Source organism: Reichenbachiella sp. 5M10 (assembly GCF_002742335.1).
Taxonomy (GTDB): Bacteria; Bacteroidota; Bacteroidia; order Cytophagales; family Cyclobacteriaceae; genus Reichenbachiella.
This window is the reverse complement of record NZ_MDGR01000007.1, coordinates 2,523,329-2,754,014: the sequence shown is the minus strand read 5'-3', so window position 1 is coordinate 2,754,014 and position 230,686 is coordinate 2,523,329. Positions and strand designations below refer to the sequence as shown.

The following is a 230,686-nucleotide window of genomic DNA, read 5'->3' as shown; positions in this document are numbered from 1 at the left end:
GCTTTCTCGATGAACTACGGTTTAGGATACGACTAATAACCATTTCTTAACAACAATTTTTGCATGGATGTTTTCTAAAGCGAGGGATTAAAAGGAACTTTGGGTATGACTACCACCGAAGAATCCTCACACTACGACAATCTGCATGAGATGAGCGTAGAAGCTCTCCTCACTTCCATGAACAAAGAAGATCAGTCCGTGCCGCAAGCTGTGGCACAGGCCATCCCTGCCATGACACCTTTGGTCGATGAGATCGTTCAAAAGATGGATGCGGGTGGACGTTTATTCTACATCGGTGCAGGGACGAGTGGGCGATTGGGTGTAGTGGATGCCTCTGAGATACCACCGACCTATGGTTTGCCACATGATCGTGTGATTGGTATCATCGCGGGTGGTGACGGGGCGATTCGCAAGTCCGTCGAAAATGCCGAAGACGACAAGTATCAAGCATGGAAAGACCTGGAGGCTTATGATGCGAATGCAGGCGATGTATTGATAGGGATTGCTGCTTCAGGCAGGACACCCTATGTGCTTGGAGGGCTAGAAGATGCCATGAACAAGGGACTCACGACTGGCTGTATCGTGTGTAACCAAGCGTCACCTATCGCTCATGCAGTCAAGTACCCCGTGGAAGTAGTCGTAGGACCAGAATTTGTGACAGGGAGTACGCGTATGAAAGCAGGTACTGCCAGCAAACTCGTCCTCAATATGCTTTCGACTGCTGTGATGATCAAACTCGGTCATGTCCAAGGCAATAAAATGGTGGACATGCAACTCAGCAATGCCAAACTTGTCGAGCGGGCCATTCATATGCTGATGGATGAAATAGAAATAGATCGTAAAATAGCCGAACGCCTGATCAGTGATCATGGGTCTGTGCGCCGTGCGATTGATCATTACAAGGGATAGCTTATGCATGTGATTGAGCCTTTTTATGGCTGGTTGAAATATTATGATTCGAGTCAAGACGAGTACTCACCGTTTCATGGCAAAGAATACAATTACGACCTCTACTCCGATACGATCTATGGATATTATATCGACCCGGGATGGGATTTCATTGGATCAGAGACTCTTTACCTCAAAATCCTATATCTCGATTACGATTCGGGCTATGCAGTGATCGAGTTCATGGGCGAATGGAATGACGCCATTCACAACGATATCATGCACCTCAAGCGCAACATCATCGATGAATTGTTGGCTGCTGAGATCTCAAAATTTGTATTGATCGGTGAAAATATTCTCAATTTTCACGGCTCAGATGATAGCTACTACGAAGAGTGGTTTGAGGACGTAGAGGAAGGGTGGGTGACCGCTATTGGTTTTCGGGATTTTGTACTCGACGAGATGAAACAGTTTCATATCGATCACTATGTCAATTGGGGAGGAAACCTGGATGTCATCAACTGGCGGACGATGAAACCTCAGATGCTATGCCAGCTCATCGACGGCTTGATTCAGAAACGCCTCGGTATGTGACTCTTTGTTGGATGTGAGCTTTCCAGTACGGCATGTTGGGTTTGTAGGCGGCTCTCTTGACGTGCTTTTCGGAAGATACATTTTGGACAAAGGCTAAAACAAATCAGTGGGTCTGTGAGGAAATCGGAACGGTCATTTTGTAGGAGAACCCAAGCGGTTACTTTTGCAGGATGAAAGAGACGCATACGGTTGAGAAAAAGGATTCAGGAGTATTTCTAAACGTGTTGGCTCCTAGGGTTTTTCGGTGGGTAGCTTCCAAAGCCAAAGCGCGCAAAGCCATGTCGGCAGGCGAACTTCTTGTCAATGGGCAGCAGGTGCCAGCAGATGTGCGTGTGTCGGTAGGCGATGTGATCTCATATACTACACGCAAGGGAGGAGCAGTCAAAAGTGCTCACCGTAAAGTTTTCAAACAAGAAATTCCAGTGGTCTATGAAGATGAGTATCTCGCTGTGCTCAACAAACCTGGTGGTCTTCCCGTCAACGGCAACCATTTCAAGACTTTGGAAAATACCCTGCCTTTCAACCTGAAGCCCTCAGCACAGCCGGATGCTTTGGGTGTCATGCGTCCGTTGCATCGACTCGATGGGCCGACTTGTGGATTAGTCATGGTCGCCAAGACCGAGCGTACCCAAGTCGAGATGGGGCTGCAGTTTGAGAATAAAAAGATCCGTAAGCGTTACCAAGCTGTAGTCATCGGGGCAGTAGCCGATTCGAAGGGGACGATTAGAGATGTCGTGGATGACAAGCCCAGTCAGAGTGATTATGAAGTAGTGTATGTCAAAAAATCTGTAAAGTATGGTCAATTGAGTCTGGTGAAGCTCTACCCTGTGACAGGCCGTACTCATCAGCTAAGAATCCATATGTCCAATTTGGGTCATCCGATTGTAGGGGATAAGTTCTATTCGGGAGAGGTGGAGGTTTTGCAAGGCAAGGGACTCATGCTGTGCTCGGATCGCTTGGAGTTTGATCACCCGATTACTGGGGAGCATCTTGAGTTGGAGATCAATCTGCCCAACAAGTTTACCAGCTATATGGATCGAGAAGCGAGAAGAAACTAGAGGTTAATCCTCATCGAGGATATGCTTGACACGTCCGACCTGTCCGTCTTCTAGCATGACCTTGATGCCGTGGGGGTGATTGGGTGATTTGGTGAGGAGTTTGCCTACTACTCCACGAGTCAGTGCACCACTGCGTTGGTCTTTTTTGAGGACTATGTCTACTTCGAGTCCTACTTGTACGTCTTTTCTGTTTCTACCGTCAGGCATGTCGATGTGCTTTTTAATGGATACGCGAAAATACTCTTGAATTTTCAACTCGCGACCGAATTGGGTTCGTTTCGTGAATTAATGTTTTCCAAAAGGGTTTTTGACAATGAGGTCTAAGGCCAAGTAGTGCGCGTTGGTGAAGACTTTTTTGCCAATAAAGTCGTTCATGTACCCAATATGGACTGTGACGGGTGTTCTCTGTGGACTGTATGCGTAGTAGAAGCAAAACCGACTCTCTTTGTAGTCGAATGTGTCCCATTCTTCTTGGTTGGTTTGAGAATGACTCATGGATAGTAGCATTTCAAGGCTAGAGAGTACTTGATGTGTCTTGTGTTGGTCCAGATTGACCGTCAGTTTGGCTTTGAGTCGGGTGCGAAACTGCAAGTTGGATTCCCAGGCATGGAATTCGGGAGTGTAAAATAAGCGTAGCTCTTGCCTGAGTGTGGAGGCAAATTTGAGTCGAGTGTTTTCCAAAATGTATGAGTAGCGACCGTAGAACCTTAGTTCCTGTTTGAAGTCAGGTGTTTCGCTTTCGAAGGGAGGAAGTAGCGCGTAGCGATGTTGTCTTCGGTAGCTGAGTGCTAGCGAATACTGCCAATGCTTGCTGTATCGATGCGAGACTTCTTGGTTGAGTACCCAGATGGATGGGCGCTGACTGGGATTGTAGTTGTCAGGGTTGCTGGTACGACCCATACCTAGATAGGTCATGGATTTGATGCGCCCAGCAGCATCCAGTTTTTGCTGGAGGCCCAGAGCAAACCACTCAGCGGTGTGCACAACCCCCATGCCTGGGGGGCTGAGCTGACCGTAACTGTGATTGCATAGAGAGAGAGACAAGAGGAGGAGGAGTACATTGAGTCTGTTCTTCATGATGGATTAGTCTGCAATTTGTGTGGAGATTTCTCCATTTTTGTCGAAGATGATTTTCCATTCTTGGGTAAACGAATTTAGTTCTACACTGTAATCTACAGTGGAAGAAGTAGTGATGCGTTTGGCGTCATCGATTCGAAATCCATTGAAGTCACGATCCAACTTGGCAGTCACTGGACTAGGGAGTTCGTTGTGCGAAATTTCTTCTTCGTGACGGATGATCTCTCCTGTGGTATCGTACCAGATCTCATGGTCGGTAAATATGCCTGTCTCAAACTCTACATTGTACTGGTTGTTCTTGACTTTCCATTCGATATCGTACGCTTTGGGAAAGTCTTGTTTGAATCGGTTGACAATCACAGAGGGGACGCGATTTTGAGGGATGTCTTGTGCTAGCGTAGGACTCCATGCGACCAATAGGCCAATGATAAGTAATGCAAGATGCTTGTTCATGTGCTTGTTGTTTTAGTTTCTCCCTCAAATAAAGGAGGTGAATCTGGAATCAATTGGGAATCGGAGGGAGCAGCTGTTTTTTTATGGGGCGTATGAGCTGCAGTAGGGGTAAGTGTCTGTTGGGGGTTATTTCTGGAACTGAACCTCAAAGTGATGCAGGCCATCGTAGTGGTAGCGTATCGAAAACTGGTAGAGTGTACAGATAGCTTGTACGACGGCTAGCCCTAGCCCTGTGTTGCTGTGTTTTTCCGACTCTTTGTGAAAGCGGGTGAAGATTTTGTCACTCGGAAGCGGCTGTGCTTTGCCAGTGTTGGAGACTGAGAGTTGCGTTTCTGTGAGGTGGATGGTTACTTCTCCGTTTTGATGGTTATGAAACAGGGCATTTTTGACGAGGTTGTTGAGTAGTATGCTGGCTAGTGTAGGGTCCATCTCTACGATTAGCGTGTTTGTTTCGTGGTAGTGCAGGTGTATTTGCTTGTGTGCTGCAAAATCCTCTAGGTCTTCACCGCATTGACGCGCGATATGGTTGAGGTTGACGGTTTGGTTGTCAAAGTATTGCTTGTTTTCAATTTTAGCGAGTAGAAGTAGTGATTTATTGAGGCGTGTGAGTCGCTCGACGATTTGTAGGACTTGAGCGATTTGTTCGGCACCTGTACCGGAGAGATCGTTTCGTTCCAGCATGAGTTCCAGTTTGGTTGTTGCGATGGCGAGTGGAGTCTGGAGTTCGTGCGAAGCATTTTCGGTAAACTGCTTTTGATGCTCATAGGTTTCTACCGTGTGTTGGATGAGTGCGTTGGCAGTTGCTTTGAGTTCGTTGAATTCCGTGGTTTGCGTTTCTACAGGAGGGAGTTTTTGATGACTGTCTAGGCGGAAAGTTTTGAGCTGATGGAGGATTTGGTAAAACGGTTCCCAGAGTTTGCGTAGTACGATGTTGTTGATCCAGATGATACTGATGACGAGTACGAGGTAGAGTAGTACGATGGACCAAAAGAGGTCTGCGATTAGATCGTCTTCTTCTACCATAGAGGAGATGACTTGGAGTCGATAGTATCTCTGATTCAGCTCAAATGCCGTGGTGAGTAAGCGGACGGGTTCGAGATCGTTCTCAAACTGCATGTAGAGGAGGGTGTCCTTGTGCACGTCGTGGATCTGTAGGGCGTACTGTCTGTTGATTTCTTGGATGGCATAGTTGCTCTCGTCAAAGTCATTTTTGTGGAGGACACTGCTGTCTATAGCGGCTTTTTGGAGGATGAGTAGCTTGTAGTTGTCTAGTCCATCATCGATGCTGTCGTAGATCTCATCTAGCATACTGAAATAGAAAATGACCGACCACACACTTACGATCAGCAAGATGGACGCTGAGAGATATCGGTTGGATTGGTGGAGGAGCTTTCTTTCTTTGCTAGCCATGGAATTAGGGTTGGATCAGCTTGTATCCCACGCCATATACTGATTCGATTTCGATTTTGGCTTCAGCTTTTTGTAGTTTTTTACGCAGGTTCTTGATTTGATAATATACGAAATCAAAACTATCTGTTTGGTCGATATGGTCTCCCCATACGTGTTCGGCGAGTGCTGTTTTGGTGACCAGACGGTTTTGGTTGAGGAGGAAGTAGTTGAGTATATCAAACTCCTTTCGGTTGAGCGGGGTGTTTTGCCCTTCTACCGTGAAGGCTCGTTCGCTGAGGTTTAGGCATATGTTGGCTATTTCGATGAGGTCTTTGCCGTCGAGTTTTTTGCGACGCAGGACTGCTTTGATACGTGCATTGAGTTCGGCGATGTGAAATGGCTTGGTCAGGTAATCGTCTGCGCCGAGATTTAGTCCATCTAGCTTGTCATCCAGAGAGTCTTTGGCAGAAATGATGATGACGTTTTGTGGCTTGTTCCCGTCACGGATTTGCTGGAGGATGTCCAATCCACTACCTCCTGGTAGCATGATGTCGAGTAGGATACAATCGTATTCATAGTTCCAGATTTTGCTCAGAGCTTCTTGGTAGGTACTTGCTTGTGCTACGGTATATTGCTCCTTGGAGAGTGAAGAAGCGATGGTGTCGGATAGGTCAGGTTCGTCTTCTATGATCAAAATCTTCATGAGTACAAAAATAGGTGTCAATTCTGGAAAGATGTGGGAATGATACCAGACTCAATTTAAGAAATAGTTGCGATCATGTCTTGAGTATTTTGTCAAAACAGAGGCTGTTGTCTACGCCAGCATATTGTCCGTAGTTGGAGATGAGGGCATACCCGCACTTTTTGTAGAGAGAGATAGCTTCGGGTTGTCTCTTGCCAGTTTCTAAGATGCAGCGTGTGTAGCCCAGTTCGCTTGCCCATTTCTCAAGTTCGGATAGGAGGTGGGAGGCTATGCCTTTGCCCCAGCATTCGGGTGCTGTATACATGCGTTTGACTTCTACAGTTTGTGCGTCGTAGGGTTTGATGGCTCCACAGCCTATGACTTTTCCTGCTTCATACCATAGTACTGCCTCTTTGATTTCGTCGAGTTGGTTGTATTGGCTGTAAAACGAGTGCTCCGAACCGTCTGTTGTCGCTAGGTACTGGTCGAGCTCGGTGACCAAGGCGATAAAGTCTAAGTTTTGAGAATTTGTGCGTAGGATTCCGTTCATGGGACAGTACGTATTGATGTCGAAAAAAGTACGGCTCTAGGTCTCGTTTTTGAACTGCTGCACAGGGGCTGTCCCTGAGATGAGGTACTGCTTGCCCGTATGACACGCTTCGCAAAGTACACGGGTACGTTTTTGCTGGATTTTTCGGTAGACCGTTTTTTTGAAGAGGAATTTTTGTCCTAAGTCTATGTCGCTGAGGAATACACCACTTGTTTTTGTATCATGGTGCCTGAGTGCTTTGAAGAGCACGGGGTCTGAGACACTCGTTGCTTTGGGATTCTTCATGTGAAGGGCAAGCGGCCCTAGGATACTCATGGGGAAGATGTCCTCGCGTAGCATAGGGATCATCAGTTTTTTGAATTGATGCTTCCATTCCTTTCCATGAGGGTCGACACGGTTTTGATGCAGGTCGAAGTTGACTTTGTGAGCCACTTCATGGATGTAAGTGACCAGAAAAGCATAGGGGTTTAAACTCCCATTGATTGAAATGCGATGTTTGCCTGTATTGGGATCGTATCTGTAGTCACCCAACTTGGAGGTACGGTCTGGGGTGATTTTGAGCTGGAATCCCTGTTCTAGCCATAGTCCCAAACAATAGTCAACAGCACCTACTGGTAGATGTCTTTCAAAAGCCAATCGGTGCTTGCTGTGATCCAATTATTTTTGACGGAAGTAAATCTTGACAGGCACACCTTTGAAGTTGAAGTACCCTCTCAATTTGTTGAGTAAGAAACGTTCGTAGGGTTCTTTGATGTACTGTGGTAGGTTACAAAAGAACGCAAACGAAGGTGTACGTGTAGGCAATTGTGTGATGTACTTGATTTTGATGTATTTTCCTTTGAGTGCTGGAGGTGGGTTGCGCTCGATTTCGGGTAGCATTGCCTCGTTGATTTCGGAGGTGGGTACTCGCCTTGTACGGTTTTCGTTGACTTCTATGGCCAACTCTATCGCTTGGAAGATGCGCTGTTTGGTCAGTACAGAGGTGAAAATGATCGGTATATAGGATAGGGGGCCACCGAGTTTTTCAAGGATTTCTTTTTTGAAATTCTCTGCGGTATTGCTTTCCTTGTTTTCGATCAGGTCCCACTTATTGACCATGATCATGATGCCTTTTTTGTATTTGTCCGCTAGAGCTATGATACTCATGTCTTGGGCCTCAAATCCTCTCGTAGCATCGATCATCACCATACAGACATCACTGTCTTGGAGGGATTGGATAGCACGGAGTACAGAGTAAAACTCTATGTCTTCTTTGACCTTGCTTTTTTTTCGGATCCCAGCCGTATCGGTGAGTATGAAGTCCTTTCCGTACAGTTTGTATCGTGTATTGATGGCATCTCGTGTCGTGCCAGCGATATCTGTGACAATGGACCGGTCTTTGCCGAGGAGGGCATTGAGAAAAGATGATTTTCCCGCATTGGGACGACCCAAAATAGAGATTCTCGGTATACCCTCTTCTGGGTTTTCGATATCATCATCTTGGAAGTGAGTGACTACTTGGTCCAACAAGTCCCCTGTACCTGCCCCACTTGCCGAAGAAATTGGAAATACTTCGCTTTCCAATCCTAGTCCATAGAATTCAGCAGATTGTAAATCTAAAGTGGGGTTGTCTGCTTTGTTGGCAACTATGTATACAGGCTTTTGGAGTTCGCGGAGGATATTTGCAAAATCCTTGTCCATGTCTGTGAGCCCGTCTTTGCAGTCGACCATAAACAGGATGACGCTGGCTTCATCAAGAGCTAATTTGACTTGGTCACGAATTTGCTCTTCGAAAATGTCGTCTGAGCCCATGACATATCCTCCCGTATCGATGACGGTGAAGTATTTGCCAATCCACTGTCCAAAGCCATAGTGTCGATCACGAGTCACCCCGCTTTCATCATCCATGATGGCCTTTTTTTGTTCTACCAGTCGGTTAAAAAGAGTGGACTTGCCGACGTTCGGACGTCCTGTAATGGCTAAAATATTAGACAACTTCGTACTGTTTTAATGCAGAGGCAAATTTAGAGAATCGAAAAGCATTAATTAACAGATTCTATTGAATAAGTTAAAATATTAAAATTGCTTCCCAATATTGAACAGATCGACACCCGAACTAGGAAACTATTTTTAAATTTGTCTTTGCCTATTTGGCTAGAATCCCAATGACACACGACGCAGCACATACAGAGATTGAGCAACTCAGTCAGCAGATCAATCACTACAATCATCAGTATTATCAGGAAAGTAAGTCTGAGGTGTCTGATTATGAATTTGATCAGTTGTTGAAACGGCTCATTGAGTTAGAAGACCAGTTCCCAGATTTGAAGAAGGCGGATTCTCCGTCTCAGCGTGTAGGAGGAACGATCACCAAGTCTTTTGAGACGGTGATACACAAGCATCGCATGCTGTCACTTGCCAATACTTACAGTGCCGAGGAGTTGCGCGAGTTTGATGCTCGTGTAGAAAAAGGGCTTGGAGGGCAGCCCTATGAGTATTTTTGTGAGCTCAAGTTTGACGGGGTAGCCATTAGTTTGACCTATCGTGATGGGATGCTCGTCCAAGCGGCTACTCGTGGAGACGGTACGCGAGGTGACAATATCACGGCGAATGCCAAGACCATCCGATCCATCCCCTTGAAGATACGTGGGACAGGGTATCCAGAGGAGTTTGAAGTGCGTGGAGAGGTGTTTATGCCGAGTACGGCATTTGCTCAGCTCAATGAACAAAAAGAAGCTGCGGGAGAAGAGCGGTTGGCTAACCCAAGAAATACTGCGTCGGGAACCTTGAAAATGCAAGATTCGTCCATTGTGGCAGCTCGCAAACTGGACTGCTATCTGTATAGTCTGCTAGGAGTAGAGGGACAAGTGGATTCGCATGCCTCGGCCATACAAAAAATCGAAGAGTGGGGCTTTCATGTCTCACCGACATATCAAAAATGTGCGACAATCGAGGAGGTCATTGCCTATGTCGCCCAATGGGAAACGAAACGCCATGAACTGGATGTTGAAACAGACGGTATTGTGATTAAGGTCAATGATCTTGACCAACAAAATGAACTGGGATTTACAGCTAAAAACCCGAGGTGGGCTATCTCCTACAAGTACAAAGCAGAGAATGCATTGACTAGGCTCAACGACGTGGTGTACCAGGTAGGGCGTACCGGTTCAATCACTCCAGTAGCTGAATTGGAGCCAGTCCTCTTGGCAGGGACGACCGTCAAGCGTGCATCGTTGCACAATGCCAATGAAATCGAAAGGCAAGATCTGCGCATTGGTGACTATGTCTATGTAGAGAAAGGGGGAGAGATCATTCCGAAAGTGACTGGCGTAGATTTGACACAGAGAGCAAGTGATCTGGAGCCTTTCGTGTATGTGACGCACTGCCCAGCATGCCAGACCGAACTCGTGCGCTACGAAGGAGAAGCGAACCACTACTGTCCCAATATTGAAGCATGTCCTCCACAAATTAAAGGGATGATCGAGCATTTTATCCATCGCAAAGCAATGGATATTGATTCGCTTGGGGAGCAGACTATCAAACTGCTATATGACAAAGGTTACCTACACAATGTAGCTGATCTCTATGATTTGACACATGATCAAATCATAGAGTTGGAAGGCTTCAAAGAACTGAGTGTGCAGAACCTACTGAAAGGAATCGAAGCATCTAAGCAAGCTCCCTTCGAGTTGTTGTTGTTTGGTTTAGGGATCCGGTTTGTTGGCAAGACGGTGGCTGAGAAACTTGCTGTACATTTTAAGTCAATGGAGCAGCTCATGCAGGCGGATTTTGATTCATTGGTAGCAGTACCGGAGATTGGAGACCGTATCGCGCAGAGTTTGTTGGATTATTTTTCCAAGGAGGAAAATCAAGTATTGATTTCTCGACTCAAAGATGCAGGTTTGCAGATGCAAGTGGACGAGTCACAGTTTGAGACCAGTAGCGATGTGCTAGGAGGGAAAGGATTTGTGATTTCAGGGGTGTTTGAGAAGCATAGTAGAGACGAACTCAAGGCCATGATCAAAGACCATGGAGGCAAAGTAGTATCTTCTATCTCTGCCAAACTAGACTACTTGCTCGCAGGAGATAAAATGGGACCTGCAAAATTGGAGAAGGCGAATAAATTAGGAATTACCATCATATCCGAAATGGATTTTGAGGAGATGTTGACCAAGGGAAAATGATAGGGAAGTATTTAGTGAACTGGAAGACGAAGTTCGCATTGAAGAAACATAAGGAGGGTCGAGGTTCTGGAGGATATGCAGAAGCCAAGAGTGTTGGCATACTATATAGCTATTCTACCGAGGGGAACCATAATTCTACCAATGAACTGATCAAGAGAATTGAGAATGAGGGCAAGACAGTGAAAGTCATGACCTTCATCTCTGGAGCAAAGAAAACCGATACCTATGCCTTTCCTTACTTCAGTGAAAAGGACCTAAGTACAAGTGGAAAATGGACCAAGCGCGAAGTAGAGGACTTTAAGAACGAGCCATTTGATTATTTGCTTAGTCTCGACAAGGGGATTGATAAATATTCGAAAAATATATTGGCTAGCTCACCAGCCAAATGCCGTGTAGGTCGATTTGCAGAAGGGGTGAGTGAGTATTTTGAAATGATGATTAATCATGATGATGATGGTTTTGCGTCTTTATTGAACCAAATGCATCATTACATAAAAAAAGTTAGAAATGAATAACAAGTTTAAAGGAACGGGTGTTGCTTTGGTGACACCATTCAACGAGGATTTGAGTGTGGATTATGATGCGTTGGCTACCTTGGTGAAGCACGTTTCTGATGGAGGAGTAGACTATCTTGTAGTGATGGGAACTACTGCTGAATCTCCGACATTGACTGGGACTGAGAAACTGGATGTGCTCCGTTTTGTCAAATCTCAGAATAGCAAGAATTTGCCAGTGGTTTATGGGCTGGGTGGCAATGATACGATGGCTATGGTCAAGAAATTCAAAAATTTTGAGATCGAGGTTGATGCTTTTTTGGTGGTATGTCCGTACTATAACAAACCAAATCAAGTAGGACTCAAGGCGCATTATGAAGCAGTGGCTGATGCGGCAAAGAAGCCAATCATACTCTACAATGTACCGAAACGTACCGGAGTGAATCTGGATGTGTCGACCATACTGGATTTGGCACAGCACCCCAATATCATAGGGGTCAAAGAGGCATCTGGTAATCACGTGGCACAGTGTATCGAGATCGCTCCTGGTATGCCGGAGGGGTTTTTGTTGACGTCTGGAGACGATGATTTGATTATCCCCTTCATGGAAGCTGGAGGGCATGGGGTCATCTCAGTGATTGCCAATGCTCTGCCCAAAGAAACTACTGCTGTAGTCAATGCGGCCTTGGAAGGGGATATGGATCGGTCCAAAGCACTGAATAGTAAGTTGGTTGATCTTCTCAACCTGATTTTTGTAGAAGGGAATCCCACAGGGGTCAAGGCATTGTTGGCCTGTATAGGTGTGTGCAAGAACGTTCTTAGATTGCCACTGGTGGCTTCTTCAAAGGAGCTGTATGCGCAGATAGAGGCTGCTTACAAAAAGCTCTAAGCTTTTTAGAGAGTAAAAGACATAAAAAAAGGAGTGATGCAAATCACTCCTTTTTTTATGTCTTGAGATCAATTAACCTTGGTTCTTGATATCCTGAACTTCTACTCTGATTTCTTGAGCAAGGTTCTTAAGCTCTTGCATTCCTTTTCTTACTCTAGTACCAGCAGCTTGATTCTTTTTGTCATAGAATTTATCGAAATCACCTTCCAACTCTAAGATCAAGTCTTTTACTTCATTAAATCTGTTCATATTGTTTTATAATTTAAGGTTATTGAATATTAAACAAGTGGAGCAATTTATATCAAAAAACGTTAACCACACATCGTATGACGTGTTTTTTGAAAAAAAATCACTACGCCAATTGACCAACTTCTTCGGTCTGATATACTCCTTTGTCGAGTTTCTTTTTGATTTCTTCGAATACCCGAATGGTTTCGTTGACATCCTCCATGCTATGTGCCGCTGTTGGGATAATTCTCAACATAATGACCCCTTTAGGGACTACTGGGTATACAATCATGGAGCAGAAGATGTTGTAGTTGTTTCTCAAGTCCATGATCATGTTGGCAGCTTCTTGCCACACACCATTGAGGAAGACCGGAGTGACAGGAGATTGGGTTTTTCCGATATTGAACCCTTTCTCCTTTAGACCGCTTTGCATCGCATTGACAATAGTCCAAAGCTTGTCTTTCAACTCTGGTTTAGATTTGAGTAAATCCAATCTCTTTTGGTTGCCAATAACCAAAGGCATTGGGAGAGACTTGGCAAAAATCTGAGATCTAACGTTATACTTCAAGAACTCAATGACTTGCTTGTTTCCTGCTACGAAACCTCCGATACTAGCCATGGATTTGGCAAAAGTTGAGAAGTAGAGATCCACACCTTCTTGAACGCCCTGCTCTTCGTCAGTACCAGCACCTGTTGGTCCCATCGTACCGAACCCGTGCGCATCGTCGATCAATAGTCTGAACTGGAACTTTTCTTTGAGTTCAACTACTCCTTTGATATTACCCATGCTGCCAGACATACCGAATACTCCTTCGGTGATGACCAATACTCCACCACCGTTTTCGTTGGCGAGTTTTTCAGCTCTAGCGAGTTGTTTTTCGAGGCTTTCCATGTCATTGTGCAGGTACACAAATCGCTTGCCTACGTGCAACCTCAATCCATCGATGATCGATGCATGACATTCTGCATCGTATACCACGACATCCTTGCGACCAACCAAAGCATCGATCAGGGACATGATCCCTTGATACCCATAGTTGAGTAGCATACAAGATTCTTTGTTTACAAACGCTGCGAGATCATTTTCGAACTTTTCGTGATGCTCAGTGTTTCCCGTCATCATTCTAGCTCCCATTGGGTATGCGAGTCCCCAATCCTCCGTTGCTTTTGTGTCAGCTTCTCTTACTTCCGGGTGGTTAGCTAGGCCTAGGTAGTTGTTCAAACTCCAGGTCAATACTTCCTTTCCTCTGAATTGCATGCGAGGAGCGATGGGGCCTTCCAGCTTCGGAAACATGTAATAGTTGGTGTGATCCATGTCTGAATGCTGCCCTAATGGGCCCATGTCCTTCGAAAATTTTTCAAATAAATCCATTAATTGTCTATTCTTTATTGATCTTGGTCAATTGTAAAATGACTGCAAATTTAACATATTAAGGTACTTAGGCAATAGCCGCCTGTCAAATTGTACCTATATACAGTCATGCAATATACTGTTTAAGCGCTGTTTGAACAGTAGAAATCGTATCAAAAAGATGCAGAGTACTAAAAATATCACTGTCTGTATGATGTGTTGAGCTTGTTTTGCAGTACTTTATGCAAATGCAGCGGTGGGCTTGGCAGATGCCAAAGGCTTTTCTAATTTTAGCATATGGATAAGAAATTGATATTGGGATCTAATTCTCCACGTAGGCAACAGCTCATGAGTGAGGCAGGTTTCTCGTTTGAGGTCATGGGATTGGATGTCGACGAGCAGTATGGTGAGATGCCCTCTTTGGAGGTGGCTGAGTATTTGGCAAAGAAGAAAAATGTAGCCTACCGAGAGGTTCTCACAGATGAAATCGTAGTGACCGCAGATACTGTGGTGATCCATGAGGACAAGGTTTTGGGTAAACCCCAATCAGAAGCAGAGGCTGTTGAAATGATCCAATCCATGTCGGGGCAGGTGCACGAGGTAGTTTCGGCCGTTTGTATCTCGAGTCCAGAGACTGAAGTGAGTTTTAGTGACCGTGTGCGTGTGCAGATGCTCCCATTGACTCCTGAAGAAATCCAACACTATGTGTCCGTCTACAAACCCATGGACAAAGCAGGAGCCTATGGGATCCAAGAGTGGATAGGACTGATAGGAGTGGGGAGTATTTCTGGGTCATTTTACTCGGTGGTAGGACTGCCTATCCATCGAGTGTATCACTGTCTCAAAACGGAGTTTGCCCTTAGTCCGTCGTTTTGATTTTGGACGTTCCAAAACGGTAGCCGATGTTAAACCCAATACGGAAGTCCCAGTATTTGCTGTCTATTGTATTGTCGTCTGTGTAGACTTCATAGGTGATTGGATCTACTAGGTTTTCGATACTGGATTGGAAGGTAGGTGTATGATAGTCGTAGTAGGCGATGCGGCCCAGTCCTGTATTGAAACTTAAAATTACATTGGATCGGGTGACCCATTTCATGCCTAGATTGAACCCAAATGCAAGTTTTTCATAGTCTACCTTTAGCTCTGTATTTTCATTCAATCTATCGCCACCTGAGGTATACCCTGACTCAGTGATTGTTTGGGTTTTGTATCCGTTTTTGTAGCGGCTGTAGAGCCCTAGGAAAAATCCATCAGCTCCTCGGTTAGGGAAGGGGTAAAAGCGGAGCTCGGGCCCTACATAGTAGTATTGTTGGTCTTCATTATTTCCTGGAAACCCATATACATAACCTCCAAATGCCCCCAAAGTCGCATTGCCGTCAAAGGACAGGAATTCATAGTTCATGTTGGCCTCATAGAATATGAGGTTGCTCAGGTTGATTTGAAAGTCTTGCTGTGCGCTCGCTTGTGGTCTGGAGGCCAAGAAGAGTAGGATTGAGACACCTAGGTATTTGAGGGATGAATTGTTCATGTGTTTTACGTATTGTTAGTCGAAACGGTACCCTATACTCAGGCCAAGTCGGAACCCGAAATTTTCATCATCCGAACCACCAGGAGTGTGGTCTAGATATTCTTCGTCTGCATAGATGGCGAGAAGGTTTCGATCGATACCTCCTGATACTCCGAATACAATGTTGTTGCGGGTGACCCATTTGGATCCTAGGCTGATTCCAAATGCTACTTTGTTGTACGTAGAAGAGTAAGTCCTAGAAATCCAGTTGCCATTGATGTCGTAGGTTCCATCGTCAGCGGAGGTTGCTTTGCCTACACTGTATCGGGCATATACTCCTAGATAGAATCGGTCGATTTTGTCTTTCGGGTATACATAGTATTTCAATTCGGGACCGATGTAGAAGAATTCGTTCTCTCCCCCTTGATTGTCAATGCCTGGGTGGATTTCATCTATTCCATTGGGGAGACCGTAATGGTACCCTGTAAATCCTCCGAAACTGACATTGTCATTGAGAGCAGCTTCGACTGAGCCGGATGCTTCGAATAGCATCAGGTTGACAAAGTTGAACTGTGCGTCTACTTGTGCGCGAGTGCCGAGGGCACAGAGACTGAGTAGTAGGACAAGGAGTGATTTTTTCATGCTTTAGTCTTTACTATTTGCTTGCAGCGTCAAAGCGATACCCGATATGAACACCTATCCTGAAGCCGAAATTTTCATGGTCAGAAGATCCAGTGTCATAGTTTAAGTAGTCTTTGTTCTCATAGTTGGAGACAAGATTTCTGTCCAAACCACCAAAGAATCCGAAGATAATATTGTTTTTTGTCACCCATTTGGATCCCATACTGATGCCAAACGCGAATTTGTTGTAGTGTGATACCGGTTGTTCGGCGGGGGTATTGCTGTAGTAGTCCCAGTTGGATGCTTTGGCTTCTCCATTGCTGTATTTGGCGTAAAGTCCAACGAAAAAACGATCCAATTTCCCTTTGGGGTAAACATAGTATTTGAGCTCTGGCCCGATGTAGAAGTATTTGTTGTATCCGTCTTCGTCGGCCAGGTCAGGCATCCCGTAGAAATAACCCGTGAAACCTCCGAAACTGATGTTGTCATTGATCCCCTTTTCGATAGAGCCTGAAGCATCAAACAGTAGTATGTTGACCACATTGAGATTTACGTCGGTCTGCGCTTGACCGACATAGCACCCGAGGCACAGGATGAGTAAGAGTAGGTTGGATTTCATACGTTTAAGTTTTGTTGGGAGAAAGTCAAAAACGGAACAATCGAGCTGTTTCTCCCCAAGGGATTCTGCTGAGTATTAGTATTAGCCCGATACTAAAAAATATCAATTGCTTTTTGAATTTTTCTTTATCCGTTGAGGCTCTTTTTGCTTTGGCTTTCCCGATGGTGATCACTGCGATGGCTGCTATCATGATTGTCACATGCTCAACAGCCCAGTATCTCAAGGTTGCGTTTTTCATGACTGATTCACTCCCGCCAAATGCGTTGAAAGCATATGGGCTAGTGAAATACAAGCCCAGTCCTAGCAAGAACATCAAATGTATACATCCTACAAATGCAGAGGCGATTGCATTGTCTGCTTTGGAGTAAGGGATGCTACCCTTGCTGCCCATGAATGACTTGAAGATAGTAAGGACTGCAAGAATCAAGATGATCCATCTGAGCCAAGAGTGTGCGTATAATAAGATGCTGTACATGTCTGCAATGTGTTTGTGAATGAGTAGCTAAATTAAGCCCGAAGTTTTAATAGAGAAGTAAAAAACTGTAAAAATTGAACTCAGCGTATACGATAGCGAGGAGAAGGCATAAAAAAACCCTGACGGTGATCGACAGGGTTTTTAGATGTTGTTGTCAACTATCGTTTGTTGATGTCGACATAAGCTCTATCTGTTTCTCCGACATATACTTGTCTTGGTCTACCGATAGGCTCGTTGTTTTCTCTCATTTCTTTCCATTGAGCGATCCAGCCTGGGAGTCTACCTAGGGCGAACATCACGGTAAACATTTCGGTAGGGATACCGAGTGCTCTATAGATGATGCCACTGTAGAAGTCCACGTTCGGGTAGAGTGATCTTTTGACGAAGTATTCGTCTTCCAATGCTTTCTCCTCTAGCTTTCTAGCGATATCCAATACTGGATCGTTGACGCCCAACTTGTCCAAAACGTCGTTGGCCGCTTTCTTGATGATTCTTGCTCTTGGATCGAAGTTTTTGTACACTCTGTGTCCAAATCCCATCAAACGGAACGGATCGTTTTTGTCTTTGGCTTTGGCCAAATACTTGTCGGCATCTCCACCGTCAGCTTTGATAGCTTCGAGCATTTCGATTACGGCTTGGTTTGCACCGCCATGGAGTGGTCCCCATAGTGCGTTGATCCCTGCCGAAAGAGACGCATACAAGCTCGCTTGCGACGAACCTACGATACGTACGGTTGAAGTAGAACAGTTTTGCTCGTGATCTGCGTGCAAAATCAAAAGCGTATCCAATGCTTTGGCTACAACTGGGTCTACTTTGTAGTCTTCGGTCGGTAGAGCAAACATCATCTTGAGGAAGTTGCCACAGTAGTCCAGTTTGTTGTCTGGGTATTCTACAGGGTGTCCCATTTGATTTTTGTAAGCCCAAGCTGCGAAAGTAGGCATCTTAGCAATGATGCGAATGATGCTTAAGTTCACCTCTTCGACGGATCTGTTTGGATCCAAAGACTCTGGGTAAAACGCCGTCTGCGAAGTGACCAAAGAAGATAACACGCCCATAGGGTGTGCTGTAGAAGGGAATCCTTCCAAGATCTTTTTGATGTCCTCGTGTACAAGCGTGTGCGTAGTGATATCACTTTTGAACTTGTCCAGCTCAGCTTGAGTGGGCAACTCTCCGTAGATCAAAAGGAACGCTACCTCGATGAAACTTGACTTGTCAGCCAACTCCTCGATAGAGTACCCTCTGTGTTTCAAAATACCTTTTTCTCCGTCGAGAAAAGTGATTGCACTTTTGGTTGCTCCGGTGTTTTTGTACCCCGGATCTAATGTTGTCAGTCCAGATTGTGCACGTAAGGTACCGATGTTGATTGCTTTTTCGTTTTCGGTTCCTACTTCGACTGGCAGTTCTATTGTTTTATCTCCTACCTTGATTTCTGCTATTTCTGACATTGTCTACTGAATATGTTTACGACTAAAATTTATCGCGAATCTAAGGATAAATTGACGGAAAAAGAAGCTTAGTTATTACCTAATATGAGAGGTAGTCCATCTTTTCCACTCCCAATCACTACGACCTTGGCATTGGGTGAGTTGGCGAGCTCTTGTGTAGCCTCGATCCCTCTCATTTTGAGTAGCTCTGGTGTCAAACTGGAGTTGATGATTTTGTTGGCCTTGGCTTCTCCTTCTGCTGCGATACGCTTTCTTTCGGCTTCACTTTTTTCTTTGTCCAGTCTAAACTGATACGCGAGTGCTTCTTGCTCTTGCTGGAGTTTGTTTTCGATGGCTTGTTTGATCTGAGCAGGGAGGTTGATTGATCGGATCAGCAGCGCTTTCATGATGACGTTGTTTTGAGGACTGGCGAGGGTCGACTCTGTCTCCGCTTTGATGGAAGTTTCTACTTCTGATCTTTTGGTGGAGTAGATTTCTTCTGCAGTGTAGCGCCCCATGACTTGTCTCACAGACGAGCGTACTTCTGGAATCACCAATACACTGATGTATTCTCCTTTGAAGTTTTCTTGGATTTCGCCGATTTTGTCTTTCATCGGAGTGAAACGTATCGACATGTCTACATTGATAGAGAGCCCGTTTTTGTCGAGTACGTCCATGCTTTCTTCTACCTTGCTTTCGGATACATCATAGGTGTATATGGTGGTCCAGGGTGCTTTGACGTGCCATCCGGGAGTGATGATGTTGTTTTTGTCAAGTTTACCCGAGAGGGTGTAAAAGGCCAGTGCTCGCTCCGCGGGCTCTACCTTGAAAAACAAACTAGAAGATAGGCTGATGAGGATGAATACCGCGACAGCTCCCACGAGCAGGAGGGGTAGTAATTTTCTATTGTCCATGTGTATTTGGTTTTGGGGATAAAATATGAGTGGTCGAAGTTACGAGATAGCGCGAGATATGTAGAACTATTCGTACTTCATTCCTGATTAAGTTTTTTGTTTCTTCTTTTTAGCCGCTGGAAACAGGATGTTGTTCAGAATCAATCGATAGCCGGGTGAATTGGGGTGTAGGTTGAGGTCGGTAGGCTCTTCACTGACCATGTGTTGGTAGTCTTCTGGGTCATGCCCTCCATAGAAGGTCCAGAAGCCCTTGCCAAAGACACCATGGATGTATTTGGCTTCTTTGATCGATTGGGTCTCTCCGAGTATGACGACTTCTGATTTGACGAGTTTTTGTTTGAATGCCGTCGTTTGCCCCATGAATCCTTTGAGGATGTGTTGGTGGTTTTGGGTGAGCATGGTTGGTACCGGGTCCCATTTGGCCGAAAACTCAAAGAGGGTGAAGTAATCTTCGTCTTCTTTGAGCCCTCGTTGAGCAGGAGAAGTGTCAATGCTTGAAAACTCGTAGACGTAGGGGTTGCGTTCGAGGATGAAATTTTCGAAGGCAAAGGTCTTGGAGAAATCTAGTTTGGATTGGGCTTGTGGATCCATAGGGTCTCCATCAAACATGGATTCGCAGATGTCAACCCCCTCGGCAGACAAGGCTATATCGTAGGTGTCAGTGGCAGAGCACATGGCAAAGAGAAAGCCGCCGCTCGCGACATAGGCTTGTATTTTTTTGACGATAGCTAGTTTGAGGTGGGAGACTTTGCTGAAGCCGTGTTTGCGAGCGGATTCTTCGTATTCGCGCTGTTGCTCTTGGTACCAAGGGAAATGTTGGTAAGCCCGGTAAAATCTTCCATATTGTCCGGTGAAGTCCTCGTGGTGCAGGTGTAACCAGTCGTACTTGGGTAGCTCGTCATACATGAGTTCGTCATCGAATACCACGTCGTAGGGGATTTCGGCGTAGGTCAATACGAGCGTCACAGCATCGTCCCACGGCTGTTTGCTCTTTGGAGAGTAGACGGCTATCTTGGGGACTTTGTCGAGTCGCATGGCGTCCATGTTGGAGGCGGGGCTTGCGATCTCTGTGAGGATGGAGTTGGCTTGAGCGTCCGAGATGACCTGATAGCTAACCCCCCGAATGATGAGTTCGTTTTCGAAGGCTTGATAATACGGGAACAGGAAGGCACCTCCTTGGTAATTGAGTAGCCAATCGACTTTGACGTCATTTTCTAGTACCCAAAATGAAATACCATAGGCCTTGAGGTGGTTGGACTGTGATTCGTCCATTGGCAAAAACAAATAGGATGCTTTGGCCTGTACGGTGATCAAGAGGAAAAAGAGTAGTGCGATGCGCTTCATGCAATCCGTGAATGATTTAAGGTCAAATTTATCAAGACCTTGGAAAGTTAACCGAAATATGCGCATTAATGTTTCGGCAGAAGTGTCCAATGGTGTTTTTCCCTTACCTTATCGGGGATTAAATGTAGAGAATAGCCCATGAATTCTGATTAAGTATATAATTTTAAAGCTAGAAGTGAAGGATTCAATCAAGGATCAGCCAGTTGTTTGATTGCTTTTTTTGATCAGTACAAATCGAAATATAGTTGATGAGATACCTGTATGTAGTATGGATGTTGGTTTTGGTGCATGTCGCTTTGGGGCAAGATGTGCATTTGACAGGAGTCAACAAGGGCGAAAGTCTCTACATCAAGAACCCATATCTGGTAGATAGAGAGTCCTTCTGTATCCAATCGATAGAGGTCAATGGCAAGGTGACGCAAACCAACCTGCGCTTGACTGCCATCCGTCTTGGTTTTAGCGATGTGGAACTTTATTCTCCTGTCAGCATCAAGATCAGTCATGCGGATAGTTGTCAACCGAAGATAATCAACCCTGAGGCTATTCTTTATTATTCTTCATTCAAGTTTGACAGCCTTGTTCTCAACGATTCCATACTTCACTGGTACACCAAAGGAGATCGTACAGAAGGGCGATTTGTCGTAGAGCAGCTCTCCGTGGATCATTGGGAAGAGGTGATGACGATCCGTGCCAAAGGTCGATTTGACGGGGCACAGTACGCTTATTTCCCAGAGCAGAAAGATGGTGGCAACAAATACCGGATACGCTACGAACTCCCCAATGGACGATACCTGTATTCGGATGAAATCGAGTATTACCATTATCCAGATGGGGTGACGTTTTCTCCCAAGGTCGTCACTGACTTTATGTACCTCTCTCGAGAGGCTCGATTTGAGATACTCAACAGTCAAGGAGAGATCATCCTCCAGGGGACAGCCAAAAAGATCCCACTCAGGCGGCTTCAGCCTGGGGACTATTCCATTGTGTTGGAAGGTGACCTGGACACTTTCGTGAAAAAGTAATCCATGAGCTCCATGGGTCTGAAGGAGTGAAATAAGTACCCCCAAAGATGTTAAGGGTTGATCCCCATCGTAGCTGATAGCCACTGGCCCCATAGTCATAGAAAAAGGACGTGGGAGAAGTCAAGGGGATATCCTATCTCCCTTTGAGATCTGCCATCGAATCGATCGTCGCTTGGTTTATTTGATGATGTCTATACCGAAAAAGTTGCTGAGTACTACAAGAATGAAGAGGATACCAAGTAGTAGCGGGCATACATAACTCACAGCTATGTCGATGAATTTTTTGACAATCGAACCGTGGTAGCCCTCATAGCCTTGTGCGAGTTCTTCGTGTAGATTGGCTTTTTTCCAGACATAAGCAGCAAAGGTGACAATCAGGCATCCACCAAAGAGGAGGAATATATCGGCCAATTGTCCCAAGAAAGTCATGAAGTCGGTCGGAGTATCTGCACCGACATAGGTGATGAAATTGGTGAATAGTTCGCTGTATCCATTGCCGATCAGCGAAGGTATACCTGCAGTGAAAATGATACCTGCCATGATGATGACAGCTGTGTTTCTTTTGGCTTTGTACTCGTCCACGATGTAGGCTACAGGTACTTCGAGCAGGGAGACTGTAGAAGTCAGCGCTGCGAAGGATAGCAACAAGAAGAACAATGCGCCGATGACAATGCCCAATACGGGTCCTAGAGATTGAAAGACTCCAGGGAGGGTCACAAAGATCAACCCTGCGCCACCTTGGATGTTGCTCATGTCACCTCCTGTACTGTATGATACGAGTGGAAAAAGCATGAGACCCGCAAAGAAGGCAATCCCCACATCAAACAAGGTGATAGAAGCGGCCGAACTGATGATGTTTTCTTTTTTGGAAAGATAGCTTCCATAGGTAATCAAGGCTCCCATGCCTAGTGAGAGAGAGAAGAAGGCTTGTCGGAGGGCTCCACCGATGGTTTTGAGGTTGAGTTCAGAAAACTCAGGAACCAAATAGTACTTGATACCTGTCATGGCATTGGGTAGGGTAAACGAGTAGGCCAAGATGCCTAAGATCATGATGATCAAGGTGGGCATGAGTATCTTGGCTGCTTTTTCAATCCCGCCAGCGACTCCTTTGGAAACAATCAGAGCTGTGGCTCCCATAAAGAATACCGCATATATTGCGATTTTCCAGATGTCAGTGATGTATTCGCCAAACTGCTTGCCAATGTCAAAGTTGCCCTTGGCCATTTCGATGAAGTACCCGAAAGCCCATCCTGCTACGACGTTGTAAAACGAGAGAATGATGATGCCACTGACTATCCCTAAGATACCGAGGTATTTCCATTTGGGGAAACCCAATGCTACGAAAGCACCCGCGGGGTTCTTTTCGGTTTTTCGACCAATAGCAATCTCTGTCACCAAGACGGGGAAGCAAAGTACAAAACAAAAAACCAAGTAAAGCACGACAAATGCGGCTCCACCACCAGCTTCTACTTCAAAAGGAAATTTCCAAATGTTGCCTAGACCTACTGCCGATCCTGCAGCAGCTAATATAAAACCCAATCGATTACTGAAATTTCCTCTTGCGGCCATTCTGTTGTTTTATGTGAATCACGAAGATATGTGAAAATGTACGATCTATAAAATCTTAGTAGTGTACTTCGTTGTTTTGGTTAGGATTTATCAAGGCTTGTAGCAAAACATCTTGTTTTCTTTGATCATTTGGGCGATCATCGGCGGGACGAATTCCTCCCAGTTGGGTTGGCCTGACTTGATCATTTGGAGGACTTCTGCGGACTGAATGTGCTGAATGTCACGTTTGGCAGAGTCGATGTCTTCGATGTAGTTGTTCTCTTTGAGGTAGAGATAGAGGTGCTCCATGTGTTTGGGAGGGGAGAAGTTGATGGAGGTCTCTATCTTGCCTTGGTAGAGTGTGGGGTAGACGAGTAGCTTGACATTGGAGCCAAACAGCCTGCTGAAGGACTCGAGCATGCCGCCCTTGAGGTTGTGGTAGTAGTTTTCATCAAAGAGCTTGCGGAGGTTGTCTGTGCCTACGACAAAGGCCATGCGCTTGCCTTTGGTGAATTGACTCAAGTATGCGGAGAGCTTGTAGTGTTCGGTGTAGTTGGAAATGAGGACGTTGTGGTCGAGGGAGTTGAGGAGCTCCACCCGATCTAGGAAGTCCGTCTCGTCGATCTTGCCTTCGGTCGTCAGGTCGTTGAGGGTCAGTTCGGTGGTGATGAGGGTGCGCTCAGGGTCCACTAGCGGGTCTTTTCTAAACTCCGTGATGGCAGAATCGATCATGTCCTCACTCACGATGGTGACCGGTCTGAAATAGCCTCTCAATACACAAATGTTCTTTTTGTACAGGAAGGTTGAAGGTTGCTGGTTGTTGCCTGCTTTGTCAAACATGGCCGCATGCGTCAGGCCATACTTGACAAGCTTGAGACTCATGAGTCGGTTGTCTACGTGTTTGAAACCAGGGCCTGTCAACTTGAAATAATCAATCTCAACGCGTCCTTCGCTGATGTTGTCTACGATGGAGACCATCATGCGGTCTGGATTGCTGTGGTGGTTGTAGCAAGCATAGATGAGGTTGACACCTATCTTGCCTAGTACCTCCTGTTGCCAAATTGTCTCTGGGTCCTTGAGTACCACGTGGATGATGAGGTCGTTGTATTCGCCGTGAGGCTCTAATTGAAAACGACAGCCGATCCACCCATGCCCTTGGTTGGTTTTTTTGAAGTTGATCGTCTCGATGGTGTTGGCGAAAGCAAAGAACTTGCTCGTGTCTGCTCTCTTGGTCAGACGCACGGAGAGGAGTCCGTACTCCTTGTTGAGCATTTTGAGGAGTTTTTCTTCGCACACATAGCGCTCAGTAGCCCCATAGATTGCATCCGAAAAATCCATGTCGTACGCCGACATGGTCTTGGCTATGGTGCCTGAGGCTCCTCCCGCTTTGAAGAAGTTGGAAGCAACTTCTTGGCCTGCGCCGATTTCGGCTAGTGATCCATAGATTGATTCGTTGAGGTTGAGTGTTAGGGCTTTTTCTTTCGTCGTGTGTACGCCTGATTCCATAGTATTTTGGAGTTTGGGCAAAAGTATGGACTTGTCTAACTTTATTGAAAACCTTATGGTTTATTTTTGATAAAAATGAACTTATTTGAACACCTTCTAAATCAAACATGTTCTTTTACAGCAATCGATATGGCTTTGACTTGTTTTTGAATTTCACATAGAGAAAAATGATACTTGTAGATTTGGTGTTGAATGATGGAAATGAAGCCTTTTTTGTGGCGGGTGCTGTTTTTTCTGCGTTGTTTCTTCTGGCCATTGTTGCTTACTATATCGATTCACTCAATTTGTTTTATTACCGCAAGGTCAATTTTCGTTTTGAGGATATCGAAGTGACGTACTTCTACAAGTGGAAGCTCTTGACGAGCAAAGGGAATCCGTATTTCATCTGGCGAAAAATTCGTTTTCAAAACCATAGCACAGGGATGGGAGCAGAGTATGTGATGGATCCCGTGTGCGAAAAGGGCCATATAGTCTATATCTACCTAGATCAAAACTACCGGACACACACAGGGATGCTTTTTGATGTGATTGCGGTACGGGATTCGGATGTATCGATGGGGTTTGACTTGTATTCGTTGGATGAGTTGGGCAAGCACTATGTCTATGCGCGTCGGGACGGAGAGACGGAGTACATTGGGATGATCGAGCGGGGCAAATTTTATGAATCGGAGGGGATGTTTAGGAATGTAGAAAGCAAGGAACTCAATTATTAGAGCGGGTTTCGTCATTGTTGAGTTCCTTGCTTCGGTCTAGGGTCTTAGTACTCTATTGGTTCGGGAGCCTCGGCTATGCCATAGGCTACTACGCGGTTGTCGAAAAAAGTAGGAACGAATATGAGCCCTTGAGAAAGCAATGGGTAGATGTCTGCGGCGTTGATTTTTTCTTCACGGGTATCGATCAATAGTGTTTTCGAGCCTCCCGATGAGACGAGGTAGATTTGACCTGGCCAGGTAGACACGATGAAATAGTCAGAGAGCGCAATCACCCCATCACCTCCCATGATAGAGTCTGTAATGATCTTGGTTTCTTTGGTCTCCATGTTCATTTCGATGAATTTGCCATGAGGGCCGTAGGATGCGATGAACAGCTTGCCGTCGGCGATATCTAGGCCATTGGGGTTTTCGAGGGCGGGGTCTGAGACGAATGTACTCAGCTGCTGGTCTTTGATCATGCTGATGATGTTGGTCCCGGTATCCGAGATCAAGACAGTGCCATCGTCGGTAGTCGTGATGTCATTGAGAAATGCAGCCCCTTCGATGGGGTATGTTGCGATGATTTCGGCCTTATCGATATCGATTTCTACGACTTGATTGATGTCTGTGACGAATAGGCTGTTGCCGACGATACCCATACCTTTGGGGGCAGAGAGGCCTTCGATCCATTTGAGGTTGAGGATTTCTCCATCTGTAGGAGAGACTTGTGCGATGAACCCATCTTGGTCTGCCTTGTCAGGCGGGGTGCCGTTGATACAGGAGACGAAGAGTACATCGAGTGTAGGGTGGTAGATCACTGCCTCGCTGGTCGTGAGTAGGCTGTCCGTTTCCCACATTTTTTGAAGAGAGATGTTGAGGGAGCTTTCTTCGTCGGTATTTGTTTCGTTCTCAACTTGTGCTTGTGGCTTTTGCTGGCAGGCAAATCCAACCAGCAAAAGCATCAGTAGTGTTGTGTTTTTCATGGTTTAGTTTTGATGTGATAGGACTAAGTTAGTGTATCAATCAAAACATCAAAAACAATCCAGACCAAGATCTGTACTCCATGAAAAGCGACGAAGAAATTAGTCTTCGGTCACGACTACTTTGTCCATCACGTCGCCTTGACGAATTGCGTCGATCACTTCGAGTCCATCTACTACTTTGCCAAATGCAGTATGGTGTCTATCCAGACCAGAAGTTTGGTCTCTACTGTGGCAGATAAAAAATTGAGATCCACCTGTATTTCTCCCTCTATGTGCCATCGATATTACTCCTCTGTCATGGTATTGATTGTCGCCATCTAGTTCACAGTCGATTTCATACCCAGGCCCACCTGCACCGGTACCGTCAGGACATCCTCCTTGGATTACGAAATTTGGGATCACACGGTGAAAGGTCAACCCGTCGTAGTAGCCTTTTTTGGCTAGATCGGTGAAATTTTTGACGGTATTGGGAGCGTCCTTCTCAAAGAACTCTAGTTTCATGACTCCTTTTGATGTATGTATTTCTGCTTTCATGTTATTTGAATTGAAAAATGAAGGGCAAATCTAAGGAATCATGTGCTAAAAAAGTGTGAGGGATCTAGGATTCGTCTAGGATGCTCTTCTATCGTCCGTTGACGAGGTTGAAGGTGTGTGCTGCGATGATGCCTGCTGTCTCGGTGCGCAGGATACTGCTCCCGAGATTGACCGCTGTGGCTCCATGTTGTACGGCAGTCTGGACTTCCTCCGGGGTAAAATCCCCTTCGGGTCCTATCAGGATCAAGGTGTTTTTTTGGGGTTGAATCAGTGTTTGGAGTGCTTCTTCTTGCCCTGTCTCGACATAGGCTATGAAGGATTGTGTGGCCAGTGACTCGAGCTGGGTGACGAAGGACTCGTAGGGGGTGAGCTCATCAATTTGGCATTTCCAAAAGTTCTTGGATTGCTTCATCGCACTGATGGCTTTTTTTTCGAGACGCTCGAGGTTGACTTTTTTGCGCTCGGTGCGTTGGGTGAGGAGGATGGTGATTTGTGCGGTGCCCAGCTCGCAGGCCTTCTCGACAAACCACTCCAGCCTATCGATGTTTTTGGTTGGAGCGATGGCCATGTGTACTTGGGCGTGTGTATGCATCAGCTGTTCATGGTTTGTGATGCGAAAGGCACATTTGCGGAAGTTGGCATCCGTGATTTCTGCTTCGTACTTTCCTCCCTTGCCATCCATGAGATGGATGGTGTCACCGACTTTCTTTCTCAGCACCTTCACAGCATGGGAGGATTCTTCGGTGCTCAGGACTGGATTGGTCGTGGGATTGGGGTGGTAGTAGTAGTTCATACAAGAATATTTTGGCTAAAATATCAAATTAGAAGATATAGATGGATTTTGGTTGGGATCATTTTGTCTCGTTTGAGATTGCTGCAGCTATCAAAATGTGTGGGCGATTTTGACATTTGATACGAACGTTTTCTGTGCCCTGGCCCTTTTGGAGATGTCGATGAGGGAGTGATTTCACTACTGGAGTAAGCCAACCGTACAGTGTCTCACCTTCATGGCTTGTGTATGCTCCATTGAGGGATAGTCGCCGATGTCTCTGGTCTCTGTGCACCGATTGGGGTATCTGGCATATGAACTTGAAACCTTTGGAAGCAGTGACTAGTCACTTGACTACTTAGAAATGAGTGTTCGCTTAGGGGGCGGTTTCTAAGTAATTGGGGAGAAGGTACGGTTGGACCGTGGAGCACAGACCGTTGGAGGAAGGGTGGGACTTTCGTAGCGATAGGAGTATTGGTAAAATACCCTCCTAGGAAGCTCCTAAGGCCGATTTTGGGAGGGTGTTCCGAACACGTGTGTTTGCGTCGACAAACACACGTGTTTGGGAGGTCAATCACGTGTGTTCGGAGCGTCAAACACACGTGATTGAAACCGCAAGCACAGGTGCTTGGTTTGAGGGGCTCCTTACGGGGCTGAATTTTGCCCATGTGACTCAAGTTTTCGACGGTATTTGATCGCGTTTCGATGACCTCAAGTCCATGGACTACTTAGTTTTGGAGATGGGTAGCAGAGCAGGTTTCTGTCGTGACTTGCATCAAGTGAGAACGACATTGAAACTCTTGAGGGCTGTGTTTTCGAATGCGGCTGAATCTTTCCGACGGTGTCAGGCGCAAATTCAGTAAATAGCTGGCAGGAGATAGAAGGAGGATTATGATAGGGATATTTGTATCTCTAGTTTTGGTAGGGGGTAGGTTGTCACACCTACTCGTCTGCCATTCATGGTACAAGCATTGGGCATAAGTTCAATTTTCTCTTTTGATTATGCTTTGCTCTGATGAGCTTTGCGTCATGCAAAAATCATGGACGTTATTTCTTTTAGTACTGGCTGTCGTAGCAGCTTGCAGCCCTGCTAACCGCAAAAATCGCATCAAATACACTTTTGAAACGGCCAATAAGAAGCTTAATGAGGGCTACTACGAGGAAGCCGTCGTGCTCTATACGCAGGTGCTGGACAAAGACCCGGAGATCACAGATGCCTATCTCAATCGTGGAGTGGCTTACTACGAAATGGGCAAGTATGTCCTTGCGCTGGCGGATTACAATGAGGTCTATCGCCAACGCCCAGCATACCACGAGGTGCTCTTCAATCGGGCGTATGCTTACATGGAGTTGGAGCGCGTCCAGAATGCCCTAGAGGACTTGGAGTTTTTGGGGCAGATCTATCCAGACACGGCCTTGCTCGCAGTAGTGGAGGGGCTAGTGTACGAGAAGCAGTCGGATTATCCCAAAGCGATTGAGTGCTTCACGGTAGCCATTGGACGGGACGCAAACAATTTTGACGCCTATTCCAACCGTGCGGTCATGCAGTACAACCTTGAGGATTATCCTGCTGCCAAGGTAGATATTCTGGAGGCTCTGACGATTCATCAAAACGAACCCTACGCACTCAATACACTGGCACTCATCGATGCAGAGATGGGGGAGCTGGCAGAGGCGGATTCTGTGATCCAACTGGCCATGAGTATGGTTGGGGGACAAGCTTATTTCATCAACAATGCGGGATACATTCAGCTCAAACAAGGGGACATACAAGCTGCTGATTCGTTGATTCGCTTGAGTTTGAAATATGACGATAAGAATCCCTTTGCGTACAAAAATCTTGGCGAACTCTACTTGGAGAAGAAGCAAGTGAATGAGGCGGTTTCGGTTTTGCAGCAATCCATCGCACTGGATTCGGGACTGATAGGGAGCTACGAGCTGCTGGTGGATGCATACCTGTCGATCAATGATCACGTCTCGGCATGTGCGGTATATGAGTTCCGTGCAGATCAGCTTGAGCGCAACCCCTGTGAGTAGGAGCTGTCGTCGCTACCAAACAAAAGCCCCAAGAAGAGATACTTCTTGGGGCTTTTGTTTTTTGATGGGACTGAGGTCTTTACATCAGTTTTTTGGTGCCTTTTTCTACATTGTGCCCATCCAGATGGACGATGTAGCGCTGGATCGCCATGTTGTTGGGGTAGTAGATGTGATCTCCCTCCGCAATGAGGATTTTGATCGAAAAGAGCGAAAGATTGAGCACTTCCCCCTCGACCGAATTGGCCCCATCTACGATTTTGATTTTTGACCCGATTTTGATCGGAAAAAAGAAAAATAGAATCACTGAAGCGGTGATGTTGCTGACCATGGACCAGTTGGCAAAAAGCCCCACACCTACGACGGTCAGTATCGAAGCGATGTAGATCGAGAGCCCTTTGAGAGAGACCTCCCATACGATGCCTGCGAGGACGAAGCAAAGCAATAGGACAAGGAAACCGACGAGTTTTTTGACGTAGACAGACCGGGCGGGATCAAAATTTTGTTGAATGGCCCGATCGAGAATAGTTTTTTGTAGGAATTTTTTCAAAATGAAATATATCCCAACAATGATGACCGTACCTCCTAGTTGAATGATGGGGTATGCGCTTTCTGTTTCTCCAAACCAATTTGAAAACATATAGTTGCTGTGTTATATCTGTAAAACTTTGCGTCAATGTTAAGAAGAAATTGGGAGCTTTTGAAAAGCAAGGGTAGGAAATCAACTCAACCCATAGTCCCTCAATAATTCGATGCGCTGTGCTTCTTTTTTCTTGCCATCAAATACCGTGGCAGGAGCGACTCTTTTGTTGCAGTTGGCGGCAGGGCATCGTTCGCAGGTGTCGTGTACGAGTTTGGTTTTGATCGAGCTGTCTTGTAAAAAACGGATGGTGTCTCGTGCCTTGTCGTTGAGGCGGATACCAAGTGAGAGGCTATTGTTGATGCCCAGAGTAGGACTAAAAGGCTTGGCCAATGAGAGCAGTAGAAACTCTTCCTTGGTGTCGAGGTATTGGGCAATGTGCGCACCGCCGATGATTTCGTCTGGTTTTTGGGAGAGTTCGTTGAGCATTTGGATAAACTCCCATCGCCTGCAAAAGTGCTCTTGCAAGACGGTACCTCGTGGCTGATGTTGCCGCGACAAGTGTAGTTCCTTGCTGAGGGAGTAGTAGTTGGTACCGGGCTTGTGGTTAAACTTGAAAAAGAACAGCTCTTTGAGTCCAAAGGAAGCTGGGAGCAAGTTGGTCATTCGCTGTAGTACCATCTCAGGTGTGGCATTGTACTCGCGCATGGTGTCGATGAGGATGTTTTGGTTCCACTCATCGTTTTGAAAAAAGGCCTTGAGGTCTTTGGTGAAGTCGGGCTTGTTGATGAGAACCGCCGAGGCGAAATAAGAGGCCAAGAAGTCGTTGAGTACTTGGTCGAAGCTGTCGATTTTGACCCAGGGCATGGTGTAGTTGCGTTCTTTGAAAGCGAGGTAGTTGTACCCGACCTCTTTGGCGAGATAGAAGGCCCGCTGTCTTGAACTTAGCTTTCGGTTGAGAATGAGGTGTTTGCGTCGACGCTTGATGACCGTGAGGGTACGCATGTCGTTGAGGGCTTCATGTCCATCAAAGTCATCCCATACGATTTCGTAGTTGTACTGGTCGACGAGGTAGTCTTCAAAATGATGTGCTGACAAGTGTTTTTGCCGAATGGCACAGGTCGATTGGATGAATTCTTCTGCTTTCTTTTCGATCTCATCGAAGTAGTTTTCATGGATCTCTTGATAGGAGCGCAGTACGGAGAAATAAAAGGTCTCCACCCGTACGTCGTAGTTGCGACTGACTTCCAGCAGGGTGCCAATGAAGGCGTTGAGCTTGGAAGGGGCATTGGAGAGAAGGTCAAGCAATCGTGAGGCCTCTAGACCGAAGAGGTCGAGAGGGAGCTCGGAGAGGATGCCAGAGTGCATCAACTGGGTGATGGGGGCGAGGGTCTTGTCTAGCATCTCCGATTTGAGATCCATAGGGTGCACTTTGAGCGCTTGTGCCAGCGAGATGATTTTGTCTGTTTTTGGGTATTTCTTTCCTTTCTCGATCTCGTTGAGATAGGAGACGGAGACTCCACAGGCATCGGACAATTGCTGTAGCGACAGGTTGAGCCGTTGCCTATATTGTTTGAGTTTTATTCCGAAAATTAACTTGATGTATTGTTTTTCTAGCGGCATACAAGGAGGGTTCGATTAGATGCTTTCCTCATTCTTGACGAAAAGTTGAAGCAAAGATGTGAGGTGTGCAAATAAAACCGCAGGTACTATGAAGGATGGGAGCCAAATGAACGGAAAATAAAAAACTGCGACATTGGGAGTCTCGAACGCAAAGCGCTGAAAGGAGTAGGGGGTGGACAAGATCGCATGCGTCACGATGTTGACGAGCATGCCTAGCGCGATGAGGTTCCAAAGGATGGCACCATACTTGACTTTGCTGCGCAGACCGACCATGAATATCGCTACGAAGGGTGCGGAGATGCCAGATAAGATGTCGTAGTTGATGCCTTCGAAAGTCAGCAGCTCGGGCACCCAATGAGCAAGAAATAGCCACCACAATCCGATTTCTATTGGGATTCGGATGATGTGAAGGTAGGTCAGTGTCGTGATGGGGATGCGCAAGATGAACGCTCTGCTCTTGGCGACAAACAATGACCCAATCACCACGAGGCATGGTGGGAGTACGGCAAACATTAGCTTGGGAGGGATCGTGTCAAAATCTACAAAAAAATCATAGAGTGCCAAGGTGCCGATGAGGAAGAGCCACGCGCCAATACAGACGGAGAGGATGAGTGCGGAGTTGGAGTGTTTGCATTCGGCTTTTTTGAAGCCAAAGTGTAAGAAAAGTAAGGTGGTCAATGTGGTCAGCAAGAAGACGACATAAACATAATAAGGCAGTTGAGCGGTCATGCTTTTGATGCTAGTTCATCCCAATTTATTGATTTATATTGATATGTTTGTTCTTGATGCTAGGAAAATGAATTGGAGTCTTTCAAATAAAATAGGTTGATCAAAACATTCGTCTCGGAATTGGAAAAGGCCCTGTCGCATGGCTTGCCAGGGGCATCCGCTCAGCGTCTGATGGCCCCTCTGCGCATGGGAGAGATGCGTCGTAGCTATCGCCATTCGGAACCTCCCAGAGAGAGTGCTGTATTGATTTTGTTTTATACAGACGAGGAGCGAGTCAAGTTTCCTTTGATCGTGAGACCGACTTATCCAGGGGTACATAGTGGTCAAGTGTCGTTTCCAGGTGGGAAGTACGAGGCAGAAGACGCGGACCTGTCTGTCACCGCTTTGCGCGAAACGGAAGAAGAAATCGGAGTGCCGAGAGAGGATATACAGATCGTGGGTGCGCTCAGTGAGCATTATATCCCGCCGAGCAATTTCAATATCCAACCCTACATCGGGTGGGTGTCTCAAAAGCCCGCTTTCGTCTTGGAAGAACAGGAGGTGGATCATCTCGTAGAAGCTGATTTGGATGACTTGCTCGATAGCCAGTTGCGCAAGATGAAGTGGATAGAGCCCTATGATGGAGTCAAGATCGAGGCACCGTATTTTGATATCCAAAAGCAAGTGGTGTGGGGAGCCACAGCGATGATCCTCAGTGAATTGTCAGAGATAATAAAACGTATACCGAATGGAAGTGAATGAACCAGAAGTTATGATTACCAATGATGCGGTCGTGTTTGGCCTACTCATGATTTTATTAGGGTTTGTGTTTGTGACGAGTTCGTCTAAGAATGCCTTTTGGCAGAAGTTCTATACCTATTTTCCCTCCGTTTTGGTATGTTATTTTTTGCCTTCGGTGTTCAATTCTTTGGGGATTGTATCTGGTGAAGACTCTCAGTTGTACTTTGTTGCCTCTCGCTACTTGCTGCCAGCCAGTTTGGTGTTGTTGACACTGAGTACAGATTTCAAAGAAATCAAAAAGCTGGGGAGTAAAGCCATCATCATGTTTTTGACAGGGACGGTGGGGATCATCATTGGAGGGCCTCTGTCCATCTTGTTTTTCTCGTGGGTAGCACCGGATGTAGTCGGGGGAGATCTCAGTGTCGTTTGGCATGGTATGACTGCCATTGCAGGGAGTTGGATTGGCGGGAGTGCCAATCAAGCTGCGATGAAGGAGGTGTTTGATATTGATAAAGAGTTGTTTTCTCAAATGGTGACCGTAGATGTAATTGTAGCCAACATATGGTTGGCATTTTTACTTATTGGAGCAGGCAAGTCCAAACGCATTGACGCCATGTTCAATGCAGATGCTTCGGCGATCGAAGAAATGAAAAATAAGATCGAACAATACCAAGCCAGTATAGCTAAAATCCCGACTGTGAGGGATGTGATGTTGGTTTTGGCTGTAGGGTTTGGTGTGACAGGTATCGCTCATTTCCTTGCGGATTGGATTGCCCCTTTCATTGGGAGTCATTTTCCCGCTTTGGAGAAATATAGTTTGACGAAGAGCTTCTTTTGGTTGGTGGTGATCGCTACGACCGCTGGCTTGGGATTGTCGTTTACCAAGCTACGGCAGTTGGAAGGGGTTGGTGCCTCCAAGATCGGGAGTGTATTTATCTACATCCTCGTCGCGACCATCGGGATGCAAATGAATGTGCTGGCGATAGTCGAGTCACCGGGCTTGTTTCTGGTCGGGATCGTGTGGATGATGGTACACATCGGTCTACTGCTCGGAGTGGCTAAGCTCATCAAGGCGCCGTTCTTTTTTGTGGCAGTAGGGAGTCAGGCCAATGTCGGAGGAGCCGCCTCTGCTCCTGTGGTAGCCTCAGCGTTTCACCCGTCTCTGGCACCGGTAGGGGTGTTGCTGGCTGTGTTGGGCTATGCTTTGGGGACATATGGAGCGTATCTTTGTGGGATTTTGATGGAACTAGCTGCAGGAGGATGAACAAAGCAATGAAAAAATATTGGACAATGGCCTTAATGGTTGGTGTTCTCCTGTCGTGTGGCGAAGAGGACAAGCCCGTGGATTGTGCTCTGTCGGACTTGTCAGTGTCGGTACTCGCTCAGACTTCCGAAAACTGTAGTGAAGCAGGGTCTATAGAATTGCAAGGGGTAGGGGGAGAGGCACCCTATGCATACAGCGTCAACGGTATTTCTTTTCAGGATGAGTCGCTGTTTGAGGGGCTGTCTGCGGGAGAGTATAGTGTACTGGTGCGTGATGCCAACCACTGCATGAAGAGCCTGGGCGTAGAGATCGGTTCGGATATACCGGACTTGTCAGTAGAGGTGATCATTGATCAAGCCGCAGGATGTGGAGGGACGGTTGGGCAGCTGACCTTGGTGCCAGAGGCGCCGGATGCGGTGTACAGTTACAGTCTCGATGGAGGGGCTTTTGCGACAGAAGAAGTTTATACTGACTTGAGTCAAGGGATGCATGATTTGGTGGTGCAGGATGCGGCGGGTTGCCAAGATGAAACAACCGTATATGTACCCTCTGGAATTAGTTATAGTATGGAGGTAGCAGAGATCATCTCGACCAATTGTACCTTGGCCAAATGTCATGTCGCAGGCAACGGGATTCCTGATTTTTCAGAGTTTTCGGTCATTCAGCAGCAAGCTGAATCCATCAAAAAGAATACGCAAAACAAGACCATGCCCAAAGAGGGTGTGCTTACCGACGAAGAAATCGCTAAGATAGCCTGCTGGGTAGAAGATGGGGCCTTGGATAATTGATAGAACATACATGTCGTACTTGGAAAACTGTACTGCAAACCCCGAAAAGTAAGACGCTTTTCCTCATCTTTGCACCAAGATAAAATACATTTCAGATGCAAAGACAAGCGTACCGAATCAACAAAGTAGGAGCTACCTCTAACCTCAAGCTGGTAGAAGAAGAACTCGAAGCACCAGCAGCGAATGAAGTGCAGGTCGCTGTACGTACGATTGGGCTCAATTTTGCAGATGTGTTTGCCATTCATGGCTTATATAGTGCCACTCCCAAGGGGAGTTTTGTGCCTGGGTTGGAGTTTTGTGGCGTGATCGAATCGATCGGTGCGGAGGTCAAAGACTACAAGGTGGGAGATCGTGTGATGGGCGTGACACGCTTCGGTGGCTATGCTACACGGTTGAATATCGATGATCGTCACATTGTGCCACTGCCTGAGGGATGGACGGACGAAGAAGGCGCTGCGTTTTTGGTACAGGGACTGACCGCTTACTACGCGTTGGTATACTTGGGCGGGCTGAAAAAGGGGCAGAACGTTCTCATCCATAGTGGGGCAGGTGGAGTAGGGATACTGGCCAACCGCATCGCAAAAAATTATGGTGCATTCACCGTGGGGACCATTGGTAGTGATCGGAAAATGGACGTGCTCAAGCGAGAAGGATTTGATGCACAGATCGTTCGTAGCAAGAATTTCGAAGCGGATTTGGTGCAAGCCCTCGATGGGCGGGAGTTGAACCTCGTCATCGAGACGATAGGCGGAGCGGTATTCAAAGCAGGCTACAAGACCATGGCACCACAAGGTCGAATGGTGGTGGTAGGAGCTTCGCAATTTGCCTCACCAGGGTCTAAGCCCAATTACCTGAAGCTTTTGTGGAAGTTTATCACCCGGCCCAAACTGGATCCCCAAGAGATGATTCAGGACAATAAATCTGTGATGGGGTTCAATTTGATATGGCTCTATGAGAAAGTCGAAATCATGGATGAGTTGCTCTTAGAAATGAGTAAGTTGGATTTGGGCAAGCCTTTCGTCGGTCAAGTGTTTGCTTTCAATGAATTGCATGAGGCGATCAAGCTATTCCAGAGTGGACAATCCACGGGCAAGGTCGTGGTACGGGTCTAAGCGATTTCTTGTACGATTTCTTTTCTTTTTACCTTTCCACTGTCTGTTTTGACAAAGGGACCAGAGACTTTCACTTCTTTGGGTACGTGATGCTTGCTATATATCCGAGTGATTTGATTTTGTATCTGTACAAAGGTATCTGTGCTGATGGGGGATTCGGTGACCAATATACACCTCTCGTTGAGTACTGGGTCTTCGACCCCTGCGATGAAGAATGCGGTGTCTCCTAGCCATGGAGCGATGGTTTTCTCGAGTTGCTCGGGATGGATTTTGATGCCTCCAGAGTTGATGACATGATCTGCTCTACCCAACCATTCGAAGCTCCTGTCTGAGTGTAGTTTTACAACATCTGTTGTTTGGATACGGGTATCGTTGGTGACGACCCCTTGGATGTGAAGGCAGTGCTGAGCATTGGTTCCGATGGTGATGGATTCGAGTACATGATACAGCGCCTCTTCGTAGTGACCGTGGATCGGCATGAGGGCGATATGACTGACGGTTTCGGTCATGCCATAGGTGAGGTATAGACGGTTGGGCAATGAAGCGAGTTGTTCGAAGGCTGCTCTGCTCAGAGGAGCACCGCCAATCAATACGGTGCGAATCTTGCTGAGCTGCACCAAGCTGTCGTCAGCGATCATTTGGTAGATTTGATAGGGTACAAAGGATGCAAAATCAACAGAGGAGTCCAGTTGCAAAAGCGGATTGGAACTGGGACGGGTGAGAAGCAGGTCTAAATCCAAGATAAGTGCACGTGCGACCATCATTAGTGAGGCGATATACTGCGGGTTGAGGCAGAGAAGTACTCGGTCTTGAGGTTGCAACTGCAGGTGTCGTGCAGTGGCTTGGACACTTGCCTCGATTTGTCTGCGATTTACGATGATCGGTTTGGGGACGCCTGTGGAGCCCGAACTGTGAAAAGTGAACTCACTTTGCTTGGACAACCAACCTTTGACGAACTGAGTCAGAACCTCAAATTCGGGGTGTTTTTCACTTAGAGAATGGATTTGTTCTGGGGCGTATTTCCCTTCTTCGAACTGAATTTTCATAGGGCATGTGGTGACGAAAAGCCAAAGATACGTCACAAGCCATCGACAGCAAAGTGTGCTTTTTCTCATAAAAAGAAAAGTATTCGGCCAAAGCCTTTGTCCTGTGCGCTATGAGCCTTTATTTTAAGCTTTTGATACATTCAACACAACGTCCATTTGATGATTTTTAGACGCGTATTTCTCCTCCTGTTTGTGGTCTTGATGTGCTCGATAGACACTGTACAAGCCCAGGACTCTCTCAGCTACGAAGTAGTTGTCGATACCTTGCTCCACATGGATGAGCCTCTTCCTGATGTCACCGTTTCGCACGAAGCAGTTGTCGTAGATGAAGTGGCAGAGGGAGGGTCGTTTGTTTCGGTACTTCGTGGTGTCTTGGGGATGCTGGTGATTATCGTGATTGCCTGGCTTTTCAGTAGCAATCGCAAGGCGATATCGTGGAAGATAGTGGGGATAGGGCTTGTGATTCAAGTGCTTCTTGCTATGAGTATATTGTACCTTTCTGTGGTACGTTTGATCTTTGATTACGTAGGTCGTGGGTTTACCCAAATACTTGAGTTTACCAAGGTAGGGAGTGAGTTCTTGTTTGGAAACATGATGGATGCAGAGTCCTTTGGGTATGTGTTTGCTTTGCAAATACTGCCTACAATCATATTTTTCTCGGCGATTACAAGTGTGCTTTTTTACTTGGGGGTTATCCAAAAGGTCGTATATGTCTTGGCGTGGCTACTCAGCAAAGCTCTCAAACTGAGTGGTGCAGAGAGCTTGAGTGTTGCGGGTAATATCTTTTTGGGTCAAACCGAAGCACCGTTATTGATCAAAGGCTATCTCCAGAATATGAACCGTTCTGAAATCCTGCTCGTGATGACAGGAGGGATGGCTACTGTGGCAGGAGGTGTATTAGCAGCCTATATAGGTTTTCTAGGAGGGGGTGATCCTGTACAACGTTTGATATTTGCCAAACACCTCTTGGCAGCCTCCGTGATGGCTGCACCAGGAGCAGTGATCATTTCCAAAATCATATATCCGCAGACCGACCCCATCAATACCGAGGTGAAAGTCAGTCGTATGAATGTCGGCTCCAATTTTTTGGATGCGATGGCAAATGGGACGACCGAAGGATTGAAATTGGCGCTCAATGTTGGTGCGATGTTGCTCGTGTTTTTTGCCTTTCTTGCGATGTTCAATTTTGTCTTGTTTGAACTTGGCGCATGGACGGGGTGGAATGCTTCGATTGCATCTTTTTCGAACGGCAACTATTCTGCGCTGAGTTTAGAGTTTTTGTTGGGCTACTTGTTTGCGCCACTTATGTGGCTCATAGGTATAGCGAGTGAGGACATTACATTGGTGGGAAGACTGCTGGGTGAGAAACTCATCGCCAGTGAGTTTGTCGGGTACGAGAGTTTGGCTAGACTCAAAGGCGAAGGAGCGTTTACCGATCAGAAATCCATCATCATGGCAACTTATATGCTGTGTGGTTTTGCCAATTTTGCTTCTGTTGGAATCCAAATAGGAGGCATTGGGGGATTGGCACCTGACAAAAAGGTCATGCTCTCCGAGCTTGGAATGAAGGCACTTGTGGCGGGGACACTTGCCTCTCTGCTGTCTGCTACCATCGTAGGGATGATCATGTAGGTAAAGGAAAGGCGGCCATATGACCGCCTTATTCAGGACTTATTGATGAGTCAAGTTGGGGGTAGGTTGCCCAGACATGATTTCATCGTTGGCATACTCTTCAAACTTCTTGAAGTTTTCAATGAATTTGTACGCGAGATCGTTGGCTTTGGCATAGTAGCCTTTGTCGTCTTTCCACGTTTCACGCGGACTCAAGAGTTCTGAGGGGACCTCTGGGCACGTCATCGGGATCTCTACACCATAGATAGAATGTGTCCGATAGCCTACATTGTCTAGTGTACCGTTGAGTGCAGCGGAGATCATGGCTCGGGTGTATTTGAGTTTCATACGAGATCCTATACCGTATGGGCCTCCTGTCCACCCTGTATTGATGAGCCATACATTTACCTCATTTTCTTCCATTTTTTTACCGAGCATTTCAGCGTACTTGGTCGGGTGCAGTGGCAAAAATGGTGCGCCAAAGCATGCACTAAATACGGTCTGGGGTTCGGTCACCCCCGCTTCTGTACCGGCGACTTTTGCGGTATAGCCTGAGATGAAGTGGTACATCGCTTGACCTTTGCTCATTTTGGATATGGGAGGGATCACCCCGAAAGCATCACAAGTCAAAAAGAAGATGTTGCGAGGGATGCCGCCAATGGATGGGGTGGCCGCATTGTGGATGTGATGGATCGGGTAAGCTGCTCGTGTATTTTCGGTCACCGACACATTTTCATAGTCTACTTCCCGCGTATGGTCAAAATAGCGTGTGTTTTCGACAATCGAGCCAAATTTGATGGCGCGAAAGATGTCCGGCTCATTCTTCTCTTTGAGATCAATGACTTTGGCATAGCAGCCTCCTTCAAAATTGAATACGTTGGATGCAGTCCAGCCGTGCTCGTCGTCCCCGATGAGGTCGCGATTGGGGTCTGCCGAGAGGGTTGTTTTTCCCGTGCCGGATAGTCCAAAGAAGATCGCAGTATCCTTCTTTTGCAAGCCCATATTGGCAGAGCAGTGCATAGACAGTACATTCTCTTGCACAGGGAGTAGGTAGTTGAGTACCGAGAAGATTCCTTTCTTCATTTCTCCAGCGTAGGCTGTGCCACCTATCAGAATGGTTCTTTTCTTGAGGTTGATGATTGCAAAATTTTTGCTTCGCGTCCCGTCAGTCTTTGGGTCAGCTTCGAATTCTGGGACACACAAGATGGTGAAGTTGGGCTTGAAATCTTTGAGCTTGTAGCTTTCCGGTCGCAAGAACATGTTGTAACAAAACAGGTTGTGCCAAGCTTGGGTGTTGATGACTCGTAGATTGAGACGATAGGTTTTGTCAGCACCTGCATAAGCATCTCTGGCGTAGATCTTTTTCCCAGCCAGGTGGTCGATCATTTTTTGATGAAGGCGATCAAATTGCTCCTCTTCGAAGGGGAGATTGATGTCGTTCCACCAGATATGTGGGCTAGATACTTCGTCTTGGACGATGAAGCGATCCTTGGGGGAGCGACCGGTGAATTTGCCTGTGTCGCACATGAGCGCTCCGGTGTCAGTCAGGGTTCCTTCTTGGTTGATGATGGCTTCTTCGATGAGTGCTGCCGGCGCTAGGTTCCATTTGACGGTCGCCGCATTTTGGATTCCAGAGAACTCGATTCCGTGAGCTTCTGGGATGATTCCGAACTGTTGCATTTGATTCAATTTTTGGTTTAATGTTGAACCAAAGTTAAGGGCTTTAAACCATTGATTTACTGTGTAATGGTCAAAATCCTACATCTTGTTAAAATGCAAATAGTAGGATTATTGCAGGTATGAATTGCATCATTTTCAGAAGTATCTACATATGTGCTTATTGGTGCTCGAGATGGACGGGTTATGTTATACTAATGTTACATGAATAGCGTTTTTTTTCTTAAGTTTGAATGTTAGAGATGTCAGCTATGGACGAATGTAAGTTATAACAGTTCTTGGACTCAAGATAGACAGGATGTGACAGGAGGAAAATGAGCAATGTAATCTTGGAAAAGTATAATTTCATTTTGAAGTAGTCAATTCTTTATTCAATAAAGAGAAGAATACTAACTTAACGCTAAACTGTGCTTCAATCTTTTTTAGCCTTTCTTGGGGGGAAACCCGGTGAAGAGAAAACCATGCTTTTACTTTTGGGTAAGGGTTTCTTTATGGGAGTGTTTTTGGCCACTTACCTTGTAGGGGCAGAGACACTATTCATCAGTACTGTGGGCAAGGCTTACCTTGACGATGCCTTTTTTGTGACAGGAGTGCTTGGGGTATTTACCACTGCATTATATGTTTACATTCAGAAGCGTTCCAATTTTTCGACACTCGTCGTCTCCAATGTATTCCTTACATTTTTGTTTATATCGCTACTTAGGCTGGCTTTTTGGTACTTTGACTACAGTCAGACGGATAAAGGCTTTCACATTCTCCCTTTTATATTGTTTGTGATGAACGGGCCTATTTCAGCCGTGACACTGCTGGGCTTCTGGGGTATCTTCGGTAGGATTTTTGACCTCAAACAAGCGAAGAGGACCATTGGAGGGATTGATACAGGGCAGTTGACAGCTACGATGATCGCTTTCTTTTCGATCCCGTTGTTGACGAGGTTATCCATCATAGATGAAACCTACGATCTACTGCTTATCTCAGCCGTCTCGGCTTTTGGGGTTTTGGTCATCACGATTTGGATTGTCAAAGACTACAACCTTGACATAGCTACCAAGATTAGAAAAGATCAAAACATCAATGTCAAAAAGATCTCTTACATGGATCTCTTCAAGGACAAGTACATGCGCATGCTGTGTTTGTTTATGGTGTTTTCGATGGGATCGGCTGTGTTTGCCAATTACGTTTATATTTCTGCGACAGAGATATTTTATCCAGTCAACAAAGAAACGGGTGATGATTCAGAATTGAGGGATTTCTTGTCGTTTGCCAATGCGGCTGTTATGCTTTTGAGTTTTACGATTCAGAGTTTTATCAACGATATCATTATTGGTCGATTTGGATTAAGAGTGTCGCTGATGGTGATGCCTCTGGTGCTCGGACTCTTTACGATGGGAGCGATTTTTTCGGGCCACATGTTTGGGTACGAAGAGAAAACGGATGAGTTTTTGTATTTCTTTATCTTTCTAGTGGTAGGAAAAGTATTTACCTCATCTCTGAAAGATGCCCTCGAAAGCCCTGCTTTCAAGCTGTTCTTTCTTCCTTTTGATATTAAAATTCGATTTGACATTCAGTCTCGAATCGAAGGGGTGGTCAATCAAGTTGCAATTCTTGTGGCAGGCGGGATGCAGATTGCGATGGGGTTGTTGGCCTTTTTTAAGTTGATTCACTACGCATATTTTATCCTCGTGTTGGCGGTGTTTATCATTTACTATGCGGGCAAACTGTATACAGAATACAAGTCTCAGTTGCTGTTGACTCTCGAAGAACAAAAAGCACGGCTCAAGGGTGCAGGAACCAAAAATGAATACAATACCATCAACATCATCAAGCGTGAACTGAGACGTAGAGACCCTGTTCGGGTGATGAATGCGCTCAAACTGATGGAGAAAATGGAGCCAATCATTTTGGATTTCTCCTTGCTGGATTTTATCCGTTCGGAGCATCGGGAACTTCGAGAGTACGCCTATTATAGATTGGGGTTTTTGAAAAGCTATAGTACACTGGAGATTCTCGAAAGAGAGATCAAGAAAGAAGAAGATGCAGAGGTCAGAAGGACAGCAGCGGATACGCTCGAGGTATTGCATGAGCTCGAAGATTATCAGCTCAATGAAGGACATATCAAGAAACTGGTACGTTCTACGGAGATCGAAGATCGAATATATGCCGCTCGTGCTTTGGCAAAACTGGAAGAGGATAAGTTCGTGCCGTTCTTGACAGAGCTGCTGAGAGATATCAATCCAGCGGTGCGTAGAGCAGCGATCACCACCGCGGGAAAACTGCGGAGACCAGAATTTTGGAATGTACTCATCGAAAACCTCCACATTCCCGCATATAGCAATTATGCGGATTCAGCATTGATTGCCTCTGGAGAAACGGTCTTTTATGCGATTGACTCTGCGTTTTACAAGACGGCACAGCATCGAGACACGATGGTACGTATAGTGCAGATCATGGGTAAGATAGGCGGCAAAACGGCTACCGAGATGTTGTGGAAGAAAATTGATTTTCCTGACAAGGTCATTGTTTCCGAACTATTGTTGTCGCTTAGTTTTATAGGTTTTGAAGCCAAGGATTTTCATGCGGCACGTATCAAGATTGCCATCGAAAGTACGATCAGCGACTTGGCTTGGAATGTCAAGGCAGTACAAGATATCCCCAGGGACGACTTTTATGACAAGATGATCCATACGGCCTTCGAAGAAGAGAATAAGAAGAATTTTGACTTGATATTTATGCTGCTGTCAATGATCTATGATGCACAGAGTATCAAACTAGTCCGAGACAACATCGACCTGGGTACGACGGATAGTGTGTCCTTTGGGATAGAAATGCTCGACATATTTGTGGATGAGATTCTGAAACCAAAGTTGTCGGCGGTGTTGGATGACATCCCGATAGATGAAAAGTTGAAAAAGCTCAACAACTATTTCCCTCCAGAAAATTTTACAGATTATTCGGATTTGCTTCTGCAGATCGTCAATCGAGATTACAACAACATCAATAAATACACCAAATGCTTGGCGATGTATAAGCTGGCTCAGGTACGAGGGCAGAAAGTGACCGATGACATGATTGCTAATTTGTTTAATCCAGATTATGTAATGGTGCAGACAGCAGCTGCGACGATGTATAAATTGGACAAGGATGCCTACCAGTATCACACCAAGCGTTTGAAAACATCGCTAAAGAAGGCATTGGACAAGGATATTGTTCCTCCAGTATTTAAGGCAAAGGAAGAAGGGTTTCATCAAAAACTACTGGTGATCGAGCGTGCGATTATGCTCAAGCAGATCGAGGTGTTTGAACAGATTCCGGGCGTAATATTACTGGATTTGGCCAATCGATTTGAGGAAATCAAAGTGTCCGAAAATACAACCATAAGCGAGATCGGAGACTCGGGAGGGACACCAGTATATGTAGTGCTTGCGGGCAAACTCCGGGTGGAATACGAGGACGGAAGTTCACGGATTCTGGAAGAGCGCGGAATCATTGGGCACAAGCTTATATTGACTTCTGACAAATGCCCTTATAACCTAGCCAGTGAAGAAGAAAGCCTCTTGTTGGCAATAGGGAAAGATGACCTGTATGATGCTGTCTCGCGAAACGTCGAGATGGTAGATGGTATATTGACTGTGGTCAATGAAAGTGAAATAGAAGAAGAAGAGGAATCTATATTTATTGGATAAACGCACCTGTAAAGTATCAGTGAATGGAATTTGAATACGATATATTACTTGCCTATCATACCCTAGATGATCAACCTATTGGCGGAGGAGAGAAAGGGTGGGTTACCAACTTTTATCGTTTTTTGTCTACGCTAGTTGAGCAAGTTTCTGGCCGACCGTCCAAAATCAAGTTGGTCAATGAAAATGATAGTCATGTCGATTTGTACAACTCGAGTGCGACTTTGGTGGCGATATTTTCCAAGGACTTTTTGAATAACCCAACACTGATCAATGGTGTCAACCTCTTTGCTAGCTCTGCCAAAGAAAATGGCAGTCTCCAATTGGGTGGGATATCTAGGTTGTACAAGGTGATCAAATTCCCCATAGATGTGGATGAATATTTGCCGGATTATTCGGATATCCTGTCGTATGATTTTTATCAAATAGACTCGTTGACAGGGGAACCTCAGGAATTCCGAAGGTTTTTTGGGAATGAGGCTGAACGTAGTTACTGGATGAAAATGGTCGATATGGCCTATGATATTCACCAGGTACAGCAGAAATTGGCAGAGTTGTCGACGGAGCAAAGTTCCGTAGCGGAAATAGAGAAGGACAAAACGATTTATTTGGCGAATTCGGGGGTGGATATGATCATCCAACGAGATATTGTCAAGCGAGAGTTGATACGTCATGGATACCGGGTACTGCCTGATCAGTCCTTGCCCAAGGAGGTGCATTCTCTTGAGGTAGCTGTCAAGCGTGACTTAGAATCTTGTTGCTTGTCCATACACTTGATCGGTGAGGATTATGGCTATACGCCACGTGGATCGGAGCTTTCTGTTGTAGATATTCAGAACAAAATCGCCTCACAGTACACCTATGAAGTACATGAAAAAAACAAGAAAAAGCGAGGGGGAGACAAGTTCAGTCGATTGATTTGGTTGTCGCCTGATTTGAAAAATGTCACCGAGAGACAGAAGATATTCATTGAAGACCTAAAGAGTGATGCTGCAGCTCTTGATGAAGCGGAGGTATTGCAGATCCCTTTGCAAGAATTGAAATCCATCATTCGTGAAGAGCTGGTGACGGGAGGAAGGTTCAAAGCCAAAGAGATACACGAAGACCGGTCTTTGCCTGATGAGGGCAATATCATCTACCTGATTTGTGATCAGCTTGATGTAGAATCTTCCCAGCCTATTGCGGGGTATTTGAAAGAAAAAGGGTACAACGTCGTTACTACTTTGTTTGAAGGGAAGTTGATGGATTTGAGGTATTTGCATCAAGAAAACTTGAGGCGCTGTGATGCTTCTTTGATCTATTTTGGCAAGTCTTCTGAGGATTGGATGAAAACCAAGCTTCAGGATTTGCTCAAAGCACCTGGTTTTGGTCGAACCAAACCGATGAAGGTTACAGCGATTTTTGCAGAGGATATGGACAAGGTAGAGCAGCAAAATGTGCAATTGACACGAACAATGATATTGGGAGGCAGTGGGTTTACTCCTGGTGCACTTGATCCATTCTTGGCTAAACTGGAAAACTAACATGAGCGAAAAAGAATTACTTACTAAAGAGCAGGAGCAAGAATTTGCTCAATTCGTTGATCCGTTCCCAGGGTTGAGACCATTTGGAGTGGAAGAAAGCCATTTGTTTTTCGGAAGAGAAGGACAAAGCGACGAAGTATTGATGAAGTTGTCCGAAAACAAGTTCGTTGGTATCCTTGGGGCTTCGGGTAGTGGTAAATCTTCGTTGATGTACTGTGGGCTCATCCCGACGCTGCATGGAGGATTTATGACGCAGGCCGGTTCCAACTGGCGGATTGTCGTGACACGCCCAGGTGGAGGCCCTATAGATAATTTGGCAGAGTCTCTGCTGATGAAGGACGAGCAGTACAACAGCATAGACGAAGAGGATCAGCTGATTCGCAAGACGATTACCTCGACTGTGTTGAGGAGTAGTTCGCTAGGACTGATCGAAGTAGTCAAGCAACTCAAGGCTTCCGAACATGAGAACGTATTGATTTTGGTGGATCAGTTTGAGGAGCTTTTTAGATACAAGAAATTGGAGACACTGTCTTCGGATTTGGATGAGTCCTCGGCGTTTGTCAACTTGTTGCTTGAGGCAGTACATCAGTACGATGCACCGATATATGTGGCCATCACTATGCGTTCGGATTTTATAGGGGACTGTGCTCAGTTTCCGGAATTGACGCAGATGATCAACGATAGTCACTATCTAATCCCCCAGATGACACGCGATCAAAAGCGTCTAGCGATCGAAGGACCCGTGGCAGTAGGAGGGGGCAAGATTGCGCCGAGATTGACACAGCAGTTGCTCAATGATGTGGGAGACAATCCTGATCAGTTACCGATTTTGCAGCATGCGCTCATGCGAACTTGGCAGTTTTGGAAAGAGCACCGGAAGGAAGACGAACCGATGGATTTGAAGCATTACAATGCCGTCGGTACGCTACGAGAGGCTTTGTCGCAACACGCCAATGAAGCTTTTGATTCCTTGTCCAAACGAGAACAGCAGATTTGTGAGTCAATGTTCAAAGCACTGACCGAAAGAGGAACGGAATCGTCTGGTATCAGACGCCCTACAAAAATAGCTACAGTAGCTGCCATCTCAGGAGTAACAGAAGACGAGGTGGGACGTGTAGTAGATAAGTTTAGAGAACCAGGCCGTACACTACTCATGCCCCCACATGGAGTGAGATTGGATTCAGATACGGTGATTGATATTTCTCACGAGAGTTTGATGCGGATCTGGACGCGACTGAAGTCGTGGTTGGATGAAGAATCGCGTTCTGCCGAAATGTATCTCAAACTCGCCGAATCGGGTGAGAGGTTCCAAATGGGACGAGCTGGACTTTGGAAAATGCCCGATTTGCAACTCGCACTCAACTGGCAAGAAGAAAATAAACCCACGTTGGTATGGGGTCAGCGATATGATCCTGCTTTTGAGCGTACGATGGTGTTTTTGGAGACCAGTAAAAAGGCCTACGAAACAGAACAGCGCAACAAGGAATTGTTGCAGAAGCGTGCTCTCCAACGGTCTAGACTGGTAGCAGTAGTCCTTGGTGTGGCGATGCTGGTGTGTATCTTCTTTGTGGTCATGGCTCAGATTCAGAAAGGGGAAGCGAAGAAGCAAACGGCCAAAGCAGAAGCAAACTTGGAACTGGCGAGATTGGCTGAGGCCAACGCCAAAAAGCAAGAGGAAATTGCGATTGAAAAGGCAACAGAAGCGAGAAAACAAGCTCGATTGGCTGAAGAAGCTGCTGACAATGCCCGTGTGCAACAGCGAAAAGCAGAAGAGCAAAAGCAGCTGGCCGATATACAGAGACAGAAGGCAGAGCAGGCTGAGCAGCGAGCGAATCTTAATGCCAAGAAGGCTCAGGAAAGTGCGGAGGTAGCGAGGATCGCCAAACTATCGGCGGATAGCAGTGCGCAGATAGCCAACGAACAGAAGTTGGCAGCATTGGCATTACGCTACCAAGCTATTGCCAACTCTATGGCGATCAAGTCACAGAATATCGATGAGGATATTGAGCAGCAGGCTCTGATTGCTCGCCAAGCATGGATGTTTGATGACAAATACAATAGCAAGCAATACAATCCAGATGTTTATGCAGGGGTCTACTATGCAACCAAAGCCTTGACAGGAGGCGATTCGTCGACGTTCAATCATTTCATTGGTCACACAGGAGCGGTGAGATCGCTCAAGTACTCCAACGATGGCAAGCGCATGTTCTCCGCAGGGAGTGATGGTCGTATCTTGTCTTGGGATCTGAAAACGCGCCAAAGCTCGGAGCTGTTGAATGACAATCAAGTCAACCGTGTCGTTGATATCAGTCCGGATGAAAAATGGCTAGCTGTAGGGAGTGATACCGATCAGATTTTGCTGTACAACCTCAAAGACAAAGAGGCCTTGCCGAAAGAGATGAGCGGACACAATGGGGTTGTTTTTGATTTACTTTTCTTGAATGACAACAAGGGCTTCATTTTTACATCAAGTGACAAGGTCGTTCGCTTCAATGATTTCAATGGAAACAAGGAAATTTCACGTGTCGCATCTAGGGTCAAAACTTTGGCACTCAGCCCAGACGGAAGATACCTAGCCGGGGGGAGTGACTCGGGTAGCATCTATATCTGGGATATGGAAAATGGCTATGAAGAGACCTCCTTATATGTCCAACAAGGAGCGGCAGTGAGTGCGGTGACTTTCAGCCATGATGGCAAGGTGTTGGCGTTTGGTGATGAGGATGGAGATATCGTGTTGTGGAATCTAGAGGAGAACAAAACCATCAAAAAACTGACCTCACATAGTGCCACGATCTCAGAGTTGAATTTCAACAATGACAACACGTTGTTGGCTTCTTCAAGTTTGGACGGGACAGCCAAGCTATGGGTGATGGACTATCTCAATGATCTACCGATAGATCTCGATGATCACCAAAGCTTGGACAGAGTGGGTAGCAAAGGTTGGGTCTGGACGGTGCAGTTCGCTCCAGACGGTCAATCGCTCCTGACGGGCTCAGGAGAAGGAGTTATAAGACTGTGGCCGACCACCCCGGATGAAATGGCAGAGTCCATTTGTGGTTTTGATCTGATCGACGAAAACCTAAGTGAGACCACGTGGGCGGCATATGTCGGCGAAGATATCGAGTATGAATTTACTTGTGAGGGATTACCCAAAAGACAAGAATTAGAATAATAAACAGAACGTAGTTTGAAAAAAATACTTATTCCACTGGTACTCTTATCTCTATTGACCTTAGAGTCAATGGCACAGGGTGGATGTACCCAAAAATTGAGTGAGGCAGAAGATCTGTACGAGTCAGGGCGACTCTATGAGGTCACTAAAAAGCTGAACGAGGGCAACTGTCTCCATGGAGGGAAGGAAGGATTTACCAAAGAGGAGCGAACGAGAGCATATCGCTTGTTGGCTTTGGTATACATATTCATGGACAATGAGCCTGAGGCCGAAGATGCAGTAGTTAATCTGCTGTTGGTCGATCCTGAGCATCCAGGCAATGACCCCAACGATCCTGCGGAGTTGAAGTATTTATTTGCCAAGTATCGTTCCAAGCCGATATTTCGATTGGGAATTCTGGCTGGGGGTAATTTTTCCAATGTCAAGTCACTTGCAACCTATATGCCCTCTTCCATGAATCCTGGGTTTGATTCTACGGGCACAGTGATATCCAAGTCTTTTGATTCAGACCTAGGCTTTCGGGCTGGGCTGAGTTTCGAGTACATGGTCGTCAAAAACTTAGAATTGGTGGTCCGTTTGATTTATTCGGCACATAGTTTTGATGTGGATTATAATGTAATAAGTAACGGTACTTATGAACCGACCAATTCCTTTTTTTTGGTGATGAAAGAAAAACAAAACTGGTTGAAAACTCCAGTAGCGTTGCGATACAATATCCCTCTTGGCGGAGTGACCCCTTATGTGACATTAGGAGCATCGTATGATTTCCTTCTTAGTGCCAATATGTCTGGTAACCGAGCAGGACTTGGAACCAAATTTTTGACAGGTTTGGATTTGAAGGCAAATAACATGCGCTATACTTCCAATTGGTCTTACATGGGAGGTTTGGGAGTTAAGATTGATTTTAAACGGACAGATTCGTTTTTTGTTGAAGGAAGTTATAGTGTGGGAGCAAAGAATTTTGTCAAGAATCGGTATGGGTCTGAAGAGCTCAATTTTGATGTTAGCCATACGGATGATGACAAAGTAATCAATAGTATGGCGATTTCTGCGGGTTATATCCATTCGTTCTACAACCCGAAGAAGTACTCCGATAAGAAGCTGCAGAAAGTGAACCGTAAAAGGAAAGAGAGATGAGAAACAAGTCGATGAGAACGATACTTTCTATAATGAGTCTAATGCTGATGCTGGGCTGTATGGAGGAAGATCCAAACAGTTTGGATCCATCTGAGATTTTTATCAAATACTTTGGGACCACAGATACAGAAGGAGTGGTAGACTTGGTGCAAACATCCTCGGATGAGTTTCTATTGTTGGGTTTTACCAACAATACCACAGCCAATGATTATGATTTTTATTTGATCAAGACAGACTCGGCAGGCAATGGAATCTGGCAACAGACCTATGGCTATGATGATGGAGTAGTCGGCAATGCGGAGAGCCAAGATGTACCTACATCTATACACCTGTTCAACAATGATCAAAATGCGATGGCGATCGGTACCAGTGATATATCGGATACACTTAGGATTTTCATGGTAAATATTGATTTGAGTACAGGGGAAGCTGTTGACACCTTCTCATACCAGTTTTATGACGACCGTAGCGCGACAGCTATTGATGATCAAGGCTACAAATCTACGTTGGGAGCGGATGTGGTGTTTGATGAGGTGAACAATCAGTTTATTGTATTGGGGAGTGTGGAGACATGGAGTAGTGATGTGTATTTGACAGACCCTCAGAGTATATTTTTGATGAGTCTAGACGCGTCGTTGGATTGGCATGCCTCGGATTTCGAACCGACATGGATAGACATTACGGGATTGCGCCTGGAAGATACAGGAGTCAAACTGGTGCAGGATGAAGGTGAGTATTTTTATGTAGCGACTGTGACGATTCCAGTGGGTAGTGGTGTAGGGTATGGCAATCGGGATGTCTTTATTTCGGAGTTTAATCCACTCAGTGGAACACCGGGAGTCAACAACTATTACGGGACGTCCGTGCCAGATGTAGCTGCTAGTGTCATAGCTTATGGCAATGATTTGCTGATCACTGGTACGTCAGGCAATGAACAAAATGATCAAGCTTTCTTTTTGAATGTCCCTAAGAGTCTGCCCAAAACTGTGGCTGGTGGATTTGTCATCGATGTGGTAGAGGACATGGGCATAATTGCAGAGGGTAGCCAGGGCAAAGATCTGGTGCGTTTGTCCAATGGAGATATTACTATCGCTGGGCAGCTCAATAGCTATACGGCTCCAGGTTCAGATCGAGAGTTTAAGGAAAACGAAATTGTCTTGTTTCGTGTAGATGGGTTTGGCAATTTGGATACAGACAATTTTAGAGTATATGGAAGTGAAGACAATGACCAAGCCAATGCAATAATATTGCGGGAGGATGGTGCGTTAGTCATAGGAGCAACAGTAGATTTTGGTTCGACTTCTATGATGTCCTTATTGAAAACGAACAGTAGGGGAGAGTTTAAGTAGGAAGCTTTGCGCTAAATACTTGATACATAGTGTGGAAAGAAGGCTATCTTTGTGGTCGCCTAGACGGGATTTCGGAAGTGAATAGATAGAATGATGGGAGAAAAAAATAACGTTAGAAAATTAATACCTAACCTAAAGAGTAAACTGGCTATGAGAAAAAAATACGTTTGGGCGTTGGGGATGATGTTTACATCAGCCATGCGATCGCGTGCGTTCATTCCCTTTTTGGTACTGGGATTACTTGCTTCGGTTTCTACTTCTGTGATGGCTCAGACTCCGTCTATTGCGGTTGATAATTCAGATTTGGACTATATCGAAAACGATCTAGCCACGCCCATTGATGCGTCTGCAACTGTGTCAGATCCAGAAGGAGATTGGGATGGAGGTACGATGACTATACAGATCACCTCCAACAATGAAGCTGAGGATGAGATTAGTATCCCCGATAATGTAGTGGGTACAATCAATACAAATGCTACGAATCTTTTGGATGATGCAACCGTTATTGGAACACTCAGTGCGAGTGAAGGTACAGTGACGGATGGAACTATATTGACCATTACCTTCAATGCTTCAGCAACGGACGCCTTGGTACAACAAACTTTACAAGCCGTCCATTATAGAAATACTTCCGAAAATCCGGGGACAGGGGATCGCACGGTGACTGTCGAGGTGACAGATGCAGCTGCAAATACTGCAAGTGATACACGTACGGTCACAGTGACGGCCGAAAACGACCCTCCAGTTTTTACTTTGGGAGGTAATCTAACGATCGTCGTAAATGCTGGTGCACAAACAGTGGCTGGATTTGCAACAAGCATAGGAGATGGAGACGGTACTTCTCAGGGGTTGACTTTTAATGTTTCTGGTTTTGATGGGACATTGTTTGCTACTGATCCGTCGATTGACGAAGCATCTGGTGAATTGACTTTTACCCCTGAGACGGATAAATGGGGTAAAACTACCGTGTCGGTGACCTTGGAGGATGATGGTGGAGGAGCTACGGATACTTCTGCTCCACAGAGTTTTGATATTTTCATTACCCCTAGTGGGTTGACCATCAATGAAGTAGATGCAAACGCTACGGATGAGTTTGTAGAGTTGTATGATGTGTCTGCATCGATGGATTTGACAGGTACAGTATTGGTCGTATACAATGGAGACGGAGAGAGTGTTGCACATAGTGTTGATCTATCCTCGTTGATATTTGGTGCAGATGGGTTGTTGGTTGTAGGGGATGCTGCTGCGACTAACTCGGACCTAGATTGGGGAAGTTTCGATATTGAAGATGGCCCAGAAGCGGTTGCTTTATTTGTGGGAAGTGTTGGGGATTTTAATGTCTCAGACCCTATCACAACTGATGGATTGATTGATGTCCTCGTTTATGGGACAGGAGGATCTACGGAACTGACGGCATTGGAGACTGCTTTCGGTGTTTCATCCTATGATGAGGATGCCAATGGCAATGCAGGTTCAGAATCTTTGGCACGTAGTACCGATGGAGTTGGAGTTTTTGTGGCGCAGGCATCAAGTCCTGGGCTGACCAATGATGTTTCAGGACCAGTTTTTGTGAGTGCAGAGACGCTCAGTTCTACCGTGATTCAATTGACATTTGATGAATCGATCGATGAGATTTCGGGAACAGTAGCCTCATTTACACTTGATGGAGGAGTGACGGTGACTGGGCTAGCAATAGACGGGACAGATGACAAGAAACTGAACTTGACTGTGACAGGGATGACTACAAGCTACACATCCAATGACTTGGATATCACTGCAGGTGCTGTTGAAGATGCTTTGGATAATGCTAACGTAGAAACTTTGGATCAAACGGTAGCAGATGGGGCTGCTCCTGTGGTATTGTCTGCCCAATATCTTGATACAGATGATGATGCTTTGATTGATCGCATTGATGTGACCTTTAGTGAAGATATTTCCTCGAGTACGTACGATGCAGGTGACTGGAGTCTACCTACCAACAACTCTAGTTTGACAATAGCAAGTGGAGCGGTGTCTGGTAGCGTTGTGCAATTGACAGTGTCGGGTGCGCCAGTGGATGCCACAGTGATAGATGCTACTACAGTACTGTATAGCGATTTGGGAACGACGGGAAGTGTGGTGGATGGTAATAGCAATGCCTCGGAGACAGGGTCTGCTACTGCCGTAGCAGATGGGGCTGCTCCTAAGATTGTCAATGCCACTATGGAGATAGACAATGGTTATGTCGATGTCTTTTTTAGTGAAGGAGTATATGCTTCTCCTGGAGGAGGAGCTTTGGCTTCTACTATTGATACGGAGTTTAACAGTGCTTTTACAAAAACAGGATCAGGGGTAGCTACTGATGCTGTTGTTACGTCGATTACTAAGACAGATGATACTGGGCTGATGGGTGGCGAGACAGTATTACGATTTCACTTGAGTGTCACTGGGACAGCCAATGGGGACGAATACATCACGATAAACTCAGATGGTAGCACTTTGATAGAAGACGCTTCTGATAATAATATGTCAGCCAGCGAAAGTACTGGAAATATATACCTTTTGAGTGCGTCTGGTTATATCACTAAGAGTGCAACACATACTTCTATCTCTTCGATTGCAGAGGCTAGTCCGGGAGTAGTGGTGTTTACTTTTGATATTCAAAATCCATATACAGGTGGAGGGGATGATTTATCATTTGATGCGGTCACTTTTGTCCCTGGTGTAGCCAATACATCAAATTGGTCTGAGATTTTTGCAGGTGCAAAACTGGAAGCAGATGACGATGCTGGAGATAATAGAGAAACAACTGCAATTACTGCAGGAGGGATAGCTTTCACAGGGATAAATGGTAGTCCGAATGAATTGGGAAGAGTGAATAATGCTTCAACAAGAACATTCAAGTTGAGTCTATGGCTGAAAAGTAGTGTGACCGATCCTTCAACTCTAGATGGTCTAGTGACACAGATATCGTTGAGCGCAGATGATATTAATTTCACGTCTAGTTCAACCTTGAGTACTGCTTCATCCGCTGTGTCAGATCAAATTGATGTGGATGTGATAGCTACGAAGTTAATTTTGGATGCGACTGATGATCCAACAGATGGTACTTTTGACCGAGGAGGGGTTATCACCGCTACTGTTCATGCAGTAGATAAAAATAACAACTATGATCTAGGTGAATCTTCAACTGTAGAGGTTTCTTTATCTGCAGGTTCGGGGGCATTGTCAGGTGATTTGTCTGAGGATTTGATCTCAGGGAGCATTACATTTTCCGATTTGAGTATTGATGAAGCCGGGTCTGGAAAGGAGTTGACGTTTGAAGATGCAGCGTCGACATTAAGCGCTGTAGTTGCTGACAATATTGAAATAGAAGATACTACACCTCCGAGCATTGCTGGACTGAATCCTGCCAACGGCGCCTCTCTGGTGTCGTTGAACGCCAATTTAGTGGCTACTTTTGATGAAGATATGGCCAAAGGTTCGGGTTCTATTTATATCATAGAAGAAGTTGTACCGCCTATTACTCATGCAGTGATTGATGTGAATGATGTCACCATTGTCGATGATGAAGTCACGATCACTCCACCTTTGGGCCTTGAGCCACAAACAAACTATCATGTATTGATACAGTCTGGAGCTTTGACGGATGCTTCGGGGGTAGCCTTTTCGGGGATTTCCAATGCTTCGGTTTGGGCATTCAGTACTGCAGAAGAACTAGTCATGCTCAGTGTAGAAACAAGTGTGTCTGATTTGACATTAGTATTCAACAAAGACATTGATCTGAATAGTAGTGTCCTGACTGATTTTGTGATTCAAGATGCAGTTGGCACAAGTATGAACCCGACTGCCGTAGCGGTAGATGGTACAGAAGATAATAAACTTGTTCTAAGTATAGATTTGTCAGGAGCGAAGGGAGATCTAACTATGAGTTTCACAGCTACTACTACTGTAGTTACTGATGCTACGAGTACTTTGATTTGGGCAGACATCGCAGGGTATGCGATTGATTTTGATCAGACTGTTCCGAGCTTGCAGAGTGCAACCAAGGACAGTGATACGCAAATTACACTGACCTACGATGATATCATGCAAGTGAGTGGAGCAAACCCTGGTGATTTTACAATTGTAGATGGTGCTGGGACAGGATATACCGTGACGGCAACTAATACTACGGGTACAAATGAAGAAGTGATATTGACTACAGCTTCTGGTTTGAATGCAGCAGTGGGCGATTTGACCGTGAGCTATGACGATAGCAATCAAGAGGTGTCAGATTTAGGAGGCAATTTTGCTGCAAGCGAGGTTATTGTGATTGATACAGATAATGATTTTCCTGAGGCGCTTGTCAGCTTCAATTCACCAGCTGTTGCACTTACCAATTCTTCCACGGTTGTTTTTGACGTTGAGTTTGACGAGGCAATAGATGGGGCAAATTTTACATTGGAGGATATAGTAGTGGATTTAGCAGGGGCTACTGTCAACGGGATAGCCACGGATGAATTGCTTGCCAATAATAGTGCGTTTGGCAATCAGATTGTATTGGCAGAGATTACGCCAGATACTGATTATACAGTGACGATTTCATCAATAGCTGGGAATGGCGATTTGGGTATTACTTTGTTAGGTTCTGGGATTCAGGATTATGGGGGGAATCTATTGGGAGGAAGTACTGGCGTAAATAAAGTTTCTTCCACGTACGATATTGACAATGTCAAACCAACCGTGGTGTTTAGTACGGTTACGAATCCTACAAATAGTTCTTCATTCGTGGTGAATGCGGCTTTTAGTGAGGCTGTATCTACAGTGGAGAATTCTGATTTTGCTTTGTCTGATGGGAGTTTGGTGGTAGGAACAGCCAGTGGAAATACTTATCCTTTGACTATTACGCCTACTGCAGATCAGACTGCAGACATTACGATCTCATTGATAGACGATAAAGTCCTAGATAACGCAGGCAATGATAATGATGTGTCTGAGAGTTTTACAGTAGGTTTTGATGACGTGTCACCAACCATTACATCGTCTTTTGCAGCAGAGGGAAGAGAGTTGAGCTTGGTGACTCAATTGAACGAAGTAGGGAAGGTCTATTGGGCAGTATATCCTGATGGTACTGCTCCGACACCCACTGTAGGAGAAATACAAGCAGGTACGGGAGCATCTTCTTTTGGTAGCCTTGATCATAATGTTGGGGCCACGGATAGGGTCACCTCAATAGCGTTAGGAGCGGATAATACCAATTACGATGTGTATCTAGTCGCAGAAGACAATTTAGGAAATGTATCCACTACTGCTGACAAGTTGGATGTGTCCTCTGGCGGGGTTTTGATCACTGCTCCAACTTTAACAGACTTGTGTCTCAATGGAGAGTACCAACTATTGGGAGATATTGTATTGACAGAGAGCATCCCAAGTGATTTTCGTAGTTCGGCAACAGCTCGTACATTGAAGCTGGAACTTCCGACTGGTTTTGAGTTTGATAATTCTGCGGGGTCAGTCAATCATACGACGGGTGGGGATATTTCGGCATCTTCGATTTTGTCTCATACTTCTTCGGTATTGCAGGTGAGTTATACGGTGACTAGTCAATCGAGTAGTACGCTTGATGTCTTGACGATATCAGGTCTGAAAGTACGAGCTGTAGGCAGCTCAGCGTATACTTCAGAGGCTGTACTACGTACAGGTGGATCAGGTACGATTCATTTGGCAGACGAGTCAGACGGTAGAGTATTTGCTACACTTACGAGCGTAGCGCCTTTTGATACTCCAGTTGTTTCGGGGACGAACCCAGGGACAGGTAGTCCGTATTTGACCGAGAATGCAGCAAATACTGCGGCCGGAGATGTCGCTCAGGATGGCAAGGCCATGTATTTGGTGTCGAGCTATGTAGGAACGACGACCCCATTTACTGTTAACCTCTTGTCAGCCACCAATACAGTGACGGTATACACGAGTGAGGATTTGAGCTCGTCACTTACGCCATTTACAGGAGCTACGACTTATTCTCCGAGTTTGGCTGATTTAGGAATTACCAGTTCGACGAAGGGGATGACGCATTTTTGGATTACAACGACAGATGGCAATTCTTGTGAAAGTGAAGCACTTCGTTATACCGTTGTGCTCTTAGAAGATACCAATAGTGCGGGAGTAACGACATTTACCGAAGACAATACATCGGGTACTAATATTACGTTTTCATTGCCAGACGGCTATACGGCGACTTTTATAGGAGCGGGCTTGACCAATATCAGCTATGATGACTCTGACAACAACTTGGGAGAAGCTACATTTATCCCAAGTGCTGCAGGTGCGAATGGAGGTATACCTCATGAAGTCTATTATCAGATTACTGAAACGAGTACAGGTGTTTCAGCCTCTTATATTTTGGAGTTTGTAGTCAATCCGACGGCTAGAGTGTTTGATGTGACACCTGTGTCATTCTGCTACGACGAAGGTGTGCAGGACTTTAGTGTTGGTACCTCAGGGGATGTAGAGTTGCTAATACCTACGGTTTCTGGATCTGACTTTTATGATGTAAAGGTATATGAATACAAGGATGGGGTTCGTCAAGGAGTAGATGTCAGTTCTACTACACAAGGGGCAGGAGTTTTGTTGTCCAAGCCAGTTATACCCCCATTAGGTGCCACTTCTACTTCAGGGTGGAGTTTCCGACCAAGTCAGACAGATCCTGATGATGGAGATACGTTGATTTTTGCATTAGAACTCAGAACTTCATTGGGAGTAGTTTCAGAGTATGCAACACAAGCAGTAGTGATCTATGCAGTTCCAGAGATTGTTCTAGACAATGACGCAGATGCGGATGTTTTTGATGCATATTATTGTGCCGACGATGATGCATTTGATATCAATGTCACGATCACCTCAGACTTGGGGGTATCAGAGCGTGTCACGACGACTGGTTATACTCTGTACTATGATCAGGATGGAGACGGAGATTATACGAATCAGGCAGCCTATATATATGATTTTACATCTGGAGGAGGAGATTTTAAATCTGCATTTGATCCGAAAGACCCCAATGGGGATGGGAATCTTACCGATGATGAGTCGGGGGATTATTTGCTCGAATATTCAACTCCCGCTATAGGACCAGCAGGCTGTAGCAATACTTCTACGGTTGAGTTTACGGTATTTCCAGTACCCAATTCGCCTCTATTGTCCAATGATTTTACGAATGTAGGGGGATTGACTGGAGGAGAATATATTTTAGAATACACCGAAGGGAACAACGTAGTCCCTGATTTGATTGCTACTGGTACAGGTTCAGGGCAATTTGATTGGTATCGAGATATCGCATTGACGAGTTCGATAGAGTTGAACTCCGCAACCCTTCAGGGAAGTGGTACTGGAGGATTAATTATCAATACCAATGGGGCACAGAACCAACGCGTATTCCTCACCGAGACGACTAATATTGTTACTGGGTCACCTAGCTTCGAAGGGTGTGTGTCAGAGCCACGAGTGATCGATTTGAGTATTTATGACACGCCAGACGAGCCGGTCGTTGATTATTCAATGGGCTACTATAGCTCTAGTGAAGAGACTTATATTTTCGAGTATTGCGTACCTACGGCAGCAAGTGTTGCATCCGTACCCAACATTACTTTGATAGACAATTTTGATACAGTAGAAGGGGATGAAACCTATGTGACCGTTTATGATAAGGATCAAAACCCTTTAATGGATGGGAAAGTAACTTCTTTGGACTTGTCGGCTATCACAGGGTTGGTGGACGATGAGGGCAATCCTTGGACTGCAACAGGCGGACAATCTTTGACATTTTATCTTACACAGACGGATCATGACAATGATTTCCCAGGAGGAACTTCACTGGGGATTTATGGAGGAGCGAGGAGTGAGTATCAAAAAGTCATTGTCAATGTCAATGTGACACCTGATGCTCCTGATGAATCCGATTTTACGGGAGAGACGGCAGAATACTTCATATGTTCAGGAGAGACATTGCCCAATATCGTATTGAGCAATGAGACGACTCCTAGGTTTACATGGTATCCAGAAGATTCGTCTAATCCAGGCAATCCAGATACCACAACACCGATGGTAGTCGGATCTTTCAATGATCGTTTTGCTACCATGTCTGAATTGGTAGGTTTTAGTAATGTGAACAATGCCACGGATAATTCTGCCATTGTATATCATTACTATGTACAGCAGTCTGTGGATTACAATGATTTTACTTCTTTTGAAGGTTGTCAGAGTGCATTTACCGAAATAACCATAACGGTGTATCCAGAATCACCTACTCCTCAGTTCAACATCGCGGGTACGCCAACACAATTGGAAATCAATGTTTGTGAAGGAGAATTAGGGAATGTTTCCTTTGGTATGACCAGTTCATTTCCCGCTACGTTCTACTGGTATCCTTCGACTGATGGGGTGACATTGTCAAGTACTACTCCGAGAGCAACTAGTACTGAGGGGCTGGCAGTATCAGGGTTTGATTTGGCCATCTCAACGGCAACTCAGACTACCAATGGAGGAGTCTTATACTTCTTGATTTCTCAGGTTAATAACAATGGAGTTGATTTTGTGGGGTGTGAAACGGCATTGAGTGATATGGCTGTGCTCAAGATCAACATCAAAGACATACCAAGTGCGCCGACCGAGGACAATAATGTAGAAGATTTCTATTATTGTGAAGGAGAGTCCATTTCGTCCATAACTGTAGAAGGAGAAACGGCAGCTACGTTTAACTGGTATACAGACAGTGATGGAGATGGTGTGGGGGATGTTTTCTTGGGAACCTACACGACCATAACATCCGCTCAATTAGGAGTTGATAACAATGTGGTGGGGGATTATGTTTTTTATGTGTCTCAAAATCAAACAAATGGAGTGACTGGTTTGGGTATTGATGGATTGACTAGTTATCAAGGGTGTGAAGGAGAACAGCACGAGATAACCGTACATGTCCGCTCTATTCCTACTGTGCCGACCTTGAACTTTACCTCACAATTGGTTTGTGACAATGATGTTTCCACTGTGCTGCCCGAGTTTCAGGTACTCAACCCTGCTGTAGGAGGGTTGTTCAATTGGGTTCAAGAAGACGTGAGTTCTGCCAACGACGTGGTTGATGGTGCCGATGTGTATCATGAGACAAGGTCTCTCAATAAGGTTTGGACACCATCTTTTACGGATATGAGAGTAGCCAATAATGGTACGGATCAAAACCACTATTTGGTGTCTCAGGTTACGGATTACAATATTTCAGGATCTAGTTTTGAAGGGTGTGAGAGTCCCGTTGCGAGTTTTGAAGTGACGATACATGATGTGCCAACCTCTCCGACTATCTCAGGCAATGATGGGAACAATGCCTTTGTGTATTGTGCGGATGATACCATGACCAATCTCATCGTAGCGAATACGACGGATTACAACAGTACAGCAACGTATAACTGGTATAGCAATTCAGGATTGACCTTGGGGATCAATACGAGCGAGAGTAGTGATGGTACTCAAATTGCTCCAGACGACCACCCATCTTTTCCTACGATCAATACTACGACACATGAGACGACAGATGTACTTCTTAGTTATTATGTCACTGTGACGGAGGATGGTTGTAGTAGCAATGAGTTTGCAGCCAATAGTACAACGGTAACTTTGGATATCAATCCATTGCCTACGTTGAGTATTGATGTCCCTAGTTTGGAAACTGGATCTCAAAGTGTAGCGGGAGCCTATTGTGTAAGTACAGATGAGGTAGAATTGGTAGGGTACTTAGGTGCTGTACAAGCTACTTCGGGTGTGTATACCCTCAGTACAGGCAACAGTGCGATCACCAATAACGGAGACGGAACGGCTGATTTTGACCCGAGTACAGCTCACTTTTTTGTCGATGACAATGGAGTGACGGGTGTGGAGTCAGGAGGAAATGCAACGAGTCATACCGTGACGTTTACCTATACCGATGCAACTACAGGATGTGCCAATTCTGCTACGGAGGTATTGACTGTCAATCCTTTGGCGGGATTGAGTCTGACCAGTAATGAAACAGGCTTTAACAGTTCGACTACCTTCGCTATTTGTGAATCTCACGATGATTTTATCTTAGAAGCCACGACGCTGACTGGAAGTGATGATGTCAAGTACTATGTGAACAATACGAGTCTTTCGTTGTTGTCAGGGTCCAATTCAAAAGCAACATTCGAACCTAGTTATTGGGCCAACGATGTAGTAGGGCAGGAGATTGAGAGTTTGTCTCCTACAGGGATCAGTGCGGATTATACAGTGAGATTGGAGTACGATGATGTCAATGGTTGCTCCAATAGCGTGACTAAGGTGATCCAACTCTACGATCAACCAGAAGTGACTTTTGATTGGAATGGCGGTTGTACGAGTCGAGATCTGGTGTTTGAAGCAACTCCAACAGACGATACAAACTATCTAGATTCACAGTTGAGCTATCAATGGGCATGGAAAAATGAAGATGGGGCTGCTGTACCGTTGTACCCAGGCGAAGTGAATACTGGAAAAGTAGTAAGTAAGAAATTGGAGTTGGGGGCGAATGATGTGGAAGAAGCGTTTTCTGCAGAACTAGTAGGAACCTATACTATCTCAGGGAGTACCAGTAGTGAAACGAGTTGTTCGTCGATCCTGGAGAACAACGTAACGATTCAGGAATTCAGTGTGTTGATCAGTCCTACCGTAGCTTTTGTATGGGACACAGTGGTAGTGAATCAACCGACGAGTTTCTTTATCAATGAATTGATTTTGGAAAGCACGAAAATAGACAGTATTGGATTGAATCCAGGAGATGGATCTGATACGATATGGTACGATGTGCCACAGCCTCATGAGATCTATTTTGACGCAAGTCAGTGGATTGGCGCCAACGATGATTTTGAGCGAATGATTCATGAATATACCATGCCAGGAAAATATGATGCTACGGTCACTATGGTGACTGACAACAACTGTAGAACCAACTTGACACGGTCGGTGAATATTTTACCTTTGATAGAGGTAACAACAGATAATCCGTATTTTCAGTCTTTTGAGGCAGCTAGCTTTGACCCTGATGTGGATGGATGGTATGCCGAGACGTTGAAAGACAATGCGATTACCGATACCACGAGTAGTGCGGAAGGAAGAATGCGTATGAGTAGCTGGGTATGGCACACGACTTCTATCGATGATATCGTAGGGGTAGATACTGAGAAACCGACGGCTTCTGGTGTGGCACAGTGGGCGACATTGCTCAACGAAGACGGGAACAACGTGAGATACAATGGATCTGAGGATTCGTGGTTGTATTCTCCAGCTTTTGATTTGTCGGGGATGTCCAAACCAATGCTTTCTTTCACTTTGATTTATGAGTTTGAAGACTCTAAGGATGGTGTCGTGTTTCAATACTCGACTGACTATGGCCAAAAATGGCAAGTACTTGGAAGTAATGATGGAGGAGTCAGTGGGATTAAGTCAGGGATCGAGTGGTACAATTGGGATAATGTAGGTGCTGATCCTGGTCAACAACAAGAAGCTAAAAATGAAAATACTACGATTTCTGCTGGATGGGCAGGAGCTTCGAAGCAGACCACTTGGGTCTCAGCTCGTCATAGTTTGGATGTGATCACTGAAGGACTGGACCATGTTCAATTTAGGTTTGCTTTGGCTTCTACAGAAGAGACATCCTCGGCCAAACCGTTTGGATTTGCATTTGATGATTTCATGATTCAAGAAAGAACTAAAAATGTACTGATAGAGCAATTTTATAGTGTCTCTGATGACGAAGGAGCGGATGCAGTCAATGCAGCAACTATAAGCTTAGACAATCAGATTGACGACTTGTTGTTGGCTACAGGCTTGACGAATGACCAATTGTCCATTGCGTACCATGTGGATTTTCAAACCAGTGTCAAGGATCCATTCCATGCTTTGAATGTAGCTGATCCTACGGCTAGACGTAGTTGGTACAACATCGACCATGTGACTTCATTGTTGAATGGAGATGAAGGATCGAATGCTTCGGGAACGAGTGGAAGTAATTTGACTTGGACTGAAAATGATTTGGTACTTAGTTCTCTAGAAGACCCAGGGTTTTTGATAGACGTGATACCTTCTACTGATGTGTCAAACAGTACAATCAGTGGACAGGTGACATTTACAGTCAATACACCCCTCGGATTTGAAGCTACGGACGAATTGATCGCCTACGTAGCAATCATCGAGCAGCAGGTAGAAACTGAAGTCGGAGGTATGTCTACACATAAGAATGTGTTGAGAAAGCTACTGCCTAGTGAAACGGGACAATACATCAAATTGAAATCTGATGTAGGGTTGGGTGAATTGTTGCCCATTGGTTCTACCACGGATGCGGATGGGGATCCTACGACATTGGATATTCGTTGGGATATTTCCAATATCAATGACGATGCTCAATTGGCAGCTGTAGTATTTATCCAAAATAGAAAGACAAAGGAGATCTATCAGTCCAAAATGGTCACGGCCTCAGATGCCTCTTCGATCGTTGGAAACAAGACAACCGTAGTGGACAATATATTGGGAGTAGAGGGTGATCTGGTATCATCTGTAGATTTTAAGCTCTTTCCAAACCCATCGGATCAAGAGGTCACAGTTCAATTCAATGCGTCACTCAATGAGTCAGTCGATTGGGTGATTTATGACCAAACCGGTAGAGCATTTGATCGTGGGCGTCTTGACCATGCGATGGAAGGCTTCAAACTCTCCACATCGCAGTTGCCGACTGGAGTATACTTTGTATCTATCCAAGGTGATCAGCACAAGTTTGAATTCAAGAAATTGATGATCCATCATTGATGATGAATGGCTAGAAAGCAAAAAAGCCCTGACAATTAACATGTCAGGGCTTTTTTGCTTTCTCTAGATAGATCAGATCAAAGCATGTTGAGTCTATCAAAGACTTTCTCACGATATGAGACACCCACTGGGATGTATTTTTCATTGATCACGACGTTCATGTCTTCAAAGTACTCGACCTTGTCAAAGTTAATGATGTACGATCTATGAACGCGACCAAACAGGCTGCTCGGTAATTTTTTTTCGATTCCCTTCATGGTGTGGTGTACGATATGCTTGCCCTTGATCGTATTGAATATCACATAGTCAGCCATTGCTTCGATAAACAGAATGTTGTCAAGAACTATTTTGTAGATACGTGAATCAGACTTGACATAAAGCTCGTGGAATGTCTCTGCTTTTTTACGTAGATTCTCTAATGTTTCGTTTGCTTTGACCGCTGCTTTGAGGAATCTCCCATAACTGAAAGGTTTGACTAAGTAGTCTGTAGCATTTTTTTCGAATGCACGAACGGCATATTTTTCTGCAGAAGTAATCATGATCACCTGATAGTCAGACGTCAAAGATTCCATTAGCTCTATTCCTGACATTTCTGGCATTTCCACATCTAGAAAGATGATGTCTACGTCAGGGTTATCTTTTTGTAGGAGGATATTGGAAGCTTCGATTCCACTGGATAGTTCATGGGTGAGCTCCAGAAAGTCTGTTTTTTCAACGTATTTGCGAATCATGAGTCTTGCCAACTCATCATCATCGACGACCATGCATTTCAATGCCATGTAATAGGAGGGTTAGTATTCAAAAAGGTTAATTTACCCTTTATTTAAAAGTTTAGAAACATATTTCCCAATTATATCAAACTCCAGATTGACTTCATCTCCCGTGTTGAGTTCATGAAAGTTGGTATGTTCCATAGTGTAGGGTATTATGGTGACAGAAAAATGGTTGTCTCCAGACTTAAAACAGGTTAAGCTTACCCCATTGATGCATATGGAGCCTTTTTCAACAGTGATATTGCCTAGAGAAGCATCGTACTCAAAATCAAAAATCCAGCTACCGTCCAAAGTTTCTTTTCCTGTACATGTGGCCGTTTGGTCGACATGCCCTTGGACGATATGACCGTCAAGCCTATCATTCGCGATCATGCAACGCTCGAGGTTGACTATTTGGCCTTCAGAGAGGGTTTTTAGGTTGGTCTTGCGCAGGGTTTCGTCCACAGCTGTGACCGTATGAGTGTTTTCATCTAGGGCTACCACAGTTAGACACACTCCGTTGTGCGCCACACTTTGATCGATTTTTAGTTGATTGCTGATGGAGCTATGGATTGTGTAGTGGATGTTGCTCCCTTCTTTTTGTATGGAAATGACCTTTCCAATTGTCTCGATGATTCCAGTAAACATACTCTGTAGGTCTTGATGTGTTGAGTTTGTAATGTTAGTCAAAATATGTTTTGACAGGAAGGTCAGTTGTCAAATATTGCCCTATTTTTGACATCAAAATGGGAGTAAAGGATACGTACAAACACAAAGGAATGAGGCGCACTTTGGTGCGCAAACTTCGAGAGAAAGGGATCAACAATGAGCAAGTATTGGATGCAATTGGTACCGTGCCTCGCCATGTGTTTTTTGATGAGATTTTTGAAAGCCACGCCTACCAGGACAAGGCTTTTCCCATTGCTGAAGGGCAGACTATCTCACAGCCTTATACGGTGGCCTTTCAAAGTGACCTATTGGAGATTACCCCTGGTTCCAAAGTCCTAGAAGTAGGGACTGGTTCTGGGTATCAATGTTGTGTCCTACTTGAATTGGGCGCAGAGGTTGTGACGATTGAGTACAAAGAAAAGCTGTCAATGTTGGCTCGTCAGGTTTTGGGGAAGATGGGGTATCATGCTAATTTTTTGGTTGGAGATGGCTCACAGGGGTGTCCATCGTTAGGTCCCTATGATGGCATCATTGTCACAGCAGGAGCACCGATACAAGCGATCGAACCACTTGTACAGCAGCTCAAACTAGGAGGGAAGCTCATTATTCCTGTAGGAGATCTCAATACACAGAAAATGCTGCGTGTCTCCAAAGTAAGTGAAAATCAAATAGTTCGTGAAGAATTTAACAACTTTAGCTTTGTGCCATTGTTAGGCGACAATGGCTGGAAAAATTGAAACGATGATAAATAGGACAACAAAGACCCCGGCAGAGTCACAAGTGATCATGACCGAATTGGTGCTGCCAAATGATACCAATACACTAAATAACCTCATGGGAGGTCGTTTGTTGCACTTGATGGATATTGCATCAGCAGTTTGTGCACAGAGGCATTCGAGTAGTATCGTGGTGACTGCTTCTGTAGACAATGTGTCTTTTTCTCAGCCCATAGCATTAGGAGAAGTGGTGACACTCAAAGCGAAAGTAACCCGTGCCTTCAATTCATCCATGGAAGTGTTTATTGCCGTGACAGCCGAAAATATTCCAGAAGGAAAAATCAAGCAAAGTAATTCAGCATATTATACCTTCGTCGCAGTAGATGATGAAGGGAAACCTCGGCCTGTACCCGAAGTAGAACCTCAGACTGAAAGTGAAAAAGTGCATTATGAGGGGGCTTTGAGGCGTAGACAGTTACGTTTAGTATTGGCCAACAGAATGAAGCCAACAGAGGCGAATGAACTAAAATCTATTTTTTTCGATGAGTAGTCAAAATAAGGCTTTTTTGAAGTATCTCTTTCATGAGAATATCTATCTCATCGATGATGCTCTACTGGTAGAACAAGTTGCTACGTCACAGCCAAATCTGTTGGTTGAGGAGGAGGACGGAGTGGTTGAGGCTGCTGATGTCGAGACGAAAGCTGGAGCAAAGGAGCCTGTAGCAATGTATCAGTCGAAAGGAAAGTCCGTATTGGTACTGTATGAAAACAAAGAGGAGGCAGAAATGAAAGCTCCTGAGTTGGCGTATCTACAGAAGATACTGGGGGCAGTCAAACTGCAATGGGGAGATGTCGAAAGTAGAAATGTGGCTCAATACCCTGTGACTGGAGAACCTTCCAACCCTAAGATTATTGCGTTTACTCATGCTCATGGTATGGGAGTAGTGGCACCTTACGTGCTGAAAAGCACTGGGCGACAACAAATCATCATGGCTCATGATTTGACAACCATAGCCGCTTCCGTAGAATATCGAAAACAGCTATGGGCTGCATTGCAGCAGATGTTTCTATAGCCTTATATCTTACCCAAAGATCTCTTTGAGTTTTGCTTCTAGCTCTGGCCCTCTAAGGTTTTTAGCGATGATTTTACCATCAGGACCTATCAAGTAGGTAGCAGGTATGGCATTGATTTGATACAGTGCGGCTGCCTCAGATTGGAAGTATTTTAGATCAGATACGTGTGTCCAAGTGAGGTTGTCTTGTGCGATGGCTTGTACCCAAGCATCTTTCTTTTTGTCTAGGGAGACACTGTATATGTCAAAACCTTTGTTGTGGTATTCGTTATACATACGAACGACGTTTGGATTTTCTTGACGGCAAGGGCGACACCATGCAGCCCAAAAATCAACCAGTACGTAGCTGCCCCTTAGCGAACTCAACTTGATAGATTCTCCTTCTGGGTTGGGGAGGTTGATTTCTGGAGCCTCCGAACCTATTGCCAGACTTCTCATGTTGTTGACTCGATCTTGGAGAGCGATCGTATAAGTAGAATTGGGGAGCTCACGACCGTATTTGATAGATAGGCTGTCCAAGAATGTAAACTCATTCTCTTCGTCCAAAAAGGAAGTTGAGAGCAAACCTGCGATAGAATAATCCATCTCCCATATTTCTTTTTTGATGGCTTTGGTGTTGGCAGTTTGCATGGTCATGTATTCTTGACGAATATCTTCTAGAGCAGCCATGTCATTGTTGTTGCGAGCCTCGATGAATCTCGCATTCAATCCTTGCATTTGGGCTTCAAAGTCTTTTTTGAGATTGCTTACACGGTAGATGTAGTCAGTGTCCTTTGACCCTGAGAGTCGATAGGGTTGATTGATATCGTCTTCTGTTTTGATCAGCATCACCTCGTCTTCATTGGAGAGGACCATGTTGACGATGTGTTTGTTGTAGAAGTTGAGTCTAAGGAAAGAAGGTTCGTCCAAAGTGATGTTTCTCTCAAATTGACCTGGGGTTTCTAGGTAGAACGAATCGATGACGGTGAGTTCATTGTTTTTGACCAACTCCACTTTTACCAATTGATCCGATATAGGAGTGTCGTAAGTACCCGATAATTTCAGTCCTTCTTTTTTGGGAGTACAGGCTAGAGCCAATAGGCATAGTGCAAATAGGAACGTATTCTTCATTTTGTTTTGTTTTCTAGATGCCAACGCTAGTGCGTGGCAAAGGTTTAGGACTTTTTTAGAGATTCGTTGATGAGTTTGGTTGCGATCTGCGGGTTTGCTTTGCCTTTGGATCTCTTCATGACTTCTCCCATAAATAGACCAAGCAATCCCTTTTTTCCTTTTTTGAAGGCTTGGACTTTGTCAGGCATGTTTTTCAAAACTTCGTCTACTACTTTTTGAAGCTCCGATTCGTTGTTGTCTTGAAACAAGGCCAATTCTTTGGCTACTTCGTTGGCAGACTTTTCGGGTTGAGCGATCATCGATTCGAATACCTTCGTAGAGGCTGTGGTGTAGTTGAGTTTGCCTGATTCGACGAGCTCAATGAGTTCATGGAGTCGCTCAGCGGTGATCGTCAGGTTCGTCATGTCTTGGCCGTTGGCCGAGAGATGGTTGGTGATCGGTCCGATGATCCAGTTGGCTATTTTCTTATAGTGCTTGCAGAGCTTCGCTGTATGAAAGAAGTAGTCTGCACGGCTTTCTGACTCGGCGATTATTTCTGCATCGTATTCGCTGAGTTTGTATTGGTCTTGGAGCTCTTGAGCTATTTCTGCAGGCAACTTGGGCATCAAAGCTTTGATCTCCGAGAGGTAAGATTCTGGAATACGGATTGGGAGCAGGTCAGGACAGGGAAAATAGCGGTAGTCGTTGGCTTCTTCCTTGGTACGTTGTGAGGTTGTTTTACCTGTGGAATCATCGAACCCTCTGGTTTCTTGTTTGACTGTTTTGCCTTGGTCAAGCAAGTGACTTTGACGCTGTACTTCGTGCTGAATCGCACGCTGTACGTTGCGTATTGAGTTCATGTTCTTGATTTCTACTTTACGACCTAGCACATCAGAACCTTTCTTTTTGAGGGATATATTGGCGTCACAACGCAAAGAGCCTTCTTCCATGTTGCCATCTCCTACACCTAGGAATCGGACAATCCGTCGTACTTCGGTGAGTAAGTTTCCTGCTTCTTCGGCGGTTGATATTTCTGGTTCAGTTACCATCTCAATGAGGGGAGTGCCCGCACGGTTGTAGTCTAACAAGGTGCCCGTGTGCGTCGAGTCATGGATTGACTTTCCTGCATCCTCTTCGATATGGATACGGTTGAAATTGATACGTTTCATGGCTTCACCACTTTTGACGTCTAGGTATCCTCCGATGCAAATCGGTTGGTTGTCTTGCGTGGTTTGGTAGCCTTTTGGTAGATCTGGATAGAAATAGTTTTTTCTGTCAAAAGAAGTAGTCCTGGCGATCTCACAGTTGCACGCCAAACCCATTTTGATGGCATATTCAATGGCCTTGGTATTGGGCTTAGGCAATGTACCAGGGTGGGCCAAAGTGATTGGACTTACGTTGGTGTTGGGCGCGTCACCAAAGCTATTCTTGTCAGAAGCAAACAACTTGCTTTTTGTGGCAAGTTGGACATGGATTTCCAGACCAACTACCAGTTCGTATTTAGATGTTTTTTCTTTCAAATCTTATCAATGACTAGTCACACTCTTGATTAATTCTTTTGCTTTGGCTACCACTTGGGGCAGTCCTTTGAGATCCTTGCCTCCTGCTGTCGCGAAGAAGGGCTGTCCACCACCTCCTCCTTTGATTTCTTTGGCTAGCTCACGAACCATATTGCCAGCGTGTAGGTCATACGTCTCTATGAGGTTGTCGGAGATCATCACGGCCACTTGTGGCTTGTCCGCAATATTAGCAGCAATTATCAGGATTAGGTTCTCTACCTCGTTTTTAAATTCGAAGGCAATTTTTTTCAATGCTTCTGCATTGGGCAGTTCGGCTTGTTGGATCAGTACATTGAGGCCATTCGTGCTTTCTATTTTTTGTTGCAAGTTTATTTTTTGTTGCTTGCTCTTTTCTACATTGACTTCTTCGATTTCCTTAGTCAAGTCGAGTTTTTCTTTGACCAAAGCCTCTATGGCTTTGACGGGGTCTTTAGGGTTGTTGAGTAGTTCGTTGACTTGCTGCAAAATTGCGGCTTGCTTCAAGTTGAAGTTTTCGGCAGATTCTGCGGTCAATGCCTCGATGCGTCGAACACCCGCTGCGACAGACCCTTCAGATACTATTTTGAACTGTCCGATGTTGCCAGTTGCGGGGACATGAGTTCCACCACAGAGTTCGACGGAGTAGTTTTTGTCAAATGTGATCACTCGGACAAAATCTCCATATTTCTCACCGAAAAGAGCCATTGCGCCCAGTTTTTTAGCCTCTTCGATCGGTACGTTTCGCTGTTCGTCGAGAGTGATGTTTGCCCTGATTTTGCTATTGACGATTTTTTCTACTGCAAGTATTTCTTCATCGGTCATTCTGGCAAAGTGAGAAAAGTCAAAGCGCAAGATTTTTTCATTGACCAATGAGCCTTTTTGTTGTACATGCTCTCCGAGTACTTCACGCAATGCAGCGTGCAGGAGGTGAGTAGCACTGTGGTTGTTCTCAGTCAAACGTCTTTTGGTCACATTGACTACTGCATCAAAATGAGCTTCGAGATTGCTAGGTAGTTTGTTCGCATGATGGATGATCAGGTTGTTTTCTTTTTTGGTGTCGATGATACTGATTTTTTCGTCACCATCAGCTAAATAGCCTGTGTCGCCCACTTGTCCACCGCTTTCTGCATAGAATGGAGTCTGATCTAGCACGATGTGGTAGAGTGTTTTTCCTTTTTCTTCGACTTCACGATAGCGAGAGATTTGTGCGATGGCAGTGACTGCATCGTATCCTAAAAATTGAACCTCATCAATGATTTTGACTTCTATCCAGTCGCCCTTGGCTGTAGCGGCGTCTTTTTTCGAGCGGTTTTTTTGAACCTCCATTTCTTTCTTAAAACCTTCCTCGTCTACACTTAGTCCGTTTTCACGAGCGATGAGCGACGTAAGATCATAAGGGAATCCATAGGTGTCGTAGAGCTCGAAAGCTGTCGATCCATCTATCATTTTGGTGGTAGATTCGACTTGTTTTTTGATGACCTCTAGTTTGTTTAGCCCCTTGTCCAAAGTACGCAGAAAAGAAGACTCTTCTTCGCGAATGACCTTGGCAACAAAATCCTTTTGTGAAGTGAGTTCTGAGAATACTCCATCAAATTGCTCCGCCAATACTTCGACCAACTCAAAAAGGAAAGGCTCTTTGAAATTGAGGAAGGTGTAGCCGTAGCGTACGGCCCTTCTCAAGATACGTCGAATGACATAGCCCGCTTTGTTGTTGGAGGGGAGTTGACCGTCCGCTATGGTAAAGGCTATGGCACGGATGTGGTCTGAGATGACGCGTAGTGCAATGTCAGTCTTCTCTTCGTTACCATAGGTTACGTTGGCTTTTTGAGCGATGGCATTGATGAGAGGTGTGAATACGTCAGTATCGTAGTTGGAAGTTTTTTGTTGGATGGCCATGGCCAAACGCTCAAAGCCCATCCCTGTATCTACGTGTTGGGCAGGGAGTTTGACAAGCGACCCATTTGCCATTCTGTTAAATTGCATGAATACGAGGTTCCAAATCTCGACGACCTGTGGATGATCCATATTGACCAAGTCTTTGCCAGGTATTTGGTCTACTTCTTCTTGAGGACGGAGGTCTATATGGATTTCTGAGCATGGGCCACAAGGTCCTGTTTCTCCCATTTCCCAGAAGTTGTCTTTCTTGTTGCCATAGACGATGCGCTCCTCTGGTAGGATGGCTTTCCAGAAGTCTAGAGCCTCTTGATCCAAAGGCATGTCGTCCTCTTCATCTCCTCCAAACACAGAGGCGTAGAGGCGATCTTTTGGCAATTGGAATTCTTCGGTGAGTAGTTCCCAAGCCCATTGTATGGCTTCTTTTTTGAAATAGTCACCAAACGACCAGTTGCCGAGCATTTCAAACATCGTATGGTGGTAGGTGTCTAGGCCTACCTCTTCGAGATCATTGTGTTTGCCGGATACCCTAAGGCACTTCTGCGTGTCGGCTACTCGCTTGGACGAGGGGTCGGCATTTCCAAGAAAAAAATCTTTGAATTGATTCATTCCCGCATTGGTAAACATCAACGTAGGGTCGTTGTGAATGACGAGCGGGGCGGAAGGTACTATTTCGTGCTGTTTTCTTTCAAAAAAGTCTAAAAAGCGTTTTCTAATCTCCTTGGAATTCATCTATGTTATCCTCATTCAGCCAACTTGAAGGCTGATTTTCTTTTGTTTTAATATTTGTTATTAAATTGCGGTTATATTTAATGTTTTAAGCCGTAGGACGAAAATATTAACTACCACCTGAATCGAAGCACAAAGTTAGATATTCTGAATAATATATGGCTAGAATAAAATACTATTACGACACGGAATCGTGTAAATATGAGCGAGTCAAGGTGTCCACCTGGGATATTATCTTGAATGCATTAGGATTTTTATCGCTCTCAGTGATGTTGTCGGTAGGGATGTTTATTGTATACAATAAGTATTTCAAGTCACCTGTAGTCGCACAGCTCGAGAAAGAAAACGAAGAGTTGCTATACTATTACGATCTGTTGCAAAATGACATGGAGGCGGCTTCCAAGATGTTGTCTTCTCTCCAAGAGCGAGACGACAATGTGTACCGAGTGATTTTTGAAGCAGAGCCTATTCCATCTTCCATTCGAAACGCAGGAGTAGGGGGGACGGATCGATACAAAGAAATTACCGAAAAAGGATTGGAAAGGAGTGATTTGCTCGTGGAGGTTTATGAGAAGATAGGCAAACTCAAGAAGCAGATGTACATCCAAACCAAGTCCTACGATGACTTGATTGAGATGGCTAGCAACAAAGATGAATTTTATGCTGCACTACCGGCGATTCAGCCCGTTTCCAACAAGGAGTTGAAAAGATTGTCATCGGGGTTTGGATATAGAACAGACCCTATTTTGAAAACAAGGAAGCTACACGAAGGGGTAGACTTCTCTGCGCCCACGGGTACGCCAATTTATACTACTGGCGATGGGGTTGTCAAAAAAATACGTACCAGTTTTGGTGGTTATGGCAAGCAGATCGAGATCGATCACGGGTATGGCTATGTGACCAAGTATGCGCACATGAGTGAGTTCAACGTAGAAAAAGGTCAGAAAGTAAAACGAGGAGAGTGTATTGGGTTTGTGGGGCATACAGGGAAATCTACTGCACCACATTTGCACTACGAAGTGATCAAGGATGGAAAGAAAATCAATCCCGTGTATTTTTTCTACCAAGATTTGAACGCTACAGAGTATGAGGAGATATTGCGTCTGGCATCTATCGAAAATCAAGCGTTGGGGTCTTATTAGAAAAACCACTATGACATAAGATCAAACCCTTGTCCTGAATTGGTCAAGGGTTTTTTGTTGACCCAATGTGGAAAACTATGCGACTGCAACCCTGCCGTTTATCAAATCCCGTGATAATTTTGAGGTATGAATAAAATAGTTGTCTTGGCACTTTTGGCTCTAGCGGTGGTCGGGTGTAAAACCCAACAGAACTTACCCCAGACCAGTACCCGGCCTGAACCTGATTCGGTGCTGATTGATACTGTGGCTCAAGTGCCGGACTATTATGTCACAGCAAAACAGGACACCTTGACTTCTCTCGATGAAGAGGTGGAGATAGCACTGTACCGTGTCCTCAAGGATACTGTGACGATCATAGGAGTAGGCGATATCATGATGGGGACCAATTTTCCTAGTTCCGACTATCTGCCTGGCAATAGAGGACGAGACTTGTGGTCCGAGGTGTCTGATACACTGAGACAAGCAGATGTGACCTTTGGTAACTTGGAAGGAGTCATTCTCAACGAGGGTGGCGAACAGAAACAATGTAAAAACCCTAAGGTTTGTTATTTGTTTCGCTCACCAGAGTATATGCTCGACAATTTGACAGACGCGGGGTTTGATGTGGTGAGTTTAGCGAATAATCATGCGGGGGATTTTGGTGATGAAGGTAGAGTGAATACCATGAAAGCATTGGATACTGTGGGGATCCATTATGCAGGGCTGATCGATGCGCCATATACTGTATTTGAGCGAGACGGGATGAAATATGGTATGGTGGCTTTCTCTCCAAACAAAGGAACGATTTTGATTCATCATTTGGAGCAAGCCAAACGGTTGGTTGCACAATTGGATTCGATGGTTGATGTGGTGATTGTGTCGTTTCATGCAGGAGCAGAGGGGCATGAACACCAACATGTGACGCGGGAGTCGGAGTATTATTATGGAGAGGATCGAGGCAATGTGTATGCGTTTGCCAGGCAGATGATTGACCAAGGTGCAGATGTGATTTTTGGTCACGGACCTCATGTTACACGTGCCGTAGATCTATACAAAGACCGATTCATTGCCTATAGTCTGGGCAATTTCTGTACCTATGGTCGGTTCAATCTCAGGGGAGTGAAAGGGGTAGCGCCTATCATTCGGGTGAGTACAGATGGGCAGGGTCGATTTTTGAGAGCACAGATTATTCCTACCTATCAAGGCGGAGCGGGTGGACCTAAGTTTGATCTGGACGGACGAGCGATCCGTATTATTCAAGAACTAACCGAAAAAGATTTCCCCGAAAGCAATTTGAGGATTGATGATTCAGGGATAATTTCATATATTGAAAACTGAACCGTGCCGTACAAAGAAAAAGAAATAGAGAAAAGATATTACACCATAGGGGAGGTCGCTGATGACCTAGGTGTAGCAACTTCCTTGATTAGGTTTTGGGAAAGCGAGTTCGATATCATCAGCCCCAAGAAAAACCGAAAGGGTAACCGGCAGTTTACCAAGGAGGACATCCAAAAGGTGAAGTTGATTTACCATTTGGTCAAAGTAAAGGGGTATACATTGCACGGTGCTAGGGATTTCATCAAGAATGATGTCAATGCAGCCATGGACAAAATTGATATGATCGAATCCCTAAAAGGAATCAAAGGCTTTTTGGAGCAATTGAGAGACGGTTTGCAGAGAAATTAATTATTAACATTTGACGGTTTTTATGAATGAATAGTCTTCTGAAATGGAAGAAGAAATACGCTATGTACTTGCTTTGAAGTTTACCGCCGGAATCGGAGATGTCCTGGCTAAACAATTGATCAGTTACTCAGGTTCTGCCAAGTCTGTATTTCATTTGCCGAAGGGCAAACTACTCAAAATTCCAGGTATTGGAGCTAAAGTCATCGAGGCACTGCAGCAAAGCAAAGGACTAGAATTGGCTGATGACTGCTTGAGAAGCTGTCAAGTGCAATCGATCACCGTGATTCCTTATTTCTCATCCAAGTATCCTGATAAACTCAAACTGATCAACGATGCTCCGTTGGTGTTGTTTTACAAAGGGAACCCTTGCTACAACGATCGAAAAATCATAGGAATTGTAGGGACTAGGAATGCCACAAACTATGGGAAACAAGTGACTGCCGATGTGGTCGAAGGTCTCAAGTCACACGATGTATTGGTGTTGAGTGGCTTGGCTTATGGTATTGATGTCACGGCGCATAGAGCAGCGATAAAAGAAGGTATGGATACGATAGGAGTCTTGGCAGGAGGCCTGGACAAGATCTACCCTGCGGTACATCAAAATGTAGCTACAGAGATGCTTCAGGCGGGTGGGCTGCTCTCTGAGCATGGGCCTGGAGTCAAGCCAGATGCGCATAATTTCCCCGCAAGGAATCGGATCATTGCAGGTATGTGTGATGCACTCATCGTTGTAGAGGCTGCTAAGAAGGGAGGTGCTTTGATCACAGCTAACCTGGCGTATTCGTACAACCGTGAGGTTTTTGCGATTCCAGGAGAGCTCGGCAATAAGTACTCCGAAGGGTGTAACTTGCTGCTGCGGTCTCAACGTGCACTGATCTATACGAGTGTCAAAGACCTAGAATACCATCTAGGTTGGAAGGCGGGAGAGAAGAAGAGGGAGAAGGCTCAACTTTTGGATTTGTCTGTGTATTCAGAAGAGGAGCGGAAGGTTATCGTTATTTTGTCTGATTTTGCCAAAGGATTGCATCTGGACGAACTCTGCTGGAAGAGTCAGTTGACCATCAACCAAGTAGTGACTCTCTTGCTGAATCTAGAGTTTTCAGGTTTGGTTGAGTCTATGCCTGGTAGACTCTATCGATTGACCAAATCGGTGGCGGGGTTACCTACCTAAGAATACCGAAGGAGCCATGTTGATGGCTTTGCGTAGCGCCCGAGCATCATAGTCCACCGAAATACTCTTCTCATCCAAGTAGGCCAGTATCGTTTCGGTGGCGATATTGCCGATAAGTTTGTCAGCAGCCATAGGGCATCCACCAAACCCATTGATGGCTCCATCAAAACGCTTGCACCCTGCTTTGTATGCTGCCTCGATTTTGTCAATGGAGGAGTCTAGATCTGCATGGAGGTGTACACCAAACTCGATGTCTGTGAACTGCTTTGTGACTGTAGAAAAGAGTGTTTTGATTGACTCAGGAGTAGACATACCTACCGTGTCGGCTAGAGAGATGATTTTGATGTCTAGTTTTTTTAGTTTTTCGATGGACTGTATGACATAGTTCATTTCGTAGGGGTCACCGTAGGGGTTGCCAAATCCCATCGATAGATAGACAACTAGCGTCTTGCGGTGTTCTTTGCAGATGTCCTGAATGATGACGAGTTCTTCCAGTGCCTCGGCGATGCTTTTGTTGGTATTGTTGCGTTGAAAGGTTTCCGATAGAGAGAGAGGAAACCCTAAGTAGTCAATGCTTTGAAATTCTGCTGCCTCATGTGCTCCACGGGTGTTGGCCACTATGGCGAGTAGCTTAGTTTTGGTGTTTTTTAAGTTCAAATGACTGAGGACTTCCCTCGTGTCTTGCATCTGGGGGATGACTTTGGGAGACACGAAACTACCAAAGTCTAGGGTGTCAAAGCCGACTTGTAGGAGTTGATTGATATAGTCTATTTTTTGTTGAGTAGGGACAAATCCATGCAAGCCTTGCATGGCATCTCGGGGGCATTCGATGATTTTCATTGATGGGTTCATTTGCACTGTAATATAATTGAGAATGGATAAAAAATCCTCTCCTGTGCGATGGATTGTAAGTGTAAGGTGTTCATCGTTTGGGGTTTGAGTGGGAAATTCATTATTTTGGAGAAGCGCGATTTGCGCAGGAAAAGTATTGACTTAAACGTAAGACGAATGACTACTGACAAAATAAAACTTCCGGGCTGGTTTTGGTTCATTATGGTGTTGCTCCTGTTGTGGAACATCATGGGGATCGGTTCATTCTTTTACCATGTGACTATTTCAGATGAAGCATTGCAAGCAATGCCAGATGCTGAACGTGAGCTTTATGGTAATTATCCATTTTGGACGCAATTGGCTTTTGCTATCGCAGTGCTAGGAGGGACATTAGGATGTATAGGTTTGATGCTTCGCGCCAAGTGGTCCAAGCCGGTTCTCATGATGTCCTTGGTAGCGATCGTCGTACAGATGTACCATAGTTTGTTTATCGCTGGATCGATGGAGGTCTATGGGCCAGGAGCTGTGGTGATGCCCATTTTGGTGATATTGGTGGCGGTGTTTTTGGTTTGGTTTGCTGGGGTTGTAGACAAAAAGGGTTGGATGAAATGACCCAATTGACTTTCCAAAGAACCGAGAATCAAGAATAAGTCGGTCCTTTGGAAGGATATGCCGAGGTATGCTTAAAAAACTGCCTCAGCGATTTTTTGCACACTTGTGGATTTCCCCATCGAATAGTAGTGCAGCACAGGGACCCCTCGCTCCATCAGTTCTTTGGATTGCTTGATTCCCCATTCTATACCGATTTGTTTGGCTTCTTGGTTGTTTTTGCAACGTTGGAGGGCTTCACTCAGTTCGACAGGGAGGTCGATATGGAATATACTCGGCAAGATGGTAGATTGTGCTTTGGTCGCAATGGGCTTGAGCCCTGGGATAATTGGAATGTTGATTCCCATTGCACGGCAGCTAGCTACAAAATCAAAATATTTGTCATTGTCAAAGAACATCTGTGTGACGATGTATTCTGCTCCTGCTTGTACTTTCTGTTTGAGATAGTCTAGATCCATCTGAAGATTGGGTGCTTCGAAGTGTTTTTCTGGATACCCAGCGACACCAATACAAAAATCGGTTGGCGTAGGGTCATCCAAACTATCATCGAGATAGACACCCTTGTTGAGTCCGTCGACTTGGTGGAGCAGGTCAATCGCATAGTTGTTGCCATCAGCTTGAGGGATGAATTTGCCTTCAGACTTGATGGCGTCTCCTCTGAGCAGCAATACATTGTCTATTCCCAAAAAATCTAGGTCAATCAGCGCATTCTCGGTTTCTTCTTTTGAAAACCCACCACAGATGATGTGTGGTACGGGGTCTACATCGTAGCGATGACGGATCGCAGCACAAATACCTACTGTACCAGGACGCTTGCGTGTTGTTTTCTTTTCCAATAAACCACTTGGGTGTTTTTTGTAGACGTACTCTTCACGGTGGTAGGTCACATCGATGAATGGTGGGTTAAACTCCATCAATGGATCCAGGTGATTGAATATGGTTTGTACGTTTTCGCCTTTTTTTGGAGGAATGATCTCAAGTGAAAAGAGTGTCTTTCCGTTGGCGTTTTTTATGTGTTCTGTAACCTTCATAGGTTTTTGTGTTTCGTTTAAACAGGAGGGAATAGTGGGCTAGGCGTCATAGGCAAGGTTGGGAGAGAGCCATCTCTCTGCCTCGTCTAGGCTCATGCCTTTTCTTTTGGCATAGTCTGTTACTTGATCTTTTTCGATCTTTCCTAACCCGAAGTACTTGGACTGCTCATTGGCGAAATAGAATCCACTCACTGAGGATGCTGGGTACATGGCGTTGGATTCGGTCAAGATGATACCTGTTTCTTTTTCAGCATTGAGTAGATCAAATAAGAGCGGTTTTTCTGTATGATCTGGGCAGGCTGGGTAGCCAGGAGCTGGGCGTATGCCTTTGTATTTTTCAGAAATCAATGCCTCGTTTTCTAGGTTTTCGTCTGCAGCATATGCCCAGAGTTCTTTCCTGACTTTGGCATGCATGAGCTCAGCAAATGCCTCAGCCAATCGATCTGCGACGGCCTTGATCATGATGACATTGTAGTCGTCGTGATCCTTTTCGAATTGTTCGATGAGTTTTTCGATACCGATGCCTGTGGTGACTGCAAATCCTCCCATGTAGTCTTGACGTCCTGAAGCTTTCGGTGCTACAAAATCAGCCAATGACAGATTAGCGATGTTCTTTCCTTTTTTTCCTTGCTGTCGCAAAAAGTGGAATGTAGTGAGTGCATTGCCTGCACGATCTGAGATTTCTACGTCGTCTCCATTGGTGTTGACAGCTGGGTATATACCGATCACGCCGTTGGCTTGTAGACTCCTCTTAGCGATCACATCGTCCAGCATCTTGTTGGCGTCTTCGTAGAGTTTAGTCGCTTCTGCGCCGATCACATCGTCTTGGAGGATTTTTGGGTACTTGCCTTTGAGCATCCATGTCTGGAAGAAGGGCGTCCAGTCAATGTACTTTCTGATTTCATCTAGTGGGTAATTGTTGAACGTCTTGTTGCCGATGAATTTAGGTTCGGTGATCGGTGTGGTCTCCCAGTCGATCTGAAAGTGGTTGGCTTGTGCTTCCGGCCACTTGATGTAGTTTTTGTCTTTGGTTCGCCCTGCGTGATTTTCGCGCGCTTCGAGGTATTCTTGTTTGGTCTTGGCGACAAAGGCTTCTTTCTTGCTGCTCAATAAATCACCTGCGACGGGTACACTTCGTGATGCATCGAGTACGTGGACGACTGGACCACTATAGCACGGATCAACTTTCACTGCCGTGTGTATGCGTGAAGTGGTCGCTCCACCTATCAAAAGCGGGAATTTAGCTCCTTCTTTTTCGAGGAGCTTGGCAAAATCAACCATCTCATCCAGAGACGGAGTGATCAATCCGCTGAGTCCTATGATGTCTGCATTGACTTCTTTGGCTTTGGCGAGAATTTTTTCGTTGGGCACCATGACCCCCATATCTACGATCTCGTAGTTGTTGCATGCCATGACTACCCCGACGATGTTTTTGCCGATATCGTGGACATCTCCTTTGACGGTTGCGAGTAGGACGGTTCCTGCATTTTGGGCGTCTCCTTCCGCTTTTTCTGCTTCTAAGTATGGTGTCAAATAAGCCACGGCTTTTTTCATGACTCTGGCGCTTTTGACTACTTGCGGCAAGAACATTTTCCCTTCGCCGAAGAGGTCACCTACGACATTCATGCCGTCCATGAGAGGTCCTTCGATGACGTGTAGAGGTTTGTCCAGAGATTGGCGAGCTTCTTCGGTGTCTTCATCGATGAACTCTACGATCCCTTTGACAAGGGCATGCTCAATTCTTTTGCCTACAGGCAACGAACGCCATTCGTCGTTTTTCTTTTCTTTCTTTTCTGCTCCGATGAAGGATTCGGCAAAGTCCAACAGGCGTTCTGTAGCGTCATCTCTACGGTCGAGCAATACGTCTTCGACGTGCTCTAGGAGGTCTTTTGGGATGTCGTCGTAGACTTCCAGCATGGCAGGGTTGACGATTCCCATGTCCATGCCTTGACCGATGGCGTGGTAGAGAAATGCTGAATGCATGGCCTCTCGTACGGGGTTGTTGCCTCGGAATGAGAACGAGACATTGCTCACTCCGCCACTGACGTGTGCTGCGGGGAGGTTCTCTCTCACCCAGCGAGTCGCTTTGAAGAAGTCCATGGCATTTTGTCGGTGTTCTTCCATCCCTGTCGCTACTGGGAAGATGTTAAGGTCAAAGATGATGTCTTCGGGTTTGAAGTTGATCTTTGGCCCAACCATCAAGTCGTAGGACCTCTTGACGATCTCTATTCGTCGCTCATAGTTGTCAGCTTGTCCATCTTCATCAAAAGCCATGACAATGACTGCAGCACCATATTGTTTGACGAGCTTGGCTTGGCGGATAAACTCCTCTTCGCCGACTTTCAAACTGATGGAGTTGACGACAGATTTACCTTGTGTACATTTTAGACCTGCTTCTATGATTTCCCACTTGGATGAGTCAATCATGACAGGTACTCTGGCGATGTCTGGCTCAGACGCCATCAGGTTGAGGAAATTGGTCATCGTCTCTGCTCCTTCGAGCATGCCCTCATCCATGTTTACGTCAATGATTTGGGCGCCACCTTCGACTTGGTTGCGTGCTACGGCGAGTGCTTCTTCGAATTTCTCTTCTTTGATCAGACGGAGAAACATTCTCGACCCAGTGACATTGGTACGTTCGCCGACGTTGATGAAATTCATGTCAGGAGTCACCACCAAGGGCTCAAGCCCACTGAGTTTCATGGGTTCGTAATCGTGCCATTTGTATTGGTACTTGCCGGGGTAGTCTGGGTGAATGATTAAGTCCATAATTTTATTGTCTGCAGTCTCTTTTATTCGGTCGACTGTTTTGATTCATTGATTTTATTCGCGCGTTTGGAAATCCTATTTCCAGAAGGATTAACCGACTACCGTTGATTTTAATTGGTTACTTGCTATTCTCGGTTCATACTTGGCAGCCAGATCGGCAATGGCCTTGATGTGGTCTGGCGTGGTGCCGCAGCAACCACCGATGATGTTGATGAGTCCATCATCCAAAAACTCTTTGATTTGATCGACCATATCTTCTGGTGTTTCATCGTATTCCCCAAATTCATTGGGTAATCCTGCGTTGGGGTGTGCGCTGATGTTGAAGTTGGATTTGCTGGACAAGGTGTTGAGATATGGTTTCAATTCTCTCGCTCCCAAGGCACAGTTGAGCCCTACACTGAGTAGATCAAGGTGTGAGACGGATATCAAAAATGCCTCTGTGTTTTGGCCCGATAGGATGCGGCCACTGGCATCGGTGATTGTACCAGAGACCATGATCGGGATTTGGATGCCTCGCTCTTCCGCTATTTGATCGATGGCCATGAGAGCAGCTTTGGAGTTGAGGGTGTCGGTGATGGTCTCTACGAGTAGGAGATCTGCTCCTCCATCGAGTAGTGCTTTGGCTTGCTCAGTAAATGCCTCCAGTAATTGATCATACGTGATGGCTCTGTATCCTGGGTTGTTGACGTCTGGAGACATAGAGGCCAGTCTATTGGTCGGCCCCATAGAGCCTACAACAAATCGTGGCTTGCTTGGGTCTTTGTCTGTGAACTCATTAGCTACTTCTTTGGCGATTTTAGCTGATTCGTAGTTGATGCGATAGACCCAGTCTTCAAGCTTGTAATCCGCTTGAGCGACCCATGTGCTGCCAAAAGTATTGGTTTCTACGATGTCTGCCCCTGACTCGAAGTAAGCAGCATGTATGGCCTTGATCACATCAGGACGTGTGATTGACAACAGGTCATTGTTGCCTTTGAGTGGCACAGGGTGGTCTTTTAGTTCTTCGTTTCGGAAGTCTTTTTCTTCCAACTGATACCGTTGAATCATGGTCCCCATGGCTCCATCCAATACCAATATTCTGTCCTTTAGAATATCTCTAATGTTCATATCTATAGTTTAATCAACTACTTACCTAGAAAATGTCGTTTCGATGAATACCTATCTTAATCCAGATAATCACATCTAGAGTTGGGAATTGGCACAACACCCAATATTGCGGCTATGGATATGTTGCCAAGATGTCCTCGGGCCCAGTCCCTCGATCTTTCTTGATAAGTAAGACAAAGATATGTTTTTTTGACAGAGTATCAAGGTAAAAATTGGCTAGTATTTGGTATGGGATGAGAAGCACGGAGTAGAGAAGAGGAGCGAGTAGTTTTTGTGAAAAACTGATAAGCTGCCAAAAAGCAATGTCTCGTCTGACGAATAGTCTATGACAGTAGTAGGGCTGCGTCTACCTTTGTTTTGAAATATGAAGACAACTCTGAGCCCGAAATGACATAGAAGATGAAGCTTCTATATTTAGTTTGATCGATCATATTTAAAACCTAATACTATGAATAAAGCCAAAACCAAAGTAGTTGTCATGTTGGTAGCCTATGCACTCGTTATGTTTGTTTTTATGCAAGTTTGACCATCAGGTTCACCTCGTTTCTTCCCTCCTTATTCGTGTGAGTTAATATTTAGATAACAAAGGATGCAACTTGAGTGATGCGATTATAGTATAATTTTGAAGTTTGTTTGTTGTAAAATTTGAGTTTGAATGGAGAGGGTTTCGAAATTGAAGGTGGTGCGAGTAGTCCGAGAGACACCGAATGCTATAAGCATTCATTTCAAGCAGCCCTTTTTTTGGAAATTGAAATATACAGCGGGGCAGTACTTGACTGTGTTGATACAAGTGGAGGGGGAAGTTAAACGCCGTTGTTTTTCGATACTTAGTGCACCCAACCTGGAGGAGGAAATCAGCATCACGGCCATGTCTTCAGAAGATGGTGAAGTCTCTGCTCATCTGTTTGATACCGTCAAGGAAGGAGACAAACTCAAGGTGCTTCACCCTCAGGGGGAGTTTACGATAGAACCTGACGAATCTGCAAAAAGACATTTGTTGTTATTTGGAGGAGGAAGTGGGATTGCTCCCTTGATGTCTATTCTCAAGACCGTATTGTTTGTAGAGTCCAAGAGCATGGTGTCTTTGTTTTATGGCAATCGCGACGAAGAATCCATTTTGTTCAACGAGGAGCTTAAAGATTTGCAGTTCGACTATCCAGAGCGTCTCAATTTGATACATATTCTTGAGAACCCTGGAGATTTCAAGGATTGTTATAAGGGAAGAGTCGAACGCACACAGATTCCGGAGTTGTTGCGCAAAGTCCCTAAGTTTCCGTTTGGACATACCTTTTGTTATATCTCGGGCCCGACGGGTTTGATGATCGAGGCAGCGGCAGGGTTGCGGATGGCAGGAGTGCCGGATACACATATTTTTATGGAGCAGTACTTGTCACAGTCGTCTGTACAGGAGGCAAAGGCAGCTGCTGCACTGATTCAAAACCGTGAAGTGAAGCTGATCTATCAGGACAAAGAATATCATGTGCCTGTACAGGCAGGTCGTAGTATATTGGATGCTGCAATAGATGCGGGAGTAGAGTTGCCGTATGTTTGTAAGGACGGTATATGCAGCAGTTGCAAAGCACAGCGTGTGTCTGGAGAGGTATTTATGCGTGGTGAGACGATCCTTAGTGATGAGGAGATCGCTCAAGGTGTAGTACTTCCTTGTATCTGTAAGCCTTTGTCCAATCATGTTGTGCTTCGGATACCGAGCGAACTTTAATGATCGCGAACAGTGAAGGAGAGATCAAAACAAAGTATCTCTTACTTTGTTTTGATCTACATGCAGTGGAAGTAGGACATCCAAGGTGTTGTTTTTCCTTTGATTCCTCTTCAAATCATTTCTTTATTATTCTTCCTCTTCTGTTGTTTTTTGGATCAAGTAAGTCACGGATACTTGTTCTGAAATGGTGAGGTCTTGAGGTTGGTAGTCAGCCATCTTGCTTTGCGCCATGCTTTGTACTGCGTCAAACTCCATGGCTCGAACCATCGGACGAGACGGGATGGCATTGTTGCTGACCTCCTGTACTCCAGCGATTTGGTAGCCTGCCTGCTGGCTTAGGATTTGGGCTTTGACTAGGGCATCCTCCATGGCATTTTGGAGGAGAGTATTTCTAGATTTGTTTTTCTGCTCATCAGAAAGCTCAAAGGAGATAGATAGATTCGGAGCAGCATCTTCATCTGCCGTCCTGTCTAGTGCATTGAGGAGTCGTTTTTTGTCGAAGGGAAACCGTACAGTTAGTGATTGGGTGGCTATGTATTCTTCTCCTTTGACCTTGCCTCCTTCGTAGATCTTACTTTTTCGAATGTTGAATTGTGAAGTTTTGATCTCTTCTGTTTTGAAACCACTTTTTTTGAGGTTGCCTGTGAGCTGATTGATACGGGTATTGAGAGCAGTGACAGCTGCATCGTAGCTCTTGTCATTGGCAGAGATGGAGTAGCTGAGCACAGTGACCTCAGGAGAGAGGGAGAGCTCGGATTGTCCTGTGACATGTATCAAGGATGGATTTTGTGACCATGCCCATGTGCTGATAGTGAGGGCTGCCAAAAATAGAAATACCTTTTTCATAGTGCGTTCTTTTTGATTTGCTCAGTGATTGCAAAAACTATTCCTAAGTGGTAAGATCTCGTTTTTTTAGGAGGAAATATGAGAACCCTATGAAGCTTATGATCCAAGCCAAAGCAAAGAGTAGTTCGCTCATGCCGACGGTCGTTTGTACGGCAGTTGGGTCCATGAGATTGATGGGGGATTGGATGAGATTGTCTAGTGCGTTGATAGGTAGTGCGTTGATGAGCCAGCCGTCACTGTCTAGGAATACCCATCCACAAAATGGCTCAAATATAATACTGTATGCTAAGACAAAGACGATGACTAGTCCGGCTCGTTTGATCCAGAGCGAAACAAATAAGGCGAAACACAAATAGCCAAAAATCTCCATAAAATAGGCGCCTAAGAAATCCATGTGAGAGAAGATGTTCTCACTGCTAGTAGTCACGGAGTAGGTCATCCCGAAGTAAAAACTGCAAGCTGTCAGAGCTAGAGTAGCTACGATAGCCAAAGCCGTGATCAAGTACAGCTTAGAAAGAAGAAAGGCTTCCTTGCTCAGGCCGTCGATGATGTTTTGACGGAGGGTACGGTAGCTGATCTCGTTGGTGAGGTTGACGATCAATATGATCGCCAGTAGGATACGTATGATCGAACCAATGTAGGTCATGTTGTGCCAGATGCCTGGGAAGTCATAGATCGTGATCTGTGGGAAGTCCTGTATGTCTTGGTTGGAGGTGAACTCATAACTGGCATTCATCAGGATAGTGCCTGCAGACAGAATGACATAGGTCGCTGCGATGTACACGAGTAGTAGTACCCAAAAGGTGGTGTTGGATTTGTTTTTGATCCATTCGATTTTGAGGAGCTTATGCATGGTCGGCGAGTATTTTTAAGAATTGTTGTTCGAGATTTCCTTGTTTGCGGAGCAAGTGTGTAGGGGTGATGCCTTGTTCCTGTAGTTTTTGGATGAGGTACTCGGTAGTGACTTCATGTGCTACGTCGAGTCGGTAGAAGTCTCCGTCACGTGTAATCTGATGGATGCCAGCGAGAGGTTCGAGTATGCTGTGGAGCAAAGTCATGTCACTGGCCCCTATCTCTATAGTTGGGCGTTCTTGTTCGATTTCTTGTATGCTGCCTTGATGGAGGAGATTGCCTTCTTTGAGAATGGCGAAGTGCGTGCAGACCTTCTGTACTTCTGACAGCAGATGACTGGCGAGGATGATGGTTTTGCCCGAAGCGGCTATGCCTTGTATGATCTCACGAATCTCGACGATACCGGCTGGGTCCAGTCCGTTGGTAGGCTCATCGAGGATGAGTACCTCTGGGTCGGCGAGCAGAGCGGAGGCGATGGCGAGCCGTTGTTTCATCCCTAGAGAGTAAGCCTGAAACTTGTCATGCTTGCGCGTGATGAGCCCTACTTGCGTCAATACTGCGTCGATTCTTTCCTCGGCGCACCCTTTGATTTGTGCCACGATCTTGAGGTTGTCCACGGCATGCATGTAGGGATAGAAACTGGGGGTCTCTAGGATGGCTCCTATGTTTTTGCGACTGTCGGCACTGGGCTCTTGGCCAAACCAAGTGAAGCTGCCCGAGCTAGGAGACAGTACGTCTAGCAGCATGGCCAGGGTGGTGGTTTTGCCACTGCCGTTGGGACCGAGTAGTCCGAAGACCTGTCCTGCCTCGATATGGAGGTCAAGAGCATGGACCGCAGTGCGCGACCCAAAGTTTTTGGTTAATTTATTCGTCTGTAAGATGGACATTTAGGGTTCTTTTCCGTTTAGTTGTTGAATTAGCTAAAATATTACAAGCCGAGGGAACATTTCATGCTTTGGATTGTTTTCCATAAAAAAAGTAAAAATATGAGTGAATTGAATTGTGACGATGGGGTCTGTGAAGTGCCAAGAGGAGAGGAACCAAAGACAGTGACGGTCGAGGAGTCACCAGCCTCCAAGGCCACTTTGATGTATTTTGGAGATGCGATGTGCTCGTGGTGCTATGGGATAGGCAATCACTTGAACCGACTCAAAGAAGAGTACGCAGAGGTGTTGGATTTTGAACTGGTACTGGGAGGTCTCAGGCCAGGTGGAGGAGAAGAATGGACACAGGAGTTTAGAGACATGCTCCGTACACACTGGGGGCATGTCCATGATGCGTCAGGTCAGCCATTTGATTATGATTTTTTCGAAAGAGAGGATTTTGACTATGATACCGAGCCACCTGCTCGTGCGGTACGTGTAGTTCGTGATCTCGCTCCAGAGAAGGAGTGGACATTTTATGAACGGCTACAGGAGATGTTTTATGCAGAGAATATCAACATCACAGACCCTGTGGCTCTGGAGCAAGCGTGTACCGAACTGGAGATCGACTACCAGGCCTTCGAGCCGCTGTATCTCTCCGATGGATACAAGCAGTTGACCTATCAGGATTTTGCCAAATCTCAGCAGATGGGGGTGCGTGGATTCCCAGCGATCGTTGTTCACAAAGGAGAGGAGTACATCGCAGTGAGTATGGGCTATTCGGATTATGATACGATGAAGCAAAGAATGGTGCAGATATTGGCCAATTGATTTTGGATAGAGAAGCAAAATGACGAAAATTACAGGAGTTCTTAGGGACTCCTTTTTTTTGTAAAAACTAAACTAATCTAAAATATGAAGGTAGAAGAAATAATCTCCCAGTTGTACGAAAAGGCGATTGATTATGGTCCGAAGTTGGTAGGAGCCATCGTCGTGCTATTGATCGGTTCGTGGGTGATCAAAATGCTCATGTCGGGGGTGACCTCTGTGATGAAAAAGCGCAATTTGGACCCGTCTTTGACGACTTTTGTACTCAGTTTGATTTCTATTTTGCTGCGTGCGGTTCTGATCATCAGTGTGCTAGGGATGATAGGTATCGAGATGACCTCTTTTGTGGCCTTGCTAGGGGCTGCGGGTGTGGCTGTGGGTTTGGCTCTGTCAGGTACACTCCAAAATTTCGCGGGTGGTGTCATGATTCTGTTGTTCAAACCCTACAAAGTCGGAGATTTCATCGATGCACAGGGGTACATGGGGACAGTCTCTGCGATACAGATATTCAATACGATACTCAAGACTCCGGACAACAAGACCATCATCATCCCCAACGGTGGATTGGCGACTGGATCGATGACCAATTTCTCTACCGAGCCGCGTCGTAGAATTGACTTTACATTTGGGATCGGCTATGGTGATAGCGTGGACAAGGGACGTGAGGTGCTCTTAGGCCTGGCCAATGCAGACGAACGCATCCTCAAAGAGGAAGGAATCGCTCCGGAAGTGATGGTAGATTCGCTGGGTGATAGCTCGGTCAATCTGAAGCTGCGTATCTGGCTAGAGTCAGTAGACTACTGGGATGTGCTCTTCGCGATGAACGAAAATGTATACAATGCCTTCAACAAAGAAGGACTCAATATTCCATTCCCACAAATGGATGTGCATGTGCATAATAAGTAACTAGTATTTAGACGCTAGAAACTATTCAAAATCATGGGGCTTTCTCCATGATCGTTGAAAAGACCTTAGCTGCTAGGTGATTTGTCTAGCAACTAAGGTCTTTCTTTTTATCCCTGGGTTTGATTGATACTCACTATAAATCGCCTTTTATTGTTTTTATTCAAGGCTTTTAGGGTGTGGCACTTTCTTCAGGTTCTTCTACGGGGACAATTGTCCTGTGAGCTCCTCCGATGATGAAGTAGCCTACTGCCCCGTTGCTGATGTTGGTACGTAGGTTGGCAGGAGGTCCCGCGAATGGGTCCGCACCACCAAATGCCTCACTGTTTAGATCTGAGATGTATAAGGTAGCTTCCTTGCCAATAGCATGCAGTTCTACTACCGCTTCGTCATCGAGAAAAAACGGTCGCTCGGATGAGGTCACACTGACGTCCAATTGATACTCTCCATCAAAAAAGCGATCGTTTGTTACTGCGCCATTGATGATGCTGTCGCCTGAGAGGGATCCCTTTAGGTAGTCAATGAGATAGTATCCATCTCCCAATCCGAGTGAGTCTTGGAAACTAAATGTGATTTTGTATGTGTCTTCGTCATAACTCTGGTCGTCAAATAGCGTCTCGAAATCTTCCAGTTCGGAGTATGGATTTTCTATCTCTGGACAGACGCGCATGGTTTCGCTGGCGCTGTATGTCTCTCCGTCCAGGAGGATGGTGAGGGTGTAGAGATTGCCGAGTCTAGGCTGCCAGTCATCCGGCAGGTAGTATTTGCCTTCTTCTTGCTGGACGAGTGCGATATCTTCCACTTCGTCGTTGAGCGTGACGATAGCTTCTGTGACATGATCTATGTCTTGCTCACCGAGGTAGTTGACTGTTCGGCTCAGCTCGATGTACTGTGGTTCGTCGAGATCTGTGATCCACGCCTCGACGGCCAGTTTGGGATCTTCGGTATTGAGATCAAGGTCGATCCTGTCGTAGTAGCATGACGTCATGGTCCAAGCTAGGATCAGAGCGATGATGGTATTTGTTGTGTTTCTCATGGGGATTAGAATCTGACGTTGTAGGTGATGGATGGGATGATGCCGAAGATGGCACTCTTCTCGGCGTAAGTGCCGGTGGGGTTGTCGGGTTCCTGTTGGAAACTGATGCTGAAGGCATTCTTTCGGTTGTAGACGTTGTAGACACTAAATACCCACTCGGATTTGAACCTTCGGTTGTCGTTCTTTTTGCTGCGCATGGTCACAGATGCATCCAACCTATGGTAATCCGGCAGTCGTTCGCCGTTTCGTTCGGAATACACCGGTACGGCAGCTCCGCCAAAGTAGTATCGCCCGGTCGGGAAGGTGACCGCCCCGCCCGTAGAGTATACGAAGCTACCCCCGAGGGATATATGCGGAGTGATGTCATATACTGCTACGATGGAGAGATCGTTGGGTTTGTCAAACTTGGCATTGTACCAGTTGCCATCATTGATGGTAGGTATTTTCTTCTCTACCTTGGATAGGGTGTAGCCTATCCATCCGGTGAGTTTGCCTACGTTTTTTCGAATCAATAATTCTACCCCATACGCTCTGGCTTCACCGACTCTGAGTTCGCCTTCCAGGTTTTCGTTGAAGAGCAACTCTGCGTGATCTTTGAAATCAATGGAGTTTTGGAGGTCTTTGTAGTAGACCTCTACCGATGCTTCGAAGGTATTCTCCTTGAAGTTTTTGAAGTACCCTATAGAGTACTGGTCTGCTAGCTGTGGTTTGATCTGCTCTGTACTCGAAAACCAAATGTCGAAAGGGGAGGAGAAGTTGCCGTTGGAGGCCAGCTGGATGTATTGAGAGGTGCGGTTGTAGCTCGCTTTGACCGAACTCGAGCTGTTGATTTGGTAGCGAGCAGCTACTCGAGGTTCGAGGTTCCAATAGCTGTTGTAGGAGCCACTTCCATGCCGTACTGTATCTACGACCTCATAGTTTTGGTCTAGGGTGTATACTTCTTGTGGCCCGATGTTTTGAAAGTTGGAGACTCTGAGTCCATAGTCCAGTTTGATTTTGGGAGTCAAGACTTGTTCGTTGCTCACGTAGGCTGCTGATTCATAGGATTTGTTTTTTTGCAAGTCGTGCGAGTCGACTGTGCCGTCTGCTTCGAAGGTTTTGATATTGCCTGGAGCGATGGCGTGCTGTATGGTCTGTAGGCCAAATTTCAGGGTGTTGTTAGGATTGAGGTAGGCTCCAAAGTCCAGTTTGAGGCTATGCTCTTGCAGGTTGGAATCCCACAAAAACCGGGAGACTTCTTCGTTGAAATCGAGACCATAGTCGTAGTTGCTGTAGTAGTAGGTGACATTGGAAAACAACCGCGGGCCGAACAGGTGGTTCCATCTCAGAGTAGCCGTACTGTTGCCCCAATCTACATTGATCTTCATGTCGCTGTTGATTTCGGTAGCGATCACGTCTCTGCCGAAGTAGCCCGAAGCGAAGAGCCTGTTGTTGTCATTGATGCGGTAGTTGGCTTTGGCGTTGAGGTCATAGAAGTAGAACTGCTGCTCGCTATTGACCTCTTTGCCTTGTGCCCAGTTGGCTACCTTGGCGAAGGTGTCCAAATAGGATCTGCGCCCAGCTATCATGATGGACCCTTTGGATGTGACGGGGCCTTCTACTGCCAAGCGTGTCATCATGGTGCCGATTCCTCCTGCAGCTGTCCACTGTTTGGAGTTGCCGTCCTTCATGCGGATGTCCAGCACTGAGGACAAGCGCCCACCGTACTGTGCAGGGATGGCACCCTTGTAGAGCTTCATGTCCTTGACCGACTCAGGGTTGAATGCCGAAAAGAAGCCCAAAAGGTGTGAGGCATTGTAGATGGGGGCCTCATCAAGTAGCACGAGGTTTTGATCGACATTGCCTCCACGGACGTAGAAGCCCGAGCCTCCTTCGCCTACGACCTTGACACCCGGCAGGAGTTGGATGGTCTTGATGATGTCTACTTCTCCGAAGAGAGCCGGGAGTTTCTTGACTACATCGATGCTGACCTCATCGGCACCCATCTCGGTAGAGGTCACGTTGATGTCCTCCTCTCGATTGGCCAATACGACGACTTCTTCTAGTACCTCGTTGTTTTCGCTGAGTTCAAATTTTTGGGAGGTGTTGGAGGTGAGGTCGACGGTGACGATTTGCTCCTTGAAGCCGACGAAGTTGCAGCTGACCTCATAGGTGCCAGCGGGGAGAGTCAGGGAGTAGAACCCGTATACATTGGTCACTACGCCGAGAGATTGTCCTACGATGCGTACTGTCGCTCCGATCAGGTCTTCGCCCGTTTGTGCATCGGATACTTGTCCGCTGAGGGTGTATTTGGCTGAGTGGCTGGTTGAGGTGTTTTTTTTCAGAATGAGAATTTGCTTGCCGACGATCTGATAGTCTGTGCCAGTAGCCAGCACGACGGCATCCATTATGGCAGTGATGTCCCTTTGGCCCGGAGGAGGTAGTTTGACGGTGCGTTGCATGTCGAGGGTGTTTTCTTCGTAGGCTATATTCATGTCCGTGCTAGCGATGAGCTCTTGGAGCACGGTGCCTACGGTCTGGTGCGAGCGCTCGATGGAGACGGTCAACTGGCCGGTATCTTCTGTTTGGCTCATGGCCCAATGGCTCATAGAGAGTAGACACAGGCACAGACTGATGATCCTAGGCGATGTGACTAGTCGATGTCTTGATTTGAGTTGCATGTAGTGGGGTTATTTTTTGGTTAGTGTGATGGTGTTGTCTTGTTGAGTTTTTTGGAGCCCGTAGAGGTTGCAGATCACTTGGATCGACTCGTCCACAGTCATCTGTTTGAATGTAGCCGTCAATCGTTTGTCTCGGATGACTGGGTCCGGGATATGGATAGTCATGCCGTAGTAGTGGCTGAGCACGTCTTGTACATGGCTGAGTGCGTCGTTTTCGAAGCGGAGTATGCCTGATTTCCATGCTAGGAAATTGCGGTCCATCTTTTGTTTGATGGGAGCGCCTGTGTGGGGGTTGAGTATGGCGTGCTCGTTTTGGATGAGTTCGATACGGTGCTGCGGCTCCTCTAGAGGAGAGTAGGCGACCTTGCCACTGGCGACCGTGAGGCTCTCATCGGTGCGTGCACCACGCGAATTGATGTTGAACGAGGTGCCCAGTACCTGGATTTTGGCGTGGTTGGTTGTCACGATGAAGGGCTTGTGTTCGTCGCGCGTCACCTCAAAGAAAGCTTCCCCGTCAAGGGTGACCTCTCTGGTCTCTCCCTTGAAATCCCCGTAGGTGATGGTCGAGTGTTTGTTGAGCCAGACTCTGGTGCTGTCAGGGAGGTACGTGGAGTCTGTGCCGTCGCTAGTCTGGATGCGTGTCTGGTCGGAGAGGAGGTCCGTGGTGTAATGCAGGGACGCCCATCCTAGTCCCAGCGCTAGTGCGACTACAGCAGCTACTCGGTAGATCCATGCATAGCTGGTGCGCTGGCGCTGCGGTGTGTCGATCTGAGACATGATGCCCTGCCAGGCGAGTGCCGGGTCGGACTGGATACGCTGTAGAAACTGCGCATCGCTCAGGTGGCTATCTTCATTCTTTTCTTGCCACAGGGTTTTGGCCTGTTCGTATTGGGTCTGATGGGTCTCGTTTTCATCGAGCCATTCTTGCCACTCGTCTTGCTCTGAGGGCGTGAGTTCTCCTTTGAGTTGCTTGGCGATCAGTTGCCAATGATGATCCTGCATGGGGTCAATAGTGTATGGTTTCATCTATCAGTAACCTGATCTGGGATCGACCCTAGTGAGAAGATGAAAAAAGTGGTGAGATTTTTTAGAATCAAGATGTGAGAGAGCCAAGAGCCAAGATTTGAGAACCAAGATGGGTTCCTACTTTTCCATGGATGAAAAGTAGGCAAAAATCTAGGGCTGTATTTATTTCTTGACGGCTCCTGTCTAAGGAAATCAGGAATAAAAAGGAACTCACCCGAAGTGCTTCGCTTTCGGGCTCAGACAGCTTTTTATTCTACTCTGATTTTATCATCCAGAAACCTAAAATAAATGAGGCCCGACAATCCCAAGGGTTGAAAATGGACTGTCCTAGGCTGGGGCAAATTGGGGGGAGGTTCAAAAGACAAGAATTGAGAAGGTTAGGTGAGGAGTGGGGGGAGTAGCATGGCGAACCATAGGGTGAAGAATCCCATGTGGGTGAGGTTTTGTTTGAGGGTTTTTAGGGCTTTGCCCATGTGGTATTCGACGGTTTTGAGGGAGATGCCTAGGAGTTGAGCGATTTCTTGGTTGGAGAGTTCGTCCTCTCGACTCATCAAGAACACTGCTTTGGTCTTGTCGGGCAGTGCTGAGAGCGCTAGCGCGATCCCGTCCTTGAGATCGGTGGAGTGTAGTGCCATATCTGCTGTGTGGTGGGATGTCGGGGTGTTGATGTGGTCGATCTCGACGACCTCTTGGTGCATGCTTCGCTTGAAATGGGTGTAGCAGCGGTAGCGTACGGCCTGGATGAGGTAGGGCCTGAAGGCTCCGTCTAGTTGGAAGCTGCCGCGTTTGTTCCAGAGGGAGATGAATACATCTTGGGTCAGTTCTTCGGATACTTCTTTGTTTTTGGTCAGGGCATAGGCACAGCGCATCATGGCAGCAAAGTGCTCGTCAAACAACTGGTTGAGGGCACGCACTTCTCCATGATTCAATTCGTCGATGAGTTTTGATTCAGCTACGCTAGGCATGCCGCGAAGATAGAGGATGATTCGTGATTTCGTTTGTCTTGGAGGTTAACAGATTGTTTACCCTAGAGATGCAATGCACGCAGCAGAGCGGAGGGAGGTATGTGTGCCCCAATAAAGTGTGAATCTAGAGAAAGTACAAGTGGGTATGAGTAATGTGTAATTTGGTATGGAGATATTGCCATTGTGTCTATGTAAAGTACAAATCAAGGAGAAGAAATAAGTTTTTGGTATAAAGAAAGTACAAATTGGGATAAAGAAATTACAATTCCGTATAGAGAAATTACAATTTGAGCTAAAGAAAGTGCAATCTGAAACAAGGCGATGGGAGGCGGAGAAGGAGCAAGAAGTGATATAGAGGAGGGGAGCGTATGCAAAATGGCAGGATTTTGAAGTGTTTTGTCAGGACTGAAAAGTCAAGGTTGGATAGGTTGCCATTTATTTGTTCACCTTTTAATAGACTAAATTTATGGAAGCGAATACACTGAATCGCTATCAGATGGCTTTGTCGACACAAAACTATCTCGACACACACAATGGCACTTGGTCTGCCATCCCGATCATCAATACCTTCAAAGCTTCGCTAGACGAACTCATCCAAGGGATGAAAGAACAACTCAAAAGGGTCGGTGAAAGTACCAAGGGCTATACGGAGGATAAGAACGTGCTCAAGGAGCAAATCTCCAACAAGGTGGCGGTATTGTCAGGGGCGCTGTCTGCCTATGCAATGGTCTCTGATGATCATGACCTGCATCAAAACGCCTACTTGACCAAGTCGGATGTGCTCAAACTGCGGGATACGGAGCTGCCAGAGAGACTCAGTCACTTGGCGGACTTGCTCACGGAGCACTTGACGGCACTGGTCGACTATGGTGTCACAGAAGCGCAGGTCACCGATCTGACGAGCTCTGTGGATGACTACCGAGAGACGGTCGGCCTGCCACGGCTCAAAATGACGGCTACTAATCTGGCCAAACGAAGTATCAACGAGCTGATGGATGATATCTCGGGACTCTTCACCGAAAAGATGGACAAGGTCATGCTGCAGTTTCAGTGGAGCAACCCGAGCTTCTATGCTGGCTACAAAAGTGCGCGCACCATCGTCGGGTGATCCCTGTCGTCGAGCAGCTCTTGGAGCTGACAACTAATGAAACCCCTGTTTGGTCTTTCCAGACAGGGGTTTTTGTTTGGGCCTCCCTAGGTGGTTTTTTGAGGAAGTATTGGTGCTGTACTTACCTTCCAAAATGAAGGCTTCAACAGCAGACGACCTTCTATTTCACATCAAACCTGAGCTGTACTTACCTTCCAAAATGAGGGCTTCAACAGCTTCGTCGAATACACTGGTTTTAATTCATTTGCTGTACTTACCTTCCAAAATGAGGGCTTCAACAGCTTTCTGAAAGAACATGAAAGTAGTACACCTGCTGTACTTGCCTTCCAAAATGAGGGCTTCAACAGCCTAATAGAAAGTTCAATGTTGGGCAAGCACGCTGTACTTACCTTCCAAAATGAGGGCTTCAACAGCAAAAGAGCTTCGAAAACTTAGCCGATGTGAGCTGTACTTACCTTCCAAAATGAGGGCTTCAACAGCCGTGAGGCTTCTAAACTCTAGCGGCACTGTGCTGTACTTACCTTCCAAAATGAGGGCTTTAACAGCTATAATTCAACACTATGGCAAGCACATCCAGCTGTACTTACCTTCCAAAATGAAGGCTTCAACAGCCCATAGGTCTAGCACTAGCCATCATCACAGGCTGTACTTACCTTCCAAAATGAAGGCTTCAACAGCAGAAGCGACCACCCGAATTTACAGCCTCCGGCTGTACTTACCTTCCAAAATGAAGGCTTCAACAGCGTCTGGCAAGCTGATCACGCTCAAAGCTGAGCTGTACTTACCTTCCAAAATGAAGGCTTCAACAGCATAGCTTACGTTTAGGTTTTGTTTTTCAGATTGTTAGGTTACTTGTTTGTTAGTTCTTTTTGGGTTTTTCATAGAGTCTAAGAGCTATCTGTTCTAGTTGTGTGATGATGGATTTTTGGCTTGCCTCAGGGGCGTTTAGTCCTATATGCTTGAGGGCATTGAAGTCACTGCCGTCCACCTGATCTTTGAATTTTTCTGGATTAGGGTATGTGCCATGACATAGTGCATTGCGGATGTCAATCATTTGATGGTACTGCTCTTCGGGTATTCTTGCTTCATCAAGGATGTCTTTATGTTCTATGTATCCATATTTGTTAGGTTGAATATTGTGTTGGGCAATGACTGTTTTTTCGAATGAGAGTATTTTTTCGAATACGCTCTCTCTCGATCGATGATAGGCAGCAAATTCTCGTTGTATAGCCTCGAACTGTACCACTTCGTCAGATATATAAGGCAGTAGAGTGTAGAGTCTTCGGTCTTTCAAAAAGCTTCTGAAATCTCCATAGTTTTTCACTTTCAGCTGTTCGCGAGCAATAGTCCTTTGATGCTTACTGGTCTTTTCTGGATAAAACACGGGAATGGCAATGGGCAAAAGCATAGAAAGGAAGCTCTGGTCTGTGTCTGGCTTAATACTACGGAGCTTGTAGCTGTCTGCTAGTTCCAATAGTTGTGGTTGCTCATTTTTCTTTTTTCTTCTATCCAATAGAAAATCCCCGTATCTGTACATGTGATCTACCATCATGAACAGTACAGTGTCGCAGCTCTTGTGCAGTCTGATTTGCTTTTCACTGTGGGTGAATGCTTTGTATGCCTTTTGGTAGTTGTCACGAATGCGTTGTTTCTCTTCTTCTGTGGCATTCGCTTTCTTACGTATAGCTGCATCTATTTTTTGTGCTAGTTTCTGTTTGATCTCCTTAGTTTTCTGCTCTAGCTCTTGACCGGTAAAATAGCGGGCTTTTGTTTTACTCCTGCCTGTCTTGTTGTCATAGAGTTTGTCCAGCAGTTCGTAGTTGCGTTTGTAAGTGTAGAACTCCTGATTGCCATCATGGCGCACGTGCTCAAAATAGGATTGGATCATGTAAGCTACATTGACACTCGGTAGTTCTTTTAGTTGCTGGACGAGTGTTTTTGTAGCATTTATTATAGTCATTGCCTGGAGTATGGGTTGCTTGAATAGTCCTCTGGGGAGGTTCATCACCGCGTCGAGTTGCCGTTCGATTAGTGTTTGGATATTGGTATCCACTGGGTTTAGTTTCAGAAAGTGGTATTTGTTGTATTTCTTTTCTTGGAGGCACTGTAGGAGGTAGCCATCCCTGAGGTGAAGGTATTCCGTATAGAAGGCTAAAATCCCATGGCATTTGGAGAGCTTGATTTTGTGCAAGAAGGGGTGAGGGTTGGCAGCATCGATCAGGTTGCAGAGTTTGAAGGTCACGTGCAGGGTGTCCTTGGATTTGCCAAATAGCGCCAGTTTGGCTTGCAGTAGCTGAAACTCCGTACCGTTGGCTTTGCCTTGATCCTGATCGATGGGCTGCTGGAGACGAATCATGTCACGAGCCAGGAAGTCGGCCATGTACCCCGCTTTCATCGCTACATAGTCTTTGTTGCTGGTATGTTTATGGTAGTGGGGTTTTTGCCGATTGACTTTGCTAAGGAGTCTGCTATTCTCTTTTTGTAGCTCTTGTAGGCGTATGTTGGCTTTTTCGTCGTAGGCTTTGCCTTTTTTGTTGAGCAGGTATTTGACTACTGCTTTGGGGATGTAGCTGATTCTTAAGTTGCTTTTGTCAAGTTCTGCAGAGAGGGTTTCGAGGGTATAGCCTGGCGAGATACGACCCTGAGCTACTGCTGTGAGGAAGTTCTTGAGATTTTGCTGATAGTCTCGAATCACCGTTTCGGCTGACTGATGTACCCTGTCTTTGTTTTGGAGGTGCAGCATTTGATAAAATGCTACCGCAGGTAGTTCGTATAGGCTGAGCCAAAAGTCTGGTGCTTCGGTGTGGGGTCTGTCACTTTTGCCATGTGTGTAGGGTTCGGATACATTAGGCCAGATTTTTTTTCGGTCGTAGCTATCTACCCATTTGATGCCTATGTTTTTTACTTCACCTGTCCCGTCAAGATGATAATGAGGGGTAGTTTTGGTGATGTAGGTGTCGGGTTTTTCTTGTGCTAGAGGGTCGGGTAGTTTCTCTCCCCATGTAGCAGGTCTATGCGCTTCGTCAAAATCGGTAAGCTTGCCAAAACCCGTCATGCGTTTGATCCACCTTCGCTTGCGTGGCATGTCTTCTATTACCTGATCGTAGCTATGAAAACAGTAATTACCTAGATCGACATGGAACCTAAGGTGCTCAAAAGACTGATCCAGATAGCGCAAAGCAAAATAGTAAAATCGATTGCTATGTCTTTTGAGCACTGGCGTGAGTGTATAGTCTTCATCGCCTTCGCTTTCTTGTCCATGGCTTGCATCGGCAGTGTCGAGCTGTTTGAAAGTGTCTTTGTCTTTTTCGCTCAGGGTATTGTAGAGAGGCTGCGGGCATCTTTTGAGTTCGTTGACCATGTCCATAAATAGGCCTGCTTCACTATGGTCGCTGACTAGTTTAGGTTTCGGGATTTTCGTTCTGAACCAAGTATATCGCTCGAGTGTAGCTTTTTCGTAGCTCAGTGAGCTTCGCTTGAAGCCTTCATGTTTTTTGAGTAGTTCTTGAGCATCCTTTTTCTCCAGCCATAGACATACGAAGTACAAGAATCCTTTTTCTGTAGTGCCATGCCTGTCCGCAAAGGCATAGGTGAAATTGGCCAATTCACCATTCTTTCCTCGTCGTATGAGATGACCCACTACTGAGTCTTCAAAACCGAATCGATCTTTAAATTCTTTCCAGTCGGCATCAAAGAGATCCCGCATACCATCGATGACAGCTGGATCTAGTTGGACGGGCTTATGTTTAGCATGTGTATAGTAGTTTCTATAGCTGTTTAATTGCTCTATCCAGAGCTTCAAAACATCATGATAGTCTTCAGGGCTAGATTCCGCTTCGTTGCTATTGATTTTGTCTTGCGAGTCTCCATTATAGTCATTCTGGTAAGAATCTACTTCACTGCTATAGGCTTTGTCTCTGGCATGGTTCAACGCCAACTGCCTCAGGAAGGTGAATTGATTTTCTAGGCGTTCGATGATCTTTTGGGAGACTTCTGGTTGATCATTGTTCTTGAGCTTTGACCATAGTTCAGTACTCAACATTCCTGTATCCTTCGTTGTGAATCCTAGCTCCAGCTTGTCTGAAATCTCACGAAGAATTAGAAATACATTTTGCTTGGCAGTATTGAGATAGGTAGCGTAGAAGGGTTTGTCTTCTTCTCTTTTGAATTTTTTGTAGTTGGGTTTTTCGAAGGGTGAATTGCCTAGTACTTTGGTTTTCATAGGTTAGTTTTTTGGTGCGGAAGCGGCTCTACTTTGTACTCTTCCGTATAGTTAATAATCATGCGCAAAAGCAGCGATCAAGATACTAAAAAGTGAGATGGCTTGGCTGTTTTATAGAGGCACTTTCTCATAGCGGTCCTGAACGATCACTATTCGACCAACAAAGCTTTGCCTTTTCGTGGAAGTCTGGTTCTCTAAAACCAACTGTGCTTGTTATCTTCGCTACATGAAATACCTCCTGTTGTTACTTGGATTTTGGGTCACGGTTGTCACGGCGCAAGATGTCGATCAGCTCGCACCCTATATCATGCCTGGCCCTGCCTATGACTATGAGGGCATCAGTCCGTTGGACACCTTCTCGCTGGCGGATGATCTGCTGATTCCTTACCTGCGAGAGGGCAAGTTTGGCTTTGTCAACAAGGACAAGGAGATGCTACTGGATCCGCAGTGGGAGTTTGCGACTCCCATCATCGACAACCGCGGCACGGTCACCCAACAGGTGTCCGAGTACCAGCAATCGGTGGCACTGATAGACAGAGCGGGACGGACGTATTCGGATTTCAAATACAGCGAACTGAGCAGGACGGCTCACCCGGGGCACTGGCTGGCTCGGATGCCCAACTGGAAGGCAGGTGTCATCGACTCCATGGGCAATGTCATCATCCCGGTGGCTTTCATGTGGCTCAACTACATACCTGAGTCCAAGGCCTACTTGGCGCAATTCACACACGGTACAGACAAAGGCGGGAAGGGCTTCATCGATGCACAAAACAACATCGTGATTGACCTGGTGTGGGATGAGATCGTCTACTCCGAGCATTTTTACAAAATGAAGAAGGACGGCAAATACGCCCTCTACAACCGCCACCTAGAGGAAGTGCTCCCCCTCGTCTACGACAACATGTACACCGTGCAGGACGGTCTCCTGTACGTGCAGCAGGGCGACAAGAAAATGATCATCGACACCCTGGGTCATGAAGTGCTGGACGTCAGCGAGTACTACTACGCCTCCTACTACAACCGCAATGCGGTCTGGACAACCGTGAAAAAAGGGGAGTCGATGTATGATAAATACCGTGGTATGCTTGATCTTCAAACAGGAGAGGTTATTGTACCTCACACTTATCGGTTTGGTAGTGAGTTCAAAAATGGATTAATGGTTATTCAAGATACGCTAGGCAATCATGGATTGGTCAATGACAAAGGGGAGTTTGTGGTCGTGCCGGAGCATAAATTCCTACTATGTCAAGATAATCTGTACTTTGGTAGAACAAAAGCGAGTACCCCTACTGGATGGAAATGGTTTATTATGGATAATCAAGGTTCGATAATTTACGCTAGCGAACTTGACGTCAATTTTGCTCAAATTGAAGAAAATAATTTTGTTCTGACTATAGATCAATACGATGGGAAACCCAATGGGCTTATTGAGAAGTGGGGCAAAAAAATCATCTTCCCTCCTCAATTTGATGAGATCCATGATCGAGGGCTTGGCAACACCGGCCTCATCAAGGTCAAAGTCGGCGAGGAATCTTACTATGTGGATGTACTGGGTAATCGCTACCGGGATTAGTAGGGTTTTGCTTTTTCGTTGAAGTCCAAAGCTTCTTCTACCATGTCTTGCAAGGAACTGGGTACCTCCAATTGTTGTACGTGTCTAAACAATTCCATGGCATTTTCTGGGGTGATATAGTGTGCCAATACCCCTTTGATGTCTTCTTCGTAGAGAAGGCCTGCACTTGCAGACATAGTTCCCTTTACCTTGGCTCCCCATGCTGCACTAAAGCCAACTGCTACACCTAGTCCCAACCTAGCGTGTAATACAGCAGATGGGAAAATGTCGTCTCGAATAGCGTTGTTTAAGTGAGTGATAAATTTTTCTACTTTCTCATCTTCTCTTTTTATCACCCCACTTCCCCAAGCCATGAAAGTAGAAATTCCTTGCATGGCTTTTTCTATAGTGTCTCCTTGAAACAAATTCATAACCAGCCTTCCTGCTTCACCCAATTCAAAATCCGACAACTTCGAAAAGTCAATCTCTAAGTCAACGTATCCATCCAAATCAAAGTATTTCTGAGGCTGGTTGTCTAGTTTAACCTTGCTCTTCTGTGTTTTCACGTTGTCCTTCATTCGTTGGACTTTTCGGCTCATGAAGTTGATCAGGTGTACGCGCTTTTGAATTTTGGTTTTCTTGACGAGCGCTACGAATTTGGTCGCGTCCATGTCTCCTAGGTTCTTGGCGATATCTTTCATGCTGGAGCCAAGTTCTAGTTCGGTATTGGAGGCTGCACCGTCGTAGTAGTCCATCTGGCCACCGGTAGCATAGAGGGAGAATGTCGGCGATCCCCATTCTTCGCCGGGTTTGCTGTGAAAGACCACTTTGAGTCCCAGGCCATTGTCTATGGCAGGTCCCAACTTGCCCATCATGGGTAGTGACAGGTTGAGTAGGGCCTGACCGCTGGCTTCCAAGAAGACCTCCATTGTCTCGGAGACCGGGATCATCTGACCGTCCTCATGGGCTAGCTTCCGCGCGAATGCCATTCCGATTTTAGGGTTGATGCTCAGGAAGGCATCTGCTCCGATATTTAGTTGTTTCAGCAGCAAGTCCTTGAATTTTGTATTTCTGCTAAAAGGGTTGAGAGCCTCCAGTGTGGTGGTGGTATAAGCCTCAGGGGCTTGGTCTGCGGCATAGCTTCCTTTATGGGTGTAGGATTCGGTTTCATTGTTGGAGCCGGCTTTCATGATGCCAAGACTGGCACCGGCACTGCCCTGCGCCTCCACACCTGCTGCGAGGACGGACTTGGTCATGTAGTTGGCGGGGCTCAGCTGGGTGTCTGCTACGATATCCAGAAAAGTCGCGGCAGCAGCGAATTGAGGCTGTCCACTCATGAAAATAGCCGAGAGCGCACTGATGACAGAGTCATTGTCTTGGATAGGAAATTCGTACTCTGCCATCGCGTACCCGGCCAACATGGCCTCCGCATTGACCCCAGCTTTGGCACCAATACCCGCATCGCCTTTCTTTGACCCTTTCTTGCCTACATAGAAACCTGCACTCGCACCAGTATCGAACCCTACGGCCATTTTATCATATTTCTTGAGTGCGAGGGTGTTTTTGTCCTTTCGGTAAAAGTACGTTTCGATCTGTGCCTTGGCTCCCACGGGGATGGCAAAGGTGGCCGCTACGTCCATTCCGTAGAAGGCTCCCCAGTTTTCGGGCCAATACTTGTCGACGGTTTTGGAGACAGTGTTGGCTAGTGATTTGATGGTTTGTTTGACCTCCCCTTTATAAGACCCGGAGTTGACGACCCCTTTGAGTCCTTCGCAGTAGGTTTTGGTGGGGATCCATATTAAATAATCCTTACGCGTCTTGAACTTGTCATAATCTACCGGGATGAAATTCGTGATGTCAAAGTTTTCACCTTCGATGTATATGCCTTTGGATGGATCGTTGGCGGGGTTGTTGACATAGAGTAGTACGTTGGCGTAGAACCTTCGATCCATTTCTTTGCCGTTGCCTATTCGTTCCTTGACGATCTGATCGACTCCTTCACCCTCTTTGATTTGGTAGAGTTTGGCACCCACACAGGGCATGGGCGTGCCTGTATTTAGGAAATTAACGTTGACATATGCTCGTTGACCTTGGTAGAGGATGTATGCCCAGTCGTATGGGTCAACTGATAAGACAAATACCTCATCGTTGAACGCCGCGGTTTCTAGCAATTTGCCATTGGGCTTCTCGTAGATGTTAGCCCCTGATTTGGTCTTGACTACAGTATGCTCGTTGGCTATTTGGTGTTTTGCCTCCAGGACTACCTCCCCCAAGAGTACAGAGAGTATGGAAGCATGGATATATCCTTCTTCTTTTTGTCCAGCTACATACATTTGGCACAGCACCCAAGGATGGTTGCTTGGGTCCAGTACCTTGACCGTAGCGGCATCCAACTCACCGGTTTCATTTTTTTGACGCAGATCAGTGGATGTTCCTGCGGCTTTGCCGTCCTTGAGTTTAGAATACATCATGTTGTATTCTTTTTTGTGATTGCTCGGCCAAACGACGGTTTTGTTGTTGGTAGCGGTGGTTTTGTCTTGTTTCTTGTCTACCGTGTCTGGCAAGAGGGCCTTGTCCCACACGATACCCGGAAAAACATTGGTGAGTGCATTGACATAGGTTTTTGTGCCTATTTGAATTTGATTCTTTTCACAGTGGAGCTCAAATTCGATGAAGCGGTTTTCTAGAGTATCTGCCCTCGTAGCACTCTCACTTATGTATGCTTCTTTGGTCTCTTGAAAATAGGTGTAACACTCTTGGCTTGTCTCGGCGTCCCTTTTGGCAAGGGCAGTATCTGTTGTTTGGTGGGCTGCTTGTTGTATGGTGGATTTAGGCTTGTCGATGGGTGATTTCTTGTTGGCACCTCCTTGTTGGATTTCTTCGATGGAAGCCAAGCATTCTTCCATCGTCATCTCTTTTTCCTTTCTTTGGTTCTCGCTGGCTATCTTGGCGAGTTTTCGGTCTCGTTTGCGGATGTCCGAATGAGCGTATCGTTTGGGAGCTTTGTTTTCCTTTTCAGAGTCGTACATGCTGGTCAGTTATTAGGACTGGTTGTATGCAGCAATTTAGATACTTTATGTCTTCCGACAAAGGAATACACATTCGTCTCTTGACAGTTTGAGTCACTAGTGGGGAGGCGGGTAGATTTGCTTCAAAGTTGACAGCCGAAGAGGGGATAGGGAGGTGCTTTAGCGGGAGCCGGTCTTTTCGAATTCAAAAGATAGACTGAGATCTCCTCCATCGACGGTTGCAAATAGCCGGTCATTGCTGCTCCAATATGTGATGCGGTTGGGGAAACTGATTTCATTGTTGGTACATGTGAATTCGGTAGCGCTGTGAGCTGTGCCTTTGAACGTCGTAGGGACGGATTCTCCTGGGGATTGTATCGTGAGATTCCAGTTTTTGTCGTGTTTGACGAGGCGCATTTGTTCTTGCCATATGGTGTCAGATGCTTGCATCGTGAAGCCTAGGCCAGTGTACTCCGTATCGCTTACCTTGTGCCAGTATTCATAGGTCTCTTTGCCTTCCTCTTCGTTGAGCCTTTGCCACTGGCCCAAGAGCCAATCGAAGTGTTCGGTATTGTCCGTTCGTGTGATAGAATCTGTAAGGGTGTTTTGCGTCTCTTTGTGATTAGAGTTGCAAGATAGGGTTGAGATAGCGAAGAGAAGTATGACGAATTGTTTCATAGTAGAAAAGTGAAAGGATGCCTTTGTATTGGGTAGATAAGTTGTCTTTGTACAAATATACACCAAGGAACCTTTTGCTTTAGCCTTTGTCTCCTATCCAATAGGTAGATGGTGGATACATCAGAGTATACGCTGTGCTGACAATGAAACGACCCCATCGAAAGTGGGAGTTTTCCACTTTCGATGGGGTCAAGGCCTGTTGGCGCCCTAGTGTCGCTAGGATTGTAGGGCGGCGTGAGGGTACTTGGCCTGTCTGTCTTGGAATCGCAAGATGTGGTCTTTGACGATCACACCTTGGTCTATATTGATGGCATTTTGTATGGTTTGATTTTCTGCCCAGCTGGCTCGCCCTTTGATCACAGCGGGGATGTGTACGACCAGTGCTGCAGAAATAGACCGAGAGGCACTTTCCCAAAAATAACTCGGGGTGTGGTCTACGGCGTAGTAGTCGACCGTACCTATCGAGATCATGGGTTGTTTGAATGTGGTCGGCTTGGCGAAATAGAAGCCCATTCCTTCGTCGCAGCTCACGTCTATGATCAGGCTGCCTGGTCTCAGACAGGATTTTTCGTCTTCATTGACATAGTTCATCGGATCGTCCGTGTCTTGGAACGTCCCGTTGATTATGATCTCTGACTCGTGTATGAGGTCTTGGAGGGGACGCTCGGATCCGTCATGCTCGACCAAGAGCAAGCGAGGTTCGTTGGCTGTGCCTTTTCTGATTCGGACATAGTGTACATCGAGTACTTCTTCTCGCACCTCGTGATCGGGGCGTTGGATGCAGATGGTGATGTCTCTGAACCCATGGGCCTTGAGGGCGTAGATGGCTCCACGACTCACCGCTCCAAAACTGAAGATGATGACTTTCCTTTGGTTGCCGTAGTGGCCGTCGATTCCTTTGAGTTGTAGGGCATGTATGACAGCACTGTAGCCCGCCATCTCGTTGTTTTTGTAGAAGGTGTGTCGGCCTACTTGACCGCTGGGGTGCCAGGCATACATGTCCTCGAAGGCTATCAAGGTGAGTTTTTTGTCTATGGCTGTTTGGGTGATTTGGCTTTGTTGGGCACAATGTGGGTACCCCCAGACTATACCGCCTGCTTTGATTTGCTCGAGATCAGATTGTATGGGTTTGGCTATGATGGTGGAGCCTATGTCTGTGAGGATTTCGTCCCGTGAGGCTACACCACCTACTTGTTCTCCGATTTGTTCGTCCGATAGATTGAAGGGCTTGCCGTATCCTTTTTCGAAGATGAGTTGCTTGCGAATGGATTCGGGTAGTCTATTCAAATGCTCCGGGTGGATGGGGACACGTCGTTCGTCCTCTTTTTTGGATGTGCCAATGACACCCATGGTCAATAAAGTCATGTGATTCGCTGTTATGAAAGAGACGGGTTGCAGATCAATGCAGTAGGCAAAGCGTCAGTGAAAAACTCCTAATGTGGGTTAGTATCTAGCAGTCAGACATCAGGTGACAACTATGGTTTCGTTTATCAAATAGACCAAAAAGAGGGGTCTAGCATGTGCGCTGCGGGGAAGTGAGCGTTTGATCAAAGTCAACGGATAAATAATCCAGCAATAAAGGTAGTCTATTAATCGATAGAATGTTGCTCATTGGGGCATAATCGATCCATACCACGTCTATGTTGATCGTGCTTTGGTCCCAATGCTTGCTCAGTGTATTTGAGGAAAACGACCAAATCGAGTCGTGTTTGAAACCACGATTTTTGAATAGTAGACTCCTGATTCCAACCCTTTCCGCTTTCAGAGGGTCGTTGAGGTATGAAGAAATATGCGATGATGATACTGATCTGGGGTACAATAGTAGCCTGTCGGGACGAAAGTTCAGATTGTGAAGAAGCGACCGTGCTAGATGTAGCTTGTATGTGTACCTATGAGTACAACCCTGTCTGTGGCTGCAACAACAAGACCTATGGCAATGACTGTGCAGCACTATGTGTGGGGATCACGGATTTTGCGCCAGGGGCCTGCGAGGAGTAGGGTGGCCTAGACAAGTACTGTTGCCATGCTTGACTCTGATCTGCCAATCCACTAGATTGTGCTGTAGAAAAGCGGTTTGGTTGATGTCTAAATTCATTGCATTTGTTTTAATGATCTGCTCCCTGAATGCCCTGGCTCAGCTGTCTGACTTTGAGTCAAACGTGACGGCCGAGGAATCTAAGCAGTCCTTGGTCAGAGAGAATTTTGTCTCTAGGTATGACTATATTCTTTCATTCCATCAGAGTTCTCATTGGCACGAAGATGAAATATATTATGTGTTCGGGTACACGGGGCGCGAATGGAGACTGATACGTTGGACATTCGTGAGAGGGGATCACAATCGACCCGTCCATCAGAGAGAGAAAAGAATGAAGTATAGTAGCAGGAAGTTTGAGGACCTTTTGGACGCGATGTCTCAAACGGGTTTTTATGAGCTGAAGCATGGGGCATTGAATCTACGTCAGCGCGACAATGGTGATGGGACAGGTGTCACGATGCATATCTACGATGGAGTAACGGATGAATTTGAATTGATATCGCCTGTCGCTCATCGAATAAGCACTACCTACGCTGAAAACAGCCTTCAAGAGAAGTTTCCTACTGTTGATCGAAGGGATTTTATCCATTGTCGCGACATGGTGTTGGACTTGGTATTTGGAAGAGATTAATTGGCCTGGAGTGGTAGGGTCAGTAACAAAAAAAGGTCAGCTATTGCTGACCTTTTCAATGTTGTATGCAGTGCAAGAGGTCTTAGGCCTCTTGTTGCTCAGGAATTTGCTTGAACTCTACTGCTGGCTCTTGATCTTTGAAAGATGCTCGTGGTTTTAGGTTCAGCGTCTGGAACATTTGCTTGTCCATATCTTCCTCAGGGTTTGGAGTGGTGAGTAGCTTGTCTCCTGCGAAGATCGAGTTGGCTCCTGCGAGGAAGCACATCGCTTGCTCTTCGACACTCATGCGGACACGGCCAGCGGATAGTCTGACCATAGCGGTAGGCATGATGATACGTGCCGTAGCGATCATTCGAATCATCTCCCAGATCGATACTCTCGGCTGATCTTCGAGTGGAGTTCCTTCTACAGGTACCAGTGCATTGACAGGGACAGATTCAGGATGCTCGACGAGTGTTGCGAGGGTGTGTAGCATACCGACTCTGTCGTCGTGGTTTTCTCCCAATCCGATGATCCCGCCAGAACAAACTGATATTTTGGCCTTTCTCACGTTGTTGAGGGTATCTAGCCTGTCGTCATAGGTACGGGTAGAGATGATCTCTTCGTAGTGTTCCTCTGAGGTGTCTAGGTTGTGATTGTAGGCGTATAGCCCAGCGTCTTTGAGTTTCTCTGCTTGGTCTTCGGTCAGCATGCCGAGAGTACAGCATACTTCCATACCCATGGTGTTGACACCTTTGACCATTTCGAGGACTTTGTCAAAATCCCTGTTGTCGCGAACTTCTCTCCAGGCAGCACCCATACAGAATCTAGTACTTCCTGCTTCTTTGGCGTCAGCCGCAGCTTTGATGACCTTGTCTACGTCCATGAGCTTCTCTACTTTGACATCCGTATGATATCGTGCTGCTTGCGGACAATAGGCACAGTCTTCGGGGCATCCACCCGTTTTGACAGAGAGTAGCGTACATACTTGCACTTCGTTGGGGTCATGGTAGGCTCTGTGCACGGTCGCCGCGCGGTAGATCAAGTCCATGACAGGCGTGTTGTATATCTCCGTGATTTCTTCTCTAGTCCAATCGTTTCTTATAATCATTGAATCGAATATTTATGCTTGACCCCAGAGGGGTTATAATCTAATTGAGCCGTAAAACTATTTAATTTCTATTTCAAATGGCATTCTCGCCTGAATACCTTTGTAAGATTCTAGTTCTTTTACTTTTTCGACATATTCGGCCATGGTGCCATACTTGTTTTTCATGATTCTGGCTTCCGCTTCGTTGGCCATGCTGCCGAGGAGCTCCTCCCACTTGGTCTTGAGGGCAGGGTAGTAGGATATCATGTAGTCTCCGTCGAGATTGGCAGCATTTGCAGCGAGTTCTACTGCGTCGTTGTAGCTACCGAGTACGTCGACCAATCCGTTTTCTTTGGCCTGTGCACCTGTCCATACTCTACCGGATGCTACAGCCTTGAGATCATCGATGCTCATGTTTCGGCCTTGAGCTGCTTTGGAGGTAAAGGACTCATAGCCGCTTTCTACCATATTTTGGATGATGGCTTTTTCGCCTTCATTGAGTGCGCTTGATACACGGTATAGGTTGGAAAACTCTCCCGTACTCACACCGTCATTGGTGATGCCGAGTTTGTTTTCGAGGAAGCCGCCCATGTTGGGGATCATCCCGAAGATACCGATCGATCCAGTGATGGTCATAGGCTGAGCGACGATCGTGTCGCAGGGCATGGCCATGTAGTATCCGCCCGAAGCTGCTACCGTAGACATACTAGCGATGACAGGCTTTACAGCTTTGGTGAGCATGATTTCGTTCCACATCACATCAGAAGCGAGTGCCGATCCTCCAGGGGAGTTGATGCGTATGACGACTGCTTTGACACGGTCGCTTTTGCGCGCATCTCGGATGGCTTTGACGAATTTGTCAGAGCCTACCGTTTCGGTGTCTCCTTTGCCTGATACGATTTCACCCTCTGCGACGATGACCGCCACTTTGTTGGAGGAGTAGGTAGGTGAGTTGGATTTGGCATATGCCTGCAGGTTGATTGATTGGATGTCCTCGTCTTTCTCCAAACCGAGCGCTTCTCTCATTTTGTCTTTGATGCCGTTTTCGTAATCTACGGCGGTGATGAGGCCGAGTTCGAGTGCATCCTCTGGCTCACGAGCAAGCATCTGATCCGATATTCCACGTAGTTTGTCCAGTGCGATCCCACGAGTCTCACTCACATTGAGGAGGTAATTGTCGTAGATGTCGTTGATGAATGAGGTCATCTGCTCCCGGTTGGCTTCACTGAGGTCTTTTCGGAAAAACGGTTCCACGGCGCTTTTGTAGGTGCCTACACGGAAGATCTGTGCCTCGATATCGAGTTTGTCTAATAGTCCTTTGAAGAAAGAGACGTTGGCCGACAAGCCGTTGAATTCCATGCCACCGGCGGGATTGAGGTAGATCTCGTCTGCGACTGACGCGACGTAGTAATTGGCCTCAGGCATGTACTCTGCGTAGCTGTAGATAAATTTACCACTGGATTTGAAATCTTCCAAAGCGGCACGTATCTCGTGTAGCGCCGAGTAGCCACCACTTATTCCTCCATGACGAAGGTAGATGCCTTTGATGTTGTCGTCGGTTTTGGCACGAGCGATGGTCTCGATGGTTTCGAGTAGCGCGAGTTTGTTGTCAGCAGATTCAGGAAATAGATCCTTGAATGGGTCCTCCGCCACGCGCTCGTGGATGAATCCACTGAGGTTCAGTGTCAAGACGGAGTTAGGGGTGATTTCGGGCGCTTCGTCAGAGCTGATCGCGATGAGGCCTGCAATGGTGACAAAGAAGAAAAAGCCGATCACAAAGCTGAAAATAAGCAGCCCGACGAGCGTGGAGAATACAGATTTTAAAAAAGTCATACGATTATGTTACGATTAATTTGGGGGATATTGCAAAGCTATTCAACTTCACACGTTTAAAAATACAAAAAAATAATTCATGAGTGTTTGCTTCCTGCTGTTAGGTACCAATATGGGCGAAAAGGAAACCAATTTGCAACAAGCATTTGGTCGTATTAGTAACGAAATCGGACAGGTTATTACAGCTTCGTCGATTTATCGTACGTCGGCTTGGGGCAAGGAGGATCAGGAGGATTTTCTCAATCAGGTGCTAAAGGTGGAGACGGATTGTGTACCGGTAGAGGTCCTGCGTCTCTGTCTTACGATCGAAAAAGAACTCGGACGTGTCCGCTACGAACGATGGGGGACTAGGCTCATAGATATCGATGTGTTGTACTACGACAAGGAGGTGATCAACCAAAGCAATCTGGTGATTCCTCACCCTCAGATCCAAAACAGACGATTTACTTTGGTGCCTTTGGTAGAGATAGCACGTGATTTTGTCCATCCCGTGTTGGGCAAGTCCCAACTGGATCTTTTGGAAGAGTGCAAAGATGTATTAGAAGTCAAATCAGTATAAATATGGAGTATTATCACTATCTACTAGTGTTTGGAGTAGGGTTGTTGTGTGGGTTTATCAATGTCGTGGCAGGAGGAGGATCGCTGCTGACATTACCTGTGCTGATCTTTATGGGGCTGCCTCCCTCAGTTGCCAATGGAACCAATCGTGTCGGCATATTCATGCAAAATATCTTCGCTGTACGCGGTTTTTCGAGCAAGGGCGTCTCTGCCTTTCCTTTTGCGATATGGCTCTCGATTAGTTCACTGATCGGTGCAGTGATCGGTGCAAAAGTTGCCATCGATATCGAGGAAGAGTTGTTTAACCAAATCCTCGCGGTGGTGATGGTTGTGGTTTTGTTGATGACGATATTCGGTACGGCCAAACCACGTGAGAACCTAGAGGAAGACATGTCTCTGTCCAAGCGAATCACCAGTATCGTACTCTTCTTTTTTATCGGAATCTACGGTGGATTCATTCATGCGGGGATAGGATTTATCATCATGGCTACCCTGAGTATGGTCAACAAGATGAAGCTGGTCAAGGTCAATAGCATCAAGGTTTTCGTGGCACTCGTGTACACCTTCTTTTCATTGGTGGTATTCGTGTGGGAAGGTCAGATTGACTGGATCATCGGGTTGACACTGGGTTGTGGGACTGCCATCGGTGGTTGGGCTGCCAGCCAATGGAGTGTCGCCAAAGGAGACAAATGGATTCGCTACTTCCTCATCGTAGCAGTATCGGGCATGGCCATCAAACTTTGGTTTTTTTAGGGAGTTAGAATCCACCTCTATGTCATCTGTAATATGTCCTATCGTTTGTATTGGAGGACAGAGGTGACTGCTTGGTCCATTTAGTTGGTATGGGAATCACCCCGTATGATTCGCATGGCGAGTGAGAAGGTGTCTTGGGTGAGAGGAGGTGTTTTTGGTTTTGCATTGGATTCGATCAGTGGCAGGCGTTGGATGGGGTAGTGACTGATCAAAAATTGATCGCACGCTAGGACCGTTTGGGAGAGAGGATTGAAAGGATCATTGGCCAGTGTGTGTGCCAGAGCTTTTTTGTATTGTTGGTAATGGTACCAGTGTGTAGACAGCTGGTTGATCGATTGGAAATATTGTGTGAGTGATGTTTGCTGGCCATGATAGAGCATCAGGTCATGGCGGTTGATTTGATCTAGGTTGGTTTGAGTATAGAGAGCCCAGAGTTTTAGAATGGACGTTTTGTTGGCTTTGGGGCTGGAGTAAAACAAATCCGAACGAAACCGAGTAGAGACCAGCATGACACGTCCAGAGGTGAGGGTTCTCATCATCGATTTGAAATCGGACAGATAGTGTCTGTCCAAAAAGAGGCGGTTGGCACTCTTTCTCAGTATAGTCATCAGATGTATCATAATCATGCAATAAGGCAAGGAACTATCAAAAAGCTCCTTGCACTGTGTTAGTCTTTCGTATCGAATGGAGTACGTTGGATGCCTGCGCATCCTTCAGACTCAATTGAGGTTAAACCGACCGAGGTTCATGACTTTGTCCCAAGCCGAGACAAAGTCCTTGACGAACTTGTCTTGCGAATCCTCACAGCCGTATACTTCTGCCAGTCCACGCAATTCCGAGTTGGAGCCGAATACCAGATCCGCACGAGTAGCAGTCCACTTCACTTTGCCGGTAGCACGCTCACGTCCTTCAAAAAGGCTCTCTTCGTCAGAAGTAGCCGACCAGAGTGTTTTCATGTCGAGTAAGTTGACAAAGAAATCATTGGTGAGGGTGCCTGGTTTGTCAGTAAACACCCCGTCCTTGGACTGATTGTAGTTCGCTCCCAATACACGCATGCCTCCGACGAGCACGGTCATTTCGGGTGCGGTCAGTGTCAATAGTTGAGCCTTATCTACCAGTAGCTCTTCTGTGGATACCGCGAACTGCTTCTTCTGGTAGTTGCGGAATCCGTCTGCTACAGGCTCTAGGAAGGCGAATGATTCAACCTCTGTGTCTTCCTGTGTAGCATCCATGCGTCCAGGAGTGAATGGTACAGTCAGCGAGTGTCCTGCATCCTTGGCTGCTTTTTCTACCCCTGCACATCCCGCTAGGACGATGAGGTCGGCCAGTGATACTTTTTTGCCAGTATTCTCAAACTCCTTTTGGATTCCTTCTAGGATACCAAGTACCTTGGATAACTCAGAGGGGTTGTTGGCTTCCCAGTATTTTTGAGGAGCGAGCCGGATACGTGCTCCGTTGGCCCCACCACGCATGTCTGATCCACGGTAGGTCGATGCGGAGGCCCAGGCAGTACTGACGAGCTGTGAGACAGAGAGTCCAGAAGCCAATACCTTGCTTTTGAGGCTTGCAATTTCTTGTTCGCCGATGAGTTCGTGATCTACTGCAGGGATTGGGTCCTGCCATAGGAGCTCTTCGCTGGGTACTTCTGGCCCCAAATAGCGCTCACGAGGGCCCATGTCACGGTGGGTCAATTTGAACCAAGCGCGTGCAAAGGCGTCTTCAAATTGATCCGGGTTTTCATAGAATCGACGCGATATTTTTTCGTAGGCTGGGTCGAATCGTAGCGACAAGTCTGTCGTAAGCATCGTCGGCGCGTGCCGCTTTGATTTGTCAAAAGCGTCGGGGATTGAGTCTTTGCCAGCCCCATCTTTGGCAATCCATTGGTGCGCTCCTGCGGGACTTTTGGTGAGCTCCCATTCGTACCCAAAGAGATTCCAAAAGAAGTTGTTGCTCCAGCGAGTCGGTGTAGATGTCCAAGTGACTTCTGGACCTCCAGTGATGGTGTCTCCGGCTTTGCCACTGCCGTAGCTACTGGTCCAACCCAGTCCTTGTTCTGCTATACCGGCAGCTTCTGGTTCGGGACCTACGAGGGCAGCGTCTCCTGCACCGTGCGTTTTGCCAAAGGTATGTCCTCCTGCGATGAGTGCGACTGTTTCTTCGTCGTTCATGGCCATACGGCCAAAAGTCTCCCGAATATCCTTGGCTGCAGCAATGGGGTCAGGGTTGCCGTTGGGGCCTTCTGGGTTGACATAGATCAGTCCCATCTGTACTGCGGCGAGTGGGTTTTCAAGATCGCGATCACCTGTGTAGCGCTTGTCACCGAGCCATTCGGATTCTGCTCCCCAGTAGATGTCTTCTTCGGGTTGCCAGACGTCCTCACGCCCTCCTGCAAATCCGAAGGTCTTGAATCCCATGGACTCGAGCGCGACGTTTCCTGTCAGTATCATCAAGTCTGCCCATGATATTTTGTTGCCGTATTTTTGTTTGATGGGCCAAAGTAGTCGACGAGCTTTGTCCAAGTTGGCATTGTCGGGCCAGCTATTGAGTGGAGCATATCGTTGGCTGCCACTGCCTGCACCACCGCGCCCATCTCCTGCTCGATAGGTACCTGCACTGTGCCAAGCCATACGGATAAACAAGGGACCGTAGTGTCCAAAATCTGCGGGCCACCAGTCCTGTGAGTCGGTCATCAGGTCAGTGAGGTCTTTTTTGATTGCAGTCAGGTCTAAGCTTTCGAAGGCTTCCTTGTAGTTGAACCCTTCGTCCATCGGGTTGGACAATGTGGAGTGTTGCCGTAGGATGTTTAATTTCAGTTGATTGGGCCACCAGTCCTGGTTTTTGCTACCACCACCTGCACCGTGTGCTAGGGTGCCGTGCATGAAGGGACATTTGCCATTTCCATCTGTGCTTGGATTGTTTTCCATGGTTATTGTTTTATTGGTTGTGAATAATACGCTTTGTGAATCATCCTGTTGGAACGTGCATCGTTTAGACTGTGTCACGCCAGTAGGTTTGTTATCAATTTACGGAATATTGCTCGGGATTAGAAGTCTCGTTTTATGATTTTGCCTATTGGCGTATTGAAAATTTCTATTGCGTCCATGTAGCTCTTCGAATCATAGGTGGAGATGTTCGGGGCTAGCCGTATTTCGTATTGACTATTCATTTTTGAACATTTTTTCACTTAAGAGGTGAAATTCCTTAGGTTCACGGGATGAAGTCTATATGGATCGGATTGTTTGTTGTCATGAGCATACTGTCGGGCAAGGCCCAAAGCCATGTCGATGTGACGGTGGCTCAGGATGGTAGTGGGGACTACCAGACCATCACGGAGGCCTTGGAGCATCTGCCGATGTTTACCTACGAACGAGTAGTTGTTTTTATCAAAAATGGGCGTTACGAAGAGAAAATTCGAATCACTCGGGACAATTTGACTTTGGTAGGAGAGAGTCGTGACAGCACGGTGATTGCCTATAGTCAGTTGCGCTCTGATTGGGACGCTCACCCTGATGTGGTGGGTATGGCAGTGGTCAATGTCCACGCCGATGATTTGGTGTTGAAAAACCTGACGATCCTTAATACCCAGCCTGAGATTGGGCCACATGCTTTTGCGATACACGGTGTAGGGACTCGAACGATATTGGATCATTGTGATGTGCGTAGCAAGGGAGGGGATACCGTGTCTCTCTGGAATTACAAGGATGGGATGTACTATCACAGAGACTGTGTATTTGTGGGAGCTGTGGATTTTGTATGCCCTAGAGGGTGGTGCTACATCGACCGCTCGAGCTTTTACGAAGTGAAGCCTACTGCTTCGATATGGCATGCTGCCCCGTTGAATCCTCGACAGAAATTTGTGATCAAAAACTCTTCCTTTGATGGTGTTCAGGGCTTTCAATTGGGACGTCATCACTACGAAGCTCAGTTTTACTTGATCGATTGTCAGTACAGCGAGCGGATGGCTGATCAGCCGATCTATCGTGTGACCTATCCTGATCAGCCAGCACGTGATCGGCCCTACATTTGGGGAGAGCGCAAGTATTTTTATGGTTCGGACCAACCAGGTGATTCGTACGGGTGGTTGGAGGATAACCTTGCTGGGGTAGATAGCCTCACTGCGGCATGGACGTTTGATCAGTTGTGGTATCCAGAGCGAATGGAAGTTCCGAGATGCCTCGGTGTAGAAATAGAAGAGGGACAATTGGTGCTCTACTTTGAAGAAGAAATGACCGTACGAGGAGAACTAGTTCTTGAGATTGCAAGTGGCCAGCGGTTTGAGTTTGCGGAAGGCAGAGGCCGACGTACGCTCAAATTTGTAGGAGGGGATGAGAACATGGATTTTTCCAGACTCAGCATCGTGTCGGGGAGTCTTTTGCCCACCAGGGCCTATCTCGATGAACGTGTGCTTGACGGAGAGATTGAATGGTAGGGGTTTCTCAATGGGACAAATTTATCAACGAGCTGCAGCTGTTTCATTCTTTGAGAGGCGGTACCGCATCAATGTCAGGTCTGGGAGAGAATGAAAAAAGTATTGAAACCTTGGGCGATCCCTGATTTTTGAATTTTGTTGGATTGATGTGAGTGAACCAAAGAATTTCATGTTCACTTGCCTGTTCTGGGTTAAAAATAGCGTCAATTTTGACACTGTGATTGCAGGAGTGGGATAGTGGACTATTTTTGCGACAGAAAAACAGACAAGACTATGATTATAATTGGAATCGGCAAAAACTACGTGAACAGTGTAGAAGAAATGCCTTCGCCAAAGTGGCAACCGATCATCTTTACCAAACCTGAAACGACCCTATTGACTGGAAATGCTCCTTTTGAGATTCCTGCGGTGTCTGAGAATGTGGCTTACGAAGTGGAGCTGGCATTCAAGATATCCAAACAAGGCAAGAATATCAGTGAAGCAGCGGCTTTGGAATATGTCGATGCAGTAGCAGTTTCGATTGACTTTACGGCCAAGGACGTGCTCTCACAGAGCCGTGAAGGCAAAGGCCCATGGGCTTTGGCCAAAGGCTTTGATGGAGCGACTCCAATATCGGAGTTTTTGCCTTTGTCACAATTCAAGGAGATTGATGAGATCAATTTCGCATTGGATCTCAACGGCGAGCGTGTACAAACTGGTCATTCGTCGCTCATGGTATACAAGCTGCCTGAGATCATTGCATATGTGTCGCAGTTTATGACGCTCAACCCTGGGGATATCATCCTATCAGGCACACCTGCACACGGTGTAGGAGCTGTCAAGGCAGGAGATCAACTGACTGCCACGCTAGAGGGAGAGAGCCTCCTAGTGTTTGACGTCAAGTAATGAGCAGTAGCTCCCGTAGTACAAAACAAGAAAAGGCTGTCTCTAGAGACAGCCTTTTCTTGTTTTGATGGTGCAGTGTTTTATTCTTTGATGGAAAACTCGTAGACGGTTTTCGTGTAGTATTCTTGCCCTGGCTCGAGTACTGTGGTAGGGAACTGGCTTTGGTTTGGAGAGTCGGGGAAATGTTGAGTTTCCAAGCACAGCCCACTCCGTTGGTTGTATTTGATGTTGCCTTTGCCCGTCAAGGTGCCATCTAGGAAGTTGCCACTATAGAATTGCACACCTGGTTCTGTTGTATGGATTTTGAGTACACGACCACTTGTAGCTTCGTAGACCATCCCTCCATATTTGAGGGCTTTGGTTGTGTCTGTGTAGACCCAGCAGTGGTCATAGCCTCCACCGTATCGGATTTGTGGATGCTCGTCGTTGATCCCTTGACCGATAGCGGTGAGTTTTTGGAAGTCGAATGGAGTACCGGCTACTGATGTCAGTTCACCCGTAGGGATGAGTGTCTCGTTGACCGGCACGAACTTCGAAGCAGGCAACTCTAGTTGATGATCGAGTACCGTAGTGGTAGGGTTGCCGGAGAGGTTGAAGTACGAATGGTTCGTCAAATTCACGACGGTCTTTTTGTTGGTAGTAGCCTTGTACTCTAGTATGAGCTGGTTCGCATTGGTGAGGGTGTAGGTGACTTCACACTGGAGATCGCCAGGATAGCCTTCTTCTCCGTCGAGACTCATGCGCTTGAGTAGTACGCCTATACCGTCTTCGGTTTCGAAGCTTTCTGAGTACCATACTTTTTGGTCAAAACCTTTGAGCCCTCCGTGAAGGTGGTTTTTTCCGTCATTGGCGGATAAAGTGTATTCCGTATCGTCTAATGAAAATTTAGCATCTCCGATTCGGTTGCCGTAGCGCCCAATGAGTGCACCGAAGAAGGGAGAGTTGTTGAGGTAGCTCTCGAAATGGTCAAAACCCAAGACAATGTCTTCGAACTCTCCGTTCTTGTCAATGACAGAGAGTGAAGTGATGATACCGCCATAGTTGGTCACTTGCATACTTGTCCCTTTGCTGTTTTGGAGGGTGTATAGCAGAGCTTTTCGACCGTCGGATAGTGTGCCGTATTCTTCTTTAGATACGGACAGTTGTGAAGCGGTTTCTTGTTTGGTGCTGGAGCATCCCCACCAGCAGAGGGAGATGAGGCACGCTGTGATTATGTTTTTCATCATATAGTTGTTTTAGTCTGTATAAAGGTATTACCAAAATATGCCATATAGAAAGGCCACAATGATTAGGATACCTAGGGCACCTACATTGAATCCGACACTCGTGTCAAAGAGCGTTTTGGGGTTTTCAAGTTTCAATGCCTTGGGGTCTTCGATATCAATCTTGAAGTTGGTGTAAAAGATGATACCTAGCATGAGGAGTAGTACACCAAGCATGAGGATGGATTCTACCCCGAGATGACTCATCGATACGCTGAATACCGCACCAATAAGTAGACACAGTGCGCCGAGTATCATGAGGATGTAGGCACTTTTCATAGAGAGTTTTTTGACATCAGGATCAGCGCTTGGAGACTGTATTTTTACACCTTTGTCCAAGAAGCTGATGACCGAGGCTATTGTGCATAGGATCATGAATACATATCCCATACGCATGATGAACGGAATCTCGGGTAGAGCCAGTTTGATCACGATACCAATCGGAATCGTCAGGATGGTAGTCCAGAGTGCTGCTTTGGAAGTCATTTGTTTCCAGAACAAGCCCATGGCAAAAACGACTACTACGCCTGGGTAGATGAAGCCCGTGTACTCTTGGATGTATTGGAAGACTTGATCCAGGTTGCTGAGCATCGGTGCGACTGAGATGGCTATGACCAAGGCTACCACAGCAGCTAGTCTGCCGACTAGGACCAAGGTCTTGTTGGAAGCCTCTTTGTTGAAAAATTCTTTGTAGATATCCATCGTAAAGATGGTGGAGGTGCTGTTGATCATTGATGCCAGCGAGGATACGATCGCTGCAGCGAGCGCCGCGAAGGCCAACCCTCTGATGCCTGTAGGTACGAAGTTTTTGAGTAACCATGGATAGGCCTCGTCGGATTTTCCGATGATGCCTATGGCCTCTACGGGTTTGCCGATGATCACTGAGAGTTCTTCGGGAGTGAAGTGGTTGACGAGTACATAGGCCGTGATTCCTGGAATCACCACTAGCAACGGTACGAGTACTTTGAGATACCCAGCGAAAATCAAGCCTTTTTTGGCTTCATTGATAGATTTGGCAGCCAATCCTTTTTGGATGATGTACTGGTTGAATCCCCAGTAACCGAGGTTGGTTAGCCACATCGCGCCAAATAGTACAGCGACCCCTGGTAGGTCGTTGAATGTGTCTTTGAACCCGCCAGATCCATCAGGTACCATGGAGGAGCCTCGCTCGATGACCATATGAAAATGGTGTGAGGTTTTTTCATAGATGATTCCAAAGCCATCCATGACGCTCCCTGCGCCTACAGCTTCCAAAGCGAGGAAAGTGGTGAAGAGCCCTCCTATCACTAGAAAAACTACTTGGATGACATCCGTCCAGGCGACAGAGGACATTCCTCCGTAGATGGAATAAACCCCTGAGAATACCAATAGACCTACTATGCCATAGATCAAGGGCACGCCTATGATGTTTTCTAGAGCTAGTGCCCCGAGGTAACTGACCGAGGTGAGATTGACAAATACGTAAACCAACAACCAAAATATGGCAAAGAATGAGCTTACCGATCGATTGAATCGCTGATTGATGAACTGTGGCATGGTATAGATTTTCTTTTCGAGGAAAATCGGTAGGAAGTATTTGGCGACCACTATGAGGGTCACTGCAGCGATCCATTCGTAGGCGGCTATGGCGAGACCGATGGCATAGCCCGACCCAGACATGGCGATGAAGTGCTCGGCGGAGATGTTTGCTGCAATGAGCGATGCACCGACGGCCCACCACGTGAGTGAGTTGCCAGCGAGGAAGTATTCGTTGGCCGTTTTTTCTTGCCCTTTTTTTGGTTTAGAAACCCATAGCCCTAAGCCGATGATGACCAGACAGTAGATTCCAAAGACAACATAGTCTAATGTAGAAAATCCCATTTTGATTTGATTTAGTCCTTAATAATTTTTTCATGCCGAGTAGTGATGCACGTCTATGCACGACTTCCTCATGCCAAAATCACTTTCGGCATTTGTACGATTCAAATATATGCAAATTATATAAAAGTGTATTATGTACACTTAATAAAATGACAAGGAAATTGGAATTGAGGGTGCATGGGAATTGTACTATCGGGTACAGGGTAGAGATTTAGGAGAGAGTCATGATGATGCTACCTTTTTGAGGGGTGTCTAGGCATGTAGGATGACCCTTCGTTTGTGACGTATAGGTGATCGGCCGCTTAGAGCTGCTGGAGCCACTCGATCAATCGGTCTGTCCAACTGGAGAGATGGGGGTGTTGACGTGCAAAACCATACCCATGGCCTCCAGTTGGGTACAGGTGCATTTCGGTGGGGATTTGATGCTGGAGTAGTGCTTGATACATTTGGAGGCTGTTTTCTACAGGTACAGCAGTGTCATCTTGGCTATGGACTAGAAAGGTCGGAGGGGTTTCTGCTGAGACTTGTTGCTCGTTGGAGTACTCTTGTATCAAAGCAGCGTCGGGCATTTCGCCAAGGAGATTGGTACGGGACCCCATATGGGTATAGTTTTTTTGCATGGTGATGACGGGATAGATTAGAGCCATGAAGTCTGGACGTGTCGCTTTGTCAAAGTGGGTACCCAAAGTAGAGGCGAGGTGTCCTCCGGCCGAAAAACCCATGATCCCCACCTGGTTTGGATCGATGTTCCATGCTTGGGCATGTGTGCGAATTAGGGTGATGCCTTGCTTGGCATCCATCAGTGGAGAGAGGTGAGGCGTGAGGTTGGAGTCGTCTTCGGGAAGGCGATATTTGAGGACAATCCCTGCTATTCCATAGCCATTGAGCCATTTGGCAAAGTCCGTTCCTTCTTTGTCATAAGCAAGGATGCCATAGCCTCCGCCAGGGCAGATCAATACAGCTTGACCTGTTGCATTTCCATGGCTCGGGAGGTACACCTCGATGCTAGGGTTGCGTACATTTTTAATTCTTTGCGTATCGGTGTATTCAGATTCTTCCTTCAGTTTGGATTCTTTTTCGTTTGGGATTTGCTCTGGCCAGAGTAGTAGGGTGTGTTGTTGCGCTTGCATACTGCTTGCAAAAATAAGACAAAATAGGAGTGAAGCGAAGTATCGAAGCTTGGTGCGCATGGTGTTATTTTTTGGAGATTTCACTTTCTGGATTTTGCACAAATTGGGTTGGAGAGATGCCAAACTCGTTTTTGAATGCCCTAGTGAAGGAGTTGGGCAAGTCGTACCCGACCATGTACCCTACTTGGGAGACATTGATTTTGTCTTGAGCGAGCAGTTGTTTGGCGCGCGTCAATCTAAAGGATTTGAGCAATTCTACGGGTTTTTTGCCAGTCAATTGTTTGACCTTTCGGATGAAGTGCATGTGACTCATGTTGACCAGTTCACACATTTTGCTGACGTCAAACTGCGCATCGGACACATTTTCCTCTAACAGAGAAGAGAGCTTGTGGAGAAACTCTTCGTCGACCGAGGTGACTTTGATGTCCTTGGGTTTGAAGTTGAGGTTTTCAGCGTATTTGGTCTTGAGTTTTTCACGTGAGTCGAGCAGGTTTTGTACACGAGTCAGTAGGAGGTCTGGATCAAAGGGCTTCACGATGTAGGAGTCTGCACCTGAGGCATAGCCTTCGATGCGTTTGCTGTCCATGGCCATGGCAGTCAAGAGGATGACAGGGATATGACTCACCGTCGAGTCTGACTTGATTTTTTCGCACAGTGTGATGCCATCTACTTTGGGCATCATGATGTCACTGACGACTAGATCGATGTATTCGCGTCCCATCAGTTCAGCTCCCTGTGCTCCGTTGTTGGCGGAGAGGATGTTGTAGAAGGGTGCGAGTAGTGACTTGATGAAGAGGAGCATGTCTCTGTTGTCTTCCACGACAAGGACAGTCGCTTTTTCTTTGTCTTTTGGTGTACTGTTCTCGTTGTTGAGACTGAGTTCATCCTCTAGTCGATAGGTCTCTGAGGGGTGTGGTTGGGTGAAGCTAGAGACGAAATCTTTCTCTGTCTTGAGGTGCTCATTGGTAGCGGGACCTGGCAAGTTTTCGGGGATGAAGACGGTGAATTTGGTGCCTTTGCCCATTTCACTCTCTACTTTGATATTGCCCTTGTGTGCTTCGATGAGGTCCTTGATGTAAGAGAGACCTATGCCACTGTTTTCTTGCTTGGGTTCCACGTCGTTGTGCCCGATTGCAAAACGCTCAAAGATTTTATCAATGACATCACTGTCCAGCCCCGTCCCGTTGTCTTCGACGACTATTCGGATAAACTCCAAATCGCTGTCTTTCATCAAGTATTTTTCGGCCTGAAGGATGTGTACTTTGATCGAGCCGTCTTTGGGGGTATGCTTGAAAGCATTGGAGATTAGGTTGAATAGGATTTTCTCGATTTTGTCTTGGTCAAAAAATATCGTCAGCTTCTCAAAATCCGAATGGAACTGCAGATGTATGTCTCGGTCCATGGCTTGATTGGTAAACAGGTCTTTGATTCCTGCGGCAAAGGCTACAATGTCGTTTTCGGCTAAGGTCAGGTCCAAGTTGCCTGCCTCGATGCGTCGGACTTCTAGCAATTGGTTGATGAGCTTCTGAAGGCGCAGTGCATTTTGTTTGATGAGGTTGTAGAAATTGTGCTGACTTGCTTGTTTGGGGGTGTCTTTGGATAGCTTTTCGATAGGGCCGAGGATCAAACTCAACGGCGTACGAAACTCGTGTGTGATGTTGGTGAAGAATTTTACTTTTGCATGCGAGAGTTCTTCGATTTTAAGTACGGCTTCTTCGAGCGAATCTTTCTGTTTTTGTACTTCGATGTTTTTGCTTTCTAGTTCGAGGTTGGTGGATTGTAGGGAGAGGTTTAAGGTTTCGAGGATCTGCTGCTTTTTGAAGATGACATACATCGAATAGAGGATCACCATCAACAGCGAACCAATCAGCAGGATGAACCAAAGTTGTTTCCATACTGGAGGAGAGACTGTGAAGTCAATGCGTGCAGGAGTGGGGTCGATGTTGCCTTCCGAATCCATGGCTCGTACCTCGAAGGTATAGTCGCCATTGACCAAACCTAAAAAGGTATGGTTGGTTTGGTTGCTAAACTGGGACCAAGGTTGATCGTTGAGGCGGTACGAAAAGCTTAAGTTTTCGGCACTGACCTTGTTGAAGAAATGTCGTCCAGACCAGAATATACTGGTGTTGCCTGAGTTGTCGACTGTTTTCGAGTAGACCTCAATGGAGGACTGGGGAGGGATGCTGTCTTTGATGAAGCGAAAGGCATTGAACTTGCTTTTGATGGGGTCGCTAGGTTCTCTGCCCGTGTATACGCGCCGTTTCCATTCGCGAAGGCAGCGGCTCACCCAGATTTCGTTGAGATCGTTGCTTTTGATCGTGCCTCCCTCGTAGGAGAGCGTCAGGTGATCTGGGAAGATGTGGTTGGTCCACACTTGCCCGTTGAAATAACTGATGTCTTTGTCTGTGGCCAACCATATTTCTCCTTTTGTGGGGCTGGTGGTGAGACTGATGATGTTGTTGCTGACGAGTCCATCACTGATGGTATAGTTGGTCCACTGATCGTTTTTGTAGACATAGAGGCCATGCTGACGTGATCCGACGTAGAGTGTTCCGTTTTCGTCACCGTGGACATCATTGACGAAATCATTCAGACTGGGATTGGCCAGGTAGTTCCATGATTCCTTGTCGAAATAGCACAGTCCTGTACCGCCGATCCAGATGTCTCCATTTTTGGATTGAGTGATGCCGTATGCGTTGAGTTGATTGAGACCATTGGTGCGGCCCTTGTGGTAGATGATCTTGCGGTAGTCACTCTGGGGGTTGACGATTTGAGCTACTCCTCCAGATTGCCCACGATCCAAGTATACATCCGAACTTCCCCCCAGCCAGATCGAGCCGTCGTTGGATTCGTAGATGGCACGGTAGTCTACCCCCCAGGAGAGAGAGTCTAGTCGTATCCTGTTCCAATGGCCGTTTTTGATGAATCCTGTCGCTGCAACTCCTTCGTGACTGCCCGTGACCCAAACGTGATCCTTGGAGTCAGCGTAGAGGCTCACGGGATTATCGATGAGTCCGTCCTTGTGCGTGTATTTGCGCCAGTTGTCTCCGGATTGCTCGATGGCATTGCCGTCGAAATCAATGAACCATGTGCTGCCGTTGTCTTGACGACACTGGTAGTTGAGCCCGAGGTAGGTGAGCCATTTGTCATAGGAGAGGTCTACACGTGACACGGAGGATTGCATCTCATAGATCCATAGTTTGGAGTTGTCCTCAGAGTGGAGTTCGATGTGACCGTAGGGGATTTTGAAGTTCTCTGAGCTGTATTTGGTCCAGTTGCCGTGGAGATCTAGTGCGTAAAGGTTGCCGATTCCACTGATCCATATTTTGCCGTCTTCGGTTTCGGTGATGCTCTCTGAGTACTCATCATCTCCAAATAGTTTGCCGTAGGGGATCTTGTTCCATTTGTTGTTTTTGAAGCATAGTGCAGGGATTTTATTGGACTTGTTGACAATCCAAATGTCGTCTCGTGAGTCACGCATGATGTTTTGTTCGTACCCGATATCCAGGTTGTAGTAGTTGCTGAACAGACCATAGCTGGTGATGTGGTTGGCTAATATTTCTGATTCGGTAAACATCATGATGTCTCCAATTTCGTCTTCCAACACGTAGGTGATGGGGATCCATAGCTCTCCCTCCGATACTTCGAATATGTCCGAGATGTTGTCAAACTGCCCCTTGTACAGAAGGTTGTCTGGGAGGAGGACTACTTGAAAGTCCGTATAGTCGGCTTCTAGTTTGTTGGCTTTGGTATTGGTCGTCAGCATATAGGTTTGGTCCGGGGTGATGAATAGTACGCCGAGGGAGGTCGCACAGACGAGGTTGCCGCTTTGAAGTTGGCGAATGGTTTCAAACTTGATTCCTGATTTGGCATTGAGCGGAGCGACGTTTTTCCAGTTTTCGTCTTCCAAGAGGTAGAGTCCGTGGGCTGTCGCCGCATAGACCTGCTGGTCTCTATCTACGAATATCTTTTGGACGGGCTTGTTGTCCAAACCATTGTCTTCGGTATAGTACTTCCAATCGTACCCATCATAGAGGACAATGCTAGAGTCTAACCCGAACCAGAAGTGATTTTTTTCGGTGATGGAGGCGATGCAGCGGACGCCTTGATTGTCGAGCTCAGGAAAAAATGCAAAACGCCACTCTTCGAGCATAGGGTCAGCGATGTTTGGCTCGTAGGGTTCGACGGCATGACTGTCGAAAACAACAAACAATAGTATCCCGAATAATATGTCCTTTAGCCTCATCAATGCGTCCTTTCTTCTCAATATAGCCTTTGATCATAGATCAATTCCAATTATAGGCAAATTAATTATTATTCTGAATCTCGGCGCTTGGATGAATAGGGAATGGTAAAAAATGAATATTTCGTGAGGGGTGGTAGGTATAGTTTTGTTGCAGGTAAAATTCGCCTTGTTTCGACAAGAATAGACTGAAAACTACCACAAAAACGAAGAGATTATGACGAATGAATTTATACACGACGATTTTTTGTTGCAAAGTGACACAGCAAAGATTTTGTACCACGACTATGCCAAAGAATTACCTATAGTAGACTATCACTGTCACTTGCCTCCCAAGGACATTGCAGAAAATAGGAAGTTTGGCAATCTGACAGAGATATGGCTGGGAGGAGACCATTACAAGTGGAGAGCCATGCGTACATTGGGTGTCAACGAGAAGTACATCACCGGTGATGCGAGTGATTATGAGAAGTTTGAAAAGTGGGCCTATACTACTCCATATACCATGCGAAACCCACTCTATCACTGGAGTCATTTGGAACTCAAGCGGTATTTTGGGATTGATAAATTGTTGAGTCCGGCCACTGCCCGAGAGATCTATGAAGAGTGTAATGCCCAATTGGCAACTGATGACTTGTCGGTGCATGGGATTCAGAAAAAGATGAATGTAGAATTGGTCTGTACAGTAGAAGACCCGTTGGATGATTTGGTCTATCACAAACAACTGAAAACAGAAGGTTATGGAGTCAATATCCTGACGACATTCAGACCTGATGCAGTCTTAAATATCGATGACGCAGCATTCTTTGATGGCTATTTGTCCAAGTTGGAGCAAGTCTCAGGGGTCAAGATTACAGATTTTGATTCGCTCATGGATGCGATGAAGTCTCGTGTACAGTACTACCACGATACGGGATGTAGATTGTCTGATCATGGCTTAGAGGAGTTGTATTCGGTGGAATTCAGTGGGGCATCAGTCGATGCAGCTATCCAAGCGTCACGTTCTGGCAAGGCGATCAGTGGGGCACAGATACTCGAGTACAAGTCCGCGGTGTTGTTTCACTTGGGCAAGCTTTATCATGAGTTTGGTTGGACACAATTGTTTCATCTCGGAGCACTGCGCAATACCAATTCTCGTCTCAACCGGGTATTAGGCGCTGATTGTGGGGTGGATTCGATTGGTGATTTTAAGAATGCACAAAACATGGCGAGGTTCTTCAACCGTCTGGACAATGAAGACAAACTCACCAAGACGATCATTTTCAATCTCAATCCAGCGGACAATGAGATTTTTGCGACCATGATTGGCAATTTCAACGATGGATCAATCAAAGCGAAGATCAACTTTGGACCCGGGTGGTGGTTTTTGGATCAAAAGGATGGTATGGAAAAGCAGCTCAATGCCTTGTCCAATATGAGTTTGATCAGTCAGTTTATCGGGATGGTGACCGACTCGCGTAGCTTCTTGAGCTATCCAAGACATGAGTATTTTCGTCGTACGCTGTGCAACTTGATCGGTGAGGATGTAAAGAAAGGTGAACTGCCAAATGACATAGAGTGGTTGGGTAAATTGGTGAGTGACATGTGTTATTACAATGCCAAAAATTACTTTGGCTTTGGCAACTAAAAGACCATGATAACAAATGCAAAGAGTAGAAGGATAGGATGGAGTTGGGTGCTGTTGCTTTGTTTTTTGGCGTCATGCCAAATACAAAGTGAAGTGAGAGTCATCAAAGTGGCCCATGCCTTGGCAGATTCTCATCCAGTACACAAGGGAATCTTGGAGATGCAACGGGCACTGGAAGAAGTGTCTGGAGGCAAGATGCAGATGAAAATATACTCCAACGGACAGCTCGGCAAAGAGCGAGAGTTGATGGAACTGCTGCAGATAGGGAGTTTGGATATGACTAAGGTGTCGGCGGGCGTTTTAGAAAATTTCGTACCCGAATTTAAGGTGCTCACTTTACCGTACTTGTTTGAGGATTCGGTACACATGGCCAATGTTCTGGATGGTGAGATTGGCAAGAAGTTGCTGGTCAAGGCAGAAGAATACAACCTACACGGGGTGTGTTTTTACGATGCGGGGACACGTAGTTTCTATACCAAGTCTCGGCCGATCAATTCTCCGGAGGATTTGGTTGGCATGAAGATCCGTGTGATGAACAGCCAGTCGGCGTTTGATATGGTCAACGCACTGGGAGGATCACCTACACCGGTTTCATTCGGCGAGTTGTATACGGCATTGGAGCAGGGAATCGTCGATGGAGCGGAAAACAATCCCCCGAGTTTTTATACCTCGAGGCACTATGAAATTTGCAAGTATTATTCGATTGATGAGCATACGGCTGTGCCAGATGTGCTGCTGATGAGCACTTTTCTTTGGTCACGTTTGTCTGATCAGGAGAAGGAGTGGTTGCAAGCGGCGACTGATCAGTCGGTCAAGTACCAAAAGCAGGTATGGTACGATTCGGTGCAGGAGTATCTCAAAGAGGTACAAGAAGCGGGTGTCACTGTACTGTACCCGGACAAGGCTCCGTTTGAAGCAAAAGTACAGGGACTGTATCGGTCCTTTGAAAGTGATCCCAAATTGCAAGAACTCATCGAGCAAATAAAGGCTTTGGGAGAGGAAGATCAAATCGTAGAAGAAGATGAAACTGAGAGCTAAAATAGATAAGGTGTTGGAAGTAGCCTTGAGCTTGCTCATGGGTTTTATGGTGTTGAATGTGCTGTGGCAGGTTGGATCGAGGTATCTGCTCAATAGTCCTAGTACGTTCACCGATGAGGTGTCACGCTACGCATTGATATGGGTAGGATTGCTAGGAGCAGCGTATGCCTGTGGCAAAGGAATGCATGTTTCGATCGAATTGTTGGAACAGAAGCTGTCGGACAAGAAGAGGCGCATACAGCGCTACATGATTGATGCATTGGTGCTGCTGTTTGCAGTGCTGGCGCTAGTGATAGGAGGGATGCGTCTGATGCTCATTACATTCGAGCTTGGACAGACGTCCTCGGCGATACAGATACCACTGGGGTATATCTATGCTGTGGTGCCCTTGAGTGGTTTTTTGATATGCTACTACTCGATTTCCAACATGTTGAATTACACGAAAAAATAACGATGGAAAATTTAGAAATATATGTGCTCGTAGGGAGCTTCGTGTTCTTTTTGGCGATAGGGATGCCCGTGGCCTTTGGGGTAGGACTGTCTTCGCTATTGGCGATTTTGGTCAATATCGAGTCGATACCGGCTTTTACGACCATTGCGCAACGGATGGCTACAGGTTTGGATAGCTTTTCGTTGTTGGCGATACCATTTTTTGTTTTGGCAGGCCAAATCATGAATCAAGGAGGGATAGCCAAGCGGCTGATTGCTTTTGCCAAGGCTCTTGTGGGGTCATTTCCAGGAGGGTTGGCTTATGTCAACATCATCGGTGCGATGCTATTTGGGGCAATCTCTGGATCTGCTATGGCTGCAGTATCCGCGATAGGTGGAGCGCTAGGGCCGCAGATGGAAAAGGAAGGGTATGAGAAGTCCTACGGCGCAGCGGTCAACATCGCTTCGTCTACTACTGGGCTAGTGATCCCGCCATCCAATATCCTGATTGTGTATTCCTTGGCTAGCGGTGGGGCTTCTATCGCTGCACTGTTTTTGGCGGGGTATATCCCCGGATTGTTGATCGGTTTGGGGCTGATGATCGTAGCTTTTGTTTATGCCAAACGAAAGAATTACCCTCGTGGGGAAAAGCTATCCTTGAAGACACTGCTGTATACATTTGTAGACGCACTGCCGAGTCTACTGATGCTGGTGGTGATCATCGGGGGGATTGTGATTGGGATTTTTACAGCGACAGAGGCTTCTGGTATTGCGGTATTGTACACGTTGGTGTTGGCCGGGATATACAAGGAACTCTCTTTTGCCAAAATCCAATCTATTGCGATCAATTCGGTCAGTACGACTGCTGTAGTGATGCTGCTGATTGGCTGTTCGATGAGTATGTCATGGGTGATGGCCTATGCAGACATTCCTCAGACGGTGACTTCTGCGCTATTGAGTGTTTCAGAAAATAAAATTATCATCTTGTTGTTGATCAACTTGATCTTGTTGGCGGTAGGTATATTCATGGATATGACACCTGCCGTTTTGATTTTCACACCGATATTTTTGCCAGTGGTGACGGCATTGGGCATGGATCCTGTACACTTCGGGATTGTGATGGTGATGAATTTGTGCATAGGGCTTTGTACACCACCAGTAGGGTCGGTATTGTTTGTGGGGATAGGCGTAGCAGGTATCTCGCTCGAAAAAGTCATCAAACCATTGATCCCATTATTTATCGTCATGATAGCTGTCTTGCTGGCGGTGACGTATATCCCTGCACTTAGTATGTTTTTACCAGGACTATTTAATTGATTAGAATGAAAGAATTGAAGAGAGAAAATACGAACGTTTCGGCATTGCCAGTCAAAGTACTCCAGTTTGGCGAGGGGAATTTCCTTCGGGCTTTTACGGATTGGATGATAGATATCATGAACAAAGAAGGCGACTACCAGCACGGTATCGCAGTAGTACAGCCAATCAATCAAGGGATTGTACATATGCTCAAAGCGCAGGATGGCCTGTATCATCATATCCTTCGAGGGCTCAAGGACGGCCAACCACATACAGAGACTCGTCTCATCGACGCGATTCAGGTAGCGATCAACCCTTTTGAGCAAGAGGCAGAATACAAGGCTCTCGGGGTATCTGAAGATTTGGAATTGGTCATCTCCAACACCACCGAAGCGGGCATTGTGTTCAACGAAGAAGATACTCTTCCCGAGCGTGGTTTGCCGATTACTTTTCCTGGTAAGGTGACGCTCTTGCTCTGGGAAAGATACCAACACTACCAAGGAGCAGAAGACAAGGGGTTGAGTTTTATCCCTGTCGAGTTGATTGATAAGAATGGCCAGAAACTCAAAGAAGCGATCTTGCAGTACGCTGAGTTGTGGGCTTTGCCGGCAGAGTTTGTTGCTTGGGTGGAGCATCACAACTACTTTGCGAATACCCTGGTGGACCGTATTGTGCCAGGATACCCTAAAGACGAGATTGCAGAGATTCAAGCATCTGTAGGGTTTCAGGACAATTTGGTCGTGGCATCTGAGATTTTTCACCTGTGGGTGATGGAGGCTCCTGCCAAAATCCAAGAGCAGTTTCCTGCGGATAAATATGGTCTCAATGTCATTTATACGGACAACCAAGCACCATATCGCACGCGAAAAGTTCGTGTGCTCAACGGTGCGCACACCAGTATGGTCCCCGTAGGATTGTTGCATGGGATTGAGACGGTGATGGATACGGTGGAGGATGACAAAGTAGGAGCCTTTGTCCAGCAGATCATCTATGACGAGATCCTGCCGACCATTGATTTGCCTGCAGACGAGCTCAGTGAGTTTGCAGGGCAGGTGATCGAACGGTTCAAGAATCCATTCATCAGGCATGAATTGAAATCGATTTCTTTGAATTCTATTCCAAAATTTAAAGTACGGGTCTTGCCGACGATTTTGGATTATATCGATCGCAAAGGGGAGTTGCCAGCAGGCCTCGTGACGGCTTTTAGTTATCTGATTGCGCTGTACCTATCGGCTGATTTTGAGATCAAAGATGATCAAAATGTCATGGATTTTTTCCATGAGTTGAGAAAAGAAAAAGCAAGCGAATCAGCGATTGTGGAGCGAGTGTTGGGACAGGTGGAGTTCTGGGATCAAGACTTGAATCAAATCGCTGGGTTGCCAACCAAGATGATAGAGGTACTGACTGCTGTCAATGCAGGCAAGACCATTGATCAACTGTAAGAAAAGCAAAGATGAATAAAGCAATAACAATCAATCCCGACGACAACATTGCCGTAGCACTGACCGACCTCCCCAAAGGAGAAGCTGTCACGGTCAATGGTCAATCGCTGGTGCTCAAGGTGGACGTGTCTGCCAAGCACAAGTTCGCTCTGAATGATCTAGCTACTGGCGATGAGATGTATATGTATGGTTTGGTCGTAGGTACGGCCAACGGTCCAATAGCCCAAGGCGAAGCGATCACTGTAGGCAATACGACGCACAAAGCGACGACCTTTTCGGAGACCAAGACGAGTGAGCCTGTATGGACAGCACCGAATGTGTCGCAGTTCGAGGGACGTACGTTCAATGGGTACCATCGAGCCGATGGGCAAGTGGGGACAGCCAATAATTGGCTGGTGTTTCCGATGGTTTTTTGTGAGAATAGAAATATCTCTACCATCAAGAGAGCCTTTGAAAAAGCTCTCGGGTACGAAAAAGAAGACCCCTATACTCGACTCGTTGAGAACATGGTCAGCAGTCATGCCAACGGTCAGACAATCGATGGACTGACTCTAGAAAAACAGGCAGAAACGCAGAGTGATAGCCCGTTTAAAAATGTGAAAATTAAGTTTATCACGCATCAAGCTGGTTGTGGAGGGACGCGTCAGGATAGTGACACACTGTGCCGTCTATTGGCGGGCTATCTCAACAATCCCAATGTGGCAGGTGCTACTGTCTTGAGTTTGGGGTGTCAAAATGCGCAAACGAACATACTGGATGAAGCCATCGCTGCGTTGAATCCTGAATTTAGTAAACCAGTACTGTACTTTGACCAGCAGTCGACAGGTAGTGAGACGGAGTTGCTTGAGAATGCCATCAAAGGCACCTTCAAACAACTGGTCGAAGCGGAGAAGTTGGAACGAAAGCCAGCGCCCTTGTCTAAGTTGGCGATTGGACTGGAGTGTGGCGGTTCGGATGGGTTTTCGGGGATATCTGCCAATCCTGCACTGGGACATGTGTCTGATCTCATGGCAGCCCTCGGAGGCAAGGCTATACTCAGTGAGTTTCCTGAATTGTGTGGGGTAGAGCAGGTACTCATCAATCGTATGACCAAAGATGAGCTCCCAGGCAAGTTTGCGCACTTGATGCGGAGCTACTCGGATGCTGCCGAGGCGGTAGGCTCTGGTTTTGATATGAATCCGTCTCCTGGCAACATCAAGGATGGACTGATCACCGATGCGATGAAAAGTGCCGGAGCAGCCAAGAAAGGAGGGAATTCTCCAGTCAATGATATTTTGGATTATACAGAGTATGTCAAAGAAAGCGGACTCAGTCTGCTGTGCACGCCTGGCAATGATGTCGAGTCTACGACTGGACTGGTAGGGTCAGGAGCCAATGTAGTCTTGTTTACCACTGGATTGGGGACGCCTACTGGCAACCCTGTCGCTCCGATCATCAAGGTGTCTTCGAATACCAAGATGGCTGAGCGAATGGCCGACATCATCGATATCAATACGGGACCCGTAATCGAGGGAACCAAGACCATAGAGGAAATGGGGAATGATATCTTGGAGTACGTGATCCAAGTGGCAAGCGGTGAAGTTGAGGCAAAGGCGGACATATTGAGACAAGAAGACTTTATTCCGTGGAAGCGGGGTATTTCCCTGTAAGGATTAGGCCGAATTGTTCACTTTGAAAAAGGAGTCATCTACTAGGGGACTCCTTTTTTGTTTTGTGTACCGCGCAAAATATGGAGGTATAAAAATCACTATCTATAGAGGGTATTGATCTATCCCACCTATTTTTGACGTTTTCAAAAAAAAGATAGGTATGATAATTAACAAGCGCATTCCTCTGAAGTACTGGTTCTCGTTGATCAAGTATCAACTCCCGTTTATCGTAGTGATATCGGCGGGATTGTCTTATGCAGATCAGTTTATAGAGCCAGTACTGGGGTTGAAGTTCCCCCTCATGCCAATGACGATTCCCTCTATCTTAGGTACTTTGATCACATTGGTTTTGGCTTTTAAGATGGCACAGTCGTACGACCGTTGGTGGGAAGCGCGAAAAATATGGGGTGAAATAGTCAATGATTCTAGAGCCTTCATTCGAGAGGTTTCATTCCTGATGACAGAGGATAGTTCAGCGAATCATGCTCTCAGAGATGTGATGATTACCAATCTCATTGGTTGGTGCTATGCGCTTGCCTATAGTCTACGTGGCATCACTGGGACGAGTCATAATCCATACTTGTCTCCAAGTCAACAAGAAGAGCTTGATAAAATAGATCACAACACGCCCAATGCGATGCTGTATCAAATGATGAGCAATGTGAAGATCGCCTATGACAAAGGGTATGTGACGGACTACCAGCAAATCCGCTTGGCTAGTACCATCAATGATATCAGTGTAGCAATGGGCAAGTCGGAGCGCATCAAGCACACTGTTTTTCCGAAACTCTATACCAAAGCAATTGACATATCCATCTGGGCGTTTATGGTGATTTTTCCGTTGGCATTTCGTGACAACAACGAGTACATTGAATTCCCAATTGTCACAGCGGTATGTTCGATGTTCTTTATGCTGGCTAACCTCGCCAAGGATCTCAAGGATCCCTTTGAGAACCGTCCCACAGACATTTCCATGCTGGCCATCGTTCGTAATATCGAAATATTCGGACTCAAGGTCATGAACAAGAAGGACATCCCTGCTCCATTGGAAGCGGAGAAGTTCTACATCATGTAAGTAAGCACATCCAATGGAACTCGCACCCCTTTGGTGTGGCTCTCGATGGCAGCCTCGAGGATGCGCAGTACGTCGAGAGATTGTTCGGGTGCGACGACCAGTGGGGATTGTTGGCGAATCGCTGCGGCGATGTTGTCGTAGTAGGCATTGTAGTCGCCAGGGATCGACTCGATGCGTCCTGTAAAGTGTAGTCCATCTTTTTCTGTATTGAGCTTACCCCATTGCTTTTTGGGTTCGGCACCCCAATCGGCATGGTTGGGAGACTTGCCTGATTTGAGGTCATCCTCTTGTACATCCATGCCCCACTTGAGGAATGAGCCCATCGTGCCATGCAGAGCATAGCGAGGACCTTCTTCGCGTACAAGATAACTTGCCTTGAGTGTGACAGAGAGGCCATCGTACTTTAGGTTGAGGGTGTAGTAATCGTCTGCTTTGCCTCCACTGCGCTGAATACCAATTTCTGCAAAGACGCTTTGGGGCATGCCGAATAGATCGTAGGCCTGATCTGCCATGTGTGCGCCGAGGTTGTAGAGGATCTCCGCACCTGTGATGGATTCTTCCTTCCATGTATTGGGTTTGAGGAAGTTGCGGTAGCGGTCAAAGTGCGATTCGAAACTGACGAGCCGGCCGAGCAACTCGTTTTGGACTACTTTTTTGACTGTAAGGTAGTCACTGTCCCAGCGACGGTTTTGAAACACACTCAGGACACACCGCTTTTCTTTGGCTAGAGCGATGAGTTCTGCCGCTTGATGACTGTGTATGGTGAAGGGTTTTTCAACGACGACATGTTTCCTTGCGAGGAGTGCCTGTTTACAAAAATCAAAATGAGTGCTGTCGGGTGTATTGACAATCACGAGCTCGATGGAGGGGTCAGCTAGCAGTGCATCGTAGCTTGTGACAATGTGTATATGTGGGTAGATATCTTTGGCCCCTTTGGGGCTTCTTTCGACAATGGAGTGAAGATCAAACGATGAATTGGCGTGTAGCAGCGGCGCGTGAAACACCAAGCCAGACATGCCGAACGAAGCGACTCCTGTTTTGATTTTTTTCATGGGCTAAAGATAAGGAAACTGGATGGGAATGGTCCACCAATGACTCATGCGAGTGCGCGCGGAGGTTGTTTTATAAGAAAACAGTAAGGGATTTCAAACAATGAATATTGAATCACGAAGTGATCTATTGGATCCATCCCGCAGAAGCACATAATGATCCTTAGAAATTCACCAAAGGAGGTCTCGCAAAGTATGGCTTGTGTAAAAAAAAGCCGGTGATTTTCGTCACCGGCCCTAATAGTAATTAGTCAATTAATCAATCATTCTTTCAATATGATTAGCGATCATCAACTTAGATCTGCTTTATTCTCGAATAACAATGGAGATACATTCCCTAGGTGGAAGTACTGCATGTTTGAAGCAGTCTTTAAAGCTACAAAAAACTTGTTAAAAAACATTTGTTACCTAAGGACGATTCATTTTTTAACCCTAGAATTTTACCTTACCTTCTAAATTGCCCGATCAAAGTGTAGGTAGTAGAGGTTTGGGAAGGCCAGATGATCACTGCACATCAAAGATTGTTTGAAGACTAAAGACTATTAATTGCTGAAATGAGATTAACCAATATTCTGTTCGTGGCTGTTTTGTTTGTGTATGGCTCGTTTTCGTGTGAAGAAGAGAAAGACGAATTGCAGAAACTACCCCATTTGTTGCATTACTCCACACACGCGACGAAGTGGACGGATGCTCTGCCTATCGGCAATGGGAGCTTCGGAGCGATGATATACGGCAATCCCTGGAACGATACACTCAAACTCAATCATGATACTTTTTGGCGCGGAGGACCTTCGGATTGGAACAACCCCAAGGCGGTGGCATTCAAACCTCTGGTGGTTCAAGCACTCAAAGCAGACCAACATGATCTAGCGGATAGTCTCATTCGTCAGATGCAGGGCAAGGATACCGAACCTTATCAGCCACTGGCAGACCTAGTGATACATTATCCTGAGGGAGAAGTGACCAATTACAACAGGGGATTGGATATTCAGGATGCGATCTATGAGCAGGTCTACCAAAAAGAGGGCGTAACATTTGTTCAAAAGAGTATCGCGAGCTATCCAGATGACGTGATCGCGATGCAATGGAGTGCGGACAAACCTGGACATATTAGCTTTGAAGTGGGATTCAGTAGCCGTGTGTTGCACAAAGTGCGAGTGGAAGATGAGTTGTTGAAAATCCGCTGCAAGGTATGGAGTGATACGACCTGGGATCGCGAAGGAATGGAGGCAGAAGTGTGGCTAAAAATCATATCAAAAGGCGGGGAGCTGGTGGAGACTGACTCGAGCTTGATCTTGAAAAATGCCGATGAAGCACTGATGCTGTTGAGTTGTGGGACTAGTTTCAACGGACGATTCAAATCTCCTGGTTTCGACGGGGTTGATCCGAGGGTTGCAGCAGCGGATCGATTGGCCAAAGCTCAGGGTAGAAGTTTTGAGGAACTCAATGCAATACACCGCGAAGACTATCGAGCACTCTATGATCGTGTACAATTGATACTGGATGGGGCCGACTCTGTAACCACTCGAGACACAGATCAACGCATCGATGCGTATGCAGAGACGCAGGATCAGGGGATGGTGGAATTGTTGTTCAACTACGGTCGATACTTGTTGTTGGCATCTTCCCGTGAGGGGAGTCAGCCTGCACATCTACAAGGGATTTGGTCCAAATACATCTACCCACCGTGGCGTTCCAACTACACCATCAACATCAATACGGAGATGAACTACTGGCCTGCTGAGGTGACGAACCTCAGCGAGACGACAGAGCCTTTGTTGTCGTTTGTTCATGACTTGGCTAAGAATGGAAAAGTGACAGCTCGCACCAACTACGGCTTGGATGGTTGGGTGGCGCATCACAATTCGGACCTCTGGGCACAGACTGGTCCCGTGGCAGGTGATCCGATGTGGTCCAATTGGACAATGGGGGGAGTCTGGTTGATGTCCCACGTGTTTGAGCATTATTATTATACTGGAGACAAGGAGTTTTTGAAATCCTACTTGCCCGAAATCAAGGGAGCCGCACAATTTGTGATTGGCATGTTGGAACGCAACGGTGGCGGCTACCTCGAACCTGCTTTTGGCACTTCGCCCGAAAATCAGTTTTTGAGCGAAAGCGGCAAGCCGGTAAGTGTATCCAAAGGGACCGCCATGGATGTGACGATGACGCGGGAGATTTTGGTGCGATGCAAAGCAACCTTGGAGTTGTTTGACCCTTCGAATTCCTTCGTCAAAACTCTCGATGAAAACATAGCACAGTTGCGGCCACTCAAGATCGGTGAGGACGCTACCTTGCTCGAATGGGACAAGGCTTATACCGAAAACGACCCTCGGCACAGGCATGTGTCGCACCTCTATGGGCTGCACCCTGGCAATCAAATCAATCTGTGGGATACACCGGAGCTGTTTGCTGCTACGCGAAACTCGCTCCTCAAGCGTGGGGATGAAGCGACAGGCTGGTCCATGGGGTGGAAAATCAATCTATGGGCGAGACTGCTAGATGGGGATCATGCCCTGAAAATCATGAATAACCTGATCAAGACCGCTGATCTCGAAGGAGAGAAGTGGGATCGGCCAGGCTTGTATGGCAATTTGTTCGATGCACATCCTCCGTTTCAGATTGACGGCAATTTTGGCTTTACGGCAGGGGTAGCAGAGATGCTCATGCAGTCGCATGCAGGCGCGGTACATATATTGCCAGCTTTGCCATCTGGCTGGGAGCAGGGGCAAATCAAAGGACTCAAAGCTCGTGGTGGGTATGAAGTGGATTTGAATTGGTCTGAGGGACGTTTGGTTTCTGGGGTTGTACATTCCTCACTGGGGGGAGTATGCCGTCTGCGCTCGGAATGGCCGCTACAGCTAGCGGGGGCTCGTGATGCTACGGGAGATTGTCCCAATCCACTCATGCTGCCTATTTTATCTGTCAAGCCGATTTTGGACAAAGAGACCGTACTGCCCGAGGTGGAGTTGAAGAAATACTATCTCTATGACTTGGATACGCAAGCTGGGGGAGAATATACTTTTGAAGCGCTCTAATACCTTGAAAGTTGCTCAAAAAGGGTTATTTTTCGTTTTGAATTACAACCACTTCGTTGTGATTCGTAGCATGTGTTTCGTATGAGAGGAATTTGTATGGTTTGGGTGATGTTGGTCTCGTACCCTTGCTTGGCGCAATGGAGCTATGATATCTCCTTTGATCAGAGTGCAACAGAGCAAGGGTTGTCCAATAGTCAGGTCAACTGTATCTTGGAGGATGCTTTTGGGTTTCTTTGGGTGGGGACTTTGTCTGGACTCAATCGCTACGATGGTTACAGCTACCAAACATTTTTTCATGACGCCAATGATGCACATTCGATAGCCAACAATACCATCATGTGGCTGGCCAATGGCCCAGATAGCACGCTATGGATAGGTACAGGGCAGGGGTTGTCTATCTACGATCCGCGCATCGATCGATTCATCGATGTACAGCCGTGGTTGGATCGATTGCAAGTCAATCAAGTTGACATTCAGGAGGTATTGACCAAAGAAGGGGTGACTTGGTTTCGCATCGCTGGACGTGGATTGATCAAGTATACAGAGGACTCTTCCATGCTCCAAGTGCTCAGTACAGACCCCAACAGCCACGTGGTGTTGACTGCTGATCAAGTGAGTGACATGATGTTAGACAAAGACGGCAACTTGTGGGTGCTTTATCTCAATGGAGCAGTAGACGTGATCGACACCCGCATGGATCAGGTGGTTCGCAAGTTTGATTTTGGCAGCTATACACAAGAGAGTGCATTCTTTAGCTTTTATGTAGACCAGGATCTCGATTTATGGATTTATTCTTCGGATGGCCAGCTGGGATTGATTTATGTCAATACGACAGAGGGGCAAGTCATCGTACTCAACGAGCAGACCCTCAGTAGCAACATCGTGCAGCAGGTGATACAAGATGGCAAAGGGTACATCTGGGTGGGCACAGACCATGGAGGGATCACTGTGGTAGATAAGGCAACCTGGGAAACCAAGAAACTGAAATATGAAGCCAACAACCCTGGTAGCCTTGGCAACAACAGCATCACTTCTCTCTTTCGCAGTAGCAACGGCATCATCTGGGTGGGCAAAAGCCGGAAAGGGCTGAGTTATTTCAACGAGCACGCCGGCAAATTCACGCACTACAAGTACCCGAGTGATGATCCTGCATACAACGACATGCTGAGTATCGCCGAAAACGAAGAGGGGGATTTTTGGATTGGGACCAACGGACAGGGTTTGTTGAAAATGGATAATCAAACAAAGAAAATGACACCCTCGAATGTCTTGCGGTCGGGACAGATTGAGAAAGTACCCGACGTGATTGTGAGTATGTATTATGCACGAGATCACTCGCTTTGGATTGGGACCTATACCAAAGGACTCTATCGATACAAAGAAGGAGAGTTGTCGTCATACCGTATGGGCAAAGAAAACGCGCTGTCTGATGACAATATCTGGACGATATTCGAAGATTCTAAGGACAATATTTGGGTAGGGACCCTTCAGGCAGGTATAGACAAAATCAACGTATCGACGGGTCAGTTTACCCATTACGGACAGCGTGACGGGCTGCCTGTCAACTACGTCACGAGTCTGCTCGAGGACGATCAAAACAGGGTCTGGATTGCGACGGGACTTGGGCTCAGTGTATTTGATCCAGATCGAGAGGAGTTCAAAAACTATCAACTCTCAGATACAGTGGATCATTCGATCAGCAGCAACAGCGTAGTGACGATATACAACGACACCAAGGGCAACCTGTGGGTAGGGACACTCAATGGCCTCAATCGCTACATGCCGGAGGTCGATGGATTTAGAGTGTACGACAAGAGAGATGGCTTGGCGTCCAATATCGTCATGGCCATTGTCGAAGATGACGAGGGATATTTGTGGATTAGTTCGGACAAAGGATTGTCCAAACTGACAGTGGAAGAAGACAACATTACAGTCCAATCCTTTAGTGTATCGGATGGGCTACAGGGGAACTACTACAACGAGCGGGCATGCCTCAAAACGAGTACGGGGATGTTGGCATTTGCTGGACAAAACGGGATCAATATGTTTGATCCGAAACATATCGTAGTGAACGATAATCCTCCCAATTTGGTGTTCACCAATTTTTACTTACATAGTCAGTTGGTAAAGTCTGGTCAAATCATAGAGAATGATGTGCTTCTGACCAGTAATCTAAATGTAATGAAAACGCTCACCTTGGATTATGACCAAAACTCTTTTGGCTTTGAGTTTGCTGCGTTGACTTACGATCAGGCACAGAGCAATAGCTATGAGTACAAACTGGAGGGGTTTGACCAAAACTGGATGAAAGTTTCGCCTGAGATTCGGCGCGCCAGCTACACCAATATCAACCCAGGGAAGTACCAGCTCAGAGTACGTGCCTCCAACAGTCACAATGTATGGAGTGACGAGGATTTGAAAATGACAATTATCATACGTCCACCTTTTTGGCGCACAGCTTGGGCTTATGTGGGGTATTTTGCACTTCTACTGCTAGTGATGTTTGTCACCCGACGACTGATTGTTTCGCGAGAGCGCGAAAAAGCCAAAATAGAAAATGATAGGCTGGATGCGCAGCGTTTGCATGAACTTGATCTGATGAAACTCAAGTTTTTTACGAACATCAGTCACGAATTTCGTACACCCATATCGCTAGTATTGACTCCTATCGAACGGATGATCAAGAACCCTACCAACATACGGGAGGCGGATTTTCATGTGATCCAGCGCAATGCCAAGCGTCTCTTGACGCTGGTCAATCAGTTGTTGGATTTTCGGAAAATGGAGGCAAATCAGCACACTTTACATTATTCCTCTGGGGATTTGGTCAAGTTTGTGCAGGACGTCATCGATTCGTTTTCGGACCTATCCAAAGAAAACGAAATTCATTTGAGTTTTGAAAGTGATCTATCACAGTTCTATTGCTCTTTCGACAAGGACAAGATGGACAAGATTCTGTTCAACCTTTTGTCCAATGCCTTCAAATTCACGCTAGAGGGGGGCAAGATAGTCGTGGCATTGGAGCAAAATGACAAAGGACATATCGTGGTGTCTGTGGCGGATACGGGGATTGGGATTCCGCTGGACAAGCAGGAAGCGGTGTTTGAGCGCTTCATCCAGAGTGAAATCAAGCCCAATATGATCAACAGTGGCACAGGGATAGGTCTATCGATCACCAAGGAATTTGTGGAGCTGCATGGAGGGACGATCAGTGTCGAGAGCGAAAAGGATCACGGGAGTACTTTCTTCGTGGAGTTTCCATTCAAGCAGTTGGATCAGGCACGGATAGAATCAGAGGAGGAAGAGAATCAGCCAAGAGAAAAAACGAAGCATGTAGAAGAGGAGTTTGAGGACAAGAAGAAACCACATGTTTTTTTGGTAGAGGACAATGCCGATTTTAGATTTTACATCAAAGACAACTTGAAGCAGCACTTCAATGTTTCTGAGTCGTTCAACGGCAAAGAGGCCTGGAAGTCCATCGTGACCCAGCACCCAGATATGGTGATCTCGGATGTGATGATGCCTGTGATGAATGGTCTTGACCTGTGCAAGAAGATCAAGAATGACCCACGTACTGCCAATATTCCGGTTATTCTCCTGACGGCCCAAACATCAGAAGAGCATAAGATCCAAGGTTTGGAAGCCGGTGCGATAGAATGTATCTCTAAGCCAGTCAATTTTGAGATATTGGTGAGTACGATCAGTAGTGCACTCAAATTTCAGAAGCGGGTCAATGAATCGAGTCAAAGGCTCACGGCCGAGCCGGACAAAATCGAAGTGGTGTCGCGCGATGAAAAACTGGTCAAGGATGCGCTAGAACTTGTAGAGAAAAACATGTCCAATTCTGAGTTTGGCGTGGAAGAACTAAGCCACGAACTGGGTTTCAGTCGAGGATACTTGTATCAGAAGATGCTCAAGATCACAGGTGAGACTCCTATGGATTTTATCCGAAACATCCGTATCAAGCGAGCCGCCGAACTCCTGAGCAAAAGCCAAATGACGGTCTCTGAGGTTGCCTACGCCGTAGGGTACAACAACCCGAAGCTATTTAGCCGATACTTCAAGTCTGTCTATAAGAAGTACCCTTCGCAGTACACTGCCGAGGATTAACATATAGTCGCATGAGAAAGCTAGCGCTGTGATAATGAGACTACTGCGGCAAAGAGATGTCTTGCAAAGCATTCTAGGTATTGGATGGATTTTGATAAGTGCACTAAGACAAAATGTCACCTTTTTCTGAGTTTGTTCGATCGATCGACCGAGGACCAGCTGTGTGAGGCTAGGGGTTGCATTGAGTTATGCTAGGGCTTTGTCGAAAACGCCGTTTGTGGCGAATGGAGTGGGTTTTTGAAGGCTCTTTTCAAACACGTGTGTTCAGCGCTTGAAACACACGTGTTTGGCGCGTCAAACACAGGTGTTTGGATGGTCAATCACCTGTGTTTCATGAGCCGTTCACCTGAAGTCTTTTTACTCCCCACTTTTGGTGTTCAATTTTGACTCGTAGAACAAAAAAATACGAGACTTTTTGCTCTCCCACCTGTTGCAAAACTGTCATGTTGTCCGAAGTAGTACTCTACTGGTTTCTGATCTTGTTTTCCGTCAAATCCCCCTCGCCCCCTTTAAGAGGGACATAGGGGGATGAATTATCCATTTACTCACTCTTCATCTGACTATATCTCTGTACCTGAGGTGACTACAGGGGTATGATTTGTTTATCTCTTAGTGAACATTCGTTACCCTATTGGTGAAATAAATCGATGCAAACTGCGCTAAAACAGGCTTTTATAAGGGGGATGACATTTTTACCCCTATACGGAAGCAAAGCATATCCTATCTCGAAAAGACGATCCAGTAATATTGAAAAACCGAATTGTGAAAGTGAATCGGTCCACATGATTTAATAAACTAAAAGAAAGACTATGCTAAAAAATTACAAACTCAAAGCAATTTGTTTGTGCCTTTTTGCGGTGATGTTTTTGGGATCAAGTGCTCACTTGATGGCCCAAAGTCAAGTCGTAAAAGGAGTAGTCAATTCCGGAGCAGATGGAGAGCCATTGCCCGGAGTGACTGTGTTACTCAAGGGGACTTCTACAGGTACCGTGACGGATCTGGATGGGAATTATACGCTCAACTTGAGGGATACGAGTGATCCAGTGTTGGTCTATTCCTTCATTGGCTATGTGACTCAAGAGGCAGTGGTAGGTGGACGTTCTGTGATCGATATTGCCTTGGACGAAGACGTGACCGCTCTCGAAGAGGTAGTGGTCGTGGGGTATGGTGTCCAGCAAAAGAAACTGGTCACTGGAGCGACTGGACAAGTCAAAGGAGATAAACTAACCAACCTGAGTAGTACCGATGCATTGAATGCCATGCAAGGTCAAGTGGCAGGGGTCAATATCGCTGCGACATCTGGGCAGCCAGGAGAATCCATGAAAGTAACCATCCGTGGGGTGGGTACGATTGGCAATTCAGGCCCGCTCTACATCGTAGATGGGATACAAACGGGAGACATCTCTTATCTCAACAACTCTGACATAGCCAGTATCGATGTGTTGAAGGATGCTGCATCTGCCGCGATCTATGGTTCGCAAGCAGCCAATGGGGTAGTACTGATTACCACCAAAACGGGTAAGGCTGGAAAAGCACAGTGGACTTTCGATAGCTACTATGGCATCCAAGAGCCAGCCAATCAAATCCGCATGCTCAACAGCCAAGAATATGCAACCATCATGAACGAGGCAGCCATCAACTCTGGCAAGGTGCCTTATTTTAGTTCTGATTCGATTGCCAACATGGGCAGCGGTACCGACTGGATCGATGAGATGATCTATAACAATGCCGTCACGCAAAACTATGCCTTGGGTGTATCGGGAGGAAATGAGACCTCTACGTATTCTATGTCTGGTGCGTACACAGGACAAGAGGGGATCATCGGCGGACCGGACGTGTCTAGTTATGAGCGGTTCTCTTTTAGAGTCAATAGTGATCACAAGTTCTTCAAGGATATTGTGACGGTGGGACAGCACTTGACTTTCTCATACATGAAAAAGAACGGTATCTCGGTGGGCAACCAGTACAACAACTCCATGAGAGCAGCCTACAATACGAGCCCATTCTTGCCGATGTATGATGACAATGGCGATTACCTCAACAACTCGACGAGTTCGATGTATCAGGGACAAGCGTGGGATCCATGGTTTCCTGGAGAGAGCAACCCGTACGCATCGATGATGCTCAACAACCAAAATGACAACAACAACCAAAAGATGCTCGGAGACTTCTATGTCGAGATTGAGCCTATCGAGGGGTTGAAATTGAGAAGTAGATTTGGATACGACTACTACGCTTCTGAGGATAGGTCATATAGTCCAGAGTACGAACTGTCCATCTATGCGCAGCGAACGTATGACGCAGCTTCTCAGAGTATGAGCAAAGGATTGGCCTTGACATGGGACAATACCCTTTCTTATGATTTTGAAGTAGGTGAACATGCCGTGACCGTCATGGGAGGTACCTATGCATGGATCAACAATGGGACTTGGATGAACGTGTCCAACTCGGACTTGACGATTTCGGATTTGGATCATGCCTACATAGACAACACCACGAATACCGATTTGACGAGATTGTCGTATGGCGGTGCGCCAAACGATGAAGATAAATTACAGTCTTATTTTGGTAGGTTGTCTTATGCTTACAAGGACAAGTACCTTTTGAACGCCACGTTCAGAGCGGATGGTTCTTCTAAGTTTGCTCCTGAAAATAGATGGGGGTATTTCCCATCTGTGTCAGCAGGATGGGTGTTGTCTGGCGAGAACTTCTGGAGTCCGGTGGAAAACGTGGTGAGCTTCATGAAATTGAGAGCGAGTTGGGGACAGGTAGGTAACCAGAATATCGATGCTTTCCAGTTCTTGGCTCCTGTGGATATCGGGCAGTCCAACTACTACTTTGGATCAGCTGATTTTGATGCAGCGGGCAACAGCGTAGGGGCTTACCCATCGAGATTGTCCAATACCAATTTGAAATGGGAAGTCTCAGAGCAAATGGATTTTGGGTTTGATGCTTATTTGTTGGACACTAGACTGGAAGTCAACTTGGACTGGTACAAGAAGACGACCAAGGATTGGTTGCTCGTCAAACCAGTATATGCGACGGCTGGTGCCGACGCACCTTTCTTCAATGGTGGTAATGTGACCAACCAAGGTCTCGAATTGGCCTTGACATGGAGTGATCAGATCGGAGAGGTCAATTATTTTATCTCTGCCAATGGAGCTAAAAACAAGAACGAAGTGTCTGAGGTCCCTACCGATGACGGGATCGTACATGGTTTGACCAATATGCTCTATGACAATGCAACAGAATTTTACAGAAGAGCAGAGAGTGGATATCCAATCGGCTATTTCTGGGGGTATGAAACAGCGGGTGTTTTCCAAAACGAAGGAGAAGTACAAGCACACACTGCGAGCAATGGGGATGTGATTCAGCCGGCCGCTCAACCGGGTGACTTGATCTACAAAGACCTCAACGATGACGGCAAAATAGATGACGCAGACAAGGATATGGTAGGAGACCCTAACCCGGACTTCACGTACAGTTTGTCCTTGGGCTTTGATTACAAAGGCTTTGATTTTTCTGTATTGGCATACGGGGTGGCGGGCAATCAGATCGTCCAGTCCTACAGGAATCAACCCAATACGTATTCGAATTATACACGAGCGATTTTGGATAGATGGCATGGAGAGGGGACGTCCAACTCGACCCCTCGAGTGACTGAGTCAAACATCAACTACCAGTTCTCAGATATTTTCGTCCAAGATGGAGACTTCCTTCGAATCAACAACATCACTTTAGGTTATGACTTTGCAAAACTCATCGACAACCCTGCCATAGGCAAACTGAGATTGTACGCTTCAGTATTGAATGCCTACACTTTCACAGCTTATGACGGCATGGATCCAGAAGTTGGGTATGGATTGGAAAACGGTTCGTCCGGTGTGGATTTAGGGTATTACCCAAGACCGAGAACATACTTGTTGGGCTTGAACTTTAACTTTTAATCTGAAAGAACATGAAGAAACTATATATATATATCATGGCCCTCGGGATCGCAGCGACAGCTTCTAGTTGTTCGGATAGCTTTCTCGATACAGAGCCGATTACGACGATTACGGACGCCAATTTTTATAAAACTGTCGAAGATGCCGATTTGGCTTTGGTGGGATGCTACGATGGCGTGCAGCAGATCTATGCCAATGGCGTGGCGTTTCCGGTAGCCTCAGAGGTGATGTCGGACAACTGCTTCGGAGCGACTGGCAACAACGACGCTCTCGGGTATCAAGTGATGGATGAGTTGGATCTAAGCAGATCTCCAGGAGAGGTCAACTTGCTAGATGCGACATGGGCAGCCTACTACAAGGCTATCTACAGAGTCAATGTATTGTTGCAGAAAATGGATCAAATCGACTGGACAGGTCAAGAGGACTACAGAAATGTAGTGGAGGCGCAAGCCAGATTCTTGAGAGCGTACTCATACTTTGATATGGTGAGACTATGGGAGCGCGTACCGTTGGTGACAGAGCCGACAGACGAAAACGTGCCACAGTCAGAGCCTGATGCAATCTATGCACAGATCACCGAGGACTTGCTCTATGCAGCAGAGTTTGGTAGTGAGACCGTAGAGGCAGGTAGAATCAACAAGTGGGTAGCCAAGGCTTACCTCGCGCGTGTCTACATGTTTTATACAGGGTACTATGGTGCTGCTGACCTAGTAGGTCAAGCGACCAAAGCAGAAGTGCTGCAGGGATTAGAGGATGTCATCAGCGAAGGAGCTTATGAGCTCGTGGCGGATTACAAGAATCTATGGCCAGCTGCTTCGTCTACGATCAATACCGCGGGCGATGGCTTGGAGACAACCTACGCAGGCAAGGACAATTCGGAGACCATATTTGCTATCAAGTACAACATCACTTCTGACTATGACGGCAATGTAGACGGCAACCAGTGGCTTGTGATGCTCGGTTTGAGAAGCCAGTCTTTTAGCCCTTATGGCAAAGGATGGGGAGCTTGTACGGTGTTGCCAAGTTTGTACAGTGCCTACGAAGCAGGGGATACTCGTAGAGAAGCTTCGATCATCGGGATCAACGAAGAAGCGTTGGATTTTGATAATTCAGATCAGCGTGAGTACACTGGCTATACCAACAAGAAGTACACGCCACTCGCCAACCCTGATGGGCAGGATGTGTCTGAGGCCAATGGATCGACCAATTTCCAGATAGGTCAGTACCAAGATTTTGTGGTGATGAGATATGCTGATGTCCTATTGATGGCAGCAGAACTTGGTTCAGGGAGTGCACAGAGCTATTTCGACCAAGTGAGAACTCGATCAGGTTTGGCAAGTAAGCCTGCAACAGTGACCAATATTTTGGAAGAGAGAAGGCTAGAGTTTGCTTTCGAAGGGATTCGGTATTGGGATTTGCTCAGACAAGGTGTCGATGCAGCGGCTAGTAAGCTTGCTTTTAGCGGAACGGTAGAAAACGGAGGAGTAGCTACTCCAAAAACGATAGCAGCTACCAACGTGCAGACCACTAGAGGTCTACTCATGATTCCACAAAATCAGATTACCAGATCAGCAGGTGTTTTGACACAAAATGAGGGTTGGAAATAATTGGAAGTACTAAACACATGAAGATTATGAAAAAAATTATAAATCAATATTTATTCGTCCTCTTGGCTGTTGGTGCGCTGTTGAGTTCTTGCCTCCAAGAAGACTATGTACTGGATGAGATCATGCCAGTAGAGGATCTACAGTTTTCGATCACTCAGAATCCTGAGGATCCGAACATGGTGATCCTGACCAGTGAGACACCTAATGTGACGCCCCTATGGACGACTCCTTCTGGACGGTCTACACGCGTGCAGGACACAGTGAAGATCGCTTTTGCAGGAGTTTATAAGTTCGTCTATGGTGTGCAAAGTGGTGGCGGATATGTCGCTGCAGATACGGTAGAGTTAGAATTGACTACCAATAACTTCGACTATATCAAAGACCCGCTTTGGGTGACTTTGTCTGGTGGTGTGGGCAATTCCAAGACCTGGTATTTGGATTTGGATGCCGAAGGGGTTTCCAAAGGATTCTTGGGGCCACTCTATTTCTACGGTACAGAAAACGGCTGGCTCTTGGAGAACGATGGCTGCTACGGAGCAGACTGTTGGAACTGGAACCCAGATTATCCGGGCAACTCTTGGTTGATGACAGCTGCTGATTTTGGGAGCATGACATTTGATTTGATCAATGGACCAAATTTGACGGTAGACCACAAAACTCTGGGGCGACAAGAAGCGGGAACATACTTGCTCAATACGGAAAACAAGACGATGAGTACTTCAGACGCATTCATCTTGCATGATTCGGGTCGTGATGGACAGGTAGTCAATTGGGGAGACATTACGGTTTTTTCTTTGACAGAAGACAAGATGCAGCTAGGTGTCTTGAGAGATGAAGCCTTGTCTGGTGAAGGACCAGCAATGTTGGTGTACAATTTCGTGACCAAGGACTATTATGACAACTGGGTGCCAGAAGATCAACCAGATCCAGAGCCAACTTTGCCTGACGGTTGGGCAGATGATGTATCTGCCATTGTAAAAACAGAGATGAAATGGGTACTGTCTGCAGAGACACCTTTCAATTGGGCTGGATTAGATGGTGTCATGCTCAACTCGTGGAATTCTCCGTCGGATTATCCTGATTGGGCTGGTTTTGACGGATCACAGGCAGCAGGTTATGCTGACTTTTCATTGACCATGAACTCCAGCGACAACTCGATAGTCTACGTCGCACCAGATGGGTCAGAATCTACAGGGACATATACCTTGGACGAAAAGGGCATCTACACCTTCGATGGTGTAGCACCATCTTTTGATATTGTGTCTGGTGGGGTCAAGTTTGAAACTACGGCCGACAATCAATTGCGTATCATGTCTTTGGTCAAAGAAGACGATCAATTGGTTGCCATGTGGGTGGGAGCTTTGAACCCAGACAAACCAGAGTACCAGACCTATTTGCTTGAGTTGCAACTCGAAGAAGTTGATAGAGCGACTCAAATAAAGGATATTTTGACAGCACAATCATGGAAAATTGATTCAGACAGAACCTATGATGTGGCTACTTCTTGGGGAGCTGAGCAGGGGCCTATCATGTTTTCTGATTTTGCGACATGGGCTTGGAATCCACTTCCAAGCGAGCACTACTCGGCAGGTGAAGCATCGGTAGATTATGGTTCGATGACTTTCAATACTGACGGGACTGTGTCTGTGGTTCAAAGGAAGCGGGTCTATACGTTTGAGGATCCGGATGATGGGACCACGGTGCGAGGGGGCTTGCCCGAAGACGGTGATGTCTTGTCGTCTGATACCGAGGAGACCCTGTCAGGTACCTGGGTCTTGAATGCGGATGACAACAAGCTGACGTTGAGTATTCCGATGCTTCATCCATGGACTTGCGATTACGCAGTAGCTGATTGGGGCGCGACCAGTATCTATCGTGTCCAAAATGGTGTATTGATGCTACAAGTAATCCGTGACGCAGCGCTATCGGGCGAAAGTGCCGATACGATGACCTATGTTTTCGTACCCGAATAAATCAAAAACGAATACCCTATGGAAACCGTGACATTTGTCATGGTTTCCATTCTTAATTATTTCTCATTTTACAAGTCGAAAGATGGATTGTATGCTGATTATTGACAAAACTAAAATGCTTACCTACCTGTTATTATTCACTTTGTTTTTTTCTGGCACTGCGTGCAAAGAAGATTCTGCTGGCGAGGATATCGATGAGCCAGATGAGGTTACCTTGAGCATTGACCAAGACAGCTATGATTTTTCAGCTGACGGAGGGTCAGACAAGATCCAGATTACCAGCAATGCCAAATGGAAGCTGACCTACGAATCGGATGCTTTTTGCAAACCCACCATTCAATCTGCCATTGGTGACGCAGACGTCACCATCAATGCCACCGCCAATGAAACCACCGCAGCGCGCAGCATGGTCATGACCTTGACCAGCGAGGGAGCGGAGGATGTTGCCATCAGCATCAGCCAAGCAGCAAGCGAAGGAGAGCCCGTAGATCCAATAGAACCGGAAGGTCCAGACTACGTCGATCCTGACAACACAGACATGCGCGACCTTACCTCCATCCAACTGTCACAGCTCATGGGCATCGGATGGAATCTTGGTAATTCTATGGAAGCCATCAATGCAGGCTCAACACCACCTACTGGAAGCGAAACTACCTGGGGAAATCCCGTAGTGACCAAAGAACTAATCGACGCAGTGAAAGCAGCTGGGTTCAATACCATCCGTGTACCGGTATCCTGGTCGCACATGCTTTCAGATCAATCAACCTACAAAATCAAAACCGAGTGGCTACAGCGAGTAGAAGAAGTAGCCAACTATGCACTGGACAATGAAATGTATGTCGTGATCAATGTCCACTGGGACGGTGGATGGATGGACCATCCTTTTTATTCGGAGCAAGAGGCTATCAACGAGAAGCTCGCAGCTTTTTGGAAGCAAATTGCCGTTTACTTCCGAGATTATGATGACCATTTATTGTTTGCCGGTAGTAATGAGGTTCGCAACGAAGCGAATTACAACGCTCCAACAGCAGAAGAGGCAGAGGTGCAAAACTCATTTAACCAGACTTTCATCACCACTGTACGAGCCACAGGAGGACGCAATACTTATCGCCACCTGATTGTTCAAGGCTTCAATACCAACATTGATCACACGGTCAATGAACTGACGATTCCAGACGATGAGACAGAAGATCGCATGATGGTAGAGGTGCATTACTATGACCCTTACAACTTTTCTCTAGACGAAAATGCCGCGAGTGGCAAACCACTATGGGGCGAGCCCTATAAAGACCAAACAGGTTATGTGGATACTTGGGGACAGGAAGACTGGGTAGAGGAGCAGTTTGGTAAGATGAAAACCAACTTCGTAGACAAAGGCTACCCTGTGCTACTAGGAGAATACGGTGCACTGTGGAGGGATGTGTCAGGTATCTCTGACCCGAACTATCCGAGTCAGTCTGAGCACGATGAATCAAGGAAGTATTATCTCAACTACGTGACTAAAGCCGCTTTGGACAATGGGATTATCCCAGTCTATTGGGACAATGGACATACCGGAAACAACGGTTTTGCCTTATTCAACAGAAGTAGCACCGAAGTGTCCAACCAAAGTGCATTGGATGGCATCATCAGCGCAGGAGAGGAGTAAAGGTTTTAACTAAAGCACCCAACCCAAATCAACTAACCCTCCAAGGGTTTCAAACCCTTGGAGGGTTGTTCTAGAAAATCATGATAAAAAAAAGGCACACACATTTCATAATAGTAGTTTTGATAGGCTTCCTGATGGCATCTTGCCACCAGGCCAAGTCTCCCAGAACTATCCTGTCTTTCAACGAAGACTGGAGTTTCTCACTGGCTGACAGTACGCTAGATGCGAGCAACCCGTCCTATGACGATGCAGACTGGAGAGTTCTCGATGTTCCACACGATTGGAGCATCGAAGGGGAGTTTTCCGAAGATCATCCAGCGACTGCTGGTGGGGGAGCTTTGCCCGGAGGGATCGGTTGGTACCGCAAGAGCTTCCAACTCGATGTTTCCCAAAAGGGAAAACAGGTATACGTGCAGTTCGACGGGATCTACATGGACAGTGAGGTGTGGATCAATGGTACTTACCTCGGCAAGCGCCCCTTTGGCTACATATCCTTCGAGTACGACCTGACACCTTATTTGAACTTCGGTTCGAAAGAAAATGTCCTAGCCGTCAAAGTCAACAATGCCAATCAGCCCAACTCTAGATGGTATTCGGGAAGTGGAATATATAGAAACACACGTTTGGTGATCACCGATGCGATCCATGTCACACAGTGGGGGACGTATGTGACTACTCCAGAGGTGACGAGTGAGTCTGCTACGGTGAGCTTGGAGACTACTGTGCTCAACCCAGGTACTCAACCGGCTGATGCGGAAGTGTACACTCTCATCAAGAATGAAAAGAATCAAGTAGTCGCCAATACCATGTCGTCTACCAAGTTGGTAGCGGGTAAGAATACCGTAGCACACAGTTTGACGATCAAGTCCCCAGAGCTGTGGAGCATAGACTCTCCCCATCTATACACGGTCGTGACCGAAATCAGAACAGGAGGGGAGCTCACGGATCACTACGAGACCCCTATGGGTGTGCGTACTTTTACTTTTGATCAGACGAACGGTTTCATTCTCAACGGCGAGTCAGTCAAAATCAAAGGTGTATGCATGCACCACGATTTGGGGAGCTTGGGTTCTGCCATCAACACGCGAGCGTTGGAGCGTCAGCTGGAGATTTTGCGGGGCATGGGCGTCAACGCCATCCGAACCTCGCACAACCCACCTGCACCAGAACTGCTCGACCTTTGCGACCAGATGGGCTTCTTGGTGATGGACGAGTCATTTGATATGTGGAGCTTGAAAAAGTCACCTTATGACTATGCACAGTACTGGGACGAATGGCACAAAAGAGATTTGGAGGATTTCATCCAAAGAGATAGAAACCATCCCAGTATCATCATGTGGAGTACAGGCAATGAGATATTGGAGCAATGGGGAGATCAAGGGCCGATCATTGCCAAAGAGCTATACGATATCGTCAAAGCACTCGATGCGACCAGACCCATTACTGTGGGGATGAACCCACCGGTCAACATGACCAATGCAGGGGTCACGACACAGTTTGAAGTGAACTACAATTCCATTTCAAAATCAGATGGGATCGATGTGATAGGCTACAACTATGCGCACCAAACATACCCTCACCATCAAGCTAATTTTCCTGACAAGCCATTCATCGCTACAGAAACGACATCAGGGCTGATGACGAGAGGATATTATGACATACAGTCCGATACAGTCAAAAGATGGCCGATTCGTTGGGACATTCCATTCGATCAGGGCAATCCGGGCAATACTGTATCCGCGTATGACCAGGTCAGTGCTCCCTGGGGATCTACGCACGAGGAAACTTGGAAAGTGATCAAAAATGACCCGTCGTTGTCTGGGATGTTTATCTGGACGGGTTTTGACTACATCGGCGAACCGACCCCATACACATGGCCTTCGCGCAGTTCATATTTTGGAGTGATTGATTTGGCGGGATTCCCCAAAGACGTTTACTACATGTACCAGAGCGAATGGACCGATCAGGATGTCCTGCATGTTTACCCGCACTGGAACTGGACCGGTCGTGACTCGGTGGATGTGTGGGCGTACTACAACCATGCAGATGAGGTAGAGCTTTTCTTGGACGGAAAATCACTCGGTACAAAATCAAAAGAGGGCGAAGACCTCCATGTGATGTGGAGAGTAGCTTATGCGCCAGGGCAATTGAAGGCAGTTTCTAGAAAAGGTGGTCAAGAGGTTTTGACTCAAGTCATTGAAACAACCAATGAGGCAAGTCAAATCGCGCTCACCGCTGATCGACAGACCATCACTGCGGATGGCAAGGATTTGAGTTTCATCACGGTAGAGGTGCAAGACGACCAAGGCCGTACAGTGCCTGTGGCAACTGACCTCATCCAGTTTGCGGTCGCAGGCCAAGGCAAGATCGTCGGCGTGGACAATGGTGATCCGACGAGCCACTTGTCGATGAAAGGAAACAAAATGCGCGCCATGGCAGGAAAATGCTTGGTGATCGTCCAGTCGGGCAAGAGCGCAGGACAGATCACACTCACGGCCTCTGGTGAGGGATTGACGACTAGTTCACTAGTCATAGAAACGAAATAAGGAATAACAATAAGGGTAAATAAAGACTCGTGACATGAGTGAAAAAGGAAAAATGATGAAGAATATTTTGGTTTGGGGAGCACTGATCTGCGCGATATACGCCTGCGGAGAGACTTCCAAAAGCTATGAGCAAGTAGAAAACGGCGTAGTGGTATATCCTACAACGGGAAGTGCCAAAGGTCTCAAAGTGACTTTCGTGACCGACGATATCGTCAAGGTAGAAGCATCGGCCACTACGGCATTTGATACCACGACGAGTTTGGTCGCTGTGCCGGAGCAGGTGTCTGTACCGATTGACATCAAAGAAGCGGATGGCACGTTGACGCTAGCGACTGACGAACTCATCGTGACCATCAATCAAGCTACGGGGCAAGTGTCTTATGCAGACGCAGAGGGCAATCCGATCATGTCCGAACAGAACGAAGGCAGAGCTTTCGAAGCGATCACTGTCGAAGGCAAAGCGGGTTATACCATGAGTCAGAAGTTTGACTCACCGGAGGACGAGGGGATCTATGGTCTCGGACAGCATCAAGCCGACGAGATGAACTACAAGGGCAAGAATGAAGAGCTGTTTCAGTACAACACCAAGGTGTCGATTCCATTTGTGATGTCCACGGAGAACTACGGTATCCTGTGGGACAACTACTCATTGACGAGATATGGTGATGAAAGACCATACACGAACATCGATCAGTTCAAACTTTACGACAAGACAGGCAAAGAAGGTGGCTTGACGGCTACCTACTATGACGACCAAAATTCAGAACACGTATTCGTCGAAAGGGTAGAAGATATCATCGATTACGAGAACCTCACTACGGTAGAGAACTTCCCAAAGGACTTTCCTTTCGCGAATGCGAAAATCGTATGGGAAGGCCAAATCGAAGGAAGCGAAAGCGGTTTGTTTAGGTTCCTGTGCTACTACGCGGGATACACCAAACTATGGATCAACGGTGAGCTGCAGTTCGAGAAGTGGAGAACCGCTTGGAACCCATCGGTTGCCAAGTTCAGTGCAGACCTCAAAAAAGGAGAGAAGAACGACATCAAACTGGAGTGGATTCCAGACGGAGGTGTATCATACATCGGGTTGAAAGCATTGTCTCCCGTAGACGAAGCGGCACAAAAGCAGATTGCATTCAGCTCAGAGATGGGACAGAACATTCGCTACTATTTCATGGCGGGTGACAACATGGATGACGTGATCAGCAAGTACCGCACCGTGACTGGCAAAGCGCAAGTGATGCCGAAGTGGTCGATGGGTTTCTGGCAAAGTAGAGAAAGATACAAGACGCAGGACGAATTGCTTGGTGCACTGGGCGAGTTCAGAAAACGTCACATTCCGATAGACAACATCGTGCTGGATTGGTCATACTGGCCTAAGACAGAGTGGGGTAGCCATGATTTTGATCTAGAGAGATTCCCAGACATCACTGGGATGATCGATAAGATTCACGAGCAAAATGCCAGAGTGATGATCTCTGTATGGCCTAAATTCTACCACAACACCGAGCACTACAAGCAGTTCGATGCGCAAGGTTGGATGTACAAACGTGCGGTGGAAGACAGCGTAAAAGACTGGATTTATCCGGGATACATTGGGTCGTTCTACGATGCATATTCGTCAGGAGCACGCAAGATGTTTTGGGATCAAATCCATGACAAGCTCTACACCAAAGGCTTTGATGCTTGGTGGATGGATGCATCCGAGCCAGATATCTTGTCCAATGCAAGCATCAAATACAGAAAGGAATTGTCAACCCCTACAGCGCTAGGGCCATCGACGGAGTATTTCAACGCCTACGCACTACAAAATGCGAAAGGCATCTACGAGGGTCAACGTTCGGTCAACAACGACGAAAGGGTGTTCATCTTGACTCGTTCGGGCTTTGCGGGTATCCAGAGATTCGGAGCAGTGACATGGAGTGGAGACATCGGTACACGATGGGAAGACATGAAGGCGCAGATCTCAGCAGGGATCAATTTTGCCATGTCGGGTTTGCCATATTGGACGATGGACGTGGGTGGATTCTGCGTGGAGAAACGCTACGAGAGAGCCACCGAAGGGAGCGAAGACATGAAAGAATGGAGAGAGCTCAACACGCGTTGGTTCCAGTTCGGTGCATTCGTGCCGTTGTTTAGAGTACACGGTCAGTACCCGTTCAGAGAGGTGTACAACCTCGCACCTGAGACACATCCAGCCTACAAATCGATGCTGTACTACAACAAGCTGCGATACAAAATGATGCCGTATATCTACTCGCTGGCGGGTTGGACGTACACCAAGGACTATACGATCATGAGAGGCTTGGCGATGGATTTCTCGGCGGACAAGAAGGTCTATGAGATTGGGGATCAGTTCATGTTTGGCCCCTCACTGATGGCTTGTCCAGTCTATGCCTATGGTGCAAGAGACAGAGAAGTCTATTTGCCAAAGTCAGCGGGATGGTACGATGCTTACTCAGGGGAGTATTACACAGGTGGACAGACAATCACGGCACAAGCGGAGTACGAAAGAATGCCGCTTTTCGCGAAAGCGGGATCGATCGTGACTTTCGGTCCTGAGATCGAGTACACGACACAGAAGCCAGCTGATCCGATCACGGTCGTGGTGTATGCCGGAGCGGATGCTTCGTTTGATCTATACGAGGATGAAGGAACGAACTACAACTACGAGTCGGGCAAGTTCACTTCCATCAACTTGAAATGGTCTGAGTCTACGAAGACCTTGACAATCGGTGAGCGCGAGGGTAGTTTTGACGGCATGCTGGAGAACAGGACTTTCCGTGTCAAAGTGATCAGCAAAGACAACAAAGGAAACATCGACGACTTGTCAGAATACGAGGAAGTGAAGTATTCGGGACAGCCTGTATCGGTGAAAGGATAAAAGAGGAGGGTAGAAGGTCCTCACTAAACCTGGCAGGTTTCGACCATTGAGTCAAATGAAGTTCTAAGTGCCTTGTTGCTGTAGAATGGCATAAACCTGTCGGGGTTTGAACTTGGTGAGATGCGAAAAGTGCCCTATGATGAAAATGACAACCCAATCAACCTATTTAAGTCATAAAGAAAAGTAACATGAAATTTGTTTTGTATTCATTGGTAATGGTTTTCTCATGCCTCTCCGCGCTTGGACAAAGCACGGAGACGGCACGGGAATCCCAAATTGACAGCCTCATCGCCTTGATGACGCTGGAGGAGAAGGTCGCGATGTGTCATGCACAGTCCAAATTCAGTTCGCCTGGAGTACCTAGACTCGGTATCCCCGAGATCTGGATGTCGGATGGACCACACGGTGTGCGTGCCGAGATCAACTGGGACAACTGGGGCTATGCCGGCTGGACCAACGATTCGATCACTGCATTTCCGGCGCTGACGGCTCTGGCTTCTACCTTCAACCCGGAGCTATCTGCGGCCTATGGAGTGGCTGTGGGTGAGGAGGCGCGTTACCGCAAAAAGGACATACTCCTCGGCCCTGGTGTCAACATCTACCGTACGCCGCTCAACGGGCGAAACTTCGAATACATGGGCGAGGATCCTTATTTGGCCTCCCAAATGGTGGTGCCTTATATCCAAGGGGTACAACAAAATGGAGTAGCTGCCTGTGTCAAACACTATGCGCTCAACAACCAAGAACTATGGAGAGGACACATCAACGTCCACGTGAGCGACAGAGCCCTGCACGAGATCTATCTGCCAGCTTTCAAAGCAGCAGTGGTAGAGGGCGAAGCTTGGTCGATCATGGGGGCATACAATCAGTTCAGAGGGCAGCACTGCTGTCACAACGAGCTGTTGCTCAACGATATTTTGAAGACAGACTGGGGCTTTGATGGTGTAGTAGTTACCGACTGGGGTGGTGCACATGACACCAAACAGGCTGCCGAGTACGGTCTCGATATTGAGATGGGAACTTGGACTAATGGCCTGACAGCTTCCAAGGCGCTAGCCTATGACAATTACTTCCTGGCGAGCCCGTTTTTGAACCAGATCAAAGCAGGTGATTTGTCAGAGGATTTGGTGGATGACAAGGTGCGTAGAATCCTACGTCTGATGTACCGCACCAGCATGGATGCGACCAAACCACTGGGCCGTGTCAACAATGCCGAGCATCACGCTGTGGCAAGACAAGTAGCGACCGAAGGGATCGTTTTGTTGAAAAATGAAGGAGACTTCTTCCCAATTGACCCCAATCAGAAACTGAAGATTGCCGTGATCGGTGAAAATGCCACTCGTCAGATGACGCTGGGTGGAGGCTCTTCGGAGCTGAAGGCGCAGTTTGAGATATCGCCTTTGCAGGGATTGCGTGAGCGCTATAGGGAGGCGGAGATTGTACACAGCATGGGGTATGCTTCGGGTGCGCCGGCTTATGGTCGTGCGTTGCCTTCTCCGTATGATGCGGACTCATTGAAAGCAGCTGCGCTAGCAGTGGCTAAGGATGCAGATGTCGTGTTGTTCTTTGGTGGGCTCAACAAGAACCACTACCAGGATTGTGAGGGCGGTGACCGTTTGCAGTATGGCTTGCCTTTCGGGCAGGACGAATTGCTCCACGAGTTGGCTGCTGTCAATGCCAACCTCGGGTTGGTCCTCATCAGTGGCAATGCAGTCGCCATGCCTTGGCTGCCAAAAGTGAAAGGCGTGATGCAAGGTTGGTACCTTGGCAGTATGGCTGGATATGCACTGGCTGACGTGATCAGTGGGGATGTCAATCCGTCGGGTAAGATGCCTTTTTCGATCCCGAAGCAGCTGAAAGACAACGCTGCGCATAGCTTTGGAGAGATGTCTTACCCTGGTGATAGCATCGATCAGTATTACAAGGAGGGTATTCTTGTGGGCTACAGATGGCACGATACCAAGAAGGTCACGCCGCAGTATGCTTTTGGGTACGGGTTGTCTTATACGGATTTCGCTGTGTCAGCGATCAAGACGGACCGGACAAAGTATAGTTTGACGGACGAAATCACGGTGTCTTATGCTGTCACGAATACCGGCAAAACTGCAGGTGCAGAAGTGGTACAAGTCTATGTCGGAAAACCTAAATCCAAAGTCAACCGAGCCAAGAAGGAATTGAAAGGCTTTGATAAAATCACAGTAGAAGCAGGGCAGTCTGCAACAGGCTCGCTGACGATACCTGTGTCCGATTTGGCTTACTACGACGAGAAGAGCTCAGATTGGAAAGTAGAATCAGGTAGTTATGTGCTTTACATTGGGAATGCTTCGGATCAAATCCAAAGGGAAATAAAAGTACAGATTAAGTAAAGTGTAGTTCGTACACTTTACTTAATCTCACTATATTTATTGCTTGAAATTCTAAAACAAACAAAAGACTACAAGCATGTTTAAAAGAAAGATGATTGCATGGATGGCGATGATAGGATTGTTCTATTCTTGTCAGCCCTCTGTAGATACTACCTCCAACCAAGTCAGCAGCCCAGATGGCACGTTGGTACTGACGGTGGCACTATCCGAAACAGGGAATGCTAGCTACTCAGTAACCAAAGATGGCACTGCCGTCCTAGAGACATCTCAACTGGGTGTACGCAGACAGGACGGGGAATTTACTGCAGGACTGAAATTGACAGCTACATCGGAAAGCAAATCGATCAAGGATAGTTATACGCTCAAAGTAGGGAAGAGACGAGACAACCAGTATCTTGCCAACCAAAAGGTTTTCACTTTCGCGAATGCACAGGATCAAATCATGGAAGTGATCTTTCAACTCTCAGATGATGGAGTGGCTTTTCGTTACCATTTTTTGGGAGAGGCTGGAGAGCAGAAGTTCATCACGGACGAACTGACGACTTTCAATTTGCCAAACGATGCCCGTGCATGGTTGCAACCATGCGCAGATGCCAAGACGGGCTGGGCACAGTGCAATCCGTCTTATGAGGAAAATTACTTGATGGATATATCAGTGAATCAAGCCAGTCCTACCAAAGCAGGCTGGGTGTACCCTGCGCTGTTCAAGACAGGAGACAACTGGGTGATCATCTCCGAAGCAGGGCTGGACAAAAACTACTGTGCGACGAGACTCGAACCAAAATCTCCAGAAGGGGAGTACAAGGTAGGTTTTCCACAAGATGCAGAGCAGATATTTGATGGGGAGTTGTATCCTGAGTCGACTTTGCCATGGTATAGCCCGTGGAGAGTATTGGCGATTGGTTCGCTCAAGACCGTGACCGAGTCTACGCTGGGAACTGATGTCGCGACTCCTGCGATTGCAGGGGATTTCTCATGGGTAGAGCCAGGACGTGCCTCTTGGAGCTGGGTACTACTCAAGGACGATATGACCAACTACCCCGTATCCAAGCAGTTCATAGACTATGCCTCAGACATGGGCTGGGAGTACTGCCTCATCGATGCGCTCTGGGATACGCAGATCGGCTATGAAAAGATCCAAGAGCTGGTGGACTATGCAGCGACCAAAGACGTAGGCTTATTGCTGTGGTACAACTCAGCAGGCAATTGGAATGAGACTTTTCAGACCCCAAAGGATATGATGCTGACTCCTGAGTCTAGAATGGCAGAGTTTAAGCGTATCAAAGAGATGGGTGTCAAAGGAGTGAAGATTGACTTCTTCGGTGGAGACGGTCAGTCGGTGATTGAGTATTATCACGAGATATTGACGGATGCTGCAGAGGCGGGAATCATGGTCAACTTTCACGGCTGTACTTTGCCTCGTGGCTGGCAGAGAACTTATCCTAACCTCGTCTCTATGGAGTCGATCAAAGGGATGGAGTTTATCACTTTCGATCAAAAGGATGCAGATGTAGCAGTGCCACATTGTGCGATGTTGCCGTTCACTCGAAACGTATTCGATCCGATGGATTTCACGCCCGTGGCATTCTCGGAGATACCGAACATCAAACGTTTGTCCTCCAATGGTTTCGAATTGGCTTTATCGGTACTATTCGTGTCGGGTGTGCAGCACTATGCAGAGACGGCAGAGGGTATGCAGGCCGTTCCAGAGTTTGTGCGTGAGGCAATGCGCGCCGTACCTGTCAAATGGGATGAGACCGTATTTGTCGATGGATTCCCTGGCAAGCAGGTCGTGATGGCCCGTCGCAGTGGCAAGAACTGGTTCATCGCTGGTATCAATGGGGAAACCGAAGAAAAGGCGTTGACTTTGGATCTTTCTTTTGTCAAAGGACTCCAAGGAACCATGATCAATGACGGAATGACCAACAGAGACTTGGTGCAAGATCAAATCACTGTTGCTGAAGACGGCCAATTGCCAATTATTTTGAAACCCAACGGTGGTTTCTTGATTCAGCTTTCAGAGTAATCATTCTTCTCGTGAAGGGGGAAATAATAATAAATCTCAAATGAAGTTTGTTATAAACTTGGGCGTGATGCTGCTCCTCGCGAGCAGCATCAGTGCTTAAAAAGGCTTGCCAGAGTCTTAGAAAGAGGTGCTGCCTCTAATAACATCCGCCCAAACAAGCGTGACGGGTAAAGTAAGCGGATGCTATTTTATTCGTGATGATAGGGGCCAGCGCTTCTCTCATTACATTCTAATTCCAAAAAGTGTCAGGGTAAAGGAATATTGTGGAATTTTACTCGAATTTACTTTTTGTCAGATGAAAATATTGCTTGTTGAGGATGAGGTGCAGGTGGTTTCATTTCTGAAAATGGGACTCGAAGAACATGGTCACAGTGTTTCAGTAGCTTTGGATGGACAGTCGGGGTTCGAGATGCTCGTGGGGCATGAGTATGATTTGGTGCTGTTGGATATCATGCTGCCAGGCATCAATGGTATGGATTTTTTGCGTCAAGCACGTGAAAAGAAGATGCAAACACCCATCATCATGTTGACTGCCCTAGGCACTACCGAAAACGTCATATCTGGATTGGAAACAGGAGCGGATGATTACTTGGTCAAGCCCTTCAAGTTCGAAGAACTGATCGCGAGGATGACTGCCGTGACACGACGTAGTGCTACCCGAGAGAAGGTAGTCGATGATCACATCTTGAGTTTTGCGGATATAGTGGTCGATGATCACCTCAAATCAGTCAAGCGCAATGGAGAAAAGATCAATTTGACCCATACAGAATATCGGTTGCTGTGTTGTTTGATTCGCAACAAAAACAGGGTGTTGACTCGGGAGCAACTGCTCAATCAGGTTTGGGGGATTGACTTTGAGTTGACGACCAATGTCGTAGATGTCTATGTCAACTACCTAAGAAAGAAGATTGAGAAGGAAGCGAAAGACCGCATCATTCATACTGTGGTGGGGATAGGTTATGTGCTCAAAATAGAGGACATATGATACGCCTGCGTGTAGCGATATTGTTTTCCTTTTTGACGGGGCTTGCTTTACTTTTCTTTATGTCCTTGGTGTATTTCACCTCTAAGGACAACATGGAAGATAATTTTTTTGATGACCTGATGGACAAAGCGAATCTCGAAGGGGAAGTGCTTTTGGAAAAGGATGAGTTGGCAGCAGAGATATACCAAGAGATCATTCTGAGTCATTCGGTCAAACTCACCGAGGAGCGGCTCTATGTTATCCCTGTGTCCGATACTTTGGGATCGATAGCTGAGGGCGTACTGGAGCGAGAGGTGTTGCGTGAGACGCTTCGTCACGGCGAGTACCGCTACTACAAAGACACGCAGCAGTGGGTGAGCTTGTTTTATACGGACAATCAGGGGGACTTTATTATTCTACTCACGGCGGTAGATGACGAGAGCGAAGAGGAACTGAGTGATCTAGTCAGCAGCATGTTGTCCGGGTTGGTTTTGACGATGATCGTTCAGTTTTTGGTGGGGTGGTTTTTTGCCAAGAACATTACCTTTCCTATCGTAACGCTAGCGGCTCAACTCAAGGAAATCAATGCCAGCAAGTTGTCCAGTCGTGTAGTGGTCAGTGAGAGAAACGATGAAGTTCGTCAGCTGGAAGTGACGCTCAACGAGATGTTGGACAGGTTGGAAAAGGGGTTTGACCTCCAGAAAAAATTTTTGGCGAATGCCTCTCACGAATTGAAAACGCCCCTCACCATCATTAGTGGGCAGTCGGATGTCGCACTACAGCGCACCCGGACGGTCGAAGAGTATCAGGGGTTTCTACAAGTGGTGATGACCGAAACGGATAAGCTAGCGCAGATCATAGCGGACCTGATCCAACTCACAGAGGTGAGTACAGGAGGGAGCAAGTACTTTGAGAAGGCAAGTTTTAGGGTCGAGGATGTCATATTGGAGCTGCAGGCTTTTATGTTTCGCTACCTCGGCCAGGACCGCATCAAGGTAAACTACGAAAGCGAGGAGGAGTCATACCAACTCGTAGGGAACAAAAACTGGCTGATTATCGCCTTTTCTAACATCGCTAAAAACGCCTTGAAATTTTCGGATAACCAAGCGGTCTTGCTTCATATCGGGTTTGATACCAAGGGTCATACGGTATCTATCGCCTTTGAGGATAGGGGGATAGGGATTCCGAAGGAGGATTTGCCCATGATTGCTGATCCGTTTTTTAGAGCCATGAATGTCGGTGCGATTCCAGGCTCTGGGATAGGACTGTCTATCGTCAATGAAATCGTCAAGCTACACGAAGGACAGATGCATATCACCTCTGAGTTGGGGGTAGGGACCACAGTCAGGGTCGTGCTCCCTCTCGCAGAAGGCTAACTTCTAATCGATTTCTAATCCATCTCTCAGTGCTTTATCAGACCCATGTGGCTTCTTCGTGTCAAGAAATTCTACATGATGATCAACAAGCATTTTTTCAATCAAAGCAGAGCCAGCAGCCCATTCACTACCGAGGATTGGATGTTGGCTTTGTTGGTTTTGATAGAGTCAGTGGTGGTAGCCTGTGGGATTATTTCTTTGGTTTACCTATAAAACAATACAATCATGAAGGCACAATACAAAACATATACGAAGAGAAGCATGGCTTATTCTATTCTCACAGATATGGTAAAGGCGGTCAAGGAGGTCTTCTCCAAAAAGAAAACAATCAAGAAGAAGAACAGCAAGAAGTTCTATTAGGATTGTATAGCCTGGGATAGGGGGGCTATTTGATTTGATACCCCTCAAACCAAATAGATCCTACTCAATCACAAGACATTCGCTACGACTTGGAGGCAGTATCTGTGGGGTGGTCGCTTCCAAGTATCGGAGTGATGAAATCGGTAATAGCTGTTTCGATTGGCCAGCGGTTTCACTTCGTAGGAGAGGGATTCATCATACTTGGATGTTTTTTCGGTTTCCAATGCTACGAGAAAATCTTTGTCTAGGACTAAGTCATAGTTGGACAAGTCCAAGGTGAGCCAGCCTTCGTCGATGGCTTGAGTTAGCCAGATGGGCTCGTGGATTTGTGTGAGGGTGGGCTGTCCGTTTATTACTTGATAAAAGCTGATTTTGAAATCCAAGCTATCTACTGCAGTGTCAAATACGTAGAGTTTCACGGTTTGGACCTGTACGGTTTTTTTCTTCAATTTGATCACTTGGCCGATCTCGATGCGGTCTGTATTGTCCCGAAACATGCCGTCGGCGAAGTGAATCAGCTTGCCATGTCTTTTTGTTCCAAAGGTTTTTTCCTGTATTTGTTCTCCTTTGTCATTAGGAACAGAGGCTGCGGTAGTTGTCAGTGCGGTACATAGGAGAAGTGCGTTCAAGGGGAGATTGAATAGTGTTTTCATGATTGATAATGAGTGAGTTATGTCTTTGGGTCAATAATGTAAGTGACTAGTCAATGGTTGCTTTTTGTCCACTAGCTATCGACCAAATCCAGCGCAAACCTCACCACACGTTGTTCTGGAGGGATTCGAGATTGGTCAGTGAACGGACGTAGGCGCAGTGATGTCCTTGCCGACGATGATCTCTTCGAGAGTGACATCTAGTGCATCGGTGATGCTGAGCCCATATTTAGCTTCTTTGACTTTGATGTTACGCAACTGGATGTTTTTGATTTTCTTGTCTGGATGACCTTGTATTACGATGGCCGATTGATTGGCGGACTGGCAGGTGACATTGGAGATGTAGATGTCGGAGACCTGTGAGGGGTACTCGCCACTGCCTTCGTTGTGGTAATTGGAGGTGATGTAGAAGCAGTCCTCGACTTCTAGGAGACTGACTCGATCCATGTGGATGTTTTGGATATATCCACCTCGATCGGTATTGGTTTTGAGATATATGCCACGCTTGAGGTATCCACTGGCTTGGCAGTCTTGGACGTAGACGTTGCGGACGCCTGCGGCCATTTCACTGCCCACGACGAGGGCATGCAGCCCTTGGAATCGGCAGTTGCGCGCCACGATGTTCTCGCTGGGTGTGATGCTGTTGGCTCTGCCCTCGTGATCGCGTCCTGCTTTGATGGCGATGTTGTCGTCGGCGTTGTTGAAGTCTATGTCCTCGATCAGTACGTTGCGGCTGTACTCTAGATCGATCCCGTCGTTGTTTTTGTTGTGTGCATCATAGGAGAGGCCTCTCATCGTGATGTTGGAGCATCGCAACATGTGTAGGCACCAAAATGGTGAGTCTTCGACGTGTATTCCTTCGATGAGGATGTTTTTGCAATCAAAGAATTGCAGGAGTTGTGGCCTGAGGTAGTGCCCCTCGCCAAACTGTCGCTCAGTGATCGGAGTGGAGGCGTGGTTCATGTCACGACTGTGTTGTTTGTCTGCCTGTTCCTTTTGTTTCCAATCCATCCACAGATGTCCCTCTCCATCGATGGTTCCCTCACCAGTGATCGCGATGTTTTCGGCTTGGTAGGCGTAGATCATGGGGCTGTAGTTGTAGAGCATGGTACCTTCCCAGCTCGTGATTACCATTGGGAGGTAGTCTGCAGGGTTCGAACCGAATCGAATCTTGGCGCCTTGGTCAAGGTGTAGCCTGACATTGCTCACGAAGTGGATCGGTCCGTGGAGGGTATAGGTGCCCGCAGGTACGACGATGGTGCCTCCTCCTTTTTTCTTGCAGGCCGCCATGGCTTTGGCGAATGCCAAATGGTCGTCACTGATCGAGTCACCTTTTGCGCCGAAGCGCGTCACCTTGGTGGTGTAGGAGGGGAATGTCGGTACAGAGATCTCAGAGAGGATGCCGTCTATGGCAGCCTTGGTTTCGGAGGGTTGTCCCTGACTTTGTGCAAAGCAACACAAGAGTAGGGCAGTCGTCAAGAGTCGTATCATGATACTAAGGGTTCAGAATGAGTTTTTTGGTGATCACTTCAGTGTCTGTTTGGATTAGTACGAAGTATATCCCAGCATCGAGCACTAGGTTGAGGGACATGCTAGAGTGATGGTTGCCGGGCTGTCGGAGCATCACTTGTCCAGTCTGGTTGACAAGGTGTACCGAGCGAATGACTTGGGTCGTCCCTGTGGAGATCTGTAGTGCCGAATCGTGGAGGGGATTGGGATAGAGCATGGCTTGATTCGGAGCGAGCGGTGATTCGAGTATGATCTGGACAGTGAGTGTGCCCGATAGACTGTCATTGGCGGTGTTGCCTGCTGTCTTGGCCCAGTAGGTGAATATTCCTTCTACTGTAGGTGTGCCGCTGAGTGTTGTCGTTTGTTCGTCTGGATTATCTGTCGCAGTGATACCTTCGGGCAAGCCGGTCACAGAGACACCTGTGGCATTCTGCCACGTGAGCACGATATCGGCGATGGCTTCACCGAGTTCGATATGTTGGGTGGTGTCGCTCTCTGTGTCTACTAGCAGCAGGGCAGGTGTTTCGTTGTTTTCGTAGTTGGTGTCTCCTCCGCTCAGCTGCGCCTCAGTGAGGGACGCTACGAGGCTGTGGAGGTACATTTCTACATTGGTGTAGAACGCACTCATGTCGTAGAGATTCCGGTCCGAAGCATCATCCTTGTCCAGTCCGTGAGTCGTCTCCCAGTCATCGGGCATGCCGTCTAGGTCAGTGTCCGTCGGTGCAGTAGACGAATCGTAGGTCGACCATCCACCGACATCTGCTTGTGTATCGATGAGTCCGGGCTTGGTGTCTCCTGTAGTAGACCCGAGATATGTGGTCGTACCGTTGCGCGCTTCATTTGTGATCCTCGTGTCGTGTATGTCACGGGACAAACTTGCTCCAGCATGATCCAAAACTCTATCAAAGGCATCTTCCGCACTATGTGTGGTGATTTGTCCATAGGCAAATTCCACCTCTGATTTGACATCTGCATCCCTCAAGTTTCCGCTGGGATTTATACCCTGCCAGTTGTCTTGGGTGACGGTCTCGCTACCATGCATGTAGTTGCCGTCGACATAGAAATATCCATGTGTGCCACTGAGGTTGCTGTTGCTGCCATTGTCTGCATCAGGTTGGAAGATTTGATACTGTCTACTGCTGTTGGTCGCCGGTCCGGATCTGTAGTAGTTGTTGACGAAGTTGAAGCTTCCGCCTTCGCCTGCATAGCCACTGTTGGCTCCCCAGTTGTAGATGACGTTGTTTCGAAAATCGACCAACTCTAAGTCAGGCCTGCCCGTGTATCGACTGCCGTTCATGCGTGGGTTTCGGCTGTCGTGATGTGCGAGGAGGTTGTGGTGAAACGATGCGCCTTGTCCACCCCAGATGCCACCATAGCCGTGCGTGCCTTTGTCATGCACGGAGATCCGTAGACTTTCTGAGAGGATACACCACTGTAGGGTGAAGGCCTCATTGTCGTAGAACGAACCGCACTCGTCAGTACTCCAGCTGAGCGAACAGTGATCGATGATGATATTGCGCTGATTGCGTCCCCAAATGGCGTCTCCTTCGTAGGCTTTCTCGTCTCCCATGCGGGTACTGATGTAGCGGATGATGATGTTGTCAGCAGAGATCTGCAGGCTGTAGTTTTTGAGACAAATGCCCTCGCCAGGAGCTGTCTGGCCAGCTATCGTAAGGTCACCGTTGGTGATTTTGAGTGCACTCTGTAGTTCGATAATGCCCGATACAGCGAATACTACAGTACGTGGCCCGCTTTGTTTGATGGCCTCTCTGAGACTACCGTCTCCTGAGTCGTCGAGGTTGGTGACGTAGATGACCTCACCTCCACGACCTCCCGTCGTGAACCGCCCGTGTCCTTCTGCACCTGGAAAGGCTGGCGCGAGGGTATTGATAATCTGACTCGATGCAGTACCGATCGTACAGCACATGAATATACCTAGTAAAATAGCTCTCATCTTTCTTAGTTTTGTGATTAGGTACCCGTTTGCAGGACTGGGTTTGTCTACAAGGAGCAACCGAATCAGACAAGAATACCTAGACCACTAAGCTACCGAATAGGAAACAAGCACTTTGAAAATCAACTATCCAATAATTGAGCGACTCTATTCATTAATGAACATCAAGTAGTTTTGGTGAGCTGACTGTGTGTGTTTCCAAGGTGATGGTTAGTCCTTGCCAAGTGGTGGGTAATGTATGCTAGCGTTTTTGTCGTTTCGTTTATTACTTCTTCAAGTTTTAGGAAACACTTTTCTTGCTGACAAAGCGAGTAAATCATTAAGGTTTCATGAGAGTTCAAAATACCAGTATACCACAGATTCCAGTTGGAAGGTATATATCAACGAATTTGTTTGTTCTCAATATTTGTCTCTCCAGTTATGTTCATGCCATACAACGACTAGCTATGCCACGAGGGTTTAAGTGATTTAATGTTTCGGACACAAAGTAGGGGAAATCCTCGATTTTCCCGGGCTAGAAGAAAGTAGCAAAGTTTACCTCACCTCTAAGTCGCCATGGGATATAGATCATGTTACAGTTCTTTTTTAAACGTCAATACTGATCGTCACTTTGCCGCCAAGACCTTTTTCTACGATATCATAGAGAGTCTTGAGTGTTAAGTTACTTCCGTCGTTTTCAACTCTTGAAATGTAGGTTCTTTTCTTGTTAACGAGTTCTCCTAGTTGTTCTTGAGTCAGGTGTTTGTCTTCTCGGGCTTTTCTTAAAAGCAGTCCAACAGAGAAACTTGAGGCTTCTCGTTCCAACTGGTCACGTCTTGTTGTTCCTTCGACTCCATAGACGTCATCTTTGATTGATTTCCACGATTTAGTTTCCATGATTCTTTGGTTTATCGTTGTAATAGTCTGACTTCAATTTAAGTGCTTTTTGTATTTCGTTCTTAGGTGTCTTTTGGGTCTTCTTCTGAAATCCATTTAATAGAATCACCAATTTCCCCTTGTCGAAGAAGCAAAATACTCGCCAAATGTTTGACCCCAGCTTAATTCTTGCTTCATAAAGACCGTCTGTATTTTCAAGATATTTGAGGTATTGGTTCGGTATTCGTTCCAGAGTTTCAATAGCCTCAATTATTTTGAAAACTTTATCCTGAACCTTAGTTGGCTGGCTCTTAAGAAAGTCCTCAAAGTAATGTTTTTATGCTATTACTTCTCTGATTTTGTTTATATGACAAATGTAACTTAAAAGTTACTGATCAGCGAAATAGTCATGGAGCATAACGCCACTGTATCAATCGTAGTGTGTGATAATACAGCCAAAGTAGTGAAAATCTGCCGAACCTACTAGCGAATCGGTGAGAGCTGCGTTACGCCGATCTTCCGGTGCGGCGAACTGACCTCACAATAAGCAGAGAAGCAATTTCCGCCGGCAGATGCACGGGTTCGTTCCGCCGAAGCTAGCTAAATGCTCAGTTCGCACATGCACTATGACGCCATGTTACATGCCGCTTAATTTCTTTTTCACACTAGGCGAATTCAGAGAATTCGCGGGGCTCGTAAGTAACCACAAACCTACCGAAACCCACTGACACGACATGGTGTCATAGCCCTTGTTGTGTACATTTTTAGTAATTGTCAGAATCAATTTCAGCCAAATCAACTTGGGGGAAATCGTAATGTGTAACCAGCTCGTTTTGAGTAAAGGTTTTATTTTCAGGATTGATGAGGCTACATAGGATCCCTTCAATTTCATGTAATTCAGTTAGGTCAATGTTTTCCAAAATTCTTTTTGTTCTGGTGATTGCATATCTAGAAGTTATTTGACCAGCTTCCATTACACCTGAATTAAAATCAAGGAGACTTCTGAATTCCTCGGAGAACCTGAAAAGTTTAGAGACTGTAAAACCAAGTTTTTTAATTAATGAAGAGGATTGAGAATCTCTTTCCCATCGCTGTTTTTCATGCTCACTATGAGAAGCATAATCTTCAATATCCTTAATCAGAAGAGTAAAGTCTTCTTTTGTCCTCTTTTGTAAGAATCCAAGGTGCTCAAAGTCTTCTTGTATGTTAGAACCGACTTTAAATGCTTTCATTAAAGAGAGTATTTCCAAGTATCTAAAATATCGAGGTTGATTAAATTTCAAACTTTCAGCATTCCACTCACTTCGGTTTGGAACATACGCTTTGAATTCATAGAATTTTAAAATTAAATCGATCGTGCTGTATTCAGTTTGTTTAAGTGAGGTTTCGCCAATGTAAATACCAAATAATTCTTTGTCTCTATAGTTCCAACCGACAACAATATTTAGTTCGTTATAGAAATAATATGCTGTTCCTCGTCTCTTCTCAATTGCATTAGGAGTACCAAAGATTTCTGTGATATATTCTTCTCTATTCAGCTTTAAGTTTTCTAATTTTTGAGAACGTAATAGGAAACCAGTAATTGATTTTTCGTTCGGAGAGTCAGAGAAAAAAGCAACTCCTTCTTGAATATGGAACCATCCTCCATAAGGCTTAATATTAGAAAACTCCTCTGGTAATTCATCAAGTGTAAGTCCAATCTTTAGACCTAGAACAGTAATCTCTTGAAGATTGGTAGAAGGTGATTTTAAAAGTGAGAGATTATCTAATAATTCCATTTTTCTTTATTGTACACAACGACTAGCTATCGGGCGTATGTCCTACAGCTAGTGAATAGCACGAATGTAGTAAAATCTGCCGAAGCTCACAACGCCTGCCTGCCGCAGGCAGGGTTCCAAATGGCACTGCGTTCCGAAAGTCTAAAAATCCTGCCAGTAGAAGTAAGTAGAAAGCACCGCCGATTCCCAGCGGCAGATATCACGGTCGAGTTGCAACGAAACCAGCCAGAAAGCACTAAGACATATGCCCGATCAGCGTCTGTTACCAGCCGTCTTTAATGGATTATAGACCTCCGCCATTGAGCATCCTTTTCTATTATTCGTTCGCCTGTTGTTGCGTCAATAAAGATCAGTTCACCAGTGTCAGGGCGTTCTGTTAGATGGTTCTTAATCCTCCAAAGGAAGGAATTGAATTCAATGTCGAAAATCAAGCCATCATTATATATTCCTAATCCATATTGAAGTCCAGAGTTAATGGCTAAATCTATGGCAACCAAACTTTTTTCGCACAGAAAGTTAGTTCGCTCGAATATCTCGGTTCCAAGTTGAGCTAAGACGGCAGAATCCCCGGTTGATTTAATTTCGTCAGGTATCAGACTATTTGAGTTCTGCCCGAAAACAAGAGTTCCGGTGAAAGGAATTAGAAAAGTTAGTATGAATTTGATCTTGCTCATTGGCAGTCATGGCTGGTAACGTCCAACTATCATCCGTAAGCTGGACTTTTCAAATATCTATAAAAGTATCTCATCGCACTAGCCTTTGCAAATAGCTCAGGAAGCTTATGGATGATAGTGTCTGTTAGCTGCTTTTAGATGTCAAAGGATTTCTGTTGCTTTTCAAATATTTTCTCCAAAAGCAGAAGGTTAACCTCATATTCACTTGGTGTGGAAAATTCATACAACATATAATCGTTAATATCATGCAATATGCTCAATGTAAATTGCATTGGATCAATGAAATGAACTAAGTCAATTTCCTGTGCCATTAGTCTCGGAAGAATGATCTTGCTACCTTCCATAAAGTTCTTGAAACCATTGAAATTTGAGTGCATTTGCTCGCAACATAACAGATAATACGGTCGATATTTGCTCATTTCCACTCTATCTTCTATCAGTCTAAAATTCGCCTTTTGCTTTCCAGGAAATAGGTCATCAGCCCATCCAAAGTCATTAGATAGAAAGTCTTTACCGTACTCTTTCTTAAGACTCTCTGTCTCTTTTTCTAGTTTGATGTCAGTCGATTTTGGCAGCTTCTTAAACCCTAGTTTTTTATAATGTTTATTGAAACTCGCCACCTTGTTTTTTGAGTTCCTAATTGAATGTTTGTAGAATTTATCAGCAAGTTCTGGATCGTTCTCCGTTGCTAGTAGCATCAGAATAATTGCGTTTTCATAAAGTGATCTCCAAATGATCATTGCTCCATCTATATGTCCGCAAAGCAAGAGGTTTGCAATCTCATCAGCTCGTCTAATAACTAGTCCATACAGTGCAACATTGGTTTTCAATGTACTATCGATCCTTTTTCTACCTATTCTTTCTGTTATCTTCTCAAAAGCAATTGCGCACCCATTTATATAAAGGTGGAATGGGATAATAGAATTTTTATTAGTGGTTGCAATTGTCTTTTGATTTTTGAAATGTGACTTTAAGAAGTCATTCAGCTTGAATTTATGGTGCTCTAAGTAGGTACTTGAAATAGTATCTTCATATGCAGTAACCAGATTATCGAACTCAGGTGCAAGTTTAGCAATGATCTCTTCTTCTGATAGTTCAGATTCCTTGACAGCAGAAATAAGAGAAGAGTGAAAAAGTTCATCAAACTTATCAAAGAACAAACCCTTTATTTCGACTGACTTATATCTTCCCAAAAATTTCTATCGTTTTAGTAGCGGTTATTGCAGCTAACGCCTGTGTAGGACGATGTGCCCTCACAGTTTGATTAAGGCAGAAAGATAGCCGATCCGCGCACAACCACAAAAGTCTGTTTAGCCATTAGCCCAGGTTTAGACCGCCAAGGAAACCACGAATGCGTTCTCGGTATTCTAGAGATTCCGCGTGGAGCGGTGGTGCTGATTCTGGCATTGGTTCGGTAAGAAAGCATGGGCATTCGTGCCTACACCCTGTTAGCAAATGTGTTTTTCTGTTCTCTGATGACAATTGTTATTAGCGTTAAGATGCCACAGACTAATGGAATTAGAGCAAATGCTCTGTTGATTTCGCCACTTGACGATGCTTCAAAAATCCCCCAGAACATTGGTTCATCACCGATTACCAAAGGGCCTAATTGATAAATGAATTGAAATATGACTATTCCAATAAGCATAGAGTTGGGCGTCTTTAATTGATTCCTAAATATTAGACTAAGCGTTATTCCAATACTTATGTGGATGAGGACTAGCATTCCCATTAGCATTGGCATCATTCCAACGTCTCCTCCTGATAGGTTAGTTGTTCCAATCCAGAGCATGAAAAGAACAACTGTTAATGCAACTTGTTGAAAAAGGTATTTTATCATAAGTTACTCAAATCGAATATTTGCTAACGGTTAGTATATGAAGCGTAGCATCCCGAAGGGTGCTATGATTTTATATACATTGTTATGAGCATTTATTTATCAATTTCGTACTTAATAATTAACTTTGGTATAGTGATTTATTAAAGAAGTTTAATTTATTATTTTAATTCATAATTATTCAACCAGATAAAGGATTGTGGGAAATATTGATTGTTTTTTTAAGGTGTCCTAGCAAGCCTAAAACCAATACTATTAAATCTAACGTCAGGGCTGAAGTACCCTCTATTTGAAGTCCTACAAAACAGAGGTTTGCGGTTCCAGCTACAACCTCTAACAATCTTATAATCACCTGATTTAGGACCAGCATAACCAATTTCAGATTTTTGGGGATAGTCTCCATGCCAATCATAGCACCACTCCCAGACATTTCCTATCATATCGTACAGACCAAGAGCATTGGGCTCAAAGCTTCCTTGTGGTGCCGCATGTTCAAAAGAATCGTCATCTGAAATGTGATTAGCATAAATACTTAGACTATCATAACTATTTGTTCCAGCAAATTTCGTCCTTTCAATAGAGCCTCCAGCTGCAGCATACTCCCACTCCGCTTCAGTTGGTAATCTGTATCCATTCTTTGAGAGGTCTTGCATCCAAGTGTCTTCATCATAAACAGGTTCGAACCCGTTTATTTTACTTAACCAATTACAATATCGAATAGCATCAAACCATTGTATGTTAACCACAGGACGACCACCTCTGCCTCTTTCCTCATCACTTGGCAAATTTCCTCCCAGTAAAGCATAAGGTATATATTCATCGAAGCTCACCTCGTATACACCTATTTCAAAATTGTTTACTTTAGCAATATGAGGGTCTTCATCATAATCAACATCTACATCGTCAGACCCCATCGTGAAAACACCACCATCGATTAATCTCATTTTTGGCTTCTTTGGAGTAAGACGTTCCTCAAAACTAGATAATTCTTTATCAGTTATAATGCGTAGTAAACTAGTTTCTATACTCTGATTTTGAATAGTTACGCTATCAACCCTTTTGTCAAAATTTGCTGTTTTTAAGAGAATACTTTTCGCGCTATCAATATCAGAAGTATAATTTCTTAAGTATACATACCAACCATATCTTTTACTTACTTGGTCAGCAAATGCATTATAATTTGGATCATCGGTTAAAAGATTCAAGAAATCTACTGCACCAGATAATAGGTTCAAAGATCGCTCTATGTAGAAGTCTTCATTAGCTTTATCTGCGAGTGATATAAGCTCATTGAATCTTTGTTTCACTTTTAAAGCGTCCGTGTCTATTTTTTCTCTTAACTCATCCTTTGCGTTTTTTGTGTTTCTATATTGAAGAAAAGAGAACACCCCTAGACATACAATAACCGCAATTGAAACTAGTGCTATTAATCGCAATACCTTGCTTCTTTTTTCCTCTTTTCTCTTTTTTTTTCTACTTAATCGAATTAATTCTTTTTCAGAGATTGTTAAAACCTTCATGCCATATTGACCTTTCTCAACTATTTCTAAATCAACTTTGTCGAGTGGGTTGTAGATAAGGTTCCCCTCACTATCTCTTTCCGAGTTCTTTAAGCGGTTTTCCAAAATAATTCGAGCCTTTTGACCAGGAAAGTTGGAAGAATGGTATTTTTCATCAATTAATTGTGCCAATGAATCATGTCCAAGCCTAAGGTTGTTTTCATTGTTAGGATTTATATCTTCGGTTAATAAGTAAAGATTCTTCAATTCTGTTATTAGTGAATCTATTTCGTCAATATGAACATAAAGGGCTAAAATGTTTATTCTTGGATGACTGGCTGAAGTTTTATGTTTAGTCACGAAGGTTTTAAGAATATCTATGGCTAAGCCTGTCTCAACCCATTTAACATTTTTGCTCCTCAGAATTTTGAGCTGCTCATCCACAAACTCAGCCAGAAAAATACCAGTGTTTTTTATGTATCCCTTAAATAATTCTTCAGATATTAATGGTGAGTTAGGATTGGTGTGACTTGCTATATTCCAAAGTTTGGTCAGTAAAACTTGAAGTGCTGGGGCAACATTTGAGGTCTCATCTCGAAGGATTTCATGAGCTATTGCTTCTGGCAAATTAGACTCAATAGTCAAATTGAATTTAGAGTTGAGGTTTTTGTTCCGCTCGACACCAGAAATTGCTTCAACGACATCCTCTTTGGATAAAGGCTCTATAAAAAGCTTTGTGTAGTTTAGTTCATGGTTTGTGAGTATTAATTCAAACTCTGAAAGATACTCCTTGCGAAAACTTAATATGAATCTGGTTTTTGACTGATTCGTTATGACCTTCTTTATTTGTTTTATTGTGTCCGTAAATTCACTAGGATTTTCGGCATTTGGATTCGTAAAAGCTTCCTCTACTTGATCCAAAACAATAATTCTTGGTGAGTCAATGTCAAGGGAAACTTTATTCTTTACAAAATCATCAAAAGTTGAAGTTAAAGACCTACGATGGTATATAGTTTCCCATTGAGCATCAGTTCTTGGAAGCAGCCCCGCGTTGAGTAAAGAGGATTTACCAACTCCTGACTGGCCGAAGAGCAATATTATTTTATCACCGAATTCGTTTTCTATAAGATTGAATAATTGATTAATTACTCTCCCTCTTCCGAAAAATATTCTTGCTTCAGAACGTGAAAACCATCTTAGTCCGATGAATGGTTCTTGAGGGGTCCCTATGTCAGAAGAAATATCTGGTAGTCCATCGAAATAGTTAATAGAACTTTCTTGTTCAGATTCGGAATAATAGATGTCACCAATATGGATGTTCCCTTTAATATTTCGAAATCCACCTGTTACTACATTTTTACTTTTAGATATCATTCCAAGAAATATTACTTTGATCTTTTCTACCCTTTGTTTACGTCACCTAATGAAATATTACCTTTTATATTTTTAAAACCACCAGTTACGACATTCTTACTATTTTCAATTAGTATTCCTTCAGCCTTTTTGTGACCTTTTATACTCTCATTAAGCTCTGAAATAATCTTCTCAAGCTCATCTATCTTTCCTTGTTTAGTTGAGAGTTCCGTCTGGAGAAATGCCATTAACATTCCTTTATTTACATTATCCGAGGGGTCGGTTTCAAATTGATCTAAAGCATCAGAAGCTACTTTATTTGATTTAAATAAATCTTTTGTGAAGGTTTTTAGATGTTCAAGAGTTGATTTAATTCCCTCTCCAATTCCTGTTTTGTCCAGTATTTCTTTGCAGGAAGCAATTCCTGCAAGTGCCGAGTTAATTATTTCCATGTGTTCCATATCTATTGGCTTTACGCTTTGTATTTAATTGCTCATAACGATCAGCTATCGGGCGTATGTCCAGCAGCCAGTGAATAGCACTAAAGTAGTGAAATCTGCCGAAGCTCACAACGGTTCTAAATGGCACTGCGTTCCGAAAGTCAAAAACTCCTGCGAACTGAAGTAAGTAGAAAGTACTGCCGTATCTCAGCGGCAGATATCACGGTCGAGTTCCACAGAAATCTGCCAGAAAGCACTCAGACATATGCCCGATCAGCGTCTGTTAGGAGTCTGTTATTTATTCCGTCAAGAAGTCGAGTTCCCCAGGTTTTACGCTGCGAGTTAGTTGGTTCGCTTGTCCGTTTGTATCGATGAAGTTGACAACTACAGATGTTCCGTTGTTCCATCCCATGAGTGAAAAGTTACCCTGACGAATATAAAAGTCCGAATTGTATGATGCTGGTGTAGATTCCCAGTCAGAAGAGTGATCGTTCGCAAACTGTTGCAGTCTGTTCCACTTGTCTGAGTTGACGGAAATCGTGTCAGTTCGCAGTTCACTTAGTTGCCCGTTCTTCGGCATTACGGTTAGAAGAATTGGCGTGTTCTGGTCAATCAGTTCAGTCAGTTCAATGTCGGTTTGACAGCTGAAAAGAGTTGTTAATAAAGTTGCTATTAAAAGTTGTGTTCTCATTTTCTGCGTTCCGCCATGACTCCTAACGTCCAGCTATCGGGCGTATGTCCTGCAGCTAGTGAATAGTACTAAAGTAGTGAAATCTGCCGAAGCTCACAACGGTTCCAAATGGCACTGCGTTCTGCAAGTCAAAAAATCCTGCGAGCAAAAGATGGCAGAAAGCACAGCCGTAACTCAGCGGCAGATATCACGGTCGAGTTGCACCGAAACCAGCCAGAAAGCACTGAGACATATGCCCGATCAGCGTCTGTTGGGAAGCGTTTTAGTCTTCTAGGTTATCTAGTTTGAAGTCAGCGTTCCTAAGTTCTCTCCAGTTCCAGTAGGTTTCGAAGAAGTTGTCATGCAGGAATTCCACGTGTTCATCAAAATCCTCTGGTTGATCCACTAGCAGAACCTCTGACCACTCACCCAGTTCAGGATCTGGGTCACTAGTTCCATCAATTATGTTGAAAAGTTCAAAAAGTACAGATGCTGAGTTACTCGCCAGAATCTTTCTCAAGGCGTTACGAAGAGTTTCGTCGTTCTTAAGACGTTCGAGAGAAGATTTCTCGGCTTCAGTTAGTCCACCGTTTGGCGGATAACCGATGAGTTCATCCATTCGCCCTTCGTTCAGGTCGTTCGCCAGAGCGTTCGCTGTGTCCTCAATGGTCTTATGTAACTGAGTTAAAAGAGTTGTCCTGTTTTCTTCTGAAAGGTTCATATGTGTTCCGTGTATGCTTCCCAACGTCCAGCTATCGGGCGTATGTCCACTGCTGGTGAATAGCACTAAAGTAGTGAAATCTGCCGAAGCTCACAACGGTTCCAGGCGGCACTGCGTTCCGCAAGTCAAAAACTCCTGCGAGCAGAAGTTAGTAGAAAGCACTGCCGTATCTCAGCGGCAGATTCACGGTCGACTTGCACCGAAACCAGCCAGAAAGCACTTAGACATATGCCCGATCAGCGTCTGTTGGCATCCGTTTTTTTTAGATTTCCTCTACTTTCTTGGCGGTTGTTTCCAGGAACTTCCGAATGAGCTCTGATTCAGTATAAGGTCTATAGCTGTCACGTGCTGATTGTTCAATATCGGCAATGTCAGCCTTAAAATCGTCCGAAAAGTAGAGTTCGTATGCGGCATAGTTTGAATACAGTTCAAAAAGTTCGTCCGACTTAATGGTTCTGGCAAACTCTGTTGGATACTTCTTCAAATATTCGATAATGGGTGTTCCCATAGCCTCCGAAAGCGCACCATCAGATTGTTTCAGGATTTTGTTGAATACAGGTAAATAATATTTTCTGGTGTTTTTGTTGGCAGATGTTAAGCTGTCCAAAACCCTAAAAGTAACGTAGTTGTCCGAAGGTTGGAGTTCATCGTTCATGAACTGTTCAGCAATGGTTCGTGAATTCAAGTCGGCCAGATAGTAGTAATGATGTTTAATTCTTAGCGTATCCGTTTCTTGTCCAAAAAGGTCAAGAGTTGAAAGAAGAGTTAAGAAGACGAGAAGCTTTTTCATCATGCAGTTAATGGATGCCAACGCCTGCGTATGGTGCGTGTGCGTGTCGTTTGATAATACAGCCAAAGTAGTGAAAATCTGCCGAACCTACTAGTGAATCGGTAAGAGCCACGTTCCGCCGATCTTCCGATGCGGCGAACTGACATCACTATAAGCAGAGAAGTAATTTTCCGCGGCAGATGCACGGGTTCGTTCCGCCGAAGCTGGCTAAATGCTCAGTTCGCACATGCACTATGACGCCATGTTATGTGTATTTTTTCAGGATACCCCCTGCACCTTCAAAGAGTTGCTCTCATCAAAATACATTTCTGCTATACCGGTTCGGTCTGGTATTTGGTTAGTTTGGGCAATTTTTGAATTGGGAATGTCAATTACGAATATTTGATAACTTTCAACGTATTCCTCTGCACCAGCAAAAGCCACAGCTCCAATTGTTCCATCATGGTTAATTGCAGTTGCGCATATTGGACAGTTCGACTTTTTATCAAACATCTTTTTCCCAGTTAGATCAAGGATCAGAAGCTGGTTGAAAAATTCTGGGTTTTCGTGTTCGACGTTACATAGGATTACTACTCCACTATTGGCAACTTTTATATGATCTGGGTATTTGATACTTCGAATGTAGATAGGTTCCGTTCTAGCTGAGTTAGCAAGTACAACTTTTCCAAGTTCCAGTTCGCTAGGAGGGAATTGACGAACTACCACAAAGTTACCGTTAGGAGAATAAGAAGCCTTTCCAGTTAATCCGGCAATAGTTTCAATTTCCATAGAATTTGCGATAGAACTAGTTACACATAACGCCTGCGTATGGTGCGTGTGCGTGTCGTTTGATAATACAGCCAAGGTAGTGAAAATCTGCCGAATCTACCAACGAATCGGTGAGAGCTGCGTTCCACCGATTTTCCACTGCGGCGAACGGATCTCACTATAAGCAGAGAACTTTTTCCCGCGGCAGATGCACGGGTTCGTTCTGCTGAGGCTGGCCAATACCTCAGTTCGCACATGCACTATACGCCATGTTACATGCCGTTTTGCTCTATTTGCATCAGTTGCCTGTTCAGGTAGACGCTTTCAACTTGTAGGACGTATGATTCGATTGTTGTCATTGCGTTCAGTGCTTCGATCAAGTTAGCCCGGCTGAAATAAATACCGACAAAAGTCTTTTGGGCTTGATTGGGGTCATTTTTGAATACTGCTATTTCTTGAGCATCTTGAGCTATTCGTTGCTGCGGAATCCCTTGTTCAATAGAATAGTCAACAATGGAGTTCGCCAACTGTTGAAACTCCTTTCCCTTGCCTTGGTTCACCAAAAAATCGAATACAATTTTCTGTTCGGTTGGGCTAAAAATATTACCGTATTCATCCAAACCGCCACAGTTCGAAATGAGTTCTTGCTTAATCTGTTCAGTTCGACCTAAGATGTCGTTTCTTACTTCGTTAATCGTAATCGGCGAGTAAGGAAATGAAACATTAAGATATTCAACAACGGAATCGTTTTCTGTTATTTGATCTCTGTTTAGAGCTTCGGAAGTTTCTAGGTTCAGGATTGATGCATCTACTCGTTCACCTGTTCTGTTCGAGCAGGATAACAAAAGGATGGCTAGAAATAAGTACAATGTTGGCTTCATATTCATGGCATGTAACGTCCGCGTATGGCGATGTGCCCACACGGTTTGATAAAGCACTAAAGTAGCCGAATCGCGACAAACTACAAAAGTCTATTTAGCCATTCCTGTTGATCGAGACAGCTTGAGTCACGAATGACCATTCCTCGGTATTCTATTGATTCCTGAGCGGCGCGGCGGTGCTGTTTCCCGCACACCATTGGTCACGCAGCATGGGCATTCGCTATCACGCTATGTTAGAGCCCGTTTATTTTCGTCTTGCTTATTCGTTCGTTGGAGTTTAACCGTGCCAGATTCTGTAGTTGACCACCTTGCCTTCTTCAAGTTCCAATACTAATGATCCAGTGTCTATCCAATGTCTTGACATTCCCAGATAGTATCTTAGTTCAGAATTGCTCCTACCCGAGGGTTGACCAAGAAGTTCAATTACCTGTTCGCTTGACATTCCAATGAGTTCGAAGTTCGTGGTTAGGCTATGAGTCATGTCCCATCTTAAAGAGGCGCTTGCTTCCGTATCTTCCCAGTTCTTCCAAAGTTCGGAGTTGAATTCGGTTCTGTTCTTGAAGTTCTCAATTTCAGGACTAAATACGAAGTATGCAACATATCCAAGGTAACCGATGATACCAATAGAAAATAAAACGGCTAAAAGTTTGATTATCCTCATGACCTTACGAGTTGCTCTGATGGGCTCTAACGCCTGCGTATGGTGCGTGTGCGTGTCGTTTGATAATACAGCCAAAGTAGTGAAAATCTGCCGAACCTACTAGCGAATCGGTGAGAGCTGCGTTCCGCCGATCTTCCGCTGCGGCGAACTGATCTTGCTATAAGCAGAGAAGTTTTTCCCGCGACAGATGCACGGGTTCGTTCCGCCGAGGCTGGCTAGATGCTCAGTTCGCACATGCACTATGACGCCATGTTACAGGCTTTTTTTAGCCATAAATCAAAGCCAAAATAAAAGGTATCGTTATGATGATTGAAATGATAAGAGGCTTCCAAATCTTCTTCTTGCGGTGTTTCAATTCTTTGCCGAGTTGATGATTCCAGAAAATCTCGGTTAAAATTACTGCGCCAACTAGGTTGAATACGGTCACCAAACTGGAATTAGTTCCAATTTTTTCGTTGGTAAAAATTATAATGGCTGTGTAAACCACTCCAAATGCTAAAACCAAAAATCTACTTGAACTTCTGCCCATTGTCTTCATGTTCGACATAAGCAGGGCAGCTCCAAAAATAGTTGAGAAAAGGGCTGAAAATAGAGTTATAGCTGTTTTGGTGTAGAGTTCAGGTGCATCAGGATCATCAGTAATGTATTTTTTACTTTTATTAAATACTGGTTCATATTGTTCTTCGAGGCTCTCTGATTTTGCTTTCGAAGGTTCCGAATCAAGTTTCATGGTTACTTCGGATTCAGCGTTACGCTTTTCGAGTTCCCACACAGCGGCTTGACGGGCTTCTTCGACATATGGGGAGTTTTCGGCAAGTACTGCATTAAGTTCAGCTTCGGTTTTGCCTGACATTGTTTTTGAGAAAAGGTTTTGGTTCATTCTAGTACTAATTGCCTGTAACATTTGTGTAAAGTGCACAGTGCACTTTATATCTGCTATGTCTTTTATACTGTTCTTTATTTTTCTACGTAGTGACAGCTCTCAATAGGGTGAATAGCTCACAGGATAGAGATGGCTGCACACTTCGAAGATAGTGATAGTCTAGTGACCAAACAACAATCCTAGGTTGATACCTACTTGCTCCAAAACCTGACGGAGGGCTATTCGGATTCCGAGTAATGCCTCAGGCGAAGGGTTCAAAGCTTATTTCGCGTTTCCCTTGATCGTGTACTTATTTCTCGAACTTATGCTGCAGGAAGCCGACTGCTGATCGGCTTGGTGAGGCCAAACTAGTATTTCCTGTCGATATTTCCCAAGGCTACAGGCAAACCTCTTGGTATATCACAAAATGCGATGAGGTGGGTGCTGTATTTTGGATTGGGAGGGGGATGAGACTTGATCTCTCCAACCTAAGCTTAGTTCGGCTCCTATGTTGCCTTACCTCAGGGTCGAGGTAAGCTTAGGTTCACCCTGCGGTAAGCTTAGGTTGGGGCTCTGGTAAGCTTACCTTCAGGCTCAGGTAAGCTTAGCTTTGTTGCAAGTCCAAAATGCCCTCGCCAGGAGCTGTCTGGCCAGCTATCGTAAGGTCACCGTTGGTGATTTTGAGTGCGCGCTGTAGTTCGATTCCATTCTTTGCTTAGGCTACTTTGGTGTTTTTAGCAAACGGGCAACCCGTTTTCGGTATAGGGATTGGAGATTCTCCGTATATTATCACGCGGGATTGCTTTTCGGCATCCAATCGAAACTTTGAGAGTGACTGAGCGGTTGTTTGATTGTTGTAAATATCATGTAGATGAAAAAAATATTGACTCTTGTACTTTGGATGGTGTGTGTTGAGAGGAGTAGTGCTCAGGATGCACTTTCGGTACTCTTGGCCCAACACCTGAATGATTCGCTCATGCTTGAGCGAATCGACCAATTTAGGAAGGGAGGGTATGCCAAGTCGTTTGACTGTGGGACACGTACCCGAGAAGAATTCATTGCCAAGGCCAAAACGTATCTAGGTACTCCATATCAGTATGGAGGGACAACCACCCAAGGCATGGATTGCTCAGGTTTGATATTTAGGACCTTTAGGGATTTGGGACTGCAGGCCCCACATGGTGCACAAGCGCTGGCCCGTTTTGGGCAGATTGTATTGGATCGAGACGAGCTGATGCCTGGGGATGTAATTTTCTTTTCCCGGACCTATCCTACGAGTAAACTGGTGACGCATGCGGCATTCGTCATTGAGGATGGTCAGATGATTCATGCTTCCACGTCCAAGGGCGTACAGATTGTCCCGATGGATGATCCGTATTATTGGAACGAACACTATCTGTTTGGTACACGCATATTTGGAGTGATTCCAGAAGTTCCGATACCGAAGGATGCAGATACTCCTGTAAGATTGAATGAGGATTAGTCTTACTTCAGATGCTTTTTTCCTGTGTTTGGTTGGACGGGAGCGTTCTCAGTTATGAGTAGTTGCGTGCTTCATGTGCATATTGTTTAGTTGTCTTTGATGGACTAAACAGCCCCTGTTGTAGGGCTTAGCCTTATGAGTTTTAGGCGTTTTGAGTGACAATCCGTACCGAGAGATATCTCTTGGTACGGATTGAGTATCCAGTCCTCAACCGATGGGTGACTGCAGGACTATTGAAGGCTTATTTCTTGAAGACCTTTTTAGAGAAGTAATCATCCTCTGTTTGGATTGTCACGATGTAGTAGCCAGTGGGGAATGACGAGAGGTCTAGCGCGATATTATTTTCGTCCGCGGTATAGTGACTGCTGTATTTGACCCTTCCGAGCAAGTCGAGAACACGGACCTCACCTGTGTTGATTCCTGTGATCTGGAGTAGTCCAGTGCTAGGGTTAGGGTAGATCGATAGGTCGAGTGAATGGGCCGATGGTGTAGGGATTGTTGTACGTGCGCCTGTGTTAGGCTCAGTTCCCCAAACCAAGGTTCCGTTTTGGTAGAGAGTGATGGATGCATGCTCTGTGTACGAAGAGATGCTACCGTCGAATGAGTAATCGTTGGTTTCGTCGGGGTTGGACCAATCGCTGTTGGTGATGCGTAGTTTCAGGTTGCCAGAGTCGTCATCGGCTGATAGGCTACCCGCAGAGGCGTCAAAGGACACTTCGAGGTAGTAGTTGACCCCAGAGGTATTGACAAAAGTGCCGTTGACGTTGGAGTTGCCGAGGGCAGCATAGTCACAGTTGAACACTGGTGAAGCTGATCCTTCTTGGCTAAACCAATACCGCACGGTGAGGTCAGCATAGGGCACGCTGCTCGCTCCGTCGTTGTGGATTTTGATGTAAGGCTTGATTTTGTTGTTGTCAGTATCTGTGTCTCCAGGTTCATACTGGATGCTCAAGTCAGAAGAGCCGCCATTGTTTCCACCTCCATCATTGCCACCTCCTGATGCATTGACGGTGATGGATACACTCGATGAGGTTGTTTGGGCATTGCTGTCATCGGTGGCAACAGCCGTGAGGGTATAATTGCCCGCGCTCACGCTCGACCATGTGTAGGCGTAGGGGTAGGAATTGTCTTGGCCTATTTTGGACCCGTTGCTGTAGAACTCCACCAAGGTGATCTGTCCGTCAGAGTCGTTGGCTACAGCGGATAGCGTGAGGTCATCACCAGCGGTGAGGGTCGCACCAGTGTTGGGAGATGAGATGCTGACGCTAGGCGATTGATTGGAGCCGCTCGGGGAGCAGGCACCATACCAGCTTGGGCAGCTTTCGGTGATGCGGCTGTTGTAGACGTCTCCCGAAGGGCTGCGGGTGTTGTAGACGGCATAGACTTCTGAAGTACCGCCGTAGGCCTCCATGATGTTGCCATCCGCATCGTCCATGTTGAAGGTATTGTGGTGAGCGATGTGATCATAGCCGGAGAGTTCTACTCCTCGGTCATGCACGGCGATACCACGTGTGATGTTGCCTTCACCGTTTTGATTGAAGGTGTTGTACCTTACATAGGTTCTGATGCCCTTTAGGTCCATGAAAGAATCCGCATAGTTGTCCCCAGAGATGCCACTGGCATCCACCGTATTGTACTCCACGATAGTCTCCGTAGAGCCTTCTTTGATATCAAATGCCTCTGCACGTACATCGGGACCGATGCTACAGTTTTTAACCGTCGTGTGGTCTACATAGTGGTCGTGGTTGCTCCATGAGCCTTTGTCTGTTCCGATGTAGACGCCTTCTCCAAAGCCTGGGTTTACATTGCCTGTGTCGTAGATTGTACAATCGTCGATGGTCACATAGTCAGACCCGTCACGTACATGTACGGCTTCATTGCCGAAGGTGTGAATGGCACAGTGGATGGCTTGGCTGTGGTTGGAATTGTCAAACACCAGGCCTTTTTGTCCATACGAAATCTCGAGATCCTTGACGATCCAGTAGTCTCCTTCGATGCGGAGTACTGTGCGGCTGCTGAGGTTGTTGCCCTTGAGGTGGGGTCGGTTGCTGGATGAGGCTCCTCTGAGGATGATGGGATTGGAGGCAGTGCCATTGGCGCCTCCATAGTAGTAGGCTGCTTGGATTGAATTGCTGGACACGTAGGTCCCCGCCGCAATGATGATTTCATCTCCGGCCGTCGCGGCAGCTAAGGCGTCTGTGATTTGCTGCACCGTGCTGCAGTTGTAGGTTGTCGCTTGGAGCGAAAATGAGAGCATAAGGAATGCCCCCAAACATAGTACTGAGTTTTTCATAGTCATATTAGTCTTGTTAAAAGATGCGAAGGCACTCCAAAGGGTTGGTACTTAGAGTTCCCTCTTTAGTTGACAAGTAAGTTAGGATGTAGACGAGAAGCGAAAATTCAGAATTGGGGGTATATCCATACAAAAATTGGAGGTAATCGGTCGTGCAAATCATCAAACCTATCCAGTGATTTGACAGAGCCTATGGAGTATTGGTGTAGGGTAAGGTATTGTGTGTGACGTTCTGCTCTTCTACGAGCAGAAGTACGGTAGGGTGCAGGATTGTTGGGCTCTGCTTTGACAGAGGCATTCCATTGGTACTTTGCAGACTTTCTAATCCTTATTGCTTTTGGTGTCCTTATGATTTAGTTCATTTTGTACTTTTCTCTATATTCTGTAGGGTTGATTCCTTCTTTCTTTTTGAATAACCTTGAAAAGTAGGGGGGATATTCAAAGCCTAGTTCATAGGCTACTTCCGCAATCGTTTTGTTAGGGTTCAATAAAATGTTTTTGGCTTCATCGATCAAGTACAGTTGCAAATGTTCTGTGGAGGTTTTGCCCGTTTCTCTTTTGAGTGTATCGCTAAGGTAGCGTTGCGAAACCGATAGTTTGTCTGCCATTTGTTCGATGCTAGGAACCCCGTTGTGCTGCAGTTGACCTGAATCAAAATAATCTTTTAAAAACTGATTAAACCGCTCCAACAAATCATTCGAGAGTGCTTTTCTATTTAAAAATTGTCGTTCATAAAAGCGATTGGCATATTTCAAAAGTGTACTCAGCTGTGAAAGGATGATTTCTTTACTGAATTCATCTTGATTGTTTTGGTACTCCAAGTCGATGTTTTCGACTATCGATTCGATCTGTTTTTCTTCTTTGGGCGAAAGATGCAAGGCTTCATTTACCGAGTAGGAGAAAAAGCCATATTTCTTGATCTGATGTGCTAGTTCCGTGCCTTTGATGAAATCTTGGTGAAAGTTGATCGAAAAGCCTTTTTGTGCAAACACTACGCTACTATCCCACTGGAGGACTTGTCTGGGCGCGATGAAAAACAAGGCGCCATTGGTGAAGTCGTATTGGGTACGGCCGTAGATTAGATTGCCCTTTACTATTTTCTTGAAGCTGATGGTGTAGCAATCGTTGGTGATCGGTGGTGAGCTCTCCTTCGGACATGGGAGGAAACCGTCGCCTGTGGCCGAAAAGACGCTGAACATGGGGTGCTCGGGGCGCGGGAGATCCAGGTAATCGAGGTAGGCAGAGAGTGTTTTGAAATGCTGCATTTTACTTGTCTATGGCTTGGCGTGCTAGCAACAACTGCTGGTGGTACTCGGCAATGCGGGCCTGTGCTGTGCCGTCTATGAGCAATATCACCACCAACATGGCCATGGTAGTGATCATACTGGCGCGCCAAATGGGCGAACCGACAAAGTACAGCACGAGGGCACATGCCACGATCATGACCGGGATGGCGGTAAATACGATGGTTTTGTACTCTTGGAGGGTCGCTTCGGCTCGCTCGATCTCTGAGGCCACAAAAGCGGTGGGGTCTGCCTTGTAGGCCGTTTCGAATTGAGCAATCCTTGCCTTGTTGGTGAAAAACAGACCTAGTCCGATGATCGTCAGCAATGCCCCCGCTATCAGCGTGGGGATGATGTAGGCTTTGGCTATATCGGTTTTGCCCAACTGCCAAAAGCCCAAGCTTGCCATCATAAATGCTACTCCAAAAAGAATGAAAAATGGGGTGGAAAAGAGTTCGGCTTTTGCCCAATCGATCGCCGCTTTCAATATATCCATGATTTTGTTTTTTTAAGATGCTTCAATTTACAAATTCCACTTCAAACCGACGGCCTCCTCGGAGACGTGCCACAGCTTTTCGGCGACTGCTTTGTCCTTGGCATGTGGTGCCAATTGACACACGCCGACGGGACCGGTCCAGTAGTTTCGGCCTGTAGGACCATAAAATACGCTTTGATCCAAACCGGGTTCTGTGGCGCACATCAATTCGGGATACGATCCTTTTTCTGCGGATTGTACCAGAGGGGTCAATTTCATGATCTGCCAAATGAAGCGTGTCATCAAACTGCCGCTGGTTTTGATAAGGGAGGTAGCCGAGGCGCCTGGGTGGCAGGCATATACTTTGACGTCCGTCTTGCCGGCTTTTTTCAATCGGTCTTGTAGTTCGTATACAGTCATTATCTGTGCGAGTTTGCTTTGACTATACACATCGTTGGGACCGTAGTTTTTGTCCCAGTTCATATCATCGAACTGTATCGTTTTGATCCCCAAATTGTAGCCCATACTGCCCACGGTCACGATGCGTCCTTTGGATGCTTCGATACGCGGGTAGAGCAGCGCCTGCAATAGGAAGTTGCCGTAGTGGTTGACGCCCAACTGACTTTCAAAGCCATCAACAGTGAGGGTTTGTTTGGGTACTTGGGCAATAGCCGCGTTGCATATCAATGCATCGATTTGTGGTGTGGTTTTGAGGATTTCTTCTGCCGCATTGTGGACAGAGGCCAGTTGTGCCAAGTCCATGCTGATATTGCGTACGTCGATCGAGTTGCCGAGTGCTTCCTTCAAGGTGGCAATGGTATCTGCGGCCTTTGTGGGATTGCGATTGAGCATCACCACTTTGGCACCCTTTGAAAGCAATATTCTGGCGGCTTCATATCCTGTGCCGCTGGTAGTACCTGTGATCAGGTATGTTTTGCCATCCAGTGAGCCGATGCGCTCAGGTGTCCAGCCTTGTTTTCCAAATTGATTGTTGATACTCATCTTTGCTTATGATTTGTTGTAATTCAAGAACAATACAAAGATCTGTATGAAAGGACTTTAACTCCTTATACACAATTTCGAATGATATATACTTTTTGGGATATCCTTTGATTGGAGGGATACTTCAGGATCAACCCTATTTGTGATCTTCACTTTCAAGTATCCAAAAGCATGGGTCACTTGTGAGAGTCTGGCCCCTCTGATTGAGTGTGTTTTTTCTCTTTTTCCAAATCGTGATAGATGCTGTCACGTACCTCATTGAATTCCTCTTCGTACTTCTCAAGGTAGCCTTCTTTCTCGAGCATGGCAGACATACGTTTGGCGACATAGTCCATTTCTGTGGTAGAATTTTCGATGTGTTTGAGGTATTCTTGGCTTTCTTCCCTGCTATTTGCGAACTGTAGGATGTTGAGCAAACCCATGATGCGGGAGAGTGGGGCGCGGAGCAAGTGGGAGTTCATGAAGGACTGTTTGGCGAGCAACCAGTTTTGTTCTTTGGTGTAATCCAGGTATTCGACTTCCAACGCACGTTTTTCTTTTTTGAGCACATTCATGCGATCGCCAATGGCGAAGGCAAAGAGTACCGCTTCGATGGCAAATCCATAGTAGAAGGACTCCTCCACGAAATCGTTGTAAGGAATGATGCCGTTGGTCGAGAGGATGAAGAGTACCATGCCAGAGATAGCGAAGAGCCAGCCCAGTACGTAGTAGTGCGCATGGCTCACGCCTTTGATCCAGACATACACTCCAGCGGACCATAGACTCAGGTTGAAGAGCAGGGAGGAGGTCGAGACAATCATCGCCATGATGCCGACATGTAGCCAGCCCGAGGCATCCAGTAGCGGTACGATCACGACGAGCACCGCCATGAGTAGGATGATCCAGTAGCGCAATCGAGGAGCATTTTTGGGGAGGTCCAAGTAGATGATGGCAAACCACCCCCCACTTAGGTAGCCGACACTCGTCCAGACGGTGTAGAAAGGGTTTCCCTGCCACATCCATTCCTCACTGAAGAGGACATAGCCATTGTGAAAGGGCACGGCATAGGTCACAAACAACAAGTAAATCAAGTAGGGAATGAAGATCAAGTCTCGGGTAGAGAAGAGCAGAAAGACGTTGTAGATGAAGATGCAAAGCATGAAGCCAATGAAGAGCAGCGGAATACTTTCTTTGTGCAGCAGGTAGCTGGATATCTGTGTCAGATCGCCTGTTTTTAGGATATAGTTGCGGTGACGTCTGGCGGCTATTCGCAGGAGGAAGGAGCCCTGTTGATGAGCAGGTAGAGGGATGGCTACCGTCCGGTAGGGCAACCCTGGCACTCGGGTATCTGGTTGGAGATGATCGTAGTGATGGACTGGGAGATAGGCGCCTGTGCTATCGAGAGCATACAAGGTGGCTCGCCATACGATGGATTCATGACCCGGACTGAGATACTGGATGTCTGTGCTGCAGCGCTCAAACGCCAGCCAGATCACCGAATCCTTGATGGCGCAGTTGATGATGTCTGTGGGTGCCAAGGTGAATTCTTGATGGTGCCAGTGGGAGGCTGCCTCTTGGACTGTGAGTGTACCTGTCGTGTCGACATATTGATAGACGGGGTTGAGGATGTCCAATGACTCACTCTTGCTGACGACTGGTAGCATAGCGAAGAGCCCGAGCAGGCATACGCCAAATGTCTGAAAGAATGTGTTTGGAAGTCTCAAAATGTAGCCTTGGGTTTGGAGCAAATCTACCCTAAATCCGTGCAACGACACAGCGATGAGGGGGTATCTCGCTCGACGGGCTTGTAGGGGATGGCTGTACATCGCCAAACCCCTGTCGGTGAGATGCGTCAATCATGGGAGGAAGTGGCAAAAGCCGCCAAGTGGGTGCTGCAACATATGTGTCATAGGATGCAGCATTTGTGATAGGGATAGTATTGGGTTTTTCGTCAATTGCAGTTAATATTAGGGTAGGCGAAAATTGAAAAGACGAACTGCATGGTGAGAGATGGGATATGGAAGTGTGCGAGGGTATTGGTGCTGCTGTTGGCTTGGGGGCAAGCGATGGCGGGTGGCGAACAAAACAAGTATGTGTTCAATAGCATCCATGAAGGCATGTCCAAGCGTGCAGTGACTTCTTTTTCTCAAGATGCCGAAGGGTTCATATGGATTTCGACTTTTGGGGGAGGACTCTATCGCTACGATGGGCTGGACTATGTACTCTATGATTTCAAATGGAACGATTCTACTTCCATCAATAGCAATGTCATCTACCGTATATACCATGACAGTCGGGGTACCATGTGGGTCGCTACCGACAATGGGGTCTGCCGTTTCAACAAAAAAACGGACTCTTTTGAGCGCTTGACGATCCAATCCAAAGGAGAAGATCTGAGCAATTTGACGTATTTGACGGTAGAGGAGATGGCGGACCACTCGATCTTGTTTACTTCAGGCTACTACGGTTTGTTCAAGCATGACCCCATCACGAAGCAGACCGAGGTGATCCCGATTCAGAACAGAAGAGTAGACCCCTTATTTATCCGAGATATCGTCCGCATGCCCGACGGGACGATCTACTTGGCAAGTAGCTACGGGATACTGGAGTACGATACACAAAACAACCTACTCATAGAGGCGGAGTTTCTTGGTGGAGAGCGATATTTTGGACTGGAGTTGTCTGTCGAATCCTTTTGTTTGCACAGCAGTGGTGATCTTTGGGTAGGGACCCAATACGATGGAGTGTATCGTATGCATTTGGAGAGCAACAAGGGGAGAGAAACCTGGCAGCTCCAAAAAATACCCATTACCAACAAGCGTATCTTGTCCATGGTCGAGGATACGGATGGTTCGATGCTGATCGGTACCGAAAACGACGGGTTGTGGGTGATTGATCCACTGGGGCGTGTAATTCAAGATTTTTACTACGACAAATTCGAAGGAGGCCATATCAAAGCGAATTCGATCTGGGCGCTCTATCGCGATAGAGATGAGCGGATCTGGTTGGGCTACTACGACAAAGCTGTGGGCGTATATGATCCGAATTACGACAAGTTCGATCAGCTACTCAGCCAAGCCAATAACCTCAATTCGCTACAGGTAGGCTCAGTCACAGGAATCGTAGAGGATGAGCAGGGGAAATATTGGATCGGTATGGATGGAGGAGGAGTAGATATCTATGACCCTCGCACGGGTATGTTTGAGCATACACTAGGGGCCAATCCACGAATCAAGGGGATGAAAAATAAAGCCGTCCAAGCGATACTGATGGATGACCAGCAGCAGCTCTGGGCAGGGAGTTGGGAGGGAGGCTTGTTTTACCTGCCACATGGAGGAGAGCAGTTTGTTCATTACAACTTGCTCAATGCCAAAGGGGAAGAAGAGGCGATTCGTATCATCAGTATCGATCAAGACCAACAAGGTAGACTATGGATCGGCACCTTCGGTCATGGCATTCTTTCGTTTGACCCAAGTACCAAAGAGTTTGAGACCTATCTAGGGGAGGACTTTAGCGCACAAGAACTCGTCAATGCTGATGTTCGCAAGATTTTGGTCTGTCAGGATAGCAGTATCTGGGCAGGTACGACGAGAGGGTTGTACAAATTGACGAAGAAGGCGCAAGGTGGAGTAGCGGTGACTTGTGTACGACTCAGTAGAGAGCGCTCAGAGATCGATCATACGAGTACCAATCATATTCTGTCCCTCTACGAGGATACGAAGGGTTTTTTGTGGATTGGGACAGATGGTGGAGGGTTGTGTAAGTACGATCGAGCGCGTAGTGAGTTCAAGTGGTACAGCCAAGCCAACGGGCTGTCTCAAGAGACAATCAGTGGGATACTAGAGGACGATCAAGGAGTGATTTGGGTCAGCGGTCAGGCTGGACTATCGTCCATCGATCCGCAAACCAACGAAATCAAGCAATACACTGTGCACGATGGACTGTTGTCCAATGCCTTCAATTTCAATGCAGCGTACAAAGACGATCAAGGCCAGTTATTATTTGGCAACTATGTAGGGATAGATTATTTCAATCCCAAGGATTTGATTACCAATGCAGTGAAGCCCAAAGTGTACTTGACCGAGCTTCGCTTGTTCAACGAGCTGGTATCTCCAGGCCAAGACAATGAGATTTTGACGCATGTTATTTCACAGACGGATCAGATTACTTTGACTCCTGATCAGACGGTTTTCACGATTCAGTTTGTGGGGCTCAACTATACGCGTCCCGAAGAAAACGAGTATGCCTTTTATCTAGAAGGGCTGGAATCCGACTGGAACTATGTGGGAAACAAGCGTACCGCCACTTACACCAGTTTGAAAAGTGGAGAGTATGTCTTCAAAGTCAAAGCAGCCAACAACGACGGAGTGTGGAGTGAGGAGGTTCGCACACTTCGGATCACAGTGTTGCCTCCGTGGTGGAGAACGACAGTGGCCTTTATGATTTATTTGGGGACATTTTTGTCGTTGTTGTACTTGTTTTTCAAAGTCGTACAGATCCGTGTGCGGGACAAACAAGCCGTACTCACCGCAGTAGAAAATAGAAAGCGGGAGGAGGAACTGAACGATAAGAAAATCCAGTTTTTCACGAATATCTCACACGAGTTTAGGACACCGCTCACGCTCATCATCAATCCCCTGCGTGACGTACTGCAAGACGATCAGCTGACTTTGCCGCCACGGGTACAGGACAAATTGAGCGTCATGTACCGCAACTCTGACCGTCTCAAGCGTCTCATAGACGAGCTGATGGATTTTCGTAAGTTGAAGTTCAACAAACTGGCAGTACGAGTGGAATATTTTGAGATTGAAGAGGCGATACGATCGATATGCGGTTATTTCCAAGAGGAAGCCATCTCCAAGCAGATCGACTTAGAGGTTGTCACCAACCCGACAGACCAGTGGCTTTGGCTTGACAAAGGCATGTTGGAGAAAATCATGTTCAATTTGCTTTCTAATGCCTTTAAGGTGACTCCACAGCGAGGGAGTATTTCGGTGGAGACCACTCTCCTGTCGCACACCTACGAGGGGGGGGAGGTATTCGATAGTTTTAGAATTCGGGTCAAGGATACAGGGCCTGGGCTGGATGCAGACCAGTTGGACAAGATCTTCGAACGTTTCTATCAAGTGAACAAAAAGAATAAGGATTATTTTGGCGGAACGGGTATTGGGCTCGAAGTAGTCAAGGATTTCATCTTCCTCAACAAAGGCGATATTCGTGTCGAGAGCCAAGTGGGTGTGGGGACGACTTTCGAAATATTTTTCCGATTAGGAGAGGAGCATTTTGAGGAGACAGACAAGGTGCAAGCACAGTCCGTCGACCAAGTAGTCGATGGACTGTCGTCCCGAGAACTCGTAAATAGGCCAGAGCGGACTGTAGAATCTACAGGTCGTGTCAAGAAGACGGTGCTTGTCGTGGAGGACAATACTGAGCTCCGCAAGTACCTAAGGGATGAATTGAGTATCGATTTCAAAGTTTTGGTAGCCAAAGATGGACTCGAAGGTTGGGAGATAGCGAGCAAAGAACTCCCGGATGTGATCATTACTGATGTGGTCATGCCTGAGAGGACAGGGACGGAGCTATGTGCCCAAATCAAAGAAAACTTGAATACCAGTCACATACCCGTCGTGATGCTGACTGCCAAGAGCAGCATCGACGAACAGCTAGAGGGTATCAATCAAGGAGCAGATGCTTACATCACCAAGCCCTTTGATATGCGCCTGGTACTGAGCCAGCTCGCACAGTTGATTCAGAGCCGTGAGAAGCTATTCAAGAAGTATTTTCAAGGGATGGCAAGTAGCGAAGAGGTCAATACCGCCAGTTCGCTTGACAAGGATTTCATCCAAAAGCTGCTGCAGTACGTGCACGAAAACCTCTCCAAAACAGACCTCAGTGTCGAGGCACTGGCAGAGGAACTCAACCTGAGCAGGAGCCAACTGTACCGCAAGGTCAAAGCCATGACAGGCAATTCAGTTAATGAATTTACCCGAAACGTCCGTTTGGAACAGGCGCACAAACTCATCGCCAAAGGCAATACCAACATCTCAGAAGTCAGCTATACCGTGGGGTTTTCTTCTCCTTCCTATTTTACCAAGTGTTTCAAGGAGCACTTTGGTCATTTGCCGACAGACACACCTAGAGTGTAAGTACAGCTTTAGAGTTTCTTTGCGAGGATTTGAATATCCTTGGGGGGAATGATGGTGTGTGAATGGCCGTGTATGGTCGCCTGTATCATGGCTTGACCGACTTGTGTCGAATCAACGACCGAGTCAGGGTTGAGTTTTCTGAGCAGAGGGAATAGCCAAGAAAGACAGTTGATCAGCAGGCTGTAGACCTTGCCACTGGGTTTTACACCGCGCTTGGGTACGATCAAGCCAGGGCGAAACATGTAAGCCTGTCCAAAGCCCAAGTTTAAAAGGTCATTTTCTGTTTTCCCCTTTATTCTTGCCCACATCACTTTTCCTTTTTCGGTAGAGTCTGTACCTGCTCCCGAGACGTAGGTGAAAGTCATGTGAGGGGAGGAAGCGTGAAGTGTTCGGGCCAATGCCAGGGTATAGTCGTAGGTATATCGTTTGAAATCCGATTCCTTCATCCCCGCCGAACTCACCCCCATGCAGGCATAGCATGCGTCATAGCCCGAGATTTGCTGAGCGATCGCGCGGAAGTCTGAAAAGTCCTCATGAATCAGCTCAGTGAGTTTTTCATGTTGGAGGTCGAGGGGTCTCCTAGCAACTGATAGGACAGCGGTGATTTCGGGGTGATCCAGACATTCGAGCAGTACTCCTTTGCCCACCATTCCTGTGGCACCAGTGATGATTACTTTCATAGATATTGGGTATAGATCTGATCTACCACATACGGGCAAAGACGATCATGCGCCGAGAATCTCTCGGGAAATTTTGACCCATAGGGTGCATGTAGTACCTCATTGTTTAGTCCATACTTTTCAAAAGCTATTCGACTCGTAGATGAAATGACACAGATGTCGCATCGAGTATAACAAATGATGTACGAAGCAATAAAACCTGTGTATACGCATCAAAATTGATGGTGCATGCTCGATTTGTGACAAGGCTTGGTTTGGCTTCTTTTCATATTGCCTTATGATTTATGAAATATAATCGGAGACAACTAGTGGGAATGATGAGTGGAAAAAAGAAGCAAATGATGATGGATGGGCTATTGGTCGTAGCATTGGTTGCTTTGCTGTTTCTTCTTATTTCATTTCTATAATCAATCATTAAGAATAGATATATGAATAGCAAAATGTGCTTGGTAAGAGGAGTAGTACTGATAGCGATTGTCGTAGGGATGTCCATGTGTGGACAAAAGACGCAGTATGAATTTGAGTTTATGAACCCCGAATTGGACGCCCACACTCGGGCGGTGAAAATGGTAGAGCAAATGACGCTCTCTGAAAAAGTATCTCAAATGAGGTACGATGCTCCGCCCATTCCGCGCTTGGGTATCCCGAGATACAACTGGTGGAACGAGTGTCTACACGGAGTAGGCAGAGCGGGTGAGTCCACGGTGTTTCCACAGGCGATTGGGATGGGCTCTACGTGGGACCAAGACCTGATGTTTGAGGTGGCAACTGTCATTTCCGATGAGGCCAGAGCCAAGCACCACAAGTTCGTCAGTGAAAACAAAAGAGGAATCTACCAAGGGCTCACTTTCTGGACTCCCAACATCAATATCTTCCGTGACCCACGGTGGGGTAGAGGACAGGAGACCTATGGGGAGGATCCTTATTTGACGAGCCGTATGGGTGTCAACTTTATCAAAGGTCTCCAAGGCGATGATCCCAAGTACCTGAAAGTAGTCGCTACGGCGAAGCACTTCGCGGTACACAGTGGGCCGGAGAAGACTCGTCATGAGGACAACTATCAGACTTCAGACAAAGATTTGAAAGAAACCTACTTGCCGGCATTTCGTGCAGCGATCAAGGAGGCCAATGTCCAATCGGTGATGTGTGCTTACAACCGGTACCGCGACGAGGCATGTTGTGGTAGCAATCTTTTGCTGACCAATATTTTAAGAAACGAATGGGGATTTGACGGCTATGTCGTGTCGGATTGCTGGGCTATCAATGACTTCTATATGCCCAATAGACACGGAGTGTCCGATTCTCCAGAGGAGGCCTCTGCCTTGGCTGTCAAAACGGGTACGGACCTCAACTGTGGAGATACTTATGATCCGAACTTGAGTGAGGCGGTACTCAAGCAGTTGGTCGAGGAGCAAGCAGTAGATCAAGCCTTGGTGCGCTTGATGGAGGCTAGGTTCAAGTTGGGGATGTTTGATGACGAGAGTATTGTACCATATTCCCAAATTCCATACAGTGTCGTAGCAAGCGAAAAGCATCACGAACTATCCAGAAAGGCTGCTCGTGAATCCATGGTTCTACTCAAAAATGAAGGAAACCTCTTGCCGCTGAGCAAGGAAGTGTCCACTGTAGCAGTGATTGGTCCCAATGCCCACGACAAGCAGTCCTTGCTAGGCAACTACCACGGGACACCGCACAACCAGATTACCCCATTGACGGCTATCAAGGCAAAGCTACCCAACGCAAAGGTGTTGTATGCCAAAGGATCAGATGTCGCAGAAGGATGGCCTCTATTGACGCCTATCCCATCCGAGTATTTGCTCTCTGATGGACAAGCCGGACTGCAAGGAGAATACTATCCCAACGCTGAATGGGCAGGAGAGGCGAGCGTCTCTCGTCTGGATGAAGTGGTGGATTTTGTGTGGTTGACGGAGAGGCCTATTGCTGATATGGTTTCGGATACTTTTACCGTACGATGGACGGGGCAATTGGTGGTGAAAGAGTCCGGTACCTACCGCATTGGATTTAGGGCTTGCAACAACGGTAAGGTATACCTCGACGGAGAGAAACACATCGATTTCAACGACGACCACCAGCCATTGATGAACTATCATGATGTAGTACTTCGCGCAGGCGAGCCAGTGGATATCAAAATTGAGTACTACAATTTCCATACGGACCCACAGGCACAGTTGCTCTGGGCCAAATTGGACGAAGACCTCTTGACTCCTGCAGTAGCAGCAGCCAAGCAAGCGGACGTCGTGGTGATGTGTCTCGGCTTGACACCAGATATCGAAGGGGAAGAAATGCCTGTCGTATTGGAAGGCTTTGATTCGGGGGACCGTTCAGAGATTACTCTGCCTTCGTCACAGCGCGAACTCTTGAAAAAAATCTATCAACTCGGCAAGCCGACGGTAGTAGTTTTGATGAACGGGAGTGCCTTGGCAGTGAACTTTGCTGCTGAGCACGTGCCCGCTATCCTCGAAGCGTGGTACCCTGGTGAGTTTGGTGGAGAAGCCATTGCAGATGTGCTTTTCGGGGACTACAACCCTGGGGGCAAACTGCCTGTGACATTTTATCAGTCTACCAGTGACCTGCCTGATTTTCAAACCTACGACATGACCAATAGGACCTACAAGTACTTTACCGGTACCCCCTTGTTTCCTTTCGGTCACGGGCTAAGTTATACCCGTTTTGCCTACGATGATTTTGTGGTCAGTGAGACGACTGCTGGTGAGCCCATGACCGTTTCTGTCCAGGTGACCAATACAGGGGAGCGGGTTGGCGATGAAGTGGTGCAACTCTACGTGTCACACCGCAAACAAAACGCTCAAGCCGCTGTACGTTCGCTCGTCGGGTTTGAACGCGTGTCTTTGGCACCTGGGGAGAGCAAAGAGGTACAACTCGTTGTGAAACCAGAGCAATACGCACAGATCACCCAGGACGGACAAGTGCTCATAGAGCCAGGAGATATCGAAGTGAATGTAGGAGGGAAACAACCTGGGTTTGAGGGAGTCGCAGATGCGCAGAGTACGCAAGTATTGACCAAAACAGTGAAGATACAATGAAAGAAAAATGAGCTGGAACTATTACGAGTAGTTCCAGCCACTAACCGAATTCGAATGGTTCGAATACCAATTAATTACTAAAAAGCAAACTATTATGAAAAAACGATTACTGAAAGCATTTGCACTGAAAAGTGCTTTGCTATCGATTGTTTTGACTCTATGTCTTCTAGGGACTCATGGGTTGACTGTGCAAGCAGCAGCTGAGGGCAACAAAGCGGACATCACAGTCAAAGGAAAAGTGACGGATCCAGCGGATGGATCGAGCCTACCCGGTGTCAATGTCCTCGTCAAGGGCACAGCCAGTGGTACGGTGACTGATATGGAGGGAAACTACTCCATCACGGTGGATGAAGCAGGGACTCTAGTCTTTAGTTTCATAGGGTACCTGTCCCAAGAAGTACCTGTAGCGGGACGATCTACCATAGACGTAGGCTTGGAGATGGATATCCAATCACTGGAAGAAGTGGTGGTCGTAGGGTATGGTGAGCAGCGTAGATCCGAAGTGACCGGAGCGATCAGTTCGGTGTCCTCCAAAGACGTCGTATCAGTACCTGTCGCTACGGCTGATCAAGCCCTACAGGGGAGAGCAGCAGGGGTCACTGTGATCAACAACGGTTCGCCAGGGACCTCACCTACCGTGACAATACGTGGGCTCAATAGCACCAGCAACAACGGACCTCTGTATGTGATCGATGGTGTGATTTCGTCAGGTATGGGGAGTTTGAACCCTAATGATATCGAGTCGATCCAGGTTCTCAAAGATGCGTCTACTACGGCAGTGTACGGTTCGAAAGGATCAAATGGCGTCATCATGATCACTACCAAAAGTGGCGTCTCAGGCAAAGTAACTGTAGATATCAATGCCTACGCAGGGACACAGTGGACAACCAAGCGATACGATTTGCTCGATACGGATGAATACATCCAATACGCCACGGATGCCTTCGGAGCACCTACCAGAATGACCGACCCGCAGTATGCATCGATGTTGGACAACAATACGGACTGGCAAGACGAAATTTTCCAAAAAGGCATGATGCAAAACTACAACGTAGGTGTGTCTGGTGGTGGTGAAAACAGCAATTACCGCATTTCGGCAGGATACCTCTCACAAGAAGGGATCATCGTGAGTACGGGTATGGATCGCTACAACTTCAGAGCGAATAGCAATTTTACCTTGGGACGATTGAAAGTCGGAGAGAATATCTCCATCGCGATCAGCGAACAAAATCCAGAGACGAGCAACGGTGGACGATCGGTCATCGAGCATGCTATCAAATCTGCTCCTTATCTCCCGGTAAACAATGCCTCCAATCTTGGGGGATATCAAGGCCCTAATAGCTCTATCGATGGACAGGATGCTGAAAATCCCGTGCGGATTCTAGAAATGGGATCGATAGCTGACAAGCGGATGACTGTGATTGGCAATGTCTATGCTGAGCTTGAGATCATCAAGGGGTTGAAATTCAAAACCCAAGTAGGGGGAGAATTTCAGAATTTCGACTATAGGCTATTCAAACCATCCTACGATGACGATAGCGAAGGAGCGACACACACACAAAATTATGCACTCATTGGACATAGCAATGGCTCGTTGCGTACGGTGATCTTGACCAATAGTCTGAATTACTCAAAGACTATCGCAGAAAATCACAACATTGAAGTATTGGCCTTGGCCGAGCAAACGTCTACCCAGACTGAAAATTTGAATGCGAGAAGCAACAACTACATCTCGGATGATGTGAATCAAGTGTCAACTACGGATGTCAATTTGTCCTCTTACACCAACGAGTACTTCCGAATGGGCTATCTCGGTAGACTCAACTACAACTATGCTGGCAAGTACTTGATTGGTGCGTCGATCCGTACGGATGCTTCGTCACGATTTGGAGAAAACAACAGATGGGGGACCTTCCCTTCGGTATCTGCTGGATGGAGAATCAGCGAGGAGGCTTTCTTGAAAGGGGTGAACATGATCAGCAATTTGAAAGTACGAGGTAGCTGGGGGAAAACGGGTAATGACAACATCGGAAACTACCTGTATTCTACCAATATCGTGTCCAATTTCCACTACGGAATCAATGGAGGGGATGCTCTCGGAGCAACTGCCTCTGGTCTCGCCAACCCCAACCTAAAATGGGAGGAGACCTCCATGACCAACTTCGGGTTGGATCTCGGCTTGATGAGCAATCAGGTGACTTTGTCAGCCGAGTACTACATCAACCGTAGCAGCGATATCCTGATGCCACGTGTTTTGCCACTTTCTTCTGGTTTTCACAACGGTAGTGTGGTAGAAAATATTGGCGAAATGGAGACCAAGGGGATCGAGTTGAACCTCGGCTTCCAAGATTTTGAAGGGGACTTCCAGTGGTCTGCTTCTTTGTTGTTTGGGACGAGCAGAAACGAAGTGCTCGGTTTGGGCGAAAATGAAGCCATCACAGGAGCTACCTTTGAAGGCCAAGACATCTCAAGAACCGAAGTAGGCCATCCTGCTTTTCAGTTCTATGGATGGCAGTTTGATGGCATCTTCCAAAACCAAGGGGAGGTAGATGCACATGCGACACAACCCAATGCCGAGGCGGGAGATTTCCGAATCGTGGATGTGGATGGAGACGGAGTGATCACTGATGATGACCGCACATTTATTGGCAACCCTTTTCCAGACTTCTCTTATGGATTGAACTTGGGTGCTTCGTACAAGGGCTTTGATTTTAGCTTGTTTTTCAACGGTGTGGCGGGCAATGATGTGTACAATACCAATATCTACGATCTCGAAGGAATGCCCCGATTGTTCAACTCTGGTACGGCTGTACTGGACAGATGGACAGGCGATGGGACATCCAATTCGGTACCAAGAGCGGGTGGTGCAGGTACGAACCTACAGACATCTAGTCGCTTTGTGGAGGACGGTTCATTTTCTCGGTTGAGAAATGTGACTTTGGGTTATGACTTGACACAGATCGGAAACCTACAGAATATATTCACTAGCTGTAGAATCTATGTCAGTGGACAAAACCTATTGACATTCACCAAATACTCAGGGCTAGATCCAGAGATAGGAGCCTATACCAATAGAGAGGTAAACTCGCCTCCAGGAGCGATCGGTTCTGTGCCGACCAATGCCAATGGACAGCCTACAGGCAACTTCGAGTCTGGAGTGGATAGAGGAAACTACCCTATGCCTAAGTCTTTCATCGCGGGTATTGAAATCACATTCTAATCTTAAAAAGGAAGTATCATGAAATTTAACAAATATATTCTTGCAGGGTTGGCGTGTCTTTTTGCACTCAACGCATGCGATCAGGATAAGCTGGAGCTGACCAATCCAAATGATTTGTCTCCAGAGACGTTTTTGGTGACACAAGCACAAGCTCAGTCTGCCGTCAATGCCATCTATGCCAACCTCCAGACGAGAGGTTTGTACTCAAGGGGGATGTTCTTTTCGATGGACAATATGTCCCATGAAAACGCCGGTAACCCACAGTTGGAAGCCGACAAACTCCAGTATCTCAATTTTAGTTTTGACCCCAGCCACGGTTTGATCCGAGCGTATTGGGAGAGTTGCTACCGTGGGATCAACAAGTGCAACTATGTGATCGACAATGAAGACAAGATCAAATCGATTGTGTCTGTTGACTATACCGATGGGATGAAAAACAACCAGATCGGTGAAGCGAAGTTTATGCGCGCCTATTATTATTTTTTGTTGGTGACACGGTTTGGGGATATTCCTTTGGTGGTTACTACACCGACCTCAGGAGACGGTACGCCCAAAAGCCCAGCATCCGATGTATATGATCAGATTGTATTGGATCTTGAGGATGCAGCGACCTTGTTGTTTGGGGCAGGTGTACAAGAGCAAGGCAGAGCGACTAGTGGCGCAGCTTATGCGCTGTTGGGCAAGACAGAGCTGTACAGAGGCAACTATGCAGCGGCAAAGACGGCTTTCAGCAACATCTTGGGAGATTATTCATTGGTGGCAGACTACCGCAGCAACTTCCTCGAAGAGACCGAGTACAACGACGAGTCGATCTTTGAAGTGTCCTATGATATCGCCGTAGGCAAGTCCGATCAGTGGAATTCGGATGCTTCGGGTAGCGGGTTCATTGCGAGCACTTTTCGTGGACAAGAGTACGGGTGGAACGACTGGTACAACGTCTATCCGTCAGATGCACTGATTGCCGAATACGAGACCGGTGACCCTCGATTGACAGCCAATTTCTACTTCAATGGCGATACTTTCGCTGGTGGGACGGTAGCATTGCCAGCCTACGGAGATCCAGCGGTACAGCGTACCCAGGCATGGAAGAAGTACAGCAACTACTACAAGGATGCCAACGAAAACCAGGAGTCGGGGATCAATTTTAGAGTGATTAGATACTCGGATGTGCTGCTGATGATGGCAGAGATAGAAAACGAAGTGGGTACGGCAGCAGATGCTATCGGCTACCTCAATCAAGTGAGAGATCGAGTTGGAATGCCCAACTACGGAACTGCCGCGATGGATGCAGCAGGATATCCGGTGGGTACCAAAGACGAGATCTTTGATGCGATCGTGCACGAACGTATGGTCGAGCTGGCTGGGGAGCAAGTACGATTTGCCGATTTGGTACGCTGGGAATTAGCGGATCAAGAGCTGAGTGCCTTTGGGTTCGAGGCGGGCAAGCACGAGGTTTTCCCGATCCCACAGCAAGAGATTAATTTCAACAGTAGTTTGAGCAATGATGATCAAAATGCTGGGTATTAATAATTGAGTAATTAGTAAATGTTTAGTAATAGGGGTGGCAACCATGCCGCCCCTTATTGCCACACTATAGGAAAGAAAACCAACCCAAAATACAGGACATAGTGCCTGGTGGTAATGCCACACCTGAACAACCTTCACACGCAGTGTTGGTTTTTCGATTGTATAGATTATGAATAGATTGAATCAAATTATACCCTATTGCATGCTGGTTGTGGTCCTTGTCTGGATGGGGTGTGAGGAGACCGTAGATACGAATCCTTCCGCGACTTTGTTCGAAAGAGTCGCTTCTGAATCGTCGTCTGTGCAGTTTGCAAATACCCTGACAGAGACCGATACACTCAACTATTTCAATTACCCCTATATCTACATGGGAGGGGGAGTGGCTGTGGCGGATTTCAACCGTGATGGCTTCAACGATATTTTCTTCACTGGCAACATGGTAGACAACAAGCTATACCTCGGCAAGGGGGATTGGACTTTTGTAGATGTGACCGATGCTGCACATGCTGCCGGAGATCAGCGATGGATGCAGGGGGTGACGATATGCGACATCAACGCTGACGGCAAAATCGACTTGTATATCAGTGTGTCGGGTCAAGCGGAAAGTTGTCCCAACATCTTGTTGGTCAATACCGGCAATGACCCCAACGGGATTCCGGTATTCGAAGACCAAGCCGCGCGCTACGGTATCGCCGATACAGGGCACAGTACGCAAGGGGCATTTTTTGACTATGACCAAGACGGTGACTTGGATTTGTATGTGGCCAATTATCCGATTACGAAGTTTGATTCTCCGAATTTTTATTACCAACAGATGCTGAAAAATGCCAAAAGCAAGGATTCAGATCACCTCTACCGAAACGAAGGAGACGGCAGCTTCATAGATGTGACCGAAGAAGCCGGAGTGCTCAACTTCGGACTGTCACTGAGTGCCACAGCAGCGGACCTCAACAACGACGGATGGCAAGATATCTATGTGTCCAATGATTTTGCCAGTCCTGATTTCATCTACATCAACAACGGGGACGGGACTTTCACCGACCAATCCAAGGTGGTTGTGAGACAGACGTCTTTCTATGGGATGGGGTCAGATGTCTCCGACTACAACAACGACGGGTTGATGGATGTGATCCAAGTGGACATGGCTCCCGAGGACAACCGTCGCTCCAAAGAAAATATGTCGGGCATGAACCCTGCCAGCTTTTTCGAGTTGGTGGATCTGGGTTTGCATCACCAATACATGTACAACGCACTGCAGCTCAATAGAGGCTTGGATGCCCAAGGACTCCCGCAGTACAGCAATGTGGCTTGGTTTGCAGGGATGTCTTCGACAGATTGGAGCTGGGCACCGCTTTTCGTGGATCTCAACAGCGATGGATGGAAGGATGTATTCATCACAAACGGCACTCGCCGTGATATCAACAACAATGATTTTTTCAAGAAGCTGGAAAAGGACAACGTCTATTTTGCGTCGAGCGCAAAACGAGACGAAATCCCTGTCGAAAACGTCCGAAAAATGCCGTCGGAAGCCATCGCCAATTATGTCTTTCAAAACAAGGGTGACCTTAGTTTTGTCAAGCGTATGGCGGAGTGGGGGCTAGATGACAAGAGCTTCTCCAATGGAGCGGCCTATGCAGATCTAGACAATGATGGAGACTGGGATCTCATCGTCAACAATATCGACGAACCTGCGAGTATCTACCGCAACCGGGCCAGTGATCATGCCAACTACCTCAAGGTATCGCTCACAGGACCTGTTCAAAACCCTCTCGGTGTGGGGACTAAGGTCTCGATTTGGTGTGCGGGGGATAGACAAGTCATGGAGATGGTACTGGCGAGAGGTTTTCAATCTTCCGTAGAACCGGTACTCTTGTTTGGGTTGGGAGACAAGCAGCGTGTGGATTCGTTGTATGTGGAGTGGCCTGACGGTCGTGTGCAGCACATGCATGACCTAGGTGTCAACGACAACTATACTTTGGCACATGAAGATGCAAGTGTCGTCAAGCATAGACCTGTCGGGAGACCATCGATGTTTAGAGAAGTGACAGCAGAGGTAGGGATAGATTATGTCCATCACGAAGACGATTTTGATGATTTTGAGCACCAAGTGTTGCTACCGCACCGGATGTCTCATTTTGGCCCTGCTCTTGCCGTAGGAGATGTCAATGGAGACGGCTTGGAGGATATCTATGTAGGAGCAGCTACTGGGAGCAACGGGTTTCTCTATCTGCAATCGTCAGATGGTAGCTTCCGATCGGAAGCATTTCAGGCCACTGGAGAGCGTGTCTATGAGGACTTGGATGCTGCATGGTTGGATGTAGATGGAGATGGTGATTTGGATTTATACTTGGTCAGTGGGGGCAATACATTTGAGGCAGCAAGCCAAAGCTACCAAGACAGACTCTATCTCAACGAAGGGGGGCAACTCAAGAAAGCGGAAGATGTACTACCCCGTATGACCGGTAGCGGATCATGTGTCCGGCCGTTCGACTATGATGGCGATGGAGATTTGGACTTGTTTGTGGGAGGGAGACACTCGCCTCACGCATATCCTGCTGCAGGTCAATCTTATCTGCTCGAAAACAAGCTAGAGACGGGTAAACTACAGTTTGTCGATGTGACCGCTCAGTTAGCCGTAGGCCTGCGAAACGTCGGTATGGTGACTGATGCACTCTGGACGGATGTCGACCAAGATGGAGCGACAGACCTCATGCTGGTGGGGGAGTGGATGCCGATCACTGTGTTTGAATACCGCAAGGGGATTTTTTCGAATCAGACCAACCGCTATGGGGAGGACAATACCACGGGATGGTGGTTTAGCATCGAGGAGGGGGATTTTGATGGGGATGGAGACCAGGATTATGTCTTGGGAAATTTGGGTCAAAACTACAAGTACCAAGCTTCTACCGAAGCGACCTTCAACATCTATTCCAGTGATTTTGACAACAATGGACAGCAGGACATCGTGCTGAGCTATCACAATTTTGGAGAGGAGTTTCCTGTAAGGGGGCGATCGTGCTCCTCACAGCAGGTGCCAGGTATCAAAAAGAAATTCAAGGACTATCACTCCTTTTCTAGGGCTAATGTGACAGAAGTCTACGGCAAGCAGAGTTTGGAGCAATCGGTCACTCATCGTGTGGAGGATTTTGGTAGCGTGTACATCGAAAATCTCGGAGAGGGGATTTTGAAGCGCAAGCCACTGCCCAACGAAGCTCAATTGGCTTCCATCAACGATCTCGTGGTTCGTGACTTTGATCAGGATGGTCAGTTGGATGTCTTGCTTGTGGGCAACCTCTATGCGAGCGAAGTAGAGACTCCACGAGGAGATGCGAGTTTAGGACTTCTGTTGAGAGGGGACGGACATGGGGAGTTTGAGGCAGTACCCATGACGGAGAGCGGAGTATTCATCCCTCACGATAGCAAGAAGGCGGCAATTATAGGGCTAGGCCGAGAGACAGGAGTGGTCGTGGCGTGCAACGAAGGACCACTGTATGTGTATCAAAATGAAAGCATTAGAGACTAATTAAGACTAAAACGAAGGATTATGAAAGGATGGAGATTGACCATTTTACTACTGCTGGTGATACTAGTCATCAGTTCATTCGATGGAGACCGAGAGGGCCGGGGTATGGATCGACCGATCCCTGTTTCCTTGCATGCGCGAGCCAGTTTTATGGAGGCTACTGCCAAGGTTCAAGCCAATTCATACAAGAGTCCATTGCGATGGAAGCCCGGTGTGGGGTTTGTGAGGCAGTCCGAAGATGAGGATACCGTCCGCGTGCTGAGTCAGAGATAGCACAGGAGTAGCGGACATAGGGAGCCGCGCGACGAACATGGATTTTAACGAAAGTATAGCAATAAAAGATGAAAGAGAATATGATAAGAAGTGCGTGGAAGCAGGGATGGGTACTCGTGTGTGCGGTAGTCCTGATGGTGAGTGCGTGTGGAGAAGATGGATCCAAAGAGGAGGCTGGTGAACTCTTGCCACCGACAGTAGATACACCGACCGATGTAGCTGGGGATCAGTTTGTCCTGACCTGGAGCAAGGTGACTGGAGCGACCAAATTTCAAATAGAGGTAGCCATCGATGAGGACTTTTCGCAATTGGTAGAGCCATACGACCCTTGGCGTCTCAACGCTACGCGCTTCACGGTGACCGAACTAGATTATGGTACCACCTACTATGTCCGCATGCGGACGGAGCGAGACGATGAACTATCTGCCTATTCGAATGTCGTGGTGGCCACTACGCTCGACGAACCAGGCCCTGAACCGACGACTGCACTCAAGGAGGTCGCGACGACTTTTGCAGTGGGCATGGCGGTACAGACGAGTCGATTGACAGGAGAGCATCATGAGGTGCTGACACGGGAGTTTGATCAGATCACGGCTGAGTGGGAGATGAAGATGAGTGTCATGTACCCGACAGAGGGAGTCTATGATTTTACCCGATCAGACCAAATCGTCGAGTACGGGGAAGCCAACGATATTGCCATTCATGGACATGCATTGATTTGGCACAGTTCTACGCCGACCTGGGTGGAGGATTTTGCTGGGACGAACGAAGAATTCGAAGCGATGGTTAAGGAGTACATCACTACCGTAGTGACGCGCTACAAAGGACGCGTACGCTCCTGGGATGTAGTCAACGAGGCGTTTCAGGATGGGTCGGGTCAGTTGAGAAATACGGTTTTTCGACAAAAGATGGGCGATGACTATATCGAAAAATGCTACCAATGGACCCGAGATGCTGACCCAGACGTATTGATCTTTTACAACGATTACAACATGACCACTGATGCAGCCAAGCTAAAAGCATCTCTGGATATGGCCGATGATTTTGTGGCACGTGATGTGCCGATCGATGGGATTGGGTTTCAGATGCATATCGCCTACAACGGACCAGACAGAGCCACCATCGAGGGGGCAGCCAAGAAAGTGACAGACAGAGACTTGCTGCTGCATTTTTCTGAACTAGACATCCGTGCCAATCCCAACGACAACATGAGCTCACTCACAGAGCAGCGAGCCATCGACCAACAAGCCAAGTACAAGGAGGTCGTCGAGATCTACAACGCCATCCCAGAGACAAGCAAGTTTGCCTTGACTGTATGGGGGATGATCGACAGTGAAACCTGGTTGACGGATTTTCATGGATATGTGGATTGGCCCCTGATGTACAACGACGATTTTAGTGTCAAAAAAGCCCATACAGGTTTCTTGCAGGGACTAGAGTAGTCCAATCCAGTGCTGACGTGAGTTTTGAGCCTCTGCCTTGGGTCGTCAGATCATGAGGCAGAGGCTTTTTGTTTTTTGAGAGATAGCGTCGATAATCGTTTTGTCTGAGAGGTGAAGTGTCCGTGTATAAAGTCAAACACCGATTGGACTGATCTGCTAGCTCAAAAGTGAGAAAATCCGCTGTTTGATTTTCGTGAAGTCAAACTCGTCTGCCAAAAAGGCAAACAGTGGAGGCCTTCGGCTAGGTCATATACCCCCCAAGGGGAGTGGCAGGTTATGTGCTCTTTTTTGCATAAAGAAATAGTCCCAAAGAGCAGATCAAGATGCCTGCAATCTCTACGGTAGACAAATGCTCCTGCAAGATGACCCAGGCCAAGATCGCAGTGACGAAGGGCACAAAGGAAAAGTAGATCGATAGAGTCATCGCTCCGATGTGCTGTATGGCATAAAATGTCAACAGTAAGGCAATGATGCTGACCAATACGCCTTGATAACTGGCCTGCAAGACTAAATCGGAAAGAGGGGCATTGGCTATGCCACTATCTGTCATCAGCCACCAAGGAAGGAAAAGTACCAAGTTGATGACGGGTAGGAAGGCGAGGACATCTCGTGTGGTGAATCCCCACCTCTTGCCTAGAAACATGTAACTGGAAAACACCAGCGAGGCACCGAGTAGCATCGCCCAGCCAAACCAGTGCGTCGTGAGTTGGCTAGGGTTGCCGATCATGATGAGATTGGCGAGCAGGATCAGTACGATCGCAAACATCCGTTGTTTGGTGCTGCGCTCACCGAGTACCAGATAGGCCAAAATCACTCCGAATACAGGCAGTAGGCCATTGACGATCACTCCGGCATTGGCTGCTTTGACGCTCTGTAGTCCGTAGAATGAGAACATCGTGTAAGGGAAGCCACACCCCAAGGCAATGATGACGGCTTTCCACAGTGTGAGGCTTTTCCAATCGTACCTCAACGTGAAAGGCAGGGCTACCACGGTAGCCGTACCGTAGCGGATGACGGTGAGGTCTTCTGGTGTGAGACTCGTCTGTACACCTGATCTGGAGAGGATGATCCAGCCTGACCAGATGAAGGTCATGACCAGTGCTCCAGCAGAAGCGAGCAGGGTGTGATTGATACGAATGGATTTGATCATTGGTCTATGAAAACGATGGAGTGTCGTCGGGCAAAGTTGTCCGCACGACTATGCTTGTATTTGGTTTGGACAGGCGAATATAGTCAAAGCAACGGTCAATCACAGCGGTCTGTAGGCCGAGGAAGAGCTTTCGGTTTGGGGTGTGGCGTATGAGGATTTGTGTGTGAGGGGGATGGGTTAGGATTGGGTTGATTCTCGGATCACGAGGTCTTGATGGATGACGATTTTTTCGGACTCCATGGGTTCTTCTTGTTGGATGATGGCGAGGAGTTTTTGGGCAGATAGACGGGCCATTTTGGGGGCGATCTGCTGGACAGAGGAAAGGCGAGGATTCATGTAAGAGGCGATGGGCTCATCCGAGAACCCAAAGACAGAGATGTCTTCTGGAATGCGCTTGCCGAATTTGAGGAGGACGTTTACCACGATGTTGGCGACATAATCATTGAATACGGTGATGCCGTCCAGCTGAGGGTATTTGTGCAGGGTTTTGCGGAGGAAATCCTCGATGCTCTGAGGCTCCATTTCATAGTAGTGAATCAAGTTTTCGTTCACTTCTAGATTGGATTCTTTGAGTGCATCCATGAAACCATAGAGCCGGTTGTTGCTGTTGTTGAGATGGATGCTAGCGGTGACGTGAGCGATGCAATGACAGCCGTGCTCGAGCAGGTACTGTGTGGCCTGGTACGAGGCACGGTAGTCGTCAGCGATGATTTTGGGTACTGGGAGGAAGTTGACCACTCGGTCATAAAACACCAGCGGGATCTCGTGCTGAAGCAAATCCTCAAAATGACGGTGCGTCTTGGTACTGCTGCTGATGGCAGCTACCACGCCTGCCACGCGGTGTTCGATGCAGGAGCGTACGGCTTGTCGTTCGAGAGTTTCACTTTCTTGGGTGTTGAACAGCAGGAGGGTATAGCCTGCCTCGGAGAGGAGGGATTGGAGTGTCTCGATGATCTTGGCATAAAAGAATATCGTGATATCAGGTACGATCACACCGATGTATCGAGTCTGTCCTTGATGCATCATCTGGACATTGGGTACATAGCCGAGCTGAGAGGCCAGTTGTTTGACGCGTAGCTTGGTAGCAGGACTGATCCGTGGGTGGTCTCGCAGTGCGCGTGATACTGTCGTGTGAGAGAGCTGCAGTTGGCTGGCGAGTTGCTTGAGAGTGACGAATTTGCCCATGCTCAAAGATAATGCGCACTCGTGTGCACGGCAAATAGTACAGGGACGAATTGCAGTGTGGCAGCAGAGGTACTGAACCTGCTAGGTTGGGAAATACGATCCAGCCATCCATTGGGAAGATTGCAGTGCCACATGGGGTTTTGCAACAAACGAATCAACCGTCACCTGTACTCTTTAGAGCACTAGGAGCTTCTTGAGAGTGCGTTTTTTTAGGAGTCCTGATTTGCCGGGTAAAGGCTATAGCTACTTGGACACCTTGTTGTAGACAGTTATTTTTTAAGCTTTTTCAAGTTCAAAAATGGTGATTTCAGGCCTAACATTAAATCTCACTTGCCATAAATGACCAATTGCTCGATTAATATACAAAGTCCTGCCGTCTTTCAAATCAATTTCACCTTGTGAATACCTCTTGTTTTTAACAGGTAACATGGGGGCATTTAAAAATGGTGGCTTACATTGTCCTCCGTGTGTATGCCCAGACAGAATCCAACCTTTGTACCCATTCCAAACATCTAAATCACAAACATCAGGGTTGTGACACAACAATATATTGGCTTTGTTTTGGTCATAGTTTTTCATCACTTTTTCAGGTGCAAAATTCAAGGACCAATAGTCATCAAGTCCGATTATGTTTAACCCCGAAATATTCAATTGATCATTTTTAAGAATTTCAATTCCTGCATTTGTCAATTGTTCTGAAATTTTATCCGCGACATTTTGTTCAGCCCAATTTTCTCCATAGTCGTGATTGCCAAGTACTCCAACAGTCCCAATTTTTCCTTTTACTATGTGTTTCAGTACTTCATCCAATTGTTCAAATTGCTTTTCGTTCTCATAGTTTACATAGTCTCCCGTGTAAACAACAAAATCTGGGTTGAATTTCTGTGCCTTTTTGAAGGAGTCAATGATATAGCTATAGTCAAATCTATTCCCTATATGAATATCACTAATTTGCATAAGCCTTTTTCCAATCAGGTTATCTGGCAGATTGGCAATTGGCATTTTACGTTTTACAAATTCCAACCAAAAGGGTTCAATTTGCCATGTGTAAAGTCCAGTCAAAAATCCAATTCCGACTGTTCCCCAAAATGTTTGTTTCAAGAATTTTCTTCTCTTCATTCTAATAGGCTATAACGCACGGGTAGGGTGCGTGTCGTTTGACAATACCTACAAAATAGTGAAAATCTACCGAACCTGCTAGCGAATGGGGGAGCGCTGTGTTAGGCAGATCTTCCCTTGCAGTGAACTGACCTCTCTACAATCAGAGAAGTAAATTTCTGCGGCAGGTGCATGGGGTCGTTCCGCCGAGACTTGGCCAAATGCTCAGTTCACACATGCTAATGTTCGTTTCCGCTGTATATCCACATTGACTTTGTGTTTCCTGCCGTTACAAAACCATTCTTTTCATAGAATTCAATAGCCTTTCCATCAGCTGTTAACATTTGCATATGATAGTTTTTATACTTCTCCTGCATTTTGTTGACAATCATTTTGCCAATACCATTGCCTTGATATTCTGGTAGTACTAGTAAGTGCGGGTAGTAGACGACTAGATGACCGTCAGATATTGCATTACCCAAACCAATTAGTTGGTTTGAACACCAAGCGGTTATTAGTGAATGAGAATTCATCAAAGCGTTATAAAGTTCATTTGGCTTTTTTGCAGCGCTCCACTCATTAGCTTCATAGAGTTTTACTATTTGAGCTAAGTCGATTTCTTTAGTGTCAGAGATGGTGATGTTTAGCATGTTGTTTGATCTTCAGGTTATTACAGATATTGGCCAACTAAGCTCTCTGTAGGTTCAGCCTCTTAGGTGTCTTATCTCAAAAGTATCCGTTCACCACTCACTTTGCAATGACTAAGTAAGCCGATTAGTAATCTTCCTCTTTTTTGAAGGCTTCAAAACTAATGATTTCCAATTGTCATTATGACCCTATTGGAATGTAAGAAACTCCTGATCAGGTGTTTGGAAAGATACTTATCCCTCCTCTGTATCAATAGCAGAATGGGGATATGTGGAGGATGATTTCGTTGGATAATGTGCGAAATCATTATCAGAGAAAGCGACAAAAACCACGGAACATATCCGTGGTTTAAGGTTAATTGGGTTTTATGGTTACGACTACTCTTTTATACCTTGACAAGGCTGGCTTGCCTTTGTCTGTAACTTTCAAGATAAAATGGGCCGTTTCTTCCTTATCAACTTTTGGGGCTGTGAAATATGCCATGTGTACATTCTCTGCACCATTGACTTTTATCTTTTTTTTATAAGTACCGGCTTCAGGATAATTAAACCATAAGAAACTGAAATTATCCTTGTCAGGATCTGTCGTGTCAAAAGCATCCAAGGTAAAGTCTTCACCTGATTTTACAGTGATATATTCGGGATGACTTAATACAGGGACTGGAGGGTGATTCGCATCCTCATAAGACATGGTACACCAATCCATTCGGGCAGCAAAATCATTTTGGAAATCATCTCTCCAGCGCCATAAAGTAACCTTGTCATTACTAAAGACAACGGTGTCTTGTTTCACAGAACGGCCATATTCATTGGGAACATAGGGGGAGTAATTATCGATGGCATTTGTCCAAATAGCTCTTGTCTCCGGTGCTATGGATACTATGGAGCTACCATCCTTTGTTTTTGAAAAATCAGGCTTGTATAGTTCATAACGACCACCCCAGCCACCCCATTCAGGATGTTCCGATTCATTTAGCCCATTCGGTATTAAGGATAAAAACGCCGGAGTGTCACCTTCTACTCCCCATGCAACATCAGGATATGCTGCACCAAGAGTGCCATGATTCTGTTGAATGTTTTGAGCGATCCAACTGTTACTAATCTTCGTATTGTCTATCCCATGTATATAGGTGTTAATTCCTGTCCATGTAGCACTACCATAATCATCGCCTGGACTAACTAGATAGAACAGGTCAGGGAAATTATTTCTTAGCCAGATACCACTGTCATCTTGGTCAGAAATAGTATAAACCCTAAGCTTGGCAATTAATCTTTTAGCCTCTTTTTTGCTTTTCGTTTTTTCAATTTTATACAATGCTTGAGCAAGTGTGTTTACACCTCCCCATGTTGATATCCACAATGGGCGTTCGTCATTCTCTTCCAGTACTTTTATAATCCATTCCGAACCTTCAGAATCCATTCCATCACCGACACCTTTCATACCATACTTTGGTAAACCTTGTTTTACGAGTCCTAGCAAATGCTCTTCTTCTGGGTAGCCTTTTTCGTGTTTTAAGAGATTGGATCGTACTGATCCATACGCCTTAATTACCTCTTCTATGGATTCCGGATGGACCTGGTTATAGTACCAACAAGAGGTGCTGGCAATTAAACCTTTAATGTCAATTTGATTGGAATACAAAAACAAACGAATCAACGATTGAGTATCGTCTGGATCGGCCTCAATATCAGTGAGGATAATTACTCTTTGTTTTTCAATGGTTTGGGCACATACAGGTAGTGCCATCATCATCATGGACAAACAGATCAAAGAGTAGATTCTTCTTATTATCATATTGTAAATGTTTTTTCTTGGGTTCAGTATGCTGTGTAACGGCCAACTATCACTCGTAAGTCAGGCAGTTAATTTCTATACAAACATCTCATTACACAAGCCTTTGCAAACAGCCCAGTCAGCTTGTGAATGATAGTGTTTGTAGTACCGCACAATTATTATTTTATTCCGTTAATATATGTTTCCAGCATTGTATACCCATTGGGAGATAAAGTGTTTCGGTCTTTTGCGTTGTATTTGTCTAATCCTTGTTCTACTTCCCATTCATCTGGCATTCCATCATGATCAGAATCTCTTGGTGCAGAAGTGGATTTCAATTCCGGCCAACCACCGACATCATTTTGCGAGTCTATGATTCCACACATTTTAGATGAGTCAGCAACTTTATGCTTTTGTTCATAACTTCCTTCATAAGTAGCGATTCCAGTTCTTGTTTCTTCGACAATCCTGGTGTCTAAGGCATCTCTGACAGGAAGCACTGCCCCAACATTATCTAGAACAAGCTTATAAGCCTCCTCGGCTGACTGCTCATTGATTGGCATTGACTCCCAAGGCATACTTAATTTGATTTTGTCGAATGAAATGTCAGTTTGTACTCCTCCGTTCCAGTTGTCTATAGAAACTTCGGAATTGCCTTCCATAAAATTTTGAGCGATGTACCATTTGCCAAAATCATCGGTATCGTTTCTAAATCCAGGATTGACAATTCTATATGAGACTTCTCCAGGTTCAGTTGCAGGCCCAGGTTTGTAATAATTAGCAACTATATTAAAGGTCGAGAAATTGAATTGCGGTTTGCCTTTTTGGAAAGCCTCCCCTCCGTAACAACTCTGATAACCCCAATTGTAGATTACATTGTTTCTATAATCCATGAATCCTGAACCAGAAGCCATTCTAGGATTTCTGCTGCTATGATGGGCTAGCAAATTATGATGGTAAGTTCCATGATTTGATCCCCAAATTCCACCAAAACCATGAGAGCCTTTCACGTGATTTGAACCACTTAAACTTTCGGCGACAATGCACCACTGAACTGTAATACTATCGCAGTGATATATTGACAAACATTCATCAATACTCCAACTTGCAGAAACATGGTCTATAATAGCATGTTTAAAGTACCGTCCGCCTACTGCGTCATAATCCTTTCCTGAAGTGTCACCGGGTCTTACTCTAATGTATCTAACAATCACATGATCAGCGTTTATGCTGAGAGGATGGTTTTTTAAGCAAATACCATCTCCAGGAGCAGTTTGTCCAGCTATTGTGATGTAAGGGTTTTGAATATTGATTGGACTTTCTAGTTCGATGTTACCCGAAACTCTAAACACAATTGTTCTTGGCCCTTCTGCCTCAACAGCGGCTCTTAAAGTTCCCTCACCACTATCCTTCAGGTTGGTTACTTCGAGGACAATACCGCCTCGCCCACCTTTGGCATATTTCCCATATCCTTCAGCAGTTGGAAATGCAAGTCGCTGAGACCAACAATGAGTAACTGTCAGTACTAAAAGTATAACAGAAGTTAGTGTCTTTTTCATCACAATGCTTTCAGGGGGGGACAATGCCCCACAACGTTCCGCGTTTGGCGAGTGCCTCCAGTTTGATAATGTGCTAAAGTAGCCGAATCTCGCCAAACTGCAAAAGCCTGTTTAGTCATTCCTGTTGTGGTTAGGGAATGTCCATTTCACGGCCTTCTATCCTTTCTGAGGGGAGCGGTGGTGCAGTTCTCTACGCATCTTGAGCCATGCAACATGGATATTTGCTATTTGGCGTGTTATGGAGGTTATTTGAGTTTTGTGTTATGTATTTGATCGGCATTTAGAGATAATATGTTCGCTAGGACGGCTTGGATTCATTCTTGTCAGTTTTGCTTGGTCTCAGAGGACTCTGTTTCAAGGATCATGACTGTAGCGATGACTAGGGTGTTCGAGGTATAGTGTTTCGAAAGTCTAAAAATCCTGCGAGCAGAAGTCTGAAAAGTGGCAGTTGGTACATTCATGCTAACAATTTTTAGCAAAAATTATTTTCTGTCGAAATGATAGTCAGCCCCATCAACGTAGGACTTTCCAAGGATCATCGTAGTTCCATCGTAGCTGTATGTCCATTTTGAACCATCAATTTTCACCAAAAGAGCTTCAGGATCAGTTGATCCTCCAAGTGGGAAATATCCAAATTCGTAGTTAGCTGTATTATTTACCCAATCCGGGTTGTTTCCAGCATCAATCTTTAAAGTTCCATTAGCAAGAAATGTATATGTAACTCCATAATTGGAGTAGTCATCCTCAAAGAAAGACCATTCTTCACTACCTTCTTCTATTCCCCAATAGGTTAGTTTAGTTAATCTCCATTCACCAACTATTGAGCTTGAATCTTCTTTGCCACATGAAGTTAGAGAGAGAACGATTAAAGAGATTATTGCAAAATATGTTTTCATAGCTATTGAGATTTTTTTATGGCCTGCCATGATGAGTGGAGTATTGGAAATACTAACCTCTCGTCTCGTACATAGCCACATCTTGGTTCAAATTTAAAAGTTGTGGCGGATTTTCCAAGTCCAACCAAAGTGTCCTGACTGATGAAACCTCATTCATTCATAGTCTGTTGGGCTGTCGTTTTACACATGAATCTTAGAGGAGTTCGGTAGTATCTTCATCAAGATATATTCCTGATCTAGTTCAGGTGTTAGTATGCAAGGTTTGTTGGTTAAGTTGCTAAGGAATCTCATGAAGTTGACCAAGTCCTCTCCTTGCTCAAAAGCTACAAAGTCACGAGGGTCAATGTCAAAATCTATCTCGGAATCAACAAAAAAGTATGAGTTGAAGAAAATGTTATCTTGTCTTACTCTTAACGTTTTTGAATTTTCAATTTTAAATATTTCTTCTGCGTTGTGAGGAAGTTCTGCGGGTTCAGAGTCGATGAGGAAGTCCAAGCCATAATCTGAGTTCTTCAAGCCGTGCAAAACGTTGTTCCAATCGTCAAGTGTAGAGCCCAATATGAAAATATCCCTTAGAGCTCCATTAAGAGTTAGCAGTTCAGCTATCGTTTTATGATTGTAGTCAATTCTCTGCATCTAGGATCATAACTATAGTATGACGATCACAAGTATGATCATTATTTACCTTTCAATACTACCTTTTTTTTGGGACAAGGGCAATGCTTTGGAGGGGGGCTGTTTTCTGCTAAGCCTCTGCGCCGTTTGCTTACTACTTTGTACGGTGTGGATAGGATGGCATTCGTTTAGTCTATGCTCCGATCTTCTGTGTTTTTTGATTCGAACTTGCGGGTTGTGCACGAATCAATTGTATGCCTGGTCAGGAGGTTTGTTTGGTATGTATATGTGCCCGAACCCGCAAGACATAACGGCAGCAAGGCTTGAGACAAATAGGTGCTGTGTGTAGAAGATTTTCTTAACTTTATCGTCAAGAAGAAATCGATTGACGAAATGATAAGAGGGATAATGTGGGTGGTGATGCTGCTACTGCCAAACGTGCTACTGGCACAACAGAATGATTGGGAGAATGCTTCGGTGTTTGATATCAACAAAGAAGAAGACAGAGCTTTTTTTATTCCGTATGCTAGCGAAGCAGAGGCGCGCATCGGGGATCGGTCGTTATCGGATCAGTACCTGTTGCTCAATGCCGATTGGAAGTTTCATTGGGCCGCTACGCCAGAGGAGCGACCGAAAGAGTTTTATCAGGAGAGCTACGATGTGAGTGACTGGGATGAAATCCCCGTACCCGGTGACTGGCAGATGTACGGATATGACTATCCAATCTATACCAATATCAAATATCCATTCCCTAAGAATAAACCCTTCATCGATCACAGTTATAATCCTGTGGGGTCGTATCGGCACAGCTTTGAGTTGCCGGAGGAGTGGGCGACTGAGCGAGATTTGGTGATTCATTTGGGGGGAGTCAATAGCGCTTTTTACCTGTGGATCAATGGCGAAAAAGTAGGTTATAGCCAAGATAGTAAGTTGCCTGCGGAGTTCAACATTACGGCGTATGTACGAGCGGGGCAAAATACGATTGCATTGGAGGTCTACCGCTGGTGTGATGGGAGTTATCTTGAGGATCAGGATTTTTGGCGACTCAGTGGGATAGAGCGTGATGTATTTATTACAGCTACTCCCAAAACCGCTATTTGGGACTTTTTTGCAAAAAGTACTTTGATTCATGACTACCAAGATGGGCTGTTGGACTTGGAGGTGAGTGTGCGCAATCAGGAAGAGACTGTTCGGCAAGCAGAGCTGATTGTGAAACTGTACGAGGGTAGGGAGGAGATCTATCGCGAATCACTCACCAAGGACGTCGCACCAAGAGATAAAGAGATGCTAAATTTCACCAAAGAGTTTGCCAAGGTCCGTCAGTGGTCTGCTGAGCGTCCAGACAGGTATACCTTGACTATACAGCTCAAACTCAACAATGTACTCAAGCAGGCGGTCAAGCAAGAGATAGGGTTCAAAACTGTAGAAATACAGAAGGGTCAGCTACTAGTCAATGGGCAAGCTATCTACATCAAGGGAGTGAATCGTCATGAGCACGATCCTGTCACGGGACACGTGGTGAGCACTGAGAGCATGCTCAAAGACATTCGATTGATGAAGGAATACAACATCAATACGGTGAGGACATCTCACTATCCAAATAAGCCTGAGTGGTATGACCTATGCGATGCATATGGCCTCTATGTCATCGATGAGGCCAATGTCGAAGCGCACGACTATGGCTATAGTCCAGAAGGATCTCTGGGCAATGATCCGCAGTTCAAAGAGGCTATCGTCGAGCGTATGAGAGGTATGGTCGCTCGGGACAAGAACCACCCATCCATTATCTCTTGGTCAGTGGGCAATGAGATCGGTCCAGGCCCGAATATTGCTGCGTCCTATCGCACTGCCAAAGCCATGGATCCGACGCGTGTAGCGCAGTTTGAGTACCGAGATCAGTGGTATACCGAGGAGAAGATGACTGATGTCATAGGCTGGATGTATGCAGGGATCGATGAAATCAAGAAGGATTATGTCGGCCAATACCCCGACCAGCCGTTCATTTGGGTGGAGTATTCGCATGCCATGAGTAATAGTAACGGCAACCTTCGAGAGTTGTGGGATTTCGTCTATGCCCATCGCCAAGTACAAGGAGGTTCGATCTGGGACTGGGTGGATCAGGGACTGTTCATCGAAGAAGAAAATGGAGAGACCTACTATGGGTATGGAGGTGATTTCGAACCCGAGGGAGTTCATCAGGATGGCAACTTCTGTGCCAATGGCCTGGTAGGGTCCGACAGAGAGCCTCACTCAGGACTAGTCGAAGTGAAGAAAATTTATGAGGACGTACACTTTGAGCTTGGTGAGAATGAATTGCAGGTTGTGAACGGCTATTTCTTCACGGACTTGGAGGCGTTGGCGATCGGCTGGGAGTTGATAGAAGAAGGCATAGCAGTCGCCACGGGATCGTGGGAGGACATCCAATTGGCACCACAGGATACGATGGTTCTTTCGGTTTCATCGATAGGGGCCTATGAGCGATCCACAGATAAGGAGTATTTCTTGAATCTATCGGTCACGCGGAAAAACAAACTAGGACTCCTATCTACAGGGCACGAGGTGGCTAGTGAGCAGTTTCTGATCCAGACGGCTGCCCCTACAGTCACTGAAAAGAAAAAGGGGAAGGTGAAAACCATAGAGACGGACGAGGAGGTGACCGTGAAGGGCAAAGGGTTTTCTGTAGCGATAGACAAAACGAATGCAGCCTTGTCGTCTTATGAGTTGGATGGGGTTGAGATGATATTGGAAGGACTGCACCCGACTTTTTGGAGAGCTCTGACAGACAATGATCATGGGAGCAATTTGGGAGAGACGAGTCAGGTGTACAAACTAGCAGGTGCGAATAGACGTGTCATGAGTGTAGAGGTAATCAGATCTAAGAAATCAACGACGGTAGTTTGTGCGATGGTGTTTGAGGATTTGTCTTCCAATGGATCTATTCGCTACGAAGTGTTTGCGGACGGCGAGGTGGACGTGGATTACGATGTGGACCTAGAGGAGGGATTACCAGAAGTACCTAGGGTAGGTCTGAGGATGCAGCTGCTGGAGGGGTATACAGACACTGAGTGGTATGGGCGAGGACCACACGAAAACTACATCGATAGGAAGGAAAGTGCCTATGTAGGACATTACCAGATGAAGGTGAGCGAGATGTCGACACCCTATATTCGCCCACAGGAGAATGGCAACCGTACGGATGTTCGCTGGATGCAGATCACAGATGCGCAAGGCCGAGGCCTGATGTTTGTCGCAGATAGCGTCTTTGGCTTTACCATGCATCATCAGACACTGGAGGACTGGGATCACCCCAAGTCAGAGAATTTTCATACGACAGATTTGCCAGACCGAGACATGACAGAGATAGTTATTGATTACAAACAACGAGGAGTCGGAGGAGACAATAGCTGGGGAGCGAAACCCTATGATGTATACCGTTTGCAACCTAATGCGTATCATGTAGGGTTTACTATTTTCCCAATAAGTGAATGAGAGAGAGAATACTTGGGGTTTTGTGTCTTGCAGCAACATTGCTGGCTTGTGAGCCATCGGTTAGACGGGTAGATGTAGGATGGGGGTGGGCACGAAACTCCGTCAATACGCCCGTTTTTAGAAAAAATGCTCTATATACCCACCTAGGGTATCAGTACATAGGGTACTACGATGCGGACGGTGTTCTGGTGATAGGCAAGCGTGCCTCGGGTAGTAGGGATTGGGAGCTGAAGAAGACGAGGTATCAAGGGAATACCAAAGATGCACACAATGCAATCAGTCTCATTGTCGATGGAGATGGCTATATTCATGTGAGCTGGGATCATCATAATTCGAAGTTGCGCTACATTCGCTCTACTGCTCCCGAGGTATTGGATTTTTCGGATGAAATCCCCATGATTGATCGAGAGGAAGAGGTCGTTTCTTATCCAGAATTTTATACCATGGCAGGAGGGGATTTGTTGTTTATGTACAGAGATGGAGGCTCTGGACATGGAGATTTGATCATCAATAAGTATTCTTTGGTCACGGCCCAATGGACACGATTACAAGACAACTTGATCAGTGGAGAAGGGGAGCGAAATGCCTACTGGCAGGCTTGTGTAGGTGATGGGGGTGTCGTACACTTGTCATGGGTCTGGCGAGAAAGTTCCGACGTGGCGAGCAATCACGACATGAGCTATGCCAAATCTACCGATGGAGGACTGACTTGGCAAAAGTCGAATGGGGACACTTATACATTGCCTATCACCGCCGCGACAGCCGAAGTGGTGAAGTATATACCTCAGCACAGCGACTTGATCAATCAAACTTCTATGGCCACTGATGAGGACGGACGACCGATGATCGTGAGTTACTGGAAAAACCAAGGGGACAGTGTCCCACAGTATCAATTCATCACACAGCGAGAGGACCGATGGGTCTGCCGTGATTTGGGGTTTCGTACTGTGCCGTTTAGTCTGTCGGGTATAGGGACCAAGGCTATTCCGATTGCTAGACCGCAGATAGTGGCAGCAAATGATCGGGCTTTGGTTATCTTTAGGGACGTCGAGCGAGGCAACAAAGTGACCGTGGCTATGTCATTTGCTCCAGACTATGAGGCCTGGGAGCTGCGTGATTTGACTACCGAGGGGTTTGCGGCATGGGAGCCAACCTTGGACCCGAGTCTTTGGAGTCACAAGGCAGAGCTGAACTTGTTTTTGCAGGATGTGACGCAGGTCGATGGGGAAGGAATAGCAGAGACGGAAGCGACTCAGGTACAAGTGTTAGAATGGAAACTATAATAGCAAACGAATAGATATGAAAAGACTAATGATGGCCTTGGCTTTTGCGAGTTTGATGGCTTGTGAAACCAAACCTAAGCAAGAAGAATCGAGTGCCAAATCGGAAGGGTTGACTCCTGTAGAGCTGGCTACAGTACATTACAAGAACATGATGAAGGTATTGGATGATGGAGAGTTTCCTCGCTCGTTTGAGGATGGAGACTTCACTACGAGTAGTTCGGAGTGGTGGTGTAGTGGGTTTTATCCAGGGACACTGCTGTATCTCTATGAGAGCAATGGAGATACAATCTTGCTCAACGAAGCGGATCGAATGTTGGCTTTGCTAGAGAAAGAACAATTCAATACAGGGACACATGATTTGGGCTTCATGATGTTTTGCAGTTTTGGCAATGCCAATCGGTTGGACCCCACACCAGCGTACAAAGAAATTCTTGTACACAGTGCACAGTCATTGGCAAGTCGTTTTTCACCAGAGGTAGGGTGTATCCGTTCTTGGGATTCGGGATCGGATGATTATATCGTGATTATTGACAACATGATGAACCTCGAATTGTTGTTTTGGGCTACCCAAGAAACGGGTGATAGTACATACTACGATATCGCTGTGACACACGCCAATACCACGATGAACAATCACTTCAGGGCGGACAACAGCAGCTACCATGTGTTGAACTATGCGCCAGATGGAAGTGGAGTACAAGAGAAGAAAACAGCCCAAGGGCTCAGCGATGAGTCTGCATGGGCGAGAGGTCAGGCTTGGGGGCTGTATGGGTTTACAGTCATGTTTCGATCCACAGGAGACTCGGTATACTTGGCGCAGGCCAATAAGATTGCTCAATTTGTAATGAATCACCCCAATCTGCCTGAAGATAAGGTGCCGGTTTGGGATTTTGACGCTGCACCAGATGCTCCCCGTGATGCCTCAGCAGCAGCTATCCTGGCCTCAGGTCTGTTGGAGTTAGACAGCTATGTGCCGGATCAGGGCTATTCGGAGTTGGCCAATGCAATGCTGACCAGTTTGTCAACGAACTACTTGGCGGATTTGGGTACTAATGGCAATTTCTTGATCGAGCATTGTGTGGGACACTTACCTGCCAATAGTGAAGTCGATGTGCCGTTGACTTATGCAGATTATTATTACATCGAAGGATTGATGAGAGCTGAAAAAGGAAGAAGATGAAAAAATGGAGTGTAATGATGGGGATGCTTTGTATGGCAGTTTTCGCGCAAGCGCAAAAGAAGAGCAATGAAGTCGAACTGTATTTTCTCGGAGGACAGTCCAACATGGAAGGGTACGGTTACGTCAAAGACTTACCTGACTCACTGAACAAGGCGCAGGATGGGATTTATATCTTTCATGGCCATACGGTCGCAGACGATGAAGTAGGTGGAGGAGTAGGTAGCTGGCAGGTGTTGCAGCCAGGACATGGTACGGGATTCGCTGCAGACATGAAAAAGAACAAGTACTCGGACCGTTTTGGGTTGGAACTCAGCTTTGCGATGACCATGCAAGAAGCCAAGCCAGGCAAGCGGATTGCACTGATAAAGTACTCACGTGGGGGGACATCCATCGATACGCTCGCCAATGAATGGGGGTGTTGGGACCCAGATTATCACGGTAAGAAAGGAATCAACCAGTACGATCATTTCTTAGCGACGATGCGTCATGCGATGGCTGATCATGACATAGATGGAGATGGTGTCGAGGACATACTGATCCCTAAAGGAATCCTCTGGATGCAGGGAGAGAGTGACGGCAAGGTAGAGTCTGCTTCACTCAAGTACTATGACAATCTCAAGCGACTGATGGGTCTGATCCGTGCGACGATGTGGGCGGATGATATGCCAGTAGTCATCGGCAAGATCTCAGATTCGGGAAATGAGGGCTACAATGGCAAGGTTTGGAAGTACGGGGAGTTGGTCCAGTACGGACAAGAGAAGTTTGTCCGCGAGGATGATCATGCAGCGATCGTCCGAGAGACGAAACGCTACAAATACTCCGATCCGTGGCATTATCAAAGTGCCAACTATATACAGTTGGGCAATGCATTTGCTGCCGAAATGTTGAAGTTGGAGGAGTAGTTTAGTCTAGTGCTTGGCGTTTTGTATGGCTTCCTCATAGATGTGGACTTGCTTGTCAAAGCAGTTTTTCCAACTGAGGTTTTCGGCGTAGGCACGTGCTTTGGTTTTGAGTGCTGCTTGGTTGGGTAGGCTAGCGTATTGGACAATGGCTGTAGTGAGGACTTCTGGAGTCAAAGACTCTAGGATCAGCCCTGCTTCGGAGCGTTGGATGTGCTCCATGGCTGCTCCATCGTTGGCTGCTATGAGTGGCAAGCCAGAGCTCAAGGATTCGACCAGTGACAAACCAAATGTCTCCCATGCACTCAGCGCAAACCCCAAGTCAGCACTTGCGAAATATTTGGCCATGGTCTCCTTTTCTTTGATGAAACCAATGAAATGTACGTGCTCGTATTGTTGAGCAGCCTTCTCTACGGCAGGTTGATATGGGCCAGTACCCGCGAGTACGAGTACTGGATCGAGAGCGAGTTGTTGGCACACGAGTGGATAAGCCTCCAAGAGCAAGTTGAGACCCTTTTCGTTGCTGAATCGATGTGGAAAAAAGAGAAAAAGTCGGTTAGGCTCCCCTTGTTTCATGTCGTCGATGAGTGATTGGTCTTTTTTGTCAGGATGGAATAGTACCTCATTGACTCCCAAGGGTACGAAATGAACGTTTTGGATGTTATTGCGCTCCATGCGCTGGATGATGACCTCACTGGAGGCGAGGACGCCCGCCATTTTGTTGTAGTGCTTGCGTGCAAAAGACCAAGCGATGTTTTCACCTCTTTGTTCGAGGTTGAGTGGCCAGCCTGACAGGAACCGTTTGACGTAGGTCACTGGGAAGTCTGCGTGCCAAAAGCCAAAGACTTTGGCTTTGAGTTTTTCCTCCTCCACTATTTTGTTGACCATGGATGGCATGAAATAGGGCGAGCCTACTTCGATCACCTCTGGATCGATGCGTTTGAGTATGGGAGCGAGGACACTGCGTCTGCGGAGGTAGCGGTACTCCCAGTTGCCCATGACTTTGGGTACGTGTAGATGCTCGATGTACGCATTTTCACCGATTTGTTCGGTGTAGGTTTTGTCGTCGTGCATGACGAAAACATACTTGACGTCTGTACGGTGCTTGAAGTACTCCATCTTTTCTAGATGGTAGCGTCGGACGCCACCTCCTGAGGGACTCCAAAAATTGTTGCAATCGACGAGCGTAAACATAGCGTTTTAGTGTTTTACTTCGATCAGTTGACCATCCATCATTTTGACGACACGATCTGCGTGCTCAAAGTACTTCTCATCGTGCGATATCGCTATGATAGTTTTGCCTTTGGCTTTGAGCTGTGGCAATATGCGTACGTAGAAGATCTCCTTGAAATAAGGGTCTTGGTTGGCAGCCCATTCGTCAAAAATGTAGACGTCTTTGTCTTCGAGGATGGCAACCATCATCGCTAGACGCTTGCGCTGACCGTAGGATAGTTGCGTCGTAGAGATGTGTCCATCTGTGATTTTGACTTTGTGGTCTATTTCCAATTCTTTGAGCAGGTTGTTGGCTTCTCTGTCCACGATACTCGGATCGATGTGCATCAAGTCATCGAATAGGTAGTAGTCTGTGAATACCCCCGCAAAGTGTTTGCGGTAGTTGTCGAGTTGTTCTTCCGTGATGTCTTGCCCTTTGAGTTTAATGTCACCTTGAGTAGGTACATATAGTCCTGTCAGCATTTTGATGAAGGTCGTTTTACCAGAGCCATTGCCACCAATGACGTAGATGATTTCTTGTTTTTTGACGTCCAGATTGATAGGCCCGATAGAAAATTTTTCATCTTCAGACTGGGAGTCATAAGAGAAGAATACGTTTTGGAAGGAAAACAAAGGATCTGTCGCTGGGTTCCATTTGGAATAGTCCAGTTCTTTGGTTTCAAAATCAGGTTCTTCGACGAGGCTCACTCCGATATCATCGATTTTTTTCAAGGAAACTTGTGTCCTTTTGATGTGTTTCAAGAAACCACTGACTGTAGCCAAAGGAGCCACGGTAAAGAGAAGGACGAGCAAAAAATCACCAAATTCGTCTTTGTCCATCCATGGGATACTTGCCATGTTGATGATGAAGATACCGATACCCATGAGGAGGATCATCTCTACGATGCGAGAAGATACTGCGTAGAGGACTTCCTCTTTGACACGGTATTTGTTTTCTTCTTCGCAGTTGGGGCCGATATTGGTTTGGATGAAATTGACTCTGTGTTGTTTGTTGAGTTTGAGCTCTTTCATCCCGTAGACGACTCCTTCGAAGTTCTTGTGGATCTTGTCCCACACGTCTCTGGCTGCCTCACTGTATTTTTTGAGATAGGGTAAGGCTAGGTAGTTGACAATGAACGAGATACCAAAGAGTGCCATGCTGCCAAGGGTCATTTTCCACGAGAGGATGAACATGTAAACAATACATCCGATGGCGGTAGCCAGCCCTGTGACGACAGGAGGTAGTCGGTTCATGCTCGCAGAGACAAAGTTGATGTCAGCGGTCAGTACGGGTAGGATTTTATCCAAATTTTTCTCTGTCTTTTGAAAAGACGCATTGAGTATTTTGCTGGACAACTCTGTTCTCAATTTGAAAATCATCGATTGCGTGAGCACAGAGATGAAGTAAGAGGACAGTACCCCTGTGATACCAAATAAAATGACGGCCCCCATGAATTTGTAGGAGAAAAGAGGGTCGGATTCTATGCCCTGTCCGGCAAATTGATGAACCAGTTGGATCACATAGGTAGAGCATACTCCAGAAATGACGCTGACGATGAGCGCAAAAAAGAAGATGGAGGGAGAGGTTCTTTTCAGGAGAGCTAGAAACTTCATGGATTGACCTTTGGTTTATCGGTTTTGACTAATTCACCCTGAGTGTTCAGTTGGTAAAAATTGTTGACAAGGTATTTGCCTTGATTGGCGTGCAATTGTTTCGCCTTGATGTTTTTATTCGATACGGCCTTGTTGGCATCTCGCATTTTCTCATACGACATGTTGACGGGCTCGTACTTGTCGTTCGGGATGGTCTTGTTGTAGTCTGGGTCTTTTCGTTTGACTTGTTTGGCCCCTAGTGCCATGGCTCTCTTCATGAAGTCATCGTCTTGGTATCCCATTTCATGGAAGCTCTCGTTGTAGCCCCCGAGCTGGTGGTAGACATCACGTGTGACAGAGATACGGCCATGCGAACCGTCTCGTTTGATTTTCGAAAACTGCCAAAGCACGATGTTTTGAGCGTGGGATTCAAAGTTGTCAAGCACGAATTGTCCTCCGTTTTTTCCCGTATAATTGTCACAGTCTAGACTGACAAGGATGGCTCCTTGTCCCATGTTGTGGCAGGCATTTTTGGCGGCAGACATGTGGAACTTAGGCATGTCTGGGCTGTGAAAATATTTGAGGTAACCGTCCTCAAGATAGCTCTTGAAGTTGTCAAAAATCCAGTTTTTGATCGTTTCGTCATCGTTGAAATCTGTCAAGATGAACTCAATCTGATCTCTTAAATCCAAGTTGTCTTTGAGGTTGACTTCTAGGGTTTTACTGAGTTGTTCGAACCTGTTTTTGTGACTGATGCAGAACGAAACTTTTCTTTTGATCTCTGGGTCCTTGAGAAGCGGAGATTTGTCTAGGGCTTTTTTCTTTTTGAAAAAAAACATATAATTCTTTTAATGCTTGAGACTTGGGAGAAGCCTAACTTTGAGCAGCAAAACTAATTGAAATCGTCAAAGTAGAGCGTATGAGGATCGCATATTTTATTCATGGGAGAGGGAGAGGACATTCGTCTCGGGCGCTGACTTTGTTGCCAGCCTTGCTCGGTCATGGATGGAAATGCCAAGTGTTTGCCGGAGATATGGCTTATGAAGTTTTATGTGATCGCCCAGCAGTCAAGCCCATTCGTTCGATCCTACCAGGGAGTTCTCCGTTGTTGTTTGTACGTCGAATTGCCCAAGATGTCAAGCGCTTACGCACGTACGAGCCAGACGTGGTGATCTCAGATGGAGATGCTCCCTGTACGTATGCAGCCAAGCTACTCGGGGTGAAAGTGATATCGATAGGTCACGCGTTGATTTTTCCGTATTGTGACCATCCGATTGCACTACCCAAAGAGGGGTTGAGGAAAGAACGTTTCAAAGTCAAGGTAGCCACGGGGTTGGCGGATTTCAAAGTAGCAGTACATTTTACGCCCATTCGGCCGCTGTCTGAAGATACAAGGGTCGCTCGTCCCGATATAGATGTGGCTGCTGACCAACTGTCTCGTGATGGCTATGTGGTGTCGTATTTTCGAGATGGCAATGGTACCGAAATCATCTCTGCCTTGTTGCGTCTTGGAGTAGTCGTTATCAATTTTGGTAAGCCAATCTCGCTAGAGGGAGTAGATAATCAGCCCTCTGATGCAGAGAAGTTTAGGGAGAAACTCAAACATGCTTCGGGAGTGGTGGGGTCTGCCGGTTCTAATCTAATATTTGAAGCCATTGCGATGCAAAAGCCACTACTGATACAGTATATAGCGGGAGATTTTGAGCAAGCAGCCAACGTCAGTTATGTAGAGTATGAAGATTTAGGGGTAGGGGTGGTCGCTGGACAACTGGACACTTCCAAAATAGAAGCTTATGCGAAAGGGTTAAAAAAGAAAAAAAAAGGTACAGACGTATTAGGGGTAGTTCCGGCTTTGAGTGACGTAGTAGTAGAGTTGGTACAAACTGTACTCCACTCTCAGGGTGAATAAAAACTGGTTCGGTGTTTGTACACCCTTTTGAATTGAACTATCGTATAAGGTCAGATGCAGAATAGAAAGAAGAAAGTAGTACTCTTTGCAGACGTGTTGGAAGAAGATTTTGACGGTGTGAGTATTACCCTCAACAAGATCATTGCAAGTTTCCCTAAAGATCGTTTTGATCTCATGATTGTGACGCCTCATCCTCCCAAGGATATGAGTGCCATCGATTTCCCAATATTGCTTTGTCCTTACTTCAAGATTCCCTTTCAAGTAGGCTATAGAATGGGGTTGCCGGGTAAAATGGAAGGATTGAAAGAGTCATTGGATGCATTTGCTCCAGATGTGGTTCACTTTACTTCTCCTTCTTTGCTCGGCAGGTATGCAATCAAGTATGCCAAAGGCAAACACATACCAGTGATGACGATTTATCATACACACTATCCTACTTATCTCAAGTATTACATGACTTTCGTAGGAGTGAATACCATCGGTCGAGTGATCAATAAAGTGTTGGCTTGGTTCTACAAGAACGCAGATTTGACTTTGGTGCCGACAGGCCCTGTGCGCAAAGATTTGCTCAAATTGGGGATCGATAATGATAAGATGACGATTTGGGGTAGAGCCATCAATGCCAGTCGTTTCCATCCTAAGTTTAAAAACGAAAATTTATTTGAAGGCAAAATCCCTAATGATCACAAGACAGTCCTTTTTGTCAGTCGATTGATCAAAGAAAAGAACGTATCGGTATTGGCCGAGATGTATCAGCTTTTCAAAAGAAAGAATAAGAAGATCACGATGGTCATCACTGGAGAGGGACCAGAGCGCAAGTGGTTGGAAGAGAAAATGCCTGACGCGCTGTTTACAGGGAAGAAAACTGGAAAGGAACTTTCTCAGATATATGCTTCGTGTGATTTGTTTTTCTTCCCTTCGGCATCCGAAACTTTTGGCAATGTAGTACTCGAGGCGATGGCATCAGGTACGCCTGTGGTCGCAGCGGATGCCTGTGGTCCATCTGATATTGTCAAAGACGGAGTGACTGGTTTTTTGTGTGAGCCAGGCAAATTGACGAGTTTCTACAAAAAAATATTGACTATACTCAACGACGATGACTTGCGTACACGTATG

Annotated in this window: 165 protein-coding genes, 1 pseudogene, 1 CRISPR repeat array and 1 riboswitch (1 of these 168 only partly in view); of the genes and pseudogenes, 75 read left to right on the top strand and 91 right to left on the bottom strand. The window is 46.2% G+C overall.

Annotation, left to right across the window (positions count from 1 at the left end; translation table 11 throughout):
- Positions 1 to 105 precede the first annotated feature (105 nt).
- The 3 genes from BFP72_RS10940 (at position 106) to BFP72_RS10930 (ending at position 2,540) form a co-directional block, all read left to right on the top strand.
- Positions 106 to 909 (top strand): N-acetylmuramic acid 6-phosphate etherase, encoded by an 804-nt coding sequence (locus BFP72_RS10940; RefSeq protein ID WP_099599179.1) that lies wholly within the window; start codon positions 106 to 108, stop codon positions 907 to 909.
- A 3-nt stretch (positions 910 to 912) separates the two neighbouring features.
- Positions 913 to 1,482 (top strand): hypothetical protein, encoded by a 570-nt coding sequence (locus BFP72_RS10935; protein ID WP_099599178.1) that lies wholly within the window; start codon positions 913 to 915, stop codon positions 1,480 to 1,482.
- A gap of 170 nt (positions 1,483 to 1,652) precedes the next feature.
- Positions 1,653 to 2,540: an RluA family pseudouridine synthase gene (locus BFP72_RS10930; protein ID WP_099599177.1), complete on the top strand. Its 888-nt coding sequence runs from the start codon at positions 1,653 to 1,655 to the stop codon at positions 2,538 to 2,540.
- Positions 2,541 to 2,543: 3 nt separating this feature from the next.
- On the opposite strand, the gene BFP72_RS10925 is transcribed toward BFP72_RS10930, so the two are convergent.
- The 8 genes from BFP72_RS10925 to der all read right to left on the bottom strand — a co-directional run bounded on the left by BFP72_RS10925 (position 2,544) and on the right by der (position 8,665).
- Positions 2,544 to 2,795, bottom strand: a complete 252-nt coding sequence (locus BFP72_RS10925) for a YwbE family protein (protein ID WP_369824023.1) — start codon at positions 2,793 to 2,795, stop codon at positions 2,544 to 2,546.
- Positions 2,796 to 2,825: 30 nt separating this feature from the next.
- Entirely contained in the window at positions 2,826 to 3,617 is a 792-nt protein-coding gene (locus BFP72_RS10920; RefSeq protein WP_099599175.1) for a DUF2490 domain-containing protein, read from the bottom strand.
- 6 nt (positions 3,618 to 3,623) lie between these two features.
- The gene (locus BFP72_RS10915; RefSeq protein WP_099599174.1) at positions 3,624 to 4,070 is read right to left on the bottom strand and encodes a PepSY-like domain-containing protein; all 447 of its coding nucleotides are present in this window, start codon (positions 4,068 to 4,070) and stop codon (positions 3,624 to 3,626) included.
- Positions 4,071 to 4,196: 126 nt separating this feature from the next.
- Positions 4,197 to 5,480 carry a HAMP domain-containing sensor histidine kinase gene (locus BFP72_RS10910; RefSeq protein WP_099599173.1) on the bottom strand — a complete coding sequence of 428 codons (1,284 nt, stop codon included), beginning with the start codon at positions 5,478 to 5,480 and terminating at the stop codon, positions 4,197 to 4,199.
- Positions 5,481 to 5,484: 4 nt separating this feature from the next.
- Complete coding sequence (locus BFP72_RS10905; RefSeq protein WP_099599172.1) at positions 5,485 to 6,162, bottom strand: response regulator transcription factor; 678 nt, start codon at positions 6,160 to 6,162, stop codon at positions 5,485 to 5,487.
- 73 nt (positions 6,163 to 6,235) lie between these two features.
- A complete protein-coding gene (locus tag BFP72_RS10900; protein ID WP_099599171.1) occupies positions 6,236 to 6,691 on the bottom strand; it encodes a GNAT family N-acetyltransferase in 456 nt (151 codons plus the stop codon).
- Between the two features lie 36 nt (positions 6,692 to 6,727).
- Entirely contained in the window at positions 6,728 to 7,348 is a 621-nt protein-coding gene (locus BFP72_RS10895; protein ID WP_099599170.1) for a SprT-like domain-containing protein, read from the bottom strand.
- The gene (gene der / locus BFP72_RS10890) at positions 7,349 to 8,665 is read right to left on the bottom strand and encodes a ribosome biogenesis GTPase Der (RefSeq protein WP_099599169.1); all 1,317 of its coding nucleotides are present in this window, start codon (positions 8,663 to 8,665) and stop codon (positions 7,349 to 7,351) included.
- Positions 8,666 to 8,835: 170 nt separating this feature from the next.
- Here der and ligA point away from each other — a divergent pair, with 170 nt between their 5' ends.
- From ligA to dapA, 3 genes are read left to right on the top strand one after another with little or no spacing between them, the layout of a single operon-like run.
- On the top strand, positions 8,836 to 10,854 hold the full coding sequence (gene ligA, locus BFP72_RS10885; protein WP_099599168.1) for an NAD-dependent DNA ligase LigA: 2,019 nt from the start codon (positions 8,836 to 8,838) through the stop codon (positions 10,852 to 10,854).
- Between the two features lie 38 nt (positions 10,855 to 10,892).
- Positions 10,893 to 11,369, top strand: a complete 477-nt coding sequence (locus BFP72_RS10880) for a hypothetical protein (protein WP_143520039.1) — start codon at positions 10,893 to 10,895, stop codon at positions 11,367 to 11,369.
- Entirely contained in the window at positions 11,362 to 12,237 is an 876-nt protein-coding gene (gene dapA / locus BFP72_RS10875) for a 4-hydroxy-tetrahydrodipicolinate synthase (RefSeq protein WP_099599166.1), read from the top strand. The genes BFP72_RS10880 and dapA overlap by 8 nt, the downstream gene beginning before the upstream one ends.
- Positions 12,238 to 12,309: 72 nt before the next feature.
- On the opposite strand, the gene BFP72_RS10870 is transcribed toward dapA, so the two are convergent.
- The gene (locus BFP72_RS10870) at positions 12,310 to 12,486 is read right to left on the bottom strand and encodes a histone H1 (protein ID WP_099599165.1); all 177 of its coding nucleotides are present in this window, start codon (positions 12,484 to 12,486) and stop codon (positions 12,310 to 12,312) included.
- Between the two features lie 103 nt (positions 12,487 to 12,589).
- Positions 12,590 to 13,837: a pyridoxal phosphate-dependent aminotransferase family protein gene (locus tag BFP72_RS10865; RefSeq protein ID WP_099599164.1), complete on the bottom strand. Its 1,248-nt coding sequence runs from the start codon at positions 13,835 to 13,837 to the stop codon at positions 12,590 to 12,592.
- 276 nt (positions 13,838 to 14,113) lie between these two features.
- Between BFP72_RS10865 and BFP72_RS10860 the strand changes: the two genes are divergently transcribed.
- Entirely contained in the window at positions 14,114 to 14,692 is a 579-nt protein-coding gene (locus BFP72_RS10860) for a Maf family nucleotide pyrophosphatase (RefSeq protein WP_099599163.1), read from the top strand.
- Here BFP72_RS10860 and BFP72_RS10855 read toward each other — a convergent pair.
- From BFP72_RS10855 to BFP72_RS10825, 7 genes are all read right to left on the bottom strand, one after another.
- Positions 14,676 to 15,344, bottom strand: coding sequence for a DUF3575 domain-containing protein (locus tag BFP72_RS10855; RefSeq protein WP_099599162.1), 669 nt, complete (start codon positions 15,342 to 15,344; stop codon positions 14,676 to 14,678). The two genes, BFP72_RS10860 and BFP72_RS10855, sit on opposite strands and share 17 nt — an antisense overlap.
- A gap of 15 nt (positions 15,345 to 15,359) precedes the next feature.
- Positions 15,360 to 15,965 carry a DUF3575 domain-containing protein gene (locus BFP72_RS10850; RefSeq protein ID WP_099599161.1) on the bottom strand — a complete coding sequence of 202 codons (606 nt, stop codon included), beginning with the start codon at positions 15,963 to 15,965 and terminating at the stop codon, positions 15,360 to 15,362.
- A 13-nt stretch (positions 15,966 to 15,978) separates the two neighbouring features.
- Complete coding sequence (locus BFP72_RS10845) at positions 15,979 to 16,563, bottom strand: DUF3575 domain-containing protein (protein WP_099599160.1); 585 nt, start codon at positions 16,561 to 16,563, stop codon at positions 15,979 to 15,981.
- 25 nt (positions 16,564 to 16,588) lie between these two features.
- Positions 16,589 to 17,038: a hypothetical protein gene (locus tag BFP72_RS10840; protein ID WP_099599159.1), complete on the bottom strand. Its 450-nt coding sequence runs from the start codon at positions 17,036 to 17,038 to the stop codon at positions 16,589 to 16,591.
- Positions 17,039 to 17,196: 158 nt separating this feature from the next.
- Positions 17,197 to 18,483, bottom strand: a complete 1,287-nt coding sequence (locus BFP72_RS10835) for a citrate synthase (protein WP_099599158.1) — start codon at positions 18,481 to 18,483, stop codon at positions 17,197 to 17,199.
- Between the two features lie 68 nt (positions 18,484 to 18,551).
- A complete protein-coding gene (locus BFP72_RS10830; protein WP_099599157.1) occupies positions 18,552 to 19,376 on the bottom strand; it encodes a prohibitin family protein in 825 nt (274 codons plus the stop codon).
- 87 nt (positions 19,377 to 19,463) lie between these two features.
- Positions 19,464 to 20,720: an asparagine synthetase B gene (locus BFP72_RS10825; protein WP_099599156.1), complete on the bottom strand. Its 1,257-nt coding sequence runs from the start codon at positions 20,718 to 20,720 to the stop codon at positions 19,464 to 19,466.
- Positions 20,721 to 20,968: 248 nt separating this feature from the next.
- Between BFP72_RS10825 and BFP72_RS10820 the strand changes: the two genes are divergently transcribed.
- Positions 20,969 to 21,742, top strand: a complete 774-nt coding sequence (locus BFP72_RS10820; protein ID WP_099599155.1) for a hypothetical protein — start codon at positions 20,969 to 20,971, stop codon at positions 21,740 to 21,742.
- 177 nt (positions 21,743 to 21,919) lie between these two features.
- Here BFP72_RS10820 and BFP72_RS10815 read toward each other — a convergent pair whose 3' ends face one another.
- Positions 21,920 to 23,311, bottom strand: coding sequence for a sodium-dependent transporter (locus BFP72_RS10815; protein ID WP_099599154.1), 1,392 nt, complete (start codon positions 23,309 to 23,311; stop codon positions 21,920 to 21,922).
- 90 nt (positions 23,312 to 23,401) lie between these two features.
- On the bottom strand, positions 23,402 to 24,796 hold the full coding sequence (locus BFP72_RS10810) for a nicotinate-nucleotide adenylyltransferase (RefSeq protein ID WP_099599153.1): 1,395 nt from the start codon (positions 24,794 to 24,796) through the stop codon (positions 23,402 to 23,404).
- A gap of 167 nt (positions 24,797 to 24,963) precedes the next feature.
- Between BFP72_RS10810 and BFP72_RS10805 the strand changes: the two genes are divergently transcribed.
- Positions 24,964 to 25,509 (top strand): hypothetical protein, encoded by a 546-nt coding sequence (locus tag BFP72_RS10805; RefSeq protein ID WP_099599152.1) that lies wholly within the window; start codon positions 24,964 to 24,966, stop codon positions 25,507 to 25,509.
- A 44-nt stretch (positions 25,510 to 25,553) separates the two neighbouring features.
- Here BFP72_RS10805 and BFP72_RS10800 read toward each other — a convergent pair whose 3' ends face one another.
- From BFP72_RS10800 to BFP72_RS10790, 3 genes are all read right to left on the bottom strand, one after another.
- A complete protein-coding gene (locus BFP72_RS10800) occupies positions 25,554 to 26,471 on the bottom strand; it encodes an ATP-binding protein (protein WP_099599151.1) in 918 nt (305 codons plus the stop codon).
- Positions 26,472 to 26,570: 99 nt separating this feature from the next.
- Entirely contained in the window at positions 26,571 to 27,005 is a 435-nt protein-coding gene (locus BFP72_RS10795; protein WP_099599150.1) for a peptidylprolyl isomerase, read from the bottom strand.
- Positions 27,006 to 27,093: 88 nt separating this feature from the next.
- Complete coding sequence (locus tag BFP72_RS10790) at positions 27,094 to 27,798, bottom strand: 16S rRNA (uracil(1498)-N(3))-methyltransferase (protein WP_099599149.1); 705 nt, start codon at positions 27,796 to 27,798, stop codon at positions 27,094 to 27,096.
- A 1,005-nt stretch (positions 27,799 to 28,803) separates the two neighbouring features.
- Between BFP72_RS10790 and BFP72_RS10785 the strand changes: the two genes are divergently transcribed.
- Complete coding sequence (locus BFP72_RS10785; RefSeq protein WP_158233378.1) at positions 28,804 to 29,811, top strand: tetratricopeptide repeat protein; 1,008 nt, start codon at positions 28,804 to 28,806, stop codon at positions 29,809 to 29,811.
- A 79-nt stretch (positions 29,812 to 29,890) separates the two neighbouring features.
- On the opposite strand, the gene BFP72_RS10780 is transcribed toward BFP72_RS10785, so the two are convergent.
- From BFP72_RS10780 to BFP72_RS10770, 3 genes are all read right to left on the bottom strand, one after another.
- Entirely contained in the window at positions 29,891 to 30,448 is a 558-nt protein-coding gene (locus BFP72_RS10780; RefSeq protein WP_099599147.1) for a mechanosensitive ion channel domain-containing protein, read from the bottom strand.
- A gap of 81 nt (positions 30,449 to 30,529) precedes the next feature.
- Positions 30,530 to 32,011 (bottom strand): XRE family transcriptional regulator, encoded by a 1,482-nt coding sequence (locus BFP72_RS10775; RefSeq protein WP_099599146.1) that lies wholly within the window; start codon positions 32,009 to 32,011, stop codon positions 30,530 to 30,532.
- A 15-nt stretch (positions 32,012 to 32,026) separates the two neighbouring features.
- Positions 32,027 to 32,740, bottom strand: a complete 714-nt coding sequence (locus BFP72_RS10770) for a hypothetical protein (RefSeq protein WP_099599145.1) — start codon at positions 32,738 to 32,740, stop codon at positions 32,027 to 32,029.
- 96 nt (positions 32,741 to 32,836) lie between these two features.
- Here BFP72_RS10770 and BFP72_RS10765 point away from each other — a divergent pair, with 96 nt between their 5' ends.
- The 4 genes from BFP72_RS10765 (at position 32,837) to BFP72_RS10750 (ending at position 36,624) form a co-directional block, all read left to right on the top strand.
- Positions 32,837 to 33,481 (top strand): CoA pyrophosphatase, encoded by a 645-nt coding sequence (locus tag BFP72_RS10765; protein ID WP_255397192.1) that lies wholly within the window; start codon positions 32,837 to 32,839, stop codon positions 33,479 to 33,481.
- Positions 33,468 to 34,724, top strand: coding sequence for a DUF819 domain-containing protein (locus tag BFP72_RS10760; protein WP_099599144.1), 1,257 nt, complete (start codon positions 33,468 to 33,470; stop codon positions 34,722 to 34,724). Before BFP72_RS10765 ends, BFP72_RS10760 begins: the two co-directional genes overlap by 14 nt.
- A gap of 26 nt (positions 34,725 to 34,750) precedes the next feature.
- The gene (locus BFP72_RS10755; protein WP_143520038.1) at positions 34,751 to 35,512 is read left to right on the top strand and encodes a hypothetical protein; all 762 of its coding nucleotides are present in this window, start codon (positions 34,751 to 34,753) and stop codon (positions 35,510 to 35,512) included.
- Positions 35,513 to 35,607: 95 nt separating this feature from the next.
- Positions 35,608 to 36,624 (top strand): zinc-binding dehydrogenase, encoded by a 1,017-nt coding sequence (locus BFP72_RS10750; RefSeq protein WP_099599142.1) that lies wholly within the window; start codon positions 35,608 to 35,610, stop codon positions 36,622 to 36,624.
- Here BFP72_RS10750 and BFP72_RS10745 read toward each other — a convergent pair.
- Positions 36,621 to 37,670, bottom strand: coding sequence for an AMP-binding protein (locus BFP72_RS10745; protein ID WP_158233377.1), 1,050 nt, complete (start codon positions 37,668 to 37,670; stop codon positions 36,621 to 36,623). The genes BFP72_RS10750 and BFP72_RS10745 overlap by 4 nt on opposite strands.
- A gap of 159 nt (positions 37,671 to 37,829) precedes the next feature.
- On the opposite strand from BFP72_RS10745, the gene BFP72_RS10740 reads away from it, so the two are divergent.
- Positions 37,830 to 39,302, top strand: coding sequence for a NupC/NupG family nucleoside CNT transporter (locus tag BFP72_RS10740; RefSeq protein ID WP_099599140.1), 1,473 nt, complete (start codon positions 37,830 to 37,832; stop codon positions 39,300 to 39,302).
- Positions 39,303 to 39,341: 39 nt separating this feature from the next.
- On the opposite strand, the gene pckA is transcribed toward BFP72_RS10740, so the two are convergent.
- Entirely contained in the window at positions 39,342 to 40,961 is a 1,620-nt protein-coding gene (gene pckA / locus BFP72_RS10735; protein ID WP_099599139.1) for a phosphoenolpyruvate carboxykinase (ATP), read from the bottom strand.
- A gap of 458 nt (positions 40,962 to 41,419) precedes the next feature.
- On the opposite strand from pckA, the gene BFP72_RS10730 reads away from it, so the two are divergent.
- The 6 genes from BFP72_RS10730 to BFP72_RS10705 all read left to right on the top strand — a co-directional run bounded on the left by BFP72_RS10730 (position 41,420) and on the right by BFP72_RS10705 (position 64,620).
- Positions 41,420 to 44,641, top strand: coding sequence for a cyclic nucleotide-binding domain-containing protein (locus BFP72_RS10730; RefSeq protein WP_099599138.1), 3,222 nt, complete (start codon positions 41,420 to 41,422; stop codon positions 44,639 to 44,641).
- A 23-nt stretch (positions 44,642 to 44,664) separates the two neighbouring features.
- On the top strand, positions 44,665 to 46,161 hold the full coding sequence (locus BFP72_RS10725; RefSeq protein WP_099599137.1) for a hypothetical protein: 1,497 nt from the start codon (positions 44,665 to 44,667) through the stop codon (positions 46,159 to 46,161).
- Between the two features lies 1 nt (position 46,162).
- Positions 46,163 to 49,333 (top strand): High-affnity carbon uptake protein Hat/HatR, encoded by a 3,171-nt coding sequence (locus BFP72_RS10720; protein ID WP_099599136.1) that lies wholly within the window; start codon positions 46,163 to 46,165, stop codon positions 49,331 to 49,333.
- A 15-nt stretch (positions 49,334 to 49,348) separates the two neighbouring features.
- Complete coding sequence (locus BFP72_RS10715; protein ID WP_143520037.1) at positions 49,349 to 50,470, top strand: outer membrane beta-barrel protein; 1,122 nt, start codon at positions 49,349 to 49,351, stop codon at positions 50,468 to 50,470.
- Positions 50,467 to 51,819, top strand: coding sequence for a hypothetical protein (locus BFP72_RS10710; protein ID WP_143520036.1), 1,353 nt, complete (start codon positions 50,467 to 50,469; stop codon positions 51,817 to 51,819). The genes BFP72_RS10715 and BFP72_RS10710 overlap by 4 nt, the downstream gene beginning before the upstream one ends.
- A gap of 150 nt (positions 51,820 to 51,969) precedes the next feature.
- Positions 51,970 to 64,620 carry an Ig-like domain-containing protein gene (locus tag BFP72_RS10705; protein WP_158233375.1) on the top strand — a complete coding sequence of 4,217 codons (12,651 nt, stop codon included), beginning with the start codon at positions 51,970 to 51,972 and terminating at the stop codon, positions 64,618 to 64,620.
- A gap of 77 nt (positions 64,621 to 64,697) precedes the next feature.
- Here the strand turns inward: BFP72_RS10705 and BFP72_RS10700 are convergent, their stop codons facing one another.
- Both BFP72_RS10700 and BFP72_RS10695 read right to left on the bottom strand, forming a co-directional pair.
- Positions 64,698 to 65,399 (bottom strand): LytTR family DNA-binding domain-containing protein, encoded by a 702-nt coding sequence (locus BFP72_RS10700; protein ID WP_099599132.1) that lies wholly within the window; start codon positions 65,397 to 65,399, stop codon positions 64,698 to 64,700.
- 33 nt (positions 65,400 to 65,432) lie between these two features.
- Positions 65,433 to 66,020 (bottom strand): riboflavin synthase, encoded by a 588-nt coding sequence (locus BFP72_RS10695; protein ID WP_099599131.1) that lies wholly within the window; start codon positions 66,018 to 66,020, stop codon positions 65,433 to 65,435.
- Positions 66,021 to 66,151: 131 nt separating this feature from the next.
- On the opposite strand from BFP72_RS10695, the gene BFP72_RS10690 reads away from it, so the two are divergent.
- The 3 genes from BFP72_RS10690 to BFP72_RS10680 are packed head-to-tail and all read left to right on the top strand — an operon-like array spanning position 66,152 to position 67,830.
- Positions 66,152 to 66,778 (top strand): protein-L-isoaspartate(D-aspartate) O-methyltransferase, encoded by a 627-nt coding sequence (locus BFP72_RS10690; protein WP_255397191.1) that lies wholly within the window; start codon positions 66,152 to 66,154, stop codon positions 66,776 to 66,778.
- Positions 66,779 to 66,782: 4 nt separating this feature from the next.
- A complete protein-coding gene (locus BFP72_RS10685) occupies positions 66,783 to 67,307 on the top strand; it encodes an acyl-CoA thioesterase (RefSeq protein ID WP_099600757.1) in 525 nt (174 codons plus the stop codon).
- Positions 67,300 to 67,830, top strand: coding sequence for a hypothetical protein (locus BFP72_RS10680; RefSeq protein WP_099599129.1), 531 nt, complete (start codon positions 67,300 to 67,302; stop codon positions 67,828 to 67,830). The genes BFP72_RS10685 and BFP72_RS10680 overlap by 8 nt, the downstream gene beginning before the upstream one ends.
- Positions 67,831 to 67,839: 9 nt before the next feature.
- Here BFP72_RS10680 and BFP72_RS10675 read toward each other — a convergent pair whose 3' ends face one another.
- From BFP72_RS10675 to alaS, 3 genes are read right to left on the bottom strand one after another with little or no spacing between them, the layout of a single operon-like run.
- Positions 67,840 to 68,940 carry a peroxiredoxin gene (locus BFP72_RS10675; protein WP_143520035.1) on the bottom strand — a complete coding sequence of 367 codons (1,101 nt, stop codon included), beginning with the start codon at positions 68,938 to 68,940 and terminating at the stop codon, positions 67,840 to 67,842.
- Between the two features lie 44 nt (positions 68,941 to 68,984).
- Positions 68,985 to 70,439: an Asp-tRNA(Asn)/Glu-tRNA(Gln) amidotransferase subunit GatB gene (gatB, locus tag BFP72_RS10670; RefSeq protein ID WP_099599127.1), complete on the bottom strand. Its 1,455-nt coding sequence runs from the start codon at positions 70,437 to 70,439 to the stop codon at positions 68,985 to 68,987.
- A gap of 6 nt (positions 70,440 to 70,445) precedes the next feature.
- The gene (alaS, locus tag BFP72_RS10665; protein ID WP_099599126.1) at positions 70,446 to 73,082 is read right to left on the bottom strand and encodes an alanine--tRNA ligase; all 2,637 of its coding nucleotides are present in this window, start codon (positions 73,080 to 73,082) and stop codon (positions 70,446 to 70,448) included.
- 155 nt (positions 73,083 to 73,237) lie between these two features.
- Between alaS and BFP72_RS10660 the strand changes: the two genes are divergently transcribed.
- From BFP72_RS10660 to dprA, 4 genes are all read left to right on the top strand, one after another.
- The gene (locus BFP72_RS10660) at positions 73,238 to 74,221 is read left to right on the top strand and encodes a M23 family metallopeptidase (protein ID WP_099599125.1); all 984 of its coding nucleotides are present in this window, start codon (positions 73,238 to 73,240) and stop codon (positions 74,219 to 74,221) included.
- Between the two features lie 126 nt (positions 74,222 to 74,347).
- Positions 74,348 to 75,538, top strand: a complete 1,191-nt coding sequence (locus tag BFP72_RS10655) for a CapA family protein (RefSeq protein WP_099599124.1) — start codon at positions 74,348 to 74,350, stop codon at positions 75,536 to 75,538.
- A gap of 3 nt (positions 75,539 to 75,541) precedes the next feature.
- Positions 75,542 to 75,886 carry a MerR family transcriptional regulator gene (locus tag BFP72_RS10650; protein ID WP_099599123.1) on the top strand — a complete coding sequence of 115 codons (345 nt, stop codon included), beginning with the start codon at positions 75,542 to 75,544 and terminating at the stop codon, positions 75,884 to 75,886.
- 43 nt (positions 75,887 to 75,929) lie between these two features.
- Positions 75,930 to 77,057, top strand: a complete 1,128-nt coding sequence (gene dprA / locus BFP72_RS10645) for a DNA-processing protein DprA (protein ID WP_099599122.1) — start codon at positions 75,930 to 75,932, stop codon at positions 77,055 to 77,057.
- Here the strand turns inward: dprA and BFP72_RS10640 are convergent.
- Entirely contained in the window at positions 77,046 to 77,897 is an 852-nt protein-coding gene (locus BFP72_RS10640; protein ID WP_099600756.1) for a hydroxymethylglutaryl-CoA lyase, read from the bottom strand. The genes dprA and BFP72_RS10640 overlap by 12 nt on opposite strands.
- A 168-nt stretch (positions 77,898 to 78,065) precedes the next feature.
- Here BFP72_RS10640 and BFP72_RS10635 point away from each other — a divergent pair, with 168 nt between their 5' ends.
- Positions 78,066 to 78,500 carry a hypothetical protein gene (locus tag BFP72_RS10635; protein WP_099599121.1) on the top strand — a complete coding sequence of 145 codons (435 nt, stop codon included), beginning with the start codon at positions 78,066 to 78,068 and terminating at the stop codon, positions 78,498 to 78,500.
- Positions 78,501 to 78,571: 71 nt separating this feature from the next.
- Here BFP72_RS10635 and metF read toward each other — a convergent pair whose 3' ends face one another.
- The 3 genes from metF to BFP72_RS10620 all read right to left on the bottom strand — a co-directional run bounded on the left by metF (position 78,572) and on the right by BFP72_RS10620 (position 83,404).
- Entirely contained in the window at positions 78,572 to 79,528 is a 957-nt protein-coding gene (metF, locus tag BFP72_RS10630) for a methylenetetrahydrofolate reductase [NAD(P)H] (protein ID WP_099599120.1), read from the bottom strand.
- Between the two features lie 39 nt (positions 79,529 to 79,567).
- Positions 79,568 to 82,297, bottom strand: a complete 2,730-nt coding sequence (gene metH / locus BFP72_RS10625) for a methionine synthase (protein ID WP_099599119.1) — start codon at positions 82,295 to 82,297, stop codon at positions 79,568 to 79,570.
- A 90-nt stretch (positions 82,298 to 82,387) separates the two neighbouring features.
- Positions 82,388 to 83,404 (bottom strand): homocysteine S-methyltransferase family protein, encoded by a 1,017-nt coding sequence (locus BFP72_RS10620; protein WP_099599118.1) that lies wholly within the window; start codon positions 83,402 to 83,404, stop codon positions 82,388 to 82,390.
- A 48-nt stretch (positions 83,405 to 83,452) separates the two neighbouring features.
- A riboswitch (SAM riboswitch) is annotated at positions 83,453 to 83,575 on the bottom strand.
- 484 nt (positions 83,576 to 84,059) lie between these two features.
- Here BFP72_RS10620 and BFP72_RS10615 point away from each other — a divergent pair.
- Positions 84,060 to 85,124: a ferredoxin--NADP reductase gene (locus BFP72_RS10615; RefSeq protein ID WP_099599117.1), complete on the top strand. Its 1,065-nt coding sequence runs from the start codon at positions 84,060 to 84,062 to the stop codon at positions 85,122 to 85,124.
- A gap of 126 nt (positions 85,125 to 85,250) precedes the next feature.
- Here the strand turns inward: BFP72_RS10615 and BFP72_RS10610 are convergent, their stop codons facing one another.
- The 3 genes from BFP72_RS10610 to BFP72_RS10600 are packed head-to-tail and all read right to left on the bottom strand — an operon-like array spanning position 85,251 to position 87,709.
- Complete coding sequence (locus tag BFP72_RS10610) at positions 85,251 to 85,970, bottom strand: SIMPL domain-containing protein (RefSeq protein WP_099599116.1); 720 nt, start codon at positions 85,968 to 85,970, stop codon at positions 85,251 to 85,253.
- A 43-nt stretch (positions 85,971 to 86,013) separates the two neighbouring features.
- The gene (locus BFP72_RS10605; RefSeq protein ID WP_099599115.1) at positions 86,014 to 86,823 is read right to left on the bottom strand and encodes an ABC transporter permease subunit; all 810 of its coding nucleotides are present in this window, start codon (positions 86,821 to 86,823) and stop codon (positions 86,014 to 86,016) included.
- Entirely contained in the window at positions 86,816 to 87,709 is an 894-nt protein-coding gene (locus BFP72_RS10600; protein ID WP_099599114.1) for an ABC transporter ATP-binding protein, read from the bottom strand. Before BFP72_RS10600 ends, BFP72_RS10605 begins: the two co-directional genes overlap by 8 nt.
- Before the next feature lie 99 nt (positions 87,710 to 87,808).
- Here BFP72_RS10600 and BFP72_RS10595 point away from each other — a divergent pair, with 99 nt between their 5' ends.
- Complete coding sequence (locus BFP72_RS10595; protein ID WP_158233374.1) at positions 87,809 to 88,516, top strand: DsbA family protein; 708 nt, start codon at positions 87,809 to 87,811, stop codon at positions 88,514 to 88,516.
- Between the two features lie 84 nt (positions 88,517 to 88,600).
- Positions 88,601 to 89,419, top strand: a complete 819-nt coding sequence (locus tag BFP72_RS10590) for a mechanosensitive ion channel family protein (protein ID WP_099599112.1) — start codon at positions 88,601 to 88,603, stop codon at positions 89,417 to 89,419.
- A gap of 169 nt (positions 89,420 to 89,588) precedes the next feature.
- Here BFP72_RS10590 and BFP72_RS10585 read toward each other — a convergent pair whose 3' ends face one another.
- The 4 genes from BFP72_RS10585 to BFP72_RS10570 form a co-directional block, all read right to left on the bottom strand.
- A complete protein-coding gene (locus BFP72_RS10585) occupies positions 89,589 to 90,452 on the bottom strand; it encodes a DUF4249 domain-containing protein (RefSeq protein ID WP_099599111.1) in 864 nt (287 codons plus the stop codon).
- Between the two features lie 5 nt (positions 90,453 to 90,457).
- Entirely contained in the window at positions 90,458 to 93,025 is a 2,568-nt protein-coding gene (locus tag BFP72_RS10580) for a TonB-dependent receptor (RefSeq protein WP_255397190.1), read from the bottom strand.
- Positions 93,026 to 93,121: 96 nt separating this feature from the next.
- The gene (locus BFP72_RS10575) at positions 93,122 to 94,138 is read right to left on the bottom strand and encodes a FecR family protein (protein WP_099599110.1); all 1,017 of its coding nucleotides are present in this window, start codon (positions 94,136 to 94,138) and stop codon (positions 93,122 to 93,124) included.
- A 377-nt stretch (positions 94,139 to 94,515) separates the two neighbouring features.
- The gene (locus BFP72_RS10570) at positions 94,516 to 95,103 is read right to left on the bottom strand and encodes an RNA polymerase sigma factor (RefSeq protein WP_099599109.1); all 588 of its coding nucleotides are present in this window, start codon (positions 95,101 to 95,103) and stop codon (positions 94,516 to 94,518) included.
- Positions 95,104 to 95,569: 466 nt separating this feature from the next.
- On the opposite strand from BFP72_RS10570, the gene BFP72_RS10565 reads away from it, so the two are divergent.
- A complete protein-coding gene (locus tag BFP72_RS10565) occupies positions 95,570 to 96,211 on the top strand; it encodes a hypothetical protein (RefSeq protein ID WP_099599108.1) in 642 nt (213 codons plus the stop codon).
- Between the two features lie 114 nt (positions 96,212 to 96,325).
- A CRISPR array of direct repeats spans positions 96,326 to 97,021; the repeat unit is 36 nt; unit sequence GCTGTACTTACCTTCCAAAATGAAGGCTTCAACAGC.
- Between the two features lie 49 nt (positions 97,022 to 97,070).
- On the opposite strand, the gene cas13b is transcribed toward BFP72_RS10565, so the two are convergent.
- Positions 97,071 to 100,433: a type VI-B CRISPR-associated RNA-guided ribonuclease Cas13b gene (gene cas13b / locus BFP72_RS19210; RefSeq protein WP_099599107.1), complete on the bottom strand. Its 3,363-nt coding sequence runs from the start codon at positions 100,431 to 100,433 to the stop codon at positions 97,071 to 97,073.
- A 226-nt stretch (positions 100,434 to 100,659) separates the two neighbouring features.
- Here cas13b and BFP72_RS10555 point away from each other — a divergent pair, with 226 nt between their 5' ends.
- Positions 100,660 to 102,006: a WG repeat-containing protein gene (locus tag BFP72_RS10555; protein ID WP_099599106.1), complete on the top strand. Its 1,347-nt coding sequence runs from the start codon at positions 100,660 to 100,662 to the stop codon at positions 102,004 to 102,006.
- Here the strand turns inward: BFP72_RS10555 and BFP72_RS10550 are convergent.
- The 3 genes from BFP72_RS10550 to BFP72_RS10540 form a co-directional block, all read right to left on the bottom strand.
- Entirely contained in the window at positions 102,003 to 105,014 is a 3,012-nt protein-coding gene (locus BFP72_RS10550) for an SH3 domain-containing protein (protein ID WP_099599105.1), read from the bottom strand. The two genes, BFP72_RS10555 and BFP72_RS10550, sit on opposite strands and share 4 nt — an antisense overlap.
- Positions 105,015 to 105,173: 159 nt before the next feature.
- The gene (locus BFP72_RS10545) at positions 105,174 to 105,671 is read right to left on the bottom strand and encodes a DUF6265 family protein (RefSeq protein ID WP_099599104.1); all 498 of its coding nucleotides are present in this window, start codon (positions 105,669 to 105,671) and stop codon (positions 105,174 to 105,176) included.
- Positions 105,672 to 105,887: 216 nt separating this feature from the next.
- Positions 105,888 to 107,036, bottom strand: coding sequence for a N(5)-(carboxyethyl)ornithine synthase (locus BFP72_RS10540; protein ID WP_099599103.1), 1,149 nt, complete (start codon positions 107,034 to 107,036; stop codon positions 105,888 to 105,890).
- Between the two features lie 414 nt (positions 107,037 to 107,450).
- On the opposite strand from BFP72_RS10540, the gene BFP72_RS10535 reads away from it, so the two are divergent.
- Positions 107,451 to 107,669, top strand: a complete 219-nt coding sequence (locus BFP72_RS10535) for a Kazal-type serine protease inhibitor (protein ID WP_099599102.1) — start codon at positions 107,451 to 107,453, stop codon at positions 107,667 to 107,669.
- Positions 107,670 to 107,752: 83 nt separating this feature from the next.
- Positions 107,753 to 108,337 carry a hypothetical protein gene (locus tag BFP72_RS10530; protein ID WP_099599101.1) on the top strand — a complete coding sequence of 195 codons (585 nt, stop codon included), beginning with the start codon at positions 107,753 to 107,755 and terminating at the stop codon, positions 108,335 to 108,337.
- Positions 108,338 to 108,419: 82 nt separating this feature from the next.
- Here the strand turns inward: BFP72_RS10530 and bioB are convergent, their stop codons facing one another.
- Both bioB and sppA read right to left on the bottom strand, forming a co-directional pair.
- Entirely contained in the window at positions 108,420 to 109,427 is a 1,008-nt protein-coding gene (gene bioB / locus BFP72_RS10525) for a biotin synthase BioB (RefSeq protein WP_099599100.1), read from the bottom strand.
- Between the two features lie 57 nt (positions 109,428 to 109,484).
- Entirely contained in the window at positions 109,485 to 111,239 is a 1,755-nt protein-coding gene (sppA, locus tag BFP72_RS10520; RefSeq protein ID WP_099599099.1) for a signal peptide peptidase SppA, read from the bottom strand.
- 79 nt (positions 111,240 to 111,318) lie between these two features.
- On the opposite strand from sppA, the gene folK reads away from it, so the two are divergent.
- The gene (folK, locus tag BFP72_RS10515) at positions 111,319 to 111,798 is read left to right on the top strand and encodes a 2-amino-4-hydroxy-6-hydroxymethyldihydropteridine diphosphokinase (RefSeq protein WP_099599098.1); all 480 of its coding nucleotides are present in this window, start codon (positions 111,319 to 111,321) and stop codon (positions 111,796 to 111,798) included.
- A 2-nt stretch (positions 111,799 to 111,800) separates the two neighbouring features.
- Positions 111,801 to 112,550, top strand: coding sequence for a sulfite exporter TauE/SafE family protein (locus BFP72_RS10510; RefSeq protein ID WP_099599097.1), 750 nt, complete (start codon positions 111,801 to 111,803; stop codon positions 112,548 to 112,550).
- A gap of 80 nt (positions 112,551 to 112,630) precedes the next feature.
- Here the strand turns inward: BFP72_RS10510 and BFP72_RS10505 are convergent, their stop codons facing one another.
- Both BFP72_RS10505 and katG read right to left on the bottom strand, forming a co-directional pair.
- Complete coding sequence (locus BFP72_RS10505) at positions 112,631 to 113,158, bottom strand: hypothetical protein (protein ID WP_143520034.1); 528 nt, start codon at positions 113,156 to 113,158, stop codon at positions 112,631 to 112,633.
- 111 nt (positions 113,159 to 113,269) lie between these two features.
- Positions 113,270 to 115,474, bottom strand: a complete 2,205-nt coding sequence (gene katG, locus BFP72_RS10500; RefSeq protein WP_099599095.1) for a catalase/peroxidase HPI — start codon at positions 115,472 to 115,474, stop codon at positions 113,270 to 113,272.
- Positions 115,475 to 115,764: 290 nt separating this feature from the next.
- Here katG and BFP72_RS10495 point away from each other — a divergent pair, with 290 nt between their 5' ends.
- Entirely contained in the window at positions 115,765 to 116,979 is a 1,215-nt protein-coding gene (locus BFP72_RS10495) for a pectinesterase family protein (protein ID WP_099599094.1), read from the top strand.
- A 273-nt stretch (positions 116,980 to 117,252) separates the two neighbouring features.
- The gene (locus BFP72_RS10490; RefSeq protein WP_099599093.1) at positions 117,253 to 117,864 is read left to right on the top strand and encodes a fumarylacetoacetate hydrolase family protein; all 612 of its coding nucleotides are present in this window, start codon (positions 117,253 to 117,255) and stop codon (positions 117,862 to 117,864) included.
- An 80-nt stretch (positions 117,865 to 117,944) separates the two neighbouring features.
- Here BFP72_RS10490 and BFP72_RS10485 read toward each other — a convergent pair whose 3' ends face one another.
- The 4 genes from BFP72_RS10485 to BFP72_RS10470 form a co-directional block, all read right to left on the bottom strand.
- A complete protein-coding gene (locus BFP72_RS10485) occupies positions 117,945 to 119,090 on the bottom strand; it encodes an aldose epimerase family protein (RefSeq protein WP_255397189.1) in 1,146 nt (381 codons plus the stop codon).
- Positions 119,091 to 119,117: 27 nt separating this feature from the next.
- Positions 119,118 to 120,986 carry a sodium/solute symporter gene (locus BFP72_RS10480; RefSeq protein ID WP_099599091.1) on the bottom strand — a complete coding sequence of 623 codons (1,869 nt, stop codon included), beginning with the start codon at positions 120,984 to 120,986 and terminating at the stop codon, positions 119,118 to 119,120.
- A 302-nt stretch (positions 120,987 to 121,288) separates the two neighbouring features.
- Positions 121,289 to 122,176, bottom strand: coding sequence for an alpha/beta hydrolase (locus tag BFP72_RS10475; protein ID WP_099600754.1), 888 nt, complete (start codon positions 122,174 to 122,176; stop codon positions 121,289 to 121,291).
- A gap of 4 nt (positions 122,177 to 122,180) precedes the next feature.
- On the bottom strand, positions 122,181 to 126,362 hold the full coding sequence (locus BFP72_RS10470; RefSeq protein ID WP_099599090.1) for a response regulator: 4,182 nt from the start codon (positions 126,360 to 126,362) through the stop codon (positions 122,181 to 122,183).
- Between the two features lie 214 nt (positions 126,363 to 126,576).
- Here BFP72_RS10470 and uxaC point away from each other — a divergent pair, with 214 nt between their 5' ends.
- The 7 genes from uxaC to BFP72_RS10435 all read left to right on the top strand — a co-directional run bounded on the left by uxaC (position 126,577) and on the right by BFP72_RS10435 (position 134,915).
- Positions 126,577 to 127,986, top strand: a complete 1,410-nt coding sequence (gene uxaC, locus BFP72_RS10465; RefSeq protein ID WP_099599089.1) for a glucuronate isomerase — start codon at positions 126,577 to 126,579, stop codon at positions 127,984 to 127,986.
- Between the two features lie 6 nt (positions 127,987 to 127,992).
- Complete coding sequence (locus BFP72_RS10460; protein WP_099599088.1) at positions 127,993 to 129,024, top strand: TRAP transporter substrate-binding protein; 1,032 nt, start codon at positions 127,993 to 127,995, stop codon at positions 129,022 to 129,024.
- Positions 129,008 to 129,475 (top strand): TRAP transporter small permease, encoded by a 468-nt coding sequence (locus BFP72_RS10455; RefSeq protein WP_099599087.1) that lies wholly within the window; start codon positions 129,008 to 129,010, stop codon positions 129,473 to 129,475. The genes BFP72_RS10460 and BFP72_RS10455 overlap by 17 nt, the downstream gene beginning before the upstream one ends.
- Positions 129,476 to 129,477: 2 nt before the next feature.
- Positions 129,478 to 130,770 carry a TRAP transporter large permease gene (locus tag BFP72_RS10450; protein WP_099599086.1) on the top strand — a complete coding sequence of 431 codons (1,293 nt, stop codon included), beginning with the start codon at positions 129,478 to 129,480 and terminating at the stop codon, positions 130,768 to 130,770.
- Positions 130,771 to 130,775: 5 nt separating this feature from the next.
- Positions 130,776 to 132,191: a tagaturonate reductase gene (locus BFP72_RS10445; RefSeq protein ID WP_099599085.1), complete on the top strand. Its 1,416-nt coding sequence runs from the start codon at positions 130,776 to 130,778 to the stop codon at positions 132,189 to 132,191.
- Positions 132,192 to 132,202: 11 nt separating this feature from the next.
- Positions 132,203 to 133,840, top strand: coding sequence for a UxaA family hydrolase (locus tag BFP72_RS10440; RefSeq protein ID WP_099599084.1), 1,638 nt, complete (start codon positions 132,203 to 132,205; stop codon positions 133,838 to 133,840).
- A gap of 160 nt (positions 133,841 to 134,000) precedes the next feature.
- On the top strand, positions 134,001 to 134,915 hold the full coding sequence (locus BFP72_RS10435; protein ID WP_099599083.1) for a bestrophin family protein: 915 nt from the start codon (positions 134,001 to 134,003) through the stop codon (positions 134,913 to 134,915).
- On the opposite strand, the gene BFP72_RS10430 is transcribed toward BFP72_RS10435, so the two are convergent.
- Complete coding sequence (locus BFP72_RS10430; protein ID WP_099599082.1) at positions 134,903 to 135,967, bottom strand: Gfo/Idh/MocA family oxidoreductase; 1,065 nt, start codon at positions 135,965 to 135,967, stop codon at positions 134,903 to 134,905. The genes BFP72_RS10435 and BFP72_RS10430 overlap by 13 nt on opposite strands.
- Positions 135,968 to 136,518: 551 nt before the next feature.
- On the opposite strand from BFP72_RS10430, the gene BFP72_RS10425 reads away from it, so the two are divergent.
- The 13 genes from BFP72_RS10425 (at position 136,519) to BFP72_RS18995 (ending at position 164,829) form a co-directional block, all read left to right on the top strand.
- Positions 136,519 to 139,002, top strand: coding sequence for a glycoside hydrolase N-terminal domain-containing protein (locus BFP72_RS10425; protein ID WP_099599081.1), 2,484 nt, complete (start codon positions 136,519 to 136,521; stop codon positions 139,000 to 139,002).
- 81 nt (positions 139,003 to 139,083) lie between these two features.
- Positions 139,084 to 143,112: a hybrid sensor histidine kinase/response regulator transcription factor gene (locus tag BFP72_RS10420; RefSeq protein WP_099599080.1), complete on the top strand. Its 4,029-nt coding sequence runs from the start codon at positions 139,084 to 139,086 to the stop codon at positions 143,110 to 143,112.
- Between the two features lie 809 nt (positions 143,113 to 143,921).
- Complete coding sequence (locus BFP72_RS10415) at positions 143,922 to 147,059, top strand: TonB-dependent receptor (RefSeq protein ID WP_099599079.1); 3,138 nt, start codon at positions 143,922 to 143,924, stop codon at positions 147,057 to 147,059.
- An 11-nt stretch (positions 147,060 to 147,070) separates the two neighbouring features.
- Positions 147,071 to 148,666 carry a RagB/SusD family nutrient uptake outer membrane protein gene (locus tag BFP72_RS10410; RefSeq protein WP_099599078.1) on the top strand — a complete coding sequence of 532 codons (1,596 nt, stop codon included), beginning with the start codon at positions 147,071 to 147,073 and terminating at the stop codon, positions 148,664 to 148,666.
- Between the two features lie 26 nt (positions 148,667 to 148,692).
- Entirely contained in the window at positions 148,693 to 150,639 is a 1,947-nt protein-coding gene (locus BFP72_RS10405; protein WP_099599077.1) for a hypothetical protein, read from the top strand.
- A 115-nt stretch (positions 150,640 to 150,754) separates the two neighbouring features.
- Complete coding sequence (locus BFP72_RS10400) at positions 150,755 to 152,287, top strand: cellulase family glycosylhydrolase (RefSeq protein WP_099600753.1); 1,533 nt, start codon at positions 150,755 to 150,757, stop codon at positions 152,285 to 152,287.
- A gap of 134 nt (positions 152,288 to 152,421) precedes the next feature.
- Positions 152,422 to 154,833, top strand: coding sequence for a beta-galactosidase GalB (gene galB, locus BFP72_RS10395; RefSeq protein ID WP_221406508.1), 2,412 nt, complete (start codon positions 152,422 to 152,424; stop codon positions 154,831 to 154,833).
- Positions 154,834 to 154,867: 34 nt separating this feature from the next.
- Positions 154,868 to 157,717: a TIM-barrel domain-containing protein gene (locus BFP72_RS10390; protein ID WP_221406507.1), complete on the top strand. Its 2,850-nt coding sequence runs from the start codon at positions 154,868 to 154,870 to the stop codon at positions 157,715 to 157,717.
- 188 nt (positions 157,718 to 157,905) lie between these two features.
- Positions 157,906 to 160,083, top strand: a complete 2,178-nt coding sequence (locus BFP72_RS10385; RefSeq protein WP_099599075.1) for a glycoside hydrolase family 3 C-terminal domain-containing protein — start codon at positions 157,906 to 157,908, stop codon at positions 160,081 to 160,083.
- Positions 160,084 to 160,159: 76 nt separating this feature from the next.
- Complete coding sequence (locus BFP72_RS10380) at positions 160,160 to 162,109, top strand: glycoside hydrolase family 97 protein (RefSeq protein ID WP_221406506.1); 1,950 nt, start codon at positions 160,160 to 160,162, stop codon at positions 162,107 to 162,109.
- Positions 162,110 to 162,404: 295 nt separating this feature from the next.
- A complete protein-coding gene (locus BFP72_RS10375) occupies positions 162,405 to 163,094 on the top strand; it encodes a response regulator transcription factor (RefSeq protein ID WP_099599074.1) in 690 nt (229 codons plus the stop codon).
- Positions 163,091 to 164,449, top strand: a complete 1,359-nt coding sequence (locus BFP72_RS10370) for a HAMP domain-containing sensor histidine kinase (protein WP_099599073.1) — start codon at positions 163,091 to 163,093, stop codon at positions 164,447 to 164,449. Before BFP72_RS10375 ends, BFP72_RS10370 begins: the two co-directional genes overlap by 4 nt.
- A gap of 29 nt (positions 164,450 to 164,478) precedes the next feature.
- Positions 164,479 to 164,829: a hypothetical protein gene (locus BFP72_RS18995; protein ID WP_143520033.1), complete on the top strand. Its 351-nt coding sequence runs from the start codon at positions 164,479 to 164,481 to the stop codon at positions 164,827 to 164,829.
- 48 nt (positions 164,830 to 164,877) lie between these two features.
- On the opposite strand, the gene BFP72_RS10365 is transcribed toward BFP72_RS18995, so the two are convergent.
- The 6 genes and pseudogenes from BFP72_RS10365 to BFP72_RS10340 form a co-directional block, all read right to left on the bottom strand.
- Complete coding sequence (locus BFP72_RS10365; RefSeq protein WP_099599072.1) at positions 164,878 to 165,462, bottom strand: hypothetical protein; 585 nt, start codon at positions 165,460 to 165,462, stop codon at positions 164,878 to 164,880.
- 135 nt (positions 165,463 to 165,597) lie between these two features.
- Positions 165,598 to 166,950, bottom strand: coding sequence for a glycoside hydrolase family 28 protein (locus BFP72_RS10360; RefSeq protein ID WP_099599071.1), 1,353 nt, complete (start codon positions 166,948 to 166,950; stop codon positions 165,598 to 165,600).
- Positions 166,951 to 166,954: 4 nt separating this feature from the next.
- Entirely contained in the window at positions 166,955 to 168,922 is a 1,968-nt protein-coding gene (locus BFP72_RS10355; RefSeq protein ID WP_143520032.1) for a T9SS type A sorting domain-containing protein, read from the bottom strand.
- A 585-nt stretch (positions 168,923 to 169,507) separates the two neighbouring features.
- A complete protein-coding gene (locus BFP72_RS10350; protein ID WP_099599069.1) occupies positions 169,508 to 169,798 on the bottom strand; it encodes a helix-turn-helix domain-containing protein in 291 nt (96 codons plus the stop codon).
- Positions 169,788 to 170,087 (bottom strand): annotated as a pseudogene (locus BFP72_RS10345) (type II toxin-antitoxin system RelE/ParE family toxin); the annotation flags it as partial. The gene BFP72_RS10350 and the pseudogene BFP72_RS10345, both read right to left, overlap by 11 nt.
- A 454-nt stretch (positions 170,088 to 170,541) precedes the next feature.
- Positions 170,542 to 171,555, bottom strand: coding sequence for a hypothetical protein (locus BFP72_RS10340; protein ID WP_099599068.1), 1,014 nt, complete (start codon positions 171,553 to 171,555; stop codon positions 170,542 to 170,544).
- Positions 171,556 to 171,606: 51 nt separating this feature from the next.
- On the opposite strand from BFP72_RS10340, the gene BFP72_RS18990 reads away from it, so the two are divergent.
- Positions 171,607 to 171,834: a hypothetical protein gene (locus tag BFP72_RS18990; RefSeq protein WP_221406505.1), complete on the top strand. Its 228-nt coding sequence runs from the start codon at positions 171,607 to 171,609 to the stop codon at positions 171,832 to 171,834.
- A gap of 529 nt (positions 171,835 to 172,363) precedes the next feature.
- Here the strand turns inward: BFP72_RS18990 and BFP72_RS10330 are convergent.
- From BFP72_RS10330 to BFP72_RS10280, 11 genes are all read right to left on the bottom strand, one after another.
- The gene (locus tag BFP72_RS10330) at positions 172,364 to 173,422 is read right to left on the bottom strand and encodes a DUF5677 domain-containing protein (RefSeq protein WP_143520030.1); all 1,059 of its coding nucleotides are present in this window, start codon (positions 173,420 to 173,422) and stop codon (positions 172,364 to 172,366) included.
- A 245-nt stretch (positions 173,423 to 173,667) separates the two neighbouring features.
- Positions 173,668 to 174,069 (bottom strand): hypothetical protein, encoded by a 402-nt coding sequence (locus tag BFP72_RS10325; protein ID WP_099599065.1) that lies wholly within the window; start codon positions 174,067 to 174,069, stop codon positions 173,668 to 173,670.
- 218 nt (positions 174,070 to 174,287) lie between these two features.
- Positions 174,288 to 176,939, bottom strand: a complete 2,652-nt coding sequence (locus tag BFP72_RS10320; protein ID WP_099599064.1) for an SUMF1/EgtB/PvdO family nonheme iron enzyme — start codon at positions 176,937 to 176,939, stop codon at positions 174,288 to 174,290.
- A 26-nt stretch (positions 176,940 to 176,965) separates the two neighbouring features.
- Positions 176,966 to 177,370: a hypothetical protein gene (locus BFP72_RS10315; RefSeq protein WP_143520029.1), complete on the bottom strand. Its 405-nt coding sequence runs from the start codon at positions 177,368 to 177,370 to the stop codon at positions 176,966 to 176,968.
- A 286-nt stretch (positions 177,371 to 177,656) separates the two neighbouring features.
- Positions 177,657 to 177,938 carry a hypothetical protein gene (locus tag BFP72_RS10310; protein WP_099599062.1) on the bottom strand — a complete coding sequence of 94 codons (282 nt, stop codon included), beginning with the start codon at positions 177,936 to 177,938 and terminating at the stop codon, positions 177,657 to 177,659.
- Positions 177,939 to 178,311: 373 nt separating this feature from the next.
- Complete coding sequence (locus BFP72_RS10305; protein ID WP_099599061.1) at positions 178,312 to 178,749, bottom strand: hypothetical protein; 438 nt, start codon at positions 178,747 to 178,749, stop codon at positions 178,312 to 178,314.
- A gap of 262 nt (positions 178,750 to 179,011) precedes the next feature.
- The gene (locus tag BFP72_RS10300; protein ID WP_143520028.1) at positions 179,012 to 179,605 is read right to left on the bottom strand and encodes a hypothetical protein; all 594 of its coding nucleotides are present in this window, start codon (positions 179,603 to 179,605) and stop codon (positions 179,012 to 179,014) included.
- 192 nt (positions 179,606 to 179,797) lie between these two features.
- On the bottom strand, positions 179,798 to 180,307 hold the full coding sequence (locus BFP72_RS10295) for a hypothetical protein (RefSeq protein WP_099599059.1): 510 nt from the start codon (positions 180,305 to 180,307) through the stop codon (positions 179,798 to 179,800).
- Positions 180,308 to 180,558: 251 nt separating this feature from the next.
- A complete protein-coding gene (locus tag BFP72_RS10290; protein ID WP_158233372.1) occupies positions 180,559 to 181,167 on the bottom strand; it encodes a hypothetical protein in 609 nt (202 codons plus the stop codon).
- Positions 181,168 to 181,444: 277 nt separating this feature from the next.
- Positions 181,445 to 181,828 (bottom strand): hypothetical protein, encoded by a 384-nt coding sequence (locus tag BFP72_RS10285; protein WP_143520027.1) that lies wholly within the window; start codon positions 181,826 to 181,828, stop codon positions 181,445 to 181,447.
- Positions 181,829 to 182,093: 265 nt separating this feature from the next.
- Positions 182,094 to 182,708 (bottom strand): hypothetical protein, encoded by a 615-nt coding sequence (locus BFP72_RS10280; protein WP_143520026.1) that lies wholly within the window; start codon positions 182,706 to 182,708, stop codon positions 182,094 to 182,096.
- A gap of 853 nt (positions 182,709 to 183,561) precedes the next feature.
- Here BFP72_RS10280 and BFP72_RS10275 point away from each other — a divergent pair.
- Positions 183,562 to 184,173, top strand: a complete 612-nt coding sequence (locus BFP72_RS10275) for a C40 family peptidase (RefSeq protein WP_099599055.1) — start codon at positions 183,562 to 183,564, stop codon at positions 184,171 to 184,173.
- A gap of 241 nt (positions 184,174 to 184,414) precedes the next feature.
- Here the strand turns inward: BFP72_RS10275 and BFP72_RS10270 are convergent, their stop codons facing one another.
- The 5 genes from BFP72_RS10270 to BFP72_RS10250 form a co-directional block, all read right to left on the bottom strand.
- On the bottom strand, positions 184,415 to 186,466 hold the full coding sequence (locus BFP72_RS10270) for an Ig-like domain-containing protein (RefSeq protein ID WP_158233371.1): 2,052 nt from the start codon (positions 186,464 to 186,466) through the stop codon (positions 184,415 to 184,417).
- Positions 186,467 to 186,819: 353 nt separating this feature from the next.
- Complete coding sequence (locus BFP72_RS10265; RefSeq protein ID WP_099599053.1) at positions 186,820 to 187,731, bottom strand: AraC family transcriptional regulator; 912 nt, start codon at positions 187,729 to 187,731, stop codon at positions 186,820 to 186,822.
- Between the two features lies 1 nt (position 187,732).
- On the bottom strand, positions 187,733 to 188,245 hold the full coding sequence (locus BFP72_RS10260) for a hypothetical protein (protein WP_099599052.1): 513 nt from the start codon (positions 188,243 to 188,245) through the stop codon (positions 187,733 to 187,735).
- A gap of 27 nt (positions 188,246 to 188,272) precedes the next feature.
- Positions 188,273 to 189,226 (bottom strand): SDR family oxidoreductase, encoded by a 954-nt coding sequence (locus BFP72_RS10255; RefSeq protein ID WP_099599051.1) that lies wholly within the window; start codon positions 189,224 to 189,226, stop codon positions 188,273 to 188,275.
- A 176-nt stretch (positions 189,227 to 189,402) separates the two neighbouring features.
- Positions 189,403 to 191,061: a 7TM diverse intracellular signaling domain-containing protein gene (locus BFP72_RS10250; protein WP_143520025.1), complete on the bottom strand. Its 1,659-nt coding sequence runs from the start codon at positions 191,059 to 191,061 to the stop codon at positions 189,403 to 189,405.
- Between the two features lie 144 nt (positions 191,062 to 191,205).
- On the opposite strand from BFP72_RS10250, the gene BFP72_RS10245 reads away from it, so the two are divergent.
- A complete protein-coding gene (locus BFP72_RS10245; protein ID WP_099599049.1) occupies positions 191,206 to 195,351 on the top strand; it encodes a hybrid sensor histidine kinase/response regulator transcription factor in 4,146 nt (1,381 codons plus the stop codon).
- 8 nt (positions 195,352 to 195,359) lie between these two features.
- Here BFP72_RS10245 and BFP72_RS10240 read toward each other — a convergent pair whose 3' ends face one another.
- On the bottom strand, positions 195,360 to 196,031 hold the full coding sequence (locus BFP72_RS10240) for an NAD-dependent epimerase/dehydratase family protein (RefSeq protein ID WP_099599048.1): 672 nt from the start codon (positions 196,029 to 196,031) through the stop codon (positions 195,360 to 195,362).
- Positions 196,032 to 196,459: 428 nt separating this feature from the next.
- Between BFP72_RS10240 and BFP72_RS10235 the strand changes: the two genes are divergently transcribed.
- The 6 genes from BFP72_RS10235 (at position 196,460) to BFP72_RS10210 (ending at position 209,081) form a co-directional block, all read left to right on the top strand.
- Entirely contained in the window at positions 196,460 to 199,096 is a 2,637-nt protein-coding gene (locus BFP72_RS10235; protein ID WP_099599047.1) for a glycoside hydrolase family 3 protein, read from the top strand.
- 94 nt (positions 199,097 to 199,190) lie between these two features.
- A complete protein-coding gene (locus BFP72_RS10230) occupies positions 199,191 to 202,316 on the top strand; it encodes a TonB-dependent receptor (protein WP_099599046.1) in 3,126 nt (1,041 codons plus the stop codon).
- An 18-nt stretch (positions 202,317 to 202,334) separates the two neighbouring features.
- A complete protein-coding gene (locus BFP72_RS10225; protein WP_099599045.1) occupies positions 202,335 to 203,843 on the top strand; it encodes a RagB/SusD family nutrient uptake outer membrane protein in 1,509 nt (502 codons plus the stop codon).
- A 169-nt stretch (positions 203,844 to 204,012) separates the two neighbouring features.
- Positions 204,013 to 207,366, top strand: a complete 3,354-nt coding sequence (locus tag BFP72_RS10220; protein WP_099599044.1) for an FG-GAP-like repeat-containing protein — start codon at positions 204,013 to 204,015, stop codon at positions 207,364 to 207,366.
- A gap of 21 nt (positions 207,367 to 207,387) precedes the next feature.
- Positions 207,388 to 207,639, top strand: a complete 252-nt coding sequence (locus BFP72_RS10215) for a hypothetical protein (RefSeq protein WP_099599043.1) — start codon at positions 207,388 to 207,390, stop codon at positions 207,637 to 207,639.
- A 68-nt stretch (positions 207,640 to 207,707) separates the two neighbouring features.
- On the top strand, positions 207,708 to 209,081 hold the full coding sequence (locus tag BFP72_RS10210) for an endo-1,4-beta-xylanase (RefSeq protein WP_099599042.1): 1,374 nt from the start codon (positions 207,708 to 207,710) through the stop codon (positions 209,079 to 209,081).
- Between the two features lie 274 nt (positions 209,082 to 209,355).
- On the opposite strand, the gene BFP72_RS10205 is transcribed toward BFP72_RS10210, so the two are convergent.
- The 9 genes from BFP72_RS10205 to BFP72_RS10170 form a co-directional block, all read right to left on the bottom strand.
- A complete protein-coding gene (locus BFP72_RS10205) occupies positions 209,356 to 210,231 on the bottom strand; it encodes a DMT family transporter (RefSeq protein WP_099599041.1) in 876 nt (291 codons plus the stop codon).
- A gap of 177 nt (positions 210,232 to 210,408) precedes the next feature.
- On the bottom strand, positions 210,409 to 211,416 hold the full coding sequence (locus tag BFP72_RS10200; RefSeq protein WP_099599040.1) for a LacI family DNA-binding transcriptional regulator: 1,008 nt from the start codon (positions 211,414 to 211,416) through the stop codon (positions 210,409 to 210,411).
- Positions 211,417 to 211,692: 276 nt separating this feature from the next.
- The gene (locus BFP72_RS10195; protein ID WP_099599039.1) at positions 211,693 to 212,535 is read right to left on the bottom strand and encodes a metallophosphoesterase; all 843 of its coding nucleotides are present in this window, start codon (positions 212,533 to 212,535) and stop codon (positions 211,693 to 211,695) included.
- 218 nt (positions 212,536 to 212,753) lie between these two features.
- The gene (locus BFP72_RS10190; RefSeq protein ID WP_099599038.1) at positions 212,754 to 213,164 is read right to left on the bottom strand and encodes a GNAT family N-acetyltransferase; all 411 of its coding nucleotides are present in this window, start codon (positions 213,162 to 213,164) and stop codon (positions 212,754 to 212,756) included.
- A 352-nt stretch (positions 213,165 to 213,516) separates the two neighbouring features.
- Positions 213,517 to 214,956, bottom strand: a complete 1,440-nt coding sequence (locus tag BFP72_RS10185) for a DUF1593 domain-containing protein (RefSeq protein ID WP_099599037.1) — start codon at positions 214,954 to 214,956, stop codon at positions 213,517 to 213,519.
- Positions 214,957 to 215,114: 158 nt separating this feature from the next.
- Positions 215,115 to 216,494, bottom strand: a complete 1,380-nt coding sequence (locus tag BFP72_RS10180; RefSeq protein ID WP_099599036.1) for a polysaccharide lyase family 1 protein — start codon at positions 216,492 to 216,494, stop codon at positions 215,115 to 215,117.
- A 323-nt stretch (positions 216,495 to 216,817) separates the two neighbouring features.
- Positions 216,818 to 216,955 carry a hypothetical protein gene (locus tag BFP72_RS19205; protein WP_158233370.1) on the bottom strand — a complete coding sequence of 46 codons (138 nt, stop codon included), beginning with the start codon at positions 216,953 to 216,955 and terminating at the stop codon, positions 216,818 to 216,820.
- A gap of 21 nt (positions 216,956 to 216,976) precedes the next feature.
- A complete protein-coding gene (locus tag BFP72_RS10175) occupies positions 216,977 to 217,420 on the bottom strand; it encodes a hypothetical protein (protein WP_099599035.1) in 444 nt (147 codons plus the stop codon).
- Positions 217,421 to 217,570: 150 nt separating this feature from the next.
- Positions 217,571 to 218,026 carry a hypothetical protein gene (locus BFP72_RS10170; protein ID WP_099599034.1) on the bottom strand — a complete coding sequence of 152 codons (456 nt, stop codon included), beginning with the start codon at positions 218,024 to 218,026 and terminating at the stop codon, positions 217,571 to 217,573.
- 372 nt (positions 218,027 to 218,398) lie between these two features.
- Here BFP72_RS10170 and BFP72_RS10165 point away from each other — a divergent pair, with 372 nt between their 5' ends.
- From BFP72_RS10165 to BFP72_RS10150, 4 genes are read left to right on the top strand one after another with little or no spacing between them, the layout of a single operon-like run.
- Positions 218,399 to 221,494, top strand: a complete 3,096-nt coding sequence (locus BFP72_RS10165; protein WP_099599033.1) for a glycoside hydrolase family 2 TIM barrel-domain containing protein — start codon at positions 218,399 to 218,401, stop codon at positions 221,492 to 221,494.
- Positions 221,491 to 222,777: a BNR repeat-containing protein gene (locus tag BFP72_RS10160; RefSeq protein ID WP_099599032.1), complete on the top strand. Its 1,287-nt coding sequence runs from the start codon at positions 221,491 to 221,493 to the stop codon at positions 222,775 to 222,777. The genes BFP72_RS10165 and BFP72_RS10160 overlap by 4 nt, the downstream gene beginning before the upstream one ends.
- A 16-nt stretch (positions 222,778 to 222,793) precedes the next feature.
- A complete protein-coding gene (locus BFP72_RS10155) occupies positions 222,794 to 223,957 on the top strand; it encodes a glycoside hydrolase family 88 protein (RefSeq protein WP_221406504.1) in 1,164 nt (387 codons plus the stop codon).
- Positions 223,954 to 224,859 (top strand): sialate O-acetylesterase, encoded by a 906-nt coding sequence (locus BFP72_RS10150; protein WP_099599030.1) that lies wholly within the window; start codon positions 223,954 to 223,956, stop codon positions 224,857 to 224,859. The genes BFP72_RS10155 and BFP72_RS10150 overlap by 4 nt, the downstream gene beginning before the upstream one ends.
- A gap of 6 nt (positions 224,860 to 224,865) precedes the next feature.
- Here the strand turns inward: BFP72_RS10150 and BFP72_RS10145 are convergent, their stop codons facing one another.
- From BFP72_RS10145 to BFP72_RS10135, 3 genes are read right to left on the bottom strand one after another with little or no spacing between them, the layout of a single operon-like run.
- Entirely contained in the window at positions 224,866 to 226,050 is a 1,185-nt protein-coding gene (locus BFP72_RS10145; protein ID WP_099599029.1) for a glycosyltransferase, read from the bottom strand.
- A 6-nt stretch (positions 226,051 to 226,056) separates the two neighbouring features.
- Positions 226,057 to 227,682, bottom strand: a complete 1,626-nt coding sequence (locus BFP72_RS10140) for a cyclic peptide export ABC transporter (RefSeq protein ID WP_099599028.1) — start codon at positions 227,680 to 227,682, stop codon at positions 226,057 to 226,059.
- Positions 227,679 to 228,500 carry a galactosyltransferase-related protein gene (locus BFP72_RS10135; protein ID WP_099599027.1) on the bottom strand — a complete coding sequence of 274 codons (822 nt, stop codon included), beginning with the start codon at positions 228,498 to 228,500 and terminating at the stop codon, positions 227,679 to 227,681. The genes BFP72_RS10140 and BFP72_RS10135 overlap by 4 nt, the downstream gene beginning before the upstream one ends.
- Positions 228,501 to 228,580: 80 nt before the next feature.
- Between BFP72_RS10135 and BFP72_RS10130 the strand changes: the two genes are divergently transcribed.
- Together BFP72_RS10130 and BFP72_RS10125 are read left to right on the top strand one after the other, a co-directional pair.
- Complete coding sequence (locus BFP72_RS10130) at positions 228,581 to 229,570, top strand: glycosyltransferase family protein (protein ID WP_099599026.1); 990 nt, start codon at positions 228,581 to 228,583, stop codon at positions 229,568 to 229,570.
- Between the two features lie 54 nt (positions 229,571 to 229,624).
- A protein-coding gene (locus BFP72_RS10125; RefSeq protein WP_099599025.1) for a glycosyltransferase family 1 protein crosses the window boundary here: on the top strand, positions 229,625 to 230,686 show its 5' portion. The gene runs 165 nt beyond the window's last position; 1,062 of the gene's 1,227 nt are visible here — the first part of the coding sequence; its start codon is at positions 229,625 to 229,627; its stop codon lies beyond the right edge, outside the window.

Excerpts from the sequence above, each read along its gene's own strand:
- BFP72_RS10940 (WP_099599179.1), top strand. The coding sequence starts at position 106 with ATGACTACCACCGAAGAATCCTCACACTACGACAATCTGCATGAGATG.
- BFP72_RS10935 (WP_099599178.1), top strand. The coding sequence starts at position 913 with ATGCATGTGATTGAGCCTTTTTATGGCTGGTTGAAATATTATGATTCG.
- BFP72_RS10930 (WP_099599177.1), top strand. The coding sequence starts at position 1,653 with ATGAAAGAGACGCATACGGTTGAGAAAAAGGATTCAGGAGTATTTCTA.
- BFP72_RS10920 (WP_099599175.1), bottom strand. The coding sequence starts at position 3,617 with ATGAAGAACAGACTCAATGTACTCCTCCTCCTCTTGTCTCTCTCTCTA.
- BFP72_RS10915 (WP_099599174.1), bottom strand. The coding sequence starts at position 4,070 with ATGAACAAGCATCTTGCATTACTTATCATTGGCCTATTGGTCGCATGG.
- BFP72_RS10910 (WP_099599173.1), bottom strand. The coding sequence starts at position 5,480 with ATGGCTAGCAAAGAAAGAAAGCTCCTCCACCAATCCAACCGATATCTC.
- BFP72_RS10905 (WP_099599172.1), bottom strand. The coding sequence starts at position 6,162 with ATGAAGATTTTGATCATAGAAGACGAACCTGACCTATCCGACACCATC.
- BFP72_RS10900 (WP_099599171.1), bottom strand. The coding sequence starts at position 6,691 with ATGAACGGAATCCTACGCACAAATTCTCAAAACTTAGACTTTATCGCC.
- ligA (WP_099599168.1), top strand. The coding sequence starts at position 8,836 with ATGACACACGACGCAGCACATACAGAGATTGAGCAACTCAGTCAGCAG.
- dapA (WP_099599166.1), top strand. The coding sequence starts at position 11,362 with ATGAATAACAAGTTTAAAGGAACGGGTGTTGCTTTGGTGACACCATTC.
- BFP72_RS10870 (WP_099599165.1), bottom strand. The coding sequence starts at position 12,486 with ATGAACAGATTTAATGAAGTAAAAGACTTGATCTTAGAGTTGGAAGGT.
- BFP72_RS10865 (WP_099599164.1), bottom strand. The coding sequence starts at position 13,837 with ATGGATTTATTTGAAAAATTTTCGAAGGACATGGGCCCATTAGGGCAG.
- BFP72_RS10860 (WP_099599163.1), top strand. The coding sequence starts at position 14,114 with ATGGATAAGAAATTGATATTGGGATCTAATTCTCCACGTAGGCAACAG.
- BFP72_RS10855 (WP_099599162.1), bottom strand. The coding sequence starts at position 15,344 with ATGAACAATTCATCCCTCAAATACCTAGGTGTCTCAATCCTACTCTTC.
- BFP72_RS10850 (WP_099599161.1), bottom strand. The coding sequence starts at position 15,965 with ATGAAAAAATCACTCCTTGTCCTACTACTCAGTCTCTGTGCCCTCGGC.
- BFP72_RS10845 (WP_099599160.1), bottom strand. The coding sequence starts at position 16,563 with ATGAAATCCAACCTACTCTTACTCATCCTGTGCCTCGGGTGCTATGTC.
- BFP72_RS10840 (WP_099599159.1), bottom strand. The coding sequence starts at position 17,038 with ATGTACAGCATCTTATTATACGCACACTCTTGGCTCAGATGGATCATC.
- BFP72_RS10835 (WP_099599158.1), bottom strand. The coding sequence starts at position 18,483 with ATGTCAGAAATAGCAGAAATCAAGGTAGGAGATAAAACAATAGAACTG.
- BFP72_RS10830 (WP_099599157.1), bottom strand. The coding sequence starts at position 19,376 with ATGGACAATAGAAAATTACTACCCCTCCTGCTCGTGGGAGCTGTCGCG.
- BFP72_RS10825 (WP_099599156.1), bottom strand. The coding sequence starts at position 20,720 with ATGAAGCGCATCGCACTACTCTTTTTCCTCTTGATCACCGTACAGGCC.
- BFP72_RS10820 (WP_099599155.1), top strand. The coding sequence starts at position 20,969 with ATGAGATACCTGTATGTAGTATGGATGTTGGTTTTGGTGCATGTCGCT.
- BFP72_RS10815 (WP_099599154.1), bottom strand. The coding sequence starts at position 23,311 with ATGGCCGCAAGAGGAAATTTCAGTAATCGATTGGGTTTTATATTAGCT.
- BFP72_RS10810 (WP_099599153.1), bottom strand. The coding sequence starts at position 24,796 with ATGGAATCAGGCGTACACACGACGAAAGAAAAAGCCCTAACACTCAAC.
- BFP72_RS10805 (WP_099599152.1), top strand. The coding sequence starts at position 24,964 with ATGATACTTGTAGATTTGGTGTTGAATGATGGAAATGAAGCCTTTTTT.
- BFP72_RS10800 (WP_099599151.1), bottom strand. The coding sequence starts at position 26,471 with ATGAAAAACACAACACTACTGATGCTTTTGCTGGTTGGATTTGCCTGC.
- BFP72_RS10795 (WP_099599150.1), bottom strand. The coding sequence starts at position 27,005 with ATGAAAGCAGAAATACATACATCAAAAGGAGTCATGAAACTAGAGTTC.
- BFP72_RS10790 (WP_099599149.1), bottom strand. The coding sequence starts at position 27,798 with ATGAACTACTACTACCACCCCAATCCCACGACCAATCCAGTCCTGAGC.
- BFP72_RS10785 (WP_158233378.1), top strand. The coding sequence starts at position 28,804 with ATGCAAAAATCATGGACGTTATTTCTTTTAGTACTGGCTGTCGTAGCA.
- BFP72_RS10780 (WP_099599147.1), bottom strand. The coding sequence starts at position 30,448 with ATGTTTTCAAATTGGTTTGGAGAAACAGAAAGCGCATACCCCATCATT.
- BFP72_RS10775 (WP_099599146.1), bottom strand. The coding sequence starts at position 32,011 with ATGCCGCTAGAAAAACAATACATCAAGTTAATTTTCGGAATAAAACTC.
- BFP72_RS10770 (WP_099599145.1), bottom strand. The coding sequence starts at position 32,740 with ATGACCGCTCAACTGCCTTATTATGTTTATGTCGTCTTCTTGCTGACC.
- BFP72_RS10760 (WP_099599144.1), top strand. The coding sequence starts at position 33,468 with ATGGAAGTGAATGAACCAGAAGTTATGATTACCAATGATGCGGTCGTG.
- BFP72_RS10755 (WP_143520038.1), top strand. The coding sequence starts at position 34,751 with ATGGCCTTAATGGTTGGTGTTCTCCTGTCGTGTGGCGAAGAGGACAAG.
- BFP72_RS10750 (WP_099599142.1), top strand. The coding sequence starts at position 35,608 with ATGCAAAGACAAGCGTACCGAATCAACAAAGTAGGAGCTACCTCTAAC.
- BFP72_RS10745 (WP_158233377.1), bottom strand. The coding sequence starts at position 37,670 with ATGAAAATTCAGTTCGAAGAAGGGAAATACGCCCCAGAACAAATCCAT.
- BFP72_RS10740 (WP_099599140.1), top strand. The coding sequence starts at position 37,830 with ATGATTTTTAGACGCGTATTTCTCCTCCTGTTTGTGGTCTTGATGTGC.
- pckA (WP_099599139.1), bottom strand. The coding sequence starts at position 40,961 with ATGCAACAGTTCGGAATCATCCCAGAAGCTCACGGAATCGAGTTCTCT.
- BFP72_RS10730 (WP_099599138.1), top strand. The coding sequence starts at position 41,420 with ATGCTTTTACTTTTGGGTAAGGGTTTCTTTATGGGAGTGTTTTTGGCC.
- BFP72_RS10725 (WP_099599137.1), top strand. The coding sequence starts at position 44,665 with ATGGAATTTGAATACGATATATTACTTGCCTATCATACCCTAGATGAT.
- BFP72_RS10720 (WP_099599136.1), top strand. The coding sequence starts at position 46,163 with ATGAGCGAAAAAGAATTACTTACTAAAGAGCAGGAGCAAGAATTTGCT.
- BFP72_RS10710 (WP_143520036.1), top strand. The coding sequence starts at position 50,467 with ATGAGAAACAAGTCGATGAGAACGATACTTTCTATAATGAGTCTAATG.
- BFP72_RS10705 (WP_158233375.1), top strand. The coding sequence starts at position 51,970 with ATGAGAAAAAAATACGTTTGGGCGTTGGGGATGATGTTTACATCAGCC.
- BFP72_RS10700 (WP_099599132.1), bottom strand. The coding sequence starts at position 65,399 with ATGGCATTGAAATGCATGGTCGTCGATGATGATGAGTTGGCAAGACTC.
- BFP72_RS10695 (WP_099599131.1), bottom strand. The coding sequence starts at position 66,020 with ATGTTTACTGGAATCATCGAGACAATTGGAAAGGTCATTTCCATACAA.
- BFP72_RS10690 (WP_255397191.1), top strand. The coding sequence starts at position 66,152 with ATGAGGCGCACTTTGGTGCGCAAACTTCGAGAGAAAGGGATCAACAAT.
- BFP72_RS10685 (WP_099600757.1), top strand. The coding sequence starts at position 66,783 with ATGATAAATAGGACAACAAAGACCCCGGCAGAGTCACAAGTGATCATG.
- BFP72_RS10680 (WP_099599129.1), top strand. The coding sequence starts at position 67,300 with ATGAGTAGTCAAAATAAGGCTTTTTTGAAGTATCTCTTTCATGAGAAT.
- BFP72_RS10675 (WP_143520035.1), bottom strand. The coding sequence starts at position 68,940 with ATGAAGAATACGTTCCTATTTGCACTATGCCTATTGGCTCTAGCCTGT.
- alaS (WP_099599126.1), bottom strand. The coding sequence starts at position 73,082 with ATGAATTCCAAGGAGATTAGAAAACGCTTTTTAGACTTTTTTGAAAGA.
- BFP72_RS10660 (WP_099599125.1), top strand. The coding sequence starts at position 73,238 with ATGGCTAGAATAAAATACTATTACGACACGGAATCGTGTAAATATGAG.
- BFP72_RS10655 (WP_099599124.1), top strand. The coding sequence starts at position 74,348 with ATGAATAAAATAGTTGTCTTGGCACTTTTGGCTCTAGCGGTGGTCGGG.
- dprA (WP_099599122.1), top strand. The coding sequence starts at position 75,930 with ATGGAAGAAGAAATACGCTATGTACTTGCTTTGAAGTTTACCGCCGGA.
- BFP72_RS10640 (WP_099600756.1), bottom strand. The coding sequence starts at position 77,897 with ATGAAAATCATCGAATGCCCCCGAGATGCCATGCAAGGCTTGCATGGA.
- BFP72_RS10635 (WP_099599121.1), top strand. The coding sequence starts at position 78,066 with ATGACTACTGACAAAATAAAACTTCCGGGCTGGTTTTGGTTCATTATG.
- metF (WP_099599120.1), bottom strand. The coding sequence starts at position 79,528 with ATGAAGGTTACAGAACACATAAAAAACGCCAACGGAAAGACACTCTTT.
- metH (WP_099599119.1), bottom strand. The coding sequence starts at position 82,297 with ATGGACTTAATCATTCACCCAGACTACCCCGGCAAGTACCAATACAAA.
- BFP72_RS10620 (WP_099599118.1), bottom strand. The coding sequence starts at position 83,404 with ATGAACATTAGAGATATTCTAAAGGACAGAATATTGGTATTGGATGGA.
- BFP72_RS10615 (WP_099599117.1), top strand. The coding sequence starts at position 84,060 with ATGGAGAGGGTTTCGAAATTGAAGGTGGTGCGAGTAGTCCGAGAGACA.
- BFP72_RS10610 (WP_099599116.1), bottom strand. The coding sequence starts at position 85,970 with ATGAAAAAGGTATTTCTATTTTTGGCAGCCCTCACTATCAGCACATGG.
- BFP72_RS10605 (WP_099599115.1), bottom strand. The coding sequence starts at position 86,823 with ATGCATAAGCTCCTCAAAATCGAATGGATCAAAAACAAATCCAACACC.
- BFP72_RS10600 (WP_099599114.1), bottom strand. The coding sequence starts at position 87,709 with ATGTCCATCTTACAGACGAATAAATTAACCAAAAACTTTGGGTCGCGC.
- BFP72_RS10595 (WP_158233374.1), top strand. The coding sequence starts at position 87,809 with ATGAGTGAATTGAATTGTGACGATGGGGTCTGTGAAGTGCCAAGAGGA.
- BFP72_RS10590 (WP_099599112.1), top strand. The coding sequence starts at position 88,601 with ATGAAGGTAGAAGAAATAATCTCCCAGTTGTACGAAAAGGCGATTGAT.
- BFP72_RS10585 (WP_099599111.1), bottom strand. The coding sequence starts at position 90,452 with ATGAGAAACACAACAAATACCATCATCGCTCTGATCCTAGCTTGGACC.
- BFP72_RS10580 (WP_255397190.1), bottom strand. The coding sequence starts at position 93,025 with ATGAGCCAAACAGAAGATACCGGCCAGTTGACCGTCTCCATCGAGCGC.
- BFP72_RS10575 (WP_099599110.1), bottom strand. The coding sequence starts at position 94,138 with ATGAAACCATACACTATTGACCCCATGCAGGATCATCATTGGCAACTG.
- BFP72_RS10570 (WP_099599109.1), bottom strand. The coding sequence starts at position 95,103 with ATGCCTAGCGTAGCTGAATCAAAACTCATCGACGAATTGAATCATGGA.
- BFP72_RS10565 (WP_099599108.1), top strand. The coding sequence starts at position 95,570 with ATGGAAGCGAATACACTGAATCGCTATCAGATGGCTTTGTCGACACAA.
- cas13b (WP_099599107.1), bottom strand. The coding sequence starts at position 100,433 with ATGAAAACCAAAGTACTAGGCAATTCACCCTTCGAAAAACCCAACTAC.
- BFP72_RS10555 (WP_099599106.1), top strand. The coding sequence starts at position 100,660 with ATGAAATACCTCCTGTTGTTACTTGGATTTTGGGTCACGGTTGTCACG.
- BFP72_RS10550 (WP_099599105.1), bottom strand. The coding sequence starts at position 105,014 with ATGTACGACTCTGAAAAGGAAAACAAAGCTCCCAAACGATACGCTCAT.
- BFP72_RS10545 (WP_099599104.1), bottom strand. The coding sequence starts at position 105,671 with ATGAAACAATTCGTCATACTTCTCTTCGCTATCTCAACCCTATCTTGC.
- BFP72_RS10540 (WP_099599103.1), bottom strand. The coding sequence starts at position 107,036 with ATGACTTTATTGACCATGGGTGTCATTGGCACATCCAAAAAAGAGGAC.
- BFP72_RS10535 (WP_099599102.1), top strand. The coding sequence starts at position 107,451 with ATGAAGAAATATGCGATGATGATACTGATCTGGGGTACAATAGTAGCC.
- BFP72_RS10530 (WP_099599101.1), top strand. The coding sequence starts at position 107,753 with ATGTCTAAATTCATTGCATTTGTTTTAATGATCTGCTCCCTGAATGCC.
- bioB (WP_099599100.1), bottom strand. The coding sequence starts at position 109,427 with ATGATTATAAGAAACGATTGGACTAGAGAAGAAATCACGGAGATATAC.
- sppA (WP_099599099.1), bottom strand. The coding sequence starts at position 111,239 with ATGACTTTTTTAAAATCTGTATTCTCCACGCTCGTCGGGCTGCTTATT.
- folK (WP_099599098.1), top strand. The coding sequence starts at position 111,319 with ATGAGTGTTTGCTTCCTGCTGTTAGGTACCAATATGGGCGAAAAGGAA.
- BFP72_RS10510 (WP_099599097.1), top strand. The coding sequence starts at position 111,801 with ATGGAGTATTATCACTATCTACTAGTGTTTGGAGTAGGGTTGTTGTGT.
- BFP72_RS10505 (WP_143520034.1), bottom strand. The coding sequence starts at position 113,158 with ATGACTATACTGAGAAAGAGTGCCAACCGCCTCTTTTTGGACAGACAC.
- katG (WP_099599095.1), bottom strand. The coding sequence starts at position 115,474 with ATGGAAAACAATCCAAGCACAGATGGAAATGGCAAATGTCCCTTCATG.
- BFP72_RS10495 (WP_099599094.1), top strand. The coding sequence starts at position 115,765 with ATGAAGTCTATATGGATCGGATTGTTTGTTGTCATGAGCATACTGTCG.
- BFP72_RS10490 (WP_099599093.1), top strand. The coding sequence starts at position 117,253 with ATGATTATAATTGGAATCGGCAAAAACTACGTGAACAGTGTAGAAGAA.
- BFP72_RS10485 (WP_255397189.1), bottom strand. The coding sequence starts at position 119,090 with ATGATGAAAAACATAATCACAGCGTGCCTCATCTCCCTCTGCTGGTGG.
- BFP72_RS10480 (WP_099599091.1), bottom strand. The coding sequence starts at position 120,986 with ATGGGATTTTCTACATTAGACTATGTTGTCTTTGGAATCTACTGTCTG.
- BFP72_RS10475 (WP_099600754.1), bottom strand. The coding sequence starts at position 122,176 with ATGCGCACCAAGCTTCGATACTTCGCTTCACTCCTATTTTGTCTTATT.
- BFP72_RS10470 (WP_099599090.1), bottom strand. The coding sequence starts at position 126,362 with ATGAGGCTAAAGGACATATTATTCGGGATACTATTGTTTGTTGTTTTC.
- uxaC (WP_099599089.1), top strand. The coding sequence starts at position 126,577 with ATGACGAATGAATTTATACACGACGATTTTTTGTTGCAAAGTGACACA.
- BFP72_RS10460 (WP_099599088.1), top strand. The coding sequence starts at position 127,993 with ATGATAACAAATGCAAAGAGTAGAAGGATAGGATGGAGTTGGGTGCTG.
- BFP72_RS10455 (WP_099599087.1), top strand. The coding sequence starts at position 129,008 with ATGAAACTGAGAGCTAAAATAGATAAGGTGTTGGAAGTAGCCTTGAGC.
- BFP72_RS10450 (WP_099599086.1), top strand. The coding sequence starts at position 129,478 with ATGGAAAATTTAGAAATATATGTGCTCGTAGGGAGCTTCGTGTTCTTT.
- BFP72_RS10445 (WP_099599085.1), top strand. The coding sequence starts at position 130,776 with ATGAAAGAATTGAAGAGAGAAAATACGAACGTTTCGGCATTGCCAGTC.
- BFP72_RS10440 (WP_099599084.1), top strand. The coding sequence starts at position 132,203 with ATGAATAAAGCAATAACAATCAATCCCGACGACAACATTGCCGTAGCA.
- BFP72_RS10435 (WP_099599083.1), top strand. The coding sequence starts at position 134,001 with ATGATAATTAACAAGCGCATTCCTCTGAAGTACTGGTTCTCGTTGATC.
- BFP72_RS10430 (WP_099599082.1), bottom strand. The coding sequence starts at position 135,967 with ATGAAAAAAATCAAAACAGGAGTCGCTTCGTTCGGCATGTCTGGCTTG.
- BFP72_RS10425 (WP_099599081.1), top strand. The coding sequence starts at position 136,519 with ATGAGATTAACCAATATTCTGTTCGTGGCTGTTTTGTTTGTGTATGGC.
- BFP72_RS10420 (WP_099599080.1), top strand. The coding sequence starts at position 139,084 with ATGAGAGGAATTTGTATGGTTTGGGTGATGTTGGTCTCGTACCCTTGC.
- BFP72_RS10415 (WP_099599079.1), top strand. The coding sequence starts at position 143,922 with ATGCTAAAAAATTACAAACTCAAAGCAATTTGTTTGTGCCTTTTTGCG.
- BFP72_RS10410 (WP_099599078.1), top strand. The coding sequence starts at position 147,071 with ATGAAGAAACTATATATATATATCATGGCCCTCGGGATCGCAGCGACA.
- BFP72_RS10405 (WP_099599077.1), top strand. The coding sequence starts at position 148,693 with ATGAAAAAAATTATAAATCAATATTTATTCGTCCTCTTGGCTGTTGGT.
- BFP72_RS10400 (WP_099600753.1), top strand. The coding sequence starts at position 150,755 with ATGCTTACCTACCTGTTATTATTCACTTTGTTTTTTTCTGGCACTGCG.
- galB (WP_221406508.1), top strand. The coding sequence starts at position 152,422 with ATGGCATCTTGCCACCAGGCCAAGTCTCCCAGAACTATCCTGTCTTTC.
- BFP72_RS10390 (WP_221406507.1), top strand. The coding sequence starts at position 154,868 with ATGAGTGAAAAAGGAAAAATGATGAAGAATATTTTGGTTTGGGGAGCA.
- BFP72_RS10385 (WP_099599075.1), top strand. The coding sequence starts at position 157,906 with ATGAAATTTGTTTTGTATTCATTGGTAATGGTTTTCTCATGCCTCTCC.
- BFP72_RS10380 (WP_221406506.1), top strand. The coding sequence starts at position 160,160 with ATGTTTAAAAGAAAGATGATTGCATGGATGGCGATGATAGGATTGTTC.
- BFP72_RS10375 (WP_099599074.1), top strand. The coding sequence starts at position 162,405 with ATGAAAATATTGCTTGTTGAGGATGAGGTGCAGGTGGTTTCATTTCTG.
- BFP72_RS10370 (WP_099599073.1), top strand. The coding sequence starts at position 163,091 with ATGATACGCCTGCGTGTAGCGATATTGTTTTCCTTTTTGACGGGGCTT.
- BFP72_RS10365 (WP_099599072.1), bottom strand. The coding sequence starts at position 165,462 with ATGAAAACACTATTCAATCTCCCCTTGAACGCACTTCTCCTATGTACC.
- BFP72_RS10360 (WP_099599071.1), bottom strand. The coding sequence starts at position 166,950 with ATGATACGACTCTTGACGACTGCCCTACTCTTGTGTTGCTTTGCACAA.
- BFP72_RS10355 (WP_143520032.1), bottom strand. The coding sequence starts at position 168,922 with ATGAGAGCTATTTTACTAGGTATATTCATGTGCTGTACGATCGGTACT.
- BFP72_RS10350 (WP_099599069.1), bottom strand. The coding sequence starts at position 169,798 with ATGGAAACTAAATCGTGGAAATCAATCAAAGATGACGTCTATGGAGTC.
- BFP72_RS10340 (WP_099599068.1), bottom strand. The coding sequence starts at position 171,555 with ATGGAATTATTAGATAATCTCTCACTTTTAAAATCACCTTCTACCAAT.
- BFP72_RS10325 (WP_099599065.1), bottom strand. The coding sequence starts at position 174,069 with ATGATAAAATACCTTTTTCAACAAGTTGCATTAACAGTTGTTCTTTTC.
- BFP72_RS10320 (WP_099599064.1), bottom strand. The coding sequence starts at position 176,939 with ATGATATCTAAAAGTAAAAATGTAGTAACAGGTGGATTTCGAAATATT.
- BFP72_RS10315 (WP_143520029.1), bottom strand. The coding sequence starts at position 177,370 with ATGGAAATAATTAACTCGGCACTTGCAGGAATTGCTTCCTGCAAAGAA.
- BFP72_RS10310 (WP_099599062.1), bottom strand. The coding sequence starts at position 177,938 with ATGCCGAAGAACGGGCAACTAAGTGAACTGCGAACTGACACGATTTCC.
- BFP72_RS10305 (WP_099599061.1), bottom strand. The coding sequence starts at position 178,749 with ATGAACCTTTCAGAAGAAAACAGGACAACTCTTTTAACTCAGTTACAT.
- BFP72_RS10295 (WP_099599059.1), bottom strand. The coding sequence starts at position 180,307 with ATGGAAATTGAAACTATTGCCGGATTAACTGGAAAGGCTTCTTATTCT.
- BFP72_RS10290 (WP_158233372.1), bottom strand. The coding sequence starts at position 181,167 with ATGAAGCCAACATTGTACTTATTTCTAGCCATCCTTTTGTTATCCTGC.
- BFP72_RS10285 (WP_143520027.1), bottom strand. The coding sequence starts at position 181,828 with ATGAGGATAATCAAACTTTTAGCCGTTTTATTTTCTATTGGTATCATC.
- BFP72_RS10280 (WP_143520026.1), bottom strand. The coding sequence starts at position 182,708 with ATGAACCAAAACCTTTTCTCAAAAACAATGTCAGGCAAAACCGAAGCT.
- BFP72_RS10275 (WP_099599055.1), top strand. The coding sequence starts at position 183,562 with ATGAAAAAAATATTGACTCTTGTACTTTGGATGGTGTGTGTTGAGAGG.
- BFP72_RS10270 (WP_158233371.1), bottom strand. The coding sequence starts at position 186,466 with ATGAAAAACTCAGTACTATGTTTGGGGGCATTCCTTATGCTCTCATTT.
- BFP72_RS10265 (WP_099599053.1), bottom strand. The coding sequence starts at position 187,731 with ATGCAGCATTTCAAAACACTCTCTGCCTACCTCGATTACCTGGATCTC.
- BFP72_RS10260 (WP_099599052.1), bottom strand. The coding sequence starts at position 188,245 with ATGGATATATTGAAAGCGGCGATCGATTGGGCAAAAGCCGAACTCTTT.
- BFP72_RS10255 (WP_099599051.1), bottom strand. The coding sequence starts at position 189,226 with ATGAGTATCAACAATCAATTTGGAAAACAAGGCTGGACACCTGAGCGC.
- BFP72_RS10245 (WP_099599049.1), top strand. The coding sequence starts at position 191,206 with ATGGTGAGAGATGGGATATGGAAGTGTGCGAGGGTATTGGTGCTGCTG.
- BFP72_RS10240 (WP_099599048.1), bottom strand. The coding sequence starts at position 196,031 with ATGAAAGTAATCATCACTGGTGCCACAGGAATGGTGGGCAAAGGAGTA.
- BFP72_RS10235 (WP_099599047.1), top strand. The coding sequence starts at position 196,460 with ATGAATAGCAAAATGTGCTTGGTAAGAGGAGTAGTACTGATAGCGATT.
- BFP72_RS10230 (WP_099599046.1), top strand. The coding sequence starts at position 199,191 with ATGAAAAAACGATTACTGAAAGCATTTGCACTGAAAAGTGCTTTGCTA.
- BFP72_RS10225 (WP_099599045.1), top strand. The coding sequence starts at position 202,335 with ATGAAATTTAACAAATATATTCTTGCAGGGTTGGCGTGTCTTTTTGCA.
- BFP72_RS10220 (WP_099599044.1), top strand. The coding sequence starts at position 204,013 with ATGAATAGATTGAATCAAATTATACCCTATTGCATGCTGGTTGTGGTC.
- BFP72_RS10215 (WP_099599043.1), top strand. The coding sequence starts at position 207,388 with ATGAAAGGATGGAGATTGACCATTTTACTACTGCTGGTGATACTAGTC.
- BFP72_RS10210 (WP_099599042.1), top strand. The coding sequence starts at position 207,708 with ATGAAAGAGAATATGATAAGAAGTGCGTGGAAGCAGGGATGGGTACTC.
- BFP72_RS10205 (WP_099599041.1), bottom strand. The coding sequence starts at position 210,231 with ATGATCAAATCCATTCGTATCAATCACACCCTGCTCGCTTCTGCTGGA.
- BFP72_RS10200 (WP_099599040.1), bottom strand. The coding sequence starts at position 211,416 with ATGGGCAAATTCGTCACTCTCAAGCAACTCGCCAGCCAACTGCAGCTC.
- BFP72_RS10195 (WP_099599039.1), bottom strand. The coding sequence starts at position 212,535 with ATGAAGAGAAGAAAATTCTTGAAACAAACATTTTGGGGAACAGTCGGA.
- BFP72_RS10190 (WP_099599038.1), bottom strand. The coding sequence starts at position 213,164 with ATGCTAAACATCACCATCTCTGACACTAAAGAAATCGACTTAGCTCAA.
- BFP72_RS10185 (WP_099599037.1), bottom strand. The coding sequence starts at position 214,956 with ATGATAATAAGAAGAATCTACTCTTTGATCTGTTTGTCCATGATGATG.
- BFP72_RS10180 (WP_099599036.1), bottom strand. The coding sequence starts at position 216,494 with ATGAAAAAGACACTAACTTCTGTTATACTTTTAGTACTGACAGTTACT.
- BFP72_RS19205 (WP_158233370.1), bottom strand. The coding sequence starts at position 216,955 with ATGAATGTACCAACTGCCACTTTTCAGACTTCTGCTCGCAGGATTTTT.
- BFP72_RS10175 (WP_099599035.1), bottom strand. The coding sequence starts at position 217,420 with ATGGCAGGCCATAAAAAAATCTCAATAGCTATGAAAACATATTTTGCA.
- BFP72_RS10170 (WP_099599034.1), bottom strand. The coding sequence starts at position 218,026 with ATGCAGAGAATTGACTACAATCATAAAACGATAGCTGAACTGCTAACT.
- BFP72_RS10165 (WP_099599033.1), top strand. The coding sequence starts at position 218,399 with ATGATAAGAGGGATAATGTGGGTGGTGATGCTGCTACTGCCAAACGTG.
- BFP72_RS10160 (WP_099599032.1), top strand. The coding sequence starts at position 221,491 with ATGAGAGAGAGAATACTTGGGGTTTTGTGTCTTGCAGCAACATTGCTG.
- BFP72_RS10155 (WP_221406504.1), top strand. The coding sequence starts at position 222,794 with ATGAAAAGACTAATGATGGCCTTGGCTTTTGCGAGTTTGATGGCTTGT.
- BFP72_RS10150 (WP_099599030.1), top strand. The coding sequence starts at position 223,954 with ATGAAAAAATGGAGTGTAATGATGGGGATGCTTTGTATGGCAGTTTTC.
- BFP72_RS10145 (WP_099599029.1), bottom strand. The coding sequence starts at position 226,050 with ATGTTTACGCTCGTCGATTGCAACAATTTTTGGAGTCCCTCAGGAGGT.
- BFP72_RS10140 (WP_099599028.1), bottom strand. The coding sequence starts at position 227,682 with ATGAAGTTTCTAGCTCTCCTGAAAAGAACCTCTCCCTCCATCTTCTTT.
- BFP72_RS10135 (WP_099599027.1), bottom strand. The coding sequence starts at position 228,500 with ATGTTTTTTTTCAAAAAGAAAAAAGCCCTAGACAAATCTCCGCTTCTC.
- BFP72_RS10130 (WP_099599026.1), top strand. The coding sequence starts at position 228,581 with ATGAGGATCGCATATTTTATTCATGGGAGAGGGAGAGGACATTCGTCT.